Below are 230,686 nucleotides of genomic sequence, written 5' to 3' on the forward strand. Positions count from 1 at the left end.
ATAAGCACTGCTGCACATAAAAATAAAGCGAGCCGCTTTAATAAATAATTAAACACTATTTTGCCCATACCTTAATGATTTTTAATATTGATGATAATAACTTTCTTAAAAAGTTATTAAATAACATTTTGTGCCTTAAAGTTTATAATAAACAGTAAAATAAATTGTTCATTATCATCAATTGACTTGCATAAGATATAAATAGCACTATAGGTAAAACATAAAAAAATAATCATGCACCAAAAACAGAAAAAGCCTGATATTTTGACTAAAAAATATCAGGCTTTAATAAAATGTATTATTTAACTTAAATAATTAAATAGCTTCTTCGTCTTGCTCGCCAGTACGAATACGAATAACACGACTCACATCAAAAACAAAAATCTTACCGTCACCAATTTTACCTGTTTGTGCTGTTGTCATAATGGTATCTACACAAGTTTCAACAATTTCGTCAGCAACAACAATTTCAATTTTTACTTTAGGTAAAAAATCAACCATGTATTCCGCACCGCGGTAAAGTTCAGTATGCCCTTTTTGACGACCAAAACCTTTCACTTCAGTTACGGTCATCCCCGTGATACCCACTTCACCAAGCGCTTCTCTTACATCATCTAACTTAAACGGCTTAATTATCGCTTCAATTTTTTTCATCGTATTATCCTGCTATTACCAGTTGTGGCGACCAAAACCGCTTGTTATTGGGTATCTGCGATCTTTACCAAAATTACGACTTGTAATACGTGGCCCTACTGGGGCTTGACGTCGCTTGTATTCATTAATATCGACTAATTTTATCACTTTACGGACCGTTGCTTCATCAAATCCAGCAGCAACTAAATCAGAAACAGATTTATCCTGTTCAACATAACCTTCAAGAATAGCGTCCAGAATGTCATAAGGTGGTAAATTATCTTGGTCAGTTTGTCCCGGCGCCAATTCTGCTGATGGTGGTCTATCAATCACACGTTGAGGAATAGCTGGTGAAAGTGTATTACGATATTTAGATAGTTCAAAAACTAATGTTTTAGGGACGTCTTTTAACACATCAAAGCCCCCCGCCATATCACCATACAATGTCGAGTATCCCACAGCGGATTCACTTTTATTGCTTGTGGTGAGCACTAAGCGACGGCGTTTATTCGACATCGCCATCAAAATCACCGCGCGACAGCGAGCCTGTAGATTTTCTTCTGTAGTATCAGCGGCAGTATCTTTAAACATTGGTGCTAACTGTGCCATAAAGGCATCAAACATTGGTTCAATAGATACCGTATCGAATTCAACACCTAATAAATCAGCTTGTTCTTTGGCATCATGAATACTCATTTCGGAAGTATAACGAAAAGGCATCATAACTGCTTGAACACTCTCTTTTCCTAATGCATCAGCCGCAATAGCAACCGTTAATCCAGAATCAATTCCCCCAGATAATCCGAGAATTGCCCCTTTAAAACCGTTTTTAGTGACATAATCACGCGTTGCAAGCACTAATGCTTGATACACTTGCGCTAAAGGTGAAAGTTCTGGAGCTGGATTTACCATTGGGATGATAGTTAATTCATCAAACTCTACAACTGCTATTTGCTCATCAAATGCGGCTAAACGATGTGTGATCGTGCCTCTTTCATCAAATACTTTAGAACAACCATCAAAGACCAGCTCATCTTGACCACCAATTTGATTAAGATAGATCACAGGAAGATGCGTTCTTTGACAATGCTCTTTAATTAACTGTGTACGAACATGGGGTTTTTCACGGTTATATGGCGAGGCGTTAATAGATAAAACAAGATCTGCCCCTGCTTGTTTTAATGCATCGATAGGCTCATTAATCCAGATATCCTCACAAATTAACAAACCTAAATGGTAACCTTTAAATGGCACAACACAACGTTCATTTCCTTGTTGGAAATAACGTTTTTCGTCAAACACACCGTAATTAGGTAATTGCTGTTTGAAATAACGTGCTTGTAACTCACCTTTATAGAAAAATGAGAGTGCGTTATAAATTTTGCCGTTTTGCCACCAAGGATGTCCAACAACAATCGCTGTTTTTTTACTTGCTTGTTCTAAACGCGTAAGTTGTGTTTCACAACGTTGCTGGAAATCAGGACGAAATAGCAGATCTTCAGGAGAGTAACCGCATAAAGCCAGCTCAGAAAACATGACCAGATCGGCCTCTTCTTGCGCTTTAACGGTAGATAACATGCGTTCACAGTTACCTTCTATATCGCCAACAACCCAATTGAGTTGAGCCATTGCGAGTTTTAATTTACGACTCATAAAAATTAGTCTCTCCGCTATCTTTCGCATTAAAGGAAAGCTAGTTTAAAAATATATTCATTATCTGAAAAGGTTATTCTTTAAAATCATTCGCATCTAGTTCATGACGAGATAACAATTTGTAAAACTCAGTTCGATTGCGCCCTGCCATACGTGCTGCTTGAGTCACATTACCTTTCGTCATTTGCAATAACTTTCTCAAATAAGTCATTTCAAAATGCCCTCTTGCTTCAGCAAATGTAGGTAAAGCGGTATTTTCACCCTGCAAGGCTTGTGTCACTAAAGCTTCACTAATAACTGGAGCTGTCGTTAAAGCGACACATTGTTCAATCACGTTAACTAATTGACGCACATTTCCTGGCCAACTTGCTGTCATCAAGCACTTCATAGCATCAGTAGAAAAACTTCGGACAAAAGGCTTATGGCGTTTAGCTGATTCACGTAATAGATGGTTAGCAAGAACAGGAATATCTTCAGCTCTCTCACTTAATGTCGGAATTCGTAAATTCACCACATTTAAACGATAGAACAAATCTTCACGGAATTCATTACGCTCCATCGCTTTAGGTAAATCACGATGTGTGGCTGAAAGGATACGGACATCAATATCAATATCACGGTTGCTTCCTAATGGGCGAACTTTTCGCTCTTGCAAAACACGTAATAATTTAACTTGTAATGCCATTGGCATATCGCCAATTTCATCTAAAAACAGTGTACCGCCTTCAGCCGCCTGAAATAAACCTTCACGACTACTTACTGCTCCTGTAAAAGCACCTTTCGCATGACCAAATAATTCAGATTCTAAAAGTTGTTCCGGTAAGGCGCCACAGTTAATGGCTATAAAAGGTTTTTTAGCTCTAGGGCTTGCACGATGAATGGCTTGAGCAAGAACTTCTTTACCTGTACCACTTTGGCCGTTAATAAGTACACTGACATCAGATTGTGCAACTAACTTTGCTTGTTCTAATAAACGTAGCATTTGTGGGCTACGTGTCACGATATCTTTAGACCACTCTTCATCTGAAACTGTGGTCACTAATTCCAGCGCTTCATCAATTGCCTTGTAAAGTGCATCCCGATCAACGGGTTTTGTTAAAAAACTAAATACACCTTGTTGTGTTGCTGCGACTGCATCAGGAATAGAGCCATGAGCAGTTAAAATAATGACTGGCATTCCGGGTTGCTGGCGCTGTATTTCAGCAAACAATGCCATACCATCCATTTCATCCATGCGCAGATCGCTAATAACAAGGTCTATTTTTTCTTTTAAGAGAAGTTTTAGTGCTTCTTGCCCACTTTCAGCGGTGAAGATATGAAAGCCTTCACTTGTTAACCGCATACCAAGTAACTTTAATAACCCTGGATCGTCATCGACAAGTAAAAGATTTGCTGATTTATGGCCAGCCATGCACATTCTCCTTATTTAGATCCTACTTCAGTCGGTTTAGCATCCTGTTTTTTTATTTCAGTTTTAACAGGCTCAGATTTAACCACTTCAGGTTTTGCAGATTCTGGTTTTGAAGGTTCAGGTTTAACCGCTTCAGGTTTTGCAGATTCTGGATTTGGAGGCTCAGGTTTAACCGCTGTTGCAGAAGGTGTTTTTTCCTCATTCTTTGGCTTTTCTGTTATCGATTGTGTAGAAGTAGGCTTTTCAGTCGTTTTTTCAACAACTGTTTTTTCTGTTTCTGGGGATGTGGTTACCACACTCTCCGTTAAATCCTCATTTTGTGATAACGAATCAACAGAGCCACTTTGTTTTCTATTCGATAATTGCCTTTCAATTTGAGTAAGACTTTCAAGCTTTTTCAGTGTGATATTCAGTTCATGCTGTAATGCATTATTCTCTTTTCTTAGTGTATCTATTCTATTGTCCGTTTCAGTAGTTAAACGACGATAACGATTTTTTTCTTCTGCTAAAGAGAGAATAAGTGTTTGATTTTCAATCCATGTCGATAATAAAACACGCATAGAGCTTGGAAATTGTAGTTTGTAGCTTTCTAGTAACACTAATTGTGTTCGACGATCAGCAATCGTCATACCAGCACGCTCTAATAAAATACTTTTATAAAATGCATCATCCCAGCCTGTAACGACAACACTATTTGCTTGGCGTTGCGCTTCTGTAGTCATAATGCGATTCGTACATTCAATTGTGCGTAACCAATAAAGTGCATTATTAATGCCTTCATCATAAAAAGCGCTTAATGTTTTACATTCAGCCCAACGGTAATCAATTGTTCTTTGTTTAACAACGGGTGCATCAGGCTCGGGTTCTAACGATGCAGTAGGCGACTTTGGCGTACAGCCTGAAAGAACCAGTGGAAGCATAAAAATCAAGACACACTGTTTCCAATTTAATGCGATCTTTCTAGTTGATGCAGGAGCCATAGATAACGGTTCAGTACCAAGCATCTGTTTATTTATTTTTTTATACTCATGATGAGGAGATGCTTGTATTTGTGACCTGATTTGCATTATTTATTCTCAGAAAGTAGCGGTAATTCAATACGAAAACAGACATCGGCATAGTCAGAAGGAACAACATTTAATTCACCTTCCATTCTTTTGATACAGTCATGAGCAATGCTTAAACCTAAACCACTTCCTTTTACAGCACCTTTGCGTAGTAAAGAACCTTGAAAAAAGGGCTCAAAAATCATTTTTTGTTCAGATTCAGGGATAGGCGTTCCTTTATTGGCTATATCAATCACTATCTTCTGTTCAACTTGATAACTAGAGATCCAGATATTACCTGATTCAGCACCATAGTGCACCGCATTCGAATAGAGATTGTCGATAACTCGTGATAATAATGTTGCTTCTGCTCGACATTTTGTCAGATTAAGTGAAATTATCGTTTTAATCTCTTTCGCTCTGGCAGGTAAGCTGTGTGCTAATACCACATCATTCACTAAATGAGTTAAATCGATCTCTTCAATTTGCTGAGGAACCTCAGAAAGTTTACGGTTATAATCAAGTAGTTGCTCAATCAATAACTGTAACTGCTTACTACTATTATCAAGAATAGAAACTACTTCTTTTTGATCGAGCGTTAAAGGACCTGCAACTTCATCAGCTAATAATTCTGTACCTTCTCGCATACTAGCAAGTGGCGTTTTTAACTCATGAGAAATATGACGTAAAAATTCATGCCGTTGTGATTCAAGCCATGCTAATCGTTCACTTAACCAAATAATACGTTGAGCTAACGATCGAAGCTCCCGAGGTCCTTGAAAAGAATCCAAATTGTTACTAAGTGTTCGCCCTTCTCCCAATCGATTTATCATCTTTTCAATCCCCTTAACAGGGCCGATGATCATTCGGGTAAATAGTGCGATGAGGATCAAACTGAATACGAACACAATAAGGCTCTGCCAGCCGAAATAACGTCCTTTCTCAGCAATTGCCATTTGTAACTGTTCGCCACGGCTAAAAATAATCTCTTTTGTTAGCATCACAATACGATTATTGGCATAAGAGAACTGCTCTAGAGCTTGTTGCATGTCTTTCGTAGGTTCACTGCTTTCACACTGAATAGACTTTAGCTTTTCAAGGGAGGAATTAAGCACGTCAGCTTCTTTAGATGAAGAAAGCGGGATTATGGTTTGTTGTAATGTTGAGAAGAGTTTAGTGTATTGCTGATAGCGTTGTTGATACATATCATCATCAGTTTTATCGCGTAAAACACAATAACGACGATAGTTTCCTTCCATCTCAATAGCTAAATTTCGCATAACTTCGCTGCGTTCAGTATCAGCCAATGCATTTTTATTAGTGATTGCTGCTTGATTACTTAATTGATCGAGACTTTGATAAGCTTGATAAGCAAGGACAAGTAAAGGTAATAGCACCATCCAAAATGCCATTATCACGAGCTGTCTTAAAGAACGAGGAAAAATACGCCACTTTTTCAATGAAATCATCTCAACACCTATTAGAGTAATGCGATGCTACATGACTTGATAACAAGAAAAAAGTCCGACATTAGAAAATCAGGTGAGGATAACAAACACAAGCGAGAAAATATGACAAGCTCTAGAAGTGGGAGAGCGGAATATCTTACTGAGATATTCCGCCCGTCAAGATTTCATCTCTTTTCTCTCTAAAAGAGAATGAAGGTGGTGCCTCACTCCACGTGTCGCCCTGTGTTTGATAAGGTCCGAAGACGAGTATCATGATGTTGGACGGTAGGCACCTTACTCTGGCGTCATTCCTGGCTTATGTGGTATGTTCCCACCCATATTGTGGACCGACATAAAAAGTTGAATGAGCAACTGATTTATATAATGCATAACGCGTGCCAACTTTTAAATAAAAACATTAACCAATTGAAAATAAACAAAAAATAAAAATATATCCATGGTATTTTATTTACATCTCTCTTTTATCTAGTCATAAAGCAACCAAGCTGTCTCCATATCCAGACAGAGTTACCTAAAATTTTATAAATATTTATATTTCAACAAGTTAAATGTCGCCAAAAAGAGACAAGCTAATAGCCAAGTGTCGTCACTTTTACACAATGAAAAATAATACCTTTATTATCAATACAATAAAGCCTCTCGCAAAGTAGAGGCTTTATGTAATGACTCCTAAGATAATTTACCGCTAATTAATCAAACTGCTTCCTTGCATTACGGAATAATCGCATCCAAGGGCTATCTTCACCCCAGTTGTCTGGATGCCAAGAGTTACTGACTGTTCTAAACACACGTTCAGGGTGAGGCATCATAATAGTTGAACGTCCATCTCTTGTTGTAACAGAGGTGATCCCTTTTACTGAACCATTAGGATTTAATGGATATTGTTCTGTTGGTTGACCATAATTATCAACAAAACGTAATCCCACTAAATTTTGTTCCTCTAATTGTGCCAATTGTTCAGCATGACGAAACTCTGCAAAACCTTCCCCATGAGAAACAGCAATAGGCATTTGTGAGCCCACCATGCCTTGTAGCAATAACGATGGGCTTTCTGTCACTTTAACCAAACTAAAGCGAGCTTCAAAGCGCTCAGAACGGTTGCGAACAAAACGAGGCCATAAATCCGCCCCCGGAATAAGTTCAGATAATGTTGACATCATTTGACAACCATTACAGACACCAAGCGATAAGGTATCTTGTCGTTCAAAGAATTGAGCAAATTCATCTCGTAAACGAGAATTGAATAGAATAGATTTAGCCCAACCTTCGCCTGCACCTAATACGTCACCGTAAGAGAATCCTCCGCACGCCACCAGCACATCAAAATCACTCAATGAACGTCGTGACGAATGTAGATCACTCATATGAACGTCAATAGCATCAAAACCAGCTCGGTCAAAAGCTGCCGCCATTTCAACATGAGAGTTAACACCTTGCTCTCTTAGTACAGCAATGCGAGGGCGACTTCCTGTTGCAATATAAGGAGCTGCAATATCTTCGCTTGGATCAAAGGTTAAATGTACGTTTAACCCCGGATCATTGATATCCTGTTTTGCCTGATGTTCTTCATCTGCACACTCAGGGTTATCGCGTAAACGTTGCATTTGCCATGTTGTTTCAGCCCACCAAAGACGTAGCGTACTGCGTTTCTCATTATAAACTTCAGTTTCACGACTTTGAATTATAACGGCATCATCTTGTGTTGCTTGACCTAAATAGTGTAAGCAATCAGCTAAACCGTATTGTGTAAATAATGCTTCAACTACATCTTGATGCTCAGCGCTAATTTGGATCACACCACCTAACTCTTCATTAAAGAGTCCCGCTAAGATATCTTCATCATAAGCACTAATATCAACATTTAACCCACAGTGACCGGCAAATGCCATTTCTGCAAGAGTGACAAATAAACCACCATCAGAGCGATCATGATAAGCCAACAATTTGCCTTCATTGACCAATTGTTGCATCACATTAAAGAATTGTTTTAGCTGTTCTACATCACGAAGATCTGCGGCTTTTTGACCTAATTGGCGATAAACTTGAGCTAAAGCTGTTGCACCTAATGCGTTATGTCCATTACCCAGATCAATCAGATATAAACGGTTACCTGATTGTGTCGATAATTCAGGTGTTACCGTTTTACGAACATCTTCAACACGAGAGAATGCAGTAATAACTAAAGAGAGTGGAGAGGTAACTTCTTTATTTTTTCCATCTTTATCCTGCCAACGTGTTTTCATTGACATAGAGTCTTTACCAACAGGAATGGTGATACCTAACTCTGGGCATAACTCCTCACCAATAGCTTTCACCGCATCATACAAACCAGCATCTTCACCAGGATGCCCCGCTGCTGACATCCAGTTAGCGGAAAGCTTAATACGATTAAGTGATTGTACATCACTACCGGCCATATTCGTTAAGGCTTCACCAACTGCCATACGTGCAGATGCAGCAAAATCTAACAGTGCGATTGGCGCTCGTTCACCAATAGACATTGCCTCACCATAATAGCTATCTAATGTTGCTGTGGTAACAGCACAGTTAGCAACAGGAATTTGCCAAGGACCAACCATTTGATCACGAGCAACCATGCCTGTAACAGTGCGGTCACCAATGGTAATTAAGAAGGTTTTTTCAGCCACGGTAGGTAAATGAAGCACTCGATAGACTGCATCTTTTAAATTAATATCTTTACGATCTAGATACTCACCTTCTGTTTTTTGTGATTTCACATCACGTAACATTTTAGGTGCTTTACCTAATAATATGTCTAATGGCATATCAATAGGTTTATTATCAAAGTGTGTATCGTTTAATACTAATTCACGCTCTTGTGTTGCTTCACCAATTACGGCATAAGGTGCTCTTTCACGCTGGCATAATGCATCAAACAGAGGCATTTTTTCTAGTGATACTGCCAACACATAACGTTCTTGAGATTCATTACACCAGATTTCAAGTGGGCTCATTCCTGGCTCATCATTTAAAACATCACGCAGTTCAAAACGACCACCACGACCACCGTCATTAACTAATTCAGGCATCGCATTAGAAAGACCTCCTGCCCCTACATCATGAATAAATAAGATAGGGTTATCGTCACCCAACTGCCAGCAACGATCGATAACTTCTTGGCAACGTCGCTCCATTTCTGGATTGTCACGTTGAACAGAAGCAAAATCTAAGTCTGCATCAGATTGCCCTGAAGTCATAGAAGAAGCCGCGCCACCACCCAGACCGATGTTCATCGATGGGCCACCTAATACGATCAACTTAGCGCCAACAGTGATCTCTCCTTTTTGAACATGATCTTCACGAATATTACCAATGCCACCAGCTAGCATAATTGGTTTATGGTAACCGCGAATTTCAACACCATTATGGCTATTAACTTGTTCTTCATAAGTTCTGAAATAGCCTAGTAATGCAGGACGACCAAATTCATTATTAAATGCCGCACCACCTAATGGTCCTTCAGTCATGATATCTAATGCATTTACAATACGTTCTGGTTTACCAAAATCTTCTTCCCAAGGTTGTTCAAATCCTGGAATACGCAGGTTAGATACTGAGAATCCAACTAAACCCGCTTTAGGTTTGGCACCACGCCCCGTTGCACCTTCATCTCGAATTTCACCACCAGAACCTGTTGCAGCTCCCGGCCAAGGTGAAATTGCTGTTGGATGGTTATGTGTTTCCACTTTCATTAAGATATGTACGGGTTCTTGATGATAATGATAATGCCCTTTTTCAGCATCAGGATAAAAACGTCCAGCAACCGATCCTTCCATAACAGCCGCATTATCTTTATATGCTGACATGACATAATCAGGAGTTTGCTCAAACGTATTTTTAATCATTTTAAATAATGATTTATCTTGCGCTTTACCATCAATAATCCAATCTGCATTAAATATTTTATGGCGACAATGTTCAGAGTTGGCTTGTGCAAACATATAAAGTTCAACATCAGTTGGATTACGAGCTAAACGATTAAAAGCATCGACTAAATAATCAACTTCATCATCAGCAAGTGCTAATCCCATTTCAATGTTTGCTTTAACAAGCGCATCTTTGCCTTTAGCAAGCACATCTATCGTTTTTAATGGTGCTGGCGTTTGCTCCGCAAACAGTGTATTCACATCTTGATAATTTAAGAAAATGGTTTCCATCATTCGGTCATGAATCAAACCATAAAGCTGTTGCCATTGTGTTTCTGTCATCGTATCGCCTTCAATAAAGTAAGCGATACCACGTTCAATTCTGACCACCTTGGATAAGCCACAGTTATGTGCAATATCTGTTGCTTTAGAAGACCAAGGTGAAATCGTTCCAGGGCGAGGTGTCACCACTCGCATTTCCCCAATAGGCTCATGCTCTGTTAATGAAGGCCCATAATGCAATAATTGGCTTAATTTAATGTGGTCATCTTCAGATAACTGCCCTTCCACTTTTGCGAAATGAACAAATTCCGCATATATACCTTGTACAGGAAGGTCATTTTCCTGACATTGAGTGAGTAATTTATTAATACGAAACGCGGATAAAGCGGGGGAGCCACGCAGGATTTCCATAGTATTGAGTTCTCTCTTTTAGCAGCTAGCCTGATCAATCATTCAGGGGAAACGCGCCTAGTATAATAGAATAACCGCCCAGACGAAACCGTTTGCGTGAACAAAATAACGGCATTTAACTTAGTGTGTTTTAATGATTAATTGGTGTAATCAAGTTGCGTATTACCAATATGTTAAGCAAAATGCTCGATTACTGGAAATTTATCCATGTTAAGATAACGACTTTACACACAACAATAAACAACGTTAACGAGAAATAACCTATTGAATAATATAAGGATAAACTATTTCGTTATCGTTATCATAGCGCTCTTTTCAGCGGCAATTATTGCGTTGAATATTACTTGGCCCGATAGGCAAAAAGCGCAGATAAATAAGATTTTATCTCGTGGTGAGTTAAGAGTTAGTACGATGCCATCACCATTGATAACGATGAACGATAAAAAGGACCCCGTAGGTTTCGATTATGAATTAGTGAAACGCTTTGCTGATTATCTAGGCGTGAAGCTTGTCGTTAATATGCGGACAAATATCAACCAAATGTTTGATGATCTGGAGAATAATAAAGCAGACTTTATCGCAGCTGGATTACTTTATAACAAAGAGAGATTAGATACGACACGTAGTGGGCCTGCTTACTTTTCAGTATCTCAGCAATTAGTTTACCGTAAAGGAACATTAAGGCCACGTAGCTTTGATGCTTTAGATGGGCGCCTTGTCGTCACGGCAGGTTCGGCCCATGCAAGCTTATTGCGTACACTAAAAGAAACGCAATACCCTGAGCTTGAGTGGGAAGAATCAGATAATCAGACAACCTCTCAGCTACTTGAAGCGTTATCAGAAGGCAAAATTACCTATGTTTTAGCCGACTCAATCAGTGTTGCAGTACAACAACGTATTCACCCTAATGTTGCCGTAGGATTTGAGGTGACTGAAAGCCGCCCTCTGACATGGTATTTACCTGATAGCGAAGATAATAGTTTGTATGCCGCTATGCTAGATTACTTTAACCAATTATCTCAAGAAGATGTATTAGCACGATTGGAAGAAAAGTATTTTGGCCATGTAGGTTCATTTGATTACTTTGACACTATCTCTTTTATTACTGCAATTGATTCCATTTTGCCAAACTATCAGCCTCTTTTTGAGAAATACGCGGATACCTTTGATTGGCGATTATTAGCAGCAATGGCATGGCAAGAATCACACTGGGATCCTCATGCAACGTCACCAACAGGTGTTAGAGGTCTGATGATGCTAACACGCCCTACTGCATCAAGTATGGGAGTCACTGATAGGCTTGATCCAGAAGAAAGTATTCGCGGCGGTGCTCAATATCTTAAACATCTTCTTTCTCGTTTACCGGAGTCTATTCCTGAAGATGAGAAAATTTGGTTTGCATTAGCCGCCTACAACATGGGATTTGGTCATATGCTTGACGCCAGAAGGCTGACCGAACAACAAGGCGCAGATCCTGACAGTTGGTTAGATGTAAAATCAAGATTACCGCTACTTAGCCAGAAGAAATACTATGTTGACCTCCCTTATGGCTACGCGAGAGGACATGAAGCTTATCGCTATGTTGAGAATATTCGTCGATATCAACTGAGCCTCGTAGGCTATCTCCAAGCTAAAGAGAGTAAAAACAAGATCCTATCTAAAGACAAAGAAAGCAATGAAGGTACGGATCATGAGACATCATCATTAACATTATCTCAAGAATCATCTCATCATTAATGATGTACTACATACTGTTCAGCCTCTTTTATAGAGGCTTAATCTAGACTTAACACATTTATACTGCTATTTCTGATATTCCATAGCTAATTTTCTCCTCTCTACATCCCTTAATATTTTCTTAATATTAAAAGTTGTTACATTTTCTCTTACCTTTATTTAACTAAAATTGGAAAAAAATCGTGTTAAGAAATGGTAACATTCATTAGTTAAAGCACTCACCAAATGAGTAAAACGCATCAAAAATAGCCCAATAAGTCTTTTTTTGACTATCAGAATAAGTAAAATATAAGAAAAAATTAACTTAAATACGTAGGAATTATCTCATTAGTTATTATTCATTTTATGATTATTCTTTTTAGAAAACTTTTTTACGATAAAAATTAACCTGATATTTATATTATTAACATATAACCCTTTGAATTGTATGTATTATGATAATCTATAATTGATTTTATTAATTTTCTTAAAGTAATGTTAATAATATCAATTCCTATAAAGTTAAAACAATGTTAATTGTATTGTCTATTAAATTTATCTGCCTGATAAACTTTTTTACCCACAAATTGAGTAATAAAAAGAATAAATCTATATAAAACTCTATTAATGTGGAATAGGCCAGATTAAATCTGAAATTTGCGGAAATTGACAAAACGTTATATCAAATAGAATACCTTTATTGATATCATATAAATCAGTCATTATTCGAAACAACTCGAAATATAATGCAAATCAATTTTTATATTCCGACATTAATATTATTTTTTCATAAATAATAATACGTACGATCTTCAAGGGATTATCTATAATGAAACTGAGTAAAATTGCTTTAGCTGCTACTTTAGTATTTGGTATTAATTCTGTTGCAACTGCTGAAACTTCCACACCAAAAATTGGCGCAACTAAAGGCGAAATTCAATTAAAAGGTGAAATTGTTAATTCAGCTTGTGGATTAGCAGCTTCTTCAAGTCCAGTTATTGTTGATTTCAGCGAAATCCCAACATCTGCATTAGCAAATATGCAAAAAGCGGGTAACGTTAAAAAAGATATCGAACTACAAGACTGTGATACTACCGTAGCAAAAACAGCAACTGTTAGCTATACACCAAGCGTTGTTAATGCAACAAACAAAGATTTAGCTTCTTTCGTTTCTGGCTCAGCTTCTGGTGCAGGTATCGGTTTAATGGATGCTGGTAGCAAATCAGTTAAATGGAATACAGCAACAACACCAGTACAATTAATTAATGGTGTTTCAAAAATTCCATTCGTTGCTTACGTTCAAGCTGAATCAGCAGACGCAGCTGTAACTCCGGGCGAATTCCAAGCAGTTATCAACTTCCAAGTTGATTATCAGTAATCATTTTATTTATTTAAATTAGTTAAATAATAAATTACTGCATTAACGCAGGGGATTTCCTCTGCGTTAAATTTGATAAAACACTTCAATTTAATAAAAAATAAAAATAAAAAGTAATTAAATAAATATTCATTATTTAATTAATTAGTTTCTATTTAATTAATAATTAGGCGTTTATTCATGTTAATTTCTTATTTTCACAGCACAATATGGAAAAACATTTGTGCCATTTTGCTATTGTGCTTAGCGTTTTTCGCTCAAGCCGAGCAAGATGATTCTGTGGAATTTAACATTCACATGTTAGATGCTGAAGATAGAGATAATGTCGATCTGTCTCGCTTTGCGACTTCTAATTACATTATTCCTGGTATGTACTACCTGGATATTCGCATAAATGGACGAGATTTCCCTCGCCAAAACATTAATTATGTTGAAGTAAAACCTAATTATTCTGTTGCTTGTATTGACCCTTCTCTTCTAAAAAAATTAACCATTAACGAAGAAAATCAAAAATTTATCGAAGAGATTTCCCCTGATTGTTTCAATATCAATCAATTACCTGGTATATCCATCAAAAATGATGGCGGTATTCTTGATATTGTTATTCCTCGTTCATTAATGAAATACGAAGATGCAGACTGGACTCCTCCCGAATTATGGGATCCGGGTATATCAGGGGTATTACTTGATTATACCTTAACAGGAATATCGACACGTCCTAATAAAGGTAACAATAACAACTCGCTGACAGGCTATGGGCAAGCGGGTATTAATTTTGGTGAATGGCGTTTACGCGCTGAATACCAAGGAAATTATTCCTCTGAATACTCATCAAACAATAGTTTTGATTGGAATCAGATCTACGCCTATAAACCACTGCCCGATCAAGCCGCTAAATTAACGTTAGGTGAAACGTATTTAAATTCCCAAGTTTTTGATAGTTTTCGTTTTACGGGTGCCAATATCCAAAGTGATGAAAGAATGTTACCACCATCTTTGCAAGGTTATGCACCAGAAATTCATGGTATTGCAAATACCAATGCTAAAGTTACCGTGACTCAAAATGGTCGCTTAATTTATGAAACCACGGTTCCTGCTGGCCCTTTTATTATTAGACATTTACAAGATACGGTACAAGGTCAATTAGATGTCAGAGTGGAAGAACAAAACGGCAAAGTAAACGAATTTCAAGTACAAACAGCCAATTTACCTTATATGACACGCCCTGGTTCAGTGCGTTATAACACATCAATCGGCCAGCCATCGCTCAATAACAATAAAATGCAGGGCCCTGTTTTTTATCAAGGTGATTTTTCATGGGGCGTGAACAACACATGGTCGCTGTATGGTGGTGTTTTATTAACCGCTAAAGATTACAATGCGTGGTCATTAGGTTTAGGTCACGATATGGGGCGTCTAGGTACGCTTTCTGGTGATGTTACTCAATCTTATAGCCAAACCTATGATGATAAAAATATCAACGGAATGTCATTCAAACTTAACTATGCTAAAACATTCGATGAATACCATAGTACAATTACTTTTGCGGGCTACCGTTTTTCAGAGAAAACATTCCGATCTTTTTCTCAATATATTGATGAACGTTACAACGATATTAATAGCAATGGTTATGAAAAAGAGATGTATACCATTACTGGTAACAAAACTTTCTGGGCTGATGATATTGAGAAATCGACAACGCTTTATCTTTCTTATCGTCATCAAAATTATTGGGATAAAAATACACAAGAGCAATATGGTGTAACGGTAAGTCGTAACTTTTCTATTATGGGCATAGAGCAGGTTAATACTAACTTGTCTGCATTTCGTACTCAGCATAAAGGAAATACTGATGACAGTGTTTCTTTCAATATTTCAGTTCCATTAGGCAGTGGCAAAAATATAGGTTATAGCCTGCAAGATAATAACGGAAAAGTGAACCAAATGGCCTCTTATTCTGATAATAGCAATTATAACAATTTGTGGCGTATCCGTGCGGGATTAAGTTCAGATCATAAAGCCAATACTGATGGTTATTATCAACACCGTTCGCAATATGCAGAAATTAATGCCAATGCAAGCTATCAACAAGATAATTATGTTGCGGTAGGTGCGACCGTGAAAGGCGGATTTACAGCAACTCGCCATGGGGCAGCATTGCATAGTAGCAGCATGACGTCCAGTACAGCTCGAATGATGGTTGATACGGATGGTGTTTCAGGAGTGCCGTTTAACAACCAAAGTACGACAACAAATCTATTTGGCATTGGGGTACTCACTGACTTAACCAGCTATAACAACGTTGATGCACGTATTGATGTTGATAAAATGGACTCAAATATTGAAACACATAAAGCCATCACCTCCACAACATTAACTGAAGGAGCTATTGGTTACTACACATTCCCAGTGCGTCAAGGTGAACGTCTAATGGCTATCTTGCAAACAGCTAATCAAAAATACCCTCCGTTTGGTGCTGAAGTCACTAATAAAGATGGTGAGAATATGGGAATGGTGATGGAAGAAGGCCTAGTTTATATTGCGGGCGTTAACCTCAATGAATCATTAAACGTGATCTGGGGTGGTAAAACCCAATGTACGATTACGATCCCGGCAGCAATTAACGATCCACTAAAACGCGAATTGTTATTATGTCAGGGATTTTAATGAACAAAATGAATTACTAGAGATAAATGTATGAACTCATTCAACACACTTAAAACACTTTTTTGCGGTTCACTACTTGCATTAAGCATGGTGAATATAACACAAGCAGGTGTGTCATTAGATAGAACACGGATCGTGTTAACTGGCAATGAAAATTCAGCCAGCGTAAATTTAAAAAATACGAGCCCTGATATTCCATTTTTGGCTCAATCATGGGTTGAAAATGAGCATGGGCAAAAAATTGCCTCTCCTTTAGTAGCGCTTCCTCCTTTACAGCGTCTTGATGGTGACCAAAAAGGGGTTGTGAGAATAACCAAAACTGCAGAAATTGGGCTTTTGCCACAAGATAGAGAATCATTGTTTTATTTAAACGTTCGTGAAATTCCACCAGCACCAAAACAAGCGAATGTATTACAAATGGCAATGCAGTCACGAATTAAATTATTCTATCGACCTACGGCTATTATTCCTGAAAAACCGGGCATGGTTTGGCAAGATCAGTTGGTATTTAAAAAACAAAAAAATCAATTCATCGCAGAAAATCCAACACCTTACTACATCACTATTATTGGTCTTTCGAATAAATTAAATGGTGAAGATAGTGATAAATTAACTACATTCCCTGGTTTAATGATTGCACCTAAATCATCACTGGAGATTCCCGTTAAAACCAGTAACGTCAATCAATTTTATATGATGTATGTAAATGATTATGGTGGACACCCTGAATTGAAATTTGTTTGCCAACAAAACAGCTGCAAAGTGGCACCGAAAGAACAACAACCAAAATATTAATTAACTTGACGCCGGTAGGAATAAAATGAAACCAACTACAGCAAGTTTTTATTTCAATACGCTAAAATTATTTTTTACTGGCGCAATATTATGTACTCCAATGGTGGTATCCGCTTATATTCATGGTGAAGTTCGCACTGTTGGAGGACCTAATATTTTTAGAGTTGAGTTAAATAACACAACATTTCCTAATAACAGACCCGGCGAAACAGCCACAGTAAATTTTTCTTTGCCTGATAGATATTTAGCAACAGTTTATTGCCCTAGAGATCCCTTAGTTCCGAATTCTCGCACCTATTATATGGCGAATTCTGACCTACGCTATTTAGGTAATAATTACTATGAACTTAATGAATACGTCGATGTTCAGATCAAGTTTTCTATTTGGGGCCCAGAAACACTTCCTACGGTTCCTTTTATTGAAAAACCTAACAATCGAAATGGGCAACAAGGTTGTCGCGTTCCTGAATCACCAAAACCTAACATGTCGTCAGGAAGTAGCGGTGTATTAGTATTTCGCCTGAAAAAACCAATTATTAATGGGGTTTCATTAACGGGGCAAGCTGTAGCTCAAATGTATGCCCGTGTCGGTAATGGCTTATATAAAGACTATGGTCCTGAACCAATCTCAAAATTAGTGATTAACTCAGGAATATTAACCACAGAAGATAGATGCATATTTAATAATGGCTCTCCAATTACCTTTGATTTTGGCAATGTTGGCAATACTTCTGACTATTTGAATGGTCAAAACTATAAGATCACGCGCAATATTCCAATAAAATGTGAAGGTGGTAGTTTTACTAATCCTAACAGCCGAATTATGTTTAAAATTCAAACAGGAAGCTCAGGTGTCGCTAGCTTTAACCCGAATTATCTTGGCACAACAGGACCTGTAGATAGAACAAATCTAGGTATTGTTTTAAGAGACAAATCAGGAGCGATAGTGCCGCCTAATAAATATTTTTCTGTCGGGAAACTGAATAATTTTAAAGGTAATTGGGAAGTCACTGCGGCTCCTATTGCAAAGGCAGGAAGCAAAATTACTGAAGGCGAGTTTTCAGCACATGCCACATTAGTTGCGGAGTTTATGTAATGGCAAATCCAATAATAAAATCTGCTATTTCTCTTTTATTGTTACTATCACCTTCTGTCTTTGCTGCGACAGAGCTTATTGGTGGTGATATGGAATTTAAAGGTGTTGTGGTTGCACATGGTTGTACCATAATTGCTGGTGATGAAAATAAGGTAATCGATTTTAAGCAGATATCCGCAAAAGATCTCTATACCTTTCAAAAAAGTGAACCCGTTGCTTTTAGTATTAGTTTAGAAAATTGCAGCCAAGATATTTATAAAAGTGTCACAATTACACTTGATGGAAAAGAGCATCCAACTATGCCAAATCATCTTGCCGTTGTTGGAACAGGATCTGAAGATCCTAAAAGTATCGGGATTGTATTTACCGATGTGCAACGCAATGTTATTCAATTAAAAAAGCCGAGCACAACTCGACTTCTTAATAATAAACGTATTCAGTTTAATTTTATGACATATGTTGAGGCATCACCCTCTGCGCTGAAAAATCAAACATTGCTAACAGGCCCTTTCCAAGCACAAGCAACCTATACCCTTAATTATCAGTAAACAGATATTTATTCTTTTGTTGCTTGTTCTGTATTTACTAAAACAGAGCTATTTTTTTGCTTTTTAAGTTGTTTTTTTTCAGCCCTTCTCATCTTAAAAAATTGGCTTAAAAGCTGTGAACACTCTTCACCTAATACACCTGACGTTATCTCAACTTTATGGTTCATTCCGGGATGCTGTAAGATATCAATAAATGAACCAGCTGCACCTGTTTTTAGATCAGATGCACCATAAACAACACGTTTTACCCGGCTATGCACAATCGCCCCAGCACACATTACACAAGGCTCGAGAGTAATATATAGAGTAGCATCGAGGAGTCGATAATTCTGCAAATGCTTCCCCCCCTTGCGTAATGCCATAATCTCTGCATGTGCTGTAGGATCGTTATCGATAATTGAATGATTCCATCCCTTAGCAATGATTTTATTATCGACGACTAATACAGCACCTACCGGTATTTCACCGATCTCTTGTGCTTTGTGCGCTTGCTCAATCGCTTTATTCATCCAATAAATATCATCTTTAACTTTATTCACAAGGATATCTCTTCATTATCATATAGCGGGCTATTGTACCCTGTTTTCTATTGATAACTAAAGAGATTGCCTTGAATTGTTTATGACAAAAATAGCCAAATATAACTTTAGTTTACACGAGCCTCTGTTGCTAATTTAATCGCTAAAGCCCCTAAAATTGTAGTCATAAACCAACGTTGAATTAATGCCCAACGTGGTCTTTGCATAAAAAATCCAGCTATTGAGCCCGCGGCAATAACAATCAAGGCATTCACTGCAATACTAATAACAATTTGGATACTACCAAGGACTAATGACTGATTTAATACGCTGCCATTTCCAATGGTTATAAATTGAGGTAGAAGTGAAAGGTACATCAATGCAATTTTAGGATTGAGAAGATTAGTGACAAATCCCATCACAAAAAGCTTTGTCGTATTACCTGAAAGGAGTTTTTTTGGATGAAAGATAGAGCGACCACCGGGTTTAATAGACTGCCAAGCAATATAAAACAGATAAATTGCACCACAAATTTTCAAGGTATCATAAGCATAAGGCACCGCCATAAAAATTGCAGTAATACCAAATGCAGCTAATAACATATAAAAAATATAGCCAACAGCCACACCGATTAATGAAATAAACCCTGCTTTTTTCCCTTGAGAGATTGAGCGTGATATCAGGTAAATCATATTAGGTCCCGGTGTTAGTACCAAACCCAAGGACAGTAGTGCGAATGTCCACATATTGAATAGTGTTGGCATAGTATCCCCCTTATTTATCGCATTATTTAACATCAAGAACAGAGTGTTAGGTGTGCGGGATACCACAAAAATACTCTTTAGTGTTAATACCAATGTTTAGACTATTATTCACATAATCTGATAGATCATTTGAGTGATGTTACTTTAGGAAATGCCTTAGAAATGGTAATCTTACTTTCTTTGCTTCATACCTAAAGCAAGAAGATTTGGGCGATATCCCCATTTGAATGATAAAACGCTATTTTATCGGATATAGCGACACAAAACTGATAGATGGTAACATATAAGTGCAAGATATAAGTTACTGAAATTTAATAATTTATATATTAAGTGACTGATATGGCTTTACTAATTACGAAGAAATGCATCAACTGCGATATGTGTGAACCAGAGTGCCCAAATGATGCTATTTCAATGGGGGATGATATTTATGAAATTAATCCTGACCTTTGCACTGAATGTGTAGGACATTACGATAAACCAACTTGCCAATCGGTTTGTCCGATTACTAACACGATCATCATTGATCCTACTCATACTGAATCTCAAGATGAATTATGGGAAAAATTTGTGTTGATCCACCACGCAGATAAGATCTAAACCTTACTCCATGATTTTGTGGGTGATAAATCTAAGAGAGCTATTTTTCTAAACTATTTTTCTAAAATAACTGTCGCACAGGCATAGCGCTGTTCATCAGCAAGTGTCACGTGAATAGAGTTTATCCCCGCTTTCTCTGCCATCTCTTTTGCAACCGCTAAAAAATGCAATGTAGGTTTGCCTAATTCATCATTACGCACTTCAAAATGATTAAAAGCCAATCCTAAACGAATACCTGTTCCTAATGCTTTTGCCGCAGCCTCTTTTACTGCAAACCGCTTAGCTAAAAAGCGTATTGGCTGTTTATGGGATTGATAAATTTCCCATTCTGCATTAGTAAGAATGCGACGAGCAAGGCGTTCACCAGAACGCCCTATAATTTCTTCGATACGTGATATTTCAACAATATCCATACCTAAACCAACAATAGCCATTAGCGACGCGCTTCTCGCATTAAACGTTTCATTTCTTCAACTGCGGGCGCTAAACCACTAAATACAGCTCTACCAATAATGGCATGACCAATATTCAGTTCATACAATTCAGGTAAAGCAGCAATGCGCTGTACGTTGTGATAATGCAAACCATGTCCTGCATTCACTTTTAAGCCTTTAGATGCAGCATAAGTCACAGCATCACGAATACGTACAAATTCTTTTTCTTGAGCCATTTCATCTTCAGCGTCAGCATAAGCGCCAGTGTGGATCTCAATAAAAGGTGCGCCAACACGATCCGCTGCGTTAATTTGTTCATGATCAGGGTCAATAAACAGAGAAACTTTAATACCCGCCAAAGATAAGCGCTTAATGGCATCGGATATCTTTTCTTCATTAGCAACAACATCTAAACCACCTTCTGTTGTTACTTCTTGGCGTTTCTCCGGCACTAAGCAACAAAAATCAGGTTGTGTCTGGCACGCGATCTCGATCATTTCTTCAGTGACTGCCATTTCCAGATTTAATCTTGTCTGAACTGTTTGGCTTATCAGCATTAAGTCACGATCAGTGATATGACGTCTATCTTCACGTAAATGAATAGTGATACCATCAGCGCCCGCTTGTTCTGCAATAAAAGCCGCTTGAACAGGATCGGGATACGTTGTGCCACGGGCATTACGAAGGGTGGCGATATGGTCAATATTAACGCCAAGTAGAATATCAGACATGCTCTTCTCCTGAAAAATAACGTTGCATTACCTTAGTTTACACATTCCATAGAGAAGAAAAAGACAATATTACTATTCTACTATCAATGCTCTTTTCTTTGGGGCTTTTTTAATAGCAAATTGCCTAAAAAGTTCTCTACTTTTTAATGGTTTTCCACCTAAATAGGGCTTTAATGCCATTCTAGTAAACCTTTTTGCCGCTTTTAATGTTTCAACAGTAGGAAATTCGCGACTGGCTAAAGATTTTAATTCAAATCCAGTAAAACTATTATGATCAACCACTAAACTTGCAATAAAACCTTTTTCTTCTCGATAACGATAAGTCATCGAATCTGAAACAGGCTCTCCACTTCCTGCACAATGCAAAAAATCTAAGCCATAACCAAGTTGGGTTAATAACGCCAGTTCAAAGCGTCTTAAGGCTGCTTCTGATGTAGTGTCGCTAGCTGCAAGAATTTGTAAGCAAGAAAGATATTCAAAAAAAAGCACACTGTAAGAAGTGCCATTTTCCAAAACACGAGACAAGAGTTCATTAAGATACAGACCACTATAAAGAACAGAGCCTGTTAATGGTAAAGCTAAAGAGATAGGTTCAGCATCACGAAGGGTTTTAACTTCTCCTCGCCCACTCCAACGAATGAGCAAAGGAGTAAAAGGTTGAAGTGCCCCTTTTAAGGGTGAACGACGGCCTCGCGCACCTTTTGACAATATGCGTACTCGCCCTTCATTTTCAGTGAAAAAATCGAGTAATAGACTCGTTTCACTGTAAGGTCGAGCATGGATAACGAATGCACGTTGCCAGCCATCCACTTCAGTTACCTACTTTAAATCGTCCACATAGCCAAGGCTACGTAAAGCACGTTCATCATCAGCCCAGCCAGCTTTAACCTTCACCCAAAGTTCTAAGTGAACTTTGTTTTCAAATAGGTCTTCCATATCCATACGGGCTTCGGTACCAATTTTCTTGATTTTTACGCCTTTATTACCAATAACCATTTTTTTCTGGCCTTCTCGTTCAACCAGAATTAATCCGTGGATATCGTAACCACCGCGTTCATTAGTAACAAATTGCTCAATTTCAACAGTGACAGAATAAGGTAATTCTTCACCTAAGAAACGCATCAATTTCTCACGAATAATTTCTGACGCCATAAAACGTTGAGAGCGATCAGTAATATAATCTTCAGGGAAATGATGAATAGCTTCTGGCAGACATTTACGAACAATTTTTGCAATCGTATCGATATTCATGTCTTTTTCTGCACTAATTGGTACAACATCAAGAAAATCCATTTGTTGGCTTAAAAAGCCAATATGTGGAAGTAACTTGGTTTTATCAATAACGTTATCCACTTTATTAATTGCTAATAAAACAGGGCAACGCAATGATTTTAATTTGTTTAATACCATTTCGTCGTCAGGCGTCCAGTTGGTGCCTTCAACAACAAAAATCACCAGTTCAACGTCACCAATCGAGCTACTTGCTGCGCGGTTCATTAGTCTGTTGATAGCTCGCTTTTCTTCAATATGCAAGCCCGGTGTATCAACATAAATCGCTTGGTAAGCACCATCAGTATCAATACCCATGATACGATGACGCGTTGTTTGCGGTTTACGTGATGTAATAGAAACTTTCTGCCCCAATAATTGGTTCAGTAGTGTTGATTTTCCCACATTTGGGCGACCGACTATCGCAATAAATCCGCAATAGGTTTGTTCTTCGCTCATTCAAGCTCCAGTTGTATTAATGCCTGTTCAGCAGCGGCTTGTTCAGCTTTTCGACGGCTTGTACCCATCCCTTTGACAGGTTGATCGATACCGCTTATCTGACAATGGATCGTAAACTCTTGGTCATGGGCTTCACCGCGAACCTGCACCACAATATAAGATGGTAGTGGTAGATGGCGCCCTTGCAGATATTCTTGCAGACGAGTTTTAGGATCTTTTTGCTTATCGCCCGGGCTGATTTCAGCCAAACGATTCTCATACCATTTTAAAATAATTTTTTCGATATTTTGAATATCACTATCAAGGAAAATAGCACCAATTAAAGCTTCCACCGTATCCGCTAAAATTGATTCTCGGCGGAAACCGCCACTTTTTAATTCTCCAGGGCCTAAACGCAGACATTCACCTAGTTCAAATTCACGCGCTAATTCAGCGAGTGTATTACCACGAACAAGCGTTGCTCTCATTCGGCTCATATCCCCTTCATCAACACGAGGAAATCGATGATAGAGCGCATTAGCAATAACATAGCTCAGAATTGAATCACCTAAAAATTCTAAACGTTCATTGTGTTTGCTGCTTGCACTACGATGCGTCAAAGCCTGTAGTAATAATTCATTTTGCGTAAAAGTATAGCCCAGTTTCTTTTGTAACTGGTTTACTAATAAAGTATTCATGTGCGATCAAGTTCCATAACTTAATTTGAAGCACACGCAACAAATCTGTTTAAGACAACGAGAAATTATCGGGTTGGATAACAGAACTGTTGCGTTTGCACTGGCTCCTGTGAATAACAGGAGCCAATCATATTTAAAGAAGTGACATATTCTACACTGAGATAGAAAGGAATGCTGTAGCTATTTTGTCAATAGTTACTTGATGCCACCGATACGACTGAGACGAACACCTGTAGGCCATTCATTCTCTTGTTTTTCAAAGCTCATCCAAATCGTTGTCGCTTTACCGACTAAATTTTTCTCTGGCACAAAGCCCCAGAAACGACTGTCAGAACTTCCATCACGATTATCCCCCATCATAAAATAATGATCTTCAGGAACAATCCAAGTACCAACAGGTAACCCTGGTTGGATAAACTCAGGCATCGTCATATCACCAGGTATCGTCATAATACGGTGAGAGACTTTTCCTATTGTTTCTACGCGTTCTTCTTCACGTAATTGAGTTGCTGTTGAAATAGGATCTTCAATTGGAATTGATTTCATGCCATTTATACGCTGACCACCTGGTACGTTTTGTAACAACAACGTCCATTCACTTGGATAAGCGGTACCATAAGTCACCGAAATCTCATCGTTGCAAATCGCTTTATTACAATTTGGGTAGATATGTATTTTTTTCGACATCATATCATAAACAATTTTATCGCCCGGTAACCCAATAACACGTTTAATAAAGTCAGTAGAAGGATCACGAGGATATTTAAAGACAGCAATATCACCTCGTTTAGGCTTTCCTGTATTTATTAACGTTGTTTGTGTTATTGGATCTTTTAATCCATAAGCAAACTTTTCAACCAAGATAAAATCACCAACCAATAAGGTTGGCATCATGGAGCGAGAAGGTATTTGAAACGGCTCATACACAAATGAACGCAAAACCAAAACAATAATCAATACTGGAAAAAGAGAACCCAAGGTTTCAGCCCAGCTTGGCTTATTGATTGATTTTGCTAACTCTTGCTGATCCTCGGTCCCTTGCGTCATCTCTTGAAGACGCTTTAGTTTTGCTTTTCGGGCTGGCTTGAGCTTAAAGCGCTCAATTCCCCAAAAAACTCCCGTTATTAGCGTTGCCAGTGTTAGGATCAAGGCAAACGTGTTAGCCATGTTTTCTCCTTAAATTATTTATCTTTACCAACATGAAGGATGGCTAAAAACGCTTCTTGCGGTAACTCTACGTTACCAATTTGCTTCATACGTTTTTTACCATCTTTCTGTTTCTGTAACAGTTTTTTCTTACGGCTAACGTCACCACCATAACATTTGGCTAATACGTTTTTACGTAACTGTTTAACAGTTGAACGAGCAATAATATGGTTACCAATTGCCGCTTGAATAGCGATATCAAACTGTTGGCGTGGAATAAATTCTTTCATTTTTTCCACCAATTCACGTCCACGATAAGGTGCATTATCGTTATGTGTAATCAATGCTAATGCATCAACACGATCACCGTTTATTAAGACATCAACACGCACCATGTTAGAACCTTGGAAGCGGATAAAGTTATAGTCTAAAGAGGCATAACCGCGTGATGTGGATTTTAATCGGTCAAAGAAATCTAAGACCACTTCAGCCATCGGAATTTCGTAAGTCAATGAGACCTGATTACCATGATAGACCATATTGGTCTGAACACCGCGTTTTTCGATACATAAAGTAATTACATTACCTAAGTATTCTTGCGGTAATAACATATGACATTCAGCAATAGGCTCTCTGATTTCTTCGATATTATTCAGTGGCGGTAATTTAGACGGACTATCCACTAATACAATATCACCATTCGTCATTTCAACTTCATAAACAACGGTTGGTGCTGTTGTGATCAGGTCAAGGTCATATTCACGCTCTAAACGTTCTTGAATGATCTCCATATGAAGAAGGCCCAAGAAACCACAACGGAAACCAAAACCTAATGCTGTTGAACTTTCTGGTTCGTAGAATAATGATGCGTCATTAAGACTTAACTTGCCCAATGCATCACGAAATGATTCATAGTCGTCAGAGCTAATTGGGAATAAACCCGCATAAACCTGTGGCTTCACTTTTTTAAAGCCCGGCAGTGGTTTATCTGCTGGTTTTTGTGCAGCTGTTAAAGTATCCCCAACAGGGGCACCTAAAATATCTTTAATACCACAAACAACCCAACCCACTTCACCACAATTTAATGATGTTGTATCAATTTGTTTTGGTGTGAAAATACCAATACGATCAATGTTATAAACTTGACCAGTACTCATCACCTTGATTTTATCGCCTTTACTTACTTTACCGTTTTTAACACGGATCAGTGAAACAACACCAAGATAGTTATCAAACCATGAATCGATGATCAGCGCTTGTAATGGAGCTTCAGGATCACCTTCAGGTGCTGGAATTTCTTTAACAAGACGTTCAATAACTTCTTTAACACCTATACCTGTTTTTGCGGAACAACGTACTGCATCTGTGGCATCAATTCCCACGATGTCTTCAATTTCTTCAGCAACGCGCTCAGGTTCAGCTGCAGGTAAATCTATTTTATTTAAAACTGGAACGACGGTGAGATCCATATCCATCGCCGTATAGCAGTTTGCTAATGTTTGTGCTTCAACCCCTTGTCCTGCATCAACGACCAATAAGGCGCCTTCACAAGCAGCAAGTGAACGAGATACTTCATAAGAGAAGTCAACGTGTCCTGGGGTATCGATAAAGTTAAGCTGATAAACTTCACCGTCATCTGCGGTGTAATTCAAGGTTACGCTTTGCGCTTTGATTGTAATACCACGTTCACGCTCAAGATCCATAGAATCAAGAACCTGCGCAGCCATTTCACGATCTGATAAGCCACCACAAATTTGAATAATTCGATCTGATAACGTCGATTTACCGTGGTCAATATGTGCGATAATGGAAAAGTTACGTATGTTTTTCATTCTGAAATTATTTTTCTCTATTGCTTTGCTCTATAAATCTGGCTTTGGAGTCATTCATGGACACAAAGCGAAAACTCTATATTGCAGGAGTTATTATTGATGACGCATTCTACACACTAGAGACATTATACTCAAAGAAACGTTCATCAAACACAAACATTTATGCTAAGACTTACATTTATTTGTGGTTTTTTTGAGGTAATTTCCAGATATAGAGACGTGTTAATTTAAAATGAAAACGATAACGAAATTAGCCAAGCAAAAAATAATGGGGCTAATGCCCCATCTTTTTTATCTGCTAGCTACTCTTAAAATTGAACCTTAAGTTCATGAGGAGGAAGGCCTATTTGTAATATAACAGGCTCAAACCCTTCGTCTTTACTCCACCATGTTGCCACTTTTTTTGCTAATAAAAAACCAAGAAGGCCACCAGCAAGACCACTACAAAAAATAGCAAATTCACTGGAAAACCAAAGGCTCGCAATGCCCGCAACAATAAATAGGCCAATAAGTGGCGTTAAGTACACCAACATAGCAGAAAGGAGTAAATTATTTTCGGGTATCCCTACTTCCACTTTTTGCCCTTCAACTAAAGGTTGTGCAACAGGAAGTTCGAGTTGATGAACAGTTTCGGGCCCTATTTTATTTAATAAATAAGAGCCACACGCGGCACGAGCTTGGCAACTACCACAGCCAGAAGAGGAACCGTAGCGCAATAACGCTCTTCCTTCATGCCAATGTATAACTGTTGCCCACTCTTTAACCATAACTTATACCTTTTACTTTTTCGTAAATACAACACTGTTAACTATCTTCTGTGCCGTAGAAAATGGTAATTGACCAATAAAGGTAATTTCATTGCCTTCTTTGTCATAGGTATAAATTGTATTACGACCATACCTTAACATTTTATCGCGTTCGGGCGAATTTGTTTGCTGGCCACTTTTATTAACATAAATAGAGAAATCAAATAAGCCATCACTAAATAAAATAGACTGACTAAACTCAGTTTCAGAAATCTGATGATTACTACGTTTTACTTCTTTGAAACCATCAGGTAACTCATTAACTGACCAGTTATAAACTAAAGATTTAGATTTAGGAATAAGTAATACTGGTGGCATATTCACAGTACGCAATGAATTCAATTTGGTTTCAACCTCATTGCCTTCATTCACCGTAATCACTCTAAATTGTTCAATAATGTCATTATTTTTATCTAAAAGATCCACTCTTAGAGGAAGATATCTTTCTTCATCAATAAACAGGACATAATCATAACGGTCATTATTTTTTGATAATACACGCACAACGCGACTTGGAATATCACCAATATGGGTTCTACCTGCATCGATAAAGTTATAATACCCTGATAACTCATTGAAATTTTGGTAGATAATAGCAGGGACATAATCAACAATATGATCATTTCTTAAGCTAAAGGCATCTAATCCAGGCTCAAAATAGCTAATTTCATTACCACGTTGAACAATTTCACGACGTGTACTGTCCATTTGCATTAGCTGTGCAAGGGGTTTGCCATCAATAAGAGTATGACGATAGCGAATAGGAACAATACCTTGAGAATTGATATTGATAAAAGATAATTCATAGGTAGAAGTTTTACTTGTATGACCCATCTTTTGCAACAAAGCCTCGACACTACCTGTTTGAGGTTGTGCCAAGGCTTGTATCGACATTGACAGGCTGCCCACCAACAATAAGGCGGATAACCATGATTTTTTCATTACGACTGTTTCATTCCCACACGTTATTTATACATTCACGCCGTTATTATTGCTGTGCAACTACTGGTTGAGTTACACCTTGTTCATTCGCAGGTGCTTCATTTTGTGGTGCATTATAAATACGACGATCTAATTCGTACTGTTGCAACATTAAGCCAAGACGCTGATTGCGCTCTTGTAAACGTGTTTGCTGATCTTTGCCTAAAGTATCGTTTTGAAGATTTAAACTTACTGGTGCACCTGACCCCATGATAGGTTGGGTATTAAATACAGGTGTGTCTACTTGAAAATCTTCAGAACCATTCTTTCCATTATATTGCTGAACACCAACAATAACAGCTAATGAAACACAAGCCGCGACACCGATTTGAGTTAACTGACTTGCCCAAGGACGTAACGTTTGTAAAAAAGAGTGCTGACGCCATTGTGATGGCGCAGGTTGCTGCTCTCGTTGTTGTTCAGGACTTATGCGGACAGGCTCATTCTCTAAAGCGAGCGCAACGCGACTTGCGATATCAAAGTGGACTACTTCACCTACATCACCACGCATTGTGTCACGAATTAAATGGTAACGTTGCCATGTTTCCTTCATGGAGTCATCACGCGCAATTGTTCCCATTAATTCTTTATCAAGAACTTCGCCATCCATAAATGCAGAAAGTTTTTCTTTTTGCATGTAAAAGTACCCTTCAGTCAATGATGGTTCACCCACAATCAAAACTCTTGTATTAATGGTTGAACCTTATTATCAATAGCTTCTCGCGCCCTAAAAATACGTGAACGTACTGTTCCGACAGGGCAATCCATAATGACTGCTATCTCTTCATAGCTCAGTCCGTCAAGTTCCCGAAGTGTTATAGCAACCCTTAGATCTTCAGGTAATGACTCTATGGTGTGAAAAACCACTCTCCGTAACTCTTCAGACAACATTAAATTCTCAGGGTTCGAAATTTCTTTTAATGCGTTTGGTGATTCAAAATTTTCAACATCACTCGCATCTAAATCATTTGAAGGCGGACGTCGCCCTTGTGCCACCAGATAATTTTTTGCGGTATTCACCGCAATTCGGTAAAGCCATGTATAAAAAGCACTATCACCACGAAAAGAACCTATGGCTCGGTAAGCTTTAATAAAGGCTTCCTGCGAAACATCTGGCACATCACCCTGTGGTACATAACGGGAAATCAGGCTTGCTACCTTGTGTTGATAGCGGATAACCAGCAAATTAAACGCATTCTGGTCACCATTTTGTACCTTTTCAACCAACATTTGGTCCGTTAACTGCTCGCTCATTAGAGATGGACTCTCCCGAAGTCAAGCTTCGCACTATTTTTAAATGACTCCGTCATATTTACTCTCGTTATTCCTTCTCGTTTTTTATGAGCTACATGACTTAGAGCGTAAAAATAGTATGAAGTTCAATTCAATCATTATTTTAAGAGATGAATCACAAAAAAATTATCATGGTGATCACCAACCAATATGCAATTTGCCAATAAAGAAACGATAACACAATGATATTATTTAGATATATACGATTACTTACAACAATATATATTATCTTAAACAGTGTATTATTAAATATAGATTTAATAATATAAATAAAAGTCAGTTACCCAAGATTGAAACTTATCCGTGTAATGACCTTCATTATGACGAATAATAAGCTCTTCTATATTACATTCAATGCAACTTTCACTTTGTCTTTGAAATGCTAACAATATTCGATGGTAGGGTTTATCCGCGCTATCTTTGATATTTACTCGCTTGACAATATTCCACTCTTTTTTTTCTGCTATTTCAATAAATTGTTCACCAATAGCATAGGGCAACACAACACAAAATAAACCGTCGTCTGTAATAAGTGATTGTGCACTGTCCAGTAATCCCTCATGTGTTAACGTTTTGGTATAACGCGCTTGTTCACGTACATCATTGCGACAAGCGATAGCAGGTTCAAAATAAGGTGGATTACTTACGATCAAATCATATTTATTTTGTATTTTCTCTGCATAATGATAAATATCATTATGATAAATGTGAATTAGCGAATGCCATGGCGCTCCTTGTGCATTTTCGGTCGCTTGTAATGCTGCGTTTTCATCAAGTTCAATACCATCAACACACTCGATTTGGTTAGCCCGTTGAGCTAACATTAAAGCAACTAACCCACTCCCCGTACCGATATCAAGAGCCCTTTTTACATTCTCGACGGGTGCCCAGGCTCCTAATAAAACGCCATCTGTCCCTACTTTCATTTCACACTTATCATGAGCAACAAAAAATTGCTTAAATGTAAAACCGCCTTTGCGTAATCCCGCTTTTTTCACTTTCTTTTGATTCATCTATAGGCTCTATTGATTCGTATTACTATCTCTTTTTTATTACTTATCATTCATGTCATTGAAAAAGAGATATATGGTATGATAACGCTTCTGCAACCCCTATCTTAACATTAAACTATTTGTATACGATGCGCGCTTATTTAGATTAAGCCTAAAAACAACGAATACCTTCGTCTATCGGTAATATATAATGTGATAGCGGTAAATCCGCTGGCTTTTAGCAGGGGATAATGTCAAAATCCGCGCCCTAAACAGAGGTATACAATGACAGCCACGACATTTTCTAGTCTTGAACTTGATGAAAGTTTATTGACCGCATTAGAAGAAAAAGGATATCAACGTCCTACTGCAATTCAAGCAGATGCTATTCCAGCAGCAATGGATGGACGTGATATTTTAGGCTCTGCGCCAACAGGCACAGGGAAAACTGCGGCCTTTTTGCTTCCGGCAATTCAACACTTGCTTGATTACCCACGTAAAAAATCAGGCCCGCCACGTATTCTTATCCTGACACCAACACGCGAACTTGCCATGCAAGTTGCCGAGCAGGCCAAAGAATTATGTGCGCACACACATTTAGATATCGCCACTATCACGGGCGGTGTTGCTTATATGAATCACGCTGAAGTCTTCAGCGAGAACCAAGATATCGTTGTTGCAACAACAGGTCGTTTATTACAGTACATCAAAGAAGAAAACTTTGACTGCCGTGCGGTAGAAATGCTGATTTTAGATGAAGCAGACCGCATGTTAGATATGGGTTTTGCTAATGATATTGAAACTATCGCGGGCGAAACTCGCTGGCGCAAACAGACATTACTATTCTCTGCAACACTTGAAGGTAATGCCGTCATTGATTTTGCACAACGTATCCTTAATGAGCCCGTTGAACTGAATGCTGATCCTTCACGTCGTGAACGTAAAAAAATTCAGCAGTTCTATTATCATGCTGATAATCTTGAACATAAAACAGCATTACTGGCCGCATTACTAAAGCAAGACGATGTTAAAAAATCGATTGTCTTTGTACGTAAAAGAGAACGAGTAAGAGAGCTCGTCTCTGCATTAGAAAAACAAGGTATTAAATGTAGCTATCTTGAAGGTGAGATGGCGCAAACACAACGTAATGATGCAATAAAACGATTAGAATCAGGCCAAATGAATGTATTAGTCGCAACAGATGTTGCTTCTCGTGGTCTTGATTTGGACGACATCACCCATGTGTTTAACTTTGATTTACCTCGCACTGCTGACGTCTATTTGCACCGTATTGGTCGCACAGGACGAGCTGGCCGCAAAGGTATCGCCATTTCATTAGTTGAAGCACACGATCACCCATTATTAGGTAAGATTGGCCGTTATGTTCAAGAGCCAATTAAATACCGTGTCGTCGCTGAGCTACGCCCAACCACTAAAGCACCAAGTCAAAAAGCAACGTTTAAACCATCTAAAAAAGTGCTGGCTAAACGTAAAGCGAAAAAAGACGAAGAGAAAAAAGCAGTTAAAGAAAAAGTACGTGCTCGCGATCGTAAAAATATTGGTAAGCGTCGTAAAACGGCAACCAATAGCACGACAAAAAGTACAGTGCCAATAAACTCAGCAAAAGAAACACTGACAGATAGCGAATAATCTGCATTATTTCTTCATTTATTTAGAGCCGTAGCGAATTAATATCGCTACGGTTTTTTATTTATCAATGTAAAATTTTACACATAAAAAAGCCCGATATTTTCATATCGAGCTTTATCAATAACTTATTACTTTAGTGAAAAATTACAGACTTTCAGTGAAAGTACGGGTAATAACATCACGTTGCTGTTCTGGAGTCAGTGAGTTAAAACGCACTGCATAACCAGAAACACGAATAGTTAATTGAGGGTATTTCTCAGGGTTGTTAACTGCATCTTCCAGTGTTTCACGGCTTAATACGTTAACGTTTAAGTGTTGACCACCTTCTACACGAACAACCGGTTTAGATTCTACAGGCACTTCACGGTATTCGATATTGCCTAATTCTTTACGGTTAATCACTTGGCCTTCTTCAAAGCCTTTTTTAGCACAGATGCAACGCGCTTCGCCGTTTTCATCATCTAATAACCAGAAAGAGTGTAATAAATCGTCGTTATCAGCTTTAGTAATTTGGATACCAGTAATCATTTCGACCTCCAATATGGGCACAAAATCAAATTCTAATCTTGGATCAGAACTTGGGTATTTGGTCTAACCAATGTTTCTATCTACTTATATACCAGTATAAATGGCGCCATTCTTTGATTAATATCAATAAAATTCATAAGCACTTTACCAACCAAGGTGCAAAGTGTTGTTTTAAATCAACAATCGCCCTCTCTTGATTTGCAATTTTTTTTGTAAATTTTAAAAGAAAATTTGAGAATTCAATTAATTCTAATTTTTAAACTGTTATATTTTCATTCATTCAATGATATCTGTAAGCTTAGGCACTATAAGATATCAATAAGGATTTTATGTTATGACTACTGCATTAACTTGGCATGATGTAATAGGTGCTGAAAAAGAAAAGCCTTACTTTCATCAAATTATGTCTCAAGTCGCGCAACAAAGAGAAGCAGGCAAAATTATTTATCCCCCTCAGGAAGACGTTTTCAATGCTTTTCGTTTTACACCTTTTGAAAATGTGAATGTCGTTATTTTAGGACAAGATCCTTATCATGGCCCAAACCAAGCTCATGGACTCTCTTTTTCAGTACGCCCAGGTGTACCTGCTCCCCCTTCACTCGTTAACATGTATAAAGAGCTTGAAAAAGAATACCCTGATTTTAAGCGCCCTAACCATGGCTATTTAGAAAGTTGGGCAAAACAAGGGGTTTTATTGCTTAATACCGTATTGACCGTAGAGAAAGGCCAAGCACATTCTCACGCTAATTATGGTTGGGAAATATTTACAGATGCTGTTATTGAGCAAATTAATCAGCGTAGAGAAGGAGTTATTTTCCTACTTTGGGGAGCTCATGCTCAGAAAAAAGGTCGTTTTATTGATACAAAAAAACACGTTATCTTAAAAGCCCCCCACCCATCACCACTTTCTGCACATAGAGGATTTTTAGGCTGTGGTCATTTTAAACAGGCTAATGATATTTTACAGCAACAAGGCCGAACACCTATCAACTGGTATCTTGACGCGATTAAGTAAGTCCTGCCTTTAAAATATAAAACCGCACAATAACTAGAAGATTTATAAACTTCGTATTGTGCGGTTTACTTTATCTACACTGAATAAAACGTGTGATAACGAATACTTTTATTAATGCTATTTAGAAACGATAACCATAGCTGGACGTAATAAACGACCATTCAAGGTATATCCTTTTTGCATAACATCAACAACATGATTAGACTCATGTTCAGGGCTATCAATCAATGTCATCGCTTGATGAACATCTGGGTTGAATGCTACATTTTTTTCTTCAACTACTTCAATGCCAAATTTACGAACGGCATCTAAGAATGACTTCAGTGTTAACTCTAACCCTTCAATCATTGGTTTTTGTGATTCATTTTCATGATCAGCAGCAGATAAAGCCCGCTCTAAATTATCAAGTACTGGCAATAATTCATTAGAAAATTTTTCAAGTGCAAATTTATGTGCTTTCTCAATATCTTGTTGAGTACGGCGACGTACATTTTCAACTTCAGCCAAAGCACGAGCCATAGCTTCACGCTCTGTTTTTTGTGATTGCTCCAGTTGTTTTTCGAGAGAATCAATACGCGCTAACGCCTCAACTAACTCAGCTTGAGCATTAAAATCCGCTTGTGCTTCTTCGGTCATTACCTGCTCTTGAGATTCATCCATTACAGATCCCATTCCTTCTTTTTCTTTTGAGACTTGCTCTTCATGTATATTTTGTTCTTTACTACTCATGAACATCTCCGCGTAGTTTTGGTATTCATCTTCATATTTAGTTTATTATGGGGATCAATAAACGGGTTTCAAGGAATTGGCGCAAAACGAGGGTAAAAAAATGCCAGATAATACCGTAACGGAAAAAAAACACTTTAAATGTATTGGCATTGTCGGCCATCCCCGCCATCCTGAGGCACTTTCAACACATGAAATGCTTTATCATTGGCTACAAGCTCAAGGCTATGATGTTATTATTGATACACAAGTTGCTCAAGAGCTAAAACTTAAAAATGCACAAACGGGTGATTTAACACAAGTGGGTAAAATCGCTGATCTTGTGATTGTCGTCGGAGGTGATGGCAACATGCTCGGAGCTGCACGTGTGTTATCTCGCTATAATATCAAAGTAATTGGCGTTAACCGTGGGAACTTAGGTTTTCTTACTGATCTCGATCCTGATAATGCCTTACAGCAATTAACCAATGTTCTTGCTGGGCATTATCGTGAAGAAAAACGGTTCTTGCTTGAAGCTCGAGTCTGCGCTGAAGGTCAAAGAACACGTATTGGTACAGCGATAAATGAAGTAGTGCTTCATCCTGGTAAAGTGGCTCATATGATTGAGTTTGAAGTTTATATTGATGATCGTTTTGCCTTTTCACAACGTTCTGACGGTTTAATTATTGCTACCCCCACAGGTTCAACCGCCTATTCATTGTCTGCTGGAGGCCCTATTTTAACTCCTAATCTTGATGCTATTGCGCTTGTACCTATGTTTCCCCATACCTTATCAGCTCGCCCTTTAGTTATCAGCAGTGATAGTCAAATTCGCTTAAAATTCTCACAAACGAATATCGATTATGAAGTCAGTTGTGATAGCCAATTAGTATTACCTATAAAAGAAGGCGATGAAGTCATCATTAAACGTAGCCGTCAAAAACTCAATTTGGTTCATCCTACTGATTACAATTATTTTAATACACTCAGCTCAAAATTAGGTTGGTCAAAAAAAATGTTCTAATTTTTGTGCCTCGCTACTTTACTGTATAAAAAACCAGTTTATACTGTATGTAATCACAGATATGTTTTTATACACAGGAGAGGCACTATGCTGACTCAATTAACTATTAGTCATTTTGCCATAGTCCGTGAACTTGAAATCGATTTTTCTGGTGGCATGACGACCATTACAGGTGAAACTGGTGCAGGTAAATCTATTGCAATTGATGCGCTGGGTTTATGCTTAGGTAACCGTGGTGATGCTAATATGGTGCGCCCAGGTGCAGCTAGAGCTGATTTATGCGCACGATTCTCACTCTCTGACACGCCATCGGCACAACGTTGGCTTGAAGAACATCATCTTGATGACCATAACGAATGCCTATTAAGAAGAACCATTTCTTCTGATGGGCGTTCTCGTGGTTTTATCAACGGTACTTCCGTACCCCTTTCACAATTAAGAGAGCTAGGTTCTTTACTTATCCAAATTCATGGGCAACATGCTCACCAACAACTTTTAGAGCCTCGTTATCAAAAGCACCTGCTTGATATTTATGCTCATGAACCTGCTCTATTAAAAAGCATGAAATCTGCCTATCAAACATGGCATCAAAGTTGTCAGACATTGGCCTCGTTTCAACAACTCTCTCTAGAAAGAGAAGCTAGGCAACAACTGGTTGATTATCATTTAAAAGAGCTTAATGAATTTCAGCCCATTCAAGGCGAATATCCTGAATTAGATCAAGAATATAAACGTCTTTCCAACTGTGGACAATTTTTGACTTTAAGCCAAAATAGTTTACAAATTTTAAGTGATAATGAAGAACAAAATATCTTAAGCATGCTCAATGTTGCCAAACATGAAATTACAGAATTGGCATCAATGGAAAGCCAATTTAATTCGTTATTAGAGATGCTGGATGAAGCCACGATCCAAATTAGTGAAGTTAGTGACGAACTTCGCCACTATAGTGATCGTTTAGAAATGGACCCTAACCGCTTATTTGAAGTTGAAAAACGTATGTCTAAATACATAAGTTTGTCACGTAAGCATCGCGTAGCACCTGAAGAATTATATGACCTTCATCAGCAATTAATTGAAGAAAAAAATGCCTTACTTCGCCAAAATGATGATTGCGAAACGTTAATCGAACAAGTGAAGGCAGATCATTTAATTGCCTTAGATGTTGCTAAACAATTACATCAAGTTCGCCAACAATATGCTAATGAGCTAAGCCAACTTATCACTAACAGTATGCATCAGTTATCAATGCCTCATGGGTATTTTACTGTTGATACTTACTTTGATGACAATTCACTGCAAATCGATGGCGCCACAAAAGTTGAGTTTAATGTCACCACCAATCCAGGACAGCCTCACCAAGCTCTTTCTAAAGTGGCTTCTGGTGGTGAGTTATCTCGTATTGCGCTCGCAATTCAAGTGATTACAGCGAAAAAAATGGATACGCCAGCCCTGATTTTTGATGAGGTCGATGTAGGGATCAGTGGTCCTACAGCCGCTATCGTAGGTAAATTATTGCGAGAATTGGGTGAATCAACTCAAGTAATGTGTGTTACCCACTTACCTCAAGTAGCTGGTTGTGGACATCAACACTATTTTGTTAATAAAGAAACCAACGGTGAAGAGACAGAAACCACAATGAAACTATTATCGAAAAAAGAACGTTTACAAGAGCTCGCCCGTTTATTAGCAGGAAGTGAAGTCACCAAAAATACCTTAGCAAATGCGAAAGATTTGTTGGCTGCATAACGATTAACAAACTTTTATTGATATTTAGGGTCATAGGCAGAGCGTGAAAGGTTTTCAATTGCTGCGTTGTCGATTATCATCGTCACTATGACCCTAAAAGGAATGTAATAACCATGCGTTTTAAACTGTTAAAAGTTGCCGCCTTATCTTTAGTCGTAATGACTTCAGGTTGCTCTATGTTCGAGAGACTGGTTTATCACCCAGATATCAATCAGGGAAATTATTTAACACCAGCCGAAGTCGCAAAAGTTCAGCAAGGAATGACACAGCAGCAAGTTCAATTTGCCCTTGGTACGCCAATGCTTAAAGATCCTTTCGGAAGCCAAACTTGGTATTATGTTTTCCGTGAAGAGCCAGGACACCAGAAAGTACGTCAAGAAACGCTGACACTAACTTTTGATAGCAATGGCATACTGACTAAGATTGATAAACAAGGCAATATGCCTAATTTCTCAGCGCCTGCAACAAAAGCATAATGCTGTTATCGCGCTAAGAAAACTTAGTTTTGTATAAGATTGGCAAAAACGAATTGCACCCCATACGTTAAACTTTACGTTGGGGTGTGTTTTTATAAAGAAAAATTACTTTATAGCAGCGTTGTCTTTTATTGTATCTGTCTGTAATCAAGTGGCCTATTAATGCAGTATGTGACGCCCCTATATTGGGCAAAACATGATATTAATCCGCTTTTTGTCGTGCTTTTTCTGCGCGTTTACGACGCATTTCTTTAGGATCGGCAATTAAAGGTCGATAAATTTCAACTCTATCACCATCTCTCACATTATCACTTAGCTTTGCTGGACGACTATAAATACCAACTTTATTCTTAGTTAAATCAATATCATTACAAATCGTTAAGATATTTGAAGCAATAATGGCTTGTTCAACAGTGTCCCCTAGCGTTAGTTCTACAGGGATAAGGTACTGTTTATCAGGTAACGCGTAGGTTACCTCTACCCATATTTTAGTCACGATAGATCTCTTTCGCTCTGTGAGTAAATGCTTGAACCATATTGTTTGTTAAATCTTTAAAAATACGGCCAAAAGCCAACTCAATTAGTTTATTAGTGAACTCAAAGTCTAGCTGAAATTCTATCTTACACGCATTATCATCAAGTGCGGTAAACACCCATCCCCCAGTCAATTTACGAAAGGGGCCATCAACAAGACGCATATCAACACGTTCATTAGTCTTTAAAAAATTATGGGTAGTAAATGTTTTACTAATTCCCGCTTTTGAGACATTTATTGATGCAATCATTTCTTCTGGTGTGCTTTTGATCAGTTTACTTCCAACACATCCTGGTAGAAAATCAGGATAAGTAAGAACATCATTAACCAGTTTAAACATTTGCTCTGTGCTAAAAGGGACGAGAGCAGATCGACTAATCTGAGGCATAGTTATTCCTGTACGACAACACTGTGTGGATCATATCATTGAACAGTGACTAATTAAAAATCTAATGGAATATAGCTTAAGTTTTATGCAATTGAAAAGAAAACAGTCGGTTAAATGATTTCTTTCTGTTGCTCATACAGTATAATGTGGACATTATGACAAAGAAAAAATCACACAAACCTGGTTCCGCGACCATTGCGTTAAACAAACGTGCTCGCCATGAATATTTCATCGAAGATGAGATTGAAGCGGGTCTGTCGTTACAAGGCTGGGAAGTTAAATCACTGCGTGCAGGAAAAGCCAACATCAGTGATAGCTACGTTGTCATGCGTGACGGTGAAGCTTATCTTTTTGGTGCAACCATTACGCCTTTAAATGTTGCATCATCTCATGTGGTTTGTGATCCGACACGTACCCGTAAACTGTTATTAAAACAACGTGAACTTGATAACCTTTATGGTCAAATCAACCGTGATGGATACACCGTCGTTGCTCTTTCTCTTTATTGGAAAAACGCGTGGTGTAAAATTAAAATCGGTGTTGCTAAAGGTAAGAAAGATCACGACAAACGTGAAACCATTAAAGATCGTGAGTGGAAATTAGACAAAGCACGTATCATGAAAAATGCTAACCGCTAAATTGCGTTAAGTACTAGCAATTACAAGTATTTTTCTGATATACTCACTTTCAACAACTTGGGGCTGATTCTGGATTCGACGGGATTTGCGAAACCCAAGGTGCATGCCGAGGGGCGGTTGGCCTCGTAAAAAGCCGCAAAAAGATAGTCGCAAACGACGATCAAAAATACGCAATAGCAGCTTAATAACCTGCTTATAGCCTTCTCTCCCTAGCTTCCGCTCTTAAGACGGGGATCAAGAGAAGTCAAACCCAAAAGAGATCGCGTGGAGACCTAGCTTGGGGTCAAAGCGTTAAACTTAATCAAGCTAGCTTATTTATGGCGTGTCTGTCCGCAGTAGGTAAGTGAATTTAAAGACTAGACTAAGCATGTAGTACCGAGGATGTAGAAATTTCGGACGCGGGTTCAACTCCCGCCAGCTCCACCAAATAAAACAAGGGGTTACGTGAAAACGTAACCCCTTAATTTTTGGAATGTCCACATTACGTCCACACAGAAAATTTTTACATTAGTATCGGGTACTGTTTCATTTCCGTTTCAAAAGATATTGTTTAATTCTTCTTAATATAAATTTATTCCCTTCTATTTCAGTTTCAAAAATCTATAACTCACTGAAAAATAAATATTCTCTAAAATGCTCCCGCGTGAAATGTGGATCATCAACCCCACGTAAAGTATGAAATCTTCTTTACTATCAATGCGTTAATTTTTTATTGCGATCCTTTTTCTATCTCTCAAACTGTAATAACCTGAAATCTTTTACAATCATTTCAGTTTGACGCCTACGCAAAGAACCCAATCCCCGCGCGCCCTCGCGATATGTTTTGTAAAAAATTCAAACTGAAATAATTTTTAGATCCAAATTGTGCAGGCGGGTGCGGATTAGTGCGTTTTACGTGGTGAATGATTTTATTTCATGGGGATTATGCGCACTGTGTCGCGTGCTATCGATGCGATCCATTTTGAGCTAACGCAGGTATTATGAGAATTGAACGCCTTAGCATGGCGTAGAAGTGGGTATATTGACGGGCGTAAAAAGCCCGCAAGCGCGGGCAAGGATGGTAACGATTTTATCACCCAATACTTCTGTTTAAGTCTTATTGATTTGGTGCCTGTATTACTAATGGCTGATGAGTTTAACGAGTTACCCGTGTTGTTATGAGTATGGTTTACCGTACAAATTTTCACACTCAGCCACGCTACTGTCCTGAAAAAGAATTAATACAGATAAAACAGGTAGGTACTGATGCCTAACCTGTCTACCTATATGTGACATCATTTTAAGACTAGGTTAATCTTTAACGGAGTGAAATGAGCTACAAGATGCAGAGCTACTTTTATGTTGTATAAACCTTGATGCGTGTATCTATCCGCTTGAATACGTTAACATCTTCAGATGATAGTTGCTCATCTTGAGTGAAAACACCAAGAAATCGATATAGTGTCCGATTCAGCTCATCACGAGAATGAGCCATTACGATACGATAACACCATGTCTCCCTATAGTTACGCATTGGATTAAGACTTTTTTCCGTTATCAGGTCACCATCAATGGAAAGTGAATTATCCCACTCCCCCGCCTTATACAAACACGGAAACCAAACCATCACATCTCCGCCTAAACCAATCGCTTTTACAACAGTCTCAGGTACCCGCCAGCTACCTGATTGGTGGTGTCCTTTATCCCCATAACCAAAGCACTGCAAAGCATCCTTGTGATATCGGAATACTGCGTAAGGACCCACTTCAATAAAGCCTGCGTTAATATGCTTTTTAGCAGTATAACGGATATCATAGTCCCAAGGATGGAACACGCCTTGCGCTTCCTGTTGGGCTTTTCTATCTCTAACAAGGAGGATGAATTCATCAATAAGATGATTAATCTTGTCCAATGTCGTGTTATTAGCTGGAATTCGTTTTTCAATAAACCCTGTCGCTTCCATGATATCCAAACGGCGGATTCCGTCAGCCATTTTAGCTTCATCGCTATCATGGTGCGCCTCGTCTATTTCAAGATACAACTTCAGCTGTGGAAAAAGCAGGTCTGCAAGATAAATTTTTCCGGAGTGCCCTTCTTTTCGAATACACTGCTGGCAAACGAACTCAAGGTCAGGGTCATTCAACCTGTGAAAAATGCGATTGATAATATAGTGTTCCCAGCGCTTATGAGAGATTTTTGATAGTGCCCGAAGAATATAGTCATCTTTACTCATGTTAATACCATTTAAAAACAAATAAATAACCAGACAAAAGACTTAACTTAGACTCTTGTATTCAGGAGCGTAGTATCAATTTAGTCACAAAACAAGCAGAGTTATCATGCATTGATAAATATAACGATTTTAATAATAACTTAAATAAAAATAATGTGAGCAATGAAGTAATAAATAAGATAATTGAAAAACTTATCGGTATTGGGGGCGTCAAGAACATAGAAAAACAAAACATAACCTTCAGCTTTGGCAATGGAGAGATGTATTGATGGACAGTTCATTTTGGGGTTTGCTTAGTTCATTACCATCTTCAACAACTTCATTTATTTTACTTGCGGGAGTGATATGCACACTATCCAAACAGGGCTGCTTTCCCTCACTTTCACAACGTCAATTCTTTTGCTTAATAATGATATTTTCAGTAATAACTGGTTATAAACCATTGTTTGAATAACTGTGCCATACTTGATAACTAGCAACCTGTTAGATCTTAAACCGACGTAAGAAAAATATAATTTTTTACTAAGAACAGCGGAAATTGAAGTACTTACAATACTGTTTGACCACCGTGAATAAACAATCAAAGGGATTCACTCTAGCCATAAAGAACTGTCTTTTCCTAAATTCAATTGTTAGTAAATGGAGATAGGTCATGCTATATTTTGCCCAATAAACAATAAGGATTTCTTAGATAAATGTAGTCACTATAATTGTAACCTTAACAATAAATAAATAAAAAATATGAAAATTCAAGATATTAAGATTAAAAACATCGGTGGAATCTCAAACATTATATTAAATAAAATAAATCCAAAAATGAATGTTATTTGTGGAGAGAACGGAGTTGGTAAAACAAATATTTTGGATTCTATTGCTTCTTGCTTTAGTGAATTCGACAACAATATCATTAGTAAAAAATTTGGTAGTACTAATGGAGAAGTTGAAATAGAAATCACTAATTCCCTTGTTCATGAACCATTTCATCTTAGAATAAACATTGATGAATTTGAACCAAGAGAATATGATACATATATTAGCAATGCCTCTTATAATGAAAACAAATACCACCTCCTCTATTTAAAGACAAATAGAGAAATAAACTATAGAAAAATCACATCAATAAGCTCAGATCCCGACATTACGCACCGTGCAAGAAATAACTCATCTGGAATAAACAATGAGGATATTAAAGAATGGTTATTGAATCGCATTCTACATAGTAAGCATCAAAACCATCTAACTGAAACACAACAAAAAAATCTAGAACAATCAAAACGATGTTTTAGTGTGTTAAATTCTGAATATGAATATAGCCATCTAAATACTAAAAATGAAATATTCCTAAACACGCCAACAGGGGAAATATATTTTGAATATCTATCGTCAGGCTTCAAATCAACTATTTTCATTTTATTAGGTTTAATCAAGGAAATTGACTATAGATTTGAAAAAAACGAAATTACAGCAGCTGATTACGAAGGAATTATACTAATAGATGAAATTGAATTACATCTACACCCTGAGTGGCAAGGAAAAATCTGCAATATTTTAAAAACCGTCTTCCCTAAGGCTCAGTTTTTCATTACAACTCATAGTCCACATGTTGTTCAAACAGCAGCTTGTGGTGAAGTTATAGCTCTAGACAGAAATAGTAACGGTATAGTCTCCCAAAGAGCTCTTCCTGCTTCAGAGTATGGTTATCAAGGCTGGACAATTGAAGAGATCCTTGAAGATATTATGGGTATGCCTGATTTAAGAACAAAAAAATACAATGAAATTAAGCAAAGATTTGATAAATCCCTTGATCATAATGACCCATTAGAAGCCCTATCAGCCTATCAAGAATTAGACAAAATGCTTCACCCACAATATCCATTAAGACCAGTTTTTAAAATGCAATTGGATAAAATTCTTGGTGGTGGAAAATGATAAAACTTGAAAAAGGGAATAAACCAGAATATTTAACAGATGATAAAGTAAAAGAATTAACTGATTCATTTAAAATGGATAAAAAGAAAACAGTTTGGAAAAATGATAAAATTAGTGAAAGCCTGTTAAAAAGTAGTTCATTTAAATGTGCATACTGTGAATGTGAATTGCAACAAGAGGATTCATATATGCAGGTTGAACATTTTAAAGATAAAGATACATATCCAGATGATGTTGTTAACTGGGATAATTTACTTCCATCGTGCTCTCGCTGTAATCGTAAAAAATGGACATTAGATGTTGTAACATACCCTATAATAAACCCGTATATTGACAATCCCAAAAATCATTTAAGGCAACAAGCCTTCAGGTTATATGGTACAGATTTAAAAGGAAAAACAACTATAACAAAGCTTTTTCTCAACGATGATGAGCGTATTGTGTATCCAAGATTTCTTGCATCAAATGAAATTAGCAAACAGTTAACAGAATTAATGAGTTTATCTGAGAACTTAGATGAGCTTAGGAATGGTATTACTCGAATACTACTGTCATGCCAAAAAAATAAGCCATATTCAGCTTTTGTTGCATGTGCTTTACATTCAAACCAAGATTACATATTCCTAAAAAAAACATTAGAAGATAATAATCTATGGGATACAGATTTAGTTAAATTGCATCATAACTCAAACGCTTTAGCTCTCTACCCCCGATAAACATAATAGTTAATTTATATAATGTGCCGGTTTAACCTTAGCTAAGGTAACCGGTAATACGTAATTATTTATTAAGAAAAAATAGTGTTTATATATTCAAACGGTATGATTAAGATATCGAATAAAGAATACTAGTATCACTTCAACGCTCGCTCCTAACACAAAAAACACCAAATCTTATTGCTCACTTCACGAATCAACCATGTTAAAATAGCAATCTACTTTTTTAGCCCACATCACAAAAACAGTAAAATAAACAATAGGCCCAAATTAAAAGTTGAATTAGATTTTATTACTTTACAATCAATGTACTACTATTCCAATTCAGACTCCGCCAGAGCAGAGTCATCTAATTAAGTGATAAAAAGCTCGCATGGTACAAAGTCTTGCGGGCTTTTTTGTGTCTTCTGTTTGCCACATAAAGCCCGTACTCAACACATAACCCTCAATCATCTTAAGTGTGATATTTATATCAAATATCGCTTCTCCTATCGGGGATTACTTTAGTATATAAATTTGAAGTCACGTTAAAAATAACATTACATCACAGCTATTTTTATTATCAGAATAAATTCTGATTTATATTCAATTTAATAAGGTATATCTGTTCATAATAAATTTAAAAAATAAGTTATTCTCTATAATAAACCTACTTATCCAAACATATTGGCGATACGCCATTTAATCCCTGCTGCCTTTGCTCAAATATGACGTTTTTTTTATCACCCTCTCGGATTATTTTTAATATATAAATACTATCAAAATCACTGCTCTTCCATTTTGGGATTAATTTAGGATCTCCTCCTTCTTTCTTCATGATATCTCGTGCTATTTTAACTAAATTATCATGCTCCCATGCAATAAAAATAACTGAGTTTTCATATTGCTGATTTAACAGGTCTTCACGTAATTTTTTTATCTCTTTGGCATGGTAATTAAGGTGAATAGGCAGCGACATTTTAATAGCGAGAGGTGAAAGCGTTTGAAGTGAACGTAATGAATGACCTAACTTACTTTGTTTAGGCGCAGCAGCAAATAATGCGTCAGGCTTACCAAATTGATTGATAAGTACATCCGGTAAAGCGAGAGATCTATTTAATCCTTTACAGGTCAGTTGCCCACTTTCATTATCAGGTTTTTCACCATGCCTTATAAAAACGAGTGTTTGTTCTGAATACGCCATATGACTAAACCCTAAAATAAATACGCTCAAAAATATAAATACACTGCGCATACAGCGTGACCTTTAAGTCAATTTAGTATAATAAATATGGAGAGTTAAGTATATTTAACACTAGCCATAAACCCACAGGTGCAGACTACTCAATTTATCATAGCCAAAATTTTTTCAGACGCCGTATCTTCTTAATCTTCAAAATCAAATTAACATATATAAAAACAAGGCAAACAATTGTTAACAAAAAATAAAGAATATCTTGAACTTTTATTACTTAACTATCAATTTTATAAAATTGAATGAATATTAAATACTAAGCACATTTAGATAAAAAAAGGGAAGAAATCTCTTTTTTACACTAAAAATAGTGTGTTAAAAATCAATACAAGCCTTTTTATCTGCCTTTATTTCGTTTAATGACTAAAGTTCTATCACTGCTTACCGATACTGTCTTTTCTTCAATAAGTTACTAATGCTTATTAATTATTATTTATCCAGGGTTAAGCATGTTCTTTAAAAACGTTAAAATTCGTACAAAGTTAACTATCGCATTTACAACATTGGTAATGTTAATTGTGTTGGGTTCTAGTTTTGCATTAATGGGGCTGAATAGTGCGAATCAAGATATTCATGATGTCGTTGATGATATCTATCCAGCCACAGTAAAAGCCAATTTGCTAATTAATAATTTCAATGAATTTATTATCTTCCAGCAACTCACCATGCTAGATGAACAAGGAAATTTAGCCGCCGAACAAGAGAGTAAAAAAGCTGAGATCACTGCCAAGATTGCTCAATTACTAAAAGAGTTAGAAGAAACGACTCACGATGATGAGTCAAAAAAAATACTCGCTGAAGTTTATGAGATTCGTCAGAAATATATCACTTCTCAAAATTTTGTAGTAAAAGCATTTAACGAAAATAATCGGCATGCTGCTGTTAATGAATTAATCACCAAAACAGCAGATATTCAACTTATGTATCGCGATAAACTCTTGGAATTTATTGCATTACAAAATCAAAAAATGAATGATGCAGGTGATCATGTTGAGCAGGATTTTACTGAGAAAAGATTCTTTTTAGTTTTATTAACGCTGATCAGTATTGTTGTAGGTAGTATTTTAGGGTGGTTTATTACTAAGAGTATTACTCTCCCGTTAGATCAAGCCGTTAATTTCGCCAAAGCGATAGCTAAAGGTGATTTAACACAAGAGGTAAATACAAATTACCATGATGAAGCAGGAATGTTATTACAAGCACTTGCTGAGATGAAAACCCATCTATTGGATGTCGTACAAAATGTACAAAATGGTGCTGAAAGTATTTCATCTGCTGCCGAACAAATTACGGCAGGAAGCCAGAATTTAGCAGCAAGGACGGAAGAACAGGCAACATCCGTAGAAGAAACAGCAAGCTCAATGGAGCAAATGACCTCGACGGTGAAAAATACCACAGAGCACACACATGATGCTATCAATGTTGCTGAAAAAACAGAAATTGCAGTACACCATAATGGTGAAATGATGCTTCAGTTAACAGAAAAAATGAGAGCAATGAATAGCTCTTCATCTCAAATGACCGATATAATTAATTTAATTGACTCTATTGCATTCCAAACTAATATTCTGGCACTCAATGCTGCGGTTGAAGCCGCAAGAGCAGGAGAACATGGCAAAGGCTTTGCTGTTGTAGCAAGTGAAGTCAGGTTATTAGCGCAAAAAAGTGCAGATTCAGCAAACGATATACGTACCTTAATCGAAAACTCATCGCTACAAACACAAGAAGGTATGGAATTGGTCGAACAAGCCGGAGCACAAATTCAAAAAATGATCACCGATGTGGAAGAAATTAGTGCGCTATTACGTGAGATTGGGCAAGCAAGTAATGAGCAAAGCGATGGTATTTCACAAATCAATAATGCAATAAGCCAGTTAGATTCCACTACGCAACAGAATGCGGGGCTAGTCGAAGAATCTGTCGCAGCAGCCGGCTCACTGAACGAGCAAGCATTAAACCTCAATCAATTAGTTAATTACTTCCAATTAAAGAACCATTAATTTATCGTTGTTGATTGTAAACATTAAGGTCACCAATAAAATAATCGGGTGACCTTAATGATAAAAATAAAAAGCTATTTTAAGCTGTAAAACTGTCATCAATATTAATACTTGATTTTATTTACCAGCTTAAACACTTTTTGTTAAAGCTGGTAAATAGAAAATAAAGCATAATGAAAAATATAAATACTAGCCAAAAACATGTGTTAAATGTGCTTTATATTCAATAATATCTTTATCAACGTTAGGCTCTTTAATCACATCATTTATCATAAAGGTTGGTAATTGAGACAAACCTAAAAATTGTTGTGATTTATGGAAAGCGAAATAAACACCGTCAACCCCTCTTCCATCAAAGAAATTACCAAACTCATTAAAGGCTTCAATAGGTGCATTCCATGTTACGGAGATCATGTATTTTTTGCCTTGCAGTAAACCGCCCGTGCCGTATTGTTTTTTAGGATCACGACGGGTACGACCATCGTTTTCATAGAGTTTACCATGACCGAGAGTGTAAACATCATCCATATATTTTTTCGTTTTCCATGGCATCATCATCCACCAGCCAGGCATTTGATAAACAATTGTGTCAGCCCATAGAAACTTTTCAATTTCTTCATCAATATCATAGCCTTCTTCGATTTGTGTTTCTTTAACGCTATGACCTAATGTCACTAAATGCTCTACAGCCATGTCATGTAATGTGCGATTTAATCGACCTGCAGAATGACCAAAATTTTGACCGCCATTAATCAATAAAATATTCATATCTACTCCTAAATTTTCTATTACGATATTTAATAACGCTAATTTAGCAGAAAATAGAAAGAATGGCGCTCAACCGTAAATCTCAAAAAAACCATAAAAGCAGAATTATCAACTTTTTTATTAATGAAATTATAATCACTAAGATATAAAAAACCAATAATTTGGATTTTACGATTAAGTGTATTAATAATGGTGATTATTGCTTTTTAGGTAAAAGTCTATTGTTACTTAGGCTATTTTTTAAAACACTGGGTTGTTGTAGGCTTAATAAGAGTATTATTTATACCCATGGTTTTTATGATCATGACAACACTAAGATAAGTTGCACAAAACTACAGTTTTAAAGTATCAGCCAAATATTGCGTTAAACTATCAATGAAAACCCGAATACGTTGGCTCACCACCCTGTCACTATAATAGACAGCATGAAAAGGTAATGGTACAGGTTTTAATTCATCACTAAATAACGCAACTAAATTACCTTCTTGAATATCTTTATTCACCATAAAATCAGATAAACACGCAATCCCTTCACCATTTACACATAATTGTCTTAATGTTTCTCCACTATTTGAAGAGATCCCATCGGTAACTGTGACTAACTCATTCTCTTCAATTTCTAATGGCCATGTATTTAATGAAGTCGGTTCAGTAAATGTTAAACAGGTATGATCATCCAAATCAGTTGTTGTTTTAGGGCTACCTTTACGCTCAATATACTTTGGTGATGCAATAATTTTACGGTAACTATTAAATAAAGGGCGAGCTCGTAAACTTGAATCTGTTAACTGTCCAACACGTATCGCAACATCCACTTTGCGCTCAATTAAATTCACAAACGTTTCCGATGAAACTAATGATAAAATAATATCAGGGTATTGCTGGCGAAAAATAGAAATAAAAGGGATCAAAAGATGTAATACGACGGGTGTTGCCGCATCTATACGTAATAAACCTTTAGGCGAACTTTGTGTACCATGTAATTCATTTTCAGCGGCTTGCATTTCTTGCAAAATGACTTTCATTCGCTGGAAGTAAAGTTCACCTTCTGCGGTAAGATCAATTTGACGAGTCGTTCTATTAAGAAGGTTTACGCCCAATTTATCTTCTAATTTTTTTACAGTACGGCTTACAGCTGAATTAGCAAGGTTCAGTTTATCTGCCGCTTTTGTAAAACTTTTATGTTCAACAACTTCAACGAATACGCGGGCTTCTTCTGATGTTGCTTTCATATTATAAATCTCGGTAGGATTAGATAACACATTGAGATTTAAGAATACGGATATTTTTTCATTATTGCAATTAAGTTAACAATAGAAAGATAATGGTGAGTTATTGTGAATAATTTAATCTCAGACGATAATTATAATACCTAAAAAACAAGCAGATATACGTAATAGCATATCTACCCAAATTAAAGCTTAAATATACAACGCTCTATTTAAAAAATACTGCGACACATTAACGAAGGATAAATAGAATTAAGCAATTTTCTCTATAAATTTGATATCTAACAGATCAATTTTATCTTTTAGATTTTCAACAAATGCTTTCATATGTGCCGTTTCATTGTGTTTATCAATGGCACTTTGGTTTTCCCAAATTTCAAAGAAAATAAACGCTCTTGGTTGTGTGGTATCTTTATGCAATTCATACTGAAGACAACCTTCATCCTGATGACTTGGTTTTATCATTGCCTTGCAAGCAGATAATACTTCATTTTCATGGTGTTCTTTCGCCACAATCGTGGCAATTAATCTGATATTGTTCATACAAAAAATCCTATAATCCAACAAAAGTACAAGTAATAAGTAAAATAATAAACTGAAATTACTCTAACATAATTTCAGCACTATTCTTCATTTCATTATTTACATTTGAGCAAAAGTAAATTGTCGATATTGCTATTATCACGATAGTACATTCAATTATTAAAAATCAACTCACTCGAACAAAACCCAATATTAATTATTGCGATTAAAGCAATAGTCTATTGTTTTTTACCTTATTTATTGCTTTGAGTTATCTAACTAAACTACCGCCATATTAATTTTTAAGCCCTTACCCATTTTGCTAGGAATAATGATGAAAGCCTTTCTCCCTTTATTAGCACTCGCCACCGGTGCTTTTGCTATCGGTGCAACAGAATTTACACCTATGGGTTTGTTACCTAACATTGCCTCAGGATTAGATATCTCAATAACAACAGCAGGTGGATTAATCACAGGCTATGCGGTTGGTGTTATGGTTGGCGCCCCCATAATGACATTAGGTTTAGGTCGATTAACAAAACGTCATGCTTTAGTTTTTCTTTTATTACTCTTTATTGCTGGCAATTTATTCGCTTCTCAAGCAAATAGTTATTGGAGCCTGATGATGGCTCGTTTAATAACAAGCCTTAATCATGGTGCTTTTTTTGGTATTGGTTCCGTCGTTGCCGCAAGTCTTGTTGAAAAACATAAACAAGCCGCTGCAGTTGCAGCCATGTTTATGGGATTAACTATTGCAAATTTAGTGGGAGTGCCACTCATCACTTGGATGGGTCAACAATATGGTTGGCGTTTAGCCTTTATACTGATCTCTGGGTTAGGCTTCGTCACTTTAATTGGCTTAATGCTATTTCTTCCTGTTATTCCAAAAGGAAACAAGCCCAATATCAAATACGAATTAAAAGTACTGACTCGTTTACCTGTTATGTTGGCATTACTCACAACTGTATTTGGCGCCTCGGCACTGTTTGCGCTTTATACTTATATCGCACCATTCCTCATTAACATCGTTCATATCAGTGAGGGAGATGTTGCCATTATACTGGTGGTTATTGGATTAGGATTTACTGTAGGTAATTACTTGGGTGGTAAGTTATCAGCAAATGGTATCGAAAGAACATTGGTGATATTTTTTACTTTGCTAATTTTATCTATGCTTGTACTGCCATTAGTTTCAAATAATTTGTATCTCACTGTGATCACCCTCTTTATTTGGAGTTTAGCAAGTTTTGCACTTGTACCACCATTACAGATAAAAACAATGCAGATAGCTCATGATGCACCAAGTCTAGTGTCTTCTGTTAATATCGGAGCATTTAATTTAGGTAATGCTATTGGCGCAGTCATTGGGGGGATTGCACTAAAATATAGCTATAACATCGTACCTTTAAGTGCGGCTTTAGTGGGGATTATTGGTTTATTACTGGTTTTCTCACAATTTAAGATCAAAAGAGAACCGGAAAAGAGTATTGCATAGGTTATTAACACCTCAATCAAGGCTAGAAAAAAGGGATCAAGTTCACAATTTGATCTCTTTTTTTCTCACTGTAACATTAACAATGAAATACATACATTTTATTTAAAATTAGATAATCCGTTCACAAACCTCACCTTATTTTAGAAAATAAATACAACATCAAATGTTAAATCCTAAAACATTGCTAACATAAACGATGAATTCCGTTATCAAAACTAGGTTATTTAATGATTAAAATAATCTTTTCATCATTAATATTCCCACAATTATTTATCCATAATAATGCCATTAGCTGCGAAACAAATCCTGATAACGAAAAAGAAAAAAAGAAGCAACGGTTACTTTTCATCAAAAGAAAATACCTCATTAGCAGTTATTACGTAGTTAACGTTACAATGATTATCTATACACTCATTTTAGGCCATCTTTTTTCATCTTAATTATTTGTATGACAATTAATAAGGCGAAATTTATATCTCTTCTAAAAATGAACCTAACGACTTCAAAAATATTTCACTTTTTCCCTTTTCTTTAAAAATCCATTAAAACACTCTAAAATGGCAAACAAACTGGTTTAATAAGACATTTTCTATTATTAAAAATAAATATATTGCCTATTTTTTGTAATGAGAAAAAGCAAAAATATAATTACACCTTTTTTCCTATATGATCAAGATCACTCTATGCATAGCGTTATGTAAGTGAATTTAAAAAGAACTATTCTCATTTATTAATTGCTTCTTCTCGTCAAAAATTCGTTATCCTTTTGATTTGTATTACAAATAGAAAAAACATAAAACTGAACAACCATGCGACTTAAGCATCAAAAAGAAGTTAATCATTGATGATAAGTTTACATTAAATTTTATTTAAACAGTTAATATAAAAATATAAAATAAGTATAAATAAAAATAAAACAATAAAATAAAAAACAATTAAAATCAAAAAAAATAATATTAATAAATTTTGAGTGAAAAGCAAACCAATATAAAACAAAAAATACAAATAAAATAACACTAAAAATTAAAAATAAAACAATCAATAAAAACAGAAGTAAAAGTAGAATTAAAATAAAAAAACATAATTATTTTATTTCAATTTATCAGTGATAACAAAAAAACGAAAATAAAAATAAAAAAGTAATTATTAATTTATAATTAACAATCTTTATATATTTTAAAATTAATAAAACAAAGAAAATTAAAAAATAAAAAATAAATAACTTTTATTCTATTTTCTAATAAATTAAATAAAATCAAAATACATTAATTTATTTTAACATTCAATATAATTATCATAGTTGTTTTTATCATAGAGAATGACATTTGCTGTCTACTTTTACTGTTTTGTTACATGACTGGAACCATCAATATCGTTCTTTTTTTCATCAAAACCCAATTTGGTAACAACATTAATAACTCAATTACATTGATGAGCATCAAAAAATGCGACAATTAACAAGCAAATAATGAGAAAAAAGGAATTTTTTTATATTTGTCACACAATTGATTTTATTCTATTACATCTCAATAAATATTCCCTACAATAGCCAACTAATCTAACCTGACAATTTCCTAAGTAATGATATCTTTCATTGTTTAGGTTAGTAACTATCTTTTTTTATTTATGATTTATCGTTTCAGCAAAGTAGAGCATTAATAAAACCTAGTACCCTACACAATTATATAATGACCAACTTATAGGTTTGCCAACGCAGTTATAAACGATAAAAATTGCAAACTTAAGGATAAAAATAATCATGTCAGACTATCTCTCATTCTTATTAGGTATAGTACCTTTAGCGGTTTTGATTTTTATGATCTTAAAAATGAAATCAGCCGTTCACCATGCTGTGCTAGTGTCTTTAGTGATAACTGTTGCACTTGCTATTTTCCATTGGAACAACACCATTCAATTTGCCTCTGTTTCTGTGCTTTATGGCGCAATAAAAGGATTGTGGCCAATCATTATCGTGATCCTTGCTGCTATTTATAGTTATAACCTGATGTTAAAAACTGGGGGAATGGAAGTACTTAAAGATGTGCTTGCAGGAATAAGTGATGATAAACGAGTGCAAGTTTTGCTTATCTCATGGTGCTTTGGGGGATTTCTTGAAGCGGTTGCAGGGTATGGTACTGCGGTTGCTATTCCTATCGGTATTTTAATTGCACTTGGATTTGATCCTTTTAAAGCAGCTGTTGCCTCTTTAGTTGCCAATACCGTTCCTACTGCTTTTGGTGCAGTTGGTATCCCAGTCTCTATTTTGGCGCAAAACACTGGACTTGATGTATTAGTGTTGAGTAAAACCATCATTATCCAGTTAGGGCTATTTAATATCCTGTTACCTTTCGTCATTGTTGCCATTGCAGGTGGTGGCATTAAAGCAATTAAAGGTGTCGGATTTATTACTTTAATGTGTGGTATAAGTACCCTTATCCCTCAATATATTGTTGCTGCTAATTTAGGTGCAGAATTACCTGCATTTGCGGGAAGTTTAGTCAGTTTAGTTGTGGTTATTTTCCTTGCTAAACGTATGAAAAATACGAGTGATACGAAAAAAGCCGCTAAAAAACACTCTGGTAAAGAACTCTTAGTTGCAAGCTCTATCTATCTGTTTACTTTTATCTTTATTTTAGCGTGTTCACCTTTATTTCCTGCAATACAAAGTATGGCAGGTGCTATTTCCACTAAGATCCCATTTGTATTAAGTGAAACGCAAACTGAATATCAAACAATTGCTTGGTTAAGCACACCGGGTGTGTTGATTATTTTAGCTAGCTTTGTGGGAGGCACCATTCAAGGTGCAAGCGTTTCAACCCTTATCTCTGTACTTGTTAAAACAACTATCCAACTGAAAAACTCGATTATTGCCATCACAGCAATTGTGGCAATGGCAACCGTCATGGATTTCAGTGGCATGATTGGCAGTATTGCTGAAACCTTGGTCGATTTCACAGGTGCAGGATTTATCTTTATTGCTCCAGTGATCGGTGCTTTAGGAACATTTGTAACCGGCAGTGACACTAACTCAAACGTACTATTTGGTAAGTTACAAACCAGTGCCGCCGCTAAACTTAATATTGACCCTTTTATTTTGGCAGCAGCGAATACCTCTGGTGCGACAGGCGGTAAGATGATCTCACCTCAAAGTATCGCTATCGCAGTTTCAGCCACCAAGATGGATGGGCAAAGTAGTGCCATTATGCGTGAAACCTTAAAATATTGTATTGCTTATATAATTATTCTTGGCGCAAAAATTGGCATTATTTATCACCTGATGAACTAATTAATAAAGGAAAGGGAATGAGCCTATTCCATTCCTTTTTCTTCTTATAACGAAGCAATAAAAAGAATTTTATCTTTAGTAAAAATGACAACATCTGAGCGATGTTTTGGAGTTCGATTAATGAAAGTTAATTTTTATGCGACCTGTCTTGGTGATGTGCTGAAAGCAGATTCAGCCAGAGACACCGTCTTGTTACTTGAGAAATTGGGTTGCGAAGTACTATTTCAAGAGCGCCAAGGTTGCTGTGGTCAACCCGCACTTAATAGCGGTTATGTTAATAATGCAAAACCTGCCATGAAATCGTTAATTGAAACATTAGAAGTAAATGACTACCCGATTATTTCCCCAGCAGGCTCCTGTACTTATGCCATAAAAGGCTACCCAACTTATCTTGCCGATGAGCCACAATGGGCATTACGTGCACAAGGTGTCGCAGACCGCCTTATAGATTTAACCAGTTTTATTGTTAATACCTTGGGTGTTGTCAATGTTGGTGCCCGCCTTCCTGGTAAAGCAGTTTATCACCCATCATGCAGTTTAACCCGAAAACTGGGTGTTGTTAGTGAGCCTTTGACACTATTAAACCACGTTGAAGGTCTTGAAATGTTACCTTTTGCGAACTCAGAAACCTGTTGTGGTTTTGGTGGAACATTCTCTGTGAAAATGTCTGAAATTTCAGGAGAAATGGTAACCGAAAAAGTAAAACATATTATGGATGTAAGTCCTGATTATGTCATTGGTGCAGATACAAGTTGCTTAATTAACATACAAGGCCGTCTGAGTCGAGAAAAGCGCCCTGTAAAAGTGTTGCACATTGCACAAGTTTTAATGAGCCAATAAGGGAGCCTACTTATGTCTATCAAAACCAGTGATATCGATTTCAGACCTCGCCTAGAACATGAAATGAAAGACACTATCATGCGTAATGCGGTCGTTATGGCACAAGAACGCATTGGGGCTAACCGTCAAATCATGGTCAAAGAGCTGGGAAATTGGGAAGAATGGCGAGATCGCGCTGAACAAATCCGTAACCATGTTCTTGAAAATTTAGATGCTTATCTCTATCAATTATCTGAAAAAGTAACAGAAAATGGAGGTCATGTTTATTTTGCTAAAACAGCAGAAGACGCCTCTCGTTATATTTGCGACGTTGCAAAAAAGAAAAACGCGAAGAAGATCGTAAAATCTAAATCAATGGTCACCGAAGAAATTGGGATGAATAAAGCCTTACAAAATGAAGGCATTGAGATCATCGAAACTGACCTTGGCGAATATATTCTTCAATTAGATAACGATCCACCTTCTCATATCGTCGTTCCAGCAATCCACAAAGATCGTTATCAAATTCGTAAAGTCCTAAATGAAAAACTCAATTATGAAGGCAGCGAAACGCCTGAAGATATGACGCTTTTCATTAGACAACGTATAAGACAAGATTTCTTGTCTGCTGACATTGGCGTTACTGGTTGTAACTTTGCGGTAGCTGAAACAGGCACCGTCTGTTTAGTCACCAACGAAGGTAATGCCAGAATGACTACCACGTTACCTAAAACCCATATTGCAGTCATGGGGATGGAGCGTGTGGCACCGACATTTGAAGAAGTTGATCCATTAATCACTATGTTATGTCGTAGCGCGGTTGGCTCTCGTTTAACCAGTTATAACACTTGGGTAACTGGCCCTCGTGAAGCCGGTAATGTCGATGGTCCTGAAGAGTTCCATTTAGTGATTGTGGATAATGGCCGTTCTGAAATTTTAGGCTCACAATTTAAAGATATTTTACGCTGTATCCGTTGTGGCGCTTGTCTTAATACGTGTCCTGCTTACCGTAATATTGGTGGACATGCTTATGGTTCAATTTATCCAGGTCCAATTGGTGCGGTAATTTCACCACTGTTAGGGGGCTATAAAGATTTCCATGATCTCCCTTACGCTTGTTCATTATGTAATGCATGTAATGTGGTTTGCCCTGTCAAAATTCCTTTAGCTCAGTTGATATTAAAACATCGTCGAGTGATGGCTGAAACCGGTTTAACACCGAAAGCAGAACGTCGAGTCACAGGTATGTTTAACTACCTAAATTCACATCCTACGCTTTGGAAAGTGGGAATGAATGTGGGTGCAAAAATGGCGGGGTTAATGATCAAAAATGGTTCTACACCAATCAAAATCAGTGTTCTAAATGATTGGATGGAATCGCGTGATCTACCAAAACCAGATGGTTATAGCTTCCGTAGCTGGTTTAAACGCCATAAAGCAGAAGGAAAAAAATAATATGTTAAACGAACAAAACCGTAATGAATTTCTGCAAACTATTGCTGAAAAATTAGGGCGCCCTATTGCGCATAAACCACAACCACAGCCAACACCGGTTAATAATTTACCTAAAACACGTTTAGCTAATCTGACTCAAGATGAATTGTGCAAAGAATTTACTGATTTTGCACAAACTCAAATGGTGAAATGTGTTGTTAGTAAACCAGAAGAGCTCATCAATAGCTTAATTGAGCTCTGTGAAAGTTATGATTGTAAAGGCTCGGTGGTAATAAGTGGTGATGATCGCCTAGATACACTAGGTGTGACAAAAGCTATCAGTGAAAAATACGAAACCTATATTTGGAACCCAGAAATTGGTCATGAAAATATTATTCATGCTGAACGCTCTCAAATTGGAATTGTATTTGCTGAAGCGGGCCTAACTGAATCTGGAGGGATTGTCTTATTTTCTTCACCAGAAAAAGGACGTTCGGTTAGTTTATTACCTGAAACCTCAATTGTGATCCTACGTAAAAGCGATATTTTGCCTCGAGTGGCTCAAATTGCTGAACGTTTACATAAAATGGCACAAGAAGGCGTAAGAATGCCGTCTTGTATCAATTTAATTGGTGGTGCAAGTTCTACAGCAGACATTGAATTGATTAAAGTATGGGGAGTTCATGGCCCTGTTCATGCAGCTTATTTGATTATAGAAGATTGCTAATTCAAGATAAAATAACGTTAAAACGATAACAAAATAGCTAACAGTCAGAGTCGATCATCGACACCTAAATTAAACCCAAAAGATAAGTTAATGGCTTTTGGGTTTTTCTCTCTTATTTGCCAATTAATTATTCAATAAAACTTTTACTCTCCATTGATTTAATTTAATTTCACATGCAAGTAAAACATCACCAGTCCCTGATCCACCCATTAATAATGCGGATTGTCGTTGACATTCAGCGCTTCTAAATTGAATAAAATGCTGTTGAGAACTGACTAATGCATCAATGGCACTTTTCGCTGCAACAGAATCAGTATCTTCAAGATCACTCTTACTTTTGTCATAAATGACTTTCATTTGTTGCTCAGTCAGTTTTAATTCATCCAATAAACAAGCTTGTACTGCTGTTCTCGGCTCGTTTGCAGTCACGCCATAACATTTTGCTAAAGGATCGTATTTGTCTTGTGCCGAAGAAAAAAAGCTAACTATAAGTAAACTACAAGAGATCAGAAATAAACTTATCTTCACGCGAATTCCTTATAGAAATTTATAATAAGATTTATGTTCAACATAATGTATAAAATAATTAATATCACATCTATTAGTGCGAACAGCATCATTTTAGGATATATCGTATCTTACTCGATAAATTTAAATTTCAATTGATTAATAATAAGAAAACATTATTAATTTCTTTTTGACTTAAACGTGTTTTATTTATTATTTATCAAATAAATATTATTTAACACAATATAAATAGATTGAAACTCAACCAATAATTTTAAAAATAGTCATTTATTACTTTAATTCTGTCTTTAATTGATAAAATTACAAATTTTCTTATGACGAGAAAAGTCTTTTTATTTCAATTTTCACTGTTTTTTTCTTAGCATAGCAATAGAAAACTCACTTTTTTTGCAGTAATCTCATACCAATTCTTATTGGCAATTTTTTGCCTAAAATTGACCGGTGGTGTCACCAATATGTTCTACAAATTTACTCCCATTATTCTTCTCATTATTTCCAATGTTTTTATGACATTTGCTTGGTATGGTCATCTAAAATATGGTAATAAACCTCTTATCATCGTCATTCTTTTAAGCTGGTTGATTGCATTTGTTGAGTATTGTTTTGCTGTTCCCGCAAATCGCATTGGTCATAATTACTACAGTGCAGCAGAATTAAAAACCATACAAGAAGTGATCACTTTAACTATTTTCGCCATTTTTTCTGTCACTTATTTGGGTGAAAATTTCACATTAAATCACTTTATTGGTTTTCTTTTAATTGGGGCTGGCGCTTTATTTATTTTTAAAGGCCCTTTTTAGAAAAATCAATTAATAGATATCATTAGCTCATTTTTTCAACATGTTATCGACACTTGTTTTATTATCGCCTTATCAAGATTGATAAGGTTTTTTTTATTCAAAATCTCAATTTTTGATTGCTTTTAATACTATTTATAGTGTGGTTTTTACGGAGGGTTAAATAACATAATCACTTATCATTAAGTTATATAGTCTACTCATGTAATTTTTCCAAAATAATAGTCTGTTTTGTAATAAAAATATTCTAGATATAGAAATATTTCTCTTGAAAAATATTTTTCATTCGGCGCATAATGATTGCTCTAAGAGAAGCATCGTTTCTCTACCTTTATTTTTGCTTCTCTTAAACGACGGCACCTTTAAAACGTGCTTTTTGTCATTTTAACGTCAGATAAAATGGTATCTGGTATGAGCAAACATTCTAACGATTTTATTTATATGCAGGATAATCCCTGTATGCATTGTGGCGCTTGTTGTGCCTATTTTAGAGTTTCGTTCTATTGGGCTGAAATGGTGAGTGGAGGAGGTGTGGTTCCCGATGAATTAACAGAACCATTAACGCCTTTTCTCTCTTGCATGAAAGGAACGAATTCTAAAAAACCGCGCTGTGACAAACTTATTGGTGACGTGGGTGAGTGTGTCAGTTGTTCTATTTACGAACAACGCCCTTCTCCTTGTCGTGAGTTCCAGCAATCTTGGGTAAATGGTATTCCTAATGAAGCATGTGATCGTGCTAGAGCCGCTTATGGTCTACCACCATTAACACACACCACGTTGCCTCACTCTGCGTAAGACATCAGAGGGGTTAAGCCCCTCCTGATCATTTAACACTATCCGATACGTTTTTTTATAAAAAATAAAATTAGAGCACAAAAAATCATTATTAAATAATAAGTTAGTTTGACTTTATTTTTAAATACCCTAGTATATAAAGTAATGAATTAATAACGTGTCTTTTGTGAGGTTTTTTATTTAAAAATAGTAATAAATTTGGAGGGCATTATGATCAGTAGCTCTTTTTTTATCCTTTTCCTTTCTTTTATCTGTTCTACTGCTGTCGTTAGTATGTTACTCGGTGGCTTAGAGGAATAATTATGAATATTTCTGATGAAAATATTCTTTCCCAGAAATAATGCCCATACTTTACATAAAATCAGTATGGGCATTATTTTACTTATCGTTTAGTTTTTAGATTTATTTTGCAGTTATTACTTCTATTTTATTTTTTCTAAAAAACTACAGCTTTCTATTTTCCCTAATACCTGTCTTTACCTAGTAAGCAAAATGCCCCGTTATTTTCCATGAAAATAAAACATCTTCGGCAACTTGTCCAAAACCAATATTATGCATGACAAGATAACGTTGATTGTCCCAACTTTTTTTATTTACCACAATACCAATATGAGGCCGACCATTGTCTAAACGCCAACTAACAATATCACCAGGTACATAATCCTCTGCATTTTTAGTAATAGGCTTTACTTTGCCTTTTCGTGAGAAAAAAACTTCCAAATTAGGCACTCTACGATGATCTATATTTGTATCTGGCTTATTCAAGCCCCACATCCGTTTGCTCGGGTAAGCTGAAAAATTTGCCTTAATGTCTTCATGCAGTAATTTTTGTAGATCGATATCAATTCCACGATAACTACGAATAATAACGTCGCTACAAACCCCTTTATAAACAGGAACATCACCATTTGGATAATCTATTTTACGATAACCAGAGTCATAAATTACGGCTCTTGGTAAATCAGCAGCATATTCCACCAGCTTTTTATTTTGCTCTGCCGTTATTGCTTTGGCACTTGAAAAAGGAATAATCAATAAAAGAAAAAAGCTGAGTATCGTTATTTTCATTATATAATCTCCATGAAAAGTTAAATCCATTATCTTTAAAGATGAAATTGAGTGTTCTGTTTATACTGATAAAGCACAGTATAAAAATATAAGTGGGATCTTAATTCATTTTTAAATATAACATAAAAAACCGAGCTACTTTTTACAGTAAGCTCGGCTGATAATAAAATGAAAGAGAAATAGATCAAAGTAAGAGAAATTGTTAGTTCAACACAATATGGCTTTTGCGTCGTAAGCTGGCAAAAAGCATATAAATCGCCGTTACTAATAACACTACAAAGAAGAAGTTCATAATGCCATTATTAGCAGCTTGTGCCATAAACATTCCTGCACCTAAAGGTCCAATGGCAGAACCAATGCTATAACTTAATAACATTACTTGTGTAATTGCGACAATATAGCTTGCATTAACATGATCACACGCCAAAGTAATAGCAATAGGATAAAGTGCAAAAGAAGACATTCCCAATAACGCCAGTGCTATTATAAGCACTATATAATCGTTAGAAAGATAAGTCAGTCCCATGGCAAACACACCCACTAAACACATCATCGCTAATAACAACGTTTTGCTTATCACCACAGACAACTTACTAATAATAGGCTGAACTACCATTCCACCTAAAATAATTGCTGCCATCAACACACCTATTTGGTCTGTTGTAAATTGCCCTTGGTTTAATGCTAATGGCATCATGCCATAAATGCTGCCCATCACCACACCAGAGACCATACAGCCCACTAAAGCGGCTTTATTTAAACGACGCATTTGTTTAAGTGATAAACTTTTATGTACATGCCCTTGGGGTTGCCCTTGTTTAAAAAACAGAGGCGGTAATAGAGCAATTAATAACAAAGCTAATACCGTCATAAACGGAATGGCACCTTGTGTGCCAATTGCACCAATCGCCAACTGCCCTAATGTTGTGCCACCATATAACGAGGTCATATAAAAACCTAAGCGTTTAGCCCGATCTTTAGGATTATCGCCAATTAATAGCCATGACTCGACCACAACAAATATACCTGCAACCGCCATACCACCAATAAAACGGAAAACCATCCATGCTGATAAATAAGGCATTAAAGGCAACACACCGACAGTCACTGCCAGTAATAATAAAAATACAACGAAAGAAAGACGATGCCCTATTCTTGCAATAATAGGTTCTATCATCACTGAACCTATTAATAATCCGATAAAATAAATACTTGCTAACCAGCTAGCATAGAGTGTATCCATTCCAAAACTGTCCATAGACAGTGGAATTAAACTCATTAAATAGCCTGACGCGATAGCAAATACCGTTAACCCAGCTACAGGTACTAATGTACTGTCGCCTTGGCGTACCAAAGTAGTGTTCTGTTTCACTACCCTCGTCTCCACAATCAAAACGGTTAATAATGTGCTGTTTTCTCGATGCCTGATAGAGGCAATTCTTTTATCTAGGAAAGATAAAAGAAACTAAGGTGAAAACAGTGGATGGCGTCCCTAAATTCAGGAGACGCGAATATAGCGCTTAAATTGCCATAAATAAAATTATAAAATCTAATGCCTGAAAACAATTTTATTTATATCAATCACGATTATCGTCTTTTCCTGTAAAAAAGAAATAGCTTGATTAAGATATTTCTTTTTATAAAGAGATAAATCTTTTTTATTAAGTTTGCTACGGATAAGTACGTATTCAATAAAATAAAGAATAAGGAATACTTTTAGCTATCCTATTGTTAACGAATAGAATAGCTAAAATTAAAGAAGGTATGGTGTTTATTTCATGCTTTTTTCTAAAGCAATATTTATGGCATCAGGAATTGAACCACCATGGCCTTTACCTTCAAATAGATAAAATTCACACTGTTTTCCTTCATCCAATAAATATTGGCATAACTGGCGTTGCGTTAACCAACTACTGCGCTCTTGATAATTTTTTTGTTGCTCTTCACTTAATTTACTTAAATCTGGATTTTCTTCTTTTTCACCTAGTGTTATTGCAATAGAAATATCATTAGGAATAGCCTGCCATTGTTCTTTTTTTACCCACTCACCGTTTCCCCACCATAAAGAAGGGCTTGCTACTATATAGCGTTGAAATGTTTCTGGATGATTAAATAAAACATACAATGAAAAGACACCACCAAAAGAGTGGCCAAAAAGAGATTGTTGGGTAACTGAAATATTCTCTTTTGTGAGTTGTTCAAACGCATAAGGCCTGACTTGCGTTAGGATAAAATGATAAAAATTTTCTGCATTTCCCCCACGACTAAATGCCTCACCTTTTACACTTGGCGTATAATCATGCGTTCTTTCTGTAATAAAATAGGCTTTATCTCCCACATAGCCCACACTAATAATCGCAGGTAATGGGCTATTTTTTTGTTTTATGGCTTCATTGACCATCAGTGGGAATTGCGCATTACCATCAACACCATAAATTAATGTGGTCTTTGTTGTATTTTTAGGTACTGCAAGAAAGAGGCGATATTGTTTGCCTTCATAAGCGACTTCTTTTTGTGTGATTTGATAATAAGATTGTGCTTGAGCTTCAATTTTAGGCACTTCTTGGTTAGGTCTTGCTTGAGCAACCGCAGATAACATAATCATTCCACATAACATTAGTATTCGCATAAATCAGATACTCTGTCAGTAATATAAAAAGGTGAACAGTTAAACTGAAAATAATAAAAAGTGATAAAAAATAAACCCCATATAAATACGGGGTTTATTTCAATTTAGGCTCAATTAGAAACTATATTTAATGTTTGCCCAATAGCGACGTCCTTCATCAACCACCCAGTTACCACCTTTATCATTCACAGCAGGACCTGTTTCATCTGTAATATTTAATACCGCTAAGTTAAACATGGTATTTTTATTAAAGTTGTAGGTCATCCCTAAATCAAAGGTTGTGTAGCCACTACGATAACGCGCGCCTGTGTAACCATTACGTTGAGCTGCCCAAATTTGTTTACCTGTATAAGCCGTATTGGCATAAAAACTGGTAGCTTCATCAAACTGCCAGTCAACACGCGCATTAGCACTGTGTTTAGGTGTTAAATCTAATGGGTAGCCTTTTAGTGATTCACCAGAGCCTAGTTTTTCATCATCACTTTTACGTTCTGAATCAATATAGGTGTAGTTTGCATTCACATGCCAACTTTCTGCAATAGGGAATCCCACTGCGGTTTCAATCCCTTTAATATTTGCTTTACCGACATTATCGTATTGATACAGTTTTAAACCTGTAATTGGATCTATTTCACCCGTGTCGTAGTTTGTTAACTTATCTTTAAAATCAGTATTAAAGAAAGTCAAACTTGCGGTAAAACCATCCCCATTATCATAACCTACACCAATCTCTTGGCTAACCGACGTTTCAGGCTTTAGGTCACGATTACCGTACATAATCGCACGGCCTTTTTCTGTTGAAGTGCCATATTCAGGGCTAATTTCACGTAGGCTTGGGGCTTTAAAAGCTTTCGCCACGCCTCCTTTTAAGGTGAATTCATCCGTTAAATGATAAACGGCATAGGCTCTTGGGCTCCAGTGATTACCGTAATATTCGTGATCATCAAGACGCACACCGCCGGTCAATGCGAGATTGTCTGTTACGCTATATTCATCTTCAAGGAATAACGCTTTTTGATCCGCAGTAATAGTGGATTGCTTAATGCCAGAGCCAGTAGATGATTCATCTTTTAAGCGTGAGTATTGATATTGACCACCAAAGGTCATCACGTTATCAGGTAAAAACGCAGTAAATTTCGCATCAAAAACGGTATTAGTGATTTCAGGACGACGATCTTCGTAATATTTTTCACGCTCCTTCGTCGTTTTATCAATCATTTCTGTTTTGGTAATACGCTTAGTTTGTTCTTGATACACACTTAATTCTGAATGCAGAATATCAAACTGATTTTTATAAGTTAATGCCCAGTGATTACGGTCATTATTGGTTTCTAACATTTTATTTTCATCCGCTTTGCCACCGCGGATAGTAAACTCACTCATGGATTTACCTGGAGTCGTTGTACGCTGTAACGTATTGCGCCCCGCTTCTAATAAAATAGTTTGATTATCAGTTGGTGTGAATGCCAATTTCGCCGTAATGTTTTTATTGTCATTACGACCTTGGCCATAAGTGATTTTATCTTCTGCACGTAAGTAGCTACTACCGTAAAGTTGTAAGCCTAATTTATCTTCAATTAAAGGCCCTGAAAGATAAAAATCACCATTAATAGAATCACCAGCATCACGGTTATGTTGCAACGTGCCACCAAGTGCAACAGAACCATGCCACTCTTTTGTTACTGGTTTAGTGATGATATTGATAACGCCACCCATTGCATCAGAGCCATATAGTGATGACATTGGTCCGCGGATAACTTCTATGCGCTCGATCGCATCTGCTGGTGGAATAAAGCCCCCTTCATAACCACCACTCCCATTCGGGCGCGACTCACGGCTATTTTGACGACGACCATCAACTAAAATAAGCGTGTATTCCCCTGGTAAACCACGCATCGTGATTTCTTGTTTGTTGGCATTACCGTTAATGCTAACACCTTCAACACCTTTTACGGCATCCGCTAAATCATGAACCGGTTTCTTTGCAAGTTGTTCTTTGCTGATCACGGTGATGCTTGCTGGTGCATCTGTAATTTGTTGAGCAAACCCTGATGCTGACACAACAAGTTTTTCTTCTTTATTTTCTTGTGCATACAGCGGGTAAGAGGCAGATAAAATACAGGCTGTTAAAACACCCATTTTAAAATTCATAGCAGTTCCCTGAATCAATAACAGTTATAGTAATGAGAATGATTAATATTATCTTAATCAAATATTCATGAGAATGATTTTCTTTTCATATTTAGTGTTTTTTTTTAATCTGTATCAAAGTAAATCAGTACCATTTTCGCTAGCCCATTTTGTAAACAATTTCAGACGTAAAAAAAGCAGATGGCATAACCATCTGCTTTTTATTGTTTTGTAGAGTATTCTTAGATTTAGAAAATTAACAAATTACAATGTTGTTATTACCAGAACACGGCATAAAGCACACACAAGATGATCATAATGGCGTAGGAAGCAATATTGAATCCACTTTGTGTTTTAAAGGTTTTATCTGTTAATACAATCGCCCCTGCGCTGTCATCAGTTTTAGTCGAGGTTAAACTCACTAAACCAATCACAACAGTTGTAAACATAAAGGTGTACATCATTTGATCAAGGAATGGCATACCTAGTGGCATTAATTTTAGGAATAAAGCAAACGGTATAGATAAGACCACACCAATAATTGCGCCTTTTGCGTTTGTTTTTTTCCAGAATAAGCCTAATAAGAATACCGCTAAAATTCCTGGGCTTACTAAGCCAGTATATTCTTGAATATATTGGAATGCCTGATCGATTCCACCTAATAATGGTGCGATAAAACAAGCGATAATCAAAGCAACAACCGCACTTATACGCCCCACATTCACTAAACGCGTTTCAGAAGCTTTAGGCCCAACATATTCTTTATAAATATCCATCGTGAAAATAGTCGCGATAGAGTTAAGCATGGATGCTAAAGACGAAACAATAGCAGCAGCAAGTGCAGCAAAAACAATCCCTTTGGCTCCAACTGGCAAGAATTGAGTTAACCAAGGATAGGCTTTATCTGCTTGTGATAATGTTGGGATATGCTCTGGCGCCATTGTGCCTAATCCCGCCATTAATTCTGGATTTGTCGTGATCACAAATGCTGCAATACCTGGTACAACCACAAGAACAGGAACAATTAATTTTAAAAATGCGGCAAACACTAGCCCTTTTTGTGCTTCATTGATAGATTTAGCAGCTAAAGCGCGCTGAATAATGTATTGGTTAAAACCCCAATAATAAAGGTTAGCAACCCATAAACCACCAATTAGCACAGCGATACCCGGTAAGTTCATAAACTGCGGATTATCTTTTTCTAAGATCATTTTAAAGTGATCTGGTGCGGCTTGTGTCATTTTGCTCAAACCCTCCATAATCCCACCATCTCCACCGATATAGCTAACTGCTAATACGGTAGTAAATAAACCACCAAGGATAAGGAAGAATACTTGTACCACATCTGTCCACGCAACAGCAGAGAGTCCACCATAGAGTGAATAGATAACAGCAAATAATGCTAAACCAATAATGGCATACATCATTGGTACACCAAGAATGGTTTCTAATGCCAATGAACCTAAATAAAGTACAGATGTTAAGTTAACAAAGATAAATAATGCGAGCCAAAATACCGCAAGGATCGTTTTTAGGTTACGGCTTTTAAATCGGTTCTCAACAAATTCAGGAATGGTATAAATACCTTTTTCGATAAATACAGGTAAAAAATACTTCGCCACAATAATCAGTGTCAATGCAGCCATCCATTCATAAGAGGCGATAGCAAGACCAATGGAGAAACCAGAACCTGACATACCAATAAATTGTTCTGCTGAAATATTAGCGGCAATAAGCGAAGAGCCAATTGCCCACCAAGGTAGGGTTTTACCTGCTAAGAAATAGTCCTTTGTTCCTTTTTTCTCACCATCCTTTGAACGAGAAACCCATAATCCTAGACTAATAATAATGACGACATAGAGGGCAAAAATTGCATAGTCTATTGTGCTTAATCCAACACCTTCTGTATGCATAATATTTTCCTTTCAGACCCATAGAGAGAATAGACTTTTAATGTAAACGTTTTCACAATCTTTTTCCGTTACTCCCTTCACAATTTTGTCGCTTATGTTACGTAAATGCATCTAAAAATAAAAAACAAACGATTACCCTGAGGAGTAAAGTCAAATTCACGCCAAAAATCCTCTTTTTAAAATTAACCAAAGAAGAAACCGCCCTAAAATAAATTTAAAAAAATATCAAAATGATAACGATTACACAGGTTAGGTAAGAATGGCCTTTAAGGTGATGATGATCCCCATTAAGAGGATCGATAATATTATAAAAATAAGTGGTGTGGTTAAGAGAGATGACTAAGATTAAAGACAGAATTACGCTGCACTAAAGTAGGCGAAAAAATACGTTGTTTTTGTTCAAGGATTTCACCTTTAGACAGTCTAATCGCCAGCATAGCCGCCTGTTCGGCCATCATTTGTACTGGATAACGCACGGTTGTTAAACGAGGATGAATATAACGAGCAATTAATACATCATCAAAACCAATAACAGAGATTTTTTCAGGTACAGGGATCTCATTTTCATCGAGAACAGACAAAGCACCAGCAGCCATAAAATCGTTGTAAGTCACTACGGCTGTAAAATCGATTGATTTCGTTAACAAATGCATCATTGCCTTTTCACCACCTTCACCTTCAGGCTCACCATATTCAATATAACTTTCGGGTAATATGATGTTATTGGCGTCAAGGGCAGCTTTATAACCCGCAAGGCGTTGAGTGGTGTCCTCGATATTATGCGTGGAAGAGATATAAGCAATCTTGGTGTGCCCTTGACGAATAAGATGTTCTGTTGCCATCCATGCCCCTTTGTAATTATCTAAAGCGACACAGCGTTCCGCAATCTCAGGAATAAAGCGGTTGATCAGTACCATACTTTTGACTTCATGAGCATAAGCGAGTAATTCTTCATCAGAGAGTGCTTTTGAGTGGATCACTAAACCATCACAACGACTATTAATTAACAACTCTATAGATTGACGTTCATCTTGTGCATCATGATAGCCATTACACACCAAAATATGCTTTCCCGCTTGTCTTGCCACATTATCAACAGCTTTCACTAATGTGCCAAAAAAGGGATCAGAAACATCATGGACTAAGACACCTAAAGTTTGTGTACTTTGACTGACCAGTGCTCTAGCCGCTGCATTAGGTCGATAACCTAGTTTTTGCATTGCTGCATTAACTGTTTCTATTGATGTCTTACTTGCTTTCGGCGAGTTATTAATGACTCTTGACACCGTAGCAACAGAAACTCCCGCTTCTTTTGCTACATCTTTGATAGTCGCCATATCCACCTCATGGATCACCTTTATTCATAATCAAAAAATAACAGGTTGTTAATCTAAGAATAAAGAAAAAAGGAAATAATAAAATTTAAGTGGCTTGATTATCAGCGAAGAAGTGAAATTTAAAAAGTAAAAAGATCAAATAAATAGTGAAAAGGAAAGCGTTTACACTTTCCTTTTATTGTTAAGAGTAAAACTTATAGATAGTTTGGCTATTCCATGGCGTATTGGCAGGTAAAATACCTTGATTTTCATGCCATTCAGGATGATTAGGCCCATCAGGAAAGTATTGTGTCTCTAAAGCTAACCCTGAATAATTACCATAATGGCGACTTTTTCCTTTTGTACCAGCTAAAAAGTTACCTGTATAGAATTGAACAGAAGGCAAAGTAGTAAAAACATCCATTTTGAGTTCACCTTCAGGTGCAATGACCGTTGCAATAGGTGCTTTGTCGTCGATAGCCTGTTTATCTAAAATAAATGCATGATCATAACCACTCGCTGCTTTTTGGCACTCATCAACCATAAAATCAAGACCGATGCGCTTTAACTTACGAAAATCAAACCCTGTTCCTACGACGTTCACAAACTCTCCGGTAGGAATATTGCCTTCACCATTTTTCAAATAATGAGAAGCGCAAATTTTTAAATCGTGCTCAAGTGCTGTGCGTTCAGTGTGCTCACCTGCAAGATTAAAATAGGCATGGTTAGTTAAACTGAGAGGCGTAGTTTTATCACTTATTGCCTGATAATCGATACAGACTTCATTATTATCGGTGAGTGTATAAGTCACACTAGCCTTGAGTGTACCGGGAAAGCCTTGGTCACCCTCATTTGAGATCAATGAAAAGGTCACCGATTGAGATGATTGTGCCGTGATCCCCCAACGACGATGACTAAAGTTTTGTTTACCGCCATGTAAAGTGTTTTTACCTTCATTAGCACTGATTTGATATTCTTGACCTTCTAATACAAATTTTGCACCAGCAATACGATTGGCAAAACGCCCTACTGTTGCCCCCAAATAAGCTGTTTGCTGTTTGTGGGTATTCATATTTGCAGAGCCTAACAGTACATCTCGACGGTATCCATTAACAGGTACAATACAAGTTAACCAGGTCGCTCCAATATCCATTAAAGAAATCGACATACCAAAACGATTTTTAAGCACGACCACTTGTGCGGGATTTCCGTCCGATGCGGGTTGTGCAGTCATTTGTTCTGGCTCTAGAAATCGGATTTCATTCGTCGCCATTATTTTGCCTCCGAATAGCCCGCCCCTTGGCTTGCAGAGCAGACATAAATAGTTTCTTTCAACCCTGTTAAGGCCTCATATTGCGCTTTAACAGAGTCAACGACTTGATCAACTAAATCAGGTGTCACTAATGCTACGACACAACCACCAAATCCACCACCTGTCATTCTTACTCCACCACGATCACCTAAGACTGACTTCACTATTTCAACTAAGGTGTCAACTTCTTTGACGGTAATTTCAAAATCATCACGCATTGAATGATGTGATTGCATCATAAGTTGGCTTAATGTGATTAAATCACCATGACGCAGAGCCTCTGCCGCCTTCAGTGTGCGATTATTTTCGGTGATCACATGACGAGCACGACGATAAACCACCTCACTCATTAATGTTTTTTTAGCTTGCAGATCCGCTAATGTCGCATCTCTTAATGCCGTGACATTTAAAATTCTTGCAGCTTCTTCACATTGCTGACGACGGGTATTGTATTCGCTATCAACTAATCCGCGTTTTTTATTGGAGTTAATTATCATCACAACCATGTTTTCAGGCATTGTCACCGAAAATGTATCTAAAGAGCGACAATCAATTAATAAGGCATGATTTTCTTCACCACAAGCAGAAATCAATTGATCCATAATGCCACAGTTACAACCAACAAATTGGTTTTCAGCTTTTTGACCGTTTAACGCAATCTCTTTTTGGCTAATAGGTAATTGATAAAGTGTTTTAAGCGTTTGGCCAATAGCCACTTCTAATGCAGCAGAAGAACTTAGCCCTGCACCTTGAGGGACATTTCCTGATATTGCGATATCCATACCATGAAAAGAATAGTTATCTTTTTGTAGAAAATGAATAACACCACGAACGTAATTAGCCCACATTTTATTAGGTAAAAACTCAATGGTGTTATCAAAGCTAAATTCATCAACCTCATTTTGGTAATCCACTGCAATCACTCGAATAGTATTATCTTCTCGTTTTGCCGCTGCGACGACCATTTGATAATTAATAGCACAAGGTAAAACAAAACCATCATTATAATCAGTGTGTTCACCAATAAGATTTACTCTTCCTGGCGCTTGAATAAAATGTGTAGGCGCATAACCAAAAATAGATGTAAACGAACGAGTCACATTATTAATAAGTGCCTGCATAATAAATCCTTAGCTTAAAATTAAGTAATAAAATCCCACCACATCATTATGTAAATAATGAGATGTCTGGTTTAATTTATTTGGTACAAAAAAGCTGATTAATTAAAATACCTTGCCATATTGAAGGTCATTAACGTTGCTCTTTATAATGAATGTCGCTTACTTGACGTAAATTATTTGCCGCTTGTTCTGGTGTTAAGTCTCTTTGCGATTCTGCTAACATTTCATACCCCACCATATATTTACGTACAGTGGCTGAACGTAATAATGGCGGATAATAAAGTGCATGTAATTGCCAATGATCGGTATTTCTACCGTCTTTAAAAGATGGCGCAAAATGCCACCCCATTGAATAAGGGAAAGAGCAATGAAATAAATTGTCATAACGGCTGGTTAACTTTTTCATTGCAATAGCCAGATCATCGCGCTGTGTGCTATTTAACTCACTCATTCGACGAATATGCGTTTTAGGTAATAACATTGTTTCATAAGGCCAAGCAGCCCAATAAGGCACTATTGCCAGCCAATGTTCAGTTTCAACAACGGTTCGACTTGTGTCTTTACATTCAGCGTCAACATAATCAATTAATAAATTACGTCCGTATTTTTCAAAATACGCTTTTAAATGTGTATCTTTTTTTGCTAATTCATTAGGTAAGAAGTCACTCGCCCAAATTTGCCCATGAGGATGCGGTTGGGAACATCCCATTGTTTCACCTTTATTCTCGAACACTTGAACCCAAAGGTACTCTTTACTGAGCTCTTCTATCTGGTTATCCCAAGTATCGACAATTTTACGTAAGCTACTTAAAGGCAATTCAGGTATTGTTTTTCCATGATCGGGAGAAAAACAGATAACGCGACTAATTCCTCTTACGGCTTGAGTTTGAAATAAAGGATTTAATGAAGGATCAACATCATATTCATCTTGTAATAACGCAGAGTGATCGTTATTAAAGACATATGTTCCGGTGTAATCTGGGTTTTTATCACCAGAAACACGCGTATTATTTGGGCACAAATAACAATGTGGATCATAAGAGGGAAGAGTCGCAATCTGAGGTTTTTCATCTTTACCATTCCAAGGTCGTTTCGCTCTATGAGGTGAAACCAAAATCCACTGATCAGTGAGTGGATTATAGCGACGATGAGGATGTTCAACAGGATCAAAAATCAGTTTTGACATAACCTTCTCTCTTATTTATTCAAGATTATCTAAATACTGTAAATCTTATTTCAGATAACCATTTGGGTTTTGTGACTGCCAACGCCAAGCATCAGCGGCCATATCATCAATTGAACGAATGGCTTTCCAATGCAAATCTTTCTCTGCTTTTGCGGGGCTTGACCAACATTCAGCGATATCACCAGGGCGGCGAGCCTGTAGTTGATAAGGGATCGGTTTACCACTGGCTTTACGAAATGCTTCAATCATTTCAATCACGCTCGTGCCGTTACCCGTTCCTAAATTATAAATATGTAGACCTGCTTTTTTACCTAATGCATTTAACGCAGCGATATGGCCATCCGCCAGATCCATAACATGAATGTAATCACGAACGCCTGTACCGTCTTTTGTTGGGTAATCATTACCAAACACAGCAACGTGCTCACGACGACCAATAGCGACTTGAGAAATATATGGCGTTAAATTGTTTGGAATACCTTTAGGATCTTCTCCCATCGTGCCTGATGGATGGGCACCAACAGGATTAAAGTAGCGCAGTAAACTAATCGACCAGCTTTCATCAGCAACATATAAATCAGATAAAATACGTTCAACCATATATTTACTGGTGCCATAAGGATTGGTTGTACCACCAACAGGTGAGTCTTCACTAATAGGTACAGATTGAGGGTCTCCATAAACCGTCGCTGACGAGCTAAAAATAATACTTTTAACACCAGCATCTCGCATACAGCGCACTAACACCAATGTACCATTAACATTGTTGTCATAATATTCAATCGGCTTTTGAACAGATTCACCTACTGCTTTCAATCCCGCAAAATGAATAACAGATTGAATTGTATGTTTAGCAAAAATTGATGCTAATAATTGATCATTACGAATATCACCGTTGTAGAACAATGGGCGTTTACCAGTTAATGCTTCAACGCGGTTAAGCACTTCTTCATTCGCATTACTAAGGTTATCTAAAATAATTGGGGTCATACCAGCTTCGATCATTTGAACGCAAGTATGACTACCAATATATCCCATACCACCTGTCACTAATATTTCCACATTCACCTCTTTTGATTCAATTCAACGGAAAAGAGCAAGTCGGTTTCTGTTCACTGACACAGAGTTTAGCAAGATCAACAAAATAATTTCGTGATCAAACCGACATTTAGTGTAAACGTTTACACTCTTTTCGTGCTCACTAATATTTTATAAAAACCTTAATTTAGAATTGTATTACAGTAAGTTAATAAAACATGTAATACGCCCCATCTCTTTGCCACTAAAAAAACACCCACTCAAAGTAAACGATTACATCCTAATTAATCAGTTAATTACATGATAAAACTGACATTCAACACGTTTTATCATACCTTATTAAGTTCATTGCTAATATGTTTAAGCGGAGTAAGGATCCCCTTAATAAATACTTACAGTTCATAAGGTGCTTTAATTGAATAGATACAATTTTTTATAAGTACTTTATTGTATAAATACTCTAAATAATTCAAATCACAGCTAGGCGACAAGTAAATGAGTCGCTAGGAGCATACATTAGTATGTGACTAGTGCGAATAAACGTAGCTGTGGTTTGAAGTATGACGAGTATTAAATGGAGAACATAATGAAACCGACTGTCTTGCTCTACCAAAGCCTTCCCGAAACACTGTACAAAAAATTGTCTAGTTTTGCTGATATCAAACAATTTGACACGCTCTCTTTAGACTCGAATGATTTTTGTTCAGCACTTGCCAATGCTTCTGGATTACTAGGCGCTGGAGGCAATATTGATAAAAACTTTATAGACCACGCTCCTCATTTAAAAGCTGTTTCAACAGTTTCGGTTGGCTATGATAATGTCGATGTTAATGCACTCACTAAGCGTAATATAAAGCTAATGCACACGCCGACTGTATTAACAGACACCGTTGCTGACACTATGATGGCATTAGTGCTTGCTGTATCAAGACGTATCCCAGAACTTGCAGATAATATTAAACAAGGCTTATGGGTTAAAGGTATCACACCTGATTGGTACGGTACTGATGTTCATCATAAAACCATGGGTATTCTTGGTATGGGCCGAATTGGCAAAGCATTAGCACAACGCGCCTATTTTGGTTTTAATATGAATATTCTTTATCACTCACGGACAGAATATACTGATGTAAATGACCGTTTTGATGCTAAGTATTGTGATTTAGATACGCTACTACAGCAATCTGATTTTGTGTGTATCACCTTACCATTAACACCAGAAACACATCATTTAATAAGCAAAAATCAGTTTTCAATGATGAAGCCCGACGCTTATTTAATTAATGCAGGTAGAGGGGCTGTCGTTGATGAAAAAGCATTAATTAATGCGCTAGAACAAAAAGATATTGCAGGTGCTGGACTTGATGTTTTTGAAACAGAGCCACTGTCGCCGTCATCACCTTTATTGAGCATGAAAAATGTAGTTGCCGTCCCACATATTGGATCTGCGACAAAAGAAACTCGCTACGCAATGGCTGAATGCGCGGTAGATAATCTGATTGCGGCATTGAGTGATAACGTAAAAGAAAATTGCGTTAATTTCTAAAGTAGTAAATAGATCTTTTTGAGGAACAAAAAAAGGTAATGGAAATCAACCATTACCTTTTTATTCTATTTTTAATTTAGGCAGGATCTACGTGTGCCATCACACTTAATATCTGCTTATTTTGTAAAACATTATTGCGAGCACTGACGACAATCTCATGGCTTTCACTAACAGTGAGCTCCCCTTTTATTTCAAGATGTACATCTACCAATAAATAATCACCTGAACGGCGGGTTTTTAAATCATGCACACCTTGCACACCTGGAGTTGTAATCAGCTTCTGTTTAATTTCTTCCAAGGTTTCTTCGTCTGCCCCTCTGTCCATTAAATCTTGCAAGGCTTGATAAGTAAAACGCCATCCCATACGGCCAACAAATAAACCTACAATTAATGCTGCAAGAGGATCGAAGAACTTAAATCCAGCAAGACTACCAAGAATACCAATAGCAACAACTAGTGAAGAGGCGGCATCTGAGCGCGCATGCCATGCATTTGCAACTAGCATATTAGAATCCACTCTTTTAGCGACACCAAGCATGTAACGAAAGAGCCCTTCTTTAGCTGCTAATGCCAATAAAGCAACATACAATGCAACGCGATGAACTTCAGGAATAGTTGAAGGATCTAAAACTTTATGAATTGCAGAAACCACCATACCTAAACCGACAATTAATAAAATAGTTCCAAGGATAAGTGAAGCTGCGTTTTCATAACGCAGATGACCATAAGGGTGATCTGCATCAGGTTGTTTCTGACTGCCTTTATTAGCAATTAAAACAACAAAATCAGCAATAAGATCAGAAAGTGAGTGAATACCATCCGCAATTAAGCCTTGAGAGTGTGAGAAAAAGCCTACGGTAATTTGCCAAATGGATAAGAAAATATTAACAAAAACGCTCACTAGCGTGCTTTTTTTAGCTGCTTTAAACTTTTCAGACTGCGTATTACTAGTCCGATCCAACTCAATATCATCAATGTGATTATGTGTCATAATAATAATCTTATTTGGTTTTAAATAGCCTACTCTATTTATAATAGCCAAATAGAGTTCCATAGGTTATTTCAGGTTCCATAACTCATTGGTGAGGATAAAGGACGACTCTGAATAACAATCCAGTTTAGGGACTAAGATTGCTGTCCAGACATCATATTGAGATGTCATTACCTATTAATATGCCATATTTAATTCTTTATGTCTCTTATTTTTACTAATAAAATCTTATAGATACAGAACAATAATATAATTGATAATCATTCTTTTATGCATTTTCTCTTTGAGTCCAAAGTAAAGAATTTTTATTTTTAATACGATATTATTAATTGCTTTTCTGTCAATAAGTTAAGGTGTATAACTTATTTTAATTATATTTTTAAGATTATTTCAGCCATTATTTACTTTTCTATGATTTATAATGTAAAGCAGTAAATAATCGTTCTCACTCTTATTTAAAACACAGATCACAGCTATTTTTCACTATTATGTAATAATAGTAAATATTTTAAACTAACGCTAAGTGAGGTTTGTAATGTATAAGAAAATCCTAGTTCCTATTGATATTTTAGAAGATGAACTTTCTCAGGAACTGATCGCTCACATTGAACAAATTGCAAAGGTGGGTAAACCTGAGATCCACTTCCTCACCGTTATTCCTAACGCCGAACTTTTTTTTGGTATTGAATTTGCGGCTATTCCTGAAAAATTCAAAGATTCATCAGAGCGTACTCGTCTTGCTTTTGTCGCATTACAAGAAATGATCAAAGACGCTAAAATTCCTGATGAACAAATTATATGTAATGTGGGTGTTGGTAATGCAAAAGATGAAATTTTAGAATATGCTCGCCACATTGATGCTGATTTAATTGCAATTGCTTCACATCGACCTAATGTTTCATCCTATTTATTAGGTTCAACAGCATCATCTATTGTACGTCATGCAAAAATGTCAGTTTTAGTTATCCGTTAATCTTTAACTTCAATAATAACAAAGCCCTTTGTTTCAACAACAAAGGGCTTTTTAGTAAACTAAGGTCGTCCTAAATAAGGTTATCTGTTATTTTTTAACTGAATCTTGGACAGTATCAGCAGCAGACCAAACACGGTATTTCACATCAACGTCTTTTGGTGCATAAATAACAATAGGTAATTTGCTGTTATAACGGATGAAGGCATCAGAGCCCATATTGGCCTGAACAAAAGCATCTTTTTTCGTATTATCCGCACAACCCATCATAGTAGACATTGGGCCATTTAAATCACCAACAACATAATAGCTATAACCCCAACCTTCTAAATTCTTTTCATCTAGTTCAGCACCAAACCACTGATGATTACAATCTACTTTTAGCTCTTTACCAACGATTAACTCAACTTGGTAATTACCTTCATTATCTTTTTGTTCTAACTCGATAACATGACGAACTTGATTTTCTTGAGCTTTAGGATAAGGCGCAACTTTATCTAAACTGTCGGTAGCTTGAGCACATGCAGATAAAGACATTGCTGCAACTAAAGATAATATTACTTTGTTCATCACTTTCTCCATTTTTACAGCGAACACTTCGCTGTTAATAAAATTAGTCAGATATTTTTATTACTCATTATCTGAATACTAATATTTTTAGTGCTTGAATGCTAACATCTTAGTAAATATCACTATGAGAGGATAATTCTGAATGTTTTAAAAAGAAAAATCATGTTTTTTTATGAAATGTAAATTTGTGATACATCACCATGCAGATATCCAATCTATGATTATACTGAAATAGAGACCCAATTTCTTTTCATAGGAGGTTATATGTTCTCAAATCAACAAGCCCTTGTTTCTCAACTAAGAAACAGTGATCCTCGCTTTCAGGCTCTCTACGATAAACATCATCGACTCAATCAAGAAATTGCAAAATTAGAAGGCCCTAATGGAGCAGGCTATAATGATGAAGTGGTCAAACTAAAAAAAGAAAAACTTCATCTCAAAGATGAAATGCAAAAAATACTTCAACGAAGTGAAAAATAATGATCTTTTTAAAGCGATGATTAATGTCATCGCTTTTTATGATTAAAAACAAAGATATCACCCCATAAAGATGCATAATTAATGTATCTTTTGTTTTTTAGGGGTTCAACATGTCATCAATTCACGGTCATGAAGTTTTACAAATGATCCTTTCTTCAGACATTGCTTTTACCAAAGCGTCACTTATTGATGCTATTCATCAGAAATTTGGCAATGACTCTCGATTTCATACTTGTTCAGCTGAAAATATGACAGCAACTGAATTAGTTGATTTCTTAGAAAAGAAAGGGAAATTTATTCCTGCTGAAGGTGGCTTTACGACAAGTGAAAATAAAATTTGTCGTCATTGATAAATATACTGTTTAAAATTCGATTGCCAGTGATTTCCTTTTCTAATTAATGTGCTTTTAACTTTAAAAAATAAAAGACCATTATTTCTGGCAATCGTAAGGACTTTATTTATTGAACTTTAATCTTCATCTGTTTGTAACCAAGAATCATCTTCCCAAACACTTTGAATAAGTTCCATAATGTGTTCGTGTTTAGTTTCATCTTTTATGCCTGTAACTTGAATTGAGTTCATGCTACTGAAGGCGATACGAAACTGCATATCTGGGTATTCTGGAATGATCTTTTTTCTTAATTCGTGTTCTAAAAGCGGAAATAATGAGTCGGCTATCTTAGATTGTTTATTAAATAAAATTTCCACACGCATTGGTTTCACCATTTAAAGGCAAATAAACTGTATATAAATACAGTATTATATTCTAGAAAAAAAGAAAAGACTTTTTACTAAATTTTTTTCATCGTTGTTCATTAAATAATTTTTTAGCGTCTCTATAGGCTTAATGATAAGATGCATAACAAATGCAACATATTACTAAGAGAGAAGGATATGTCAGGAAAAAGAATTTCTCGTGAAAAAGAAACTATTCAAAAAATGGTTTCTCTTTATGCAAAATCACACCCTGAGACCGACTCAGATTATTATCAAAAATTAATAGATTACGCCTACAACCGATTAGATAAATGTCGCTATGGTGAAGATAAACCCGCCTGTAAACAGTGTCCCATCCATTGTTACCAACCTATAAAAAGAGAAACCATGAAACAAATCATGCGTTGGGCTGGTCCACGGATGCTGATTTATCATCCAATTTTGGCAATACGTCATCTTATTGATGATAAAAAACCGGTACCTCCGCTTCCTGAAAAAAAGCGTACTATTCGTTCAACTGAAAAATGAAGTCAGATTTCTTCAATCGATATAAAACATGTTCCGCTAAAGGGTGGGTTTTATCTAATGCGGGATGAAAGAAGTTATCAGATTGATGCATACCTAATTTTTGCATCACACCTTGAGATGGAAGGTTTGAAACTGCGGTAAAAGCGACAACTTCATCGAGTTCCAACGTTTCAAAAGCAAATCTAAATACAGCTAATGCGGCCTCATAAGTATAGCCCTTACGCCAATGCTTTTGTCCTATGCGCCAGCCAATTTCTACACAGGGACTAAAAGGTAAAGAGGCTACTGGAATATTTAACCCAACAAAGCCAATAAATTCTTGGTTTTCTTTTAATTCAACCGCCCACATTCCCCATCCCTTTTGTTGAATAAATTTTTCACGGATAGTCTCAACCATTTTATCACTTTCTAGTTGAGATAAAATGCGTGGAAAGTAGCGCATTACTTCAGATGAGGAGTTAATTTCACAAAAAAATGGCGCTTTATCGCTTTCACGCCATTCTCGTAAGTGTAGTCTAGGAGTCTCTAAATTCATCGTTATTCTCTATTTATACAAAACTAAGGTAATATCGATAAAATAGGACAAGCAAAAAATAATGAAAAGAAAAAAACTTATTTTTTATTTTCTTTTAGTTGGTTTTCTACAGGTGCCGTTACTTTATCTTTATTTACATTAGCACTTTCTTTGATTGAAACCACTCGTTGTTGAGCAACTGATTTAGCTTGATGTTCCACTTGCTCTGATTGCCCTGTAAAAATACCACCACGCTTAATAGACATACTTCCACAACGACTCGTGCCACGTAACTCCCCATGCTCTAAAATATCTAAGTTGTTTGCAGCGCAAATGCCTTTAACAAAACCATCAATAATAATATCAGGAGCCGTTAATTCACCTTCAACTTGTCCTGCATGCATAACACGAATAACACCATCTTTGACATTAATATTTCCCGATACTTTACCCCAAATTTGGATATCGCCATCGACATTAATGTCACCTTGAAATACCGTTCCTTTCGCAATAATAGTGTACAGTTTCTGCTCTGGCATCGGTTTTTTCTCTTCTGTTATGACTGGCGTAACAGGATCTGCTACTTTTGGTGTTTCAGTTTTACGACTAAACATAGCGGTTTTTTTTAACCTCAAAGTCATGGAATAAATAATAATGCTAAAAATTAGGATTAAGATAATTAAAAACTCTCCTGCCATTTGAGAACGCCAAAAGGCAATTAATGCAAGAGTCCAAATTATCCATATCCCACTAAATATAATATTTCGCAGTGTCCGCTTATTCTCCATAATTAGCTATACCCTACCTCCCTGACAATAAATACACTTATGCATTCACTATTTTAATAAATTTATGCCAAGCATAATGCCAGTAATAAGACTATTATTACCTTTTACTTTATTGATTTGCTCCTTAAAATAAATTGCATTAAATAGAATAAAACTATAAAGCTATTTATTTAAATAACCCAACCTTAATGTAATCAACTTGTAAAAACCTCAGTTTTTTAGATAAATATTTTTTAATGCAAATTAACATTACATGTACATACTTATCTTTTTATTTGGGAATTTTATTTAAAAATTTTTAAACTTAACGGCTCTACATTATTTATTTCTCCTAAAATTCTGAGACTACAGTCGCATAAATAAAAAATAATGAGAGAAAAAACTGCTTCTTCTTCATAAAGAACAAACAAATTTTTCATTTTATAGAAACCTATAAAAACACAAGTTATAATCACCCTAGGTTATTTAAATTGAGTGAAATTAAATTAGTTAAATTTTAGTATTAAATTTTCTTACACACAAATTTCTCAATAAACCAAAATAACATCAACAAACTGATATCAAATAAATCACAATTAAAAAATAAAGAGTATAGTTACATTTTAAATGTATTTACTGTTCTTTACACTGTAAAGTGGAAACAATAAACCCAACTGATTGTTATACAATTAAATTTAATAATAAAAAAACAAAGTGTAAAATATTTATTACACAAATATACTTAGTATCCTTTATTACTACTGATAAAATCTTTCCTTTTTTTAATTTTCTTTTGCAATTCATTAATAACATCTTAAAATTGACAAACTTACTTATCTTAAATCAGCAATAGAAATGCAATGTCTAATATCTAAAAAAAAACCACATCAAATTAAAGAAAACATTCTTCTTTTTACTTTTAATAGCGTTTTAATAATAAAGAAGTGTTTTTATAAATACTATTATTTTATTTTTATAAAAATACAATGATACTTATATAATGATTTTTTGGGCGAAAAATGAATACCATACCATGTGATAATAAAAACCAATATGATTGCTTAATTCAAAAGAAATCTTATTTTTATCCACAATACCAAATACTAGAAAATGAGCAAAAAGCACTCTTTATCATACGAAAAAATGCACTTATTTTACAAAACTGCACAGATACAGTAACGGTTAATCAAGATCAGGTTATTTTTTTACAGCAAGGTAATTACACAATAAAAACACCCGCTACAGAGCCAACAGAGATTATTTACATACCTCTCTCTGATGATTTTTTAAGAGATTTCATATCAAAATACAATGATATTCTAAGTCGAATAGAAAGAGATCAGGATTTTTCGAGCGCATTTATCTGTTTTCAAAATTCGCCTCTTATACAATTTTGTAGCAATGGTTTTGAGTATATAACTATTCACTCTTGCCCTGAGACATTTACACAGTTACGAATTGAAGAACTTTTAATCCTTCTGCTTTCAACAGAACAAGGCTCAGACTTAATGGCATTATTGCGCCAACTCAGTCATCGCCAAATCGATCGTTTAAAACTATTTATGGAAAAAAATCACTTAAAAAATTGGAAGCTCAAACAATTTGCTCGTGAATTTGGTATGGGGTTAACAACATTTAAAGAGCTTTTTAACCATGTTTATGGAACTTCACCAAGAACATGGATCTGCGAAAGAAGGATCATTTATGCACATCAGTTACTACTTACCACAGAGATGAGTATCGTTGATATCTCAATGGAATCAGGTTTTTCAAGTCAATCTTACTTTACACAAAGCTACCATCGTCGTTTCAATATGACACCGAGCAAAGCGAGAAACCTTAGATTAAAATTATAAAAAATCTGGTCGATTATCATAATATAAAAAAACCATTCATCGTTAGAATGCTTAGAATTTATTCTTATGAGTGAGTTGTATATCGTGATAAAAGAAAATAGATGCCCTACCCAACCTCATTATTATGGCTACTTAGCGTTACTAAAAAAAATGATGGTTAGCAATGATAAAAAAACTGTAGATAGGCTATTTAACCTACAGTTTTCTTTGCATACCAATAGAAGCAATGTTAATGAGCAACAGATAAAAATATTATCTCGCGTACTATGCCGTGAAAATTTAGATAGCTTATTACAATCTACTTGGTTTTTACGGAAAAAACATTGCCTTATCGCTATTACTAAAGAGGATATTCGTAACATCATTGAGATTTCCCATTCTTTTCATACACCGCAGTCATATTCTACTTTTACAGTAATGGATTGGGATCAGTCATTAAAAGCAACCGTTAATATCAATGAGCATATGCGCTTAATTCAAGCCATTATAAAACCACTTTTTGTTTGGTGGGTTCAACATATTACACCTCAATTATTCACCCTTTATGAAACAAAAAAAGAACTTGAGTTTCAAATTATGCAGTGTGAAAACATTAAGTCATTTGCAGAAAAACAACTATCAAATACAAAAGACTCTTTTTTATCTTTAGATGATATCAATATTAAACTTAGTACAGATAATGTTAGATTGATTGTTATTGATGATTTATTACAAAAAAGCATTCAGTCACTCTTAGAACATTGGGAAACCGAACCTGCTTTTAATATTGAGATCACAAATACACTAGATTATATACGGGAAGTGACACCGAGTTCTGAATTATTAAAACCTTTATGGAAAATTTTGAATAGTATCCCAGAGTATCCTGAAAATTGTCAGAAACTAAAAGATTGGTTATTAGAAAGGGATCTTTGCTTAAAGAATGATCTATTCTTATGGAAATAAATAAAAACCAGCTCTTCTTTTAACGGAAAAAAAAGAGCTGATACTATCATTTAATCATTTTTATTTAACATCTAAAATTTCAATTGTCACGATAGACATTGATTCCGGTGGTACTTGTCCAGGAACACCATTTTTCCCATAACCGCCACCTGGTTTTATATAAATTTTAGCTTTACCATTGATACCAGCTTTAGCAATAAAGGTATTCAGTGGTAATGGTAATTGACGATAAGGTAAAGTAAGTGGCTTAGCTTTATCATAATTAAGCGTTACAGTCCCGTCGGTTAACTCTTCATGCATCGTAAATATAACCGTTTTACCTGTAATTGAATCAACAGGTTTACCCTGTTTTAAAATTTTAAAATAGGTATTATCGTCATACTGTATATAATTTTGTTTTTGAATTTCAGATAGAATAGATTTATTGCGTTGAGCATTATCTTTACCAATAATTGAATATGCATAAGCAAGTTGTCCCGCAATCATTTGCCCTTCACCTGCTATTTTCTCAAGCTGCTCTTTTAATGTTTTATTTTCTTTTAATGCATTGCTTGTTTCAGTATTAGCTTTCACTAATTCAGCTTCTTTTGCCTTAATTTGCTCGTTTAATTGCGTACTCTTTTCTTCCAAAGACAGAGTTAATGCACGTTGAGTTTCAAGCTGTTTGGTGATATCACGCATCTCTTTTTGGGTGTCAGCCAATGTCTTTTCTTGCTGTTTTGATTGTCCAATCGCTTCTGTTTGCTGTTGCTTTAACGCACTAATTTGCTGTGTACTTTCTATATTTTGTTTTTCTAATTGTGCTTTTACATCAGCTAATTGATTACTTAATTTATCAACAACATTTTGCTTTTCAGTAAGTTGCTTTTCCAATAATGCAGAAGCCTTGGCACTTTCTGTTTGACTCACCGTTAGTTGTGCTAATGCAATATTACTTTCTTTAAATTGAGTATCTAATGCCTGATATTTAGCCGACAACTCATTCTGCGCTTTTTCTAATTTAGAAATTAAATTATTTTTATCTGTAATTAAATTATCAACTGCTTTCTCACCTGCAGATAAGCTTTTTTTCAGGTCAGCTAATTCTGTTATTTTATTCTCTAACTGTAATTTTAATTCTGGTATAGCTTTCAGCTTTTCATCAGCCTGCTCTTTTTGTTGTTGAACAGCTAAAAGTGACTTGTTTAGTTGAGTTTGTTCTTGGTTATTTTTTTCAACTTGTATTTTTAATTGTGCTATTTCTTGACGCTGTTCATCAACAAGTTTGTTATTAGCATCTTGTTGTTTTTCTGCTTCTACTACTTTTAATGCAAGCTCTTTAGATAAATCTTCACGTTCTGATGTGATTTTCAATAATGTACTTTGTAGTTTCTCTATCTCTTTTTTCGCTGTGTTATCTTGCAATAATAGTTGTGCCTGCACAAACTGAGATTGAATATCTTCTTTTTCTTTTTTGATAGTTGCTAATTGGCTATGTACATCAGCCAGTTGCTTGGCCAAATTAGTTTGTTCATTGGTTATTGTCGATAACGATTTTTCCAATACTGCTATTTCTTTATTTTTTACAGCTTCTAGTTTGGCTAACTCTTGTTCTTTTTGCTCACGACTACCTTGGAGTAATTGTTCAGCCTGTGCATATTGAGCCTGAACATTTTCTTTTTCTTGCTCGACTTTAGTCAATAATGTTTGTTTTTCATTTAATTGACTTAACAGTTTTTCTTGTTCGGCTTTCGTACTCTCAAGTGAGTTTTGTAACTTATCAATTTCTTTTTTAGCACTATCATCTTTCAATAGTGCTTGAGCCTGCAAATACTGGGATTGTAATTGCTCTTTTTCTTGCTCAAGTTGAGTAAACTTTACTTCTAAATTTTTAAGTGTTTCTGATTGTTTTTCAAAATCTTGCTGTTGTTTTGCTAGTTCTGTGTTTTTTGCAGTTGTTGCACTTAACACATTTTCTTTATCTGCTAATTGCTTAATTAATAAATCACGTTCTTCTTTTGTTTCTTCCAGATCTGTTTGTAGCTTGGCAACAGCTTGTTTCAATGTATCATCATTGAGTAAGTTATTTGCAGTCGCTAATTTTTCTTCTGTTTCAGCCAGCGATAGTTCCAATTGCTTAATTTGGTTATTCGCTTTTTGAAGTTTTTCTAAATGTTCCTTTAACGCTACTGTTTGCTCTGTATATTTCTGATACAGAGTTTGATATTTATTTCTTGTGTCGGCTAAACGATTCAACAACATTTTATTAAAAAGAGGTTGTTTATGATCAAGCACAGAGCGATTAAATTGATATGCAAAATGGAAAGGAATTGCAGTCACAGAATAAAATGTGCCTGGAATAATATCTAATAAGAAATTTTCATTTTGTTGAGGTTTTGAATAGTTTTCTTTCGAATAAAGCGCTAACGGGTTATAGACCGTAGCATTATTTCTGTACTGATATCGATTAAGATCTTCAGGTGTAAACTGAGGTTTAATCGGAACAAATGAAAGTAAGGGAGTCAAATAGCGAGTATTATCACTCTTAAATTTAGAATAATCCTCAGATAATACTGGGCAATTTTCAGCCAGCGTGATATCAGGTGTCTCTACTGACTCGACTACCTGATTATCTTTTTTTATTTGTACAGAAGGCTTAACTCGTTGCTCTGGCTTGTTTTGTTGAGATACCCTTGTTGTGTGGTTTACTCCACGATTAGCCTGACCGGTTCTCGTTGACGATGAAATTGTAGCAGATGTTTTAGGCTCAATTTTAATTGGCTCTTGCGTTTCAAAATAACGGTCAAAATCTTCAATAACAGAATTAAACTCATTATTGGCAAACGACAGTGTTGGAAACAGCATAAAAGCGAGACAAACACTCTGCTTTAATTTCATAGTAATTATTCACCTAGTTTTTTCAATGTCGAATTAACAGACATAATCGACAGATAGCGAACTTTTGCACACAAAACTTCTGTTTTTGATTCAATACTCATTTTTAGTAAATCTAAGCTATCTTTACTTGCCGTGTCTTGAACACTACGGTACATCGCATTAATTTCACTAATTTCTTTAAATGAACTCATCATAGATTGATAGTCCGATGGAGAAAAAGTTTTTAGAGAATCAAGTTGTTTAATACAAGCGCTTTGTGGTGCTAATCCTAATTTTCTTGCATCTACACCATTGTCAACAGATCCTGCTGTAGGTGTCATAGAAATCGGTTGTGCTGTTGCTACTGGCTGAGTCATAGCAACGGGCTGTGTTGCTTGAGCTTGCACCGGTGCTGGCGTCTCAACTGAACGTGTTTGATCTGACCAAACACACCCAGATAAAGCGAGAATGCTGGTTGTTATAAATACAGCAAGGACATTCTTTTTATTTTGTAATAAGGACATCATTTTTCCTTAATCCCGATCAGACTTAAAAATAAGAGCATATGAGTTGTCGCATTTTAAGCCATTTTATTATAATTTTCTATTACCTACTGCATACTAAATAAATAGGCTAACACTCAAGGTTGCAATGAGTGCTCCTATCATTTTATTTATTTTTTCTTAAAACACTACCTACATCACACTAAAGATGTCATTTTTTGAATATCGGATTTATTTAGTAAAAATGTTGTCATATAAAATGGTTGTTTTTTATTTCAGTAAAATAATACCAGATAATAATAAAAATAATAATACTAATTTTATCATTTGTTTACACCATTTACGTGTAATAATTAAGCTTATATTTTGTTATCATTCTTTAACGACTAAGATAAAATCAAGAAATGAGTATTAGATATTGTCACTGATATTTTTTCTATCCTTCAATATAGGAGAAGTAAGATGAATCATTTTAAAATAGGCATTGTTGTCGGCAGTTTAAGAAAAGAGTCGTATAACAAACAAACAGCAAATGCATTAGTTAAGTTATTCCCTAAAGAGTTTACTTACGAATTTATTGATATCGGTAACCTCCCTCTCTATAACCAAGATGATGATAATGATACACCTCCTACTGTTATCAGTTTCAAGCAACGCGTAAAAGAGTGCCAAGGCATTATCTTTGTCACTCCAGAATATAATCGTTCTATTCCTGGTGTCCTCAAAAATGCGCTAGACCAAGCATCACGCCCCTATGGAATGAATGCTTGGGATAAAATTCCTGCTGGTATTATCGGGGTTTCAATCGGTAATATTAGTACAGCTATAGCACAACAGCATCTACGTAACTCGTTATCTTTCTTAAATATGCCGACCTTAAATCAGCCTGAGTGTTACCTGAAGTGGTATGATGGGATGGTCGAAGATGGAGAATTTTCTGAAAAAACAGCACGTTTTATGCAAAATTGGGTTGATGCTTATGTCGCTTTTGTAAAACAAAATAATCAATAATCAATACCTCTAAAAAGAGCTTTGTGTTTTTAATACATAGCTCTTTTTTATTTTCATTTATTGACCATCAAAAAAATAAAGTATTCTGTTTTTCATCTAATAATAAATCACCGCTGATAAAAGTTTTAATATTTGCTGAATAACACTGATTAATATAACTCCTCATTTAAATATTAAGCAATACATTAAGGCTAATTTAGACCACCTTTAAAAGATGTGCATTACAATTATAATGAAAGTGCTTATTATACAAGCAAAAATTAAGTACTTTAAATAAAAATAGATACAAGATCAAAATGCACCACTTCGCTCAGTTACCTCAAAGTTCGAAAGTATCAATAAAGCTATATCAATATTTATTGGTAGAATTTAGAAATTAGTAATTGTTTCTAATATTTTATATTAGATTAGAATATTAGGCATAATGTGCGATGTATCTCTAAATAATATACTTCAATAATTGTGATAAACAAAAAAATTACCTATATTACTCATCCATTAAATACTGGCAGGTAAATCATGGATAAAAATTTAAAAGAAATTGAGTGCGAAATTGCGGCACTGAAAATTGTTATCAAATCTTTACTTTCCACGCTAAGTGATAAACAAAGAAGAGATATGCTGGGCAATATATCTATTGTAATTGAAGACACATCAAATCGATATCCTCAGCTTAATGAAGTTATTAACTTAACAGAGCAATATGTAAAAAAACTCACTCAAGCTTAGTGAAGAAAGTTATTCAAATTTATGTTTACCAAAATATTATAGGGTGCATAATGCATCCTATTTCTTTTGTTATATAGAATATGCATTAATTTCTTCCCATTAATGCAATCTTAAGTGAAATTCATTAAGTTATTATTTCCTAGCTCAAATATTCCCAGTTTTATTTTTCAATAAAATCATCATTAAACTATTGCTCCTTTGGGCTGATTTATTTTTTCCTTGGTTTTACTTAAACAATTAATTAATATAAAAAATAATTAATCACACAGTAATGTAGCATTGTTTTTGAGGGGCATATGGAAAAAAAAGTTGTCAATATAGAGTATGAAATTGCAGCATTAAAAGTAGTATTAAAGGCATTGTTATTGACTTTAACAGACAAACAAAAAGAAGTCGTAATTCAAGATATAAACAAAACCGTCAATGATGCCTACATTAATCATCCTCAATACAAAGATGTTATAAGCAAAACAGAACAATATATAAAAAAAATGATCTAAATATCTGGCGCTATATCATCCACACACCTCTTTTTATTATTAATTATCTTGAGGTAAATTATATTAGCGCCTTTAAAAAATCAAAATCATCTTAAAGAAAAGATAATCAATGATTGATTGACTATAAGAGAAAAATAGAAAATACTCTACAATCTATTAAAAATAGATTAAATGAGTTTACTCTTTATAAATAGTCTGTTTTTTATGATTTTTTTATTTTTTAAATGGATTGAGAAAAATTATTATAATATTGATACTCAGTCAATGATTGGTTAACTGATTGAGTAAATATTTTATCAATAGTGAATAAATATAGAATTATGTACGTATCTTTTTTATTTTATCTATGCGTCTAACGAGTAAGAACTTACCACCTTAGACACATGACTTATGGAAGTATCTCGATATTAATGATGCACAAGATTGAATTTTTGTACTGATAATTGTAATTCTTCGGTCTGTCTTTCTAACGAAATGGCTGCTGCTGAGACCTGTTCAACCAAAGAGGCATTTTGTTGCGTCACACTGTCCATTTGAGTAATAGCAACACTTACTTGACCAATACCTTTACTTTGTTCCTCTGATGCAATAGTGATTTCTTTCATTATTGAAGTGACCTGTTTTACTCCTGTCAAAATATCTTCCATTGTTTTTTCCATATCACTCACTAAACAGGCACCTTTTTTCACTCGTGTCGTTGAGTCAGCAATAAGTACTTCAATCTCTTTAGCGGCTTTTGCGCTATCTCCCGCTAAATTGCGCACTTCATTTGCCACCACCATAAAACCTCGACCATGAGCGCCAGCCCTAGCCGCTTCTACCGATGCATTTAGTGCAAGTATATTTGTTTGAAATGCTATATTATTGATAACATTAATAATATCAGCAATTTTGCTTGAACTATCAGAGATCCCATCCATCGTTGTGACGACAGATTCAGCTAACTCATTACCTTTTTCAACAGTGACTGACGCCACTTCAGCTAATTCTCTTGCTTGGTAAGCATGCTCCATATTTTGATTAACTGCAGCGGTAATTTCTTCCATACTTGCGGCTGTTTGCTCTAATGCCGTCGCTTGTTCTTCAGTACGAGACGCCAAATCATTATTCCCTTTCGCAATTTCAGATGCACCTCGATAAATACTGTCACTTCCCTGACGGATAGTGCTCACTGCCTCATGTAAGCTATTTTGCATTCCATTCAATAATGGTATTAATCGCCCTGCACAGTTATTACCAAAATGCTCTAGTGGTTGACTAAGATCACCTTCTGTAATTTTTACAAAATGCTGGCGAATACTTTCTAATGGTTTTTGTAACATGGACAGCAAGTAACGGTCAGTGAGAATAAGAATAATCCCACCTAAAATTGCGCTAATAAAAATAACAACTTGAGTTATTTCAATAAGTTCATCAACCTTTTCTATCGTTCTATCAATTTTTATATTTGCAATTTGATTAAATTTTTCAGTAATGTCACCAAATTCGCGACTTAATGCAGGAGTGACATTTCTAGCATGTTGCTCATATTCTTCAATAGTGCCATTTAATGCGAGTGCCATTTGTTTTTTAACTCCTTGTTCAAAAAGAGCTAACCAAATCTCCATCAATTCTTGAGAGACATTTGTATCCATAGGCCCTGGAGAAACTGATTTCATATATTCGATCTGTTTTTCCATGTTTTCCATTGCGATTTGAGCTTGTGCAAAGTCAACTTCTTTACCCTCTGCTTTTTGTTCTACCAAACGATTAAGCCGTGAAGTAAAACGAAAGTATTGGTCATTTCCCTGACTAAGTGCGGCCATTTGCTTTATTATTTGATTATCAGCCTGATTGCCTTCAGATATTTGTGATAGTGACCATGCGCTATAAAGACTCACACCGCCAAATAACACACATAAAGTACCCAGTATTACTATCATCATAATACGAATAGTAATGTTACGAAGTTTCTGCATCGAATTTCTCAACTAACAAGATAAAGTAATCCCAATAGGGTGTAATGTACTTTTATCGACATCTTTTCAATTTATTTTAATTTTTTACTAATTTTTTTTATAAATTGATTTTTTGTTTTCTATACATAAAAAGGGTTAGTTAAGATAAGCAAAAACGTTACTTATGTATCATTTTTTTCTAATTCTAAGAAACGAATATATATGATTTAAAATCAACAAGTTACAAAATATTAATTTTAAAAACAAGTAATGAGTGTTAATATTTATTAACTATATTAAAAATAAAAAGCCAATCTATAGCTTATTGTAATGTATTCATATAAGTATAAACATTATCGTTTAATCACCCTACTAATTTAATGATTTAATAACAATTACTTACGAGTGATTTCAGTCTGGTTTGCCTTGACTAGTAAACAAAAAAATAGCTAATGACTAAGCCAATGCACTCTATGAAGAGATCTTTATGTGGAGTAAACAAAAAAATAGCTAATGACTAAGCTAATGCACTTTATGAAGAGATCTTTATGTGGAGTAAATTTAAAGATAATAAAATTAGAATTTTTTATATATTTATTTATTAATTATTTTTTATATTTTTATTTTATACATTATTAAAGCAGCTTTATAATGAAGCTCAAGCATCAGATTTTGATTTTTAATTACGGTATTTGGAGCGGGCGAAGGGAATCGAACCCTCGTATAGAGCTTGGGAAGCTCTCGTTCTACCATTGAACTACGCCCGCAAGTGATTTTTCTGATTATACGCTTCCCTAATTGAACGACAATCCCCTTCTTATTTAAATGATTATTTAATCATCGAAAAAAATATAACTAACTATTTTTAAAAACAAAAAAGCCACCTTTCGGTGGCCTTATAACTATATTATTCTTCGCTAATGCTATTGTTAAATTAAGGATTTATTTAAAATAACAATTATTTATTAGGGCGCATTGCCGGGAATAAAATGACATCACGGATAGTATGGCTGTCTGTAAATAACATTACCATACGGTCAATACCAATCCCTAAGCCAGCTGTTGGCGGTAAACCATGTTCTAATGCCGTAATATAGTCGTGGTCAAAGAACATCGCTTCAGCATCACCTGCTTCTTTTTGGCGAACTTGATCTTCAAAACGCTCTGCTTGGTCTTGTGCATCATTAAGCTCAGAGAAACCATTACCAATCTCACGACCACCAATAAAGAATTCGAAACGGTCAGTGATAAATGGATTATCGTCGTTACGACGAGCTAATGGTGAAACTTCTGCCGGGTATTCAATGATAAATGTAGGTTGAATTAAGTGACTTTCTGCAACTTCTTCAAAAATTTCACACTGAACACGGCCTAAACCCCAGCTTTTCTCAATCTTAATACCAATAGATTGAGCAATAGCAACTGCTTTATCCATATCATCAAGATCAGCCATAACAGTTTCTGGACGATATTTGCAGATAGCTTCTTTCATGGTTAATTTGGCAAATGGTTTGCCAAAATCAAATTCTTGGTCACCGTATTTCACTAACGAAGAGCCCAGTACATTTTCAGTTAATGTACGGAATAATTCTTCCGTTAAGTCAATCAAGTCACGGTAATCTGCATACGCCATATAGAGTTCCATCATAGTGAACTCTGGGTTATGACGCGGTGATACCCCTTCATTACGGAAGTTACGGTTGATTTCGAATACGCGATCAAACCCACCCACAACTAAACGTTTTAAATATAACTCAGGTGCAATACGCAGATACATATCAATATCTAACGCATTATGATGAGTAATAAACGGACGTGCACTTGCTCCACCAGGAATGGTTTGCATCATTGGCGTTTCAACTTCCATAAAACCTTTGTTCACCATAAATTGACGGATACCCGCCATAACTTGTGAACGAATTTGGAAAGTTTTACGTGATTCTTCGTTAGAAATCAGGTCTAAATAACGCTGACGATAACGCATTTCTTGGTCAGCTAAACCGTGAAATTTATCCGGTAACGGGCGCAGTGCTTTAGTTAATAAACGCACTTCTGTACAATGAACACTTAATTCACCTGTTTTCGTTTTGAAAACACGACCACGAGCACCTAAGATATCGCCAAGATCCCATTTTTTAAATTGCTCGTTGTAGATACCTTCTGGTAAATCATCACGAGAAACATAAAGCTGAATACGACCACCCATGTCTTGCAATGTAGCGAAAGATGCCTTGCCCATAATACGGCGAGTCATCATACGACCTGCAATAGCAACTTCCACATTCGCTGCTTCTAACTCTTCTGCACTCATTGCATCATACTTTTGATGTAATTCGTCAGATAATGCATCTCTGCGGAAATCATTTGGGAATGCGTTTCCATTATCACGTAAAGCGGATAATTTTTCGCGGCGTGTTTGCAGTTCGTTATTTAAATCAGGTGCCTGCTCCGCACCTTGTTGCTGTTGCGACATGTTTTTCCTCACAGGCCCGCTTTTAAGCTAGCTTCAATAAATTTATCAAGATCACCGTCTAACACTGCTTGTGTATTGCGTGTTTCCACACCAGTACGTAAATCTTTAATACGTGAATCATCAAGAACATAAGAACGAATTTGACTACCCCAGCCAATATCGGATTTATTATCTTCCATTACTTGCTTGTCTGCATTTTTCTTCTGCATTTCTAGCTCGTATAACTTCGCTTTCATCTGCTTCATTGCCTGATCTTTGTTCTTATGCTGAGAGCGATCATTTTGGCATTGAGTGACAAGACCTGTAGGAACGTGGGTTATACGTACCGCAGATTCTGTTTTGTTAACGTGCTGCCCACCCGCACCTGAAGCACGATAAACATCAATACGTAAATCAGCTGGATTGATTTCAATATCAATATTGTCATCAACTTCTGGGTAAATAAAGGCAGAACTAAATGAGGTATGGCGACGGCCACCTGAGTCAAATGGGCTTTTGCGAACTAGGCGGTGAACACCTGTTTCTGTACGCAACCAACCATAAGCGTACTCACCAATAATTTTGATAGTCGCTGATTTTAATCCTGCAACATCACCGTCAGATTCTTCAATAATTTCCGTTTTAAAGCCTCTTGATTCAGCCCAGCGTAAGTACATGCGCATCAGCATACTTGCCCAATCTTGCGCTTCTGTACCACCAGAGCCTGCTTGCAAATCAAGGTAGCAATCCGCACTGTCATATTCACCAGAGAACATGCGACGGAATTCTAATTGCTCAAGCTTTTTATTTAACACATCTAATTCAGCAATGGCTTCGTTAAATGTCTCTTCATCATCAGCTTCAACCGCTAGTTCAAGTAAACCAGAAACGTCTTCTAGTCCTTGGTCTAATTGGTCTATAGTTTCTACGATAGCCTCAAGAGATGAACGCTCTTTTCCCAATGCTTGCGCCCTTTCTGGCTCATTCCACACATCAGGTTGTTCTAATTCAGCGTTAACTTCTTCTAAACGCTCTTTCTTGGCATCATAGTCAAAGATACCCCCTGAGAACATTTGTTCTTTCAGAGACTTCTTCAATTTGGTGTTTTACTGGGTTGATTTCAAACATGCTTTTTCGTCTTTATGTTGTTTTCAAAAACAATTGGAATAAATTTTGAACCGCATATTGTAACGGATATATCCACGGGTTTATAGCATTTATATACAATTGTCTACTCAATAGTTGTTGCCATAACAACGCTTTTACTTTATATCACAATAAATTGCTTAAATTATTCGAATTAACAAGGCCAAATGTGCTCAACAAGTAATTGTGCATTTCTTTGCCCTCTAAATTCATTCACATCTAATCGATAAGCTAATTCAACTGTTTTAATACTGTTATCAGGCCAAATATTGATATCAACATTAAATGCAATGGCATCAATCATCAGATGACTATTTACAGGCTGAAGCATCATTTTTAAATGCTTACTCCCTACAATACGCTGTTGCAACAACATAAATTTGCCGTCAAATAATGGCTCAGGGAAAGCTTGCCCCCATGGGCCTGCTTCTCTTAGCATTTCAGCAATAGGTAGCGATAATTGATTTTCTGTTAGTTCACCATCAGATAAAATAACACCTTGCAACTGCTCGTCAGAAACCAATTCAGACATTAAAGACGAAAAATGACGCTGAAATAGCGGGAATTTATCTTCTTCAAGTGAAAGTCCTGCCGCCATTGCATGCCCACCAAACTTAAGCATTAATCCAGGGTTTAAAGTATTTAATCGTTCTAGTGCATCCCTAAGATGTACACCACTGATTGAACGACCGGAACCTTTTAATAGACCATCACCGCTAGGTGCAAAAGCAATAACAGGACGATGTAATTTTTCTTTAATACGAGACGCTAAAATACCCACAACACCTTGATGCCATTCAGGATGATAAATCGCTAAGCCATTCGGCAAGTCATGTTGAGTGCCCATAAATTGGCGGAAAATAGAGGAGGCTTCTTCTTGCATACCCGCTTCAATTTCACGACGCGTTTGATTTAAACCATCAAGTTCATTAGCAATTTCACGCGCAGAGCCAATATTATCCGTTAGAAGCAGAGCAACGCCTACTGACATGTCATCAAGACGCCCCGCAGCATTTAAACGTGGCCCTAAAGAAAAACCTAAGTCACTGCTTACCAGCTGAGATAGCTCCTTACGAGAAACTTCAGTAAGTGCTTTTATCCCTACACAACAGCGACCAGCTCGAATACGACGTAATCCCTCATAAACAAAAATGCGGTTATTCTCATCAAGAGGAACGACGTCTGCCACGGTTCCTAATGCAACTAAATCGAGAAAATCAGCCATATTTGGACGTGCTAAATTGTGTTGCTCAAACCAACCTAATTTTTCTAATTCAGCTCGTAATGCCGTCATTAAATAGAAAGTAACACCAACACCAGCTAATGATTTAGATAAGAAATCACAATCAGCCAAATTAGGATTAATAATTGCATCAGCAGCTGGTAATGTTTGCCCCGGCAAATGGTGGTCTGTTACTAGGACTCGAATACCGTATTCATGCGCAGTCTCCACACCTTCAAAAGATGAAATGCCATTATCAACAGTGATAATGAGATCAACCCCTTTTTTTGCAACATCATGAACAACTTGAGAACTTAAGCCATAACCATCATCAAAGCGATTGGGAATATGATAGCTTACTTGTTTAAATCCCATTTGGCGTAATGCTTTGATGGCCAGTGCTGTACTGGTTGCACCATCGGCATCAAAGTCACCGACAATCACGATACGAGATTGCTGTTTTAAAGCCTCAATGAGCAATGTAAGTGCTGTTTCAATTCCAGTTAATGCTTGATAATGAAGTAAGCCTTTTAACGAGCGTTCTAGTTGAACTTCAGATGTTATTCCACGATTAGCATAAATCTGTCGTAATAAAGGATCTAAGTTATCCGGCAATTGAGTTGCCTGTGCAATTCGACGACGTAGTGTCGGTTCAATAGTGACCATAAAACGTGATTACTTCTCTTTTTTATCTAATAATTCAATAAGGTTTTGAGCAGAAATATACCCGCCATAAATACTCGCATTAGGTAACACAATAGCAGGTGTACCTTGAATTCCCATCATGGTACCTAATTTAAAATGTTCATTAATATTAATTTTTTTACATTCATCAATGGGAATAATTTTGTCACCTTTAAATGCACTGTCTAATGATTTATTAGGGAAGCCGCTACACCACACAGCATTCATTTCTTTACTCACTATATTATTGCCAACACCATTACGAGGAAATGCTAAATAACGTACTGTTATCCCCTGTTTATTTAACTCAGGTACTTCTTGGTGAAGTTTTTGACAGTAAGGACAACTAATATCAGTAAAAATGGTGATCACATGGCGTTCATTACGCGCTTTATAAACGATCATTTCATTTTTAAGTGAATCTACTTTTTTCATAATAACTTGATTGGCAATACTAACAGGTTCACCACTGCTGATATTATAAATAGGGCCTGCTGTTAGGTATTTACCATCGTCAGTTATATAAAAAATACCTTTATCTGATAACACTGCATTTAATCCAACAATCGGGGTTGGTTGAATGCTTTCTGCTTTAATTTGCATTTTAGCCAGTTGTGCTTCAATAGAAGCATTGTCAGCAAGCACAGGCATTGACACCATACTTAATAGTATTGGCAACCAGAGTAATTTCTTTTTCATTTAAATTCCTATTTAATGCCAGCGTGTTTGTGGCTATCCCCTTGGATGATGTTGCTGATGAAGCACTTTCAAGCGCTCTGTTGCAACATGGGTATAAATCTGTGTTGTAGAGAGGTCACTGTGCCCCAATAACATCTGTACAACACGCAAGTCTGCTCCATGATTTAAAAGATGTGTTGCAAATGCATGGCGCAACACATGGGGTGATAACTTTTCAGTATCAATTCCAGCAATCACAGCATAATGTTTTATCCGATGCCAAAAAGTTTGTCGTGTCATTTTTTGCCCTCTTAGGCTAGGAAAAACGATATCATCTGTTTTTCCTTGCATTAAAGTGGGTCTTCCATATTGCAGATATTGTTCTAACCAGTAAATAGCCTCTTCCCCTAAAGGGACTAATCGTTCTTTATCACCCTTACCGATCACTCTTAATACACCTTGCCGTAAGCTGATATCAGAAAGAGATAATCCCACTAATTCAGAAACTCGAAGTCCACAGGCATAAAGCACTTCAAGCATTGCTTTATCGCGTAATTCTAATGGCTCATCAATACAAGGCGCATTAAGTAAATCATCCACTTGCCGTTCACTTAAATCTTTAGGTAAGCGTTTTGGCAATTTTGGGGTTGAGAGTAATGCACTAGGATCATCTAAGCGTAATTTTTCACGATAAAGATATTGAAATAATCGACGCATTGTACTGAGCAAACGAGCAGCACTACTGGCTTTATAGCCTTCATCAAGACGCGTTGCGAGAAAAGATTGTAAATCCAAGGTGGTCACAGATAACCAATCCGATTGATGATGTATAAGCCATTGACCTAATGCTTGTAAATCTAAGCGATAAGAATTGAGTGTATTGGCTGATAATCCTTGTTCTAACCAAATATTGTCGAGAAATTGCTCAATGATAATATCTGTATCTTCATGAGTCTGCGTTGTTTTTTTTATCGATAATTTGGTTTGTGGCACAGTCTTACTCTCCTGCTCTTTAGTTTATTGCCTTTACATTATGCCTTATAAAACTTTTTTTCTGATACAATAGTGACCTTTATTGGCAAAAATATCCTAAAAATCTTTATGAAAATTGGTCTATTTTACGGTTCTAGCACCTGTTACACCGAAATGGCGGCAGAAAAAATTCGTGATATTCTCGGTGAAGAGTTCGTTGATCTTCATAATGTTCAAGAGTGTGATATCACGCTTATGGAGCAATATGACATTCTTATTTTAGGTATTCCCACTTGGGATTTTGGCGAAATCCAAGAAGATTGGCTCAACATTTGGGAAACATTGCCAACATTAAATTTAAAAAACAAACTTATTGCGATGTATGGAATGGGTGACCAAGTCGATTACAGCGAATGGTTTCTTGATGCACTAGGTATGCTTTACCATCATTTATTGCCAAGTGGCGTTAAATTTATTGGGTTCTGGCCTGTTGATGGATATGAGTTTGTCAGTCCAAAACCATTATCAGATGATGGCAAGCATTTTGTTGGCCTTGCATTAGATGACGTTAATCAATTTGAAGAAACTGATGAACGTTTATCACAATGGTGTATGCAAATTTTACGTGAAATAGAAGAAAATTTATAAATAGAATGCCCAGAGATTAAATATCTGGGTATTGCATTAACAGTTGCGAAAAATTACGCCATTCATTTTCAGTCATGCTATCAAAAGCGACCCATAACGTGATTTGTTTTTTATTCAAAATAGAGGTCAACGTTATTCGAGTACCAAATCGACTAATCCAGGGACGCTTTGTAATTTGCCACTCATGAAGTTTCCATTGCACTCGATTACCATTCAGTAAAGCAAAATCACCTTTGATTCGACTAATATTTTTTTGCGTAAAATACCAGCTTCCAATCAAAAATAGTAACAAAGGCACCCAAATATAAATAAAATCGGGAGGCCATGGATATAGCAATAAGCCTATTTCAAAAGCAACATAGATTGCCGTTGAAAAGAGTTGTGTAAACCATGACACTGTAAGATGCGATTTCCATAAGATCACGAGTTATATTAACTCCTGCTTTAGTTCTATACCGATATAAATAACGTTAAAGAATAACCTATTTATAATGTAACTTCTTTTTTAACCTTGTAAATAGTTTACCTTACATTTTAGATTTAATTTTTTATTATTTATGACTATTTTATACTTAATCAAAAAAACAATTTAATAATAAGTACGTAATCTTTATTCTTTTTAAATTGCTGTTTTAATAAAATGAGCATACCTGATTTACTAAATACTCAGAAGATAATCATGAAAAAAGATCATTTAAACGATGATTTATAGAGATAACACGCATTTTTATCGCAAACCTGTTTTTTATTTCATCACATTTTAGAACATAACTAATATTATTTTTATATAAAAATAAAAAACGCCTTTATTAGATAATAAAGGCGTCTTTATAACCAATAAAAATTATCATTTAGCCTATCGCTGATTTTATACGTTTTTTTTATTAATATTTATCAACGATCTCTGCCATTCTCGCCCGATTACGCTCTTGGATTAACTTTACCATATAATAGAGCGATTCATCGTCAGGACGACCATGATTCATTAACCAGTTAAATAAATCAGGATCTGCACATTCGAGTAAACGAACAAAAAGCGCTTTATCGTTATCAGATAACGTATCGTACTCATTTTCGAAAAAAGGCATGATAGAAATATCCAGCTCGCGCATTCCACGGCGACATGCCCAGTTAATTCGTGCTTTATTCTCTATATCGATAGTCATACTCTGCTCTTTACATTGTTCAAATCAAGAAATACTACGATTTCTTCCTACCTCGATGATAGTCTTATCACGAAATTTTTAACATCAAAATGATCACAGTTTGCAGGTTTCGTCTCATAGACACCATATTGAATACACTCTTAATGGTCATTTGTCAGGTTCATTTTCTGTGCGTTATAAATAATAATGACTTGCATTGTCTCGTGACTCTTTTACCATAACTGATGTATCTGATTAATTTAATCGCTGGTGACATCATGACTCAAAATTCGACTCAGGCTAAACGCCCTCATGCGGCAATCAATTTACCGTTAACACTGATTTCTTTAGATGAATGGTCACTGATAACAGCAACCGGTGCTGACAGTGAAAAATATCTACAAGGCCAATTAACAACCGATATTACAGCACTTCCTGCAACCACGCATACACTATCAGCACACTGTGAAGCAAAAGGAAAAATGTGGAGCACATTACGCTTTTTCCATATGCAAGACGGTTTTGCTTATATTTTGCGTAAGAATGTCGCACAAAAACAACTGACTGAATTAAAGAAATACGCAGTATTTTCAAAAATAACCCTAGCCGAAAATACACAAGCCGTATTATTAGGATTAGCAGGGCAAGGCGCAGCTCAGGCTTTAGCTGACTATTTTCCTAATATTCCTCGCAAAGCGAATGAAGTCGTTAATCACGATAATACTTATATTCTTCAATTGCCTTTACCTACTGAGCGCTTCTTAATTGTCACTGACGAAGAAACAGCAAAAAATCTAGCCACGACATTAAAAGCTGAAACAAGTGATAGTGAACAATGGTTAGCTTTAGATATTGAAGCTGGATACCCTATTATTGATACCCCAAATATCGAACAGTTCTTACCTCAAGCAACAAACCTACAAGCATTACCTCTGAGCATCTGCTTTAAAAAAGGCTGTTATACTGGTCAAGAAATGGTCTCTCGTGCGAAGTTCAGAGGCGCCAATAAACGTGCTATGTATCTATTATCTGGTGGTAGTACTGAGTTACCAGAAATTGGCGGTAGTATTGAGTGGCAATTAGGTGAAGATAAATGGCGTAAAACGGGCACTGTATTAAGTGCTGTACGTATGGCTGACAATACTATCCTTACAGAAGTTATTATGAATAACGACATGGAAGCTGACAGCGTATTTCGTGTCCAAGGCGACAACATCAGTCGCTTATCCATTAAACCTCTTCCTTATTCTTTAGAAGAAGAGTAACTCTTATTTAAATCAGAATGGATTTTTATGACACAACAACCTAATGGGGCTTTTGGCCCCTTTTCAGAGACTATTAATTTCATTATGGAATTAGATAAACTTAAACGTGTTTATCGTAAAAATAATGTGTTAGACAATAGCCGTTCTGAAAATACGGCAGAACATAGCTGGCATTTTGCGGTTGCCGCAATGAGTTTCCAACCTTATGCAGGCAATATTGATATGGGACGTGCTATTCAATTAGCTTTAGTCCACGATATCGTTGAGATCGACGCTGGTGACGTTATGGTGTATGACGTTGCTGCTCGTGAAGCAATCAAAGAACACGAGCAAAAAGCCGCAAGACGCATTTTTGCTTTATTACCATCCCCACAAAGTGAATATTTCCTCAATTTATGGCTGGAATATGATGCGGCTGAAACACCTGAATCTCAGTTTGCTAATATTCTTGATCGCGCCATGCCAATGCTGATGAACTTACATAATGAAGGTCAAAGTTGGGTGGAAAATAATATCCGCTTAGAACAAGTATTAGCGCGCAACCTGTTTATTGAAAAACAGTGGCCAGAGTTTTGGCAATATCTCTACCCTCAGTTATTAGAGGCGCAGAAAAAAGGCTGGTTGAAGTAACAACAAAAAATACCGATGGCTAACTTAACCATCGGTATTTAATTTAGAAATATTGTTAGATTAAAGCTTATTCGTAATCACTAATTGGCGCACATGAACAATGTAAATGACGATCGCCATATACATCATCAAGACGTTTAACCGCTGGCCAATATTTGCTTTGTTTCGTTGCTTCACTTGGGAACACAGCGCATTCTCGGCTATAACTGTGTGACCACTCTTGTACTAATTCATATTGTGTATGAGGTGCATTAACTAATGGATTGTCACCAATCGGCCATACGCCTTTATCTACCTGTGCAATTTCAGCTCGGATAGAAAGCAGCGCTTCAATAAAGCGGTCAATTTCTACTTTACTTTCTGATTCTGTCGGCTCAATCATCAATGTACCCGCAACAGGAAAGGACATGGTTGGAGCGTGGAATCCATAATCAATTAAACGCTTAGCCACATCCATTTCACTGATACCATAATTCGCTTTTAATGGGCGAATATCGATAATACATTCATGTGCGACATAACCATCAGCGCCAGCATAAAGAATGTCATAGTCATTTTTCAAACGTTGTGCAATATAGTTCGCATTTAAGATTGCCACTTGGCTTGCTTGTTTAAGCCCTTGCGACCCCATCATACGAATATACATCCAACTAATTGGTAATATTGAAGCACTACCGAACTGGGCAGCAGAAACTGCACCTTGTGTGGTGACATTTTCCATTTCAACAACAGAATGCCCCGGTACAAATGGTGCTAAGTGTGATTTCACACCAATAGGCCCCATACCAGGACCACCACCACCATGGGGGATACAGAAGGTTTTATGCAAGTTTAAGTGAGAAACATCAGAGCCAATAAAGCCTGGTGTAGTTATCCCTACTTGCGCATTCATATTGGCACCATCAAGATAAACTTGTCCGCCATATTGATGAATAATCTCGCAAACTTCACGAATACCTTCTTCGTAAACACCATGTGTTGATGGATATGTCACCATTACGCAAGAGAGTTCAGCTTGATGTTTTTCTGCTTTGGCTTTTAAGTCTGCAATATCAATGTTGCCATTGTCATCACAACCAACAACCACCACAGTCATGCCTGCCATATGTGCAGACGCAGGGTTAGTACCATGTGCTGAGCTTGGAATTAAACAGATATGACGTGCATTATCACCACGACTTTGGTGATAACGGCGGATTGCTAATAGACCCGCATATTCCCCTTGAGCCCCAGAGTTTGGTTGCATACACATTGCATCATAACCGGTTAATGCAGCAAGCCAATTAGCCAATTGTCCAATCATCACCTGATAGCCTTTCGCTTGATAGGCTGGGCAGAATGGATGTAGCTCTGTAAACTCAGGCCATGTAATTGGGATCATTTCAGCAGCCGCATTTAGTTTCATCGTACATGAACCTAATGGGATCATTGCTTGATTTAAAGCTAAGTCTTTATTTTCTAAACGATGCATATAACGCATCATTTCAGTTTCACTGTGATAATGATGAAAATTTTCATGTGTTAACACAGTGTCTTTACGTAGCATAGACGCGGGAATAGATGCTGAAGATGAAACGACTTGTTTATCAAGTGTATCAATATCACCTACTAATGCTTTACCACTAAGGATCTCAATAAGCTTTAATACATCTTCACGAGTTGTTATTTCACTTAATGTGACACCAACGGCACCCACAATATCCGTGCGCAAGTTAATTTCAGCGTCTTTTGCACGTTGTAATACAGCGGCTTTATCTGCTGTTTCAACCGTTAAGGTATCAAACCAAGTTTGATGGCGTAAGGTCATGCCATTTTGTTGTAAACCCGCAGCCAAAATATCAGTTAAACGATGAATACGTTGAGCGATGGTTTTTAACCCTTCAGGCCCATGATAAACCGCATACATAGCAGCAATGTTGGCAAGTAAAACTTGAGATGTACAAATATTGGAGTTGGCTTTTTCACGACGAATATGCTGTTCTCGTGTTTGCATTGCCATACGTAATGCACGATTACCTGCGGCATCACGAGAAACACCAATGATACGACCAGGCATTGCTCGCTTATATTCATCACGACAAGCAAAGAATGCCGCATGAGGACCACCATATCCCATTGGTACACCAAAACGTTGTGCTGAACCTAATACGATATCAGCACCTTGATGACCTGGCGCTGTTAATACCACCAGCGCCATTAAATCGGCAGCAACACTCGTAATAATTTTGCGTTCTTTCAGTTCAGCCAATAACTTACTGTAATCATGAACTTCACCTGTTGTGCCAACTTGTTGTAATAGCACACCAAAAACACCTTCAAGCTCTAATACCTTTTCCGCTTTATCAACAACAACCTCAAAACCAAAGGTATCTGCGCGTGTTTTTACCACATCTAGGGTTTGGGGATGAATATCATCAGCGACAAAGAAACGATCTGCATTTTTTAGTTTGCTTACACGTTTTGCCATCGCCATTGCTTCAGCGGCAGCCGTTGCTTCATCGAGTAACGACGCAGAAGCGAGATCCATTCCCGTATAATCAATAGTGACTTGTTGGAAATTCAGCAGTGATTCAAGGCGGCCTTGAGACACTTCTGGCTGATACGGTGTATAAGCGGTATACCAACCTGGATTTTCTAATAAATTACGTAAAATCACGGGGGGCAATACAGAAGGCGCATAACCCATACCAATATAAGAAGTAAAACGCTTATTTTGGCTGGCAATGGCTTTAAGTTCAGCCAAGGCTTCTTGCTCTGTTGCTCCAGCTCCCACATTTGGTGGAGTATCTAGTTGGATATTATCTGGAACAATTTTTTGGGTTAATTCATTTAATGAGGAGACGCCAACAGCACTGAGCATCTCTTTAATCTGTTCTGGTGATGAACCAATATGGCGACGAATAAATTCATCACGATACTCTAACTGATTTAAAGTCTGTGTCATTGCAAGTAATTTCCTGAATTCACGATGAATGGATAGGTAATAGCCATGGCTTAAAGAACGTAGTGATAGCAACAAATAACAAGCTAATAAATAAAAACGCCCCGGTATGATTTGACGGGGCGCTTAGTTTTATTCTTCGCTATCTACCAACTCTTGATAACCAGTAGCATCAAGTAGGTCATCTAATTCGCTTTCATTATTTGCTTTAATGCGAAATAGCCAACCTTCTCCGTAAGGTGCGCTGTTTACCAGCTCTGGAGAACCATCTAACTCTTCATTTACTGCGATAATTTCACCCGATAATGGTGAATAAATATCTGATGCGGCTTTTACTGATTCCGCTACTGCACAATCATCACCGGCTACTACTTCTCTACCCACTTCAGGTAGATCAACAAACACCATGTCACCTAATAATTCCTGTGCATGTTCAGTAATACCGATAGTGTATTCACCATTGCCTTCTGAACGGACCCACTCATGAGACTGCGCGTATTTTAATTCACTAGGTATTTGACTCATTGACCTTACTCTCCATTTAAAATAATTGTGCGTGTTATACCAATGCTTTACCTGAACGAACAAAACCAGGTTTAACAACTTCTACTGGCATTTCACGATTACGCATTAATACAATTGCGCTATCTTTAATACCTGCGGGAACTCTTGCTAATGCAATACTAAAGCCTAATGTGGGCGAAAAAGTACCGCTTGTAATCACACCTTCTCTTAATTCACCCAAATCATCAGTAAAGTGTACGGCAGTACCTGCACGTAACACACCTTTCTCTCGCATAACAAGGCCGACAAGTTTATCTGTGCCTGTTGCGCGTAATTTTTCTAATGCTTCTCGACCAATAAATTGACGATCTTCAGGTGCCCACGCAATCGTCCACCCCATATTAGCTTCAAGCGGATTAATAGTTTCATCCATCTCTTGGCTATAAAGATTCATTCCAGCTTCTAAGCGTAATGTATCTCTTGCACCTAATCCGGCAGGTTTAACACCCACCGCTAATAATTTTTTCCAGAAATCGACTGCTTGCTCTTTTGGCATCGCAATTTCATAACCCGCTTCACCTGTATAGCCTGTTGTTGCGATAAATAAGTCATCAAGTTCTACACCATAAAAAGGCTTCATAGTTGAAACAACTTGGCGTTGCTGTTCAGTCAATAATCGTTGAACCTTTTCTTGTGCGTGAGGGCCTTGAACCGCGATTAAAGCCAAGTCATCACGAACAGTAATATCAACCACGTAATCTGAAGCATGTTGTTCAATCCATGCCAGATCTTTTTCACGAGTAGCGGAGTTCACCACAAGGCGATAGAAAGAATCATCAAAGTAATAGACGATAAGATCGTCAATTACACCACCTGATGCATTAAGCATACCGGTATAAAGCGCCTTACCTTTTTCGGTGAGTTTAGCGACATCATTCGCTAATAAATAACGTAGGAAATCTTTAACTTGCGAGCCATGTAAATCAACAATGGTCATATGAGAAACATCAAACATACCTGCATCACTGCGTACATTGTGATGTTCATCTATTTGAGAGCCATAATGCAACGGCATCATCCAACCATGAAAATCGACCATACGAGCACCGCAGGCTACGTGCTCATCATACAACGGAGTCTGTTTTGCCATTCTTCCCTCTTTCTACTTTTACTTTAGATTATTCAGAGAACGCAATTTGTTAAATATAAAATTAAACTTGATTAGAAATCAGTGTATTAATCACGAGTTTAAGTTTATTTTTAAACATGGATTTAACAAATACGAGCAATTAACGTACAACGCAAACGATACCATCCTCTTGAACTTAGCATTGCCAGAAAAAATAAACCATAAGTTAAAATAGGGTATTGTGCCTCTCAATCATAATAGAGAGATATGAGTATGCAGAACTAATGATTGCAATTATGCGTATCAGCGCTCATTTTTAGCGAGGAATTCCTGTAAAAAAGGAATTAGTGCAAAGAATAGACTGAAAAAATAGATTTTTTTAGTTCTATTTCTTCAGTCAGATATAAATAAAAGTAATGTGAAATAAGGGAGGAATTAGATTTTTTCAACTGAAGTGAAATTTTTATCACTTAACCATTCAGGTAAATCAGAAAGACCCATCGCTTGTTCAAGTAACTTAGGTTTTACGCCCGGTAAACTATCCGCTAACGAAAGGCCGATATCTCGAACCCATTTTTTGACAGGGTTCTTTCCGGCAAAAAGTTCACGAAATCCCTGCATACTGGCTAACATTACGGCGGCCGCATGTTTGCGACGACGTTCGAATCGTCTCAAATAAAGATATTCACCAAAATCTTTACCTTCTGCTTTTAAGCGGCGGATCTCACCAATTAACTCAGCAACATCCATAAAACCAAGGTTAACGCCTTGTCCAGCTAAAGGGTGGATAGTATGTGCTGCATCACCTAATAACGCTAAACGGGGCGCTGCAAATTGGCGCGCATAGCGACCTGTTAATGGTATTGTCATGCGCTCACTGATTAATTCACATTGCCCCAAACGCATATCAAATGTCACACCTAATGTGCGCTCAAATAAGGTTTTATCTGCATTTTTGTGGCGCTCAGCTAGATGGCCTGATAAAGACCAAACAATAGAGCAAGTATGAGGATCAGAAAGAGGTAGAAATGCTAAAATACCGTCACCATGAAAGACTTGGCGAGCAACATTGTCGTGGGGTTGTTCAGTACGAATAGTAGCAACTAATGCATGATGCTCATAATCCCAAAAAGTCAGAGGAATATCTGCATGTTTGCGTAACCATGAATTAGCACCATCAGCTCCGACAACTAATCTTGCCGTCAATATTTCACCATCATTAAGGGTAATAAATGCATCATTTTCCCCCCAAACAACACGTTCAATTTGTGTCGATGAATAGAAGGTTATATCACTGTGGCTTTCACATTTTTGCCAAAGCACTTCTCGAATGAGGTTATTTTCGATAATAGAGCCTAAATGGCTGAATCCTTCTTTTTGTGCCGAAAATTCAATACGACCAAAACTATCTTGATCCCAAACTTCCATACCTTGGTAAGGCGTTGCTCGTAAAGCATTTAAGCTTTCCCAAACACCTAATTTTTTCAGCAACATTTCACTGGCAGTATTAATAGCGGATACCCGTAATGAAAAATCATCTTGCGGGTGAAAATGTTTTGTTACTGGGTGATTTTCTATTATCGCTATACGTAATCCACACCCGTGTAATCCGCTGGCTAATGCAAGCCCAACCATTCCACCACCAGCAATAACAACATCAAATGATTTCATAATAAAATATCCTAAAAAGCGTTTTTTTAGAGCGCGCTGTTCTTTTCTGCTCGTTTTTACAACAAAAAAAATTTATAAAGCAAACTATTTACTATTTTAGGTATTGATTAATATTAACAATGACCTCTTAAAATAAAAATAGACGTTAAAAACAGCCCTATAGATTCGGATGAAAATTGACCATTAAAAATCAACACGCTCTAGTCTGTCCAGCCCAGTGTTTGATGCGCCAATTTATCTCTCATCATTGGGAGCAACTCCATCGTCATTAACCCTAAGTTGCGAGAAACAACCAGTGGCACACAACGATTTGCAAACACTTTCACCAACCCATCAGTAATAGAGATTGTTTTTTCTCTATCTTGTTGGCGAAGTTGTTGATACTTAGAGAGCACTCGGTAACTACCAATATCAGTATTAGTATTAATCGCTTGAGTGAGCGTATTGGCGAGCGCCATAACATCACGTAAACCAAGATTAAAGCCTTGTCCTGCAATAGGATGGAGTGTTTGTGATGCATTACCTACTAAGGCTAAACGGTGACTAATAATTTGATTGGCTTTTTGTAACGCTAAAGGATAGCAATTTCGCTTACCAATATGCTCTATTTTTCCTAAACGCCAGCCAAAGTCACGTTGTAAATGTGCGATGGTTGTTTCATCATCCCACTGTGAAATATCATCCCATTTTTCAATCGGGTGACACCACACTAATGAACTACGCCCTTCGCTCATCGGTAACATGGCTAATGGGCCAAATTCAGTAAAACGCTCAAAGGCTTTTCCCTCTGGGTTTATTTCTGTTTTGACATTAGCAATTACGGCGACTTGGTGATAAGGCTCACGTTGCCATTGAATATGGCATTGGTGGCCTATCGGCGAGTTTGTACCATCTGCTGCAATCAGTAAATCACCTGTTAATTGCGTACCATTATCAAGCGTTACTTCAACGCAGTCTATATTACGCTGAACTTGTTCAACTGTAGCTGGGCAATAAAGCGTGATATTAGATTGCTTTTTTAGCTTGCCAAAAAGTTGTCGCCCTGCGTCATGTAACTCAATAACATAACCCAGTGCCGATATATCATAGTCTTGTGCATGAATATTAACAAAACCACAATGGCCTTTATCTGAGACATGAACGTGATTAATGGGGGTAACAAAAGGTTTTAATATTGACCAAAGCCCAATTTGCGACAACCGCTTTGCTGTTCCATGGGCTAATGCAATCGCTCTTGCATCAAATCCAGGATGCCCATTATCAGGCTCTCTTGCTTCAATTAACGAAATTGAAATATTGCCTTTGTTTAATGCAGAAAGTGCTAGTGCTAATGTTGCACCCGCCATTCCACCACCCACAATAATCACATTCATACTGATTTTAGCCTTAAATTTTTCCTGCCATCAGAGCTTCAATTTCATCCGGATCTTTAACGACAGAAGCCGTTAAGTTCTCATTGCCAGTTTCAGTGATAACAATATCATCTTCAATACGAATACCAATACCGCGATACTCTTGTGGTACATCGGCATCTGGCGCGATATATAACCCAGGCTCGATAGTCAGTACCATGCCTGGTTCTAAAATACGGTCACGATCTGTGCCATAATGTCCCACATCATGAACATCAAGACCTAACCAATGGCTTAGGCTATGCATAAAGAAACGCTGATAGGCTTTTGTTTCAATAAGATGTTCGATTTCACCGTGCATAATGCCGAGTTTAACCAATCCTTCGACCATGATATACACGACATGCTCAGTGACTTCTTTGATGCTTGTACCAGGTTTGTACAATTCCAAAGACACATTGATGGATTTTAAGACAATGTCATAAATTTCACGTTGTTGACGGCTAAACTTACCATTAACAGGAAAAGTACGGGTGATATCACCTGCATAACCTTCATATTCACAGCCTGCATCAATGAGTACTAAATCCCCATCACGCATTTTGGTTTCATTTTCGGTATAGTGAAGAATACAACCATTTTCACCACTACCTACAATACTATTATATGAAGGGAAGCGAGCACCATGAGAAACAAACTCATGTTCTATTTCACCTTGAAGCTGATATTCATACATACCCGGCTGACATTTTTGCATCGCTCGAGTATGTGCTAACGCTGTAATTTTTCCTGCCTTACGCAGTAATTCAAGTTCAAAGTCAGATTTAAATAAACGTTGCTCATGAACGAGAGGACGCCAATCAATAATAGTTTGAGGTGCTTTTAAATTCCGGCGAGAGCCTTTTCTTAAAGTTTCTAATGCATTAAAAACGATTTCATCAGCAAATGCATATTCGCCTTGAGCATGATAAACAACATCTAATCCGTTTAATAATTGGTAAAGTTGCTCACCAACATCTTCATAAGGAAGTGCCTTATCAACACCTAATTTTTCAGGCGCAGCTTCTTGTCCAAGGCGACGACCAAACCAGATTTCAGCCGTTAAATCTCTTACGCGATTAAAGAGCACACTATGGTTATGTGTTTCATCACTCTTAATCAGCACAAGGATGGCCTCAGGCTCGCTGAAACCAGTTAGATAAAGGAAATCACTATGCTGGCGATAAGGATACTCACTATCCGCATTACGTTGCGCTGGTGGTGCTGCAAAAAAGATAGCTGCACTCGCAGGCTTCATTTGAGCTAATAATGCCTGACGACGGGATAAAAATTCTTGCTTATTCATACCCACTCCTGTCTTTCGTTTATCTTTATGTTTATCTAATGAATGATGAAACTAATGTAGTATACGTTGCTCATTCTGTTCACTATTTTCTTTGTCTTTTGGTGCGACAAAAGTGATATAACAAAGTTGAACAGATACTTTTACATATTCGCTGACTTCTTCTAGCGCATCTTCAAGTTCTTCTTGGTTTTCATCTTCTTCATAACCTAGCGCACCAATATTACGCAAATCGGTGATAACTTCAGTCAACTCTTTATGCTCAGATAATTTAGGTTGTGCAACACCCAAACCTAAAAGAAAATGATTAACCCATCCAGCAAGGGCATCGGCTCTTAGAAAAACGGACTCGGATTCGTCAGGAACTAACATCGAGAAGTTAAATACACTGTCATCAAGTTGTTCGTAAGTAATGTGATAAAGTGCTTCGAGTGAGTCTGATAATGTTTTAGGAAAAGCTAAACCTTCATTGGTTAAATCATGCAATAAGGTTTTCCAACTACTATCGCGCACAGCGCCACAAATAAATCCTGTAATCAATCCGTGCATTTCAGCTGCCGTTAAAGGCACAGTATGTTGCTGTAATAAAGCATCTATAGATTGATAATTTGGTAATGTGTTTTGTTTTGACATAAGAATAAACGTCGCATTTAGGGGAATAGTTCAAGATATGCTACCATCAATAGAAGTCGCTGTACCAGTTAAGCCATGTTAATCATTGGAATTTTTGTAGTAATAGCGTTTAATACAGCGTTATAACCGTATACACTACTCAACACGTAGCACAGATTTTATGTCAGGAAGGAATCATGTCCGCACAACCCGTTGAACTTCAAATTTTTGGGCGCTCATTACGTGTCAATTGCCCACCAGAACAAAAAGATGCTTTACTGGCTTCTGCTGCTGAACTTGAACAACGATTACAAGATCTCAAAGAACGCAGTGGTGTTTCCAATACAGAGCACTTAATTTTTATCGTGGCATTAAATATGAGTCATGAGTTGGCAGAAGAAAAGTTAAAAACTAGAGACTATGCCTACAACATGGAAGAGAAGATAAAAATGCTACAACAATCTATTGAACAAGCTTTACACGATCAAGGCAAGCACCATGATCGCACTTTTTCAACTGCGAAGTAGATTTGTTCAGAAAGCATGCGTACGCCACGAAATTCACAGATAATAGGTTGCTTTCTACAATTAAAATAATACAATAGTTCATAGATAAGGTGCTTAACAGCATCCACCAAATTTCTCTGAGATGTTTGCCAGTGGGCCAGTCCCCTGAGCCGATATTCGAAACACATAGAATGTGGTGATCTGTCACTTGTGAGCATACCTGATTCGTTCAGGCAGCCTAATGGTAACAACACTATGTTCACCTTGGACCATGGGTTCAAGGGTTACAGCCTACGGCGGCATCTTGGAGACCTCTACTAAAGTTTTAAATACTAAGTATTTTATAAATACCTAATATTTAAAACTTTTTTTATGCTTCTAATTCCTTAGTTCTTCAACTTCTTCGCTTTCTTACCTCTAAAGTGTGATAAATTGACTAAAATAATAATTCCAACTTAATAATCACTACTGATTGATGGATTGAAGAATGACTCAGACGTCACTGTTTCAACAAAGAGATGAGATACGTAAAGCAATTCGCCAAAAACGGCGTTTACTCACATCACAACAGCAGCAGCAAGCCGCTCATCAATTATGTGAACGCGTTCTTAGTCACCCCAAAGTTCAACATTCACACACTCTTGCCTTATTTCTCTCTTTTGATGGTGAAATTGATACATCGCCTTTGATTTCACAATTATGGGAAATGAAGAAACAGATTTGCTTGCCCGTTTTACACCCTTTTCATCGCTATCATCTTCTTTTTTTACGTTATACACCAACCACTATTTTAGTGAAAAATCGCTTTGCGATTTCAGAACCACCTTTAAATGTAAATGCAGTTATTCCTCCAAATGACATCGATATTATTTTTACACCATTAGTGGCTTTTGATGCTCAAGGCCAACGATTAGGTATGGGAGGCGGTTTTTACGATAGAACGTTAGAAAATTGGCAACAAAAATCATTTTATCCAATAGGGCTTGCTCATACTTGCCAACAAGTTGAACATCTTCCTATTGCAAATTGGGATGTTCCATTACCTGAGATCATCACCCCAGAAAAAATATGGAATTTTTAATATTCTGAACAACTCATTTTAAAACACCGAATAATATCTGTGTTTTTTTATATTTTTTATTTTAGAAAAAATTTTAAATACCTTTTTATATCCAAAATCAATCTAAAGGTATTTTTATTTAAATGGCAAATGAAAAAGATGTTCATCTTATAAAATGCATTAATATTATTATCAACCTAACTAAAAACAAAGAAATAGAAATAAAAAACAACCACACCATAAAATCCTTAGAAAAAGAATATGAATTTAAATTAAAAAAAATAAAACCATCAATTATATTTAAAAAACAACTTAATCATAAAATTATTTTTTATGACAAAAATGAACATTTATTCATATTATTAAAACAAAGTGATAATAACTTTCTTATTTATAATTATCAAAATAATAAAATAGAGCAAGTTAATAAAGATAAAATCATTAAGATAAGTAAAAATCATATTTATTACCTTGATTTTAAGACACAGCATCATTTTGATATCAGATGGTTTTTTCCTGCATTTATACGATATAAAGCTATTTTTTATCGTATTTTATTCTATTCATTAATCTTACAACTATTATCTTTGGCTAGCCCTTTAGTTACACAAATTATTATGGATAAAGTAATTATATATCAAGCATTATCAACACTTGATGTATTAGTGATTGGATTAATTTTTATTGCTATTTCAGAAGGAGTTTTGAAAGGTATTAGAGAATATATGTATCATCATACCGCAAATAAAATTGATATAAACTTAAGTTTAAAAATGGCTAACCATTTATTAAAACTACCCATAAGTTACTTTAAGTCTCGACAAACAGGGATCATTGTAACTCGAGTAAAAGAGTTAGATATTATTAGAGATTTTATTACCAATACGTTATTAATGTTATTTATAGATTTATCTTTTATCTTCATATTTATCTTTGTTATGTCAATTTTATCCATAAAGCTAACATTCTTTTTTATGGCAACCATTCCCCTTTATTTTATTTTAGCTAAATTACTTGCCCCAAAGATAGAATTATCCGTTCAGCAGCTTTATCAAAAAATGGCGACCAATACGGCATTTCTTACCGAAAGTTTAAGTGGCATCGAAACCATTAAAAGCCTTTCTCTGGAGCCTCGATTTACACAACAATGGCATACACAAATTCATCAGCTTACCTATAAAAATTTAACACTTCAGGGTATAGACTCTCTCTCCCGCTTCATTGTGCTATTTATCAATAAAACAACAACAGCATTACTGCTATGGCTAGGTGCTTATGAAGTGATTTCACACTCAATGACAATTGGTCAACTGATTGCCTTTATTATGCTACTAGGATATTGCCTACAACCTTTAGCAATCGCTATTGATATTTGGGGAAAATACATCAGAACAAAAACAGCCATTTATAATTTACAAGATATTCTTAATCTACCTAATGAGCAAAATATCAAAGGATCAAACACCAAACTTCAAGGAGACATTACGTTTGATAACGTAAGTTTCTGTTATCAAAATAATACACCGCTTATTTTACGTAATATTTCATTACAGATAAAAAAACATGAAGTTATTGGCATTGTAGGAACTTCAGGCTCGGGGAAAAGTACCTTGGCACGTCTAATCTCGGGCCTGTATATACCACAATCAGGCTGTATAAAATTTGATAATATTCCACTATCACAACTTCATTTAAAGTATGTACGCCAACAAATTGGTTTCGTACTACAAGAAAATTTTTTATTTCACTTAACGATCTTTGACAATATTAAACTAATGCACCCACAAGCTTCTTTAGAAGAGGTTATTGATGTTGCAAAAATCGCAGGCGCACATGAGTTTATCTTAAAATTACCGTTAGGATATGACACCTTGATCACTGAAGGAGGAACCTCCTTATCAGGAGGGCAACGTCAACGTATTGCTATTGCTAGAGCTTTATTAACGTCACCTAAGATTTTGATTTTTGATGAAGCCACCAGCGCTTTAGATGATGATTCTCAAGCAATTATTCAAAATAATCTTCCACTTATCACAAAAAATAAAACCGTAATTATCATTGCCCATCGTCTGTCAACAATACGAGATTGTCATCGTATTATTGTGTTAAATAAGGGGCAAATTGTGGAGGAAGGGAAACACGAAGCTTTAATTAAAAATAACGGTGATTACAAAAAACTTTGGCAAATTCAGCAAGGATGTTGAGCATGAAATTAAATATAAAACACTTATTATTGACTGTCTTTCGACTTAATAAAAAGCCGTTCCACTATGATTTTTATCCTAATCATATAGCCCTTATAGAAAAACCATTAACCCCTTATAGCCGTTACATTGCTTCTACCATTACACTCAGTATTGTGGCTTTTATTTTATGGGTTTATTTTGGGAAGTTAGATGTGCAATCCCCTGCAACGGGTAAACTTGTAGTTACTGGTCGCTCCCAAATAATTCAAATACATGAACCTAGCCGATTGGCTATTCTTCATGTAAAAGATGGGCAAAAAGTTAATCAAGGTGATGCTTTATTGACACTTGATATATTGGGTGTTGATGAAGAAATTAAAGGAATAAGAAAAAAAAGGGAGGATCTACTATTACTTAAAATTCGCTATCAAGCCTTGAGCCAAGAAGTATCACCTAAAAATCTTTATCATTTTAATAAATTAGATAATAAAACAAAAAAATCAATCTTGTTAGGTTATCAGAAAGAAAAAGATGAATTCGATAGCAACATAAATGTATTAGAAACCGAAATTGAAGTAAATAGTAAAAATCAAACACTAACTTACAATGATCTACTGTCTTTAAAAAAGATACAAAACAATATAAAGCAACGATTTATTATTAAAGAAGATCTTTTTAATAAAAAAATAATTAGCAAAATGGAATATCTTGAAAGTGAAAAAGAGCTATTAGAAATAAATCGTTCAATAATAATAAAAAATTCAGAATTTCATATTATTAAAAACCAAGAAAAACAATTATATGAAAACTTAAACCAATTAGAAAAACAAAAAAAACTAGAATGGCATGATAAGTATAAAAAATATGAAAGCGAGTTATTAATTTATACTCAAAATTTTAATCACCTCCAAAAGCGACAGCAACTCAAAATCGTACGTTCACCCATCACAGGAACAGTACAACAAATTTCTATTTATACACTCGGCAGTGTATTGCAACCTTCACAAAGTGTCATGACGATAGTTCCCGAACACCAAGAGAATTTTGCAGAGGTTAATCTTCTCAATAGAGATATCGGTTTTATTCACATAGGGCAAAAAGCAATGATAAAAATAGATGCCTTTCCTTATACTCGTTACGGCACAATTGAAGGTGAAATTATTAATATCGCTAAAGATTCTGTTCAACATGAACAATTAGGTTTAGTTTACCCTGCTACAATTAGATTAAATAAACAAGCCATTGAAAAGAATAATCAGTACTATCAGCTTACCCCAGGAATGTCTTTAGTCGCCGAGATAATTACGGATAAACGCCGTGTTATTGATTATGTTTTAAGCCCAATAGAAGTTTATCGACATAACGCACTGACTGAAAAATAAGATCGGGTATTTAATCTCATGAAATATATAAATAATATTATAAAAATGAAAAAATACAATTACTCCATTATTGATGGATTAATTTATTTTTCTAAAAAAAATAATGGAAATATAAAAAGTGAGAATATTTTTCACTTTCTTGGAAAGGATAATTCATTTAATAAATGGAATGTTATAGAAGCTGCTCAATTACTTAATTTAAAATGTAAATTCGATATTTTTGATTATGAGGATAAAAAATATCACCTTATTGATACTCTTATTGAAATAAACAATCAATGGTATGTTTTAAAAGAAAAAAAAGAAGAATATTTAATAATATTTGATATTAAAAGAAATATCACCATAGAGTATAAAATAAATAAAAAACAAAAATTAAGTACAGTATTCATAACCAATAAAAAACACATATCATTGCGTAATAAATTTAATATTAATTGGTTTTTTTCTTCTATTTTAAAACAAAAAAAATCACTCTTACTAGTTTTTATTTTATCAAGTTGTAGCCAACTCTTCGCATTAGTGAATCCTTTAATTTTTGAGACATTAATCGATAAGGTATTAACTGGAAGAAATTTATCAAACTTACATTTATTAGGTTATTTATTACTCTTAATTGCAATCACTGAACCTGTTTATCTTTTTCTACGAGACAAATTGTATACATTTATTTCTTGCCAATTTAGTGCTGATTTTTCAGGTAAAATTTATCAACATCTTATTCGCTTACCGAGTTCTTTTTTTAACCAGCAACAATCAGGCCAAATAATTGCCCGTATTCAAGAGCTTTCACATATTCGTCAATTTATTACTGGTTCCGCATTGATGTTAGTGCTCGACCTCATTTTTATTATTGTATTTATTTCTGTGATGTTTACTTATTCTGTACCACTAACTTGGATAACGTTAGGTGCATTAGTTCTTTATTTTACACTTTGGCTGATCCTTGGCCCTATTATTCGTTATTGGGTTGAGCAGGAATATCAAGCTAATGCTGATACTACCAGTTTATTAACCGAAACAATTACTGGTATTGAAACCATAAAAATTACAGCAACAGAAAATCTTTTTATCGATAAATGGCAATATAAAATTGCCGATCAGATTAACAAACGATTTTCAGCAACTAAAAAAAATTTATTAGCTCAACAACTTATATTTATCATTCATAAAATCACAACAGCGATTATTTTGTGGCAAGGTGTTAATTTAATTATTAATACACAAATAACAGTGGGTGAACTTATTGCATTTAATCTCTTTACTGCACATATCACACAGCCTATTTTACGTTTAGCGCAATGCTGGCAAGATTTTCAACAAGCAACGATTTCTCTACGTCGTATTGGTGAGATTTTAAATACACCGACAGAACACCAATATAATGGATTAGTAACAGTGCCCAAAATCATAGGTCGTATTGATTTTTCAAATGTCTATTTTCGTTATACCTACCATACGCCAGATGTTATTGAATCACTCTCGTTCTCTATTCCTGCTGGCCAATTTATTGGTATTACAGGTCGCTCTGGCTCAGGAAAAAGTACCGTTACGCGTTTAATTCAACGTCTCTATACTCCTCAACAAGGACAAATTTATATTGATGGCATGGATTTGGCTATCGCCGATCCTCTCTCATTACGCCAAAGTATTAGCATTGTTCTACAAGAAAGTTTTTTATTTAGTGGTTCTATTGTCGAAAATATTCGTTTATCAAAACCCAATGCAAGTGAAAAAGAATTAATAGAAGCATGCCAACTTGCAGGTGCTCTAGAGTTTATTGAGCAACTTCCTTTGGGATTTAACACTCAAGTCGGAGAGAGAGGGACTAACTTATCAGGAGGCCAACGCCAACGTATTGCACTGGCAAGAGCTTTATTAACAAATCCACGTATTCTTATTTTAGATGAAGCCACATCAGCATTAGATTACATCTCTGAAGCACAAGTTTTGGCAAGTTTACCTCAGATTTGTAAAAATAGAACCGTAATTAGCATTGCACACCGTCTCAATACATTAGTGTATACGGATTATATTTATGTCATAGATAAAGGACGAGTATTGGAAGAAGGAACTCATTCGGATTTGCTTGAAAATAGAGCGCTTTATTACCAATTATGGAAACAGCAAGTTCAATAATAATGTTTAAAGAAACAAAAAAGGCTCGAAATACCGAGCCTTTAATATATTACTGATAATTACATCAATAATTAGTACAGCATACGAGCACGAATAGTACCTGGTAATGCTTTGATTTGTTGCAAGACTAACTCTGCTTGAGCCTTAGTTTGAGTTGTAATATCAATCACAACATAACCTACATTGCCTGAAGTTCGCAGGAATTGAGCTGCCACGTTGATGTTTTGTTCAGTAAACACATTATTGATACTATTCATCATACCAGGGCGGTTTTCATGAATATGCAGTAAACGGTTTACATCATCGCCGTGGCTTGGTAATGAAACTTCAGGGAAGTTAACCGCAGATAGCGTTGAGCCATTATCTGAATATTTAGCTAATTTACCTGCAACTTCATAACCAATATTTTCTTGCGCTTCTTGTGTTGAACCACCGATATGTGGCGTTAATATCACATTATCGAATTTAATAAGTTCAGAGACAAACGGATCGTTAGGATCGTTATTTGCACCAGGCTCTGATGGGAACACGTCAACGGCAGCACCAGATAAATGTTTTGATTCTAACGCTTGTGCTAATGCAGGAATATCAACCACAGTACCGCGAGAGGCATTGATAAGAATTGAACCTGGTTTCATGCGCTGAATTTCTTCATGACCGATCATATTCTTTGTTGATGGTGTTTCTGGTACATGTAAGCTGACAATATCACACATATTCAATAGTTCAGACAGATGACGAATTTGTGTTGCATTACCCAGTGGCAGTTTGTTTTCAATATCATAGAAATAAACATCTAAACCCACGCTTTCAGCCAAAATACCTAACTGTGTACCAATATGACCATAACCAATAATACCCAGTTTTTTACCACGCGCTTCAAAACAGCCTTTAGCTTGCTTATCCCAAACACCACGATGGGCTTTCGCGTTTGCTTCCGGAATACGGCGCAGTAATAACAGTAATTCACCTAGCACCATCTCAGCCACGGAACGAGTGTTTGAGAAAGGCGCATTGAAAACAGGGATACCGCGACGAGAGGCCGCATCTAAATCAACCTGATTGGTCCCAATACAGAAGCATCCTACAGCAACTAATTTTTCAGCGGCTGCAAAAATTTCTTCTGTTAAATGAGTGCGGGAACGAAGACCAACAAAACGTGCATCACGGATAGCTTCTTTTAATTCTTCGTCCGATAACGCACCTTTGTGATATTCAATATTGGTATAACCCGCCGCTCTTAAATTTTCTACTGCACTTTGGTGCACACCTTCAAGGAGTAGAAACTTTATCTTTTCTTTTTCCAAAGATACTTTGACCATTTACCCAGCCCTATCGTTGTTACATTTAATGAAAAACAAAATCCTGTCTCAACAACATAACAAAAATAGAGTTTGTGGCAATACAACCGATTGCAGTGATGACAGAATAAGCAATAAAGAAAGCGATTTTCTACCGAGTAAAATGATTTTGACTTTGAAAAAGGCAGGATTTTAAAGAGAGATATAACTATGGTGTGATATATATCACTGAATTTGCAGTTTCTAAAATAATTTTAAAAAGAGGTCGCCATAGCCACCTCTTTTTAGTCATCTTACTTAATCGTTTTAACGCCTTCAGACGTTCCCATTAAAACAACATTTGCACCACGATTAGCAAATAATCCTACTGTAACTACACCAGGAATACTGTTAATTTTATTTTCCAGTTCAATAGGGTTAAGAATTGTTAAGTTATGAACGTCTAAAATAACGTTTCCATTATCTGTTACCACGTTCTCACGATATTCAGGCAAGCCACCCAATTTAACTAATTCACGAGCTACATAAGAGCGCGCCATCGGAATAACTTCAACAGGCAGTGGGAATTTACCTAATACATCGACTTGTTTAGATTCATCAACAATACAGATAAATGTTTTTGCCACACCTGCAATAATTTTTTCTCGCGTTAATGCAGCACCGCCACCTTTGATCATTTGCATCTGGTGGTTGATTTCATCAGCACCATCAACATAGATATCTAAAGAATCGACCTCATTGCAGTCAAAAACAGGAATGCCGTAACTTTTTAGTTTTGCTGTTGATGCTTCTGAACTTGAAACCGTACCTTCAATTTGACCTTTCATTGTCGCTAATGCGTCAATAAAATGAGAAGCTGTGGAACCTGTTCCAACTCCCACGATAGTACCGGGTTTTACATATTCAAGCGCCGCCCAACCTACTGCTTTTTTCAATTCATCCTGAGTCATTTAAAAAAACCTTATTTATCACGTTAATGGACTAAGAATAGCATATTGCATTCAAAACTAGCACGAGACACATCAAAAACTGAGAAGCAACATTTTAACTCATTACAACAAAAAATATGGCATAGTAAGCAACAGAATATAAAATCAAAGAGAGTCTGTTAATGAAACGCCCTGATTATCGAGCATTACAAGCCCTTGATGCCGTCATTCGCGAACGTGGTTTTGAAAGAGCAGCACAAAAGTTATGTATTACACAATCTGCCGTTTCACAGCGTATTAAACAATTAGAAAACTTATTCGGCCAACCACTATTAGTGCGTACTGTTCCCCCTCAACCCACAGAGCAAGGGCAAAAACTATTGGCATTATTGCATCAAGTAGAATTACTTGAAGAACAATGGTTAGGTGATGAAAATAGTGGCTCCACACCGCTTTTACTCTCTTTGGCGGTAAATGCTGATAGTTTGGCAACGTGGTTATTACCTGCTTTGCATCCAGTTTTAACACAACTGCCTATTCGGCTTAATATACAAGTTGAAGATGAAACGCGAACACAAGAACGCTTAAGACGAGGCGAAGTAGTTGGTGCAATCAGTATTCAGCCACAAGCATTACCAAGTTGCCTTGTTGATCAATTAGGCGCTCTTGATTATCTATTTGTAGCCTCTCCTGATTTTGCTCAGCGTTATTTTGCAAATGGCGTCACTAAGTCGTCGTTATTAAAAGCCCCTGCAGTTGCATTTGACCATCTTGATGATATGCATCAGGCATTTTTACAGCAAAACTTTGGTTTATCTCCAGGCAGCGTGCCTTGCCATATTGTTAATTCTTCTGAAGCATTTGTGCAATTAGCAAAACAAGGTTCAACATGTTGCATGATCCCTCATCTACAAATTGCTAATGAGTTAAAGAGTGGAGAGTTGGTTGATTTAACTCCGGGACTTTGCCAGCGACGTATGCTTTATTGGCACCGTTTTGCACCAGAAAGTAGAACGATGAGAAAAGTGACAGATGCACTGATTGATTTTGGCCGTAAGGTTTTAAAACAAAGTGAAGAGTAACACGACTATTATCATCTTTTAACACAAAAAATAGGCTTCTCTGAGAAGCCTATTTTATTTTTACCGTAACATGATTATTTAGTGCGTTTTAGTTCAAAAACAACATCCACATAATCTTTAAATTCGATACTTTGTTGTTCATAAGTTTCTTGCACTGCCGCTGGAGCTTGGGCTTTTAATGCCATTGCATCCATACGTACTTGTGCGATTGGATAAGGTGTCGCCTCTGGCGCACGATAGCTTACGCTATAGACTGCACCTAAATCTGCACCAAAACCTTTTGCAACAGAAGTTGCTTGATCAATAGCATTTTTAATGGCCACTTCTCGTGCTTTTACTTTGTATTGTTCTGGATTATTTACGCCAAACTCAACGTTATTAATTTCATTTAAACCCGCAGCTAATGCGCCATCAAGTAACGTATTAAGCTGTTCTAATTTCTTAATTTTGACATTCACAGTACGTGTTGCTGTATAACCATTAATCACCGAACGCTCTGCTTTTTTATCATACTCATAGTTTGGTTGAGTACGGATATTGGCGGCGTCGATATCTTCCTTCACAACACCATTTTCTTTTAAGAAGGCAAAATATTTTGCAACACGCTCATCGACTAGTTTCTTAGCCTGAGCTGCATCTTTTGCTCTTTCATTAACCTGAATATTTAATGTCGCCATATCAGGAGCCGCTTTAATTGTCGCATTACCCGATGTTGTAATATGTGGTCCTTCTGGCTCCGAAGCGGCTAGTGCAATGGAAGGTAATCCCAGCGTAAACACGGATGCTAATACAATCGCTCTTAATTTCACAAAAAACCCCCTGACAAGATTAATTTTAATGCCCTGTTTTTAGGACTAAGAAGAACATTAGCATATATGATGTAAAGTTCTTTAAGATTAAAAGAGAGTTTTCCATCCTTGCGCAGCTAATTGAACAGCAATAAACCACATCACACATCCTACAAACAAATTAATCATACGTTGAGAGCGTGTTTTGCTTAATATGGGAGAAAACCAAGCCGCAAGTAGTGATAATGCAAAAAACCAACTTATAGAGGCAAATACCGCACCAATTGTAAACCAAGGTCGAAGATCTGAGGTTAATTGTCCTCCAATACTACCTATCACAACAAAAGTATCTAAATAAACATGAGGATTAAGCCAAGTTACGGCAATTAATGTCACAATCACACGCCAACGACTTTTTACCTGATTTTCACTTTGTGATAATTCAATATCTTTTGAAAAAGCGGTTTTAAATGCATTCCAACCATACCAAAGTAAAAATGCCACTCCTCCCCATGTGATCAAGAATAAAAGCGTTTCTGATTGGCTAAGTAATGCACTACCACCAAAAACACCTGCTGTTATCAATACAACATCACTTAAAGCGCATAAAAATGCACTCATTAAATGAAATTGTTTTTTACTCCCTTGCTGTAAAACAAAAGCATTCTGTGCACCTATCGGTAAAATCATAGCTGCACTTAATAAAAAACCCTGAATAAAAGTTGTAAACATGCAAAATACCTTAATAATTATTCGTTAGGAATTAGCTAAATAATAGAGGGATTTTGATATTAGAGGAAATGAATCATTCTTATTGTTAATAAGAAAAACTAATGATCATAAAATATGGAAAAAATAAAAATCTCACTAAGATTAATAAGATGAAATAACCATATTCATTAATAACATAAAAATAAAATTAGACCAGATAACAATATGAGGCATTACCACAATTAATGCGGTAATAAATAAGATAATACATGTTCGTTTTTTAACTGCTTTATGTGAATACCACAATAATAATAGAGCCAAAGAGAAAACAAGATAGCCCTCAACATAATAAAAAACAAAAAAGAAACTCCTTAAGATTATCTCCATCTTTAATACCCAATCCCTTTCTAATCTGTGTTATCTCATTTTCTTCCTTTCTCATCATACAAAAAAGCCACGTTATTAACGTGGCTCTGTATCATCTATTCTTGTGAGACTATTCTGCTTTCGCTGTCGCACTTTGTGTTTGATGCATATAAACATCCATTTGTGGGAATGGAATTCCAATATTGTTTGCATCTAATGCACGTTTAAAATCTTCCATTAGATCCCAATAAACAGGCCATGCATCACCATTGGTTGTCCAAACACGGACTACAAAGTTTAATGAAGATGGTGCCATTTCATGTAAACGGATAGTCACGCCTTTATCATGTTGAATACGTTTGTCTTTCGCAACAACATCACCCAATACTTGTTTTACTTTATCGATATCAGCATCATAAGCCACACCAACAATAATTTGTGTACGGCGATTTGGCTCACGACTTAAGTTGATCACTTCACTACTGATAATTTTGCTATTTGGAATAACAATAATTCTATCATCCGCTGAACACAGTGTGGTTGAGAAAATTTGTACATCTTTCACCGTACCTTCAACTGCACCAATCATCACATATTCATCAGTACGAATTGGGCGGAAAATAACAATTAATACACCTGCTGCAAAGTTAGACAGAGAACCTTGTAATGCTAAGCCTACTGCTAAACCTGCAGCACCTAATACTGCGATAACAGAGGCTGTTTGTACGCCTAATCGTCCTAATACAGCAATTAAGGTAAAAGCAACAACAGTATAACGAACTAAAACAGATAAAAATGTCACAACAGTAGCATCAATATGGCGCAATGTAAGAACTCTTGCCACACCTTTACCGATCATTTTTGCGACAAAAAGACCAATAAATAGGATCAAAAATGCGGCAACAATATTCACAGCATATTGAATAAAGAGATCTTGATTCGCAACAAACCAACCTGTTGCTTCATCTAAACTCGCGGGTAATTCATTCATTAGACCACCTTTAAGACTTAAAAATGTAATAAGAAGAATAGCTGTTCAATAGTATATTGTGGCATATTTATTTCATAAATAAATAGGAATTGTTAATTTCTTCTATTTTCCAGAATAAATAACCGATATTTCTGTAGCATGGTAGCAAAATCGTCTAAACCACAAAAAGCAATGCTTTCGTTATCGTAATAGCTCATGCCCTCTTCCATTTCATCTGTTTCAAAATGGAGTGTATTCGCTCTGACCATCACTTCTTCATCATCAATCGAAAGGCTATATTCTTTACCGATGAGTTCCCATTGTCTTTCGCTACCTTTAATGCCTTCCATTTCTTCAAGAATTTGGTCTATAAGATTAATATCGCCCTGAATTTCATCATTCAACCAATAACCTATTGCTTCATGATCCATCGAAAATCGGGCTAGTATACCGCCAGTAAGATCTCGCTGAAATTCATAATCCATGGTGTACGCCCCTTATTAAGCTTTCGCTTTTTAATAAAAATACCTTATTCTTATTATGACAAAAATAACAAAAAACGGGAGGCATTAGCCTCCCGTTTGTTCATATTAAATACGTTTAAAGCAATAAATTAATCGTTATACCGTTGTTTGGAAAATAACTTGGTCTGCTTTATCTGTATATTGGGTAAGTTGATCAAAGTTCAGATAGCGATAAGTATCTTCTGCAGTTTCATCGACTTTATTCATAAAATCGAGATACTCTTGTGGTTCAGGTAAACGACCTAATAATGAAGCAACTGCCGCAAGTTCTGCTGAAGCAAGATACACATTTGCACCTGTACCTAAACGGTTGGGGAAGTTTCGTGTCGAGGTTGAAACAACAGTTGCACCATCAGCAACACGCGCTTGGTTCCCCATACATAGTGAACAACCAGGTACTTCGATACGTGCTCCACTCTTACCAAAGACGCTATAATAGCCCTCTTCCGTTAATTGTGCAGCATCCATTTTTGTTGGTGGAGCAACCCATAAACGTGTTGGTAATTGACCTTTATGTTGATCAAGCAGTTTACCCGCTGCACGGAAGTGCCCAATGTTAGTCATGCAAGAACCAATGAATACTTCATCAATTTTGCTGTTTGCTACTTCAGATAACAGGCGAGCATCATCTGGATCGTTAGGGGCACATAGAATTGGCTCTTTGATCTCATTTAAATCAATTTCGATCACTGCGGCATATTCGGCATCAGCATCCGCTTCAAGTAATTGCGGATCTCTCAGCCAATTTTCCATTGAAGTAATACGACGCTCAATAGTACGACGATCGCCATAACCTTCAGATATCATCCATTTCAATAAGATGATGTTAGATTGCAGGTACTCAATGATAGGCGCTTTATCCAGTTTAATGGTACAACCTGCCGCTGAACGTTCTGCTGATGCATCAGCAAGCTCAAATGCTTGTTCTACTTTTAGTTCTGGTAAACCTTCAATCTCAAGAATACGACCAGAGAAAATGTTCTTCTTACCTTTTTTCTCAACTGTCAGTAAACCATCTTGGATCGCGTAATAAGGAATAGCATGAACTAAATCACGCAGTGTCACACCCGGTTGCATTTCGCCTTTAAAACGTACCAGAACAGATTCTGGCATATCTAATGGCATAACCCCAGTTGCAGCAGCAAAAGCCACTAGGCCAGAACCTGCTGGGAATGAGATACCAATAGGAAAACGAGTATGCGAGTCACCACCTGTACCAACAGTATCAGGTAATAACATACGGTTTAACCATGAGTGGATAATACCATCGCCCGGACGCAGTGAAACACCACCACGGTTCATGATAAAGTCAGGCAAAGTATGATGTGTTGTAACGTCTACCGGTTTTGGATAAGCTGCAGTATGGCAGAATGATTGCATCACTAAATCAGCAGAGAAACCAAGGCAAGCTAAGTCTTTTAACTCATCACGTGTCATGGGACCCGTTGTATCTTGTGAACCGACAGAGGTCATTTTTGGCTCACAATATTCGCCAGGGCGAATACCTGTACGGCCACAAGCACGGCCTACCATTTTCTGAGCTAGTGAGAAACCGCGGTTACTTTCTTTAACAGGTTTAGCATGACGGAATAGTGTGCTAACTGGTAAGCCTAGTGATTCACGTGCTTTTGACGTTAACCCACGACCAATGATCAATGGAATACGACCACCAGCACGAACTTCATCAATTAATACTTCTGTTTTCAGCTCAAAGGTTTCTAGTAACTCATTCGTTTCATGGTTACGAATTTCACCTTTATATGGGTAAATATCAATAACATCACCCATATTTAATTTAGAAACATCAACTTCGATAGGCAATGCCCCTGCATCTTCCATAGTGTTAAAGAAGATAGGTGCAATTTTACCACCGAGAACAACGCCACCACCGCGTTTATTAGGAACGAATGGGATATCATCTCCCATAAACCAAAGTACGGAGTTTGTCGCTGATTTACGAGAAGACCCCGTCCCTACAACGTCACCAACATAAGCTAGTGGAAAGCCTTTTTTATTTAATGCTTCAATTTGTTTAATAGGACCCACACTACCCGGCTGATCAGGTTCAATCCCTTCGCGCGCATTTTTTAACATGGCTAAAGCATGTAATGGAATATCTGGGCGAGACCAAGCATCTGGTGCTGGAGATAAGTCATCGGTATTAGTTTCACCAGTGACTTTAAATACGGTAACAGTTATTTTTTCTGCTAATTCTGGACGTTCAGTAAACCACGTTGCATCAGCCCAAGATTGCATAATTTGTTTAGCATACTCATTGCCTGCTTTGGCTTTTTCTTCAACATCATAGAAGTTATCAAACATCAATAAGGTATGTGAAAGCGCTTTAGCTGCAATTGGGGCTAATTTATTGTTATCCAGAGATTCAATTAAAGCATGAATATTATAGCCACCTTGCATGGTACCTAATAATTCAACGGCTTTTTCTGGCGAGATAAGGGGTGATGTGGTTTCGCCTTTCGCGAGGGCAGTTAAAAAACCCGCCTTAACATAGGCAGCTTCATCAACTCCGGGTGGAACACGGTTAACAATTAAATCAAGAAGAAATTCTTCTTCACCTTTAGGGGGATTTTTTAATAGCTCAACAAGTGCGGCTGTTTGTGTGGCATCGAGAGGTTTTGGAACGACACCTTCAGCTGCACGCTCTGCTACGTGCTTACGGTATTCTTCTAGCACGACTGTCTCCTCGCTTCTTTGTCATTTTGTATAACCCGGCTGTCTGCACCTTGTTAATAAGGTGCCAGGTCAGAGGATCTTTTGCTCGCATAAAATATAAGAGGTTGTGAAATTATGCCCAGCTAAGGGCTATCAGCATAGCAAATCTTCAACACGATGTTAATTCGTTCACATAAAAGTAACATTAATCAGATTCAAATATCCACTTATTCAGATTAAAACACTTAAACAAAATATATAACAGAGACTTTTAACCAAGATTTTGGTTAATAACCACACTTTTTATAGTTTTTTTTACACCCGAATTAGCACTAAAGTGAAATTTACGGTCAAATAAACATCATTCACACTAAATAACCCGCATCACACGAAAGAAGACAATCAGCTTTTCAATAAAAAATATAAAAAAAGAGCCAAGTTCCATAAAGAACTTAGCCCTTATCATTTAAACTACTTTAGTAAACTGCTTTCAGTAAAGCTATTTTCAGCAAAACTGTTTCCAGTAAAAAAGTCGCTTATTTTTTCTTTTTCGCTTTTGGATTTGGCAGGTCAGTGATGCTACCTTCAAATACTTCCGCAGCCATACCAATTGATTCGTATAACGTTGGGTGAGCGTGGATAGTTAATGCGATATCTTCAGCATCACAACCCATTTCGATTGCCAGACCAATTTCACCTAACAGTTCACCACCGTTAGAACCAACAATTGCACCACCGATAACACGGTTAGTTTCTTTGTCGAAAATCAGTTTAGTCATACCATCAGCACAATCTGATGCGATTGCACGGCCTGATGCAGCCCATGGGAAAGAAGCCACTTCATAGCTAACGCCTTTCTCTTTCGCTTCTTTTTCTGTCATACCAACCCATGCAACTTCTGGTTCAGTATAAGCGATTGATGGGATAACTTTAGGATCGAAGTAATGTTTTTTACCAGAAATAACTTCTGCTGCAACATGACCTTCATGAACACCTTTATGAGCCAGCATTGGTTGACCAACAATGTCTCCAATAGCAAAGATGTGAGGTACATTAGTGCGCATTTGTTTGTCAACATGGATAAAGCCACGATCATCAACTTCGATGCCCGCTTTACCTGCGTCTAGTAATTTACCGTTAGGCACACGACCGATAGCAACTAATACTGCATCGTAACGTTGTGGTTCTGCTGGGGCTTTTTTGCCTTCCATCGTTACGTAGATGCCATCTTCTTTTGCTTCAACCGCAGTAACTTTGGTTTCTAGCATCAGGTTAAATTTCTTGCTGATACGTTTGGTAAATACTTTAACCACGTCTTTGTCAGCAGCAGGAATAACCTGATCAAACATTTCAACCACGTCAATCTGAGAACCCAGAGAATGATAAACCGTTCCCATTTCCAGACCGATGATACCGCCACCCATAACCAGTAAACGCTCTGGTACGGTTTTCAGTTGCAGTGCATCTGTTGAATCCCATACTCGTGGGTCTTCATGTGGAATAAATGGTAATTCGATTGGACGTGAGCCGGCAGCAACGATTGCATTTTCAAAAGTGATGGTAGTTGTACCTTCACCACCTTCAACAGACAATGTGTGAGAACCAGTGAATCGTGCTTCGCCATTAACAACAGTCACTTTACGGCCTTTAGCCATGCCCGCTAAGCCACCGGTTAATTGAGAAATAACTTTGTCTTTCCAGATGCGAATTTTGTCGATATCTGTTTTTGGTGCATCAAAAACAACACCGTGTTCAGATAATGCTTTCGCTTCTTCGATAACTTTAGCAACGTGGAGTAACGCTTTAGAAGGGATACAACCCACGTTCAGACAAACACCACCTAATGTAGAGTGACGTTCAACTAAAACTGTTTCTAAACCTAAGTCAGCGCAACGGAACGCCGCGGAATAACCCGCAGGGCCTGCACCGAGAACCACTACCTGTGCTTTAATTTCAGTACTCATCGTGACCTCATTATTTATTTGTCCGGCGAGTCAGACGAAAATCCATATTTAACACCGAGACTTACATACCGCATGCAGTTTACAGAAATGTTAATAAACTGAAAAGCGCTCTAACATGACGGATCTCACAACCTAAGATGTATGACTGTAAAATCCATCATCGTAATCAGAGAAACCGGCGCTAAGCACCGGTTTAAATAATTACATTACCAAACGACGTAAATCGCTCATGTACTGATTAATCAGAGTGATGAATCGAGCACCGTCAGCACCATCGATCACGCGGTGATCGAAAGATAATGACATTGGTAGAATCAAGCGTGGTACGAACTCTTTACCATTCCATACAGGTTTCATAGAAGAACGGGAAAGTCCCATAATCGCAACTTCTGGTGCGTTAACGATTGGTGCAAAACCGGTAGTACCGATACCACCAAGGCTAGAAATTGTGAAACATCCACCTTGCATATCCGCAGCGGTCAATTTACCTGCACGTGCCTTCTTAGAAACTTCAGCTAACTCATAAGACAGTTCAATAATGCCTTTTTTGTTAACATCTTTGAAAACAGGAACAACTAAACCGTTAGGTGTATCTACAGCAATACCAATATTGATGTATTTTTTCAGGATCAGTTTCTGTCCATCTTCAGAGATAGAACTGTTAAAGCGTGGCATATCTGCCAGTGCTTTTGCAGCAGCTTTCATCACGAAGACTAACGGAGTGATCTTAACATCCAGTTTTTTCTTCTCTGCTTCTTTATTTTGCTGTTTACGGAATTCTTCAACCTCAGTGATATCTGCTTCATCGAACAGATTTACGTGAGGGATCATCACCCAGTTACGGCTTAAGTTAGCACCAGAGATTTTCTGGATACGGCTTAATTCAACTTCTTCAATTTCACCAAACTTGCTGAAGTCAACTTTTGGCCAAGGTAACATGCCTGGTAATCCACCACCTGCATTCGCTGGCGCTGATTCAGCACGTTTAATTAACTCTTTCACGTAAGACTGAACGTCTTCACGTAAGATACGGCCTTTACGACCAGTACCTTTCACTTTCGCTAAATTCACACCAAATTCACGCGCTAAGCGACGAATAACAGGTGTTGCATGAACGTAAGCATCATTTTCAACGAATTCTTCTTTTGCTACTGGTGCAGTTGCTTGTGCTTTTGCAGGTGCTGCTGGTGCAGAACTTGCTGGCGCGTCTGTTGCTGGAGCTGGTGCTTGAGCAACAGGTGCTGCACCGGCAACTTCAAACGTCATGATCAGTGAGCCAGTTTTCACTTTGTCGCCCACTGCAATTTTGATCTCTTTAACCACACCTGCAAATGGTGCTGGAACTTCCATAGAAGCTTTGTCACCTTCAACGGTGATAAGTGATTGTTCTTCAGAAATGGAATCACCTACTTTAACCATTACTTCAGTAACTTCAACTTCGTCACCACCGATATCAGGAACATTCACTTCTTTCACAGCAGATGTTGCTGGTGCAGATGCTGCTGGAGCTGGAGCCGCTTGAGCAACAGGTGCACTACCTGCAACTTCAAATACCATGATAAGAGAGCCTGTGCTCACTTTATCACCAGTTGCGATTTTGATTTCTTTTACTACGCCCGCAAATGGAGCTGGAACTTCCATAGAAGCTTTATCGCCTTCTACAGTGATCAGTGATTGTTCTTCAGCAATGCTATCGCCCACTTTCACCATCACTTCGGTAACTTCAACTTCATCACCGCCGATATCAGGTACATGAACTTCTTTTAATTCTGCAGTTGCAGGCGCTACTGCTGGTGCAGGAGCTGCTGCTTGAGCTGGTGCAGCTTGCGCGGCACCTTCTGCTTCAAAAATCATGATAAGAGAACCTGTTTGGACTTTGTCGCCCACAGCAATTTTGATCTCTTTCACTACACCCGCTTGTGGTGATGGGACTTCCATAGAGGCTTTGTCGCCTTCTACAGTAATTAAGGATTGTTCTTCCTCAATACGGTCGCCCACTTTCACCATCACTTCGGTGACTTCAACTTCATCAGCACCGATATCTGGGACTTTAATTTCAATAGACATTCACTTTACCTCTTACGCCAGACGTGGGTTTACTTTTTCAGGGTTGATGTTGTATTTATTGATTGCTTCTTCAACAATCTTCACATCAATCTCACCACGTTTAGCTAATTCACCTAATGCAGCAACAATCACATAAGAAGTGTCAACTTCGAAGTGGTGACGCAGGTTTTCACGGCTATCAGAACGACCGAAACCATCTGTACCTAATACGCGGTAATCATCTGCTGGTACATAAGTACGAACTTGTTCAGCGAACAACTTCATATAGTCAGTAGAGGCTACAGCTGGTGCATCATTCATAATCTGAGCGATGTAAGGTACACGCGGTGCTTCAGATGGGTGTAGCATGTTCCAACGCTCACAATCTTGACCATCACGAGCCAGTTCAGTGAATGAAGTTACGCTATAAACATCAGAACCAATACCGTATTCAGTAGACAGGATTTGTGCTGCTTCACGTACATGACGCAGAATAGAACCTGAACCCAGTAATTGAACTTTACCTTTCGCACCTTCCAGTGATTCCAGTTTGTAGATACCTTTACGGATACCTTCTTCAACACCGGCTGGCATTGCTGGCATATGGTAGTTTTCGTTGAGTGTAGTGATGTAGTAATAAACGTTTTCTTGTTTATCACCATACATACGTTCTAAACCGTCTTGCATGATAACAGCAACTTCATAAGCGAAGGCTGGATCATAAGAGATACAATTAGGGATAGTCAGCGATTGAATATGGCTATGACCATCTTCGTGTTGTAGACCTTCACCATTAAGTGTTGTACGGCCTGAAGTACCACCCACTAAGAAACCACGAGCTTGTTGGTCACCGGCTGCCCAGCATAGGTCGCCAATACGTTGGAAACCAAACATTGAGTAGTAGATATAGAATGGGATCATTGGCAAATTGTTAGTGCTGTAAGATGTTGCAGCTGCTAACCAAGATGCGCCAGCACCCAGTTCATTGATACCTTCTTGCAGAATTTGACCTTTAACGTCTTCTTTATAGTAAGCAACTTGCTCACGATCTTGAGGCGTATATTGCTGGCCATTCGGGCTGTAAATACCGATTTGACGGAACAGACCTTCCATACCGAAAGTACGTGCTTCGTCAGCAATAATTGGAACTAAACGATCTTTGATAGATTTGTTTTTCAACATTACATTCAGTGCACGAACGAATGCGATAGTTGTAGAAATCTCTTTAGATTGTTCTTCCAGTAATTGGCTAAAATCTTCCAGTGTTGGAATATCCAGTTTTTCTTCAAAACGAGGACGACGTGCTGGCAGGTAACCACCTAAATCCTGACGACGTGCGTGCAGGTATTTATATTCTTCTGACTCTTTGTCAAAAGTAATATAAGGAAGGTCTTTAATTTGCTCATCAGCAACTGGAATATTGAAACGATCACGGAAATGGTGAACGCCATCCATATTCATTTTTTTAACTTGGTGAGCAATATTTTTACCTTCTGCTGTTTCACCCATACCATAGCCTTTAATGGTTTGAGCTAAAATAACAGTTGGTTTGTTTTGAGTGTCTTTTGCTTTTTGGAATGCAGCAAAAACTTTCTTCGGATCGTGACCACCACGGTTTAATGCCCAGATTTCATCATCAGTCATATCTTTAACTAATGCAGCAGTTTCTGGGTAACGATTGAAGAAGTGCTCACGAACATAAGCGCCATCACGAGATTTAAATGTCTGGTAATCACCATCCAGAGTTTCATTCATTAATTGAATGAGTTTGCCAGAGGTGTCTTTACGCAGAAGCTCATCCCAACGATCGCCCCACATTACTTTGATAACGTTCCAGCCAGCACCTGCAAAGATACCTTCTAATTCGTTAACAATTTTGCCGTTACCTGTAACTGGGCCATCAAGACGTTGTAAGTTACAGTTAACAACGAAGCACAGGTTATCTAATTTTTCGCGAACTGCGATGGTGATTGCACCTTTAGATTCTGGTTCGTCCATTTCGCCATCGCCTAAGAACGCATAAACAGTTTGTTTAGTCGTATCTTTTAAGCCACGGTGATTTAAATATTTCAGGAATTTAGCTTGATAAATTGCAGATAGAGGCCCCAGACCCATAGAAACAGTTGGGAACTGCCAGAATTCAGGCATTAATTTAGGGTGAGGATAAGAAGATAAACCTTTACCACCAATTTCTTGACGGAAATTATTTAATTGTTCTTCTGTTAAACGACCTTCTAAGAATGCGCGAGCATAGATACCTGGGGAGATATGTCCTTGGAAGTAAACTAAATCGCCGCCATCAGTTTCATTTTGAGCACGGAAGAAGTGGTTAAAACACACTTCATATAACGTTGCAGAAGATTGGAATGACGCCATGTGTCCGCCGAGTTCCAAATCTTTTTTGGATGCACGCAGAACCATCATTACTGCGTTCCAGCGAATAGCAGAACGAATACGACGCTCTAATTCCAGATTGCCAGGGTAAGCGGGTTCATCTTCAGCAGGAATGGTATTGATATAATCACTGTGTACAGAGCCGCCTAAAGCAATATTAAGACCGCCATTACGCGCTTGTTTTAATACCTGATCAATCAGGAACTGTGCACGCTCAACACCTTCTTCACGGATGACCGAGTCGATCGCTTGTAACCAGTCGCGAGTTTCGATCGGATCCACGTCATTTTTCAGCATATCTGACATGGTGTATTCCTTATCTGTTATCTGTTTTTAATGGTTATGGGAGTCTATCTTCCCGTTATACCCATTTGATATGACGGGAAGATAGACCCTGCTGTTATTACCGCTATCCCTGAAAATCACAGGGAGATAGGTAGTACAGACTCAGCGGTCAGGATCTGTGCTACTAAAATAAATCAGGGTGTTGTTGGAGCCGGCGCAAAGAGCGCTCACGGCGAGTATGTTCACGACTCATATCCAACAAAACATCTTCAATAAAGGCTAAGTGGCGATGTGAAGCTTCACGCGCTACCTCTGGCTCTCTATTAATAATAGCCTGATAAATCTGACTACGATGCTCACTTACGGCAGTTAACATCTCTTTACGAGTGTAAAGAAACTCAAAATTCTGGCGGATATTCTGCTCAAGCATAGGTACCATGCATCTTAATAAATGTAATAGAACAACATTATGAGCAGCTTCCGTGACAATTAATTGATATTGCAATACAGCTTCAGACTCAGCGACCAAATCACCCTTTTCATGGGCCTTCAAAATACAATCATGGCTTGCTTTGATACGAGCAAGATCTTCATCAGTACCGCGTAACGCTGCATAATAAGCAGCAATGCCTTCAAGGGCATGGCGCGTTTCTAAGAGATCAAATTGAGATTCGGGATGTCCGCTAAGCAGTTGAGCTAAAGGATCACTAAAACTTTGCCAGAGATTATGCTGAACAAATGTTCCACCACCTTGGCGACGAAGTAAAAAACCTTTAGCTTCTAATTTTTGGATAGCTTCACGCAATGAAGGGCGAGATACATCAAATTGCTTCGCCAGCTCACGCTCAGGTAAGAGTTTCTCTCCTGGACGTAGAGTGCCTTCTAAAATCAGATGCTCAAGCTGTTGCTCAATGACATCAGAAAGCTTAGGTTGACGAATTTTTGTATAAGCCATATTGCTGGAAGCCATTATTGGATAACTATTACCTTTGTGATTGAGTTGTCAATTGGTAATACCAATTTAATATAACGGATAATAAAGTAACAAAGTATTCACTAACTGTCCATACAGTTGTTGAGCGAAATCATAAAAACCTGCAAATTTTAACAAATTATTTTAAAAATTCATCAAAAGTGATAACTAGATCGCATTATGCTGAAACGTTAAAAATAAATTTTTTAACGTTTTTTAAACACATAAACAGTCAAACTGAAGCGTGACAGCAATAACAAAATGAATAAATACTTATCTTGATTGCGTTTTAATTCAATTGATCTTGTTATTTCGTTAACAAACTATGAAAATAGTCCCAATCAAAGTGAGGCCCTGGATCTGTTTTTCGATTTGGTGCAACATCACTATGCCCTGTTATGTTCTCTTTAATGGCAGGATAAAGCGTAATAAGTGATTGAGTTATCTTGGCTAATTGCTGATATTGGTTTAGTGTAAAATTACAATTATCAGTACCCTCAAGCTCTATACCAATAGAGAAATCATTGCACTTTTCTCTGCCTTTATATAAAGAAACACCCGCATGCCATGCTCTATCTGTAAAAGGCACATATTGCACAATTTCACCATCACGCCGAATAAGGCAATGAGCAGATACTCTTAACCCGATTATTTCACTAAAAAAAGGATGATCTTGCTCTGATAATGTATTGGTAAATAACCTATCAATATAAGGCCCACCAAATTGACCTGGTGGCAAACTGATATTATGAACAATCAGTAAAGAGGGGACTTCTCCTTCAGGCCTTTTATCATGGTTTGGTGAAGGTACTTTTCTTGCATCAATAAGCCAACCTTGTTTAATTTCCACATCAACCCTCTTCTACTGTGTTTTAGCTATTATCAATAATTTTATTAACTCATATTCATCAATAAATGCGAACTTTCTCTCAATAATAAAGGTTAAATTTGTATAGCTCTGTTTTCTTTTCGATATTTTACTCAAATTTTATTTTATCTATTCGCCAATAAAGTCCTTTTTTTTCATACTTCTAGTGTCTATTAATCAAGGAGGACGCTAGATGAACGCACTTAATTATCACTCATCCGAAAATGGCTTTACCCTTATGGAACTTATGATTGTCATAGCCATTATTTCTATTTTAAGCTCCGTCGCTATTCCTGCTTATCAAGGCTATATCCAAAAAGCGGCTTTAACCGATATTTTGCAAACGCTCTCCCCTTATCGTTCAGCTGTTGAATTATGTCGTTATGAAAATGAACTTCACCATTGCGATTCCGACTCAACATTTATGCCCCCACAATTTCGCAGTCGATACCTTTCTGAAGTATCTGTATTAAATGGTGTCATTAATGCAACTGGGAAAGCACAACTTGAAGGCCTAACCATTGTCATGTCTTTAGAAAAAAGTGCGGGTGATTATCTTCCTATATGGAGGACACAATGCTCTGCCACTAATACTACGTTACAAAAGCAATGTACTGAAATATTCAAATCATATTAATGCATTATGGATATTGAGGAACATTCGTATTGAATGTTCCTATATTAAAACAACACAAATAAAACAAATATAAAAAGGTGAATAATGGATATTACACACTCAGCAACAGAATTTATTGAACATCTATTACGCCATAGCATTTTAATGCGTGTTTCTGATTTACATATTGAACCTCAACAATTCAACTTTAGAATTAGAGCCAGAATAGATAACCATTTATATTTATTTTCTCCACCTCCGAATGAATTCTCAGAAGAAATAGTGACACGTTTAAAAATATTGGCTAATTTAAATATTACAGAAAAACGATTACCTCAGGATGGACAATTTACTTGGTCTTATAATGAGAAAAATTATTCAATAAGAATAGCGACACTTCCCACTCTTTATGGTGAAAAAATCGTTTTACGCCTTATCAATAACCTCCAACAACCAGATTTAAACTATTTAGGATTTCAGCCATCTCATTTAACACTATTAAAAAAATATTTAACTTTACCTCAAGGTATGATTTTAGTCACAGGCCCAACAGGTAGTGGAAAAACACTAACTTTATATAGTTGCTTACATTATTTAAATAAAGATAACCGTAATATAAATAGTGTTGAAGATCCCATTGAATTACCATTAGAGGGTATTAATCAAATTCAGATTTGTGAAAAAGCAGGGATCACATTTACTACAATACTACGCGCATTATTACGTCAAGACCCTGATATTATAATGGTGGGTGAAATTCGAGATCCCTCCACTGCTGAAATGGCAATGAAAACAGCACAAACAGGACATCTTGTTTTATCCACATTGCACACTAATTCCACAAATACCACCTTAATGCGCCTACACAATTTAGGTATTGCAAAAGATCTTATTCACTCTTGTATTAGCTTAATTATTTCACAGCGATTAGTGCGCTGTTTATGCTCGCATTGTAAAACCTGCTTACCCAATAAAAAACAGATTAATATTAATGAAGAAATCATTGAATTGCCGAACTGGCAAGCAATAGGTTGCCAACAATGTAGTTCCGGTTATAAAGGAAGAACGGCAATCTATGACTGTTTTGAACCAACAAAACAAGCACATGCATCTCCCTATAATTTACTCCATTCAGGTATTTTATTAATTAAACAAGGAATAACAACACTTGAAGAGGTTTATCAAACGCTGGGAGATATTGAATGAGATTACAGCAAGTTTATCGTTACGTTGCACTAAGTTATCAAGGCGAATGGTGTTCAGGAAACATTCTCGCATCATCAAATAATGATGTCTTTATTAAATTAACACAGCAACAAAAAATCCCCATAAAAATACGTTTATACAAAATCATGATATTTCAAGAAAGTGATAAAAAATATCGTATTCAATTACTTGAACAACTCGCATTATTACTTCACTCAGGTTTAGCTCTTTTACCTGCTTTAACGTTATTAAAAAATGAATGTCGTTATACTCATTGGCAATGTGTATTAGATGATATTATTTTTAACTTAATGCAAGGTGGCACATTATCAAAACAGTTAAGCCGTTATCCCGTTTATTTTCCACTTTCATTAGTGCGCTTTATTTTTATTGGTGAAGAAAGCGGAAAATTAAATGAAGTCATAACACTTCAAATAACACAATTAAAAAAACAACAAGAAATAGTTAATAAGATTAAAAAATCTTTTAAATACCCACTTTTTTTATTGGCTATTCTATTTTCTATTACCAGTATTATGTTGTTATACGTTTTACCTGAATATCAATCCTTATACAGTGCCTTTAATACCGAGCTTCCTGATTTAACTTTAGCATTAATTGCTTTCTCCCAATGGTTTTCTAACTATATTTTTATAATACTTTTTTTCTTCATTGGGCTAATATTGCTTTATCATTTTATTCGCCATTATTCGCCGTTCTTTTATTATTATGAACAAACTATTTTTCTTCATCTACCTTATTTCGGCACGCTATTAAAATACCATCAACTCTATCTTATTTTTCAAATAATAAGTATTACACAACAAGCTGGATTACCATTATTACAAGGCTTAACGATTATTATAGAACAACTTACACATCCTATTTATAAACGTCAGCTATTACAAATGAGTGAACACATTACACAAGGAAAATCATTAAGTTTATTTATGAAAAATGCGTCTTACTTTCCTCCTATTTGCTATCAATTTATCATTTGTGCAGAAAATTCAGGACAGTTACTCTATTTTTGTCAGCAATTAAGTGATTGGTTTTATCATCAGCTTGAAGAACAATTAAATACTATCAGTACATGGTTAGAGCCGCTGTTAATGGCGATAATTGCATCGATTATTGGTACATTAATTATGGCTATGTATCTTCCTATATTACAGTTAGGTGATACTATACAATGAATCACAAATTTTATGAGTAATATGCTATTGTGATCTTTCTCGCTAAGTAATTGATTGATGATAATTCTATTACTGATTATGAGGTAGGATGTTAGGGTAGCAGAAAATCACCTATCATAATAACCGAATAAAACCTAAATATTGCGGTTATTATCTTGTGATAAAAACAAAATTAGGCTTTAGAATATCCAAACTAATAGCAAATTTTAATTCATTAAAAATAGATAAACACAATGGCTTATACGGTTGCTCTTACAGGCGGAATAGGTAGTGGTAAAACCACTATTGCTAATGCTTTTGCCTCATTAGGTGTACCTCTTGTTGATGCTGATGTTATTGCTCGATTAGTGGTAGAACCTCATTCCTTTGGGCTAAATGCGTTACATCAACATTTTGGTGACAGCATTTTATTGCCTGATGGTTCATTAAACCGAGCTCAGCTACGCCAGATTATTTTTCAACATGATGAAGAAAAAAACTGGGTCAATAATCTTCTTCACCCCCTGATACAGCAAGAGACTCAAAGACAAATACAACAAATTAAAACCCCTTATTTTATTTGGGTTGTTCCTTTATTAATTGAAAATAAATTAACTCACTTAGCCTCTCGTGTTCTTGTCGTTGATGTTACACAAGAAGAACAAATAGCAAGAACAATGAAACGAGATGGCGTAAGCCGAGAACAAGTGCTCAATATTTTAAAGGCACAAGCTCAAAGACAAGAACGATTAGCCGCCGCTGATGATATTATTGAAAATCACGATAATAGCCAAAATATAATTGGCAAAGTTAAGCAACTCCATCAGCATTACTTAGAATTAGCTCAACAAGCGTTACAGGACAACAGCCATGAGTGATGACATCACAACTATCATCTTCGAACATCCCCTAAATGAAAAAATGCGTTCATGGCTTAGAATTGAAAACTCATTAATTCAAATTAATAGTTTTCGTACAATCGATTCGTTACCCACAGCACTCTCTTTTTTCCGCGCGATATCAGAATTTATTGAAGTGCTTGATCGTGGTGAAATTCGTGCTGAATTACTCAAAGAATTAGAAAAAAGACAAAAAAAATTACAACAATGGCTATCATTCCCTAATGTTGATAAAGAAATTGTCACACAAATTATTAATGAACTAGCCGAAAATGCATCGGTATTAAGTCAAGCTCCGCGAATTGGGCAGCATTTAAAACAAGATAAAGTAATAAGTTTAGTCAAACAGCGCCTAAGTATCCCAGGAGGATGCTGTAATTTTGATGTACCTGCATTGCATTTATGGTTAAGTTTGCCTCAAACCATCCGTGATGAAAGATTACAAAACTGGATGACAGGCTTGTTACCATTACAAAATGCATTGAATAGCTTACTAACGCTTATTCGCCAATCAGATACTTTTAAACCCGCGTTAAGTCATCGTGGTTTTTACCAAGATAGTGCTGAAGAAGGTGAACTACTACGTCTTAAAATCGCCATTGACCACCAGATCTACCCTCAAGTATCTGGCCATAAAAATCGTTACGCGATCCGATTCTTACCACTTGATAGTGAAAATGGAACAATACCGCTAGAACTACCCTTTGAGATTGCTTGTTGCTAACATTGTGTTGATCACCATGAACACCTATCGCGCCAATGAAATCTAGGAGAGATAATGAGCGAAGAATTAATTGTGAAATGTCCAACCTGCCAAACAGAAGTTATTTGGAATGAAAGTAGCCCTTATCGCCCTTTTTGTAGCAAACGTTGCCAACTTATTGATTTAGGTGAATGGGCTGACGAATCAAAACGTATTCCAAGCCAAAGCGATATTAATGACAGTGACGACTGGAGTGAATCTCCACAACCTGAGATTAAAGATTTTTAATATTCCGATTAAGAACATAAAAAATAGCCACTCATTGGAGTGGCTATTTTATTTATTACTATATTCGTTTATCTACTTTTATTTTTGTAACAATGCCACAATTGTGCGGTTAGCCGGTGGAAAATCATCAGCATTTAATGATGCGATAGAAGTCCATTTTGAATCTTGCCCTTCTTTACCGTATGGCTCATTATCCCATTGAGTTACTAAGAAAAAAGATAATGTAATATGTCTATCTGGAAAATCATGCTCTACCGTTTCAAAAAGCGAGCACTGGGTTACATCAATACCAATTTCCTCTTGTAACTCACGCACTAATGCCTGCTCAGGAGTTTCTTCATCTTCTAATTTCCCTCCCGGAAATTCCCAAAATCCCCCCATATGTGATTTTAGGGGGCGTTGGGTGATAAAGACATTATTGTTTTGATCACAAATAATACCCGCAGCAATATGTAGCTTTTTTTTATCCATTATAGACAACCTATTGAATAGTCCAGTTATTATAACAACTTAACGTTATTATAACGTATATCCAATGGCGCTACTCTGGTTTTCTTTCCTTGATTATATCGATTAATTAACGATAAATAGGCAAGAAACCAAGCTGTGCTAATGTTTGGCAAATAATGCCTACAGCACCAAAAGCGATAACAGAATAAATTAACCCTTTACCGCCCCACACTTTAAAACCTGAGTTGGGAAATTTTTCTCGCGCTTTCAGTGCCATAACTGCAGGACAAATAATTGCCCAGACACAAGCTGCCGTACCTGCATACGCAATTGCAATTAAAAAACCATTAGGGAAAAGCAAACAGAGCAATAAAGGTGGTGTGAAACATAAAACACCCGACTTTAAGCGTCCGGTTTTGTTATCTTCAAATTTTAGTGATGCTAAAATATAGTCAAACAAACCAATCGCTACCCCTAAGAATGAACAGAATACGGCACTAATTGAGAACCATAATAAAAAACCTTCAATATATTTACTATTCAAGACGGTATATAACGAATCAATAAAGGCATCTAAGTTACCGCCTTTTTGAATAATGGTAATAAATTGTTCACGGGGTAGATTCCCCATAGTACCAATCATCCAAAGTAAATAAATAACTAGCGCTAAAACACAACCAATCACACAACTCTTAACAACCTTTCTTTCATTTTCATGATAAAGCTTATAAAGACTACAAACATTTCCATGATAACCAAATGAAGTTATCGCATAAGGAATAATGATAAATATAAATGGATAAAGATATAACTGGCTTTTCCCTTCAAAAGTTGCGCTAAATAATAAATCGCCACTTGCTTTAAAAAACAATCCAGAAAAAGCCAATACAAATAGAACAATTTTAATGAATAAGAAAATGGAAGTTAAGCGACTCGCACAAGCCCCCCCCCACCATATTGTTGCTCCAAGCACGATAGTAAATACAAAAAATATTGCTCTCAAGTTTAGATTAATGCCATATAATGATGACGCCTCATAAATAATCGAACCCGCAGCAGAAATATAAGCATAAATTAATATATATAATACAAATATTAAAGATGCATTAGCAAGATAACAGGCCCATTTTGGCAATAACTCTTTTGATATATGAAAGTAGTTTGTTCCCGCCCCATATTTTGAAATACATTCAAGAATATATATTCCTGAGTGAAACATAAAAAAACAAACAATAAACAATATAAAGAGTGAGTTAATAAACCAAGCGCCAGACATTATTGTTGGGAGGCTAAACATTCCCGCACCGATCATAGCGCCGCCCAACACAAATCCCCCTACAATAATTGAGGGTTCTTTATTTACCGACTTATTTTCCATTTTTTAGTCCTTACAGAAATAAGGATAGGGCTCTCGCATTGCACGAGAGCCATTATTATTGTGGAGTATTATTTATTTGATAGGTTTTAATCTAGCAGTAAAGTGTCTTAATACAGGTGGTTCATATTCGAACTCAAGACCTTTAAGCGTTGCAAACTTCTCTTTTAAGCCAATAAGTGCATCAGCAATATAATCCATATGGTCGTTAGTATAGACACGACGAGCAATGGTTAAACGCATAAACTCCATATCTGCATGTTTTTGTTCACCTGTTGCAGGGTCACGACCCAATAAGAATGAGCCAATTTCAACTGCACGGACACCAGATTCTAAATAAAGGGCATTAATGACCGCTTGAGCAGGGAATTGATCACCAGGGATATGCGGTACTAGCTTTTTACAGTCAACGAAAACAGCATGTCCGCCAGTAGGATATTGAATTGGAATACCTGCTTCACGTAGACGATCACCCAAGTATTGTACCTGACCAATACGATAGTGCAGATATTCTTCCTCTGTACCCTCTTCTAAACCTTGTACCATAGCAGCCATATCACGACCCGCTAAACCACCATAGGTGACAAAACCTTCCATCGGTACACAACGCTGTCTCGCTAATGTAAAGACTTCTTCATTATCACGAATAGAGACTAAACCACCGATATTTAACAATGGATCTTTCTTCGCTGACATAGTTAATGCATCAGCATATTTATACATGTCTAAAATAATTTCTTTAATTGTGGCATTTTTATATTTCGGATCACGCTGTTTAATAAAATACGCATTTTCACAGTAACGAGCTGAATCCATCACAACAAAAATACCGTGTTGTTTGGCGATTTCATAAACTTCTTTTAAATTATCCATTGAAACAGGCTGACCACCAGCACTATTACAAGTTACAGTTGAAACAATCGCAACAACGTTATCAGCACCATGCTTAGCAATATTTTCTTTTAATTTAGCAATATCAAAATTGCCTTTCCAATCATCATAGGTTTCTGAATCAAATGCTTTTTCAGTAACAATATTAATTGCTTTACAGCCATTTAATTCGACGTGAGCTGCTGTTGTGTCAAAATGGAAGTTAGAAATGAAAACAGGATTTTTCGCTTTTCCATCTTTTTGTTTATATTTTAATAATACTGGGAAAAGAATATTTTCAGCACCACGACCTTGGTGAGCAGGAATAATATAATCGTAATTAAATAGCTCTTTGGCTTTGTCTTTTAAATCATAATAGTTTCTTGAACCTGCATAAGCTTCATCACCTGTTATCATCGCAGCCCATTGATGATCACTCATTGCGTTAGTACCAGAGTCTGTTAATAAATCTATATAAACGGCATGACTTGGTAATAAGAATGGGTTATAACCAGCTTCTTTTAATGCAGCTTCACGTTCTTCTCTTGAAGGAACACGGATTTTTTCTACCATTTTAATGCGGAATGGTTCTACAATTCTTTTAGCCATGATAATACCTTTAATATATATTAAATTATAAATTTACGAATAAATAAAATAATCTTCCCATTTAAATTAAACGGAAAAAGAGTATTAAATTATTTTATATGGATATAAAAAAGGATTATTTTTCAGGAAAGAAGAAGGCGAGTTCAGAATCAATATTAAACCATTTCTTCAATCTGAAGAAACCTCTTAATATTATCAAAACATTAAATGATGAGAACATACTTTAACCCTTATAGTCAGGAAATAGTACAATTTACATGCTAATTTATATAACAGTTAAACACGATTAGTAATATAACAATAGTATATTTTGGATATTTATCACACTATTTATGACAAATAATATATTAACGTGATCACTATCACTTACTTCAAATTTTAATAAACTATTTTTTATAGTTTAAATTTTTATTGGCATCATTAAGTTGTAATACATGTATTCATATTACACTTTCATAATATTAAAATAAAATACCAATAACCTTACTTTTAATCATGATTAATTATTTAACAATAAAAACATGATATATTTACTTTTATAAATCCTATTTTATTCATTAAAATGAAATAATAATTCATGGAATTTTTATTTCATAATGCAACATTAATAAACTTACAAATAACAAATGAAAAGTGGTTAATTTAAATTTCTTCATTTACTAGAACATCCTCTCATTATTTATAATCTCTTAAGAAAAAATAAAATTTTATTAATTAACACAGAAAAATCGATGTTAAGTTAAACAGAGAGAAAAATAACACGGTAGATTATAACCATGAAAATCAATACCATAGACAACATTCAATTAAATCATTTGTTTGATTAATTCTTTTGGTGATATCAATCATATTAGTTATGTCGATATTTTATATTGGAAGAAATAAAAATTTATCTTTATTTCATCGATTTTAAATTTATTTTCATATTGAGAGTGCGTGGTGTTTATTATTTTTAAATTAAAGATAATATAAAAACATTAATTATTATCTTACTATTTTTAAGTCATATTATTTATATTTGAATTAATACCTTTATATTGAGGTAAAATGAGAAAAAAAGTTATTTTATTAACACTATTAAGTGGATTTTCAACCAGTGGATTAACAGCGAATGACGCCGGTTATTTAGGCTCGATGGGAGAATCGAGGCGCGCATTACAAGATAGCCAACGTGAAATAAATCAACTTATTGAACAAAATCGCTATCAACAACTTCAAGAAAATGCATTAGAGGTTTCACCTACCCCCACATTTATTACTGAATCAGAACATTGTTTGCCTATTAATGGTGTTTATGTTCAAGGAATTACCTTACTCAATGAAAAAGATCTTGATTCATTAACACCATTACCAGAGCAATGTATAAAAAGTGCTGACGTTAACCGATTAGTCAAAGAGTTAACTCAACGCTACCTTCAACATGGCTATATCACTGCTAGGATCCAATTTTTACGACCTAATGAAGAACAACAGCTTGGGTTATATGTTATTGAAGGCTTTATTGAAAAAATACAGGGCGGTGATCGAGGCGTTAACACAGCTTTACTTTTTCCTCATGTTGAAGGAGAACCGTTAAAACTGTCAAAGCTTGATCAGGGGCTTGATCAAGCGAACCGTTTACAATCCAATAAAGTCAAACTCGATATATTACCGGGTAGGCAATTAGGTGGCTCAATTATTCAGCTCACCAATCAGCGCCAAGCGCCTTGGCACTTGAATATTTCAACTGATAACTATGGGCAAAAAAATTCAGGACGCTGGTTAGTTCGAACAAATGCAAGCTTAGACAGTCCCTTGGGACTATCCGATTTTGTCAGCTTAAATGCTAGCATCACCACAGACAACCCAAATACACGTTTTAATCGTGCTTACACCCTACTCTATTCTTTACCTTATGGTGCATTGACATTAAGTACTTTTGGTAGCTATTCGGAGTACGAATTTCATCAATCATTACAGACACGTACAGTACGTTTATCCGGGAATACCACACAAATAGGTTTAAGGGGGGATTACGCTTTTTATCGTAGTCAAAAACAGATAGATACCTTAAACATGCAGGTAACACATAAACGAATACGTAACTATTTCAGCCAAATCCGCTTAGATTTAAGTAGCCCAGCACTCACTACCGTAGAGCTAGGCATCAACCATTTACACATTATTTCCAACGGCGTTGTGAGTGTGAATTTAAGTGCAGAAAAAGCCATTGGTTGGTTTGGTGCAGACGGATCACCTCATGTTGCTAATGGGAGTGGTAATGACTATCGCTTTACAAAAGTTAAGCTTTTTGCCAATTGGCAACATCGTTTTTCATTATCGGATCCTACATTTTTATTCAATAGCGCTTTCATTGGTCAATACAGCCCTGACACCTTACCCGGAGTTGAATGGCTCAGTTTAACTGATAAAAATGCAATCCGTGGTTTTGACCAAAGCACACTTTCTGGTGATAACGGAGGATATTTACGTAATACCCTTTCTTATCCTTATCGAATAAATACCTTTTCAATCACCCCTCGAATTGGCCTAGATGCAGGTCGTGTTCAACAACATGGCAACTATGAAGGATGGCGTAGTGGTTATGGACTAAGTTCAGGCTTAAATCTTCAATATCAAAAAGCACAATTCGATATCGAAGTCGCTAAGGGGCATTTGCTTTACAACCAAACGAATTCCAATAAAACCAAAGACCCTACTCAAGTGTTAGTTAGATTTTCATATTTATTTTGATTCACACTCATAGCAATAAACGGAGAAAACTCTATGAACTCAAAAAATTTCAAGCTCTCTCCTTCGGGTAGGCTTGCTGCATCTTTAGCGATTATTTTCGTATCATTAAATGCATATGCTGGCGGCATTGTTCCTGATTCGGGCACTCAAGGACCGAATGTTTCATCAGTCAATGGTGGTACTCAAGTCATTAATATCGTTACACCAAATAGTGAAGGTATTTCTCACAACCAATATCAAGATTTTAATGTAGGCAAACCTGGTGCAGTATTTAACAACGCCTTAGAAGCTGGGCAATCACAACTTGCTGGGCAATTAAATGCCAACAGTAATTTAAATGGGCAAGCCGCTTCTTTAATTTTAAATGAGGTTGTTAGTCGTAACCCATCATTCTTACTAGGTCAGCAAGAAGTTTTTGGTATTGCTGCGGAATATGTTTTATCTAACCCAAATGGCATTACTTGTGATGGTTGTGGTTTTATCAATACAAGCCGTTCTTCTTTAGTCGTGGGTAATCCACTATTTGAAAATGGTGAGTTAAAAGGATATAGCACACTTAATAACACCAATTTACTTTCTATTGGTAAAAACGGTTTATATGCTCCGGGTCTTTTAGATTTAATTGCACCACGTATTGATAGTAAAGGAAAAATAACTGCAGCTGAAATTTCAGCGTTAACAGGACAAAATACTTTCTCTCAACGTTTTGATATTCTTTCATCCCAAAAACCAACTTCTGCACTAGATAGCTATTTCTTCGGAAGCATGCAATCTGGTCGTATTCGTATTATTAATACCGCAGAAGGAAGTGGTGTTAAGTTAACAGGTAAATTCGTTTCTGATAATGAATTAAGCGTAAAAGCTGATAATATTCAAACGGATAGTCAGGTTCGTTACGATAATTTCGACAAAGATGGCAGTGAAAACTACCAAAATTACCGTGGTGGTATCGCAGTTAATAACAGTGGTTCAAGCCAAACTCTGACAAAAACAGAGTTAAAAGGTAAAAACATCACATTAATTGCTGATAATAAAAACCAAATCAAAGCCTCTGATTTAATGGGTGATGATATTTTATTACAAGGCGCTCATTTAACTGTTGATGGCAAACAGCTACAACAAAAAGAGACTGATACCGACAATCGCTGGTTCTATTCTTGGCAGTATGATGTCACTAAAGAAAAAGAATTGGTACAACAAGTTGGTAGCCATATTGATGCTAAGAACAATGCCACACTAACAGCAACTCAAGGTGATGTCACTCTTGAAGGTGCAAAAGTTAATGCAGGTAATACTCTGGCAATTAATGCTAATAAAGATATTAATATCAATGGATTAGTTGAAAAAGAAAATCGCAGTGAAAATGGTTATAAACGTAACCACACTTCTCGTCTAGAGACAGGTAGTTGGAGCAATAGCCATCAAACAGAAACCTTAAAAGCCAGCGAACTGACCGCAGGTAAAACGCTAGGCTTAAATGCTGAAGGCTCAGTTACCGCTCAAGGTACAAAATTACATTCTAATGAGAATGTTGTCGTTAATGCTAAAGAGAACATCAATCTTAATGTTCAAAAGACTAACAATGATAAAACAGTAACCGACAATCATGTTGTTTGGGGTGGTATCGGCGGTGGTAATAATAAGAATAATAACAACAAACAAGAAGTCAGCCATTCAACACAATTAACGGCTGACGGACAACTGTTACTTGCAGCAGATAACAGTGTCAAAGTCACAGGTAGTCAAGTAAAGGGCAATCAAGGTGCCTTTGTTAAAACGACTCAAGGTGATGTTGTTATTGATAATGCGATTAGCGAAACCATCACTAAAACAGATGAACGTACAGGTACTGCATTTAACATCACTAAAAACTCCCACAAGAATGAAACTAACCAACAGCATTCAACCGGTAGTGAATTAGTTTCTGATGCAGAATTAACTGTGGTCAGTGGCAAAGATGTTAATGTAATTGGTAGCTTAATTAAAAGTGCCGATGAGTTAGGTATTGAGTCTTTAGGTGACATCAACGTTAAATCTGCACAGCAAATCACAAAAATCAATGATGAAAAAACATCATTAGAGATCACCGGTCATGCTAAAGAAGTTGAAGACAAGCAATATAGCGCAGGTTTTCATATCACTCATACATCCAATAAAAACAATAGCACTGAAACTGAACAAGTAGGATCTACTATTAGTGGTGGCAGTGTTAAAGTTCAAGCAGATAAAGATGTCACTTTTGCAGGCTCTGATTTAAAAACAACTGCGGGTAATGCCACTGTTTCTGGTGACAATGTTGCTTTTGTTTCAACAGAAAACAAAAAAGAAACAGACAGTACAGATAGAACCATTTCAGGTGGTTTTAGCTACACTGGTGGTGTTGATAAAATCGGTAGTAAAGCTGATTTTCAATATGATAAACAGCATACAACAACTGAGATCACTAAAAATAAAGGTAGCGAAACTCAAGTTGCAGGTGATTTAACCATTACTGCAAATAATGATGTGACGCATCAAGGCGCATCACACAAAGTTGACGGTGTGTATAAAGAATCAGGTGAAAATATCAATCACCTTGCTGTAAATGACAGTGCAACATCTAAAACAGATACCTTAAATATCGGTGTCGATGTGGGTGTTAATCTTGATTACAGTGGTGTTACTCAACCAATTAAAAAAGCGGTTGAAGATGGCATTGATACAGCTAAACCCGGTAATAATACCGACTTAGATAAAAAAATTACCTTTAAAGATGCCATTGGTAATCTTGCTAACTTAAGTAACTTAGAAGCACCTAATGTCGGTGTTGAAGTCGGTATTAAAGGTGGTGGTAGTCAGAAATCACAAAATGATAGCCAAGCGGTTTCAACATCAATTACTGCGGGTAAAATTAATACTGACAGCAATAAAACGTTACATGATCAAGGAACTCATTATCAATCTACCCAAGGTGATATTGCACTAACGGCTAACACTCACACCAGTGAAGCGGCACAAAATAAACATCAAGAGTCCTTCCACGAAACAACGGGAGGAGGTCAAGTTGGTGTCAGCACAAAAACTGGCAACGACATTACCGTAGCGATTAAAGGTGAAGGTAAAACCTCTGACACAAGCCTAACCACAACGAAAGCTGATGGTAGCCAGTTTAACTCTGCTGGCAATATCAATATTAATGTACGCGAAGATGCACATTATGAAGGCACTAAGTTTGATGCTCAAGATGGCAAAACTGTTATTAATGCTGGCGGTGATTTAACGTTTGCACAAGCAACAGATACTCATTCTGAAAGTCAACATAACGTGAATGGTAGTGCAAACCTGAAAGTAGGTACAACACCAGACAGTAAAGATTACGGTGGTGGCTTTAATGCAGGTGGTGCTAATCATCAAAAAGATCAGACAACAGCGAAAGCAGGTTCAGTAAATGGCTCTCAGGGTATTGAGTTAAATTCAGGTCATAATCTGACTTTACAAGGTACTCATTTAACCAGCGAAAATGATGTTGCTCTGACTGCAACTAACAAAGTTGATTTCCAAGCTACCGAATCTCAACGTACTGAAACAGGTAAGAACTTATCTGGTGGATTACAAGCAGGATTTGGCCAAAAAATGGAAGAAAAATCGTCTTCTGTCAATGGATTAGGTGGCGCTGAATTTGCTATTGGTAAGCAAGATGAAAAAACCGTCTCGCGTGAAGGTGGCACAATCGCTAACCAAGGTAATTTAACTGTTAATGGTAGTTCAGTTAATCTTCAAGGTACTAAAGTTAATAGTAAAGATACACAATTAACGTCTCAATCTGGAGATACGACACTCACATCAGCACAATCAACTGATTACAAAAACAATTGGGGTACTGATATTTCTTTAAATGGCAAACAAACCAATACCACGCCAAAAGAAGTGACTGAAGAAAATCCAGCCACCTCAATCCATGATATTGGTGGCAAAGTTTTAGTAAACGTTGAAGATCAACAAAAATCTACTCACCAAAATGCCTCCGTAGAAACAGGCACATTAACTGTAAATAGCGATAAAAATCTCGCTCTTTCTGGTGCAAATGTTTCTGTAGATAATGTAACGGGCAATATTGGTGGTGACTTTATAGTGACTAGCCAAAAAGATAGCGATCGTCATGTTAATGTTGATGTAAATGTGGGTTACAACCACAACAATGATCCTGAATCTAGCCAAGTTGATAAAACAGCAAAAGCAGGTGGATCATTGTTAGAAAATACGATCAAAGAAACTATTGATTCAGGAATTAAATCTGCAACAGATGTTATTTCTGATAAATACAATTCTCTTTCTTCCACTATTGCTGATAAAACTGGTATCAGTGGTGAGACAAAAGAAAAAATTGATAAAGGTGTTGGTACAATAGGTAACGGTATCAAAAATATCGTTACTGGTGCGGAAGGTCATACCGCTAATGCCGATATCAAAGTTTCTCATATTGATAATGATGCAGTAGCCCAAACTTCAACCTTAACAAGCAAAAATGACATTTCATTAAATGTAAGTGGCACAACTAAACTTACAGGTGCTGAAGTGAAAAGTGAGCAAGGACAGGTTGATTTAGGCGGTAGCAACGTTCAATTAAATAATATTGAAGGTCATCATTATGAAGCGGGTGCAGATCTTGATCTGAAATCATCAGCTGTTGATTTAGTGAAACAACTTGCAGGTGGTGATTTATCATTAAAATCCCCCGTTAAAGTTAATGAGACTGTAAACACAAAATCATCTATTTCTGAAAAGTAATAGATACCTGATAAAAGAGTAATGCCTATTCTTTTGTAAACCAACCCCGCTTGTTATTACAATAAGCGGGGTTTTTATCTCTCTGCATTTTAGCCCTTTCTCCCCTAATAAAATTGCATTTTCTAATATTCCAAAAGTCTTAGAAAACATAATCATTTGAATTAAAAATAAAATATTGTTCAAAACTGTAAAAAACAAATTAACATACAACCCTTGACCTTCCCCTAATGGTAAAGCCTAAGCTTTGTTTCATACCATATTTAAGAGGGGAATTTTAATGAATACGAAGACAACGTTATCCTCTGCCAATCGGCTGAGCTTACCTGTGGAAGGCATGACATGTGCTTCATGTGTTGGTCGTGTTGAACGAGCATTAAAAGCGGTGCCTGAAATACAAGATGCCGTTGTGAATCTAGCCACTGAACGTGCTGATATCACATTTACTAACACGCCAAATCCTATCATTGCCGTTACTGCCATTGAGCATTCTGGTTATAAAGTACCAGAAGAAATTACCGAATTGGCGATTGAAGAAATGACCTGCGCTTCTTGTGTTGGTCGTGTTGAAAAAGCATTATCGCAAGTTTCTGGTGTATTAGAAGCCACCGTTAATCTTGCCACAGAGCGTGCTCGTGTACGTCATTTATCTGGTGTAGTATCTATCACTGATTTAGAAGCCGCTGTTGTACATGCTGGATATAAACCACGTCGTTTATCAGATAATCGAGATAATATTCGTGATATCAGTGAGGAGCGTCGCCAAAAAGAAGAGCGCTCATTACGTCGTGCATTACTTATTGCCACAATATTCACCCTACCCGTTTTTATCATTGAAATGGGATCGCATTTTATTCCTGGTGCACATGGTTGGGTGACACAAATACTTGGCCAACAATTAAATTGGTATATTCAATTTATCCTTGCCACCATTGTTATGTTTGGCCCCGGCTTACGCTTTTTCCAAAAAGGAATACCTGCATTATTACGTGGTGCTCCAGATATGAACTCATTGGTATCTGTCGGTACAGCAGCCGCTTACGGATATTCTGTGGTATCAACCTTTATTCCTCAAGTTTTACCCGCAGGTACAGCAAATATCTATTTTGAAGCAGCCGTAGTCATTGTGACCTTGATCTTATTAGGTCGTACACTTGAGGCTAAAGCAAAAGGAAATACTTCCCAAGCAATTAAACGTTTAGTGGGTCTACAAGCAAAAACAGCGCGTGTATCTCGTAACAATCAAACCTTAGAAATTCCACTCGATCAGGTTGTAATGGGTGATATCGTTTTTGTCCGCCCCGGAGAAAAAATACCCGTTGATGGTGAAATTGTTGAAGGTAATTCTTACGTTGATGAAAGCATGATAACTGGTGAACCCATTCCTGTATCGAAAGAGATTGGCTCTGACGTTGTTGGTGGCACGATTAATAAAACAGGTGCTTTTAGTTTTAAAGTAACCAAAGTTGGCTCAAATACTGTTTTGGCTCAAATTATTCGCTTAGTGGAAGAAGCACAAGGTTCTAAACTTCCTATTCAAGCACTTGTCGATAAAGTCACTATGTGGTTTGTGCCTGCAGTGATGTTAATTGCCACAATTACATTCTTTATTTGGTTAGCTTTTGGCCCAGAGCCTGCATTAACTTTCGCGCTAATTAATGCCGTTGCTGTATTAATTATTGCCTGTCCATGCGCAATGGGTTTAGCAACCCCCACATCCATTATGGTTGGGACAGGTCGGGCGGCTGAAATGGGTATTCTTTTCCGTAAAGGTGAAGCCTTACAAGCCTTACGTGATGTCAATGTTGTCGCACTTGATAAAACAGGCACATTAACCAAAGGCAAACCTGAGTTGACAGATTTAATTCCAGCTGAAGGTTTTGAATATAACGAAGTCTTAAGTTTGGTCGCAGCAATTGAAACATATTCCGAACATCCAATAGCAGAAGCGATTGTAAATGCAGCTAAAGAGGCTGAGTTAATACTCAAAACAGTTGAAAACTTTGAAGCAGTACCTGGCTTTGGTGTCAGTGCAAAAGTGGGAGGAAGAACGGTATCTGTAGGGGCTGATCGTTTTATGAAGCAACTTGGATTAGATGTCAGTCACTTTATTTCATCAGCCCAAAAGTTAGGTGAACAAGGTAAAAGCCCGCTGTATACAGCGATTGATGGGCGCCTTGCTGCAATTATTGCCGTTGCCGACCCAATCAAAGAGACAACGCCAGAAGCCATTAAAGCCTTACATGACTTAGGCTTTAAAGTCGCAATGATCACCGGTGATAATAAAGCAACAGCAATAGCGATTGCAAAACAGTTAGATATTGATGAGATAGCCGCTGAAGTGCTTCCTGATGGAAAAGTGGAAGCATTAAAACAATTTAGTCTTAAAGGTGCCAAAGTTGCTTTTGTTGGTGATGGTATCAATGATGCTCCTGCTCTAGCACAAGCTGATGTTGGATTGGCAATTGGCACAGGAACCGATGTTGCCATTGAAGCTGCAGATGTGGTGCTAATGTCTGGTGATTTACGAGGTGTAGTTGATGCCATCGCCTTAAGCCAAGCAACTATTCGTAATATCAAACAGAATTTATTCTGGGCATTTGCCTATAACGCATTATTAATCCCAGTAGCAGCAGGCATGCTTTACCCTATTAATGGCATGCTGCTTTCACCAATTATTGCTGCCGGTGCTATGGCACTTTCCAGTGTGTTTGTATTAGGTAACGCACTAAGACTAAAACGCTTTCAAGCACCAATAAAAAATCATTAATAGATAGATTATCTCTATAGCCAGACTCAATACGAGTCTGGCTCAATAATATAAAGCGACTTTCCTATACTTATAAAAGCACGCTTCATTATTCTAATAAGGAAAACATGATGAATATTGGTCAAGCAGCAAAAAAATCCGGTATTTCCAGCAAAATGATCCGTTATTATGAGCAAATTGGTTTAATTCCCAAAGCCATTCGTGCTGATGCGGGTTATCGAGATTACAGTGAAGCTGATGTGGCTTGCTTTCGTTTTATTCGCCATTCACGGGCACTTGGCTTTTCAACCGAACAAATATCAACGTTATTAGTTTTATGGAACAACAGAGAACGAGCTAGCGCAGATGTGAAATCCATAGCCATTTCTCATATTGAAGAGCTTAACCGTAAAATAGCTGAACTTCAGCAGATGACACAAACACTAGAACATTTAGCAAAAGATTGCCAAGGTGACAATAATCCAGATTGCCCGATTATTGCAGGATTAGCAGCACCCAAAGCGACGTCTGAAAAGGGCACAGCCAAAAGCCATCTTTCTCACCTTCGTTCTTCAATCTAATTTATTTATGATAAAAAAAATCCCGCTTATTATGAACTTACTCCAGTCCAACTCAGCGGGATTTTTTATTAAAAGCTCGATTAAATAGCTATTATTATCAATGCGTCAATTAACCTAATTGACCATGACAATGTTTAAATTTCTTACCTGATCCACAAGGACATGGTTCATTACGACCCACTTTTTTACCTGCAGCCACTTGACCATCAACCGCTGACATTTGAGATTCTTTTGTCACTTCATGGCTTAACTGCTGTTGTTTTGCCAGACGTTCTGCTTCTTCACGACGGCGACGTTCTAACTCTTCAACTTCTTCTGGTAAACGAACTTGGACTTTGCTTAGTGTGCTGATCACTTCATATTTTAGTGATTCCAGCATATTAGCAAACATTGCGAACGATTCACGTTTGTACTCTTGTTTTGGATCTTTTTGTGCATAACCACGTAAGTGGATACCTTGACGCAAGTAATCCATCGCTGCCAAGTGTTCTTTCCACAATGAATCTAGCGTTTGTAACATCACGCCTTTTTCAAAGTTACGCATCATTTCAGCACTAACGATTTCTTCTTTCGCTTTATAGACTTCGATAGATTTTTCTAAAATACGTTCACGTAATGTTTCTTCGTGTAACTCAGGCTCTTTATCTAACCATTCTTTGATTGGTAAATTTAAATCAAAGTCTTTTTGTAGACATGCCGTTAAACCTTCGATATCCCACATTTCTTCCAGTGATTGAGGTGGAATGTAGTTGTCGATCATTGTAGTGAAGACATCTTGACGAATGCTGTCAATAGTTTCGCTTACGTCTGCCACATCCAGTAATTCGTTACGTTGAGTGTAGATTGCACGACGTTGGTCATTAGCTACATCATCATATTCAAGCAATTGCTTACGAATATCAAAGTTGCGGTTTTCTACTTTACGTTGCGCATTTGCAATTGCTTTAGTTACCCAAGGATGCTCAATCGCTTCGGTTTCATTCATACCTAATTTACGCATCATGCCAGATACTTTATCTGAAGCAAAAATACGCATTAAGGAGTCTTCCATAGATAAATAGAAACGAGAAGAACCTTCATCACCTTGACGACCCGCACGACCACGTAACTGGTTATCAATACGACGAGATTCGTGACGTTCAGTACCAATGATATGTAAACCACCTGAAGCTAATACTGCGTCATGGCGCTCTTTCCATTTGGCTTTGATTTCTTCAATTTGCTCTTCAGTTGGCTCTTCAAGTTTAGCCACTTCAGTTTGCCAGCTTCCCCCTAACACGATATCAGTACCACGACCTGCCATGTTAGTTGCGATAGTTACCGCTGAAGGTAAACCTGCGTTAGCAATAATATCCGCTTCCATTGCGTGGAATTTCGCATTCAGCACGTTATGGTGAACATTCGCCTTCGTTAATGCATTAGAGATTTCTTCTGACTTTTCAATTGAGATAGTACCAACAAGTACAGGTTGGCCATTCTTGGTGCGCTCACGAATATCTTCGATAATAGCTGCAAATTTACCTTGTTCATTCATATAAACTAAGTCAGGTAGATCTTTACGCACCATTGGGCGGTTAGTTGGAATAACAATCGTTTCTAAACGATAGATAGAGTTAAACTCAAACGCTTCAGTATCCGCAGTACCCGTCATCCCTGCTAATTTTTCGTATAAACGGAAATAGTTCTGGAATGTGATGGACGCTAATGTTTGGTTCTCATTTTGGATCTTCACACCTTCTTTTGCTTCAACCGCTTGGTGTAAACCATCGGACCAACGACGACCTTGCATTGTACGACCAGTGTGTTCGTCAACAATGATAACTTCACCATCTTTAACAATGTAGTCAACGTCTTTGGTAAACAGAGCATGAGCACGCAATGCAGCTGTCACATGGTGCATTAACATAATATTAGCTGGTGAGTATAAAGACTCACCTTCTTTCATCATGCCCGCATCTGCTAATAATCCTTCAATCTTAACCAAACCACGTTCTGTGATATTCACTTGACGCGTTTTTTCATCAACAGAGTAATCACCTTCGCCTTGGAAAGTATCTGAATCTTCTTTTTCTTGAGAAACCAAATGAGGGATCACTTTGTTCATTTGGATATAAAGCTCAGAGCTGTCTTCTGCTGGGCCTGAAATGATCAGAGGTGTACGCGCTTCATCGATTAAGATTGAGTCAACCTCATCCACTAAAGCGTAGTGTAATTTACGTTGAACACGCTCTTGTGGGCTAAACGCCATGTTGTCACGTAGATAGTCAAAACCAAATTCGTTGTTAGTGCCGTAAGTGATGTCTGCGTTATAGGCTTCACGTTTTACTGGTGGTGCCATATTCGGTAGATTGATGCCAACGCTTAATCCTAAGAATTCAAATAAAGGACGGTTATTTTCAGCGTCACGTTGTGCCAAGTAGTCATTGACAGTAACAACGTGAACTCCTTTACCTGATAACGCATTTAAATACGCCGGTAATGTTGCAGTTAATGTTTTACCTTCACCTGTGCGCATTTCAGCAATGCAACGTTCATTTAGCACCATGCCACCGATTAGCTGTACATCGAAATGACGCATACCAAAGACACGTTTACTTGCTTCACGAACAGTTGCAAACGCTTCTGGTAAAATATCTTCCTCTTTTTCACCCTTTTTTAAGCGCTCACGAAACTCATCTGTTTTTGCTTTTAACTCATCATCAGTCAGTTTTTCAAATTCTGGCTCTAGTTTATTAATTTCAACGACGACTTTGCGCATACGGCGGATAGAACGATCATTACGGCTACCAAAAATTTTGGTTACAATTTTACCTAACATAAATCTTTATTCTCATTTATGGCGTGAAAACGCCGAAAAAAGCCTCTGTTTTATGTATTCACAGAGATAATCATAATCTTATTAGATTAAGTGACTCAATTAAGCGGTTAGGTAAGGTCCAGCGCGGATCCCACGGATTTGTGCAAGCCACAATCCGGTATGATAAGAAGTGGTATTCTGTGCTAAAGCATAGCCAGAAAGCGGCAAATGAGTTAATGCGGTTGATGATGTGTCTGTTAGTAACGCATACAGAGTATCAAGCATGACCTCTGCAACATTAGAAACCGGAGACGGCTCATCTTTGGCTTTGACCATCAATTCAGGAGAATTAATGGTGAACGCAAAAGAAAGCTGTTTAATAACATTTTTTACTGCATGCTGTTGCCAGTAATTAAAGGTGAAGGATGAGGCAGGATTCTGTACACTTTGACGTAAGAATAAATTGTCAAACGCAATGAGTGCCTGACTTTGACGATTTTGAGAAGAAGGAGTATCTGTTTGCTGTGGATTTTCGGCATGAGCAGACAACAGCGAAGGTATTCCGATACCTGCTGCTACCATCCCTAAAAGCAGATGCGACCAAAAATATCGCCTGCCAAACTGTCGCCAAAAACTTATAATGCTCATTAACCTTTGTTGCTCATTAATTTTTATTTTGTGGAGTCAAAATCTATGCGGGATAGTTACCCACAATCATTGGAAAAAATCTTCATAGAACTTGAAGGTTCCAATAAGAATACATTACAACTCATACAACAGCGTGCAACGATTTTACTAAAATTAAATCGCGCCGTCATGGCTCTTTTGCCTGTTCCTTTACAAGATAAATGCCGTGTCGCAAATTATCGCAATGCTATTTTAATTATTGAAGTAGCAAACGCAAGTTGGTTAACACGATTACGTTATGAAACTCCATCATTACTTTCTGCATTAAGACAAGAAATTTTACCATCCTTATCCTCAATAGACATCAAAATTAATCCGACTTTAGGAATAAAACCGGAAAAAAGATCTTTAATATCATCATTAAAAGAACAAGAGCCTACAAAGAAACGTCACTTGAGTTTAGAAAGTGCTCAATCATTAAAGTATTTGGCGCAGAAAAGTCCGAAGAAATTAAGAGAGAAATTAGAGCGGTTGGCTGCACTTGCCGGAGAGAGTACAAGTGCAACCAAAGATGAACGTTAATTAGAGATAATTAACGTGCTTTCCATCGCTGAAATTAAGCAAAAACCATTGAGGGAGCTTTAAATGCCACTGGCATTTGTGCTTCGTCTTCAAATGTGACGAATTCCCATGCAGATTCTTTTGCTAATACAGCTTGGAGTAATTTATTGTTTAATGCGTGACCTGATTTAAACGCGGTGAATTCACCGATAATGTTATAGCCACACATAAATAAATCACCGATTGCATCCAACATTTTGTGACGAACAAATTCATCTTCAAAACGCAGTCCATCATCGTTGAGAACACGATAGTCATCAACCACAATCGCACAATCGAAGCTTCCGCCTAAACACAATCCTTTAGATTGCAGATATTCAATATCACGCATAAATCCAAAAGTACGAGCACGACTAATTTGGCTCATGAAGGATTCAGCAGAGAAATCTAATTTATAACGCTGTGTACTTGCATCAATGGCTGGATGATTAAAATCGATAGTAAAATCTAATTTAAATCCATTGTATGGACGCATTTCTGCCCATTTATCACCATCTTCTACACGTACTGTTTCTTTGATACGAATGAATTTCTTCGCAGTACGAAGTTCTTCAATACCCGCATCAAGTAACAAGAAAACAAAAGGTGCTGCACTTCCATCCATAATTGGAATTTCAGGTGCATTCACTTCAATTACGATATTATCAATGCCTAAACCAGCCAGTGCTGCGTTTAAATGCTCAACGGTTGATATACGCACATCATCTTCGTTAACTAAGCAAGTACATAGCATAGTGTCACGAACTGATTTTGCGTCTGCTGGAAAATCCACCGGTGGATTTAAATCAGTACGACGGTAGATGACCCCAGTATTTGCTGGCGCCGGACGCATTGTAAGCGTAACTTTTTTACCCGTGTGAAGACCCACACCAGTTGCTTGTACAATTCGTTTTAATGTCCGTTGTTTGATCATCATTTTATCTCGCAATGTTATCCGTCCTACCAATTATTATACTTATAATTGGCAGGACAGTTTAGCACAAAAAGCGGAGATGCCAATCTTTTTGGCGATTAATCAGCCTGTTTTCTCAGGAACGCAGGGATATCTAAATAATCGGGCTCTTTATTCGCCTGAGTAGATTGTTCGTTAACTGCTTTTGCTGCTGGCTTGCTTTCTTCTACAGCAGTAAAAGAAGACATGCTATTTTGCATTTGCTGATAACGATTCTCCATTGCGCTTTGCTGATTTTGCTTATTCGTTACCAGCGTAATTTCTGGACGTTTGTCCATGCCGATACCTGTTGCAACGACAGTTACACGCAGTTCATCATTCATTTCTGGGTCAAGGGATGTACCAATAACCACAGTCGCGTTATCTGATGCAAATGCACGAATGGTATTACCCACTGTTTCAAATTCATCAAGACGCAAGTCAAAGCCAGCGGTAATGTTGACTAACACTCCACGCGCACCAGACAGGTCGATATCTTCCAATAATGGGCTTGAAATCGCCATTTCTGCAGCTTCTTCAGCGCGATCTTCACCTTTAGCAGCACCTGAGCCCATCATGGCATAACCCATTTCAGACATCACGGTTCTTACGTCAGCAAAGTCAACGTTCATTAAACCTGGGCGGGTGATTAGCTCAGCGATACCTTGAACTGCACCTTTTAAGACATCATTAGCCGCGCCAAACGCATCTAATAATGAAATTCCACGACCCAATACTTTTAATAATTTGTCATTAGGAATAGTGATTAATGAGTCAACATGCTTGGATAGCTCAGTAATACCTTGTTCCGCAAATGCCATACGCTTTTTGCCTTCAAAATTAAAAGGCTTAGTTACTACAGCAACGGTCAAAATGCCTAACTCTTTAGCAACTTCAGCAACAACTGGTGCGGCACCTGTACCAGTACCACCACCCATACCTGCTGCGATAAAGACCATATCGGCACCTTCAAGCGCTGCACGCAACGCTTCACGGTCTTCTTCTGCGGCATTACGACCCACTTCAGGGTTTGCACCTGCACCTAAGCCTTTCGTAATGGCATTACCAATTTGGATAGTTTGTCCGACTGCTGTTTTACGTAGCGCTTGAGCATCCGTATTGACTGCAAAGAAATCTACACCTTCAATACGTTCACGAACCATGTGCTCAACCGCATTACCGCCGCCGCCACCAACGCCGATGACTTTGATCACCGCATCGTTGGTTAATTCCATAGGTTCAAACATAATTTCTCTCCGTTTTGTGCCTTCTCAGGGTCGCTTGCTCAAACGACCTCTTTTTAAATTTGTCTGATTATTAAAACTCTCTTTTCAGCCAGCCGGTAAGTTTCTTAAACAAACCACTGACAGCAGAGCGTTTTTCGGTTTCTGTTTCCTCACCAAAGTGGGATTCTTTACCGTAATGCAAAAGCCCAACCGCTGTTGAGTAGTAGGGATCCTGCGCATAATCTGTTAGCCCGGTAATATTTAACGGTTTACCGATCCGTACTTGCGTGTGAAAAACACGTTGAGCACATTCAACAAGTCCATCAATCTGTGCAGCACCACCTGTTAGCACAATACCTGCAGCTAAATGATGCTTAATCCCTTGCTGGCGTAATTGTTCTTGAACTTTTAAAATCTCTTCATTAACAAGATTGAGCAATTCGGTATAACGAGGCTCAATCACCTCAGCAAGAGTTTGTCGTTGCAGACTTCTTGGTGGCCTGCCTCCGACACTAGGAACTTCCACATTTTCATCTTTACCAACTAAAGAGCCTAATGCACAACCATGGCGAACTTTGATAGCTTCAGCGTCATTTGGGGGTGTACCAAACGCATAAGCGATATCACTTGTTACCACATTGCCAGCATAAGGAATAACGCGAGTGTGTCTTAATGCTCCACCAGTATAAATGGCGATGTCCATCGTACCGCCACCAATATCAACAACACACACACCAAGTTCACGTTCATCTTCTGTCAATACAGCGAAACTTGAAGCCAGTCCCGCAAAAATCAGTTGATCCACTTTTAATCCACAGCGTTCAACTGCTTTTACAATATTCTTTGCCATATCGTTATGGCAGGTAATTAAATGAACTTTAGCTTGCATACGTACACCCGACAATCCAACAGGGTTTTTGATCCCTTCTTGATAATCAATGGCATACTCTTGCGGTATAACATGTAAAACCCGATGTTCATCTTTTACTTTGACGGATTTCGCAGTATGAACCACGCTATCAACATCATCTTGAGTCACTTCTTCTTCTGAAATTGGCACCATACCAATCTCATTTTGGCAACTAATATGCTTGCCTGATAACGCCAAATATACTGAAGATATTTGACAGTCAGCCATCAATTCGGCCTGATCTACCGCCCGTTGCACACATTTTACGACGGATTCAAGATCGTTAACGCCACCTTTATCCATGCCTCGAGATGGACAACTTCCTACCCCAATAATATTTACAACACCATCAGGCAGGATCTCACCGACAAGGGTGGCTACTTTGGCCGTACCAATCTCAAGACCAACTACTAATTTTCTGTCCGTCGCTTTGATCATTATTGTTCTGCCTTCGCCTTCATCGTGTCATCTGCCACGTCTTGTTTATTCATTCTCAAGTAATAAAGGAGCCCATCCGACTGCACCACCACTGTCATAACGCAGATCAACATAATCAACTCGTTTATCTGTTTCTTGTTGCAGTATCGGATACAACTCAATAAAGCGAGCGATCCGTTTTTCGTTATCCTTACGACCTAACTCCAATCGGACATCATTGTCTAAAACTAATTGCCATCCTTGACGTGCAGACATTGACGCTGCTTTTAAATTCAGATTACTTGCAAGAAGTTGATCTCTCATTGCCACATAACCTGATAACACCATTTTTTCACTTCCTTGAGGGCCATATAACAAAGGGTAATTACCTTTGGTTTCCAATTGCGTTGGCAAGCTGAAAACACGCCCTTCTTTATCAAGAAAGTAAGTATCATTCCAGCGGGTAAAGGGAACATACTCTACCAGATGGATTTTAAGCTCATCAGGCCACTGTTTACGCACAGTGACTTGCCTAATCCATGGCATACGCTCAATTTGTTGCTGAATGATATTCACATCCTGTGTCATAAATGTGCCTGGCTGCCCTAAAGATAAAATCGCCTGACGCACATCATCATTTGTTGTGTAATGCCTCTCACCGGTCAATACAAGTTTTGAGATAGGAAGACGATTTGCATCTTTCATCCAGTTAACTACTTGTATTCCACCCCAAACGATAGTGGCAATCACACATAAGAAAAAAATTAATCCTGATAAATAAGTACCATTACTCGGTCTGTCAGAATGCTGTTTCTCTTTGTGTTCTTTTATATTTAGCGCTGCTTGTGACATATTAACCCACTAACTCCTGAGCAACGTTTAAACCAGAGAATCGCCCATCCTTTTGTCCGATGTTCCTTCGATTAATACTTTTCCTACATATATATACTTTATGAACACCTTTAGGTTTGATAATTAAATCACTAAATTGTTCAATCTGTTGAGAATTATTTACTTTAAAAGAAGAAATTGCGAATTTTTCTGCATTTTTCTTACTTTTTAACTGAAATTTTTTCTCAACATGGTTTTGAGCAAGCGAATTCTCATTTATTTTTTTCGCCAATACAGTGCTATTTTTCTCATAACACTTCATCATTACAGCGAGTTGATTACCTATTTCACCATAAATGATGCTCACTTGCTCAAACATCCGTCTTAATCCTCGCTTAAAGATGGCTGTAGTTTCGTATCTGCTAAGCGACGCGCTATTTTACCAATATTTCCAGCACCTTGAACTAAAACAAGATCATTATCTGTTAATACACCCGCTAATATTGATGAAATATTATCGACATCAGATACCCAGATAGGATCTAGCTTGCCACGCTGGCGAATTGTTCGACAAAGTGAGCGACTATCTGCACCTGCAATCGGAGTTTCTCCGGCAGAATAAACATCTGTTAATAATAAAATATCAACTTGATTGAGAACCGTAGCAAAGTCCTCATACAAATCACGTGTACGCGTATAACGATGCGGTTGGAAAATCATGACTAGACGTTTATCTGGCCAACCAGCTCTCGCTGCTTTAATCGTTGCGTCAACTTCTGTTGGGTGATGGCCATAATCATCGACTAACATCACCTCACCTTCTTGACCATTAACATGTTCAAGGCCGTAATTACCTAAGAAGTCGAAACGGCGCCCCGTACCTTGGAAGTTAAGTAATGCTGCTAAAATATGTTCGTCAGCAATACCTTCTTCAGTAGCAACCGCCACAGCTGCAGTGGCATTTAATGCGTTATGACGACCAGGCGCATTTAATACAACTTGTAAATCAGGCATATCTTCACGAGAAATAGTGAAGAAGCCTTGAGCACCTTTTTGTTCATAATGTGTAATTCGAACGTCTGCATCTTCACTAAACCCGTAAGTCGTAATATAACGACCAACTTTAGGGATGATAGAACGGATAACATCATCATCAAGACACATCACTGCACGACCATAAAACGGTAAATTGTGCAAAAAGGTAATAAACGTCTCTTTTAAATTGTCAAAATTACCGTGATATGTATCCATATGGTCTGCTTCTATATTCGTAACGACAGCCACCATAGGTTGTAAATGTAAAAACGACGCATCACTTTCGTCAGCTTCGGCGATTAAATAACGGCTACATCCTAAACGAGCATGCGTACCTGCTGATTTAACTAATCCGCCATTCACAAAAGTAGGATCTAATCCTGCTTGTGCATAAATATTTGAAATCATTGCTGTCGTGGTGGTTTTACCATGAGTTCCTGCAATCGCCACACCATGACGATAACGCATTAATTCAGCCAACATCTCAGCACGACGAATAACTGGAATACGTGCCTCTCTCGCGGCAATAATTTCAGGATTCTCAGCACTGATTGCAGTCGAGACCACAACAACACTAGCGCCACGAATATTTTCAGGGCGGTGATTAAAATAAACAGTTGCGCCCAAAGCAACGAGCTGTTGTGTAACGGCATTTGGCGCTAAATCAGAACCACTGATTTCATAGCCTTCATTCGCTAGCACTTCGGCAATCCCACCCATACCAGCACCACCGATGCCAATAAAGTGAATATGCTTAACTTTTCTCATTTCAGGCACAAACGATCTTAATTTTGCCAGTTGTTGTGTATTCACTATTTACTTCTTCACTCTAAGTTAATGGTTACAGGTTACGTTTATTTTTTTGCCACTTCGATTATCACATTCGCTACACGCTCTGTGGCATCCGTAATCGCAACACTTTTTGCTTTTTCTGCCATCGCTAACAATGTTTCTCTATCCCACTGCTTCAGGGTTTGTGCAATGACTTCTGGAGTTAAATCATTTTGCTCGATAATCCGCGCAGCCCCTGCTTTTTCTAATGGCAGGGCATTCCAATATTGCTGCCTATCTTTGTGCTGGAAAGGAACAAAAATAGCGGGTAATCCCGCAGCGGCAATTTCACTGACGGTTAATGCACCTGAACGACATACAACAACATCAGCCCATTGGTAAGCTTGCGCTATATCATCAATAAATTCAGTAACTTTATATTCAGATTTAACTGAATTTTTTGCTAATTCATTCTGATAGCGTGTTTTTGTATCACTTTCGCCACCTTTTCCAGCTTGATGCCAGATTGTAACATGTTCACCAAGCAAACCAGCGACCACCGGCAAGGTATGATTTAAAATTCGAGCGCCTTGGCTACCACCAATAATCAACACACGAATGGGACCGGCTCTTTCTTTTAATCGTACCGATGGCGCTTCAAGCGCTAACACGTCTTCACGTACAGGATTCCCAACAATAGGCGCTTTAGGAAATGCGCCAGGAAAAGCCTGCAATACACGTTTAGCAATCTTGGATAGCCAACGATTGGTTAATCCAGCAATCCCATTTTGTTCATGTAAAATAACAGGAATGCCACACATCCAAGCTGCTACACCACCTGGGCCAGAAACATAACCGCCCATACCAAGTACAGCATCAGGTTGATAACGTTTCATAATGGTACGCGCCTGAAAAATAGCTTTAATAATACGAATTGGCGCTGCTATTAATGCTTTAATACCTTTACCACGTAAGCCAGAAATGCGAATAAATTCAATGTCAATACCGTGTTTGGGTACTAAATCAGCTTCCATTCTATCCGCCGTTCCTAACCATCGGATTTCCCAACCTTGGGATTGTAGATAATGAGCAACAGCTAGCCCGGGGAATACGTGTCCGCCCGTGCCACCAGCCATTACCATTAAACGGCGTCTACGCTCGCTCATTTTGGGCTCCTTACAAACGCCTGAGCTTGTGCTAGACGTGTTTCATAATCTATTCGTAACAACATCACGATGGCTGTTGACATAATAATCAAACTTGAACCACCGTAACTAATAAGAGGAAGAGTTAATCCCTTCGTTGGTAACATGCCTGCTGCCGCGCCTACATTGACCAATGATTGGAATGTAAACCAGATCCCGATTGAACACGCTAAAAAGCCTGAAAAGCGTTGATCGAGCATCAATGCACGTCGCCCAATTTGCATCGCGCGAAAAGCGATGAAGAATACCATTAAAAGCACTAAAACCACACCGATATAACCAAGTTCTTCTGCCAAAATGGAGAAAATAAAGTCGGTATGTGCTTCTGGTAAATATTCCAGTTTTTGTACGGAGTTTCCTAAACCTTGCCCAAGCAAATCGCCTCGGCCAAATGCCATCAAAGATTGCGTTAATTGATAACCACTACCAAATGGATCTTCCCAAGGCTCTAAGAAAGAAGTGATCCGGCGAACACGATAAGGTTCAACAATGATAAGCATAACCACAGCGGCAATACCTGAACCGATAATCGCTAAGAATTGCCAAATTTTAGCACCCGCCAAAAATAAAAGTGCCAATGTGGTAACAAACAACACGACCACGGTACCTAAGTCTGGCTGCAATAACAGTAAAACAGCCAGCACTAACATAACACCCATAGGTTTACAGAAACCCCAAAAGTTGTTTCTGACCTCTTCAACTTTTCGAACTAAGTAGCTAGATAAGTAACAAAATAAAGCCAGTTTTGATAATTCAGCAGGTTGAAAGTTTAAGGGCCCCACAGCAATCCAACGTGAAGCACCATTAACCGAACTTCCGACGCCCAATACCACTAATAAAAGTAGTATTGAACCAAACAGCATTAAACTGCTATAACGTTGCCAAATTGCCATAGGAATACGCATAGTGACTAACGCAATACAAAACGCCACAATAAGGTAAATCCCATCACGCTTTGCAAATAAGAAAGGATCTTCTGCAAGTCGTTGACCAACTGGCATTGAAGCTGATGTCACCATGACAAAACCGATAACCGCTAATCCGAAAGTAAACCAGAGCAAAGTGCGATCATACGGTACAAATGCCGTATTCTCAGTTTGATAACTGCCCACTAACCACTGTTTTAGTCTTCGCATTGCGAATATGCTCATCAGCCAAGCTCCCTTGCCAAGCGTGCAAATTCATCACCACGTTGCTCAAAACATTTAAACTGATCTAAACTTGCGCAAGCAGGTGAAAGCAACACCATATCCCCTGATTTAACAGTAGGGGCTAATGCACGCATTGCCTCTTCCATTGTCACAGTTAATAAAGAGACATCTGGCCGTAAACTTGCTAGGGCTTGTCCGTCTTGCCCAAAGCAATAAAGACGAATATTGTCGCCACTGATATAAGGCAATAAAGCAGTAAAATCGGCTGATTTTCCATCGCCTCCTAATAAAAGATGCAATGTACCTTCGATGTCTAAGCCACGAAGGGCTGCTTCTGTGCTACCGACATTAGTTGCTTTAGAATCATTTATCCAACGTACATTTTGATGTGAATAAACTAATTGAAAACGGTGAGCCAAGCCGTGATAGTTTTTCAGCACTTCCAATCCCGCTTTACGTGTGATCCCTACCGCATCAGCAAGTGCCAATGCTGCAAGTCCATTGGTATAATTATGCTGTCCTGAGAGATACATTTCGGACGTTGAAAGAACTTTTTCACCTTTTACTTTTAAGACGCGATTCGTGTTATCAAGCTGATAATCACCTTGTCCCACTCCAAAGCTGACACAACGCCCATCTTTACCCGCTAAAGGTAATGTGAGCGTGTCATCTTGGTTATAAACGCAGGTATTGGCATTATCATAGATACGTAATTTCGCTTCACGGTATTGTTCCAATCCTAATGGATAGCGATTCATATGATCTTCGCTAATATTTAAGACTGTTGCCGCTGCCGCTTTTAAACTATACGTGGTTTCTAACTGGAAACTTGATAGTTCTAATACATAAAGATCATGAGGCTCAGTTAGCAAAGTCAGTGCAGGAACACCAATATTTCCCCCAACGCCAACACGAATACCATCCGCTTTTGCCATTTCACCCACAAGCATTGTGACTGTGCTTTTACCGTTAGAGCCTGTGATAGCCACAATAGGTGCTTTTGCTTCGCGGCAAAACAGTTCAATATCCCCCACAATTTCGACACCACAACTTGCAGCTTCAACAAGCTCAGGTGTTGAAAGGGCAATACCAGGACTTGAGATAATTAAATCTGCATCGTTAAGCCATGCTTGGTGAAAACTGCCTGTATGATATTCAACGTCAATAGGAAGCTTATCTAAGCCTCCTGGTTTTTGGCGCGTGTCAATCACTTTAGGTGTAACACCTTGACGGATAAAAAAGTCAACGCAGGAAAGACCTGTTATTCCAAGCCCAACAACAACGACTTTTTTTCCCTGATAATTTGCCATCTTAACGTACCTTTAACGTCGCCAGACCAATAAGTACTAACATCAGCGAAATAATCCAGAAGCGGACAATAACACGAGGTTCAGGCCAGCCTTTTAATTCATAATGGTGATGAATTGGGGCCATGCGGAAAATACGTTGGCCACGTAATTTAAATGAACCGACTTGCAAAATAACTGAGAGTGTTTCAACAACAAACACACCGCCCATAATCACTAATAAGAATTCTTGACGTAATAACACAGCAATCGTACCTAACGCGCCACCCAATGCGAGAGAGCCAACATCTCCCATAAAGACTTGCGCTGGGTAAGTATTAAACCAAAGGAAACCTAAACCCGCACCGACGATGGCGGTACAGACAATCACTAATTCGCCAGCATGCATTAAATAAGGAATTTTCAAGTAGCTTGCAAAATTAACGTTACCAGTCGCCCATGCAACCAAAGCAAATCCGGCTGCCACAAAAACGGTTGGCATAATAGCTAAGCCATCTAAACCATCCGTTAAGTTAACGGCATTACTGGTTCCTACAATGACAAAATACGCCAATAAAATATAAAGCATGCCTAATTGCGGCATAACATCTTTAAAGAATGGAACGACTAACTGTGTTGCAGGTGTATCTTTACCAATAGCATACATACTAAATGCAACGACTAACGCCAACACGGATTGCCAGAAATATTTCCAACGTGCGATCAGGCCTTTGGTATCTTTACGAACGACTTTGCGATAATCATCAACAAAGCCGATGACGCCATAACCAATTAAAACCAGCAACACACACCAAACATAGGGGTTGTCTAATCTTGCCCATAGTAGTGTAGAAATAGAGATAGAGAACAGGATCATAATCCCGCCCATTGTTGGTGTACCGCGTTTGCTAAAGTGAGACTCTGGCCCTTCACTACGAACCACTTGCCCAATTTGCATTTTTTGTAACCAAGCGATGAGGTGAGGCCCCATCCACAAAGCAATAATTAATGCCGTCAATAAACCAACAATCGCCCTGAATGTCAGATAAGAAAACACATTAAAAAATGTATGGTATTTAACCAAATATTCGGCTAGCCAAACTAACATTCAAAGCACTCCTTTAATGCGTTCACGATATCTTCCATCGCGGAGCTTCGTGAACCTTTTACTAAAACTGAAACAACATCATGCTGCTGTAATAATGGAATTAATTGAGCAAGTAAGTCGGCTTTAAATGTAAAATGCTGACCACCTTGGTTTTCATCACTAATAAAGTGACTGTGATCCCCTACAGTAAATACACTATCAATCCCTGCATTGTGTGCAAAACGCCCCACATCGCGGTGACATTTCTCTGAGTCTTTACCTAACTCAGCCATATCTCCCGCAACAAAAATCTTATATCCCGGCAATTGTGATAAAACTTGTAAGCCCGCGATCATCGAACCATCGTTCGCATTATAAGTATCATCTAACACCATTTTTCCGGTGGTTAACTCCACAGGGTACAATCTTCCTGGTACCGCTTTTAATGTCGATAACCCAAGGCGAACCGCATCAAGCGTTGCACCTGCTGAAAGTGCCAGCGCACTGGCAGCTAAAGCATTGGCAATATTATGACGCCCCGGCAATGGAAGAGTGACTTCAACACAACCTTCTGGTGTATGTAAGGTGAAGTTAGTGGTGAATTGCTTAACAGCGATATCCGTCGGATAAAAATCAGCATTGCTTTGAGCTGATAAAGAGAAAGACCATTGCGTTTGACGCGCATTAAAGTGGCGTTTCCATAGAGGTAAGCCATTACTATCAAGATTAATAATGGCTGTACCTTGCTCTTTCAGATGAGTAAAGATTTCGCCTTTTGCTTGGGCAATGCCTTCAAGTGAGCCGAAACCTTCAATATGAGCAGAAAAGAGATTATTTACTAAGGCGCTATCGGGTTTAACCATATCCACGGTATAGGCAATTTCACCAATATGGTTTGCACCTAGCTCGATAACAGCAAAACGATGCTCTGGTGTTAAACGAAACAGTGTTAGTGGCACACCAATATCATTATTTAAATTACCGTGGGTATATAAAGTTTCACCACAATGACGCAAAATTGAAGCCGTCATTTCTTTGACGGATGTTTTTCCTGAAGAGCCTGTTAATGCCACAATTTTAGCATTACTCAGTGAACGGATATGAGTAGCAACCGCCCCCATTGCCAAACGGGTGTCTTTCACAATGATTTGCGGACAATCAATATCAATTTCACGATTGACCAATACAGCAACAGCGCCTTTTTCTTTAACATCAGCGATAAAGTTATGCGCATCAAAACGCTCACCCGCTAATGCAATAAAGAGACAATATTCATCGATATTGCGACTATCTGTGGAAATTGACTTAATCGTTAGCTGATTAGCTTGGCTTTGAGCAATATGACTCAACTTACCATCAGTGACTTGTGCAATGATTTCGAGTGATAAAGGGATCATGCTATCACCCCCAATAACCGTGCAACGGTTAATCTATCCGAATAATCAAGGCGACGTGAACCGACTAACTGGTAATCTTCATGCCCTTTGCCCGCGACTAAAATCATATCATTAGCGTCGGCTTGCATAATCACGTTAGTCACTGCTTCTGCTCGGCCTTCAATAGCAATTGCACGACCAGGATCCATTAAACCAGAAAGAATATCTTGGATAATGGCTTGCGGCTCTTCACTACGTGGATTGTCATCAGTAATAACAACTTTATCTGCTAATTCTTCTGCAACTGCACCCATTAGTGGGCGCTTACCTTTATCTCTATCACCACCACAACCAAACACACACCACAATTTACCAGAGCAGTGTAAACGAGTAGCTTGGAGTGCTTTTTCTAGCGCATCAGGAGTATGAGCATAATCGACAATAACGGTAGGACGATTATCAGCACTAAACACTTCCATTCGACCACAAACAGGAGTGAGTGCAGATGATGCCTTAATCACAGCATCTAATGGATATTCCAGTGCTAATAATGTCGCTAAAGCACATAATAGATTACTGACATTAAATGCCCCCATTAATGGGCTTTCAATTTCCCCTTCACCCCAGCTTGAGCTAAAGCAAATAGTCGCGCCTTCATCGTGGTAATTAATGTCTGTTGTTTTAACAAAGCGACCTTGCCAATTTACTGGCAATTTATTATCCATTGTCACTGCAACAGCGTCTGGCAAACGTGATAGCCATTTTTGACCAACAGTATCATCAGCATTAATGATTTTTTCACCACTATGATGTGTGGAGAACAGTAACCATTTTGCCTCTTCGTAATTTGCCATATCACCATGATAATCGAGATGATCACGACTTAAATTGGTAAACACACTCGCTACAAAAGGTAAAGCGCTAACGCGGCCTTGCACTAAGCCATGAGAAGAGACTTCCATCGCTGTAAATGTCGCGCCTTGATTTAATAATTGTTGTAACTCTAATTGAATATCAACCGCAGAGCCTGTGGTGTTCATGGCTGGAACAACGTGACCTAATAGTCCATTACCTACCGTTCCCATCACAGCACTGTTTTCGCCTAAACCTTGTGCCCACTGCGCTAACAATTGTGTTGTTGTTGTTTTTCCGTTAGTCCCAGTAACACCAATTAATTTCAGTTTTTCAGCAGGATGATGATAAAAATATCCTGCTAATTTTGATAACTCTGCATTGAGATTATCAATATAAATAACAGGTATACCGTGGCTTTCACGAATTTCACCATGCGTTGCAACATCTTGTGCTTCCGCTAATACTGCTGAAACACCTTGAGCAATTGCTTGAGGAATATAGCGTCTACCATCAGTTTCATGACCCTTAATGGCGATAAAAAGATCACCGCTTGCCGCTTTTCGGCTGTCGAGTGTCATGTCTTTGAGCATCAATGACGGTGCTTGTATCCCGAGTGCCCCTAATAGGTCACTTAAGTTAGGATCGGCCACTTGTATCCTCTTCTTTTTTAATTACAAATTCATTTTTATCGTCTGGCATCAATGCATCTGGTTCTACGTTCATTGTTCGTAAAACCGCGCCCATGATTGTGCCAAACACCGGTGCAGATACTGCGCCCCCGTAATATTTACCCGCTTTAGGTTCGTTGATTATCACAACCAACGCAAAACGTGGACGACTCGCAGGCGCAACACCCGCCGCATAAGAGATATATTGATTGATATATTTTCCGTCTGGCCCTACTTTTTTCGCCGTACCTGTTTTAATCGCAATGCGATACCCTTTAATAGCCGCACTTACACCACCGCCACCAGGCAATGCAACACTTTCCATCATATGCACGACAGTTTTCATTACTGGCTCAGGGAAGACTCGCGTTCCTGGTACAGGAGGATCAACTTTTGTAATTGAGAGAGGACGGTAAATACCAAAACTACCAATCGTTGCATAGACACGCGCTAGTTGTAACGGCGTTACCATTAGCCCATATCCGAATGAGAAGGTGGCCCTTTCAAGATCGGACCACCGTTGTTTTTTTATTGGAAATATGCCACTACTTTCACCAACTAGCCCCAAGTTAGTTGGCTTCCCGAATCCAAAACGTGAATAAACATCCACAAGTTCAGATGCAGGCATCGCTAACGCTAGTCTTGAAACACCAACGTTACTCGATTTCTGTAATATTCCTGTTATCGTTAGCTCATGATATAACGCTACATCTTTTATTTGATGTCCGTTAAGGCGATAAGGAATTGTATTAATAACACTATTTTCTTTAATGATATGATTGTTTAGTGCACTCATCACAACCATTGGTTTTACTGTAGAACCTGGTTCAAAAATATCGGTGATAGCACGATTACGCATCGCATCTTTAGGCGTTCCCGCTAAATTATTCGGGTTATAAGATGGACTATTCGCCATTGCTAATACTTCGCCTGTATTGACGTCAACTAAAACAGCAGTTCCAGATTCTGCTTTATTCTTGATAACAGCATTGGTTAATTCTCGATAAACCACGGATTGTAGGCGTTCATCAATACTTAACATCAAGTTATGAGCAGCTTGACTATCTGTTTGAGCAATATTTTCAATGACACGGTTGAAGCCATCCTTACGAACGACACGTTCACCAGGAGCACCGGTTAGCCATTGGTTAAAACTTTTTTCGACACCTTCAATGCCATCACCATCAATATTCGTTACACCAATAATGTGAGCAGTTACTTCACCCGATGGATAATAACGTTTTGATTCTTGGCGCATGTTAATCCCAGTAATTTTCAATTTACTAATATAATCACTAATTTCAGGATTAACTTGGCGAGCGAGATAGATAAAACGAGCGGAAGGTGCGGTAGCAATTTTCTGTTCGATTTGACTGACGGAGATTTTTAGTGCGTCAGCAAGCGCTAACCAACGAGAATCAGTCATATCTGGATTGGCATCTAATACAACTTTAGGATCTGCCCAAATAGCATACACAGGCACACTGACCGCAAGAGGTCTACCCATTCTATCGCTGATCATTCCTCTTGCAGTTGGGACTTTTTGTACACGTAAAGAACGCATATCCCCTTCACGAATAAGGGGATCTGGATTAATAATTTGTAAATAGGCAACACGGATTAATAGCGCGGCTAAAGCGATACCAATACCTGTGCAAAGCAACGCAAAACGCCAACTCACAAATCCTGTTTTTTCTTCAGGCTTGCGCAGTTTGGCATTTGACTTTGTCTTTGCTTTCGCTTTTGCCGAACGTGAAAATTTCATACGTGCCTTAATTATTTAGTAACCACAATGTTCTCTTTTGTTGGATCAACATGAACCATCCCCAAACTATCACTTGAAAAACGCTCTACTCGGCTATGATCGGCCAGTGCATTTTCTTCAAGAATGAGGTTGCGCCATTCAATATCCAATACATTTTTTTCCAGCACTAAACGCTCTTTTTCTGCTGTCAATAAACGTGTTTTGTGTGCTGTCGTCACGACATACACCGCAGAAATAATCACGGCTATCAGTAAACATACAGGTAACTTGCCATGACGCAGTAAATCCTGCCCTATAACTCCTGGTAGTGTGTGTCGTTCTGTAGACATTTATTCCTCAATACGTTGTGCTACACGTAATACAGAGCTTCGTGCCCGTGGGTTCTCTTCCACCTCTATACCTGTCGGTTTCATCTTGTGAATACTTGATAAGCGAGCACTTCCTAACTCTTTTATCTGAGCTTCTGTGAGTGGAATACCCGCTGGGACAACTGGCCCTTTGCTCTCATCACGAATAAACCGTTTTACTAATCGGTCTTCTAATGAATGGAAGCTAATCACAGATAAACGCCCTTCTGGCGCTAAAACTGAGACTGCACCTTTTAATGCTTTTTCAATTTCATCTAATTCGCTGTTAATATAGATTCGAATTGCTTGAAAGCTTCGTGTTGCTGGATGCTTATGACGTTCTTTTACTGGGCTTGCTTCACTAATTAAATCAGCTAACTGCTTAGTTCGAGTCAACGGCTCTTCTGTTTTATTACGAGCAACAACGGCACGCGCAATACGTTTAGCGAAACGTTCTTCACCAAATGTTTTCAGTACCCAAGTAATATCATCTTCTGTAGCTGTCATTAGCCATTGCGCAGCAGATTGCCCTGAAGTGGGATCCATACGCATATCAAGTGGTCCGTCTCGCATAAAAGAAAAACCACGTTCAGGATCATCAAGCTGAGGAGAAGAAACGCCCAAATCCAGCAAAACACCATCAATCTTCCCAGCTAAACCTAACTCATTGACATACTGTTCAATATTTGAAAAAGGCCCATGAACGATAGAAAATCGTGCATCATCTATTTCATTGGCAACTGCAATAGCTTGTGGATCTCTGTCTATCGCTATCAAGCGACCTTGTTCACCTAATTGCGATAAAATTAAACGGGAGTGGCCTCCGCGACCAAATGTTCCGTCGATATAGATACCTGAAGACTTAATGTTCAGGCCATTCACTGCTTCATCCAGTAGTACACTGGTATGGCTAAAATTATTTGTTGTCATTATTTAAAGTGATAAATCCAATAGTCGTGTCGATAACGGTTCCTGTGAGGTTTGCTCGGCAACAATGTCTTTTTCAATCTGGCTATACCAGACCTGTTCATCCCACAATTCAAATTTATTGAATTGACCGACTAACATGACCTCTTTGGTTAGCCCCGCATGCTGTCTTAGCGTGCTAGCTAGCAAAAGACGTCCTGCACTATCCATTTGGCATTCGCTGGCATGTCCTAATAACAGACGTTGTACTCGACGTTCGGCCGGGTTCATGGAAGACAAAGCCGCTAATTTTAACTCAATCTTTTCCCATTCAGGAAGTGTATAAAGCAATAAACACGGCTGATTGAGATCAATGGTACAAACCATTTGACCTTCAGAAATCTCACTCAGCGTTGTTCGATAACGGGAAGGAACTGTTATTCGCCCTTTGCTGTCAAGATTAACGAGTGTTGCTCCACGAAACATCCTCATTACCCTCAGCTTTATAATTTACACCACATTATCCCACAAATCCCCACAAATAGAGTTTACGGATGGTATGAAAACGTTGTCAAGCCAGATGTAGGAAGCTTTATTTATATTTACAGTAATATGATGAGCACACCGAAATGTTTAAATTATCAACAAAAAAGAAATAAGGATTATTAACACTATGATTAATAGCGGTTATTTTTCACTTTATATTTTTAATCACGAAAAGTAATTATTTATAACGATTACAAGGAAGAAAACCAGATAAAGAAATCATAATGAGTAAATGATAATTTTAATGATAAAAAACTAATTTATTGCAGTTCATTTACCTTTAGCCAACATAATCATTTGAGGGTGCTTTTATATAAATAAAAATAGAAAGGCTTAAAAAAATATTTCAATATCATGCAGATAGTTATTTATTTTCTTCTCACTTTCTCTAAAGTAAAATCTGTTATTTATTAAAGTTAAGCAATATCACTTATATGCATGTCAAAATTTAATCTAAAAACTTATGAAAATGAGGGAAATAGTAAAAAAAGGCTTAAGATTAATCTCAAATTTAATATTCTCTAAGCTATTCGACATTCTTTAATCAAATAAAGCATCCCCGTTTTAATTTAATAAAACAGGGATGAGTATAAATGCAGATAATTATGACAAAGCAATATCAAATTAACGTGCGCGTCCTAAACTGCCTCGGCGACATAAATCACGACGAATACGTGTAATTCCCGCTTGCGGTTTTTGTTCTTCTTCAAGACTGGCAAGAACAAGTTCTAATACACGTTCTGCAATATCACGATGTCGTTGAGCGACAGATAAAACAGGACATTCAAGGAAATCCAATAACTCATGATCACCGAAAGTCGCAATAACCAACTGTGTTGGTAAACGGCCACTTCGTTGTAATGTCACATCCATAACCCCTTGCAATAAAGCAAACGAAGTTGTGAATAATGCATCTGGCATTGGATTATTGTTTAGCCATTCTGAGAAAGCGGCAGCTGCAGCTTCTCGTTCATAGCTATTAGCGTAAAGGTAGGTTACTTCACGAGGATCATCTTTCCAAACACTACGGAAACCTTGTTCACGTAAAAAACTCACAGAGAGTTCAGGAAGGGCTCCTAAGTAAAGTACAGATTGCGAAGGAAAAGCTTTCAGTTCAGTTGCCAACATTTTGGCGTCTTCTAAGTCGTCACCAACAACGCTGATAAAATGCTCACTTTCTAATGCCCTATCCAGCGCGATAATCGGTAATGAGCGATTAGCCCAACGCTGATAAAAAGGGTGTTCTGGTGGCAATGCCGTTGAAACAATAATGGCATCAACTTGACGTTGTAATAAATGCTCAACACAACGAATTTCGTTGTCAGGTTGGTCTTCTGAACACGCAATTAACAACTGATAACCACGTTGGCGTGCTTGTCGTTCAAGGTAATTTGCGATCCTGGTATAACTGGTGTTTTCCAAATCAGGAATAACCAAACCAATAGAACGCGTACGACCAGCACGTAATCCCGCGGCAACAGCGTTCGGGTGGTAATTATGCTCTCTGACCACCGCCATCACTTTTTCAACAGTCTTGTCACTTACACGGTACTGTTTCGCCTTACCATTAATGACATAACTTGCTGTTGTTCGTGAAACACCAGCCAAGCGGGCGATTTCATCCAGTTTCACATTAGCCTCTTTTAATTATTAAATGTGTTATTTATTACATATTGCTATGAACTTCAGTCATTATGCTGATCTGATTTTGCATTTTAACACAATTTACTGATAAAACCGTATGCGTCAACGTTTCCGTTAATGCCTTTTATCAATTATTTCAATCATCATTATCTATTAATCAGTCATTTCACAAGAAAAAAGCACCTTAAAGGTGCTTTTTCTCGCTTAAATTTAATCTTGATACATCAATTCAATTTCATTTCGATAACGTTCTGAAATAATTTTACGGCGAAGTTTTAATGTCGGTGTTAACTCACCTGATTCCATTGAAAAACCTTCAGCAAGCAATGTAAAGCGCTTAACCTGATGAAAACTCGAAAAGTTTTTTTGCATTTCTCGTAAACGCTCATCAAATAGCTCTTTAATTTTAGTATGACGTAATAATTCGATGCGATCATGATATTTTAGATTTAACACACGGGCATGTTCTTCAAGTGCATCAAAACAAGGCACAATCAACGCAGAAACAAATTTACGTGTATCCGCAATCACCGCAATATGCTCAATAAAACGGTCTTGCCCTAAAGTACCTTCAATCATTTGTGGTGCAATATATTTACCATTCGACGTTTTCATTAAGTCTTTTAAACGTTCAGTGATAAATAGTGCTCCATCACTATCAAGAGCACCAGCATCACCAGTACGTAACCAACCGTCTTCTGTAAAAGCAGCCGCAGTATCTTCTGGTTTATTGAAGTATCCTTTCATGACAATGCTACCACGGACTTGAATTTCATTTTCAGCCCCAATACGAACTTCAACACCAGGTAATGGTGTACCAATAGAGCCTAATTTATATTTATTTTCTTCCCAGCATGAAACGGTGGCACAGGTTTCTGTCATACCATAACCGTATTTAATATTAATGCCTGTTGCTAAAAAGAAACGAATAACAGCATCATCTAAACGCGCACCAGCTGCCGGTAAAAAGCGAACTCGTCCACCTAATATTTGGCGTAATGGTTTTAAAACCTTCTTATCAGCAAAGCGATAACATAAACGGGAAACGAAACCAAGATTACGCTGATTAAGTTGTGCTTCACGCTGTTTTTCACCTTGTTTGATTGCCCATTTAAAGATGAATCGACGTAATACTGAAGCCTGAGACACTTTGTCTTGAATTGCGCTATAAACTTTTTCATAGAAACGTGGAACAGCACACATAACGGTAGGCTTAATGTCGCTCATTGCTTCTCTAACAGCATGTGTATCCGTTAAATACACATTAACCGCTCCCGTGTGCATAACATAGAAGCTCCACGCACGTTCAAAAACATGAGAAAGAGGTAAGAAACATAATGAAACGTCTTTATCTGATAATGAGAGACGTTCGTCATGCAGATAAAGTTGAGAGGCTAGGCTCGTGTAATCAAGCATTACACCTTTAGGTTCACCCGTTGTTCCTGATGTATAAATCAAGGTAAACAGATCATCTAAATTACACTCATTAATGCGTTGTGCTAACACATCATCATACTGATATTGAGTGTTATTAATTAAACTCTCGATATAGCATGAAGGTGTATTTGTGTTTAATGCGACATCAGAGTTAAACACAATGATATGTTCAAGTTGAGGACATAACGCTAATAATTCAGAAGCAATATCGTATTGCTTTTGGTCGCCAACAAAAAGAATGCGAATATTTGCATCATTTAAAATATAAGCGGCTTGTTCAACACTGCTGGTTGCATAAAGAGGGACGGTTACCGCACGTAATTGCAAAGAAGCAATATCGGCCAAAGACCAATCAATGGTATTTTGAGAAAAGATCCCAATATTTTCTTGAACACTCACACTCATTTCTAATAATGCATTTGAGAGCGCGCGTGTTTTCTTTTCAACCTCTTTCCATGACATTTCGATATTGCACTTAGCATCCCACTGACGATAAGCAATATTATTCCCGCTGTGCAAAAACCGCATCTGCAATCTTCTAATTATATGATAATCATGAAGATTATTATTAGTTATCATAATTTTCCTGCTATTTATGGAAAAGCGACCGTGTTATCAAATTGAAATGGATAAAATACGCCACTTACAATTTCAGCTTACACCTGTTCGCTGACTTGGGTAAAAGTCTAAGTGATCCGCCAAAATAAAGGAATTCAATTTTACATAAATTTGTAAAATTGTGAGTTATGAAAAGTTTTGTCAAAAGGCGCTATCTCACGTCAGTGAGGGAGTTTAATATTATAATCCTATTTTTTTATGGAAGATAAAAAAGAAAAATAGATGAATAACAACAAGTAACTGTTATAACGTAATCAGTGACAATATATAGAAAAGAGTATTGGTGTATAAAATCACCGTTGAACGAGGGAACATGCGAATAATAGTTATTGTTATAAATAAAGGGCAAAAATAGTGACAGCAATCCAATTTATTTTATCTAACTACATAAAAACCCATATTGGTCATTAGTCTAACAACTAATGTTATCTGCCACTATTTCTGCATAATTAGGAATAAAAACTAATTATGAGCGAAAACACTCTAATTCTGACAAACTTCACTAAGTAAATTTTTCATCCATAAGTGACCTTTGTCACGCGCGGTTGATTCATGCCAGATTAAATAGCATGGACGCAGTGTCTTTTCCCAAGGTAACGAAATGGCTTTGATATCTAATTGCTCGGCATTGCATTCCACTAACCATTTTGGTGCAATAGCAACTAAATAAGTTCTAGAGACAATATTTAATACGCTGTTTAAATCAGTTCCCTGATAAGTGATAAGATCTTCTAAATGAGTATCTTTATAATAAGGAGCACTAAATGAACCAACATCATCTAAAGAAACAATTGAATGTTGTTCATTTAATAACATCTCTTGTGTCACACTTTCTTTAATGCGAGGATGCTTATTAGAAACAACTAAAACAAGCTCATCATTAAACAATGGCTGTGAATGGAATTCTGCTCTATCAAATTGTTTATAATTAATAAAAAATTCGATGTCTTGATATTTTAATTGGTGCTCTATATTACTATTTAAGTAAGACTTAATATTAACATTAATGTTAGGTGTTTTATTTTTAATTTTTTCAACTATTTTTGGCGCTAATTTAATATCTAGCGGGCTACAAATAGATAAATTAAATATACGTTCACTTTGCTCTGGTTCAAACCCAGCCCCTGGAAGTTCATTATGTACTAATTGCAATGCTTGTCTAACAGGACCAAAAAGTTGTTTTGCTCTTAATGTAGGCTGAATACCACGACCATAACGAACAAATAATTCATCATTAAACATTACTTTAAGTCGAGATACTGCATTGCTAACTGCGGGTTGTGACATGCCAAGAACCTGTGCGGCTCGGGTGACATTTTGCATTTGCATAACAGCATCAAATACCGTTAATAAATTAAGATCAACATTACGTAAATGCATATCTGCTGATTCTTTACTGGTAACTGTTGCTGATGTGTAATCCGTCATTTCTTACTCCACTATGTTATTATAATAGTTAATTAACTATTATTAAAAAAGATATTATTAATAATAGATATGTCTTAACCATTACTTTAACTATTTATTAAAATTTATTATTCATCGTCCATGCATATAACTAAACATATTAGTTTCATATCAATAAAAAAGCATTTTCATATAAAGATGAAAATTTGATATTAAAATTACATGTATATAAAATGATTATATCAATATATATTACAACCTGTTTTACCTTCTGCCTTGCAAATAATAAAACAAAGTATGATAAAAATCATAATAAAATGATGTATTTTCATTCCTAAAATAAGAATTCAAGAGTCATCAACTCTAATAATACAATGATTTTTATGCTTACATTCAAAACCTTGCTTACATTTATCAATCCTTACTATCTCATTGATACTCTCTTTCCATATCATTTAGCTGATTAAAAAAAAAGCAAACAATTGTTTGATTTTTCATTTCACTCTTTTTTTAAACAATGTATGGAACATTAACCCAATCAATGATTTGCTGATAGTCATAATCATTAGTAAAAATTTAGATATTAGTCAGAACCACTGTAAAAAATTTATAAATAACACGGCCAAATGATTTTATAAATTCCAATGCTTGACATCTTTATTGGTATTAGGTATCAATAAATAAAGATTATTGAGAACTTACTTAAGGGTGTTTCATGTTGAACGCAATTTTACTATCAAGCCTACTACTACTCGCAACTTTTATGCGCGGTCGGCTTATGGGTAAAAAATGAAACACATCTACCCTTAAAGAGAAAACCCGCGCTAGTCGCGGGTTTTTTTATACCTGGGAGAGCGCAAATAGCAAATAAAAAGAGAAAGGAACAGATTATGAGCAACAACGTGATTATTTTTGATACCACATTGAGAGATGGCGAACAGGCGTTGCAAGCAAGCTTAAGCGTAAAAGAAAAGTTGCAAATTGCTTATGCCTTAGAACGATTAGGTGTGGATATCATTGAAGCGGGCTTTCCTGTTTCTTCTCCTGGTGATTTTGAATCCGTGCAAACTATTGCACGTGAAATCAAAAATAGCCGTATTTGTGCATTAGCACGCTGTGTTGATAACGACATTGATGTTGCCGCAGAATCTTTAAAAGTCGCAGACGCTTTTCGTATTCACGTCTTTTTGGCAACGTCGGCATTACATGCTGAACATAAATTAAAAAAATCTTTTGAAGACATTATTGAAATGGGGGTGAGTTCCATAAAACGTGCTCGCCGTTATACCGATGATGTGGAGTTTTCTTGCGAAGATGCAGGCCGTACTCATATCGATAATTTATGTCGAATTGTTGAAAGTGCAATTAATGCTGGTGCAACCACCATTAATATTCCAGATACCGTTGGTTATACAACACCTTATCAATTCGGTGGCATTATCACCAACTTATTTGAGCGTGTACCCAATATTGATAAAGCTATTATTTCTGTCCATTGTCATGACGATTTAGGCATGGCGGTCGCTAACTCCATTACCGCGGTACAAGCAGGTGCAAGACAAGTTGAAGGCACAATTAATGGATTAGGCGAACGCGCAGGCAACTGTGCATTAGAAGAAGTCATCATGGCAATAAAAGTTCGTGAACAAATGATGAATGTTCAAACACATATTAATCACAAAGAAATTTATCGTACCAGCCAGTTAGTCAGCCAATTATGTAATACACCTATTCATGCTAATAAATCGGTTGTTGGCTCCAATGCATTCGCCCATTCATCAGGTATTCACCAAGATGGCGTACTGAAAAACCGTGAAACCTACGAAATTATGACACCCGAATCAATTGGATTAAAAGAAGTACAATTGAATTTAACTTCTCGTTCTGGCCGTGCCGCAGTTAAACACCGTATGGAAGAGATGGGTTATCGCGAAACAGATTATAACTTAGATAATTTATATGCAGCCTTCTTGCGTTTAGCCGATAAAAAAGGCCAAGTCTTTGATTATGACTTAGAGGCATTAGCATTTATTGGTCAGCAACAACAAGAGCCAGATGAGTTTGTGATGAATTATTTTAATACTCAGTCTGGTTCATCTACCGTTGCCACTGCCAGTGTCAGCATTACACATGGTGATAAAGAAATTACTGAAGCAGCAACCGGTAATGGTCCTGTCGATGCAGTATATCAAGCCATCTCTCGCGCAACAGGTTATCCATTGAAGTTAGTCACTTACCAATTAACAGCTAAAGGCGAAGGCAGAGACGCCTTAGGGCAAGTTGATATTGTCGTTGAATATCAAGGTCGTAAATTTCACGGAATGGGTTTAGAAACTGACATTGTCGGTTCATCAGCAAATGCCATGATCCACGTTATTAATAGCATTTGGCGATCAGAGCAAGTCGAAATAGAAAAACGCAAACAACATACAACACAAGAAGCGGTTTAATTATGTCAAAAAATTATCATATTGCAGTATTACCCGGAGATGGTATTGGTCCTGAAGTGATGGCTCAAGCGCACAAAGTGATGGATGCCATAAGTGAGCGTTTCTCACTCAATATCACTACAAAAGAATATGACATCGGTGGTATTGCCATCGATAAGCATGGCACACCATTGCCAGCAAATACCTTAGCGGGTTGCGAGCAAGCCGATGCTATTTTATTTGGCTCTGTCGGTGGCCCTAAATGGGAGCATTTACCGGCTAATGAACAACCTGAACGTGGTGCGTTATTACCTTTACGCAAATATTTTAAATTGTTCTGTAATTTACGCCCTGCTCGCTTATATGAAGGTTTAGAAGCTTATTGCCCATTACGTGCTGACATTGCACAGCGTGGCTTCGATATTTTATGTGTACGTGAATTAACTGGCGGTATCTATTTTGGTCAACCTAAAGGTCGTGAAGGTGAAGGCGCCCAAGAACGTGCTTTTGATACTGAAGTTTATCATCGTTACGAAATCGAGCGTATTGCCCGTTTTGCATTTGAATCAGCGCGTAAACGTCGCCATAAAGTAACGTCTATTGATAAAGCGAACGTTTTACAAAGTTCTATTTTATGGCGTGAAGTTGTAACCAGTATTGCCAAAGAATACCCAGATGTTGAAATTCAGCATATGTATATCGATAACGCGACAATGCAGTTAATTAAAGATCCATCTCAGTTTGATGTATTACTGTGCTCCAATATATTTGGCGATATTTTATCTGATGAATGCGCCATGATCACCGGCTCAATGGGAATGTTGCCATCTGCAAGCGTTAATGAAGAACGCTTTGGTTTATATGAACCAGCCGGTGGCTCAGCCCCTGATATTGCAGGTAAAAATATCGCTAACCCTATTGCACAAATTTTATCTGCTGCCTTATTACTGCGTTACAGCTTTAATGAAGACAAGGCGGCCCAAGCCATTGAAGATGCTATCACTCAAGTATTAGCAGAAGGCTATCGTACCGCAGACTTAGCGGGAGATGGTAACGCAATCACAACCGCCGAAATGGGTGATCGTATCGCTCAGTATATTCGTGGAGGGGCATAACATGGGTAAAACATTATATCAAAAAATCTATGACGCACATGTTGTCAGAGAAGTGAGTGATGAAACACCGATTTTATATATCGATCGCCATTTAGTGCATGAAGTGACATCACCTCAAGCCTTTGATGGATTAAGAACAAAAGGTCGTCCTGTTCGTCAACCCAATAAAACTTTTGCAACGATGGATCACAACGTATCAACACAGACTAAAGATATTAATGCTTGTGGTGATATGGCGAGAATTCAAATGCAAGAGTTGATAAAAAACTGCCAAGAATTTGGCGTTACGCTGTATGACTTAAACCATCCTTATCAAGGAATAGTCCACGTAATGGGCCCAGAACAAGGCTTAACGTTGCCCGGAATGACGATTGTTTGCGGTGATTCACATACTGCAACTCATGGCGCTTTTGGCTCATTAGCTTTTGGGATCGGCACATCTGAGGTTGAACACGTTTTAGCAACTCAGACATTAAAACAATCACGAGCTAAAACATTAAAAATTGAAGTTCAAGGCAAGACTGCCATTGGGATCACCGCAAAAGATATCGTATTAGCCATTATTGGCAAATTAGGTAGTGCAGGAGGTACTGGCTATATCGTTGAATTTGCAGGTGAAGCGATTGAAGCCTTAAGCATGGAAGGTCGAATGACTTTATGCAACATGGCGATTGAAATGGGTGCTAAAGCGGGCTTAGTCGCGCCTGATGACACCACTTTTGCTTATTTGAAAGGCCGTCAATTTGCCCCTATAAATCAATCATGGGATGAAGCTGTTGCTTATTGGAGAACCTTAAAGTCTGATGATGATGCAACTTTCGATGCCACTGTCACGATTAATGCTGCCGATATTGCACCACAAGTTACATGGGGTACCAACCCAGGACAAGTTATTGCTATTGATCAAATAGTACCGTTATTAGATAGCTTTAATGATCCTGTTGAACGTGCTTCTGCTGAAAAAGCCTTGGCATATATGGGATTAAGTGAGGGCATCAACTTAACAGACGTCGCTATTGATAAAGTTTTTATTGGCTCTTGTACAAACTCACGTATTGAAGATTTACGTGCAGCTGCTGAAATCGCAAAAGGCCATAAAGTTGCATCCCATGTTCAAGCCATTGTTGTTCCAGGATCAGGACCAGTTAAAGCACAAGCTGAAGCTGAAGGTTTAGATAAAATCTTTATTGAAGCAGGTTTTGAATGGCGATTACCGGGTTGTTCAATGTGTTTAGCAATGAATAACGACCGATTAAACCCAGGTGAACGTTGTGCATCCACCAGCAACCGTAACTTTGAAGGTCGTCAAGGTCGTGGAGGTCGAACTCACTTAGTCAGTCCGGCAATGGCGGCAGCCGCTGCGATTAATGGCCATTTTGCAGATATTCGTACATTTGCAGCGACATCTTAAAGGAGAGAATGATGAATAAATTTACTCAACATACAGGTATTGCAGTTCCTTTAGATGCAGCAAACGTTGATACCGATGCCATTATTCCTAAGCAATTTTTGCAAAAAGTCACTCGTACTGGCTTTGGTAAGCACCTGTTTCATGATTGGCGATTCTTAGATGATGAAGGTACTCAGCCTAATCCAGATTTTATTTTGAATCAGCCTATTTACCAAGGCGCTTCTATTTTATTAGCACGAGAAAACTTCGGATGTGGATCATCTCGTGAACACGCACCTTGGGCATTAACAGATTATGGTTTTCACGCCGTTATCGCCCCTAGTTTTGCTGATATTTTTTACGGTAATTCATTTAATAACCAATTATTGCCAATCAAATTAAGTGACGATGAAGTTTCACAATTATTTGATTGGGTGAAACAACACTTAGGCTCCCCTATTACTGTCGATTTGGTAGCACAAGAAGTCAAAGCCGGTGAATTATGTTTCTCTTTTGAAATCGATTCATTTCGCCGTCATTGCATGATTGAAGGATTAGACAGTATTGGATTAACGCTACAACACCAAGATGACATTAGCGCTTACGAGGCAAAACAACCGGCCTTTATGCGCTAATAAAGACAATTTATTACCTTCTTCTACTTTCTGTGATGTTTACTTTGTCATTCTTACCGTAAATTCGTTTACGGTTTTTTTTACCTCAATAAAACTATTTTCATAAATAGATAATAAAAAAGCCAGTGATCAATTATCACTGGCCGGCAATCACCGAATGCTCAAATGGGGGAGTCTGTCAGTATTCATAATTTGTGATAACTAACATGAGAGCTAACTTTAAACACAAGCATTATCGGTCTAATATAAGGAAATTAAAATTGATCACTTTATTAAGGGATTTCCTCTTTTATGTCCACACCCCGCTTAGAGTTACAATTTATTCGCCTATGGCAAGCCTTTCAGGGAAAAACATCTGAAACTACCTTACAAGAATTAGCACAAACGCTACATTGTACGCGCCGCCATGTCCGCTCTTTATTAAATAAAATGCAAGAGATAGGCTGGATAAATTGGCAAGCAGAAGTAGGTAGAGGCAAAAAATCCACACTAAGTTTTCAATCTAATGCGCAGGAAATTCAACAAAATCGTGCTGAGCGATTAATAGAAGAGAACGATATTGAAAAGCTTGTTGCACTAATGGGAGATAAAGACTCTGTACGTCAAATGGTGCTCTCTCAAATTGAGAAAAGTTTTCATCCTGGTCAACAGTTACTTCGGATTATTTACTATCGCCCTTTTAGAAATTTATTGCCAGGAACGCCTTTAAGACGATCTGAATTACATTTAATGAGCCAAATATTTAATTCTTTGGTGCATTTAAAAGAGGAAAATGGGGAAGTCGAAGCAGAATTAGCTCACCATTGGCAAATGATCACAGAGCAACATTGGCGATTTTATTTACGTCCTTCTATCTATTTCCATCATGGTCGCGAGCTTACTTTTGAAGACATCAGCACTTCTTTAATGCGTATGAAGCGATGCAATCCACTTTATGCACATATAGAACGTATTTCCTCACCTCAACCTTATGTGCTTGATATTTTCTTAAACGAAGCGGATAAACAATTTGCAACGTTATTAGGAAGCCCTCAAGCCGTTATTTTGCCACAAGAATGGGCATCACTCCCAGCCTTTGCACAGCACCCAATAGGCACTGGTGCTTATCAAATCATGGCTAATGATCAGCATAAACTGCAAATAAAAGCCTTTAATCGCTATTTTGGGCTACGTGCATTATTAGATGAAATTGATATATGGGTTGTACCAGAACTGAATAAAAAAATGGTCTGTTCAACCATTCATTTAACAGATGATGATACAAACAAAGATTCATTGGAAAGTCGTAAAGAGGAAGGATGTTATTTTTTACTTTATGATAGTCGCTCAGCACAATGCCAGCAAATAGAAATAAGGGAGTGGTTAAGCAGTGTATTAACTCCCGTTAATATGTTGACACATTGTGATCCTTTCTATCAACGTCATTGGTCTCCTGCTTATGGTTTACTACTTCATTGGCATCACAGTAAATTAATACGCCAACATCCCAAACCTGCATCGTTAACCAAACTGACAGTCACACTATATAAAGAGCATCATGAATACAGCACTATCGCTGAACTTATCAAAAATATTTTATCTCTGTATGATATTGAGCTCACTATTCAAGTCCTCGATTATGAACAATGGTATTACGGTAAAGCAGAAAGTGATATCTGGTTAGCAACGGTAAATTTCTATAAACCCTTAGCGTTTTCTATTTTCGCTACTCTCTATGAATTACCTCTTTTTCATCACTGTTTAGGGCGATCATTTACACACGATCTCTCTTTATGGCATCAAAAAAAGCTACCACTAGAAGAGTGGTGCCATCAGTTAACACACGATATTTGGCTTTATCCTTTATTTCACCATTTGCTTGAGTTACAAGGACAAAGAACCATACGTGGTGTCAAAATGAATACTTTTGGTTGGTTTGATTTCAAATCAGCATGGTTCACACCTGATATTGAGCCACAACAACCAGAATAAGAGATAACGAACTTTTTCATCGTCATGATTGTGACGATTTAAGTTAATTCACAGAAAACTTGAAAGTTATAAACACCCACATAAATGCTTAGGGGATTTATTCACTTTTTCTGTGGATATCTATGTGAAAAAGAGTGAGATAATCAGGGTATAGTTTTTATATCCTAAAAAAGACTGTTGATATAAATTTTGAAATATCACTTATAATTCAAATTAGTAGCTAGTTTTAAATGCCTATTTCGTCGATTGGATAAAACAATTAAAAGACTCATCGCCTTAAATCGTACAAAAAATAACCACAGAGTGTTTTATCCACAGGTTATGCCGATTAGTTAGACAAAATAGGATAATTTTGAGGAATATCTGCAAAAGTCAAGGCTGTAAATCAGAACAGTGATCTCACTTTCTGTGAGTTATCCCATAAAGCTGTGGATAACCTAGTGTAAAAGCCTGTTTATGATTTCAGGATAACCGTGCACAACTTGATATTATAAATTTCAATTGAAGAATTAACTCAAAAAAATGATGATATATCATGCTATTATGATTTAAATGAAATAAAGTGAAATACATTATCAACAACCTTTTTTTTCTGTCTATTTTTTAAACAAGAAGATCATAACTATGTTTACGCCACCTGTAGCACCTAAAAATGAGCAGGTTTTATTTGAACGAGCAAAAGCCCTAGCAGGTTATACATTTGGTGAACTTGCTGCTTTTGCACATTTACCTATTCCTGCCAACCTAAAAAGAGATAAAGGCTGGGTAGGAATGTTGTTAGAGTATTATTTAGGTGCAAGTGCAGGCAGTAAACCCGAACAAGATTTCAGTGAGTTGGGTATTGAACTTAAAACGATCCCGATTGATAGACTAGGCATGCCTTTAGAAACCACCTTTGTCTGTGTTGCAGCATTAACAGGTAATAGTGGTATTACATGGGAAAACAGCCATGTAAAACGTAAACTTTCTAGAGTTTTATGGGTTCCTGTTGAAGGTGAAAGAGATATTCCATTAGCGCAACGTCGTGTTGCCTCTCCACTACTTTGGAGCCCAAATCATACAGAAGAAGAATTATTACGCCATGATTGGGAAGAGTTAATGGACATGATTGTACTGGGCAAAGTAGAAAGTATTACTGCGCGTCATGGGCAAGTCTTACAAATTCGTCCTAAAGCAGCAAACAGCAAAGCATTAACGGAAGCAATTGGAGAAAATGGGCAGAGTATTATGACATTGCCCAGAGGCTTTTATTTGAAAAAGAATTTTACAGCCCCACTACTGGCCCGTTATTTTCAGCTATAAAATACCCTGTGCTACTACGCTAAATCACACAGGGTATTGGTAAATAATCTCGATTAGTGATTAACGATAAACAATACCGCCATCAGTTAAAATTGCTTGGCCTGTAATATAGTCAGAGTCATCACTTGATAGAAAGGCAACAAGGGCTGCGACATCATTAGGTGTTTGAGCACGCCCCAGAGCAATACCTTCAACATATTTCTTATAAGTCTCACCTTTTGGTGCCCCTGTTATCTCAGCAAAGCGCTCATCAATCTCAACCCACATATCAGTACCTACAATACCTGGGCAATAAGCATTTACCGTAATACCAGCACTAGCATACTCTTTTGCAGCTGCTTGTGTCAGTGCACGTACAGCAAATTTAGTTGCTGAATAAACGCCTAACATTGCAAAACCATCATGCCCAGCAATGGATGAAGCGTTAATAATTTTACCTTTATGACCCAGAGCCTTAAATTTTTCTGCGGCTGCTTGGATACCCCACATAGTCCCATTTACGTTAATTTTGAAGATTTTATCCATATCTTCAGGTGTAACATCAGCCAGAGGTTTTACTTGTGCAATACCCGCGTTATTGATCATGACATCAAAGCCACCTAATGTCTTTTCAGCGTGCTCAACAGCAGCAAAAACTTCATCACGATGACTAATATCTGCAGCAAAAATGGTTGTTTTACGCCCTAATGCTTCAATTTCTTTTGCAACATCTGCTAACTTATCTGCTTTCAAGTCAACCAGAGCAATATCAGCACCATCTTTCGCTAAACGCAATGCAATGCCACGGCCAATTCCCTGAGCAGCACCTGTAACTAAAATTACTTTACCATTCAAAGCCATTGTCTTTCTCCTGAATATTTACAGATGAAAAAGCTCTTCTAAAAAAGAACTTTGTTAATAGATTAACAGTAGCAATTAAACAGGCGGATGACAAAATAACAATTATTCGCTAATAAACTCAATAATAGCAACTAAACACTCTATAAATGATTATCATTTAGAATAAGCGTTTAACAAATGATAAAATAAGCGCTAAAAAAAGCAGAAAAGACATTTGAGGATGTGAATTTATTTATTAGCAAAAAATGCTTAACTTATTCATAGATAGAAGAAAAATAAAAAAGCGACACCTAAAAAGATATCGCCTTGTCTTTATTTTCTGGGGGTTAATAGAAATTATTTTTTTGTTGCTTGCAGATATAACATATCAAGTGCAATTGTAGCCCCAGCAAGCGCTGTAATATCAGATTGATCGTAAGCAGGAGAAACTTCAACTAAATCCATACCAACAATATTTAACGGTTGCAATGCACGTAAGATCTTCAGTGCTTTATCTGTTGTTAATCCACCGACAACCGGTGTTCCTGTTCCTGGTGCAAAGGCAGGATCAAGACAATCAATATCAAAAGTCAGGTAAACAGGTAAGTCGCCAACAATACCTTTGATCTGATCAACAAGATCTGTCACACCACGATCATTAACTTGTGCTGCATCTAACACGGTAAAGCCGTTATCACTGTCATGATCAGTACGAATACCAATTTGAACAGAGTGGTTAGGATCGATTAATCCTTCATTTGGTGCATGGAAGAACATTGTACCGTGGTCAAATTTACTACCATTACCATAAGTATCGGTATGTGCATCAAAATGAACTAATGCCATTTTACCAAAGTGTTTTGCATGGGCACGTAATAAAGGTAATGTGACAAAATGGTCACCACCAAAGGTTAAACATTTTTTACCTGCCGCTAATAATTTCTCTGTATGAGCTTGTAATTTATCGCTCATATCCTGTGCATCACCGAAGTTAAAAACTAAGTCACCACAATCGACAACATTTAAGCGCTCACGCATATCGAAATCCCACGGCCAGCGGTTACCTTCCCACGCTAAATTCGTTGAAATTTGACGAATAGCACCCGGTCCGTGACGGGTTCCCGCACGACCTGATGTTGCCATATCAAAAGGCACACCCGTAATAACCCAATCCGCATCACTGCTATAAGGCTGAAAATTCAGTGGAAAACGTAAAAAACCAAATGCATTAGAGATCAATGAATTATCAGTCTCATTACCTAACGTACTATTTTTCATGCTATTACCTCTGTCACTTATTTTAAATAAGTAACATACAAATCAATATGATAGATAAAGAGTGATGTTTAATAACATCACTCCTGCATTGGAAAGTTAAGAATTACTCTTCTTCTTCCAGATACGTATAACCGTATAAACCACTTTCAAATTCAGTCAGGAATTGTTCTTGCAACGCTTCATCTAACTGTGCATTTTTTACTTGAGTACGGAAACGATCTAACAACACCGTTGGATTTAACTTAACGTACTGAAGCATATCGGCAACCGTATCACCCTCTTCACTTTGGACGTAAGTAAGATCCCCTTTGTCATCAAGATAAACGTCAACAGCAGCAGTATCACCAAATAAATTATGCATGTTGCCTAAAATTTCCTGATAAGCCCCAACCATAAAGAAGCCAATCATAGGTGGGTATTCAGGATCATAAGCTGGCATAGGCATCGTTGTTTCAACACCATCACCATCAACATAATGGTCAATAATACCATCTGAGTCACACGTAATATCGAGTAGTACCGCACGACGATCTAGTGGTTTATCTAATCCTTCAATCGGTAATACAGGAAATAATTGATCAATACCCCATGCATCCGGCAAAGATTGAAATAATGAGAAATTAACATAGAACTTATCTGACATACGTTCTTGTAACTCATCGATAATTGGGCGATGAGCACGATTACTTGGATCTAAATCGTATTGGATACGACGACAGATATTTAAATATAACTCTTCTGCCCATGCACGCTCTGTCAGGCTTAACATGCCATGAACATATTGAGTATGCACATCATGCAAGTCTAATTGGCTATCATGCAACCATTCACGTAATGAACGACTATGCCCTTTGGTTTGCATCTCTTCCCATGTTTCCCAAAGGCTAGCAATTGGTCTTGCTGCATCTTCCTCAGGTGGCGTAATCGCGGTAAATTCATTACGCTCAACACCAATGACATTAGAAATCAATACAGTATGATGTGCAGTTAACGCACGACCTGATTCAGTGATCACGGTTGGATGCGGTAAATCATTTTCATCACACGCATCGCCAATTGCCCAAATAACATTATTTGCATATTCATTAAGGCCATAGTTAACCGAGCAATCAGATTGTGAACGAGTACCTTCATAGTCCACACCTAAACCGCCACCTACATCAAAATATTGAATATTGACGCCTAATTTGTGCAACTCAACATAGAAACGAGCAGACTCACGAACACCGGTTGCAATATCACGGATATTCGCCATCTGTGAACCTAAATGGAAATGCAGTAATTGTAGACTCTCTAAGCGATCAGCTTGGCGTAACATATCAATTAATTGCAGAACTTGCGTCGCAGCTAAACCAAATTTTGATTTTTCACCACCACTTGCCTGCCATTTACCCGATCCTTGAGAAGCAAGACGAGCGCGAACGCCTAAACGTGGAATAACTTCTAAACGTTCAGCTTCTTCGAGTACCATTTTTATCTCAGACATTTTCTCAATCACTAAGAAAACTTTATGCCCAAGCTTTTCGCCTGTAAGTGCTAAGCGAATATACTCACGATCTTTATAACCATTACATACAATCACAGAGCTTGTCATATTGGCATGAGCAAGCACGGCCATTAATTCAGCTTTAGAACCTGCTTCTAAACCTAAAGGCTCTCCTGCATTGACTAATGACTCAATAACACGACGTTGTTGGTTGACTTTGATTGGGTAAACTAAAAAATAGTCACCTTTATAACCATAAGATTCACGCGCACGATGAAACGCCGCATTAATCGAACGTAAACGATGCTGTAATATTTGAGGAAAGCAAAAAAGCGCGGGTAAGCGCAAGTGCTCTTGCTCTTCTTGAACACGTTTAACCAACTCGGTTAAATCAAAAGTGGCATCAGGAACATCAGGATTAGGGCAAACACTAATATTTCCCCGATTGTTCGCTAAATAGTAACCGCCCCCCCAATATGCAATGTTATAGGTCTGCTGCATCTTACGAGCGATGTTATCATTCATGACATTCTCCTTAGGGAGTATGAGTTTATACCTTGCCTGTCACTATAGTAGTCAATTATCTGACAAAAATCTGAAACGACTGATAAATAACAGTTGGAAGTAATGACTCTCTATATATTTTTATATGATTATCCAGCTATTCGCAGGACATAATAGTAGAAAGTTCTTGAGTTAACCTTTAATCAGTTAACACAATCACCTATTGGCAAGTAACAGACAACTTCGCTCTAAAGAGAAAGAGCTCAGAGAGGAAATCACTCTAGATATACTACGAGTATAGTATTGACGAGTGCTGTTTTGGTTTTTGAAAAGACTAACCTGTAGACAATGGATCATTACCCATTCACTCCACACATGGCTTAAACCTATAAGCCATTTCCCTAACAGAGAAACAGAATTAGAAATTCTGCGGTTTACACTGTGTTCAGATTTCACAGTAACCGCGAGTTTATACCTGTAGTTAACATAAAATGCAAAAGCAAAATGCACAAAAACCTTTTTTTTCTTATTTTCGATCTTTTATCATCAGTAAATAGCACGCAATAAAAAATAAGATTAACTGTTTGATTCTATTTTATCCCTATATTTGATTAAAAAAAGCTGGAATTAAAGAGAGAAGAGTCATAAAATAGACGTCTAGATGTTAAAACATCCATCCTTAAACCGTTTGTATTAAGGTAACGAGATATAATGACTACACACCTATTTACTTCTGAATCAGTCTCAGAAGGTCATCCAGATAAAATTGCAGATCAGATTTCTGATGCTGTTCTGGATGCAATTTTAGAACAAGATCCAAAAGCGCGCGTTGCCTGCGAAACTTACGTTAAGACAGGCATGGTTATGGTAGGCGGAGAAATTACCACCAAAGCTTGGGTCGATATCGAAGAAATTACACGTAATACCGTTCGTGAAATCGGTTATACCAGTTCCGATATGGGCTTTGATGCTAATTCCTGCGCAGTTATCAGTGCGATTGGTAAACAATCACCAGATATCAACCAAGGTGTTGACCGAGCAGATCCTTTAGAACAAGGTGCCGGTGACCAAGGTTTAATGTTTGGTTATGCGACTAACGAAACTGACGTATTAATGCCCGCACCCATTACTTATGCTCACCGCTTAGTTCAGCGTCAAGCACAAGTACGTAAAAGTGGCACTTTACCTTGGTTACGTCCTGATGCGAAAAGCCAAGTTACCTTCCAATATGACAACAATAAAGTTGTTGGTATTGATGCGGTTGTATTATCAACTCAGCATTCTGAAGATATTTCACAAAAAGACCTGCATGAAGCGGTGATGGAAGAGATCATCAAACCTGTTCTGCCAGCAGAATGGTTAAATGAGCAAACTAAATACTTCATCAACCCAACGGGTCGTTTTGTTATCGGTGGCCCAATGGGTGACTGTGGTTTAACGGGTCGTAAAATCATTGTCGATACTTACGGCGGTATGGCGCGTCACGGTGGCGGTGCTTTCTCTGGTAAAGATCCATCTAAAGTAGACCGCTCTGCAGCTTATGCTGCACGTTACGTTGCTAAAAATATCGTTGCTGCTGGTTTAGCAGATCGTTGTGAAATTCAAGTTTCTTACGCAATCGGTGTGGCAGAGCCAACATCAATTATGGTAGAAACATTTGGTACTGAAAAAGTCCCAACAACACAACTTATTCTGTTAGTGCGTGAATTCTTTGACTTACGTCCTTACGGATTAATTCAAATGCTAGATTTACTGCACCCAATCTACCAAAAAACCGCGGCTTATGGCCATTTTGGTCGCCCTGAATTCCCGTGGGAAGCAACAGATAAAGCAGAAATCTTACGTGAAGCCGCAGGTTTAAAATAATCCTCAGCCAATAACATCACGCTATTAACTGTTTGATAAAACCACATCTTTGAGATGTGGTTTTTTATTACTCTTTATTTCTAAATCCATAAAAAAACCCCGCAATCAACACGGGGATCTCAAAAGGAGAAAACGAGAACATAGACTTATAATGAAATGATTTTCTATAACAAGCTAGTTAGGGTAATTAATCCACTCACCTCCATTTAACTTGATATAAGACTGGCCTTGATAATCAACCACAATGGTAGCTTGGTTTTCTGCAACCTTAGCTGTTTGAGGTAGTTCACTGGCTAATGCATTCCAATCAATAGAAGATTGATTAAAAACATCACCATTAACATTACGAGAGATAAATTCAGACAAGGCCAAATAGCTACTTGGCTCTTCAACAATTACAGGAGGATAAAATTGTGCTCTATCTTTGATCCCTGTAAAACGAATACCGACAGGTACTGTGGTAATACTTTGGCTAGGAATGTCTCTTAAACCTGACATCTGTGTTTTATCACCTTGTAAAGCGGCACCATGTTCCGGCACAATGACTACCATCACTTTTCTTCCTTTTTTATCTAACTCATTCATAAAGTTATCTAAACTGTCTAATAAAGTGCTGGCTCGCTTACCATAATCAGCGGTGTTATTTTCCCCTACAAAACGATTACCATCATGTAATGACACTAAATTCACAAATGTCACACTACGACTCTCATTTGATTGTTCACGCCCTTGCAACCAACGCATCAACGTCTCTTTATCATTATAAATTTTAGTGCCGTCAAAGGCTGTTATTTGATGAGAAAGATTTTTTTGATCTTGCAAAGCAACATTAAGATTACCAAGTTGCTGAATTTCTTGAAGATAATGACCAAACTTCCCGTTATGATCGAGTACTAATTTCTTTGCAAATCCTAACGAAGATAAATTGTCCATTAACAAGCATTGTGTATCGGTCGGATCATATAAATCGGAATGGTGAGTCTGACCACAACTAGCTCGTAATAATCTTAATGATGCAGGGCCACTATAAGAAGAGACGGTATTAAAGTGACTAAATAGCACATCAAAATTTCCCCAAATAGGATGCTCTTGTAGGCCTACAGCAGCGGCATCCGCTGTTGAAAGTGAACAAATATTAATAATTAAGATATCAAAAGGTTGAGCATCTGCGGACAACTGCGCTGGGAATGGTGTTATGCGTTTTTTCTCATAGCTATAAAATTGAGTTAACCAATCATTTAATACTTTATTATTAAACTGATGTTTTTGGGGAGGATAAAGCGTTCCCATTGCTGTTTTTTCTACCGGTTTCGTAATAACTTCAGGCGCCACAGGCGTGGAAATTGGAGATCCAACGGTTGCGGGTAACACTTCAATTTCGCTGGCCTGTTCACTACTAATCTCATTATTGACACTATTTTCTTGGGTAAAACTATTTGCTGAAACAGCAGGCACCATACCTTGTGAAAAATGAGTGAATCCTCCAATATTTAACCAAAGTACCCCCGCAATGATAAAAACAGAAACCCTTACCCACTGCTCAATAAACAGGTAAGCCACCAGTAAAATAAAGGCAACACCTATCATTTTAATGTTGATAAAATTAACGGATAATTCGACAAGATAATCAAACGAAAACTGCTTAAGTTGACCACCTTGCGCCAATACTGTTGAAAAACTGGGCAACCATGTATCATGATAAAATAAAATGACTCCGATAGGGATAGCAATCCAATTACGCATTTTATGCCAAATGTTTTTAGGTAATGGAAACAATAAAAATGCGAGGAAAATTAGATTACTAAAAGCATCAAAATTTAAATAACCATACCAAAGTAAAACAAACTTTAGTAAAAAATAGAAATTCCATGCTCCCAACCCATGCCAGTAATGTAAAAAATCGAATTGGGTTGAATTAGATTTGTTCATTTTGATTTCCTACTTATTAGTATAAATAAATCCAACTCGACAGTTATATGATGATTCATATCTGTCTTTTTATTACTTCTGATATTAAATTAACTACTAAATAATGTTATAAGAGAATATTTATTTAACCACTTAGTAAAAACCCCTAAATAAAAAAGAAAAAATAAATTAACCAGTCAAATACTGGTCTCTTATATAAAAGAAATATAATAATAAAAACCAACTTATTTAGGTCGGAATTTAAAAGAAAACACTCAAGCTTCTATTTATATAATAGTCACTATTTTTAAAAATGATGCATTATTTTCATTGATTAATAAAAGACAGAGTTATCTTATTTTTATATTTCGAAATAAAAACAAAACAAACAACAGATAAACAACAATTAATAACAATTTAAAAACACCCGCTACAACAAAGAAATAAACTCCTTAATATAAAAACAAAAACAATCAAAAAATGATTACTATACAAAGGTTTTGTGGTTAAAAATGATTAAGATCAATATACAATAATGATCGTCATAATTAAATAATTTAATGTATTGTTATAATCAACTAATTTACAATTCTTTTTATTTACCTTATTTTGCAGTTAAACTCATTTAATCATTATTTGAAAAATTAATTATTCAAAAAAATACGAATTAAAAAGAAAAACTAATAACCGCTATTACAAAAAAAGATAATAGATATCTATTTTATGTGTTTTTACGTAATTGAAATAATTACTTTTAAAGCATATTCTAAAATGGAAACTTTAAATAATTAGCAAGCAATATTAATTAAACATTCTTTTGCCGGGAATTTAACCCTGGAAAGAATTTATTTTGTTTTTATTTGGAGATTATTAATATGAAAAGTGAAACTTTTATTAACTTAAATATAAAAATAGAAAAAAATAATCTAAATAATGACATCGATAAATTAAAAAATTTATTTTCATTAAATAACTATCACTATCAGGATATTAATAAAGAAGAAGAAAATAGTGTGCTTATTTATCGATGGCCATTACTCAATGCATTTCATTACATGACTAAATGAGGCTAACTATGCCACTTATTGTATTAAAAGGGATACGAGGCGGAGTGGGTACAACATCCACTGCAATTGCTCTTGCTCGGCAATTTAATCAACAAAATAAAAAAGTGCTTATTATTGATAATTGTACTGAAAGTATTTTGTCTTTTTATTTCCCTGCACAGCAAAAAATGACTACATTAAGTCAGGCATTATTGGCACAAACCCCCATAGAGGAGTGTATTTTTAACTATCGACCACACTATCAAGTATTACCTTTTGGTTTGGTTAACACGAAGGATAATTTACTCTTACAGTTATCATTTTCAGCAAAACAGCATTTCAATCACTTTTTATCGTCCTTTATTCAACTGCATCCAGACACCATTATTTTAATGGACTTGCAACATACACAAGATACGTTATTCACCCCTTGGATAGAAAAAGCGGCTATTTTTTTCACGGTTGCAATGGCTGAAAGCAACTGCCATATCCGCCTAAATCAACATGAATTTGGTAAAAATGAGTACATACTCATTAATCAATTTCGAGCAACTAGCCAAGTTCACCAAGATTTTTATCAATTTTGGCAAACTACCTCTTTTCCCTTATGCCCTGCGGTTCTTCATCGAGATGAAGCGTCATTAGAAGCGTGTGCCTCACGTTTACCTTTATATGATTATCGAGCCAATTGCATGTTAGTTGAAGAAATCACACAACTAACCCAATGGTGTATTCCGTTATTAGCGAGGAAAGAAGGACAGCCATAATGCCATCATCTTTCGATGCCAAGAAAAAAACAGAAAATAATGTGTCACAACACATTCTTATTCGTTATTACAAATTCTATCGCCATAACGGAGCCTCTCGTAGCGCAGCCATTGTTAATGAGCTATTTATCGGCATTATGTGGATTTTTTTACGAATGGAATCACCTTTTTGGCGAAAAATAGCCAAAAAACAGCGTGAGTTATTTCCTCATATTAACCCTCGTTGCCCTAAAATTTTCGATCCTTTGCGCTATTTATTACAAAGCATTTGGCTAACATGTCATTACATTGGGTATTTATTGGTAAAAAAACCAACCCAATTTATTTCCCATATTCGAAATCTGTACAAAAAATTCTTTGTTCAGGTTTCACCTATTGCAATTGAAATCATTCAACACAAGAAAAAGAACACCTCCATTTGGCAATATCTGCTTTACTCTGCCATTGCTGTTTTAGCTATTTTCTTTATTTTACTGAGCATTACTCAACCATTTGATCTCACGTTCCAATTTGTTTTTGTAGTTGTTCTTTGGTTAGTAGCTTTAGCGATCCGTGAGATCCCTGGCCGTTTTGCCTCCATTGCCATGATTATGTTGGCACTTACCATTGCATGTCGATATATCTGGTGGCGTTATCAATCTACGCTGTATTGGGTTGATAATTTTAGTCTTTTTTGCGGTTTACTGCTGTTACTTGCTGAAACTTACGCATGGTGTGTGCTATTTCTCAGCTTTATGCAATGTATTTGGCCACTGCATAGAAACCCCGTTTCCATGCCTGAAGATATTACAAAATGGCAAAGTGTCGATATTTTTATCCCCACTTATAACGAAGACCTGCAAGTGGTTAAACCCACTATTTATGCCAGCTTAAATTTAGATTGGCCTAAAGATAAACTCTCTATTTATCTACTTGATGATGGCAATCGTCCTGAATTTAAAGCATTTGCACAAGAAGTAGGTATTCGTTATATCGCGCGTGAAAAACATGACTTTGCCAAAGCCGGTAATATCAATCATGCATTAACACAAGCAACGGGTGAGTTTGTCGCTATCTTTGACTGTGACCATATTCCAACACGTTCATTTTTACAATTTACGATGGGTTGGTTTTTAAAAGACGAAAAAATGGCGTTAGTACAAACACCTCACCATTTTTTCTCACCCGATCCATTTGAACGTAACTTAGGGAATTTCCGTGAAACACCAAATGAAGGCACACTATTTTATGGTTTAGTTCAAGATGGAAATGATACTTGGAATGCTGCGTTTTTCTGTGGTTCTTGTGCAGTTATACGCCGCACAGCACTAGATGAAATTGGCGGTATTGCCGTTGAAACTGTCACCGAAGATGCGCATACCTCATTACGTTTACATCGCCATGGTTGGCGATCTGCCTATATCCGTATACCGCAAGCTGCTGGGTTAGCAACTGAATCATTATCGGCACATATCGGACAACGTATTCGGTGGGCAAAAGGCATGGTACAAATATTCCGCCTTGATAATCCTCTATTTGGTAAAGGACTAAGCATTCCACAACGCCTATGTTATTTAAATGCCATGTTGCATTTTTTCTCAGGCATTCCTCGTATGATTTTCTTACTAGCCCCCCTGACATTTCTTATTTTTCACGCCTACATCATTTATGCACCCGCCATCGCTATCGCCTTATATGTTGTGCCGTATTTGATCCACATATCTCTGGCAAGTGCGAAGTTACAAGGTGCTTACCGCCATTCATTTTGGGGTGAAGTCTATGAAACAATTTTAGCGTGGTACACCACTCGACCTGTATTAAGCACCCTCTTTTCCCCATATAAAGGCAAATTTAACGTTACTGAAAAAGGCGGAGTGATGGAAGAAGGGTTTGTTGATTGGAATATTAACCGTCCTTACTTAATCTTTTTCAATCTGAATTTATTGGGTATTTTGTTTGCTTTTTGGCGTATAGCAACTGGTGACCCTGACGAAGTTTGGGCGACTGTTATGTGTCTAATATGGGTTTGCTATAACCTTGTCTTACTGGGTGTTGCAATTGCAGTTTCTGTTGAAACTAAACAACAACGTCGTTTTCCTCGCGTTAGAGTCAAAGTTCCGGCTATGTTGTTGTTAAACAACGGTGCTCTCTATAGATGTTATCTTTATGATTTCTCTGACAATAGCTGCGCAATTTTATTGCCTAATAATGTCACTCTCTCTTTACCTCAAAATGAAAATATCACCCTACTCTTGAGCCAAAATCAGCGAGAGCATGCTTTTAAAGCCAGTATTTCACGTATTGATGGACAAATTATTGGGTTGCAACTACTTGAAATGACTACGCAAAAAGCCATTGATTTTACAGCTTGTACCTTTGATAGAGCTGATACCTGGGCTGATTGGCAACACGATCTTCCTATAGATAAACCTTTAAATAGTCTCAAAAATATTATTTTCATCAGTATGCAAGGCTATAACACCTTGTTAAAACGGGCACCTTACTTTATTTATGCCACTTTCCGCCTACTTGGCCTCTTTTTGCTGTGGCTTTCATCTTTACTCCCTCAACACGTTAATGTTTCAAAAATATTTCATCAGTCTTAAAGGAAAAACTCCGTTTTTTGGGAATTTATTAATAAACAATAAGATCATTGGGTAACAATAATGAAAAAACGTTTTCTCATACTTGCCTTATTTATGCTGACTTCTTCAGTCCATGGAGATGAAACGCAAGAAGTGCAAACGAACACTTCAGTGCCACCGGTCACAATAACTGGAGCAGCATCTGAAGTTATTTCTCAAGCAGAGCCAACAAATACACCTTTGTCATCTGGTGATATAGCGCCTTCTGTGCGCCAAAAAACACTGAAATTTGCAAATACAGCCCCTAGCTATGGCGCTATTCATTTAACTGGGGTCAGCCCAGATGGCTATTTAGAATTTGGTGTACGGAGTGATGAATATGTTTCAAAAGCAACCCTAGATTTAGAATTTACGCCTTCACCATCGTTGCTTCCTGTCGAATCTCATCTTAATGTCTATTTAAACGATGAAATGATGGGTGTTATTACTCTAAAACCAGAAGATTTAGGTAAGAAAAATCAAATCACCCTACCGATTGATCCGCTTTTCATTCAAGATTTTAACCATATAAAACTCTCTTTTATTGGTCACTATCGTGAGATTTGTGAAAATCAAGCTAATACCACGCTTTGGCTTGACGTCAGTAAAAGTAGCCAATTAAATCTGACCTTCCAGTCGCTCCGTTTAAGTAATGAATTAGCTCATTTTCCTGAGCCATTCTTTGATAGCCGTGATTTCGGTTCAATAACTCTGCCGATGGTTTTCAGCCAATCACCTAACCTCACTCAACAAAAAGCGGCTGCAATACTCGCCTCTTGGTTTGGTACTCAAGTCGATTGGCGTCAGCAAAATTATCCTGTGTTTTATGATGCATTACCAAATCAACACAGTATTGTTTTTGCGACCAATAAACAAAAACCTGAATTTTTAAAACAGCATGCTGATGTTAATGCTCCCACTATCGAAATGCTGACTCATCCAACAAATCCTTATATCAAATTGCTTCTGATTATGGGACGTGATGATAATGATTTGATCACTGCAGTAAATGGTATCGCTCGTGGGCAAGTTATTTTCAGAGGAAATGTTGTCACTATCAATGAAGTAGAAAAGCTTATCCCTCGCGAGCCTTACGATGCACCCAAATGGGTTCAATTAAATAAACCTATTTATTTTAATACGTTACAAGATTATGAAGGTCAATTGCAATCACGAGGATTAAAACCTAATCCTATTACGTTAAATATGACCTTACCTCCTGATCTCTTTATGTTTAATAATACGGGATTACAAATGCAATTGCGTTATCGCTATACCACGCCTGCATTTCAAGATAATTCACGTATGTCTATTTCAGTAAATGACCATTTCATTAAGTCCTATCCTCTCGAAAAAGATAAAAAAGACAATCTTGTTATTGCTTACTTACCACTTATTCAAGGCTGGATTGAGCATAAAAATTTATTAAATATCCCTGCAGTAAAATTAGGTGAACGTAACCAAATTACATTTGCATTTGATTACACTAATCCAATACCGGGAGGTTCAACTGAGCAATGTATTACTTATCAACCTGTTCCAAACGCTGTTGCTATTGATGATTTATCCAGTTTCAATTTTACAGGTGATTATCGACATTATATCGCTTTACCTGATTTACGTGTTTACAGCCATGCAGGTTTTCCATTTAGCCGTTATGCCGACCTTTCTGAAACACTCATTTTTGTCAATCAGCAACCGTCTCCAACTCAGTTATCAACTCTTTTGATCTCTACAGGGAATATTGGTGCTCAAACAGGCTACCCAGCGCTTAATGTTTCACTAACTGATTCATTAGAAGAGCTACAAAAAAAAGATGCGGACCTACTTCTCATTGGGACTATTCCACCCGCATTAAATAATGACAAACAGATGAATGTATTGATTGATAAGGCACGTAGTGAAATTACATTGCCTTCTCGTGAAATCAGCATATTTAGCCATACTAGCTATCAACCTACAGATAAACGTCCAGATAGCCGGATCTCCTTAACTTCTAAGGGCTCAATGGGAGCCATTATCGGATTCCAATCACCATTCTTTTCACAACGTAGCGTAGTCGCTCTATTAGCTGATAGTACACAAGGTTACAAGCTATTGAATGAAGCTATCAGCGATAGCGGTAAACGTGATGCAATGCATGGCTCCGTGGTATTAGTCAGAGAATCTGGTGTTAATAGCTTACGTGTTGGTGATACTTATTATGTAGGTTACTTACCTTGGTGGGAGGAAGTTTGGTATGTCTTTGCTTCTCATCCAGTCTGGCTTGGTTTAGCAGCAATCATTGGTATTATTCTTGTCTCTCTTCTTATTTGGCGAGCAATGAAAATAAGAAGCCAACGTCGTTTAGCGGCTAAGGACTAAGGCTATGTGGCATTTTGGTCACTCGCATCGACGATCTATTATTGCTCTTTTTGTGCTGACAGGCTTCTTGCCTGTCACACAAGCCAGTGAAGAAACAACTGAAGCCTTTTTGCAAGAGCAAGTGAGATTAGGGACATCTACAGGAAATAAAGCTTTAGTGGCTCAATCGCTACATCGTTTATCTTTAATAAAACCCAATGATCCTAATATCTTATTAATGCAAATTCAGTTTGCTGTAAAACAGAAAGATAGTGCAAAAGCACAACTGTTATTTACTCAATTAGGCACTCAATTTCCACAATCAGAGCAATATCAGCGTGCAATAAAAACGTTATCATTAACAACAGATGAAAATCGGCAAAAACTACAAAGAGCTCAGCTTTATCGCACCGCTGGGCGTTATGATGATGCCTTAACTTTATACGATGAAATCTATCGGGGAATGCCACCTGATGAAACCTTAGCGCTAGAGTATATCCAAGTGCTAATGCAATCCTCACACGAGGATAAAATAGACCGACTTAATCATGTTTATCGTCAATACTCTCAAAATGAAAAAATAGCGAGTATTTATCAGCAACAAACAATAATGGCAACAACAAGTAGTATGGCAAGCATAAAGCCTAAATTTGATGTTTCGTCATTGCCTCTTGTTACATTGAAGCAAAAAGTACGCCAACAGCCTGATAATGCTGATATTGTAGGTGCCTTAGGTATCCGCTATTCTCGTGCTAATCAACGTGGTGCCGCAATTTATTATCTTTCTCAGGCGTTAAAATTAGCACCAAATCATGATAATAGTGGTCAATGGCAAACAATGTTGCAATCTAATCAATATTGGTATTTGGTTTCCAAAGCTGATGATGCCCTATTAATACAAGATTATGAAACAGCGGAGCGCTATTTCAATCAACTTAATAAATTAAGCCCTTATAAAAGTGAACCTTATCTTGGCTTAGGTGATATCGCTATTGCGCAACACCAATTAGAGGTAGCGGAAAAACATTATTTACAGGCATTAAAATATCAACCCAATCATCCCGCCACTTTACATAGTTTAGCGAAACTTTATCGCCAACAGTCTCATGAAAAGGCACAACAATTTATTTCCCATTTAACGCCAAGACAATATAAAAATTTGGCAGAAGATTATAGTTATATCATTTCAGGTATCAGACAAGATTTAGCTGCTGACGATGAGCATAAAGAGCAATATCTAAGTGCCATTGAAAAACGTAAAGCAATCGCTAAAGATTATCCTAATGATGTTTGGAATATTTATCGTCTTGCTGATGATTTATTAATGACACAGCAAGCCACTGTAGCTGAAGAATATTTTAATCAATTAAATCGTCGTCTCCCTAATGATGTATCTCGCCTTTATGCTTATGCGCTATACCTGAACAAAACAGGCCGAGAAACACAGGCTCTTGATACGCTAAAAACAATCCCTTTATCTCAACGTAGTGAAAGTATGAAAGCGTTAGATAGCCGATTACGTTCTGGTGAAATATTTGCACATGCTGAATCTTTACGAGCAAAAGGACAAGAACAACAAGCCGTTGATTATCTTTTTGCTCATATTCCACCAGAGCAAAAAATTCAAACTTATTTACTATTAGCAAATTGGGCTGAAGAACGAAATAACCTTGAACAAGCCTTAAGTTATTATCATACCGCACTCAATTTAGAGCCCAACAATGAAATTGCATTGTTGGGCGCAACAGATATTGCCTTAGAGCAAGGAAAGAAAGCACAGGCAAAATATTATCTTGCTAAAATTGAAACCCTTTCACCCAACCAATTTAATAGTAATTCTCTTAGACGTGTTGCTAATGCAGAAAAAGAGGTGGGTAATACAGAAAAAGCACAACATTACTTTGCGTATTTAACTCAACAAATTGAGAAAGAGCCGGAGAGTGCTGACGCTTTAGTGTTACGCGATATTGCACGTTTTCAGCGTGATGGACAACACCGTCAGCAAGCCCACTATTATTATCAACAAGCCATGATCAAAGACGGAATAACAGATAGATTGCCCAACGATAATAGTGAATACACCACATTAATGCGTAATGACGAAAAAGATAATTGGTTATCTCGAAGCTTACGTGCCGATGCTGAATCACTCTATCGTCAGCAAGAATGGCGTTTTACACTAGAACATGATTATTGGGGCTCTAGTGGAAGTGAAGGTTATTCAAAATTACGTGCTCACACTACGATGTTACAACTTGATCATCCTGTTTATGATGGCCGTTTTTTTTGGCGGGCAGATTTAGTCAATCTCAATAGTGGTAAACTTGGTACATCACCTTATGACTCTAAATTTGGAACTTGTTACCGTACAGGCTGTTCTCCTCTGGAACAAAAAGCCTTTGGTGTTAGCCCTGCAATTGGTTGGGAAAATGGACAATGGCAGTGGGATCTGGGTACAACACCATTAGGTTTTGAAGTGACAGACTGGGTTGGTAAAATTGCCTATAGTCATGATCTTTTTAATGTGGGTTGGACACTTGATATTCATCGTCGCCCGGTTAATAGCTCTTTACTTGCTTTTGGTGGACAACGAGATATTTGGACAAACCAAACGTGGGGGGGTGTAAGGAGAACAGGTATCCGTTTGAGTGGAAGTTATGATCTTGGCGGAAAAGACGGTTACTGGGGGGAAGTTTCTATTGATAAACTCACGGGTAAAAACGTTGAAGATAATAGTAGTATCCGAGGAATGGGCGGCTACTATTATAAAATTATCAATGAAAATAATCGTCGGGTTTCCGTAGGATTAAGTTCGATGCTTTGGCATTACGATAAAGATTTAAGTGGTTATACCTTAGGTCAAGGTGGTTATTATAGTCCTCAAAAATATGTTTCTTTGGGAATACCGATTAATTATCGTGAACGCACTGAAAACTGGTCTTGGGAATTATCAGGCTCAGTTTCTTGGTCTTACTCCCAAACTGATGACAGAAAACGCTACCCCTTACAAAATCTCGTCTCCGTCGATAAGTTTAATCGCTATATGAATGAACTTAGTCCTGAAGATCGAGAAGAAATGATGAAACTTTATTATCAAGAGCGTAATGCGGTTGATGAAGGTGACTCGGGTACTGGCATTGGCTATACCGCAAGAGCATTAGTTGAACATCGCATTACACCGCATTGGTTTATTGGCGCAGCTATCGATATTCAACAAGCTAAAAACTATACCCCTAGCCATGCATTAATGTATTTACGTTATTCATTTGATGGCTGGAACGGAGATTTAGATTTACCGCCAAATCCTCTGATCCCTTACGCTGACTTTAAATAATGTTCAACTCGTCAGACACAAACGGGAAGCCTAGAGCTTCCCGTTTAATATTTCTACAAATATAAACAGATTACATTGCCATTACGGTGCTTTACGCAAAAAGCCGACTAATAACCAACCTGTAATCATGGCAAGAACAAATAAAATACCTTGATAAAATCCCGCCCCTGCTAATACCAAACCTGGGCCCGGGCAAATCCCAGCTAATCCCCAGCCAATACCAAATAACACACTCCCCAACACGAGAGGTTTATCAATAATCTTATTGGTTGGAATATTTAAAGGGCACGCTAATATACTTTGTTGTCTACGGCGTGTTAATTGGTAGCCAATAATGCTGACAACAAGACCTGCCCCCATGATTACCAATAAAGAAGGATCCCAGTTTCCTGTAATATCCAAAAACCCTAAGATTTTTTGTGGGTTACTCATTCCACCCACGATCAACCCTGCACTAAATAGAAGGCCACAAAGAAAAGCAACGAGCTTTGTCATTTTATTATCCTCCCATTACATGCCGTTGAATATAAACAGTGATAAAAGCGGTCACCATAAACACTATCACAGCAACGATAGAACGACGCGATAATCGAGCTAATCCACAAATACCATGACCGCTAGTACAACCATTACCTAAACGTGTACCTGCTCCCACCAGCACACCTGCTATGATCAACATCCAAGGTGATGTTTCAATCACTGGCGCTAAAGGTTTATCAAAAAAATAAAACAGTGTAGGTGCTATTAACATGCCAATTAAGAATGCCCAACGCCAGCCATTCCCTTGCTGTTTTATTGATAAAATACCACCTAAAATTCCACTTATTCCTGCGATGCGGCCATTAAATAATAATAAAATAGCGGCAGCCGCACCTATCATTAGTCCACCTATTGCTGCACTTAAAGGCGTAAAGTGAACCCAATCTATATTCATAACTTAACCTGCTATAGGGCAATAAAGCTGATAAAGCGTATTAAGAAGCACTAATACTTTTTCATCAGCAATAGAATAAAAGATACGTTTCCCATCACGACGAGTATTCACTAATCCTTCATTGCGTAAAACAGTCAGTTGTTGAGAAAGTGTAGGTTGACGTATACCTAAACTTTCTTCTAATTCACTCACACTTTTTTCACCCTGACTTAATTGGCACAATAATAGAAGGCGATCGCCATTTCCTAGCGTCTTAAGCATGCTAGACGCTTCATTAGCCGCCGATTTCATTGCATCTAATAAATCAGGTTGAACTCGTTGTGTCATGGTAAACTCCATAATCAATATACTTTTTAATAATATGTTAATTTATATATTGTGCAAGTTTTCTTTTTATTGCGTGTTTGTATAAGGCGCTATATGCTCTGTAACATGAAAACGGTAAGAGTCCCCATCGCCTTAGTGCAAAGCGTTATGCGAACACTGCGTGAAAAATTGCAGCAGGCTAATCTTTATCTTAATACAAATTACCCAGAACCTACTCTACATTATAATCAGAGAGGGACTATTGCAGGCAGTGCCTATTATGCAAATTGGGAGATCCGTATTAATCCTACATTATTGATTGAAAATAAACAGAATTTTATTGAGGAAGTTATTCCCCATGAACTAGCGCACTTATTAGTTAATCGACATTTCGGTCGCGCAGCGCCTCATGGAAAAGAGTGGAAATGGATGATGGAAACAGTATTAGGCGTTTCAGCTAAACGTACCCATCATTTTGATGTTAGTACTGTTAAAGCCAAAACCTTTCGTTATGCTTGCCAATGTGAAGAAGAACATCAACTTACAATCCGCCGTCATAACAAGGTGTTACGTGGTGAAAATCAATATCGTTGCCGTCATTGTCAATCAATTTTGCAATTTATAGAACAATCGAAATTCTAGCCTAATTCACTAGGTAGCAGATCTCAGCCTTGCCTAAAATACATTTAATTCGAATAAAATTTAGCAAAAAATAAAGCCGATATGTTAGTAAAATCACATCGGCTTTATCTTGAGAATAAATATGTGGGATTGTCTTAGGCAAACTCGCTCATCACATGAGATGCGATTTCAAAGTAAATAATAAGACCTGTACCATCAATTAACGTTGCGATAAACGGTGCTGACACAACAGCTGGATCAATACCTAAACGCTTTAATACCATTGGAATAACAGACGAAACAATTGCACTCCAAACGGTAATAGAAACAAGTGTTAATCCAACAACAATCATCACTTCCATTCCAACACCTAAGAACCAAGCTCGTACAAAACCCGCGATCCCCATGGTTAACGCAACCATGATAGATGTTGTTATCTCTTTTCTTAAAACAGACCACACATTGCGTAAGCTAACTTCTCCTAACGCCATAGCACGAACAAGCGTTGAAGTAATTTGCGTTCCGCTATTTCCCCCAGTACCAATCAGTAATGGAATAAAGAATGCCAATGAAATGGCGGCTTCTAGTCTATCTTCAAAAGCATGTAATACCGTACTGGTATACGCTTCTGCCACAAACAGCATCAATAACCATACAACACGTTTACGCCATAATGTCACTGGACTGGTTTCTAAATAAGGCTGCTCTAATGGTGACGTTGCCCCTTGCATCTGTGCGTCAAGGGTATTTTCATCTTCAATCAATTCCGCAATATCTTGAGGACGTAACACACCCACTAATTTTCCAAAATGCATCACAGGTACACTGTCTAAACCGCTATGGCTAATCAATTGATATACATCATGTCGATTCTGCTCAGGTGATACAGAGAAAAAAGTTTGACGCATAACATCAGACACAAACAGATCATTTGCCGCGGTTAATAATGATTTAACAGGTAAAATCCCATTAAGATAATTATCTTTATCCACCACATATAAATAAGTTGGGATTAATTCATCTTTTAAATCATTAACCAATTGAGCTTTCACATTTTCAACAGAATCAGCGACAGAAACTGCAATATAAGACTGGCTCATATAAGCACTAACGGTTGCATCATCTTTTAAACGATTATATTGGTCTTGAGTTGAGTTGTTTTGCGGTGTGTTTAAGGATGCATCTGCAACTAATACAGCATCCATTTTGTTTTGAGTATTGAAAGTCATTTTTGTGGTTCCCTATTACTGTTTGTGTTTAGCAAATCAGTTCTCCATAGGGGCGAAACCAGAAGCGAGAATGCAAAAGCTATCTACACGTCTCGGTTTTAGCACTATACAACGTATCCGATGAATACTGGAAGTTACATGGGGATATACCTTCGGTCGATATATCCTGTCCTAATCTTGGGCGTCTCTCGACGTCGTCAGATCAGTAACCTGTGTTTGTATAGGAGCCTCGCCTAACGAGATACTGCCATTTTCTTGCGAATGCGGCGCGCATTATAACCACTCACATTATAATGGAAAGCACGATAACGATTTTGTTTAAGTTCTATTGAAAATGATGCCAAGAATATTCATCAGGCAATTAAATAACATAATTTCATTTTGAACTAATATATAAAAAGAAATAAACCTCTTCTACGAAAGTAAAAATCGCATAAATCAGAGGTAATTTGTTTATTAATTGATTATTTAAATGCTAATTTTTGCACTCTTATTTCTTCTGCTTGTGAAAATATCTCTTTTACCGTTTTACCATCTAATGATTGGCACATTTTACGGGTGATCATATCGCCATTCTTATGACGCCCTGCAATCACTAAATCATTAAAATTAATATCATTAAGGATCGCTAATTCTATTGCTTCGTCAAAACGTGCTTGCTCATCAAGGGGGAGAGAATTACGCATTTCAACAATTGACATACGTAATGACTCTACATTAGAGCCATCAAGGGTTTGTTGAGGTTTTTCACAGCCAGATAACATGACACTAAACAAACAAATAACTAACAATTTTTTCATATACCCCCCCTTACCCAATCAATAGTTTAAATAATAGCAGAATGTTTATAAGGAAACTTCACACTGATTAAAATATATTTTTATTAACTCCTCCATTTCAATACTTTTATTATTCTGAATAAATAAAAATGGAGTTTAAATTAAAATAAAGGGGGGTATTTTCCAGATTAATACCACATTTAATGGGAAGAATAGACATAAAAAACCCCGTTAATAAATTAACAGGGCAAAAAATAGAAAAATAGAAGGAAAGAGTTTAATCAAAAGAGATTATGCTAGCTCAACATCACCTTTTAAACGGCAACTACACGCTAACACATAACCTTGCGCAATCTCTTCAGGCGTTAATGTACTAGTGCTGGAAACATCATAATCACCACTAATAATTCGCGTTTTACAACTGCCACAAACTCCTGCACGACAAGCAGCAAAAACAGGCACTTTATTCTCTTCCATTGCCGTTAACAAAGTAACACCAACAGGAACTTTAATTTGCGATAATGGATGACGAATAGTCATGGTTAATTGTTCATTTTCATCAACGCAAACAGGTTCATCACCAAAACGTTCCATAAAGATATTCTCAGCTGGTACACCAAGATTTCTTGCAAAACGTCCTGTGTCTTCCATGTAACTATTTGGGCCACAACACATAACAGTGCGACTCGCAATATCAGGTACTAATGCAGCTAATTTTTCTTGAGAAATGCGACCACTAAATATCCCTTTATTATCAGGTAATTTAGGCATCATAATAAAATTGAGATTATAGGGATACGCATTGGCTAATTCGATCCACTCTTTCTCAAAGATAAACTGGCTTTGCTCACGAATATTAAAAATGACTGTGATATTCGCTTTAGGTTGAGTATTTAGCAACCAGCGTGTCATCGACATCACAGGGGTAACACCACACCCTGCGGCTAACATTAAATAACGAGCATCTTCTTTTCCTGCACAAGTAAATTCACCTTGGGCATCAGATAACCAAAGATAATCACCTGGTTTGACTTGTGATGTTAACCAACCTGAACCAATACCATTTTCTAAACGGCGAACAGTTAAAGTGACAAAAGGGCTTAATCCTGGAGAAGATGAAATGGTGTAAGCACGCATTGTTTCATCGCTATTATTGATACTAACCAATGCAAATTGACCTGGTTTGTATGAATAAAAGTCGTGATTAATTAAATTTAATGTCCACACTTCAGGGGTTTCCTGAACAATTGAGTGAACTTGCATACGATTAGGGCAAAGGGAACTTGGCATCGTCATGGATATTTATTCCTTACCGAAGCCCGTAGGCCTCGGCAATGATGATGAATTAAACGATTAAGCTGAAAGGATCTCTTTAAGATCTTGTTCTGGTGTAGTGATAGAGCGCATACCGAACTTCTCATTTAAGACTGCCAGCAGATTGTCTGTTAAGAACGCTGGTGCTGTAGGGCCGGTATAAATGTTTTTTACGCCTAATGAAAGCAGAGTTAATAAAATAACAATCGCTTTTTGCTCAAACCAAGACAAAATTAAGGACAGTGGTAAATCATTGACACCACAACCTAATTTTTCAGCTAGATTAACTGCTAGCATAATCGCAGAGTAAGCATCGTTACACTGACCCACATCAAGTAAGCGTGGTAACCCTTCTAAAGTACCAAAATCTAATTTATTAAAGCGGTATTTACCACACGCCAATGTCATAATTAAACAATCTTGCGGGATTTCTCTTGCTAGATCAGTGTAATAACTACGTTCACCACGGCTACCATCACAACCACCAACCAAGAAAACATGACGTAATTTTTTCTGTGAAACTAAATCAATCACTGTATCAGCCGCATTTAATAGTGTTTCACGACCAAAACCAACCGTAATTAAATGCTCAATTTCACTATATGGGAAACCCTCTAATGATTGAGCTTGTTCAATCATTTCAGAGAAATCATCACCTGTGATGTGTTTTACACCCGGCCAGCCAACAATACTGCGAGTCCAAATACGATCACCGTAATTACCCACATTAGGATCAATAATACAGTTTGATGTCATTAATACAGGGCCTGGGAATTTCGCAAATTCAATTTGCTGATTCTGCCAACCACTACCATAGTTACCCACTAAGTGTTTATATTTTTTAAGTTCTGGGTAACCATGAGCAGGTAACATTTCACCATGAGTATAAATGTTGATACCTTTACCTTCAGTTTGCTCAAGTAGCATTTGTAAATCTTTCAGGTCATGACCTGAAATTAATATTGCTTTACCTGCAACAGGGCGCACATTAACCGTAACTGGCGTTGGGTTACCATAAGCTTGTGTTTCACCTTTATCCAAAATTGCCATAATGCGGAAGTTCATTTGACCAATACCCATCGCATTTTCTAACAATTCATTCATATCAGCAGGATCAGTTCCTAACCACGCCATATAGCGGTGATACTCTGCATAAATTTCATTATCGTATTGGCCTAAGACATGCGCATGTTCCATATAAGCAGCAGCACCTTTTAAGCCATATAAACACAGCATACGTAAGCCATGAAGATCATCACCAATCTGTGCTTTATCACCATTTAAGGCAAATAGCTGGGCTTGTTTTTGTAAACTGTCTAAATCATTTCCAGCTAATTGAATTTCAGCTCTTGGATTAGTGACCTGAATCGCTGCATTTTTTGCTAAGGTGCGAGACTTCAGACTTTCACGGAAATAGATAGCTTCTTTCGCATAGCCGACAATGCGATCAGAATCAAAGTTGACGTTAGTTAACGTAGAGAAAAAAGCGCGAGGCGCAAAGCTGTCTACATCATGATCAATAATATCAACACTACGTGCCGCTAATGCCCAGGCAGATAGTCCTTCTAATACAGCAACCAATAAATCTTGAAGATCTGAAGTTTCTGCTGTTTTACCACACATACCTTGCGCATAGGCACAACCATTACCTACAGGCGTTTTCATTGTTTGTTCACATTGCACACAATACATATCGTATTCCTTCTAATAAAAGATAACGCTTTATTTTTATAAGTTGCATTTTAGATGCAACATAAGAATACGCCATTTTTATCAGAGAGAAAGTGCAATATTGAATAATTTAAATGTTGTTTGATCTAACGCAATTTCTAGCAAATCTTTTAATATCTTTTTTTTTATCTTTTGATTTTACATAAATCTAAAGCCTGATTTTTTGAACAGATTGATTAATCGCATTACACCTTTGATAAGAAAATGAGAAAGAATATTGAAGAATAACTGATGGGTATTTTTTGTTTAATCATATAAAGAGTGAGAGATGAAACGATTAAATTAATTCAATTTTGTTAAATCAGTAATATTCATTACTATTTTTTATAGTTAATATCACCTATTGCATCAATAGCTAATCAAATTATTTCATTTGATATATGTTATTAGCACGAGTATTACGAAATGAAATTATAAGTTTAAATGATGCTCACCCCTACATTGGAGATTAAAAATGATTAAACTAAATAATGTTCCATCAGAATTTCGTCCTCTAGAAAGCTATAAAATGCTAATTGGAGGAGAATGGGTAACTAGCACATCGCAAAAAACAACTAAAACCTATAGCCCTGCAACCGGTGAATTATTAAGTGAATACCAATCAGGAAGTGCCGAAGATGTCGATCGCGCCGTCACTGCCGCACGTAAGGCATTCAAAACATGGAGTAAAACATCTCCAGCAGAGCGCCAAGCCCTCTTATTAAAAATTGCAGATCGCTTAGAGCAAGAGCAAGAACGCTTTGCTTGGATCGAATCATTAGATAATGGTAAGCCACTCAATGAGTCGAAAAACATAGATTTACCTGCCTCTATTGACCATTTTCGATATTTTGCAGGCGTGATACGCTCTCATACCGATGAAAGTGCCGTCCTAGACGAAAATACCATTAGCCTTGTTATTCGTGAACCCATTGGCGTAGTTGGACAAATTATTCCATGGAACTTCCCATTATTAATGGCAGCATGGAAATTGGCGCCAGCAATTGCCGCGGGTGATACTGTCGTAATTAACCCAGCAACACTGACTTCCCTTTCATTATTAGAGCTAGGCCGTATTTTAAATGAAATATTACCAGCTGGTGTAATTAATATTGTTACGGGACGTGGATCTGTTGTAGGACAAGCTATTTTAGAGCACCAAGATATTGATAAACTGGCGTTTACAGGTTCTACCAATGTGGGTTATACAGTAGCAGAAGCCGCAGCGAAAAAAATGGTTCCAGCAACACTGGAATTAGGCGGAAAATCAGCCAATATTGTTTTCCCTGATGCAAATATGAAAAAAGCGGTCAAATATTCAGCATTGGCAATATTGATGAACCAAGGACAAGCTTGTGAATCAGGTTCACGTCTGTTCTTGCACAAAGATATTCATGACGACTTTTTGAAAGCATTAAAAACTGAATTTGAGAGTATTCGTGTCGGTGATCCCCTTGATCCTAATACACAAATGGGTACACAAGTTAGTCAAGATCAAATGGATACTATCTTAGGCTACGTTGAACTCGCAAAAAAAGAAGGTGCAACTGTTTTAACTGGTGGTGAACGTATTACGGGTGAAGGCTACGATGATGGATTCTTTGTTCGTCCTACTATCATCATTAACGCAACTAACCAAATGCGCGTTGCACGAGAAGAAATTTTTGGGCCTGTATTATGTGTTATTCCATTCGATAATGAAGATGAAGTGATCGAAATGGCAAATGATTCAGAATATGGACTTGGTGGTGGTGTTTGGACTCAAGATATTAACCGAGCCTTACGTGTTGCAAAAGCAGTAAGAACTGGTCGTATGTGGGTTAACACTTATCATGAACTCCCAGCTCACGCACCATTTGGGGGTTACAAGAAATCAGGTTTAGGACGTGAAACACATAAAATGATGTTAGATGCTTATAGCCAAGTGAAAAACATCTTCATCAGTATGAAAGAATAAGATTTTCTCTCTTTTCTAAATTCTTATAAATATAATATCTATACTCATCTCTTCGCCTTCTCCCCAGAAGGCTTTTTATTATCTATAATTTCTCACACTTTAAATTAGCGCTATAAAAAAAACCGTATGCCAAATTCTAAGTTGCATACGGTTTTTTGTTGTGTTTTTTAGCCAATAAGTAAGAACGAGTTACTCTGCTTCGGCTTCTTTTTTGTTTACTGAATGAGTTTCTTTATCTAACCCAATATTATCAGCGTTAACATCTTTTATATGATCTTTTGTTAAGCGATAAACAACTGGGCTCAATAAAGCTAATGCAATTAAGTTAGGAATAGCCATCATTGCATTGAGTGTATCGGCCAATAACCACACAAACTCTAATGATTGTGTTGCCCCTACCGGTAATGCAATCAGCCATGCAATACGAAATGGCATAATAGCTTTAGGTCCAAAAAGATATTGCACACATTTCTCACCATAAAAACTCCATCCTAAAATAGTAGTAAATGCAAAAATGGCTAACGCTATGGCCACAATATAGTTACCACCCGGAATAGCGATAGAGAATGATGCGGCAGTTAATGTCGCTCCACTTTGTCCTGTTAGCCATTGTCCTGTAATAACGATGGTTAATCCCGTAACAGAACAAACGATGATGGTATCAATAAATGTCCCCAACATCGCAATCAAACCTTGGCGAACAGGATTTTGTGTTTTAGCTGTTGCGTGTGCAATAGGCGCACTACCCAATCCTGCTTCGTTAGAGAAAACACCACGCGCTACACCAAAACGGATCGCAGCCCAAACGGCTGCACCAGCAAACCCACCTTGAGCAGCAACTGGAGTAAATGCTGATTTAACAATAAGGACAATAGCATCAGGAATGGCTGTCACATTTAGCGCTAAAACAACAATACCAGCACCAAAATAGCCAACAGTCATGATAGGAACTAATTTACCCGCGACATCGGCAATACGTTTGATTCCACCAATGAGTACTGCGCCAACTAAGACAACTAACACAATGGCGGTAATGGTAGTTGAAATACCAAAATTACTTTGTAATACATCTGCGACTGAGTTAGCTTGCACCGTATTACCAATACCGAAACCAGCAAAGCTACCGAAAATAGCAAAAACGGTACCTAACCAAACCCAATTTTTACCCAAACCATTCTTGATGTAATACATTGGGCCACCAACATAGTTTCCGTATTTATCAACTTCACGAAAACGCACTGCTAATACAGCTTCAGAATACTTTGTTGCCATCCCCACCAATGCCGTCATCCACATCCAAAACAAAGCACCGGGACCACCTAATACAACTGCCGTTGCAACACCAGCGATATTACCTGTTCCGATAGTTGCTGAAAGTGCCGTCATCAATGCATTAAAGGGCGATATTTGTCCTTCGCCTCTTTTATCATTTTTTTCAAATAGAAGTTTAAATCCTGTACCTAATTTTCGGATAGGTAAGAAACCGAGCCGAAACTGCATAAAAAGACCAATACCTAGAATACCGACAAGCATCGGCACTCCCCATACCACGCTATTTATAGCGCTTAATATATTTGTGATGAAATCCATAAATTACCCTTTCTCGTCCAAAATGTTATATAAATATGTATTTTTTGTTATCAATTACACTAAAGATGAAAAAGTGAAAATATGCTAGAAAAAAAAACGACTAACTCTAAAATTGATTACGTTATGTGAGAAATATCACTTCAATACAAAATTACGCTATCATTATGTTCATTGTTACAATACATAAATCAAAGTTATGCATAACCGTAAATCTATCCAAAATAGCCAAAATGAACGACGTTTTAATTTATTCAGAAAAGCTCAAGAAACCAACCTTGCGCCACTGAAAGTCCTGCTACTGTCTGCCATAGTTGGTTCGCTTGCTGGATTAGTGGGTGTTTTATTTGAAAAAAGTGTGAGTTGGGTTATAAACTTCAGGCAAGAAGAGCTCGTCAAAATCTTCACCAATCCTTATGTTCTGGTAATTATTACATTGTTCTTTTCCTCTATTTTAGCCATGCTCGGTTACTATTTAGTGAAAAAATTCTCACCTGAATCAGGAGGATCTGGTATCCCTGAAATTGAAGGGGCAATGATAGACATTCGCCCTGTTCGTTGGTGGCGAGTATTACCAGTAAAATTTATTGCCAGTATTGGAACATTAGGCTCAGGCATGGTATTAGGTCGTGAAGGCCCAACGGTTCAATTGGGTGCCAATATTGGTCAATTGGTTAATGATATTTCTCACTTAAAAGATAAAGAATCACGTCACACATTATTAGCAACCGGCGCAGCTGCCGGATTAACAGCCGCTTTCAATGCACCTCTTGCGGGTATTTTATTTATTATTGAAGAGATGCGTCCTCAATTTAAATACAACCTTATTTCTATTAAAGCGGTTTTTATTGGAGTAATTATGTCATGCATTGTCTTTCGCCTATTTAATGGTGAAGGCGGTGTCATTCATATTGGTAAATTTTCATCAGCCCCACTCAACACACTTTGGTTATATTTAGTCTTAGGTATGTTATTCGGCGTTATTGGCGTTATATTCAGTAAATTGCTTTTTTATGTTCAAACTCAGTTCCAACATTTTTATCAAGATAAAACTTCACGTTTTGTTTTAACTGGCGGTATTATTGGTGGACTTTGTGGCCTATTGGCACTTATTATTCCTGAAATTACTGGCGGTGGATTTAGTATTATTCCAGCACTCAGTACCGGACAATATTCTCTTATTGCACTGTTACTTTTCTTTATTTTACGAACGATCACATCCATTATTAGTTTTGCATCTGGCGCTCCAGGTGGCATATTTGCCCCCACTCTCGCATTAGGCACTCTGTTTGGTAGTGCATTCGGATTAATAGCAACATTACTTTTCCCTGATTATCAAATTCAAATTGGTACTTTTGCCATTGCTGGTATGGGAGCTTTATTTGCGGCAACAGTAAGAGCACCACTAACTGGAATAGTTTTAGTCTTAGAAATGACAGATAATTATCAGCTTATCCTTCCAATGATAATCACCTGTTTAGGAGCGACAATGTTGGCACAGCTATTAGGTGGTCGCCCTATTTATACTGTTTTATTAGAACGCATCTTACAAAAGTCTGAAACAAAAGAACATACAGACCAAGCTGATGACATTAAAAGTGATAAATCACCACAACAATAAAACAGACTTTAACAGATAAAAAAATACCCCAACTAAAAAATTGGGGTATTTTGAAATAAATGTTATGACCTGAATTATTTTTTACGCGCAATTAATGTCGCAAAATTCAAAGCAATACGATTACCATTAGCATCAGTTTTATGTAAATGACCAGGGTTTTCATTATATTTAATAATTTCCCAGTCTTTATAGTAATCCGCTAATTCGCCTTGGCGTAAAAAAGTCTTAAAAGGAATTTCAGCAGGATCACTATTCGCTGTTTCAACCGGACAAACAATCACATTAATACCATTACTATTAGTACATTCTTGCATATTTTTAATAATGCTTTCAATTCGTTCACGTTGGCAGAACATCAACACAACGGTTGAAATAATAATGTCATATTTTTCAGTCAGTGAAGCTTCATTTATATCGTATAAACCGCTTTTTACTGCAAAACCTGTTTTAGCTTTAACGGTTTCAATCGCATCAATATGAGAGGCATTAATATCTAATGCAGTGACATCATACCCTTGAGACGCTAAATAGAAGCTATTACGTCCACGCCCTGCACCTAAATCCAAAACCTTGCAAGGCTGAGTCAATGTTGCCATGTAACGCACTTCAGAATGCGGTAGTGATAAGTCATTTTCTTTAAAAAGTTTATCTTCTGGCGCACATAAAAATGAAAGCTGGCAACGTACATCATCGCTCGCTTTATCAATTTTATGCCATTGTTGAGGCTGAATGAGTGGAGGTTGATTTTCCGTATCACAATCCACCGAAATTTGCGAACCGTCATCATTAAATACAACAAATGTCATATTACCTTGCAGGACTCGCATTTGAGCATAAGTGCCTTCTTTTGTATTGTGGCGTTCTAATAACGCCAAAGGAATTGATGTTCGTGTCCACTCTGGCATTGTTTTATAACTAACAAGTTCCATAATTCAACCTCACTTAAGATGCATATTAAATACATCTTATGGTAATCATAATCGTTCGTAAAGATAGTTTGAACAAAATTATGATTTTAAATATTTGTTTAAAAGCAAATCTGTCACATCTGATGAAGAAATAGATTCTCCACATAATACCTTCATCATAATTTCTTTACCTAACGACGCTAAAGAAAACAACATATCAGGACGTAATCGGCTGATCTTATCTCTATTTTCATCTTGATTAATAATGGTAATTAACTTGGCATCAACATTAGAACATTCTTGGATAGTGAGTAGGATAAAGGTATTTTCAGCATCACTTTCAGATAAAGTTGCTACCCAACTGGCTTTAGCAATATTAGCGGATTGCAGTGTCTTAAGGTTAGTCGGATCACCTTCAATAATGTTAGCTTGTGTATCATAAACAGCTTTACTTTTATCAGTACAAATCGCAATAACCGGTTTTCCCTGCTCTCTTAATCCCTTTTCTAATTGTGAAGCCAGTGCCGAAGAGCCAATAATAATAAAATGATTATGCATTTTAGCGATCCTTTTCTTAACAATCTCACGAGTCCCACGAGCAAGAAATCCCATGACATAAACAATAGATGTGGTAAAAACGGTTATTCCCAAGATCACAACAGTCAGTGTAAATATACGTGCATTTGTACTAATTGGCACAATATCGCCAAATCCCAATGTCGTCATACAGACAATAGAAAAATAAAATGCATCCATTAATGTTGTAATATGAGGCCTGAACTCATCCCCGATATAAAGGCTTCCTAACATTGAGAATAACAGCAAAGAAAGGATACAGATAAAAGCCACAAAGCCAGCACTCGTTAAACTATGATGTGGAAAGGCTCGCCAACTGATTAATAATCCAATTACCAAAGCAAATGAAAAATAAACCTGAAAACCAATTTGCTGATAAACCGCAACATCAAGAAAAACAATGGTAGCTAATAAAATAAGAGAGACACACCATGCGATCCTTGCACCTAAATACATAAATATTGAAAGCAAGATCAGCGCACAAGCTAACATCACTTTAGGTATATCGAGAAGCTTTAATACACCCAATGATTTAAGCCATGCAGAAAAGCCGTGTATTTCCCAATCCAGATAAATACCACGGGACAACAAAATTGAGTAAATGATAAATATACCATTCAAGATAAGTAATAAAGACATCGTCTTTCTTGTCACTTTAGATGTCTCTATCACATTTAATATTACGGATAATTTCATATTAGGTATCGTGAATACTCAACTAGTTATTTAAAGGAATATTATCTAATCCTTGAAATTTAAAAGGCTCTGCTGGCTTAAAATGGCTTGTTGCATTAGCTGAATAAATGATTGATTGCTCTTCACCTAATGGTAACACCATGACTTTCCCGCTTTCCTTTGAAAAATCAATTTCCTTTAAGCTAACCCAAAAAGTATTCGGTGATAATGCTGATTCGAAAAAATATAATTGATTCTTATGATCAGCCACAGTTCTCCAGCGTGTAGATGAGATTTCTGGCGACTCAGCGGTGCTTAATCCATAAGGAACAGAAACATTTCTGATCACACCAAAAACACTAGCAAGCGATTTTTTACTCGATTGAGCCTTAGGGATAGCATTCACATAAAAAGAAGCTCTGGCAAAACGATCAGATGCACGATTCGTTCCTGGTAACATCACGGTTCCACCAATTTGTTGCCAATAACTATTTAATGCTAACTGCTCGGAAAAAATAGGTGAATTCGTCATCACTTGATACTCTTTGCTGTGATGAATGACTTGTTTGCCGTTGATATATTCAATAATAGCACTATCACCAGTAGCATCCGAAAGAGAAAGGTGTAACGTCGCCATTCTATCCTGTCCTGGTACCTTATCTGTTAAAACAATAAAAGGTTCACTTTCTAATGCTGTCACGGCTTCTTCTACAGTAGCAAAATTATCTAGCACATACTGAGCCCATGCTGAAATCGAAATAGCCGGTTTTTCTTTGGTATAAGCAGGATAATCTGATTCCGCCAACCATAATAAATTAGCGACCAATCCTTTTTCATTCATACCATCTGTTGTTGAAATATCATAACCGGATGCAACAACACTTCCATATTTAGATGTCCATTTAATTGAATTATCACCTGCCTCTCCTGAACGTTGCATACCTTGTGGAAATGTCCATAAATTGGTTCCAATGTCATATTTCCAATCCATTGAACGAGCTGTAATGACTTGATTATTATCACCTAAGTAGACAAGTCGGGTACACGCATCAACCTCTGACACACCTGCTGTTAAAAAAGTAGAAATAAACAGAGTACCCAAAAAAGTATGACGTAATTTTTTCATTATTGACTCTTTTTTCGTTAAATAAAGGGATAAGGATGTGAACATGCCTTTGTTATGATCCTCTTTGTTCTTACCTAAAATAGGTAAAGCGTCAAAATAAATCTTAATTAACCCTATGAAAAAATAAGAACTATTACCTAAGTATAAGGCAATAATTTTCAATCGCGCATAAAAAAACCGATACACTAAGGTATCGGTTTAAAAATCATATAAAGTCATATGGGGCTTTATTGCATCACAAAAAAACGTTCAATTACGCTTTTTTTACACCTTCAACTGAGATAATTAGTTCGGCTTCTTGTGATTTTGGCCCTAAATCTGATTTAATATTAAATTCTTTTAGGTTTACTTTACCTGTTGCTTCAAAACCAGCACGGTAACCTTTCCAAGGATCAGTTCCTTCGCCAATTAATTTTGCATTTAATGATACAGGCTTAGTCACGCCATTTAATGTTAAATCACCAACCACTATATAGTTCTCACCTTCTCGAGTAACGTTGGTTGATACAAATCGTGCTTCAGGATATTTGCTCACATTAAAGAAATCAGCACTGCGTAAATGTTTATCGCGCTCAGCATGATTTGTATCTAAACTTCCTGTTTTGATCACAACATCAACTTTATCTTTTGATGGATCTTCTTTGTCATAACTAAAAGTACCATCAAAATCTTTAAATGTGCCATATAACCAGCTATAGCCTAAATGTTGGATACGAAACTGTACAAATGCGTGCTGACCTTGTTTATCAATAGTATAATCTGCGGCTAAAGCAGTGCTCGCATTAAATAACAACGCACCCGCTGTTAAACCCAATAAAGCTTTCTTAAACATGGCTATCTCCATAATTTTGTTTTATAAATTTAATTATTTAGTTCGCATTCCTAGCATGCGTTTTAACGTTACATCTTTATCAATAAAATGATGTTTTAAGGCACCAGCTACATGTAATAGTGATAACAAAACAACTGACCATGCTAAATAAAGATGAATATCACCTGCTAAATCTGCTTGTTCTGCTTCCCCTGTAAAAATAGCGGGTACAGAGAACCATTCAAATACAGATATCGCTTGACCATCAGCAGTGGAAATTAAATAACCACTAATGAGAATAGAAAATAAAATTAAATATAAGAGCATGTGAACGATATGAGCACTAATGCGAGTGAATTTACTGTAACTTGCTAATGCTTTAGGTGGAGGCGACATCCAACGCCATATCACACGTACAATCAGGATAATAAATAAAAGAATACCGATACTTTTATGTATTTCAGGTGCCGAATGATACCAACTATCATAATAACCTAGAGTCACCATCCATAATCCTAAAGCAAACATACCGTAAACAGTAAGTGCTGATCCCCAATGTAAAAGGAGCGACAGGTGCCCGTAGCGAGAGGTGTTATTTCGCCATTGCATAATAAAAACCCAATAGTTTCTAATTCATTAAAACAATGTTATCTAGTTTAGTGTATTGGGAGTAAAATGTTAGTATATAATTCAACAAATAATTTGCTTATCTTTATCAATAATAATCAATATGTAACAATATCTTATTAGTCACCTAGTTGATTATCTAATCAATCATATTGTTGAAACATCGCTTATGGGAAAAATAGAATAAACACATTGCTGATTTATAACATTCAATAACAGGAGAAAACATAAGAAAAAAACAATATCTAAAAATAAGGTTAATACAACTATTGTACAACCTTAATAACAATTGTATATTTCACTTATCCTAAATTAGAACTAATTAAACAAAATACAATGATAATTAAAGGTACAGTAAAAAAAACGGATAACCAACGCATTTCACGTACAACACCAAAGATAATACCCACAATACATACAAAAAAAATAATAGGCATCATTTCTGAGTAGTGATCATGAAAATAGTGCATTAATAAATTAATCCACGGATGATCGTTTTGCATATAAAAATTTCAACCAATATAAGTATATTTAAACTAAGATAGTGATAAATTACTATCATTAACAAATAAAACAAGTGTTGTATTATGAATATCAATCATTGCGCACAAAGATATTAAAACACTTCAATTTCCAAATGACAACAGCACCAATAATAGAAAATTATATCCTAAGCTAAATTAATGACAATATAAAACGAAATAGGTTAAATAAAACAAAATAGAAAAACATGAAAAATATTATTATTACCTCCAACTTAACAAAATGAAACATTAATTTCATTTAATTTCAAATAAAGAAAATTAATTTCAACAAGTGATAATAAAACCAATAAAGAATAAATAAAATAGAGTTTTAAACATCAAATAATTACCTTTAGGTTGTTCATTTACTTTTAATTAACTCTATATTTCATTTTAATTGCTATTAGCTAAAAACATTCAATTTCGACTCAAAAAACACTACAATTACAGCAGTATTTTTATTGAGGGCACTATGTCTACTGCAACAAATCTGAATGAACTACAGGAACAAGTTCGCTCCCGCTATAATGGATTAAGTAAAAGGCTACAGCAGGTTGCACATTATCTACTTGATAATAAAAACAGTGTGGCATTTGATACAATTGCAATCCTTGCAGATAAAGCAAATGTTCCTCCATCGACATTAATTCGTTTTGCCAATGCGTTTCATTTCAATGGTTTTAATGAAATGAAACAATTATTTCAGCATCACTTGATGAATGAAATGGTAAATGAAAATGAAAATTTAACTTATAAACAGAAATATAAAGAGGCCCCCCCTAATCTGAATGAGCCTGCCTATGTTTTGCAAGAATTTGCACAAGCAAATAGCCATTCATTGCAACAATTGGCAAATCAGACTCACAGAGAAATGTTAAATAAAACAGTACAGTTACTCGAACATGCTGAAACAATCTATATTTGTGGATTTCATCATTCATTCAGTGCTGCGAGTTATTTTTTTCATGCCCTCTCGCACATTCCTTGCGAAACTGTCTTTGTAAACAGCTTAGGAGGAATGTACAAAGAGCAATTGAGAAATATTACATATCGGGATGTACTTTTTGGCATTCATTTCCATCCATACTCAGATGAAATGCAAAAAATGTGCGAGATGGCAACATATAAAGAAGCTAAACAAATTATTGTTACAGACAGTCCCATTAGTCCATTGGCAAGTTTGAGTGACGTTTGTTTAACGGTAAAAGAAGCTCAAATAAAAACCTTTCGCTCTCAAACATCAACAATGTGTTTGCTGCAAGCGATTTCTGTTGCTTTTGCCTTTAGAAAAAAACATTAGTTAACACTTATCCAAAACTGCATTTTAATAAAAATGCAGTTTTTTATTTAATAACTTATTAAATATAATTTTATTTAATAGAATGTTTTTACAGTAATCAATCATATATTTAAAAAAATATAATTTTATTTAAAACTATTTTTAAGAGTAATTCCAGAATGTTTTATTTGTGATGAAAAAAACAATCATTTAGCATTGATTTACGCCAAAAATTTCTTTCAAAGGGTTAAATTAAATGTTATTTAAAAAGTTATTTTTATTCTTTCTATTATTCCCTTCATTTTCGTATTCAAATGTAGATTCAATAAAAGAAAAAGAAGAAATACCTATTATCGTTAATATTCCTAGTATTTCATTAGGTGATAATAGTAATGCTTCAGGTAATGGTTCAATTGCAATAGGAGTCAATAGCCAAGCTAAAAATACACACTCTGTTGCTATTGGTCATAATACATTAGCAACCGAAGAAAATACAGTTTCATTTGGTAACACTGAAAACAACCAGACTTCTCGATTAGTTAATATTAGTGATGGTAAAAATAATACAGATGCAGTCAATCTTATCCAAACTAAAAAAATGGTAGATAAAAATAGAATAACAACAAATAATGCCATGAATCAGCTAAAAAGAAGTATTAGTACAGATATTAATGAGCTCAAAACTCATGTTAATAATTTTGATCACTATTACAGGAAAAGACAAGCTGAAATCACAGATTCAATTGCAGATTTAGATAAAAAAATCATCTCATTAGAAAAGAAAGTATTTGCAGGTATTGCTTCATCTGTTGCAATGACGAATATTCCTTATCTTAGCCATCACACCTTAAGTGGAGGAATTGGTATTAGTAATTACCGAACTGGTACAGCGTTTGCTGGGGGAATACAATATAAACCTAATAATGACATTGCATTTAGATTAAATTCTTCAATAAATAGTGAACAAGAAATCATTGTCGGGGGCGGATTAGCCTATGGTTTCTAATTACTTCTGTTTTTTATAAATAATAAAAATTATGTTATTAATTGAGCAGTAATAAATATATTCCATTACTGCTTTTATTAAATTTCATTCAAAAAGAGGTTTTGTAAATAGTCAAAATTCAATAGTCACACTTAAATTAATAAATTTATCTTTATAATTATTAATGTATTTTTGTATTATAAATTATTTTTTATATAATAAGATTATAACTTAGTATAAAAAGGAATAAAAAATGCATTATATATTTCGAAAAATGACATATAACGATATCAACTCAGTAGCAACATTATTACAGGCAAATTCAGAATCTCAGCAAGGCGGATTATATGGCGAATATCCACAAAACAAAGTTGAGGCAATGTATCAATGTAGTATAAATACTATTGTTGCACTTAATCAAGAAAATATTGTTGCTGTGGTTTTCAGCTTCCCTGTCACATCTTTCTCAATTCCGCCTATTGCTCAAGAAATTAATCGACGCTTCCCAGAAATAACACAAAACAATTGGTTTTACGGCCCTGTTTGTATTGATAAAACGCACCGAGGAAAATCATTATTAAAAGATCTCTACCAGCAGATCTGTTCTTTGCATGGCGGGCACCCTATCGCATTTGTTAATAGCGAAAATATTCGGTCACTAAAAGCACATCAAAAGTTAGGCATGGAGATAGTTAAAAATATTGAGTTTAAAGGAACATCTTGGTGGGTCATTAAAGGACAATGAAAACAAATGAAAGAAAAAGGCTTACACTTTCTGTTATCCAACTTTATAGCTAAAAAAAGAAACTTTAAGCTATTTTTGCAACCATCATCACACAACAATAAATATCATTATAAATCAATTAATTAAATTTATTTATAAAAAGTTAATCTATTCTTAACAATATTCCAACTCCTATTTTAGCTGTCACATTGCTTACAATTTGACACTATTCTGTGATCTCCCTTTCAATTCTTGATCTTTCGTTAACTTACTTTTTGATCTTATGCAAAAGTATAAATAAGATAAAAGACACCAATTCGAAAGCAAACGTAAAATAGGAGGAAGCAATGACTGTTTCCCGCAGAACTTTTATCAAAGGGCTCGCAGCCAGCGGTGCAGCAATGACTATTTCTACCCCTGTTATTGCTAATTCAGGAAGCACGACCTCTAACACGCAATCCCGTCCGGAAAACGCCCCTAACCTATTAATTGTTTTTCCTGATGAAATGCGAGCACACGCATTACAGTTTATGGGAGAAGATCCCTCAATTACACCAAATCTGAATAAATTTGCGAAACAAGCCAAAGTAATGACACAAATGGCTTCAAATTACCCTCTTTGTTCTCCTTTCCGTGGCATGTTTATGACAGGGCAATACCCTGTTCGTAATGGCATTACAGGAAATGCACATGATTATGGTGGCAAAGTAGGTATTGATCTATCTCCTTATGCAAAATGCTGGTCTGA

Annotated in this window: 191 protein-coding genes, 1 tRNA gene, 2 other RNA genes and 1 riboswitch (2 of these 195 only partly in view); of the genes, 75 read left to right on the plus strand and 119 right to left on the minus strand. The window is 37.0% G+C overall.

The genetic code is table 11. The features are described 5' to 3' along the window. From ABN080_RS09475 to purL, 7 genes are all read right to left on the minus strand, one after another. Window positions 1-68: the 5' end (the start) of a hypothetical protein gene (locus ABN080_RS09475; RefSeq protein WP_196553809.1), read on the minus strand. It extends 580 nt beyond the left edge of the window; 68 of the gene's 648 nt are visible here — the first part of the coding sequence; the start codon lies at window positions 66-68; its stop codon lies beyond the left edge, outside the window. Between the two features lie 247 nt (window positions 69-315). Beyond that, complete coding sequence (glnB, locus tag ABN080_RS09480) at window positions 316-654, minus strand: nitrogen regulatory protein P-II (protein ID WP_072068705.1); 339 nt, start codon at window positions 652-654, stop codon at window positions 316-318. Window positions 655-669: 15 nt separating this feature from the next. Further along, complete coding sequence (locus ABN080_RS09485) at window positions 670-2,286, minus strand: NAD+ synthase (RefSeq protein ID WP_197268997.1); 1,617 nt, start codon at window positions 2,284-2,286, stop codon at window positions 670-672. Between the two features lie 73 nt (window positions 2,287-2,359). After that, window positions 2,360-3,697 (minus strand): two-component system response regulator GlrR, encoded by a 1,338-nt coding sequence (gene glrR, locus ABN080_RS09490; protein ID WP_087803278.1) that lies wholly within the window; start codon window positions 3,695-3,697, stop codon window positions 2,360-2,362. Between the two features lie 11 nt (window positions 3,698-3,708). After that, a complete protein-coding gene (gene qseG, locus ABN080_RS09495) occupies window positions 3,709-4,764 on the minus strand; it encodes a two-component system QseEF-associated lipoprotein QseG (RefSeq protein WP_349440896.1) in 1,056 nt (351 codons plus the stop codon). Further along, window positions 4,764-6,212, minus strand: coding sequence for a sensor histidine kinase (locus ABN080_RS09500; RefSeq protein WP_072068708.1), 1,449 nt, complete (start codon window positions 6,210-6,212; stop codon window positions 4,764-4,766). The genes qseG and ABN080_RS09500 overlap by 1 nt, the downstream gene beginning before the upstream one ends. Before the next feature lie 689 nt (window positions 6,213-6,901). Beyond that, window positions 6,902-10,792: a phosphoribosylformylglycinamidine synthase gene (gene purL / locus ABN080_RS09505; protein WP_349440897.1), complete on the minus strand. Its 3,891-nt coding sequence runs from the start codon at window positions 10,790-10,792 to the stop codon at window positions 6,902-6,904. A 264-nt stretch (window positions 10,793-11,056) separates the two neighbouring features. Here purL and mltF point away from each other — a divergent pair, with 264 nt between their 5' ends. From mltF to ABN080_RS09535, 6 genes are all read left to right on the plus strand, one after another. After that, window positions 11,057-12,529: a membrane-bound lytic murein transglycosylase MltF gene (gene mltF, locus ABN080_RS09510; RefSeq protein ID WP_349440898.1), complete on the plus strand. Its 1,473-nt coding sequence runs from the start codon at window positions 11,057-11,059 to the stop codon at window positions 12,527-12,529. A gap of 808 nt (window positions 12,530-13,337) precedes the next feature. Next, complete coding sequence (locus ABN080_RS09515; RefSeq protein WP_349440899.1) at window positions 13,338-13,886, plus strand: fimbrial protein; 549 nt, start codon at window positions 13,338-13,340, stop codon at window positions 13,884-13,886. A 180-nt stretch (window positions 13,887-14,066) separates the two neighbouring features. Next, complete coding sequence (locus tag ABN080_RS09520; protein ID WP_349440900.1) at window positions 14,067-16,553, plus strand: fimbria/pilus outer membrane usher protein; 2,487 nt, start codon at window positions 14,067-14,069, stop codon at window positions 16,551-16,553. Window positions 16,554-16,583: 30 nt separating this feature from the next. Continuing rightward, a complete protein-coding gene (locus ABN080_RS09525) occupies window positions 16,584-17,348 on the plus strand; it encodes a fimbrial biogenesis chaperone (RefSeq protein ID WP_197268993.1) in 765 nt (254 codons plus the stop codon). A 25-nt stretch (window positions 17,349-17,373) separates the two neighbouring features. Continuing rightward, the gene (locus ABN080_RS09530; protein WP_197268992.1) at window positions 17,374-18,444 is read left to right on the plus strand and encodes a fimbrial protein; all 1,071 of its coding nucleotides are present in this window, start codon (window positions 17,374-17,376) and stop codon (window positions 18,442-18,444) included. After that, entirely contained in the window at window positions 18,444-18,992 is a 549-nt protein-coding gene (locus ABN080_RS09535; protein ID WP_349440901.1) for a fimbrial protein, read from the plus strand. The genes ABN080_RS09530 and ABN080_RS09535 overlap by 1 nt, the downstream gene beginning before the upstream one ends. A gap of 8 nt (window positions 18,993-19,000) precedes the next feature. On the opposite strand, the gene tadA is transcribed toward ABN080_RS09535, so the two are convergent. Together tadA and ABN080_RS09545 are read right to left on the minus strand one after the other, a co-directional pair. Continuing rightward, on the minus strand, window positions 19,001-19,531 hold the full coding sequence (gene tadA / locus ABN080_RS09540; RefSeq protein WP_197268990.1) for a tRNA adenosine(34) deaminase TadA: 531 nt from the start codon (window positions 19,529-19,531) through the stop codon (window positions 19,001-19,003). Between the two features lie 107 nt (window positions 19,532-19,638). Further along, window positions 19,639-20,274: a LysE family translocator gene (locus tag ABN080_RS09545; protein ID WP_349440902.1), complete on the minus strand. Its 636-nt coding sequence runs from the start codon at window positions 20,272-20,274 to the stop codon at window positions 19,639-19,641. A gap of 339 nt (window positions 20,275-20,613) precedes the next feature. On the opposite strand from ABN080_RS09545, the gene ABN080_RS09550 reads away from it, so the two are divergent. Then, window positions 20,614-20,874, plus strand: a complete 261-nt coding sequence (locus ABN080_RS09550; RefSeq protein ID WP_072068718.1) for a YfhL family 4Fe-4S dicluster ferredoxin — start codon at window positions 20,614-20,616, stop codon at window positions 20,872-20,874. 53 nt (window positions 20,875-20,927) lie between these two features. Here ABN080_RS09550 and acpS read toward each other — a convergent pair whose 3' ends face one another. The 12 genes from acpS to trmN all read right to left on the minus strand — a co-directional run bounded on the left by acpS (window position 20,928) and on the right by trmN (window position 31,515). Then, entirely contained in the window at window positions 20,928-21,308 is a 381-nt protein-coding gene (acpS, locus tag ABN080_RS09555; protein ID WP_072068719.1) for a holo-ACP synthase, read from the minus strand. After that, the gene (gene pdxJ / locus ABN080_RS09560) at window positions 21,308-22,039 is read right to left on the minus strand and encodes a pyridoxine 5'-phosphate synthase (protein WP_072068720.1); all 732 of its coding nucleotides are present in this window, start codon (window positions 22,037-22,039) and stop codon (window positions 21,308-21,310) included. Before pdxJ ends, acpS begins: the two co-directional genes overlap by 1 nt. A 72-nt stretch (window positions 22,040-22,111) precedes the next feature. Then, complete coding sequence (recO, locus tag ABN080_RS09565) at window positions 22,112-22,849, minus strand: DNA repair protein RecO (protein WP_196553818.1); 738 nt, start codon at window positions 22,847-22,849, stop codon at window positions 22,112-22,114. Window positions 22,850-22,858: 9 nt separating this feature from the next. Continuing rightward, window positions 22,859-23,767 carry a GTPase Era gene (gene era / locus ABN080_RS09570; protein ID WP_036935334.1) on the minus strand — a complete coding sequence of 303 codons (909 nt, stop codon included), beginning with the start codon at window positions 23,765-23,767 and terminating at the stop codon, window positions 22,859-22,861. After that, a complete protein-coding gene (rnc, locus tag ABN080_RS09575; RefSeq protein ID WP_072068722.1) occupies window positions 23,764-24,444 on the minus strand; it encodes a ribonuclease III in 681 nt (226 codons plus the stop codon). Before rnc ends, era begins: the two co-directional genes overlap by 4 nt. Window positions 24,445-24,639: 195 nt before the next feature. After that, window positions 24,640-25,611 (minus strand): signal peptidase I, encoded by a 972-nt coding sequence (gene lepB / locus ABN080_RS09580; RefSeq protein WP_196553819.1) that lies wholly within the window; start codon window positions 25,609-25,611, stop codon window positions 24,640-24,642. A 14-nt stretch (window positions 25,612-25,625) separates the two neighbouring features. Continuing rightward, window positions 25,626-27,422 carry a translation elongation factor 4 gene (lepA, locus tag ABN080_RS09585; RefSeq protein ID WP_115350079.1) on the minus strand — a complete coding sequence of 599 codons (1,797 nt, stop codon included), beginning with the start codon at window positions 27,420-27,422 and terminating at the stop codon, window positions 25,626-25,628. 308 nt (window positions 27,423-27,730) lie between these two features. Beyond that, the gene (rseC, locus tag ABN080_RS09590) at window positions 27,731-28,189 is read right to left on the minus strand and encodes a SoxR-reducing system protein RseC (protein WP_349440903.1); all 459 of its coding nucleotides are present in this window, start codon (window positions 28,187-28,189) and stop codon (window positions 27,731-27,733) included. A gap of 12 nt (window positions 28,190-28,201) precedes the next feature. Further along, window positions 28,202-29,170, minus strand: a complete 969-nt coding sequence (gene rseB, locus ABN080_RS09595) for a sigma-E factor regulatory protein RseB (protein ID WP_349440904.1) — start codon at window positions 29,168-29,170, stop codon at window positions 28,202-28,204. A 46-nt stretch (window positions 29,171-29,216) separates the two neighbouring features. After that, a complete protein-coding gene (gene rseA / locus ABN080_RS09600; RefSeq protein WP_349440905.1) occupies window positions 29,217-29,846 on the minus strand; it encodes an anti-sigma-E factor RseA in 630 nt (209 codons plus the stop codon). Between the two features lie 38 nt (window positions 29,847-29,884). Beyond that, window positions 29,885-30,463 carry an RNA polymerase sigma factor RpoE gene (gene rpoE / locus ABN080_RS09605; RefSeq protein WP_023581594.1) on the minus strand — a complete coding sequence of 193 codons (579 nt, stop codon included), beginning with the start codon at window positions 30,461-30,463 and terminating at the stop codon, window positions 29,885-29,887. Window positions 30,464-30,759: 296 nt separating this feature from the next. After that, the gene (trmN, locus tag ABN080_RS09610; protein ID WP_349440906.1) at window positions 30,760-31,515 is read right to left on the minus strand and encodes a tRNA(1)(Val) (adenine(37)-N(6))-methyltransferase TrmN; all 756 of its coding nucleotides are present in this window, start codon (window positions 31,513-31,515) and stop codon (window positions 30,760-30,762) included. A gap of 264 nt (window positions 31,516-31,779) precedes the next feature. Between trmN and srmB the strand changes: the two genes are divergently transcribed. After that, window positions 31,780-33,144, plus strand: a complete 1,365-nt coding sequence (srmB, locus tag ABN080_RS09615; protein WP_197268988.1) for an ATP-dependent RNA helicase SrmB — start codon at window positions 31,780-31,782, stop codon at window positions 33,142-33,144. A gap of 144 nt (window positions 33,145-33,288) precedes the next feature. On the opposite strand, the gene grcA is transcribed toward srmB, so the two are convergent. Next, on the minus strand, window positions 33,289-33,672 hold the full coding sequence (gene grcA, locus ABN080_RS09620) for an autonomous glycyl radical cofactor GrcA (RefSeq protein ID WP_023581591.1): 384 nt from the start codon (window positions 33,670-33,672) through the stop codon (window positions 33,289-33,291). A 334-nt stretch (window positions 33,673-34,006) separates the two neighbouring features. On the opposite strand from grcA, the gene ung reads away from it, so the two are divergent. Beyond that, on the plus strand, window positions 34,007-34,687 hold the full coding sequence (ung, locus tag ABN080_RS09625) for a uracil-DNA glycosylase (RefSeq protein ID WP_349440907.1): 681 nt from the start codon (window positions 34,007-34,009) through the stop codon (window positions 34,685-34,687). A 117-nt stretch (window positions 34,688-34,804) separates the two neighbouring features. Here the strand turns inward: ung and grpE are convergent, their stop codons facing one another. Beyond that, window positions 34,805-35,416 (minus strand): nucleotide exchange factor GrpE, encoded by a 612-nt coding sequence (gene grpE, locus ABN080_RS09630; protein ID WP_072068731.1) that lies wholly within the window; start codon window positions 35,414-35,416, stop codon window positions 34,805-34,807. 100 nt (window positions 35,417-35,516) lie between these two features. On the opposite strand from grpE, the gene nadK reads away from it, so the two are divergent. The 3 genes from nadK to bamE all read left to right on the plus strand — a co-directional run bounded on the left by nadK (window position 35,517) and on the right by bamE (window position 38,641). Next, window positions 35,517-36,416, plus strand: coding sequence for an NAD(+) kinase (nadK, locus tag ABN080_RS09635; RefSeq protein ID WP_072068732.1), 900 nt, complete (start codon window positions 35,517-35,519; stop codon window positions 36,414-36,416). 87 nt (window positions 36,417-36,503) lie between these two features. Further along, window positions 36,504-38,165, plus strand: coding sequence for a DNA repair protein RecN (gene recN, locus ABN080_RS09640; protein WP_196553824.1), 1,662 nt, complete (start codon window positions 36,504-36,506; stop codon window positions 38,163-38,165). A 113-nt stretch (window positions 38,166-38,278) separates the two neighbouring features. Next, a complete protein-coding gene (bamE, locus tag ABN080_RS09645) occupies window positions 38,279-38,641 on the plus strand; it encodes an outer membrane protein assembly factor BamE (RefSeq protein ID WP_036935295.1) in 363 nt (120 codons plus the stop codon). 202 nt (window positions 38,642-38,843) lie between these two features. Here the strand turns inward: bamE and ABN080_RS09650 are convergent, their stop codons facing one another. Continuing rightward, window positions 38,844-39,140 carry an RnfH family protein gene (locus ABN080_RS09650; protein WP_369961909.1) on the minus strand — a complete coding sequence of 99 codons (297 nt, stop codon included), beginning with the start codon at window positions 39,138-39,140 and terminating at the stop codon, window positions 38,844-38,846. Further along, window positions 39,130-39,564 (minus strand): SRPBCC family protein, encoded by a 435-nt coding sequence (locus ABN080_RS09655; protein ID WP_006533588.1) that lies wholly within the window; start codon window positions 39,562-39,564, stop codon window positions 39,130-39,132. Before ABN080_RS09655 ends, ABN080_RS09650 begins: the two co-directional genes overlap by 11 nt. A gap of 155 nt (window positions 39,565-39,719) precedes the next feature. Here ABN080_RS09655 and smpB point away from each other — a divergent pair, with 155 nt between their 5' ends. From smpB to ABN080_RS09670, 3 genes are all read left to right on the plus strand, one after another. Continuing rightward, window positions 39,720-40,202 carry an SsrA-binding protein SmpB gene (smpB, locus tag ABN080_RS09660; protein WP_072068734.1) on the plus strand — a complete coding sequence of 161 codons (483 nt, stop codon included), beginning with the start codon at window positions 39,720-39,722 and terminating at the stop codon, window positions 40,200-40,202. Window positions 40,203-40,261: 59 nt separating this feature from the next. Further along, window positions 40,262-40,628, plus strand: a transfer-messenger RNA (tmRNA) gene (ssrA, locus tag ABN080_RS09665). A gap of 561 nt (window positions 40,629-41,189) precedes the next feature. Beyond that, window positions 41,190-41,363, plus strand: coding sequence for a hypothetical protein (locus ABN080_RS09670; protein WP_349440908.1), 174 nt, complete (start codon window positions 41,190-41,192; stop codon window positions 41,361-41,363). A 175-nt stretch (window positions 41,364-41,538) separates the two neighbouring features. Here the strand turns inward: ABN080_RS09670 and ABN080_RS09675 are convergent, their stop codons facing one another. Then, window positions 41,539-42,414, minus strand: a complete 876-nt coding sequence (locus ABN080_RS09675) for an AbaSI family restriction endonuclease (protein ID WP_349440909.1) — start codon at window positions 42,412-42,414, stop codon at window positions 41,539-41,541. Between the two features lie 741 nt (window positions 42,415-43,155). Between ABN080_RS09675 and ABN080_RS09680 the strand changes: the two genes are divergently transcribed. Next, window positions 43,156-44,343 (plus strand): AAA family ATPase, encoded by a 1,188-nt coding sequence (locus tag ABN080_RS09680; RefSeq protein WP_349440910.1) that lies wholly within the window; start codon window positions 43,156-43,158, stop codon window positions 44,341-44,343. Next, complete coding sequence (locus tag ABN080_RS09685; RefSeq protein ID WP_349440911.1) at window positions 44,340-45,059, plus strand: HNH endonuclease; 720 nt, start codon at window positions 44,340-44,342, stop codon at window positions 45,057-45,059. The genes ABN080_RS09680 and ABN080_RS09685 overlap by 4 nt, the downstream gene beginning before the upstream one ends. A gap of 649 nt (window positions 45,060-45,708) precedes the next feature. Here the strand turns inward: ABN080_RS09685 and ABN080_RS09690 are convergent. Continuing rightward, complete coding sequence (locus ABN080_RS09690) at window positions 45,709-46,293, minus strand: histidine phosphatase family protein (protein ID WP_349440912.1); 585 nt, start codon at window positions 46,291-46,293, stop codon at window positions 45,709-45,711. Between the two features lie 449 nt (window positions 46,294-46,742). On the opposite strand from ABN080_RS09690, the gene ABN080_RS09695 reads away from it, so the two are divergent. Beyond that, complete coding sequence (locus ABN080_RS09695) at window positions 46,743-48,293, plus strand: methyl-accepting chemotaxis protein (RefSeq protein ID WP_340893468.1); 1,551 nt, start codon at window positions 46,743-46,745, stop codon at window positions 48,291-48,293. 189 nt (window positions 48,294-48,482) lie between these two features. Here ABN080_RS09695 and ABN080_RS09700 read toward each other — a convergent pair whose 3' ends face one another. From ABN080_RS09700 to ABN080_RS09710, 3 genes are all read right to left on the minus strand, one after another. Then, window positions 48,483-49,061, minus strand: a complete 579-nt coding sequence (locus tag ABN080_RS09700) for an NAD(P)H-dependent oxidoreductase (protein ID WP_340893469.1) — start codon at window positions 49,059-49,061, stop codon at window positions 48,483-48,485. Window positions 49,062-49,393: 332 nt separating this feature from the next. Beyond that, window positions 49,394-50,293 carry a DNA-binding transcriptional regulator YafC gene (gene yafC, locus ABN080_RS09705; protein ID WP_196553832.1) on the minus strand — a complete coding sequence of 300 codons (900 nt, stop codon included), beginning with the start codon at window positions 50,291-50,293 and terminating at the stop codon, window positions 49,394-49,396. 249 nt (window positions 50,294-50,542) lie between these two features. After that, window positions 50,543-50,833, minus strand: a complete 291-nt coding sequence (locus ABN080_RS09710) for a putative quinol monooxygenase (RefSeq protein ID WP_072068744.1) — start codon at window positions 50,831-50,833, stop codon at window positions 50,543-50,545. Window positions 50,834-51,146: 313 nt separating this feature from the next. Here ABN080_RS09710 and ABN080_RS09715 point away from each other — a divergent pair, with 313 nt between their 5' ends. From ABN080_RS09715 to ABN080_RS09735, 5 genes are all read left to right on the plus strand, one after another. Further along, window positions 51,147-52,307, plus strand: coding sequence for an MFS transporter (locus ABN080_RS09715; protein ID WP_349440913.1), 1,161 nt, complete (start codon window positions 51,147-51,149; stop codon window positions 52,305-52,307). Window positions 52,308-54,066: 1,759 nt separating this feature from the next. Next, the gene (locus ABN080_RS09720; protein ID WP_349440914.1) at window positions 54,067-55,593 is read left to right on the plus strand and encodes an L-lactate permease; all 1,527 of its coding nucleotides are present in this window, start codon (window positions 54,067-54,069) and stop codon (window positions 55,591-55,593) included. A 120-nt stretch (window positions 55,594-55,713) separates the two neighbouring features. After that, on the plus strand, window positions 55,714-56,433 hold the full coding sequence (locus tag ABN080_RS09725) for a (Fe-S)-binding protein (RefSeq protein ID WP_196554899.1): 720 nt from the start codon (window positions 55,714-55,716) through the stop codon (window positions 56,431-56,433). Window positions 56,434-56,445: 12 nt separating this feature from the next. Next, entirely contained in the window at window positions 56,446-57,867 is a 1,422-nt protein-coding gene (locus ABN080_RS09730) for a LutB/LldF family L-lactate oxidation iron-sulfur protein (protein ID WP_340893475.1), read from the plus strand. Between the two features lies 1 nt (window position 57,868). Continuing rightward, entirely contained in the window at window positions 57,869-58,573 is a 705-nt protein-coding gene (locus tag ABN080_RS09735; RefSeq protein ID WP_349440915.1) for a LutC/YkgG family protein, read from the plus strand. Between the two features lie 123 nt (window positions 58,574-58,696). On the opposite strand, the gene umoC is transcribed toward ABN080_RS09735, so the two are convergent. Then, window positions 58,697-59,101, minus strand: a complete 405-nt coding sequence (gene umoC, locus ABN080_RS09740) for a UmoC family flagellar biogenesis regulator (RefSeq protein WP_349440916.1) — start codon at window positions 59,099-59,101, stop codon at window positions 58,697-58,699. 455 nt (window positions 59,102-59,556) lie between these two features. On the opposite strand from umoC, the gene ABN080_RS09745 reads away from it, so the two are divergent. Continuing rightward, window positions 59,557-59,901: a DMT family protein gene (locus ABN080_RS09745; RefSeq protein WP_072069197.1), complete on the plus strand. Its 345-nt coding sequence runs from the start codon at window positions 59,557-59,559 to the stop codon at window positions 59,899-59,901. Between the two features lie 408 nt (window positions 59,902-60,309). Next, window positions 60,310-60,693 carry a YkgJ family cysteine cluster protein gene (locus ABN080_RS09750; RefSeq protein WP_196554902.1) on the plus strand — a complete coding sequence of 128 codons (384 nt, stop codon included), beginning with the start codon at window positions 60,310-60,312 and terminating at the stop codon, window positions 60,691-60,693. A gap of 480 nt (window positions 60,694-61,173) precedes the next feature. Here ABN080_RS09750 and ABN080_RS09755 read toward each other — a convergent pair whose 3' ends face one another. From ABN080_RS09755 to galE, 10 genes are all read right to left on the minus strand, one after another. Continuing rightward, complete coding sequence (locus ABN080_RS09755) at window positions 61,174-61,761, minus strand: DUF1287 domain-containing protein (RefSeq protein ID WP_349440917.1); 588 nt, start codon at window positions 61,759-61,761, stop codon at window positions 61,174-61,176. Window positions 61,762-61,963: 202 nt separating this feature from the next. Further along, window positions 61,964-63,133 (minus strand): MFS transporter, encoded by a 1,170-nt coding sequence (locus ABN080_RS09760; RefSeq protein ID WP_349440918.1) that lies wholly within the window; start codon window positions 63,131-63,133, stop codon window positions 61,964-61,966. 399 nt (window positions 63,134-63,532) lie between these two features. Then, window positions 63,533-64,390: an alpha/beta hydrolase gene (locus ABN080_RS09765; RefSeq protein ID WP_231619271.1), complete on the minus strand. Its 858-nt coding sequence runs from the start codon at window positions 64,388-64,390 to the stop codon at window positions 63,533-63,535. Window positions 64,391-64,504: 114 nt separating this feature from the next. Then, window positions 64,505-66,541, minus strand: coding sequence for an IreA family TonB-dependent siderophore receptor (locus ABN080_RS09770; RefSeq protein ID WP_196554905.1), 2,037 nt, complete (start codon window positions 66,539-66,541; stop codon window positions 64,505-64,507). Window positions 66,542-66,798: 257 nt separating this feature from the next. Continuing rightward, a complete protein-coding gene (locus ABN080_RS09775; RefSeq protein WP_115350634.1) occupies window positions 66,799-68,433 on the minus strand; it encodes a sodium/sugar symporter in 1,635 nt (544 codons plus the stop codon). 326 nt (window positions 68,434-68,759) lie between these two features. Continuing rightward, window positions 68,760-69,770, minus strand: coding sequence for a substrate-binding domain-containing protein (locus ABN080_RS09780; RefSeq protein WP_072069342.1), 1,011 nt, complete (start codon window positions 69,768-69,770; stop codon window positions 68,760-68,762). A gap of 181 nt (window positions 69,771-69,951) precedes the next feature. Next, complete coding sequence (galM, locus tag ABN080_RS09785) at window positions 69,952-71,022, minus strand: galactose-1-epimerase (RefSeq protein WP_196554906.1); 1,071 nt, start codon at window positions 71,020-71,022, stop codon at window positions 69,952-69,954. Next, window positions 71,022-72,182 (minus strand): galactokinase, encoded by a 1,161-nt coding sequence (gene galK / locus ABN080_RS09790; RefSeq protein ID WP_349440919.1) that lies wholly within the window; start codon window positions 72,180-72,182, stop codon window positions 71,022-71,024. Before galK ends, galM begins: the two co-directional genes overlap by 1 nt. Before the next feature lie 130 nt (window positions 72,183-72,312). Beyond that, complete coding sequence (locus ABN080_RS09795; protein WP_349440920.1) at window positions 72,313-73,368, minus strand: UDP-glucose--hexose-1-phosphate uridylyltransferase; 1,056 nt, start codon at window positions 73,366-73,368, stop codon at window positions 72,313-72,315. A gap of 45 nt (window positions 73,369-73,413) precedes the next feature. Beyond that, window positions 73,414-74,430, minus strand: coding sequence for a UDP-glucose 4-epimerase GalE (gene galE / locus ABN080_RS09800; RefSeq protein WP_072069206.1), 1,017 nt, complete (start codon window positions 74,428-74,430; stop codon window positions 73,414-73,416). A 562-nt stretch (window positions 74,431-74,992) separates the two neighbouring features. On the opposite strand from galE, the gene ghrB reads away from it, so the two are divergent. Beyond that, window positions 74,993-75,952: a glyoxylate/hydroxypyruvate reductase GhrB gene (ghrB, locus tag ABN080_RS09805; protein ID WP_196554910.1), complete on the plus strand. Its 960-nt coding sequence runs from the start codon at window positions 74,993-74,995 to the stop codon at window positions 75,950-75,952. A 76-nt stretch (window positions 75,953-76,028) separates the two neighbouring features. Here ghrB and ABN080_RS09810 read toward each other — a convergent pair whose 3' ends face one another. Further along, the gene (locus ABN080_RS09810; protein ID WP_196554911.1) at window positions 76,029-76,943 is read right to left on the minus strand and encodes a cation diffusion facilitator family transporter; all 915 of its coding nucleotides are present in this window, start codon (window positions 76,941-76,943) and stop codon (window positions 76,029-76,031) included. Window positions 76,944-77,478: 535 nt separating this feature from the next. Between ABN080_RS09810 and ABN080_RS09815 the strand changes: the two genes are divergently transcribed. Next, window positions 77,479-77,916, plus strand: coding sequence for a universal stress protein (locus ABN080_RS09815; protein WP_023581562.1), 438 nt, complete (start codon window positions 77,479-77,481; stop codon window positions 77,914-77,916). An 87-nt stretch (window positions 77,917-78,003) separates the two neighbouring features. Here ABN080_RS09815 and eco read toward each other — a convergent pair whose 3' ends face one another. Then, window positions 78,004-78,495 carry a serine protease inhibitor ecotin gene (gene eco, locus ABN080_RS09820; protein WP_082151793.1) on the minus strand — a complete coding sequence of 164 codons (492 nt, stop codon included), beginning with the start codon at window positions 78,493-78,495 and terminating at the stop codon, window positions 78,004-78,006. Window positions 78,496-78,747: 252 nt separating this feature from the next. On the opposite strand from eco, the gene ABN080_RS09825 reads away from it, so the two are divergent. Next, window positions 78,748-78,963: a DUF465 domain-containing protein gene (locus ABN080_RS09825; RefSeq protein ID WP_115350639.1), complete on the plus strand. Its 216-nt coding sequence runs from the start codon at window positions 78,748-78,750 to the stop codon at window positions 78,961-78,963. 110 nt (window positions 78,964-79,073) lie between these two features. Next, entirely contained in the window at window positions 79,074-79,313 is a 240-nt protein-coding gene (locus ABN080_RS09830) for a YecH family metal-binding protein (protein ID WP_072069209.1), read from the plus strand. Between the two features lie 119 nt (window positions 79,314-79,432). Here ABN080_RS09830 and ABN080_RS09835 read toward each other — a convergent pair whose 3' ends face one another. Then, on the minus strand, window positions 79,433-79,678 hold the full coding sequence (locus ABN080_RS09835) for a DinI-like family protein (protein WP_349440921.1): 246 nt from the start codon (window positions 79,676-79,678) through the stop codon (window positions 79,433-79,435). Between the two features lie 180 nt (window positions 79,679-79,858). On the opposite strand from ABN080_RS09835, the gene ABN080_RS09840 reads away from it, so the two are divergent. Next, window positions 79,859-80,209 carry a nitrous oxide-stimulated promoter family protein gene (locus ABN080_RS09840; RefSeq protein ID WP_115350641.1) on the plus strand — a complete coding sequence of 117 codons (351 nt, stop codon included), beginning with the start codon at window positions 79,859-79,861 and terminating at the stop codon, window positions 80,207-80,209. On the opposite strand, the gene ABN080_RS09845 is transcribed toward ABN080_RS09840, so the two are convergent. Further along, entirely contained in the window at window positions 80,187-80,744 is a 558-nt protein-coding gene (locus tag ABN080_RS09845; RefSeq protein WP_349440922.1) for a GNAT family N-acetyltransferase, read from the minus strand. The genes ABN080_RS09840 and ABN080_RS09845 overlap by 23 nt on opposite strands. Window positions 80,745-80,821: 77 nt before the next feature. After that, window positions 80,822-81,337: a bactofilin family protein gene (locus tag ABN080_RS09850; protein WP_231619269.1), complete on the minus strand. Its 516-nt coding sequence runs from the start codon at window positions 81,335-81,337 to the stop codon at window positions 80,822-80,824. Window positions 81,338-82,509: 1,172 nt separating this feature from the next. Between ABN080_RS09850 and ABN080_RS09855 the strand changes: the two genes are divergently transcribed. Then, window positions 82,510-83,346, plus strand: coding sequence for a helix-turn-helix transcriptional regulator (locus ABN080_RS09855; protein ID WP_164526531.1), 837 nt, complete (start codon window positions 82,510-82,512; stop codon window positions 83,344-83,346). 84 nt (window positions 83,347-83,430) lie between these two features. Further along, window positions 83,431-84,291: a T3SS regulon anti-activator ExsD domain-containing protein gene (locus tag ABN080_RS09860; protein WP_349440923.1), complete on the plus strand. Its 861-nt coding sequence runs from the start codon at window positions 83,431-83,433 to the stop codon at window positions 84,289-84,291. Between the two features lie 60 nt (window positions 84,292-84,351). Here ABN080_RS09860 and ABN080_RS09865 read toward each other — a convergent pair whose 3' ends face one another. Next, the gene (locus ABN080_RS09865; RefSeq protein ID WP_349440924.1) at window positions 84,352-87,168 is read right to left on the minus strand and encodes a sugar transporter; all 2,817 of its coding nucleotides are present in this window, start codon (window positions 87,166-87,168) and stop codon (window positions 84,352-84,354) included. A gap of 5 nt (window positions 87,169-87,173) precedes the next feature. After that, window positions 87,174-87,671 carry a YuaE family lipoprotein gene (locus tag ABN080_RS09870; protein ID WP_349440925.1) on the minus strand — a complete coding sequence of 166 codons (498 nt, stop codon included), beginning with the start codon at window positions 87,669-87,671 and terminating at the stop codon, window positions 87,174-87,176. A 441-nt stretch (window positions 87,672-88,112) separates the two neighbouring features. On the opposite strand from ABN080_RS09870, the gene ABN080_RS09875 reads away from it, so the two are divergent. The 3 genes from ABN080_RS09875 (at window position 88,113) to ABN080_RS09885 (ending at window position 89,890) form a co-directional block, all read left to right on the plus strand. Beyond that, entirely contained in the window at window positions 88,113-88,661 is a 549-nt protein-coding gene (locus ABN080_RS09875) for an NADPH-dependent FMN reductase (RefSeq protein ID WP_115350647.1), read from the plus strand. Between the two features lie 519 nt (window positions 88,662-89,180). Further along, the gene (locus ABN080_RS09880) at window positions 89,181-89,390 is read left to right on the plus strand and encodes a sigma-S stabilization anti-adapter protein IraP (RefSeq protein WP_072069219.1); all 210 of its coding nucleotides are present in this window, start codon (window positions 89,181-89,183) and stop codon (window positions 89,388-89,390) included. A 296-nt stretch (window positions 89,391-89,686) separates the two neighbouring features. Beyond that, a complete protein-coding gene (locus ABN080_RS09885; protein WP_349440926.1) occupies window positions 89,687-89,890 on the plus strand; it encodes a hypothetical protein in 204 nt (67 codons plus the stop codon). Between the two features lie 407 nt (window positions 89,891-90,297). Here ABN080_RS09885 and ABN080_RS09890 read toward each other — a convergent pair whose 3' ends face one another. The 7 genes from ABN080_RS09890 to xerD all read right to left on the minus strand — a co-directional run bounded on the left by ABN080_RS09890 (window position 90,298) and on the right by xerD (window position 99,002). After that, a complete protein-coding gene (locus tag ABN080_RS09890) occupies window positions 90,298-91,848 on the minus strand; it encodes a methyl-accepting chemotaxis protein (RefSeq protein ID WP_349440927.1) in 1,551 nt (516 codons plus the stop codon). Between the two features lie 672 nt (window positions 91,849-92,520). Then, window positions 92,521-92,594, minus strand: a tRNA-Gly gene (locus ABN080_RS09895). A 191-nt stretch (window positions 92,595-92,785) separates the two neighbouring features. After that, complete coding sequence (gene lysS, locus ABN080_RS09900; RefSeq protein WP_349440928.1) at window positions 92,786-94,300, minus strand: lysine--tRNA ligase; 1,515 nt, start codon at window positions 94,298-94,300, stop codon at window positions 92,786-92,788. An 8-nt stretch (window positions 94,301-94,308) separates the two neighbouring features. After that, a protein-coding gene (prfB, locus tag ABN080_RS09905; protein ID WP_099074846.1) for a peptide chain release factor 2 occupies window positions 94,309-95,407 on the minus strand; the annotation gives its coding sequence in 2 pieces (ribosomal slippage) (window positions 94,309-95,331 and window positions 95,333-95,407; 1,098 coding nt in all). A gap of 172 nt (window positions 95,408-95,579) precedes the next feature. Next, on the minus strand, window positions 95,580-97,313 hold the full coding sequence (recJ, locus tag ABN080_RS09910) for a single-stranded-DNA-specific exonuclease RecJ (RefSeq protein ID WP_072069224.1): 1,734 nt from the start codon (window positions 97,311-97,313) through the stop codon (window positions 95,580-95,582). Window positions 97,314-97,322: 9 nt separating this feature from the next. Next, window positions 97,323-98,030: a bifunctional protein-disulfide isomerase/oxidoreductase DsbC gene (dsbC, locus tag ABN080_RS09915; protein ID WP_072069225.1), complete on the minus strand. Its 708-nt coding sequence runs from the start codon at window positions 98,028-98,030 to the stop codon at window positions 97,323-97,325. Window positions 98,031-98,063: 33 nt separating this feature from the next. Continuing rightward, window positions 98,064-99,002, minus strand: coding sequence for a site-specific tyrosine recombinase XerD (gene xerD / locus ABN080_RS09920; protein WP_349440929.1), 939 nt, complete (start codon window positions 99,000-99,002; stop codon window positions 98,064-98,066). Between the two features lie 108 nt (window positions 99,003-99,110). On the opposite strand from xerD, the gene fldB reads away from it, so the two are divergent. Then, window positions 99,111-99,629, plus strand: a complete 519-nt coding sequence (gene fldB / locus ABN080_RS09925) for a flavodoxin FldB (protein WP_196554922.1) — start codon at window positions 99,111-99,113, stop codon at window positions 99,627-99,629. A gap of 16 nt (window positions 99,630-99,645) precedes the next feature. On the opposite strand, the gene ABN080_RS09930 is transcribed toward fldB, so the two are convergent. Together ABN080_RS09930 and sdhE are read right to left on the minus strand one after the other, a co-directional pair. After that, window positions 99,646-100,053, minus strand: coding sequence for a protein YgfX (locus ABN080_RS09930; protein ID WP_109407423.1), 408 nt, complete (start codon window positions 100,051-100,053; stop codon window positions 99,646-99,648). A gap of 460 nt (window positions 100,054-100,513) precedes the next feature. Next, window positions 100,514-100,789, minus strand: coding sequence for an FAD assembly factor SdhE (gene sdhE / locus ABN080_RS09935; RefSeq protein ID WP_036938885.1), 276 nt, complete (start codon window positions 100,787-100,789; stop codon window positions 100,514-100,516). A 263-nt stretch (window positions 100,790-101,052) separates the two neighbouring features. On the opposite strand from sdhE, the gene ygfZ reads away from it, so the two are divergent. Both ygfZ and ABN080_RS09945 read left to right on the plus strand, forming a co-directional pair. After that, complete coding sequence (ygfZ, locus tag ABN080_RS09940) at window positions 101,053-102,039, plus strand: tRNA-modifying protein YgfZ (protein ID WP_196554924.1); 987 nt, start codon at window positions 101,053-101,055, stop codon at window positions 102,037-102,039. A 27-nt stretch (window positions 102,040-102,066) separates the two neighbouring features. Continuing rightward, window positions 102,067-102,669 carry an HD domain-containing protein gene (locus tag ABN080_RS09945; protein WP_196554925.1) on the plus strand — a complete coding sequence of 201 codons (603 nt, stop codon included), beginning with the start codon at window positions 102,067-102,069 and terminating at the stop codon, window positions 102,667-102,669. 67 nt (window positions 102,670-102,736) lie between these two features. Here the strand turns inward: ABN080_RS09945 and gcvP are convergent, their stop codons facing one another. The 7 genes from gcvP to ABN080_RS09980 form a co-directional block, all read right to left on the minus strand. After that, window positions 102,737-105,613 carry an aminomethyl-transferring glycine dehydrogenase gene (gene gcvP, locus ABN080_RS09950; RefSeq protein WP_349440930.1) on the minus strand — a complete coding sequence of 959 codons (2,877 nt, stop codon included), beginning with the start codon at window positions 105,611-105,613 and terminating at the stop codon, window positions 102,737-102,739. 129 nt (window positions 105,614-105,742) lie between these two features. Beyond that, on the minus strand, window positions 105,743-106,135 hold the full coding sequence (gcvH, locus tag ABN080_RS09955; protein ID WP_349440931.1) for a glycine cleavage system protein GcvH: 393 nt from the start codon (window positions 106,133-106,135) through the stop codon (window positions 105,743-105,745). Window positions 106,136-106,169: 34 nt separating this feature from the next. Next, window positions 106,170-107,264, minus strand: a complete 1,095-nt coding sequence (gene gcvT / locus ABN080_RS09960) for a glycine cleavage system aminomethyltransferase GcvT (protein ID WP_349440932.1) — start codon at window positions 107,262-107,264, stop codon at window positions 106,170-106,172. A 414-nt stretch (window positions 107,265-107,678) separates the two neighbouring features. After that, complete coding sequence (gene ubiI / locus ABN080_RS09965; protein ID WP_349440933.1) at window positions 107,679-108,914, minus strand: FAD-dependent 2-octaprenylphenol hydroxylase; 1,236 nt, start codon at window positions 108,912-108,914, stop codon at window positions 107,679-107,681. Between the two features lie 200 nt (window positions 108,915-109,114). Next, complete coding sequence (ubiH, locus tag ABN080_RS09970) at window positions 109,115-110,287, minus strand: 2-octaprenyl-6-methoxyphenyl hydroxylase (protein ID WP_349440934.1); 1,173 nt, start codon at window positions 110,285-110,287, stop codon at window positions 109,115-109,117. 13 nt (window positions 110,288-110,300) lie between these two features. Then, a complete protein-coding gene (gene pepP / locus ABN080_RS09975) occupies window positions 110,301-111,611 on the minus strand; it encodes a Xaa-Pro aminopeptidase (RefSeq protein ID WP_109407432.1) in 1,311 nt (436 codons plus the stop codon). Window positions 111,612-111,662: 51 nt separating this feature from the next. Beyond that, window positions 111,663-112,241 (minus strand): YecA/YgfB family protein, encoded by a 579-nt coding sequence (locus ABN080_RS09980; protein WP_072069235.1) that lies wholly within the window; start codon window positions 112,239-112,241, stop codon window positions 111,663-111,665. A 176-nt stretch (window positions 112,242-112,417) separates the two neighbouring features. Between ABN080_RS09980 and zapA the strand changes: the two genes are divergently transcribed. The 6 genes from zapA to ABN080_RS10010 all read left to right on the plus strand — a co-directional run bounded on the left by zapA (window position 112,418) and on the right by ABN080_RS10010 (window position 119,493). Beyond that, entirely contained in the window at window positions 112,418-112,747 is a 330-nt protein-coding gene (zapA, locus tag ABN080_RS09985; RefSeq protein WP_036934918.1) for a cell division protein ZapA, read from the plus strand. A gap of 110 nt (window positions 112,748-112,857) precedes the next feature. Continuing rightward, window positions 112,858-113,041, plus strand: a non-coding RNA gene (gene ssrS, locus ABN080_RS09990) — 6S RNA. A gap of 172 nt (window positions 113,042-113,213) precedes the next feature. After that, a complete protein-coding gene (locus ABN080_RS09995; protein WP_349440935.1) occupies window positions 113,214-113,807 on the plus strand; it encodes a 5-formyltetrahydrofolate cyclo-ligase in 594 nt (197 codons plus the stop codon). 122 nt (window positions 113,808-113,929) lie between these two features. Further along, the gene (locus ABN080_RS10000; RefSeq protein ID WP_349440936.1) at window positions 113,930-115,990 is read left to right on the plus strand and encodes a peptidase domain-containing ABC transporter; all 2,061 of its coding nucleotides are present in this window, start codon (window positions 113,930-113,932) and stop codon (window positions 115,988-115,990) included. Between the two features lie 2 nt (window positions 115,991-115,992). Continuing rightward, window positions 115,993-117,354 carry an HlyD family type I secretion periplasmic adaptor subunit gene (locus ABN080_RS10005; RefSeq protein WP_349440937.1) on the plus strand — a complete coding sequence of 454 codons (1,362 nt, stop codon included), beginning with the start codon at window positions 115,993-115,995 and terminating at the stop codon, window positions 117,352-117,354. A gap of 45 nt (window positions 117,355-117,399) precedes the next feature. Further along, entirely contained in the window at window positions 117,400-119,493 is a 2,094-nt protein-coding gene (locus ABN080_RS10010; RefSeq protein ID WP_349440938.1) for a type I secretion system permease/ATPase, read from the plus strand. 71 nt (window positions 119,494-119,564) lie between these two features. On the opposite strand, the gene serA is transcribed toward ABN080_RS10010, so the two are convergent. Beyond that, a complete protein-coding gene (gene serA / locus ABN080_RS10015) occupies window positions 119,565-120,815 on the minus strand; it encodes a phosphoglycerate dehydrogenase (protein WP_072069238.1) in 1,251 nt (416 codons plus the stop codon). A 272-nt stretch (window positions 120,816-121,087) separates the two neighbouring features. Next, window positions 121,088-121,744, minus strand: coding sequence for a ribose-5-phosphate isomerase RpiA (gene rpiA / locus ABN080_RS10020; protein WP_072069239.1), 657 nt, complete (start codon window positions 121,742-121,744; stop codon window positions 121,088-121,090). A 161-nt stretch (window positions 121,745-121,905) separates the two neighbouring features. On the opposite strand from rpiA, the gene ABN080_RS10025 reads away from it, so the two are divergent. After that, window positions 121,906-122,805 (plus strand): LysR family transcriptional regulator ArgP, encoded by a 900-nt coding sequence (locus ABN080_RS10025; protein ID WP_072069240.1) that lies wholly within the window; start codon window positions 121,906-121,908, stop codon window positions 122,803-122,805. A 74-nt stretch (window positions 122,806-122,879) separates the two neighbouring features. On the opposite strand, the gene ABN080_RS10030 is transcribed toward ABN080_RS10025, so the two are convergent. The 10 genes from ABN080_RS10030 to ampD all read right to left on the minus strand — a co-directional run bounded on the left by ABN080_RS10030 (window position 122,880) and on the right by ampD (window position 137,349). After that, window positions 122,880-123,614 carry an oxidative stress defense protein gene (locus ABN080_RS10030; RefSeq protein WP_072069241.1) on the minus strand — a complete coding sequence of 245 codons (735 nt, stop codon included), beginning with the start codon at window positions 123,612-123,614 and terminating at the stop codon, window positions 122,880-122,882. An 87-nt stretch (window positions 123,615-123,701) separates the two neighbouring features. Next, the gene (gene argO / locus ABN080_RS10035) at window positions 123,702-124,325 is read right to left on the minus strand and encodes an arginine exporter ArgO (protein WP_196554025.1); all 624 of its coding nucleotides are present in this window, start codon (window positions 124,323-124,325) and stop codon (window positions 123,702-123,704) included. A gap of 475 nt (window positions 124,326-124,800) precedes the next feature. Beyond that, window positions 124,801-125,661, minus strand: a complete 861-nt coding sequence (gene mscS, locus ABN080_RS10040; RefSeq protein ID WP_072069244.1) for a small-conductance mechanosensitive channel MscS — start codon at window positions 125,659-125,661, stop codon at window positions 124,801-124,803. 92 nt (window positions 125,662-125,753) lie between these two features. Next, window positions 125,754-126,125, minus strand: coding sequence for a YacL family protein (locus tag ABN080_RS10045; protein ID WP_196554023.1), 372 nt, complete (start codon window positions 126,123-126,125; stop codon window positions 125,754-125,756). Between the two features lie 135 nt (window positions 126,126-126,260). Next, the gene (acnB, locus tag ABN080_RS10050; protein WP_349440939.1) at window positions 126,261-128,858 is read right to left on the minus strand and encodes a bifunctional aconitate hydratase 2/2-methylisocitrate dehydratase; all 2,598 of its coding nucleotides are present in this window, start codon (window positions 128,856-128,858) and stop codon (window positions 126,261-126,263) included. A gap of 515 nt (window positions 128,859-129,373) precedes the next feature. After that, on the minus strand, window positions 129,374-130,801 hold the full coding sequence (lpdA, locus tag ABN080_RS10055; protein ID WP_072063363.1) for a dihydrolipoyl dehydrogenase: 1,428 nt from the start codon (window positions 130,799-130,801) through the stop codon (window positions 129,374-129,376). A gap of 201 nt (window positions 130,802-131,002) precedes the next feature. Then, on the minus strand, window positions 131,003-132,868 hold the full coding sequence (gene aceF / locus ABN080_RS10060; RefSeq protein ID WP_340893506.1) for a pyruvate dehydrogenase complex dihydrolipoyllysine-residue acetyltransferase: 1,866 nt from the start codon (window positions 132,866-132,868) through the stop codon (window positions 131,003-131,005). Window positions 132,869-132,880: 12 nt separating this feature from the next. Next, a complete protein-coding gene (gene aceE, locus ABN080_RS10065) occupies window positions 132,881-135,547 on the minus strand; it encodes a pyruvate dehydrogenase (acetyl-transferring), homodimeric type (protein WP_072069248.1) in 2,667 nt (888 codons plus the stop codon). Window positions 135,548-135,710: 163 nt separating this feature from the next. Continuing rightward, window positions 135,711-136,481, minus strand: a complete 771-nt coding sequence (gene pdhR / locus ABN080_RS10070; RefSeq protein ID WP_072069345.1) for a pyruvate dehydrogenase complex transcriptional repressor PdhR — start codon at window positions 136,479-136,481, stop codon at window positions 135,711-135,713. Between the two features lie 325 nt (window positions 136,482-136,806). Beyond that, window positions 136,807-137,349 (minus strand): 1,6-anhydro-N-acetylmuramyl-L-alanine amidase AmpD, encoded by a 543-nt coding sequence (ampD, locus tag ABN080_RS10075; protein WP_072069249.1) that lies wholly within the window; start codon window positions 137,347-137,349, stop codon window positions 136,807-136,809. A gap of 211 nt (window positions 137,350-137,560) precedes the next feature. Here ampD and ppdD point away from each other — a divergent pair, with 211 nt between their 5' ends. The 6 genes from ppdD to yacG all read left to right on the plus strand — a co-directional run bounded on the left by ppdD (window position 137,561) and on the right by yacG (window position 142,254). After that, window positions 137,561-138,004 carry a prepilin peptidase-dependent pilin gene (gene ppdD, locus ABN080_RS10080; protein WP_340893507.1) on the plus strand — a complete coding sequence of 148 codons (444 nt, stop codon included), beginning with the start codon at window positions 137,561-137,563 and terminating at the stop codon, window positions 138,002-138,004. Between the two features lie 84 nt (window positions 138,005-138,088). Further along, the gene (locus ABN080_RS10085) at window positions 138,089-139,189 is read left to right on the plus strand and encodes an ATPase, T2SS/T4P/T4SS family (RefSeq protein ID WP_231619266.1); all 1,101 of its coding nucleotides are present in this window, start codon (window positions 138,089-138,091) and stop codon (window positions 139,187-139,189) included. Continuing rightward, window positions 139,186-140,385 carry a type II secretion system F family protein gene (locus ABN080_RS10090; protein WP_340893508.1) on the plus strand — a complete coding sequence of 400 codons (1,200 nt, stop codon included), beginning with the start codon at window positions 139,186-139,188 and terminating at the stop codon, window positions 140,383-140,385. Before ABN080_RS10085 ends, ABN080_RS10090 begins: the two co-directional genes overlap by 4 nt. Before the next feature lie 233 nt (window positions 140,386-140,618). Continuing rightward, a complete protein-coding gene (coaE, locus tag ABN080_RS10095; protein WP_196554018.1) occupies window positions 140,619-141,242 on the plus strand; it encodes a dephospho-CoA kinase in 624 nt (207 codons plus the stop codon). Next, window positions 141,235-141,987: a cell division protein ZapD gene (zapD, locus tag ABN080_RS10100; RefSeq protein WP_072069254.1), complete on the plus strand. Its 753-nt coding sequence runs from the start codon at window positions 141,235-141,237 to the stop codon at window positions 141,985-141,987. The genes coaE and zapD overlap by 8 nt, the downstream gene beginning before the upstream one ends. A 54-nt stretch (window positions 141,988-142,041) precedes the next feature. After that, window positions 142,042-142,254 carry a DNA gyrase inhibitor YacG gene (yacG, locus tag ABN080_RS10105; RefSeq protein ID WP_196554017.1) on the plus strand — a complete coding sequence of 71 codons (213 nt, stop codon included), beginning with the start codon at window positions 142,042-142,044 and terminating at the stop codon, window positions 142,252-142,254. Window positions 142,255-142,332: 78 nt separating this feature from the next. Here the strand turns inward: yacG and mutT are convergent, their stop codons facing one another. The 4 genes from mutT to tnaC form a co-directional block, all read right to left on the minus strand. Next, complete coding sequence (gene mutT / locus ABN080_RS10110) at window positions 142,333-142,725, minus strand: 8-oxo-dGTP diphosphatase MutT (protein ID WP_072069256.1); 393 nt, start codon at window positions 142,723-142,725, stop codon at window positions 142,333-142,335. A 106-nt stretch (window positions 142,726-142,831) separates the two neighbouring features. Then, the gene (locus ABN080_RS10115) at window positions 142,832-144,082 is read right to left on the minus strand and encodes an aromatic amino acid transporter (RefSeq protein WP_115350664.1); all 1,251 of its coding nucleotides are present in this window, start codon (window positions 144,080-144,082) and stop codon (window positions 142,832-142,834) included. A gap of 72 nt (window positions 144,083-144,154) precedes the next feature. After that, window positions 144,155-145,558 (minus strand): tryptophanase, encoded by a 1,404-nt coding sequence (locus ABN080_RS10120; protein ID WP_072069257.1) that lies wholly within the window; start codon window positions 145,556-145,558, stop codon window positions 144,155-144,157. A gap of 115 nt (window positions 145,559-145,673) precedes the next feature. Next, window positions 145,674-145,778 carry a tryptophanase leader peptide gene (gene tnaC, locus ABN080_RS18240; RefSeq protein ID WP_071788547.1) on the minus strand — a complete coding sequence of 35 codons (105 nt, stop codon included), beginning with the start codon at window positions 145,776-145,778 and terminating at the stop codon, window positions 145,674-145,676. Window positions 145,779-146,605: 827 nt separating this feature from the next. Here tnaC and ABN080_RS10125 point away from each other — a divergent pair. The 4 genes from ABN080_RS10125 (at window position 146,606) to cueR (ending at window position 156,385) form a co-directional block, all read left to right on the plus strand. Beyond that, entirely contained in the window at window positions 146,606-148,291 is a 1,686-nt protein-coding gene (locus tag ABN080_RS10125; RefSeq protein WP_340893510.1) for a ShlB/FhaC/HecB family hemolysin secretion/activation protein, read from the plus strand. A gap of 33 nt (window positions 148,292-148,324) precedes the next feature. Continuing rightward, window positions 148,325-153,058, plus strand: coding sequence for a calcium-independent hemolysin HpmA (hpmA, locus tag ABN080_RS10130; RefSeq protein ID WP_349440940.1), 4,734 nt, complete (start codon window positions 148,325-148,327; stop codon window positions 153,056-153,058). A gap of 277 nt (window positions 153,059-153,335) precedes the next feature. Next, a complete protein-coding gene (locus tag ABN080_RS10135) occupies window positions 153,336-155,825 on the plus strand; it encodes a heavy metal translocating P-type ATPase (RefSeq protein WP_349440941.1) in 2,490 nt (829 codons plus the stop codon). A gap of 110 nt (window positions 155,826-155,935) precedes the next feature. Then, window positions 155,936-156,385, plus strand: a complete 450-nt coding sequence (gene cueR, locus ABN080_RS10140; RefSeq protein WP_349440942.1) for a Cu(I)-responsive transcriptional regulator — start codon at window positions 155,936-155,938, stop codon at window positions 156,383-156,385. A gap of 109 nt (window positions 156,386-156,494) precedes the next feature. On the opposite strand, the gene secA is transcribed toward cueR, so the two are convergent. Both secA and secM read right to left on the minus strand, forming a co-directional pair. Further along, on the minus strand, window positions 156,495-159,203 hold the full coding sequence (secA, locus tag ABN080_RS10145) for a preprotein translocase subunit SecA (protein WP_115350668.1): 2,709 nt from the start codon (window positions 159,201-159,203) through the stop codon (window positions 156,495-156,497). Between the two features lie 99 nt (window positions 159,204-159,302). Next, the gene (secM, locus tag ABN080_RS10150; RefSeq protein WP_115350669.1) at window positions 159,303-159,830 is read right to left on the minus strand and encodes a secA translation cis-regulator SecM; all 528 of its coding nucleotides are present in this window, start codon (window positions 159,828-159,830) and stop codon (window positions 159,303-159,305) included. 45 nt (window positions 159,831-159,875) lie between these two features. On the opposite strand from secM, the gene ABN080_RS10155 reads away from it, so the two are divergent. Continuing rightward, window positions 159,876-160,391, plus strand: a complete 516-nt coding sequence (locus ABN080_RS10155) for a DUF721 domain-containing protein (protein WP_196554010.1) — start codon at window positions 159,876-159,878, stop codon at window positions 160,389-160,391. 34 nt (window positions 160,392-160,425) lie between these two features. Here ABN080_RS10155 and lpxC read toward each other — a convergent pair whose 3' ends face one another. The 19 genes from lpxC to leuO all read right to left on the minus strand — a co-directional run bounded on the left by lpxC (window position 160,426) and on the right by leuO (window position 182,870). Beyond that, the gene (gene lpxC, locus ABN080_RS10160) at window positions 160,426-161,343 is read right to left on the minus strand and encodes a UDP-3-O-acyl-N-acetylglucosamine deacetylase (RefSeq protein WP_036913397.1); all 918 of its coding nucleotides are present in this window, start codon (window positions 161,341-161,343) and stop codon (window positions 160,426-160,428) included. 98 nt (window positions 161,344-161,441) lie between these two features. Continuing rightward, the gene (ftsZ, locus tag ABN080_RS10165) at window positions 161,442-162,608 is read right to left on the minus strand and encodes a cell division protein FtsZ (protein WP_072069264.1); all 1,167 of its coding nucleotides are present in this window, start codon (window positions 162,606-162,608) and stop codon (window positions 161,442-161,444) included. Between the two features lie 70 nt (window positions 162,609-162,678). Then, window positions 162,679-163,935 carry a cell division protein FtsA gene (ftsA, locus tag ABN080_RS10170; RefSeq protein WP_006533748.1) on the minus strand — a complete coding sequence of 419 codons (1,257 nt, stop codon included), beginning with the start codon at window positions 163,933-163,935 and terminating at the stop codon, window positions 162,679-162,681. Between the two features lie 45 nt (window positions 163,936-163,980). Then, a complete protein-coding gene (gene ftsQ, locus ABN080_RS10175) occupies window positions 163,981-164,766 on the minus strand; it encodes a cell division protein FtsQ (protein WP_115350670.1) in 786 nt (261 codons plus the stop codon). Window position 164,767: 1 nt separating this feature from the next. Continuing rightward, window positions 164,768-165,124 (minus strand): hypothetical protein, encoded by a 357-nt coding sequence (locus tag ABN080_RS10180; protein ID WP_349440943.1) that lies wholly within the window; start codon window positions 165,122-165,124, stop codon window positions 164,768-164,770. A 5-nt stretch (window positions 165,125-165,129) separates the two neighbouring features. Beyond that, complete coding sequence (murC, locus tag ABN080_RS10185) at window positions 165,130-166,593, minus strand: UDP-N-acetylmuramate--L-alanine ligase (RefSeq protein ID WP_072069267.1); 1,464 nt, start codon at window positions 166,591-166,593, stop codon at window positions 165,130-165,132. Window positions 166,594-166,634: 41 nt separating this feature from the next. Next, window positions 166,635-167,717: an undecaprenyldiphospho-muramoylpentapeptide beta-N-acetylglucosaminyltransferase gene (gene murG, locus ABN080_RS10190; RefSeq protein WP_115350671.1), complete on the minus strand. Its 1,083-nt coding sequence runs from the start codon at window positions 167,715-167,717 to the stop codon at window positions 166,635-166,637. Next, the gene (gene ftsW / locus ABN080_RS10195) at window positions 167,714-168,907 is read right to left on the minus strand and encodes a cell division protein FtsW (RefSeq protein WP_072069269.1); all 1,194 of its coding nucleotides are present in this window, start codon (window positions 168,905-168,907) and stop codon (window positions 167,714-167,716) included. The genes murG and ftsW overlap by 4 nt, the downstream gene beginning before the upstream one ends. Continuing rightward, window positions 168,907-170,217 carry a UDP-N-acetylmuramoyl-L-alanine--D-glutamate ligase gene (gene murD, locus ABN080_RS10200; protein ID WP_196554007.1) on the minus strand — a complete coding sequence of 437 codons (1,311 nt, stop codon included), beginning with the start codon at window positions 170,215-170,217 and terminating at the stop codon, window positions 168,907-168,909. Before murD ends, ftsW begins: the two co-directional genes overlap by 1 nt. A 1-nt stretch (window position 170,218) precedes the next feature. Beyond that, entirely contained in the window at window positions 170,219-171,301 is a 1,083-nt protein-coding gene (mraY, locus tag ABN080_RS10205) for a phospho-N-acetylmuramoyl-pentapeptide-transferase (RefSeq protein WP_023581493.1), read from the minus strand. Beyond that, window positions 171,295-172,677, minus strand: a complete 1,383-nt coding sequence (gene murF, locus ABN080_RS10210; RefSeq protein ID WP_072069271.1) for a UDP-N-acetylmuramoyl-tripeptide--D-alanyl-D-alanine ligase — start codon at window positions 172,675-172,677, stop codon at window positions 171,295-171,297. The genes mraY and murF overlap by 7 nt, the downstream gene beginning before the upstream one ends. Next, entirely contained in the window at window positions 172,674-174,161 is a 1,488-nt protein-coding gene (murE, locus tag ABN080_RS10215; RefSeq protein WP_349440944.1) for a UDP-N-acetylmuramoyl-L-alanyl-D-glutamate--2,6-diaminopimelate ligase, read from the minus strand. Before murE ends, murF begins: the two co-directional genes overlap by 4 nt. Further along, the gene (gene ftsI / locus ABN080_RS10220; protein ID WP_072069273.1) at window positions 174,148-175,944 is read right to left on the minus strand and encodes a peptidoglycan DD-transpeptidase PBP3; all 1,797 of its coding nucleotides are present in this window, start codon (window positions 175,942-175,944) and stop codon (window positions 174,148-174,150) included. Before ftsI ends, murE begins: the two co-directional genes overlap by 14 nt. Before the next feature lie 11 nt (window positions 175,945-175,955). Beyond that, entirely contained in the window at window positions 175,956-176,273 is a 318-nt protein-coding gene (ftsL, locus tag ABN080_RS10225) for a cell division protein FtsL (RefSeq protein WP_082151795.1), read from the minus strand. Continuing rightward, window positions 176,274-177,221, minus strand: a complete 948-nt coding sequence (rsmH, locus tag ABN080_RS10230; protein WP_349440946.1) for a 16S rRNA (cytosine(1402)-N(4))-methyltransferase RsmH — start codon at window positions 177,219-177,221, stop codon at window positions 176,274-176,276. It lies immediately after the preceding gene. Window positions 177,222-177,224: 3 nt separating this feature from the next. Then, a complete protein-coding gene (gene mraZ / locus ABN080_RS10235) occupies window positions 177,225-177,683 on the minus strand; it encodes a division/cell wall cluster transcriptional repressor MraZ (RefSeq protein ID WP_072069274.1) in 459 nt (152 codons plus the stop codon). A 684-nt stretch (window positions 177,684-178,367) separates the two neighbouring features. Continuing rightward, window positions 178,368-179,375, minus strand: a complete 1,008-nt coding sequence (cra, locus tag ABN080_RS10240; RefSeq protein ID WP_072069275.1) for a catabolite repressor/activator — start codon at window positions 179,373-179,375, stop codon at window positions 178,368-178,370. Between the two features lie 222 nt (window positions 179,376-179,597). Further along, the gene (locus ABN080_RS10245) at window positions 179,598-181,403 is read right to left on the minus strand and encodes an AMP-dependent synthetase/ligase (RefSeq protein WP_349440947.1); all 1,806 of its coding nucleotides are present in this window, start codon (window positions 181,401-181,403) and stop codon (window positions 179,598-179,600) included. A gap of 522 nt (window positions 181,404-181,925) precedes the next feature. Continuing rightward, window positions 181,926-182,870 (minus strand): transcriptional regulator LeuO, encoded by a 945-nt coding sequence (gene leuO / locus ABN080_RS10250; RefSeq protein ID WP_349440948.1) that lies wholly within the window; start codon window positions 182,868-182,870, stop codon window positions 181,926-181,928. A gap of 869 nt (window positions 182,871-183,739) precedes the next feature. Here leuO and leuA point away from each other — a divergent pair. From leuA to mutH, 6 genes are all read left to right on the plus strand, one after another. Then, complete coding sequence (leuA, locus tag ABN080_RS10255) at window positions 183,740-185,299, plus strand: 2-isopropylmalate synthase (protein WP_196553998.1); 1,560 nt, start codon at window positions 183,740-183,742, stop codon at window positions 185,297-185,299. A 2-nt stretch (window positions 185,300-185,301) separates the two neighbouring features. Further along, window positions 185,302-186,393 carry a 3-isopropylmalate dehydrogenase gene (leuB, locus tag ABN080_RS10260; protein WP_349440949.1) on the plus strand — a complete coding sequence of 364 codons (1,092 nt, stop codon included), beginning with the start codon at window positions 185,302-185,304 and terminating at the stop codon, window positions 186,391-186,393. A gap of 1 nt (window position 186,394) precedes the next feature. Continuing rightward, on the plus strand, window positions 186,395-187,804 hold the full coding sequence (leuC, locus tag ABN080_RS10265) for a 3-isopropylmalate dehydratase large subunit (RefSeq protein ID WP_349440950.1): 1,410 nt from the start codon (window positions 186,395-186,397) through the stop codon (window positions 187,802-187,804). Window positions 187,805-187,812: 8 nt separating this feature from the next. After that, a complete protein-coding gene (leuD, locus tag ABN080_RS10270; RefSeq protein WP_349440951.1) occupies window positions 187,813-188,418 on the plus strand; it encodes a 3-isopropylmalate dehydratase small subunit in 606 nt (201 codons plus the stop codon). Window positions 188,419-188,709: 291 nt separating this feature from the next. Further along, window positions 188,710-190,389, plus strand: a complete 1,680-nt coding sequence (gene sgrR, locus ABN080_RS10275; RefSeq protein WP_349440952.1) for an HTH-type transcriptional regulator SgrR — start codon at window positions 188,710-188,712, stop codon at window positions 190,387-190,389. Between the two features lie 624 nt (window positions 190,390-191,013). Next, window positions 191,014-191,691: a DNA mismatch repair endonuclease MutH gene (gene mutH, locus ABN080_RS10280; RefSeq protein ID WP_349440953.1), complete on the plus strand. Its 678-nt coding sequence runs from the start codon at window positions 191,014-191,016 to the stop codon at window positions 191,689-191,691. 60 nt (window positions 191,692-191,751) lie between these two features. Here mutH and ABN080_RS10285 read toward each other — a convergent pair whose 3' ends face one another. From ABN080_RS10285 to speA, 3 genes are all read right to left on the minus strand, one after another. Next, the gene (locus tag ABN080_RS10285; protein ID WP_196553993.1) at window positions 191,752-192,531 is read right to left on the minus strand and encodes an acetoin reductase; all 780 of its coding nucleotides are present in this window, start codon (window positions 192,529-192,531) and stop codon (window positions 191,752-191,754) included. Between the two features lie 336 nt (window positions 192,532-192,867). Continuing rightward, window positions 192,868-193,788, minus strand: coding sequence for an agmatinase (gene speB / locus ABN080_RS10290; RefSeq protein WP_151435765.1), 921 nt, complete (start codon window positions 193,786-193,788; stop codon window positions 192,868-192,870). 103 nt (window positions 193,789-193,891) lie between these two features. After that, on the minus strand, window positions 193,892-195,799 hold the full coding sequence (gene speA / locus ABN080_RS10295) for a biosynthetic arginine decarboxylase (protein WP_340893525.1): 1,908 nt from the start codon (window positions 195,797-195,799) through the stop codon (window positions 193,892-193,894). Window positions 195,800-196,489: 690 nt separating this feature from the next. On the opposite strand from speA, the gene metK reads away from it, so the two are divergent. Continuing rightward, window positions 196,490-197,644: a methionine adenosyltransferase gene (metK, locus tag ABN080_RS10300; protein WP_072069285.1), complete on the plus strand. Its 1,155-nt coding sequence runs from the start codon at window positions 196,490-196,492 to the stop codon at window positions 197,642-197,644. 174 nt (window positions 197,645-197,818) lie between these two features. On the opposite strand, the gene bcsG is transcribed toward metK, so the two are convergent. Continuing rightward, window positions 197,819-199,573 carry a cellulose biosynthesis protein BcsG gene (gene bcsG, locus ABN080_RS10305; protein WP_349440954.1) on the minus strand — a complete coding sequence of 585 codons (1,755 nt, stop codon included), beginning with the start codon at window positions 199,571-199,573 and terminating at the stop codon, window positions 197,819-197,821. An 854-nt stretch (window positions 199,574-200,427) separates the two neighbouring features. Here bcsG and bcsR point away from each other — a divergent pair. From bcsR to bcsC, 5 genes are read left to right on the plus strand one after another with little or no spacing between them, the layout of a single operon-like run. After that, complete coding sequence (bcsR, locus tag ABN080_RS10310; RefSeq protein WP_349440955.1) at window positions 200,428-200,619, plus strand: cellulose biosynthesis protein BcsR; 192 nt, start codon at window positions 200,428-200,430, stop codon at window positions 200,617-200,619. 8 nt (window positions 200,620-200,627) lie between these two features. Further along, complete coding sequence (locus ABN080_RS10315) at window positions 200,628-201,365, plus strand: cellulose synthase operon protein YhjQ/BcsQ (RefSeq protein ID WP_349440956.1); 738 nt, start codon at window positions 200,628-200,630, stop codon at window positions 201,363-201,365. Then, window positions 201,365-203,950, plus strand: a complete 2,586-nt coding sequence (gene bcsA / locus ABN080_RS10320; RefSeq protein ID WP_349440957.1) for a UDP-forming cellulose synthase catalytic subunit — start codon at window positions 201,365-201,367, stop codon at window positions 203,948-203,950. The genes ABN080_RS10315 and bcsA overlap by 1 nt, the downstream gene beginning before the upstream one ends. A 60-nt stretch (window positions 203,951-204,010) precedes the next feature. Then, a complete protein-coding gene (gene bcsB / locus ABN080_RS10325; RefSeq protein ID WP_349440958.1) occupies window positions 204,011-206,332 on the plus strand; it encodes a cellulose biosynthesis cyclic di-GMP-binding regulatory protein BcsB in 2,322 nt (773 codons plus the stop codon). A 4-nt stretch (window positions 206,333-206,336) separates the two neighbouring features. Further along, the gene (bcsC, locus tag ABN080_RS10330; RefSeq protein WP_349440959.1) at window positions 206,337-209,645 is read left to right on the plus strand and encodes a cellulose synthase complex outer membrane protein BcsC; all 3,309 of its coding nucleotides are present in this window, start codon (window positions 206,337-206,339) and stop codon (window positions 209,643-209,645) included. Window positions 209,646-209,726: 81 nt separating this feature from the next. Here bcsC and ABN080_RS10335 read toward each other — a convergent pair whose 3' ends face one another. Genes ABN080_RS10335 through ABN080_RS10345 form a run of 3 tightly spaced genes read right to left on the minus strand, consistent with a single transcriptional unit; the run spans window position 209,727 to window position 210,906 of the window. Beyond that, on the minus strand, window positions 209,727-210,140 hold the full coding sequence (locus ABN080_RS10335) for a DUF6691 family protein (RefSeq protein WP_349440960.1): 414 nt from the start codon (window positions 210,138-210,140) through the stop codon (window positions 209,727-209,729). Window positions 210,141-210,144: 4 nt separating this feature from the next. After that, window positions 210,145-210,579, minus strand: coding sequence for a YeeE/YedE family protein (locus tag ABN080_RS10340; RefSeq protein WP_072069292.1), 435 nt, complete (start codon window positions 210,577-210,579; stop codon window positions 210,145-210,147). A gap of 3 nt (window positions 210,580-210,582) precedes the next feature. Continuing rightward, entirely contained in the window at window positions 210,583-210,906 is a 324-nt protein-coding gene (locus tag ABN080_RS10345; RefSeq protein WP_072069293.1) for an ArsR/SmtB family transcription factor, read from the minus strand. Window positions 210,907-211,011: 105 nt separating this feature from the next. On the opposite strand from ABN080_RS10345, the gene ABN080_RS10350 reads away from it, so the two are divergent. Continuing rightward, on the plus strand, window positions 211,012-211,527 hold the full coding sequence (locus ABN080_RS10350; protein WP_141650204.1) for a SprT family zinc-dependent metalloprotease: 516 nt from the start codon (window positions 211,012-211,014) through the stop codon (window positions 211,525-211,527). Between the two features lie 134 nt (window positions 211,528-211,661). On the opposite strand, the gene mgtE is transcribed toward ABN080_RS10350, so the two are convergent. From mgtE to hcp, 4 genes are all read right to left on the minus strand, one after another. Then, entirely contained in the window at window positions 211,662-212,735 is a 1,074-nt protein-coding gene (gene mgtE / locus ABN080_RS10355) for a magnesium transporter (RefSeq protein ID WP_196553986.1), read from the minus strand. A 76-nt stretch (window positions 212,736-212,811) separates the two neighbouring features. Then, window positions 212,812-212,983, minus strand: a riboswitch (M-box (ykoK) riboswitch). Window positions 212,984-213,199: 216 nt separating this feature from the next. Further along, window positions 213,200-213,535: a DUF6694 family lipoprotein gene (locus tag ABN080_RS10360; RefSeq protein ID WP_036935025.1), complete on the minus strand. Its 336-nt coding sequence runs from the start codon at window positions 213,533-213,535 to the stop codon at window positions 213,200-213,202. Between the two features lie 270 nt (window positions 213,536-213,805). Continuing rightward, window positions 213,806-214,810 carry an NADH oxidoreductase gene (gene hcr / locus ABN080_RS10365; protein WP_197268949.1) on the minus strand — a complete coding sequence of 335 codons (1,005 nt, stop codon included), beginning with the start codon at window positions 214,808-214,810 and terminating at the stop codon, window positions 213,806-213,808. Between the two features lie 57 nt (window positions 214,811-214,867). Next, entirely contained in the window at window positions 214,868-216,520 is a 1,653-nt protein-coding gene (gene hcp / locus ABN080_RS10370; protein WP_072069297.1) for a hydroxylamine reductase, read from the minus strand. Between the two features lie 493 nt (window positions 216,521-217,013). Here hcp and ABN080_RS10375 point away from each other — a divergent pair, with 493 nt between their 5' ends. Further along, window positions 217,014-218,495: an aldehyde dehydrogenase family protein gene (locus tag ABN080_RS10375; protein WP_109407495.1), complete on the plus strand. Its 1,482-nt coding sequence runs from the start codon at window positions 217,014-217,016 to the stop codon at window positions 218,493-218,495. A 189-nt stretch (window positions 218,496-218,684) separates the two neighbouring features. Here the strand turns inward: ABN080_RS10375 and ABN080_RS10380 are convergent, their stop codons facing one another. Next, window positions 218,685-220,085: an alanine/glycine:cation symporter family protein gene (locus tag ABN080_RS10380; protein ID WP_349440961.1), complete on the minus strand. Its 1,401-nt coding sequence runs from the start codon at window positions 220,083-220,085 to the stop codon at window positions 218,685-218,687. Window positions 220,086-220,281: 196 nt separating this feature from the next. Here ABN080_RS10380 and clcA point away from each other — a divergent pair, with 196 nt between their 5' ends. Next, the gene (clcA, locus tag ABN080_RS10385; protein WP_349440962.1) at window positions 220,282-221,703 is read left to right on the plus strand and encodes a H(+)/Cl(-) exchange transporter ClcA; all 1,422 of its coding nucleotides are present in this window, start codon (window positions 220,282-220,284) and stop codon (window positions 221,701-221,703) included. Between the two features lie 74 nt (window positions 221,704-221,777). Here clcA and tehB read toward each other — a convergent pair whose 3' ends face one another. The 6 genes from tehB to ABN080_RS10415 all read right to left on the minus strand — a co-directional run bounded on the left by tehB (window position 221,778) and on the right by ABN080_RS10415 (window position 226,929). Next, window positions 221,778-222,632, minus strand: coding sequence for an SAM-dependent methyltransferase TehB (gene tehB, locus ABN080_RS10390; RefSeq protein WP_197268945.1), 855 nt, complete (start codon window positions 222,630-222,632; stop codon window positions 221,778-221,780). A 78-nt stretch (window positions 222,633-222,710) separates the two neighbouring features. Continuing rightward, entirely contained in the window at window positions 222,711-223,826 is a 1,116-nt protein-coding gene (locus ABN080_RS10395; RefSeq protein ID WP_231619265.1) for an NAD-binding protein, read from the minus strand. Window positions 223,827-223,905: 79 nt separating this feature from the next. Continuing rightward, complete coding sequence (locus ABN080_RS10400; RefSeq protein ID WP_349440971.1) at window positions 223,906-224,991, minus strand: linear amide C-N hydrolase; 1,086 nt, start codon at window positions 224,989-224,991, stop codon at window positions 223,906-223,908. Between the two features lie 250 nt (window positions 224,992-225,241). Then, window positions 225,242-225,820 (minus strand): YceI family protein, encoded by a 579-nt coding sequence (locus ABN080_RS10405; protein ID WP_349440963.1) that lies wholly within the window; start codon window positions 225,818-225,820, stop codon window positions 225,242-225,244. 33 nt (window positions 225,821-225,853) lie between these two features. Beyond that, on the minus strand, window positions 225,854-226,408 hold the full coding sequence (locus ABN080_RS10410) for a cytochrome b (protein WP_196553978.1): 555 nt from the start codon (window positions 226,406-226,408) through the stop codon (window positions 225,854-225,856). A 320-nt stretch (window positions 226,409-226,728) separates the two neighbouring features. Continuing rightward, complete coding sequence (locus ABN080_RS10415; RefSeq protein WP_196553977.1) at window positions 226,729-226,929, minus strand: hypothetical protein; 201 nt, start codon at window positions 226,927-226,929, stop codon at window positions 226,729-226,731. Window positions 226,930-227,422: 493 nt separating this feature from the next. On the opposite strand from ABN080_RS10415, the gene ABN080_RS10420 reads away from it, so the two are divergent. From ABN080_RS10420 to ABN080_RS10435, 4 genes are all read left to right on the plus strand, one after another. After that, complete coding sequence (locus ABN080_RS10420) at window positions 227,423-228,250, plus strand: MurR/RpiR family transcriptional regulator (protein ID WP_196553976.1); 828 nt, start codon at window positions 227,423-227,425, stop codon at window positions 228,248-228,250. A gap of 235 nt (window positions 228,251-228,485) precedes the next feature. After that, on the plus strand, window positions 228,486-229,235 hold the full coding sequence (locus ABN080_RS10425) for a hemagglutinin (protein ID WP_349440964.1): 750 nt from the start codon (window positions 228,486-228,488) through the stop codon (window positions 229,233-229,235). Between the two features lie 232 nt (window positions 229,236-229,467). Next, window positions 229,468-229,959 (plus strand): N-acetyltransferase, encoded by a 492-nt coding sequence (locus tag ABN080_RS10430; protein WP_349440965.1) that lies wholly within the window; start codon window positions 229,468-229,470, stop codon window positions 229,957-229,959. 326 nt (window positions 229,960-230,285) lie between these two features. After that, window positions 230,286-230,686 carry the 5' end (the start) of a sulfatase-like hydrolase/transferase gene (locus ABN080_RS10435; protein WP_196553973.1) on the plus strand. Its footprint extends 1,153 nt past the window's final position, so only the first 401 of its 1,554 coding nucleotides appear in the window; its start codon is at window positions 230,286-230,288; its stop codon lies off the right edge, out of view.

It is taken from the genome of Proteus sp. fly-1089 (assembly GCF_040138965.1).
Taxonomy (GTDB): domain Bacteria; phylum Pseudomonadota; class Gammaproteobacteria; order Enterobacterales; family Enterobacteriaceae; genus Proteus; species Proteus vulgaris_B.

What these genes read in the sequence shown, in the direction of transcription:
- ABN080_RS09525 (WP_197268993.1), top strand. Translation starts at nt 16,584, where the DNA reads ATGAACTCATTCAACACACTTAAAACACTTTTTTGCGGTTCACTACTT.
- ABN080_RS09875 (WP_115350647.1), top strand. Translation starts at nt 88,113, where the DNA reads ATGAATCATTTTAAAATAGGCATTGTTGTCGGCAGTTTAAGAAAAGAG.
- metK (WP_072069285.1), top strand. Translation starts at nt 196,490, where the DNA reads ATGACTACACACCTATTTACTTCTGAATCAGTCTCAGAAGGTCATCCA.
- ABN080_RS10405 (WP_349440963.1), bottom strand. Translation starts at nt 225,820, where the DNA reads ATGTTTAAGAAAGCTTTATTGGGTTTAACAGCGGGTGCGTTGTTATTT.
- ABN080_RS10000 (WP_349440936.1), top strand. Translation starts at nt 113,930, where the DNA reads ATGGCAAATGAAAAAGATGTTCATCTTATAAAATGCATTAATATTATT.
- ABN080_RS09720 (WP_349440914.1), top strand. Translation starts at nt 54,067, where the DNA reads ATGTCAGACTATCTCTCATTCTTATTAGGTATAGTACCTTTAGCGGTT.
- ABN080_RS10180 (WP_349440943.1), bottom strand. Translation starts at nt 165,124, where the DNA reads ATGTTTGAGCAAGTGAGCATCATTTATGGTGAAATAGGTAATCAACTC.
- nadK (WP_072068732.1), top strand. Translation starts at nt 35,517, where the DNA reads ATGCCAGATAATACCGTAACGGAAAAAAAACACTTTAAATGTATTGGC.
- secM (WP_115350669.1), bottom strand. Translation starts at nt 159,830, where the DNA reads ATGAGCATTATAAGTTTTTGGCGACAGTTTGGCAGGCGATATTTTTGG.
- secA (WP_115350668.1), bottom strand. Translation starts at nt 159,203, where the DNA reads ATGTTAGGTAAAATTGTAACCAAAATTTTTGGTAGCCGTAATGATCGT.
- serA (WP_072069238.1), bottom strand. Translation starts at nt 120,815, where the DNA reads ATGGTCAAAGTATCTTTGGAAAAAGAAAAGATAAAGTTTCTACTCCTT.
- ABN080_RS09945 (WP_196554925.1), top strand. Translation starts at nt 102,067, where the DNA reads ATGACACAACAACCTAATGGGGCTTTTGGCCCCTTTTCAGAGACTATT.
- lpdA (WP_072063363.1), bottom strand. Translation starts at nt 130,801, where the DNA reads ATGAGTACTGAAATTAAAGCACAGGTAGTGGTTCTCGGTGCAGGCCCT.
- galM (WP_196554906.1), bottom strand. Translation starts at nt 71,022, where the DNA reads ATGGCGACGAATGAAATCCGATTTCTAGAGCCAGAACAAATGACTGCA.
- ABN080_RS09730 (WP_340893475.1), top strand. Translation starts at nt 56,446, where the DNA reads ATGTCTATCAAAACCAGTGATATCGATTTCAGACCTCGCCTAGAACAT.
- ABN080_RS10010 (WP_349440938.1), top strand. Translation starts at nt 117,400, where the DNA reads ATGAAAAAATACAATTACTCCATTATTGATGGATTAATTTATTTTTCT.
- ABN080_RS09780 (WP_072069342.1), bottom strand. Translation starts at nt 69,770, where the DNA reads ATGGCGACTATCAAAGATGTAGCAAAAGAAGCGGGAGTTTCTGTTGCT.
- ABN080_RS10345 (WP_072069293.1), bottom strand. Translation starts at nt 210,906, where the DNA reads ATGACACAACGAGTTCAACCTGATTTATTAGATGCAATGAAATCGGCG.
- ABN080_RS09980 (WP_072069235.1), bottom strand. Translation starts at nt 112,241, where the DNA reads ATGTCAAAACAAAACACATTACCAAATTATCAATCTATAGATGCTTTA.
- lpxC (WP_036913397.1), bottom strand. Translation starts at nt 161,343, where the DNA reads ATGATCAAACAACGGACATTAAAACGAATTGTACAAGCAACTGGTGTG.
- rsmH (WP_349440946.1), bottom strand. Translation starts at nt 177,221, where the DNA reads ATGACAACAAATAATTTTAGCCATACCAGTGTACTACTGGATGAAGCA.
- leuA (WP_196553998.1), top strand. Translation starts at nt 183,740, where the DNA reads ATGAGCAACAACGTGATTATTTTTGATACCACATTGAGAGATGGCGAA.
- pepP (WP_109407432.1), bottom strand. Translation starts at nt 111,611, where the DNA reads ATGAATAAGCAAGAATTTTTATCCCGTCGTCAGGCATTATTAGCTCAA.
- ABN080_RS09745 (WP_072069197.1), top strand. Translation starts at nt 59,557, where the DNA reads ATGTTCTACAAATTTACTCCCATTATTCTTCTCATTATTTCCAATGTT.
- purL (WP_349440897.1), bottom strand. Translation starts at nt 10,792, where the DNA reads ATGGAAATCCTGCGTGGCTCCCCCGCTTTATCCGCGTTTCGTATTAAT.
- ftsQ (WP_115350670.1), bottom strand. Translation starts at nt 164,766, where the DNA reads ATGTCACAAGCAGCGCTAAATATAAAAGAACACAAAGAGAAACAGCAT.
- ABN080_RS09855 (WP_164526531.1), top strand. Translation starts at nt 82,510, where the DNA reads ATGAATACCATACCATGTGATAATAAAAACCAATATGATTGCTTAATT.
- rpiA (WP_072069239.1), bottom strand. Translation starts at nt 121,744, where the DNA reads ATGACTCAGGATGAATTGAAAAAAGCAGTAGGTTGGGCGGCGCTTGAA.
- ABN080_RS09830 (WP_072069209.1), top strand. Translation starts at nt 79,074, where the DNA reads ATGTCATCAATTCACGGTCATGAAGTTTTACAAATGATCCTTTCTTCA.
- ftsI (WP_072069273.1), bottom strand. Translation starts at nt 175,944, where the DNA reads ATGAAATTTTCACGTTCGGCAAAAGCGAAAGCAAAGACAAAGTCAAAT.
- ABN080_RS09735 (WP_349440915.1), top strand. Translation starts at nt 57,869, where the DNA reads ATGTTAAACGAACAAAACCGTAATGAATTTCTGCAAACTATTGCTGAA.
- bcsA (WP_349440957.1), top strand. Translation starts at nt 201,365, where the DNA reads ATGCCATCATCTTTCGATGCCAAGAAAAAAACAGAAAATAATGTGTCA.
- qseG (WP_349440896.1), bottom strand. Translation starts at nt 4,764, where the DNA reads ATGCAAATCAGGTCACAAATACAAGCATCTCCTCATCATGAGTATAAA.
- ftsW (WP_072069269.1), bottom strand. Translation starts at nt 168,907, where the DNA reads ATGAGCATATTCGCAATGCGAAGACTAAAACAGTGGTTAGTGGGCAGT.
- ABN080_RS10285 (WP_196553993.1), bottom strand. Translation starts at nt 192,531, where the DNA reads ATGGCTTTGAATGGTAAAGTAATTTTAGTTACAGGTGCTGCTCAGGGA.
- ABN080_RS09890 (WP_349440927.1), bottom strand. Translation starts at nt 91,848, where the DNA reads ATGCAGAAACTTCGTAACATTACTATTCGTATTATGATGATAGTAATA.
- ghrB (WP_196554910.1), top strand. Translation starts at nt 74,993, where the DNA reads ATGAAACCGACTGTCTTGCTCTACCAAAGCCTTCCCGAAACACTGTAC.
- ABN080_RS10245 (WP_349440947.1), bottom strand. Translation starts at nt 181,403, where the DNA reads ATGATAACTAATAATAATCTTCATGATTATCATATAATTAGAAGATTG.
- rseB (WP_349440904.1), bottom strand. Translation starts at nt 29,170, where the DNA reads ATGAAAAAATCATGGTTATCCGCCTTATTGTTGGTGGGCAGCCTGTCA.
- grcA (WP_023581591.1), bottom strand. Translation starts at nt 33,672, where the DNA reads ATGATTACTGGTATCCAAATTACTAAAGCTGATAACGACGATTTATTA.
- mraZ (WP_072069274.1), bottom strand. Translation starts at nt 177,683, where the DNA reads ATGTTTCGTGGAGCAACACTCGTTAATCTTGACAGCAAAGGGCGAATA.
- ABN080_RS10120 (WP_072069257.1), bottom strand. Translation starts at nt 145,558, where the DNA reads ATGGCTAAAAGAATTGTAGAACCATTCCGCATTAAAATGGTAGAAAAA.
- ABN080_RS10415 (WP_196553977.1), bottom strand. Translation starts at nt 226,929, where the DNA reads ATGCAAAACGATCATCCGTGGATTAATTTATTAATGCACTATTTTCAT.
- galK (WP_349440919.1), bottom strand. Translation starts at nt 72,182, where the DNA reads ATGCAGGCACTTATTAATAATGTGACTCGTTCGTTTACATCTATTTTT.
- ABN080_RS09550 (WP_072068718.1), top strand. Translation starts at nt 20,614, where the DNA reads ATGGCTTTACTAATTACGAAGAAATGCATCAACTGCGATATGTGTGAA.
- mutT (WP_072069256.1), bottom strand. Translation starts at nt 142,725, where the DNA reads ATGGATAAAAAAAAGCTACATATTGCTGCGGGTATTATTTGTGATCAA.
- grpE (WP_072068731.1), bottom strand. Translation starts at nt 35,416, where the DNA reads ATGAGTAGTAAAGAACAAAATATACATGAAGAGCAAGTCTCAAAAGAA.
- ABN080_RS09810 (WP_196554911.1), bottom strand. Translation starts at nt 76,943, where the DNA reads ATGACACATAATCACATTGATGATATTGAGTTGGATCGGACTAGTAAT.
- rnc (WP_072068722.1), bottom strand. Translation starts at nt 24,444, where the DNA reads ATGAATACTTTATTAGTAAACCAGTTACAAAAGAAACTGGGCTATACT.
- ABN080_RS10350 (WP_141650204.1), top strand. Translation starts at nt 211,012, where the DNA reads ATGAAAACGGTAAGAGTCCCCATCGCCTTAGTGCAAAGCGTTATGCGA.
- ABN080_RS10360 (WP_036935025.1), bottom strand. Translation starts at nt 213,535, where the DNA reads ATGAAAAAATTGTTAGTTATTTGTTTGTTTAGTGTCATGTTATCTGGC.
- ABN080_RS10315 (WP_349440956.1), top strand. Translation starts at nt 200,628, where the DNA reads ATGCCACTTATTGTATTAAAAGGGATACGAGGCGGAGTGGGTACAACA.
- ftsL (WP_082151795.1), bottom strand. Translation starts at nt 176,273, where the DNA reads ATGTCTACAGAACGACACACACTACCAGGAGTTATAGGGCAGGATTTA.
- speA (WP_340893525.1), bottom strand. Translation starts at nt 195,799, where the DNA reads ATGAATGATAACATCGCTCGTAAGATGCAGCAGACCTATAACATTGCA.
- mraY (WP_023581493.1), bottom strand. Translation starts at nt 171,301, where the DNA reads ATGTTAGTTTGGCTAGCCGAATATTTGGTTAAATACCATACATTTTTT.
- ABN080_RS10045 (WP_196554023.1), bottom strand. Translation starts at nt 126,125, where the DNA reads ATGGATTATGAATTTCAGCGAGATCTTACTGGCGGTATACTAGCCCGA.
- dsbC (WP_072069225.1), bottom strand. Translation starts at nt 98,030, where the DNA reads ATGAAAAAGAAATTACTCTGGTTGCCAATACTATTAAGTATGGTGTCA.
- ung (WP_349440907.1), top strand. Translation starts at nt 34,007, where the DNA reads ATGACTACTGCATTAACTTGGCATGATGTAATAGGTGCTGAAAAAGAA.
- ABN080_RS09840 (WP_115350641.1), top strand. Translation starts at nt 79,859, where the DNA reads ATGTCAGGAAAAAGAATTTCTCGTGAAAAAGAAACTATTCAAAAAATG.
- ABN080_RS10375 (WP_109407495.1), top strand. Translation starts at nt 217,014, where the DNA reads ATGATTAAACTAAATAATGTTCCATCAGAATTTCGTCCTCTAGAAAGC.
- bcsR (WP_349440955.1), top strand. Translation starts at nt 200,428, where the DNA reads ATGAAAAGTGAAACTTTTATTAACTTAAATATAAAAATAGAAAAAAAT.
- ABN080_RS09795 (WP_349440920.1), bottom strand. Translation starts at nt 73,368, where the DNA reads ATGTCAAAACTGATTTTTGATCCTGTTGAACATCCTCATCGTCGCTAT.
- recN (WP_196553824.1), top strand. Translation starts at nt 36,504, where the DNA reads ATGCTGACTCAATTAACTATTAGTCATTTTGCCATAGTCCGTGAACTT.
- ABN080_RS09815 (WP_023581562.1), top strand. Translation starts at nt 77,479, where the DNA reads ATGTATAAGAAAATCCTAGTTCCTATTGATATTTTAGAAGATGAACTT.
- bamE (WP_036935295.1), top strand. Translation starts at nt 38,279, where the DNA reads ATGCGTTTTAAACTGTTAAAAGTTGCCGCCTTATCTTTAGTCGTAATG.
- ABN080_RS10380 (WP_349440961.1), bottom strand. Translation starts at nt 220,085, where the DNA reads ATGGATTTCATCACAAATATATTAAGCGCTATAAATAGCGTGGTATGG.
- fldB (WP_196554922.1), top strand. Translation starts at nt 99,111, where the DNA reads ATGAAAATTGGTCTATTTTACGGTTCTAGCACCTGTTACACCGAAATG.
- yacG (WP_196554017.1), top strand. Translation starts at nt 142,042, where the DNA reads ATGAGCGAAGAATTAATTGTGAAATGTCCAACCTGCCAAACAGAAGTT.
- lepA (WP_115350079.1), bottom strand. Translation starts at nt 27,422, where the DNA reads ATGAAAAACATACGTAACTTTTCCATTATCGCACATATTGACCACGGT.
- ubiH (WP_349440934.1), bottom strand. Translation starts at nt 110,287, where the DNA reads ATGAATGTGATTATTGTGGGTGGTGGAATGGCGGGTGCAACATTAGCA.
- ABN080_RS09515 (WP_349440899.1), top strand. Translation starts at nt 13,338, where the DNA reads ATGAAACTGAGTAAAATTGCTTTAGCTGCTACTTTAGTATTTGGTATT.
- bcsB (WP_349440958.1), top strand. Translation starts at nt 204,011, where the DNA reads ATGAAAAAACGTTTTCTCATACTTGCCTTATTTATGCTGACTTCTTCA.
- ftsA (WP_006533748.1), bottom strand. Translation starts at nt 163,935, where the DNA reads ATGATCAAAGCGACGGACAGAAAATTAGTAGTTGGTCTTGAGATTGGT.
- ABN080_RS09845 (WP_349440922.1), bottom strand. Translation starts at nt 80,744, where the DNA reads ATGAATTTAGAGACTCCTAGACTACACTTACGAGAATGGCGTGAAAGC.
- srmB (WP_197268988.1), top strand. Translation starts at nt 31,780, where the DNA reads ATGACAGCCACGACATTTTCTAGTCTTGAACTTGATGAAAGTTTATTG.
- ABN080_RS10005 (WP_349440937.1), top strand. Translation starts at nt 115,993, where the DNA reads ATGAAATTAAATATAAAACACTTATTATTGACTGTCTTTCGACTTAAT.
- sgrR (WP_349440952.1), top strand. Translation starts at nt 188,710, where the DNA reads ATGTCCACACCCCGCTTAGAGTTACAATTTATTCGCCTATGGCAAGCC.
- zapA (WP_036934918.1), top strand. Translation starts at nt 112,418, where the DNA reads ATGTCCGCACAACCCGTTGAACTTCAAATTTTTGGGCGCTCATTACGT.
- ABN080_RS10125 (WP_340893510.1), top strand. Translation starts at nt 146,606, where the DNA reads ATGAGAAAAAAAGTTATTTTATTAACACTATTAAGTGGATTTTCAACC.
- ABN080_RS09850 (WP_231619269.1), bottom strand. Translation starts at nt 81,337, where the DNA reads ATGTTTAGTCGTAAAACTGAAACACCAAAAGTAGCAGATCCTGTTACG.
- gcvT (WP_349440932.1), bottom strand. Translation starts at nt 107,264, where the DNA reads ATGGCAAAACAGACTCCGTTGTATGATGAGCACGTAGCCTGCGGTGCT.
- ABN080_RS09870 (WP_349440925.1), bottom strand. Translation starts at nt 87,671, where the DNA reads ATGTCCTTATTACAAAATAAAAAGAATGTCCTTGCTGTATTTATAACA.
- ABN080_RS09700 (WP_340893469.1), bottom strand. Translation starts at nt 49,061, where the DNA reads ATGAATATTTTATTGATTAATGGCGGTCAAAATTTTGGTCATTCTGCA.
- ABN080_RS09535 (WP_349440901.1), top strand. Translation starts at nt 18,444, where the DNA reads ATGGCAAATCCAATAATAAAATCTGCTATTTCTCTTTTATTGTTACTA.
- hpmA (WP_349440940.1), top strand. Translation starts at nt 148,325, where the DNA reads ATGAACTCAAAAAATTTCAAGCTCTCTCCTTCGGGTAGGCTTGCTGCA.
- smpB (WP_072068734.1), top strand. Translation starts at nt 39,720, where the DNA reads ATGACAAAGAAAAAATCACACAAACCTGGTTCCGCGACCATTGCGTTA.
- ABN080_RS10430 (WP_349440965.1), top strand. Translation starts at nt 229,468, where the DNA reads ATGCATTATATATTTCGAAAAATGACATATAACGATATCAACTCAGTA.
- ABN080_RS09755 (WP_349440917.1), bottom strand. Translation starts at nt 61,761, where the DNA reads ATGAAAATAACGATACTCAGCTTTTTTCTTTTATTGATTATTCCTTTT.
- leuD (WP_349440951.1), top strand. Translation starts at nt 187,813, where the DNA reads ATGATGAATAAATTTACTCAACATACAGGTATTGCAGTTCCTTTAGAT.
- mscS (WP_072069244.1), bottom strand. Translation starts at nt 125,661, where the DNA reads ATGAATGAATTACCCGCGAGTTTAGATGAAGCAACAGGTTGGTTTGTT.
- ABN080_RS09725 (WP_196554899.1), top strand. Translation starts at nt 55,714, where the DNA reads ATGAAAGTTAATTTTTATGCGACCTGTCTTGGTGATGTGCTGAAAGCA.
- gcvP (WP_349440930.1), bottom strand. Translation starts at nt 105,613, where the DNA reads ATGACACAGACTTTAAATCAGTTAGAGTATCGTGATGAATTTATTCGT.
- ftsZ (WP_072069264.1), bottom strand. Translation starts at nt 162,608, where the DNA reads ATGTTTGAACCTATGGAATTAACCAACGATGCGGTGATCAAAGTCATC.
- ABN080_RS10025 (WP_072069240.1), top strand. Translation starts at nt 121,906, where the DNA reads ATGAAACGCCCTGATTATCGAGCATTACAAGCCCTTGATGCCGTCATT.
- tehB (WP_197268945.1), bottom strand. Translation starts at nt 222,632, where the DNA reads ATGGAACTTGTTAGTTATAAAACAATGCCAGAGTGGACACGAACATCA.
- ABN080_RS09685 (WP_349440911.1), top strand. Translation starts at nt 44,340, where the DNA reads ATGATAAAACTTGAAAAAGGGAATAAACCAGAATATTTAACAGATGAT.
- bcsG (WP_349440954.1), bottom strand. Translation starts at nt 199,573, where the DNA reads ATGAACAAATCTAATTCAACCCAATTCGATTTTTTACATTACTGGCAT.
- acpS (WP_072068719.1), bottom strand. Translation starts at nt 21,308, where the DNA reads ATGGCTATTGTTGGTTTAGGTATGGATATTGTTGAAATATCACGTATC.
- ABN080_RS09545 (WP_349440902.1), bottom strand. Translation starts at nt 20,274, where the DNA reads ATGCCAACACTATTCAATATGTGGACATTCGCACTACTGTCCTTGGGT.
- ABN080_RS09885 (WP_349440926.1), top strand. Translation starts at nt 89,687, where the DNA reads ATGGAAAAAAAAGTTGTCAATATAGAGTATGAAATTGCAGCATTAAAA.
- pdhR (WP_072069345.1), bottom strand. Translation starts at nt 136,481, where the DNA reads ATGGCTTATACAAAAATTCGTCAACCTAAGCTTTCTGATGTCATTGAG.
- ABN080_RS09835 (WP_349440921.1), bottom strand. Translation starts at nt 79,678, where the DNA reads ATGCGTGTGGAAATTTTATTTAATAAACAATCTAAGATAGCCGACTCA.
- rpoE (WP_023581594.1), bottom strand. Translation starts at nt 30,463, where the DNA reads ATGAGCGAGCAGTTAACGGACCAAATGTTGGTTGAAAAGGTACAAAAT.
- cueR (WP_349440942.1), top strand. Translation starts at nt 155,936, where the DNA reads ATGAATATTGGTCAAGCAGCAAAAAAATCCGGTATTTCCAGCAAAATG.
- ABN080_RS09750 (WP_196554902.1), top strand. Translation starts at nt 60,310, where the DNA reads ATGAGCAAACATTCTAACGATTTTATTTATATGCAGGATAATCCCTGT.
- lepB (WP_196553819.1), bottom strand. Translation starts at nt 25,611, where the DNA reads ATGGCTAACACGTTTGCCTTGATCCTAACACTGGCAACGCTAATAACG.
- pdxJ (WP_072068720.1), bottom strand. Translation starts at nt 22,039, where the DNA reads ATGTCTGATATTCTACTTGGCGTTAATATTGACCATATCGCCACCCTT.
- ABN080_RS10090 (WP_340893508.1), top strand. Translation starts at nt 139,186, where the DNA reads ATGAGATTACAGCAAGTTTATCGTTACGTTGCACTAAGTTATCAAGGC.
- ABN080_RS10340 (WP_072069292.1), bottom strand. Translation starts at nt 210,579, where the DNA reads ATGAATATAGATTGGGTTCACTTTACGCCTTTAAGTGCAGCAATAGGT.
- ABN080_RS09880 (WP_072069219.1), top strand. Translation starts at nt 89,181, where the DNA reads ATGGATAAAAATTTAAAAGAAATTGAGTGCGAAATTGCGGCACTGAAA.
- ABN080_RS10135 (WP_349440941.1), top strand. Translation starts at nt 153,336, where the DNA reads ATGAATACGAAGACAACGTTATCCTCTGCCAATCGGCTGAGCTTACCT.
- ABN080_RS10420 (WP_196553976.1), top strand. Translation starts at nt 227,423, where the DNA reads ATGTCTACTGCAACAAATCTGAATGAACTACAGGAACAAGTTCGCTCC.
- mutH (WP_349440953.1), top strand. Translation starts at nt 191,014, where the DNA reads ATGTTTACGCCACCTGTAGCACCTAAAAATGAGCAGGTTTTATTTGAA.
- ABN080_RS09530 (WP_197268992.1), top strand. Translation starts at nt 17,374, where the DNA reads ATGAAACCAACTACAGCAAGTTTTTATTTCAATACGCTAAAATTATTT.
- zapD (WP_072069254.1), top strand. Translation starts at nt 141,235, where the DNA reads ATGAGTGATGACATCACAACTATCATCTTCGAACATCCCCTAAATGAA.
- lysS (WP_349440928.1), bottom strand. Translation starts at nt 94,300, where the DNA reads ATGTCGCAACAGCAACAAGGTGCGGAGCAGGCACCTGATTTAAATAAC.
- ygfZ (WP_196554924.1), top strand. Translation starts at nt 101,053, where the DNA reads ATGACTCAAAATTCGACTCAGGCTAAACGCCCTCATGCGGCAATCAAT.
- tnaC (WP_071788547.1), bottom strand. Translation starts at nt 145,778, where the DNA reads ATGTTCTCATCATTTAATGTTTTGATAATATTAAGAGGTTTCTTCAGA.
- ABN080_RS09690 (WP_349440912.1), bottom strand. Translation starts at nt 46,293, where the DNA reads ATGCGCAGTGTATTTATATTTTTGAGCGTATTTATTTTAGGGTTTAGT.
- hcr (WP_197268949.1), bottom strand. Translation starts at nt 214,810, where the DNA reads ATGACGATGCCAAGTTCCCTTTGCCCTAATCGTATGCAAGTTCACTCA.
- ABN080_RS09695 (WP_340893468.1), top strand. Translation starts at nt 46,743, where the DNA reads ATGTTCTTTAAAAACGTTAAAATTCGTACAAAGTTAACTATCGCATTT.
- ubiI (WP_349440933.1), bottom strand. Translation starts at nt 108,914, where the DNA reads ATGAAATCATTTGATGTTGTTATTGCTGGTGGTGGAATGGTTGGGCTT.
- murG (WP_115350671.1), bottom strand. Translation starts at nt 167,717, where the DNA reads ATGAGCGAGCGTAGACGCCGTTTAATGGTAATGGCTGGTGGCACGGGC.
- ABN080_RS09485 (WP_197268997.1), bottom strand. Translation starts at nt 2,286, where the DNA reads ATGAGTCGTAAATTAAAACTCGCAATGGCTCAACTCAATTGGGTTGTT.
- ABN080_RS09680 (WP_349440910.1), top strand. Translation starts at nt 43,156, where the DNA reads ATGAAAATTCAAGATATTAAGATTAAAAACATCGGTGGAATCTCAAAC.
- rseA (WP_349440905.1), bottom strand. Translation starts at nt 29,846, where the DNA reads ATGCAAAAAGAAAAACTTTCTGCATTTATGGATGGCGAAGTTCTTGAT.
- murD (WP_196554007.1), bottom strand. Translation starts at nt 170,217, where the DNA reads ATGGCAAATTATCAGGGAAAAAAAGTCGTTGTTGTTGGGCTTGGAATA.
- ABN080_RS09500 (WP_072068708.1), bottom strand. Translation starts at nt 6,212, where the DNA reads ATGATTTCATTGAAAAAGTGGCGTATTTTTCCTCGTTCTTTAAGACAG.
- era (WP_036935334.1), bottom strand. Translation starts at nt 23,767, where the DNA reads ATGAGCGAAGAACAAACCTATTGCGGATTTATTGCGATAGTCGGTCGC.
- murF (WP_072069271.1), bottom strand. Translation starts at nt 172,677, where the DNA reads ATGATCCCTTTATCACTCGAAATCATTGCACAAGTCACTGATGGTAAG.
- argO (WP_196554025.1), bottom strand. Translation starts at nt 124,325, where the DNA reads ATGTTTACAACTTTTATTCAGGGTTTTTTATTAAGTGCAGCTATGATT.
- ABN080_RS09765 (WP_231619271.1), bottom strand. Translation starts at nt 64,390, where the DNA reads ATGCGAATACTAATGTTATGTGGAATGATTATGTTATCTGCGGTTGCT.
- ABN080_RS10410 (WP_196553978.1), bottom strand. Translation starts at nt 226,408, where the DNA reads ATGCAATGGCGAAATAACACCTCTCGCTACGGGCACCTGTCGCTCCTT.
- mgtE (WP_196553986.1), bottom strand. Translation starts at nt 212,735, where the DNA reads ATGACTTTCAATACTCAAAACAAAATGGATGCTGTATTAGTTGCAGAT.
- ABN080_RS09770 (WP_196554905.1), bottom strand. Translation starts at nt 66,541, where the DNA reads ATGAATTTTAAAATGGGTGTTTTAACAGCCTGTATTTTATCTGCCTCT.
- clcA (WP_349440962.1), top strand. Translation starts at nt 220,282, where the DNA reads ATGCATAACCGTAAATCTATCCAAAATAGCCAAAATGAACGACGTTTT.
- speB (WP_151435765.1), bottom strand. Translation starts at nt 193,788, where the DNA reads ATGAAAAATAGTACGTTAGGTAATGAGACTGATAATTCATTGATCTCT.
- leuB (WP_349440949.1), top strand. Translation starts at nt 185,302, where the DNA reads ATGTCAAAAAATTATCATATTGCAGTATTACCCGGAGATGGTATTGGT.
- ABN080_RS10335 (WP_349440960.1), bottom strand. Translation starts at nt 210,140, where the DNA reads ATGACAAAGCTCGTTGCTTTTCTTTGTGGCCTTCTATTTAGTGCAGGG.
- ABN080_RS09655 (WP_006533588.1), bottom strand. Translation starts at nt 39,564, where the DNA reads ATGCCTCAGATTAGTCGATCTGCTCTCGTCCCTTTTAGCACAGAGCAA.
- ABN080_RS09775 (WP_115350634.1), bottom strand. Translation starts at nt 68,433, where the DNA reads ATGCATACAGAAGGTGTTGGATTAAGCACAATAGACTATGCAATTTTT.
- leuO (WP_349440948.1), bottom strand. Translation starts at nt 182,870, where the DNA reads ATGACGGATTACACATCAGCAACAGTTACCAGTAAAGAATCAGCAGAT.
- ABN080_RS10395 (WP_231619265.1), bottom strand. Translation starts at nt 223,826, where the DNA reads ATGTCTTTATTACTTATCTTGAATGGTATATTTATCATTTACTCAATT.
- ABN080_RS09520 (WP_349440900.1), top strand. Translation starts at nt 14,067, where the DNA reads ATGTTAATTTCTTATTTTCACAGCACAATATGGAAAAACATTTGTGCC.
- coaE (WP_196554018.1), top strand. Translation starts at nt 140,619, where the DNA reads ATGGCTTATACGGTTGCTCTTACAGGCGGAATAGGTAGTGGTAAAACC.
- ABN080_RS09675 (WP_349440909.1), bottom strand. Translation starts at nt 42,414, where the DNA reads ATGAGTAAAGATGACTATATTCTTCGGGCACTATCAAAAATCTCTCAT.
- aceE (WP_072069248.1), bottom strand. Translation starts at nt 135,547, where the DNA reads ATGTCAGATATGCTGAAAAATGACGTGGATCCGATCGAAACTCGCGAC.
- ABN080_RS10425 (WP_349440964.1), top strand. Translation starts at nt 228,486, where the DNA reads ATGTTATTTAAAAAGTTATTTTTATTCTTTCTATTATTCCCTTCATTT.
- gcvH (WP_349440931.1), bottom strand. Translation starts at nt 106,135, where the DNA reads ATGAGTCAAATACCTAGTGAATTAAAATACGCGCAGTCTCATGAGTGG.
- ABN080_RS09865 (WP_349440924.1), bottom strand. Translation starts at nt 87,168, where the DNA reads ATGAAATTAAAGCAGAGTGTTTGTCTCGCTTTTATGCTGTTTCCAACA.
- ABN080_RS10085 (WP_231619266.1), top strand. Translation starts at nt 138,089, where the DNA reads ATGGATATTACACACTCAGCAACAGAATTTATTGAACATCTATTACGC.
- leuC (WP_349440950.1), top strand. Translation starts at nt 186,395, where the DNA reads ATGGGTAAAACATTATATCAAAAAATCTATGACGCACATGTTGTCAGA.
- recJ (WP_072069224.1), bottom strand. Translation starts at nt 97,313, where the DNA reads ATGGTCACTATTGAACCGACACTACGTCGTCGAATTGCACAGGCAACT.
- ABN080_RS09825 (WP_115350639.1), top strand. Translation starts at nt 78,748, where the DNA reads ATGTTCTCAAATCAACAAGCCCTTGTTTCTCAACTAAGAAACAGTGAT.
- trmN (WP_349440906.1), bottom strand. Translation starts at nt 31,515, where the DNA reads ATGAATCAAAAGAAAGTGAAAAAAGCGGGATTACGCAAAGGCGGTTTT.
- ABN080_RS09710 (WP_072068744.1), bottom strand. Translation starts at nt 50,833, where the DNA reads ATGAACAATATCAGATTAATTGCCACGATTGTGGCGAAAGAACACCAT.
- ABN080_RS10115 (WP_115350664.1), bottom strand. Translation starts at nt 144,082, where the DNA reads ATGGAAAATAAGTCGGTAAATAAAGAACCCTCAATTATTGTAGGGGGA.
- ppdD (WP_340893507.1), top strand. Translation starts at nt 137,561, where the DNA reads ATGAACGCACTTAATTATCACTCATCCGAAAATGGCTTTACCCTTATG.
- aceF (WP_340893506.1), bottom strand. Translation starts at nt 132,868, where the DNA reads ATGTCTATTGAAATTAAAGTCCCAGATATCGGTGCTGATGAAGTTGAA.
- glrR (WP_087803278.1), bottom strand. Translation starts at nt 3,697, where the DNA reads ATGGCTGGCCATAAATCAGCAAATCTTTTACTTGTCGATGACGATCCA.
- hcp (WP_072069297.1), bottom strand. Translation starts at nt 216,520, where the DNA reads ATGTATTGTGTGCAATGTGAACAAACAATGAAAACGCCTGTAGGTAAT.
- glnB (WP_072068705.1), bottom strand. Translation starts at nt 654, where the DNA reads ATGAAAAAAATTGAAGCGATAATTAAGCCGTTTAAGTTAGATGATGTA.
- rseC (WP_349440903.1), bottom strand. Translation starts at nt 28,189, where the DNA reads ATGGTTAAAGAGTGGGCAACAGTTATACATTGGCATGAAGGAAGAGCG.
- ABN080_RS10155 (WP_196554010.1), top strand. Translation starts at nt 159,876, where the DNA reads ATGCGGGATAGTTACCCACAATCATTGGAAAAAATCTTCATAGAACTT.
- ABN080_RS09995 (WP_349440935.1), top strand. Translation starts at nt 113,214, where the DNA reads ATGACTCAGACGTCACTGTTTCAACAAAGAGATGAGATACGTAAAGCA.
- bcsC (WP_349440959.1), top strand. Translation starts at nt 206,337, where the DNA reads ATGTGGCATTTTGGTCACTCGCATCGACGATCTATTATTGCTCTTTTT.
- eco (WP_082151793.1), bottom strand. Translation starts at nt 78,495, where the DNA reads ATGGAGAAAGTGATGAACAAAGTAATATTATCTTTAGTTGCAGCAATG.
- yafC (WP_196553832.1), bottom strand. Translation starts at nt 50,293, where the DNA reads ATGAAAGCAACATCAGAAGAAGCCCGCGTATTCGTTGAAGTTGTTGAA.
- ABN080_RS09715 (WP_349440913.1), top strand. Translation starts at nt 51,147, where the DNA reads ATGAAAGCCTTTCTCCCTTTATTAGCACTCGCCACCGGTGCTTTTGCT.